Annotated in this window: 240 protein-coding genes, 4 tRNA genes, 1 other RNA gene and 1 pseudogene (1 of these 246 cut by a window edge); 112 read left to right on the top strand and 134 right to left on the bottom strand. The window is 32.5% G+C overall.

Annotation, left to right across the window (positions count from 1 at the left end; all coding sequences use genetic code 11):
* Positions 1-226 (top strand): annotated as a pseudogene (locus tag FEF17_RS09550) (SAM-dependent methyltransferase); the annotation flags it as partial.
* Positions 227-386: 160 nt separating this feature from the next.
* Here FEF17_RS09550 and FEF17_RS09555 read toward each other — a convergent pair.
* The 5 genes from FEF17_RS09555 to FEF17_RS09575 form a co-directional block, all read right to left on the bottom strand.
* A complete protein-coding gene (locus tag FEF17_RS09555) occupies positions 387-1139 on the bottom strand; it encodes a DUF3667 domain-containing protein (protein ID WP_139002177.1) in 753 nt (250 codons plus the stop codon).
* A 19-nt stretch (positions 1140-1158) separates the two neighbouring features.
* Entirely contained in the window at positions 1159-1725 is a 567-nt protein-coding gene (locus FEF17_RS09560) for a hypothetical protein (RefSeq protein WP_139002178.1), read from the bottom strand.
* 170 nt (positions 1726-1895) lie between these two features.
* Positions 1896-2555 (bottom strand): peptide-methionine (S)-S-oxide reductase MsrA, encoded by a 660-nt coding sequence (gene msrA / locus FEF17_RS09565; RefSeq protein WP_139002179.1) that lies wholly within the window; start codon positions 2553-2555, stop codon positions 1896-1898.
* A 120-nt stretch (positions 2556-2675) separates the two neighbouring features.
* Complete coding sequence (locus FEF17_RS09570) at positions 2676-3455, bottom strand: zinc ribbon domain-containing protein (RefSeq protein ID WP_139002180.1); 780 nt, start codon at positions 3453-3455, stop codon at positions 2676-2678.
* Positions 3456-3458: 3 nt separating this feature from the next.
* Positions 3459-4553 carry a Nif3-like dinuclear metal center hexameric protein gene (locus FEF17_RS09575; RefSeq protein ID WP_139002181.1) on the bottom strand — a complete coding sequence of 365 codons (1095 nt, stop codon included), beginning with the start codon at positions 4551-4553 and terminating at the stop codon, positions 3459-3461.
* Positions 4554-4607: 54 nt separating this feature from the next.
* Between FEF17_RS09575 and lpxK the strand changes: the two genes are divergently transcribed.
* Positions 4608-5618: a tetraacyldisaccharide 4'-kinase gene (gene lpxK / locus FEF17_RS09580; RefSeq protein ID WP_139002182.1), complete on the top strand. Its 1011-nt coding sequence runs from the start codon at positions 4608-4610 to the stop codon at positions 5616-5618.
* Here lpxK and FEF17_RS09585 read toward each other — a convergent pair.
* The 6 genes from FEF17_RS09585 to FEF17_RS09610 form a co-directional block, all read right to left on the bottom strand.
* Entirely contained in the window at positions 5615-7849 is a 2235-nt protein-coding gene (locus tag FEF17_RS09585) for an ATP-binding response regulator (RefSeq protein ID WP_139002183.1), read from the bottom strand. The genes lpxK and FEF17_RS09585 overlap by 4 nt on opposite strands.
* A 28-nt stretch (positions 7850-7877) precedes the next feature.
* Positions 7878-8894 (bottom strand): type I glyceraldehyde-3-phosphate dehydrogenase, encoded by a 1017-nt coding sequence (gap, locus tag FEF17_RS09590; protein WP_139002184.1) that lies wholly within the window; start codon positions 8892-8894, stop codon positions 7878-7880.
* 5 nt (positions 8895-8899) lie between these two features.
* Complete coding sequence (lipA, locus tag FEF17_RS09595; protein WP_139002186.1) at positions 8900-9778, bottom strand: lipoyl synthase; 879 nt, start codon at positions 9776-9778, stop codon at positions 8900-8902.
* A gap of 87 nt (positions 9779-9865) precedes the next feature.
* Positions 9866-10414, bottom strand: a complete 549-nt coding sequence (locus tag FEF17_RS09600) for an RNA polymerase sigma factor (RefSeq protein WP_139002187.1) — start codon at positions 10412-10414, stop codon at positions 9866-9868.
* Positions 10405-11517 carry a glycosyltransferase gene (locus FEF17_RS09605; protein WP_211342475.1) on the bottom strand — a complete coding sequence of 371 codons (1113 nt, stop codon included), beginning with the start codon at positions 11515-11517 and terminating at the stop codon, positions 10405-10407. Before FEF17_RS09605 ends, FEF17_RS09600 begins: the two co-directional genes overlap by 10 nt.
* A gap of 6 nt (positions 11518-11523) precedes the next feature.
* Positions 11524-11727: a membrane or secreted protein gene (locus FEF17_RS09610; RefSeq protein WP_139002189.1), complete on the bottom strand. Its 204-nt coding sequence runs from the start codon at positions 11725-11727 to the stop codon at positions 11524-11526.
* A 149-nt stretch (positions 11728-11876) separates the two neighbouring features.
* Here FEF17_RS09610 and aqpZ point away from each other — a divergent pair, with 149 nt between their 5' ends.
* Positions 11877-12563: an aquaporin Z gene (aqpZ, locus tag FEF17_RS09615; RefSeq protein WP_139002190.1), complete on the top strand. Its 687-nt coding sequence runs from the start codon at positions 11877-11879 to the stop codon at positions 12561-12563.
* Positions 12564-12636: 73 nt separating this feature from the next.
* On the opposite strand, the gene FEF17_RS09620 is transcribed toward aqpZ, so the two are convergent.
* The 4 genes from FEF17_RS09620 to FEF17_RS09635 form a co-directional block, all read right to left on the bottom strand.
* Positions 12637-13446: an anti-sigma factor gene (locus FEF17_RS09620; RefSeq protein WP_139002191.1), complete on the bottom strand. Its 810-nt coding sequence runs from the start codon at positions 13444-13446 to the stop codon at positions 12637-12639.
* Between the two features lie 7 nt (positions 13447-13453).
* The gene (locus FEF17_RS09625) at positions 13454-13987 is read right to left on the bottom strand and encodes an RNA polymerase sigma factor (RefSeq protein ID WP_139002192.1); all 534 of its coding nucleotides are present in this window, start codon (positions 13985-13987) and stop codon (positions 13454-13456) included.
* Between the two features lie 63 nt (positions 13988-14050).
* Positions 14051-15064 (bottom strand): UDP-N-acetylmuramate dehydrogenase, encoded by a 1014-nt coding sequence (gene murB / locus FEF17_RS09630; protein WP_139002193.1) that lies wholly within the window; start codon positions 15062-15064, stop codon positions 14051-14053.
* The gene (locus FEF17_RS09635; protein ID WP_139002194.1) at positions 15065-16255 is read right to left on the bottom strand and encodes a pyridoxal phosphate-dependent aminotransferase; all 1191 of its coding nucleotides are present in this window, start codon (positions 16253-16255) and stop codon (positions 15065-15067) included.
* Positions 16256-16378: 123 nt separating this feature from the next.
* Here FEF17_RS09635 and FEF17_RS09640 point away from each other — a divergent pair, with 123 nt between their 5' ends.
* The gene (locus tag FEF17_RS09640) at positions 16379-17713 is read left to right on the top strand and encodes an aspartyl protease family protein (protein WP_139002195.1); all 1335 of its coding nucleotides are present in this window, start codon (positions 16379-16381) and stop codon (positions 17711-17713) included.
* A gap of 48 nt (positions 17714-17761) precedes the next feature.
* Here FEF17_RS09640 and FEF17_RS09645 read toward each other — a convergent pair whose 3' ends face one another.
* Positions 17762-18178, bottom strand: a complete 417-nt coding sequence (locus FEF17_RS09645) for a DUF1573 domain-containing protein (RefSeq protein ID WP_139002196.1) — start codon at positions 18176-18178, stop codon at positions 17762-17764.
* Positions 18179-18475: 297 nt separating this feature from the next.
* On the opposite strand from FEF17_RS09645, the gene FEF17_RS09650 reads away from it, so the two are divergent.
* Complete coding sequence (locus FEF17_RS09650; protein ID WP_139002197.1) at positions 18476-21124, top strand: valine--tRNA ligase; 2649 nt, start codon at positions 18476-18478, stop codon at positions 21122-21124.
* 126 nt (positions 21125-21250) lie between these two features.
* Here the strand turns inward: FEF17_RS09650 and FEF17_RS09655 are convergent, their stop codons facing one another.
* A complete protein-coding gene (locus FEF17_RS09655; RefSeq protein ID WP_139002198.1) occupies positions 21251-22483 on the bottom strand; it encodes a M48 family metallopeptidase in 1233 nt (410 codons plus the stop codon).
* Positions 22484-22489: 6 nt separating this feature from the next.
* Positions 22490-23284 carry a TrmH family RNA methyltransferase gene (locus FEF17_RS09660; RefSeq protein ID WP_139002199.1) on the bottom strand — a complete coding sequence of 265 codons (795 nt, stop codon included), beginning with the start codon at positions 23282-23284 and terminating at the stop codon, positions 22490-22492.
* 82 nt (positions 23285-23366) lie between these two features.
* Here FEF17_RS09660 and FEF17_RS09665 point away from each other — a divergent pair, with 82 nt between their 5' ends.
* Positions 23367-24155 carry a DUF6503 family protein gene (locus FEF17_RS09665; protein WP_139002200.1) on the top strand — a complete coding sequence of 263 codons (789 nt, stop codon included), beginning with the start codon at positions 23367-23369 and terminating at the stop codon, positions 24153-24155.
* On the opposite strand, the gene FEF17_RS09670 is transcribed toward FEF17_RS09665, so the two are convergent.
* Both FEF17_RS09670 and FEF17_RS09675 read right to left on the bottom strand, forming a co-directional pair.
* Positions 24152-24505: a hypothetical protein gene (locus FEF17_RS09670; protein ID WP_139002201.1), complete on the bottom strand. Its 354-nt coding sequence runs from the start codon at positions 24503-24505 to the stop codon at positions 24152-24154. The genes FEF17_RS09665 and FEF17_RS09670 overlap by 4 nt on opposite strands.
* 82 nt (positions 24506-24587) lie before the next feature.
* Positions 24588-25655 carry a DUF3810 domain-containing protein gene (locus tag FEF17_RS09675; RefSeq protein WP_139002202.1) on the bottom strand — a complete coding sequence of 356 codons (1068 nt, stop codon included), beginning with the start codon at positions 25653-25655 and terminating at the stop codon, positions 24588-24590.
* Between the two features lie 73 nt (positions 25656-25728).
* Between FEF17_RS09675 and FEF17_RS09680 the strand changes: the two genes are divergently transcribed.
* Entirely contained in the window at positions 25729-27192 is a 1464-nt protein-coding gene (locus FEF17_RS09680) for an aminoacyl-histidine dipeptidase (protein WP_139002203.1), read from the top strand.
* A gap of 171 nt (positions 27193-27363) precedes the next feature.
* On the opposite strand, the gene yidD is transcribed toward FEF17_RS09680, so the two are convergent.
* From yidD to FEF17_RS09705, 5 genes are all read right to left on the bottom strand, one after another.
* Entirely contained in the window at positions 27364-27585 is a 222-nt protein-coding gene (gene yidD, locus FEF17_RS09685; RefSeq protein ID WP_139002204.1) for a membrane protein insertion efficiency factor YidD, read from the bottom strand.
* 68 nt (positions 27586-27653) lie between these two features.
* On the bottom strand, positions 27654-29135 hold the full coding sequence (cysS, locus tag FEF17_RS09690) for a cysteine--tRNA ligase (RefSeq protein ID WP_139002205.1): 1482 nt from the start codon (positions 29133-29135) through the stop codon (positions 27654-27656).
* Between the two features lie 41 nt (positions 29136-29176).
* Positions 29177-29854: a GTP cyclohydrolase I FolE gene (gene folE / locus FEF17_RS09695; protein ID WP_139002206.1), complete on the bottom strand. Its 678-nt coding sequence runs from the start codon at positions 29852-29854 to the stop codon at positions 29177-29179.
* 173 nt (positions 29855-30027) lie between these two features.
* Entirely contained in the window at positions 30028-31545 is a 1518-nt protein-coding gene (locus FEF17_RS09700) for an OmpP1/FadL family transporter (protein WP_170180996.1), read from the bottom strand.
* Positions 31546-31659: 114 nt separating this feature from the next.
* Positions 31660-32805, bottom strand: a complete 1146-nt coding sequence (locus tag FEF17_RS09705) for a hypothetical protein (RefSeq protein ID WP_139002207.1) — start codon at positions 32803-32805, stop codon at positions 31660-31662.
* A 99-nt stretch (positions 32806-32904) separates the two neighbouring features.
* Between FEF17_RS09705 and proS the strand changes: the two genes are divergently transcribed.
* From proS to rpsT, 3 genes are all read left to right on the top strand, one after another.
* On the top strand, positions 32905-34383 hold the full coding sequence (gene proS / locus FEF17_RS09710; protein WP_139002208.1) for a proline--tRNA ligase: 1479 nt from the start codon (positions 32905-32907) through the stop codon (positions 34381-34383).
* A 169-nt stretch (positions 34384-34552) separates the two neighbouring features.
* A tRNA-Glu gene (locus FEF17_RS09715) sits at positions 34553-34624 on the top strand.
* A gap of 25 nt (positions 34625-34649) precedes the next feature.
* A complete protein-coding gene (gene rpsT, locus FEF17_RS09720; protein WP_139002209.1) occupies positions 34650-34901 on the top strand; it encodes a 30S ribosomal protein S20 in 252 nt (83 codons plus the stop codon).
* Positions 34902-35079: 178 nt separating this feature from the next.
* Here the strand turns inward: rpsT and rho are convergent, their stop codons facing one another.
* Positions 35080-36666: a transcription termination factor Rho gene (gene rho, locus FEF17_RS09725; RefSeq protein WP_139002210.1), complete on the bottom strand. Its 1587-nt coding sequence runs from the start codon at positions 36664-36666 to the stop codon at positions 35080-35082.
* A gap of 195 nt (positions 36667-36861) precedes the next feature.
* Here rho and FEF17_RS09730 point away from each other — a divergent pair, with 195 nt between their 5' ends.
* Entirely contained in the window at positions 36862-37272 is a 411-nt protein-coding gene (locus FEF17_RS09730) for a DUF4293 domain-containing protein (RefSeq protein ID WP_139002211.1), read from the top strand.
* A gap of 98 nt (positions 37273-37370) precedes the next feature.
* On the opposite strand, the gene FEF17_RS09735 is transcribed toward FEF17_RS09730, so the two are convergent.
* Positions 37371-37877 carry a metallophosphoesterase family protein gene (locus FEF17_RS09735; RefSeq protein ID WP_139002212.1) on the bottom strand — a complete coding sequence of 169 codons (507 nt, stop codon included), beginning with the start codon at positions 37875-37877 and terminating at the stop codon, positions 37371-37373.
* 100 nt (positions 37878-37977) lie between these two features.
* On the opposite strand from FEF17_RS09735, the gene truA reads away from it, so the two are divergent.
* Both truA and FEF17_RS09745 read left to right on the top strand, forming a co-directional pair.
* On the top strand, positions 37978-38730 hold the full coding sequence (truA, locus tag FEF17_RS09740) for a tRNA pseudouridine(38-40) synthase TruA (RefSeq protein ID WP_139002213.1): 753 nt from the start codon (positions 37978-37980) through the stop codon (positions 38728-38730).
* Positions 38723-40489 carry an ABC transporter ATP-binding protein gene (locus FEF17_RS09745; protein WP_139002214.1) on the top strand — a complete coding sequence of 589 codons (1767 nt, stop codon included), beginning with the start codon at positions 38723-38725 and terminating at the stop codon, positions 40487-40489. The genes truA and FEF17_RS09745 overlap by 8 nt, the downstream gene beginning before the upstream one ends.
* Before the next feature lies 1 nt (position 40490).
* On the opposite strand, the gene FEF17_RS09750 is transcribed toward FEF17_RS09745, so the two are convergent.
* From FEF17_RS09750 to folP, 4 genes are read right to left on the bottom strand one after another with little or no spacing between them, the layout of a single operon-like run.
* Positions 40491-41285, bottom strand: a complete 795-nt coding sequence (locus FEF17_RS09750) for a DUF3667 domain-containing protein (RefSeq protein WP_139002215.1) — start codon at positions 41283-41285, stop codon at positions 40491-40493.
* Positions 41285-42070, bottom strand: a complete 786-nt coding sequence (locus FEF17_RS09755) for a diadenylate cyclase (RefSeq protein WP_139002216.1) — start codon at positions 42068-42070, stop codon at positions 41285-41287. The genes FEF17_RS09750 and FEF17_RS09755 overlap by 1 nt, the downstream gene beginning before the upstream one ends.
* A gap of 35 nt (positions 42071-42105) precedes the next feature.
* Positions 42106-42786: a hypothetical protein gene (locus tag FEF17_RS09760; RefSeq protein ID WP_139002217.1), complete on the bottom strand. Its 681-nt coding sequence runs from the start codon at positions 42784-42786 to the stop codon at positions 42106-42108.
* Between the two features lie 19 nt (positions 42787-42805).
* Positions 42806-43630 carry a dihydropteroate synthase gene (gene folP / locus FEF17_RS09765; RefSeq protein WP_139002218.1) on the bottom strand — a complete coding sequence of 275 codons (825 nt, stop codon included), beginning with the start codon at positions 43628-43630 and terminating at the stop codon, positions 42806-42808.
* A gap of 105 nt (positions 43631-43735) precedes the next feature.
* Here folP and FEF17_RS09770 point away from each other — a divergent pair, with 105 nt between their 5' ends.
* The 7 genes from FEF17_RS09770 to FEF17_RS09800 all read left to right on the top strand — a co-directional run bounded on the left by FEF17_RS09770 (position 43736) and on the right by FEF17_RS09800 (position 49330).
* Positions 43736-44275: a DUF1599 domain-containing protein gene (locus FEF17_RS09770; protein WP_139002219.1), complete on the top strand. Its 540-nt coding sequence runs from the start codon at positions 43736-43738 to the stop codon at positions 44273-44275.
* A gap of 2 nt (positions 44276-44277) precedes the next feature.
* Complete coding sequence (locus FEF17_RS09775) at positions 44278-45630, top strand: BT_3928 family protein (RefSeq protein ID WP_139002220.1); 1353 nt, start codon at positions 44278-44280, stop codon at positions 45628-45630.
* Between the two features lie 5 nt (positions 45631-45635).
* Positions 45636-46712, top strand: a complete 1077-nt coding sequence (locus FEF17_RS09780) for an ABC transporter permease (protein WP_139002221.1) — start codon at positions 45636-45638, stop codon at positions 46710-46712.
* Between the two features lie 47 nt (positions 46713-46759).
* Positions 46760-47242: a TlpA family protein disulfide reductase gene (locus FEF17_RS09785; RefSeq protein ID WP_246046830.1), complete on the top strand. Its 483-nt coding sequence runs from the start codon at positions 46760-46762 to the stop codon at positions 47240-47242.
* Positions 47243-47306: 64 nt separating this feature from the next.
* A complete protein-coding gene (gene tpiA, locus FEF17_RS09790; protein WP_139002223.1) occupies positions 47307-48056 on the top strand; it encodes a triose-phosphate isomerase in 750 nt (249 codons plus the stop codon).
* Positions 48057-48184: 128 nt separating this feature from the next.
* The gene (prmA, locus tag FEF17_RS09795) at positions 48185-49021 is read left to right on the top strand and encodes a 50S ribosomal protein L11 methyltransferase (RefSeq protein WP_139002224.1); all 837 of its coding nucleotides are present in this window, start codon (positions 48185-48187) and stop codon (positions 49019-49021) included.
* Positions 49022-49054: 33 nt separating this feature from the next.
* The gene (locus FEF17_RS09800) at positions 49055-49330 is read left to right on the top strand and encodes an ATP-dependent Clp protease adaptor ClpS (RefSeq protein ID WP_139002225.1); all 276 of its coding nucleotides are present in this window, start codon (positions 49055-49057) and stop codon (positions 49328-49330) included.
* Between the two features lie 323 nt (positions 49331-49653).
* On the opposite strand, the gene FEF17_RS09805 is transcribed toward FEF17_RS09800, so the two are convergent.
* The 5 genes from FEF17_RS09805 to FEF17_RS09825 form a co-directional block, all read right to left on the bottom strand.
* Positions 49654-51066: an MBL fold metallo-hydrolase gene (locus FEF17_RS09805; protein WP_139002226.1), complete on the bottom strand. Its 1413-nt coding sequence runs from the start codon at positions 51064-51066 to the stop codon at positions 49654-49656.
* 68 nt (positions 51067-51134) lie between these two features.
* Positions 51135-51926, bottom strand: coding sequence for a sulfite exporter TauE/SafE family protein (locus FEF17_RS09810; protein WP_139002227.1), 792 nt, complete (start codon positions 51924-51926; stop codon positions 51135-51137).
* A complete protein-coding gene (locus FEF17_RS09815) occupies positions 51927-52340 on the bottom strand; it encodes a DUF6691 family protein (RefSeq protein WP_139002228.1) in 414 nt (137 codons plus the stop codon).
* Positions 52337-52900, bottom strand: a complete 564-nt coding sequence (locus tag FEF17_RS09820) for a YeeE/YedE family protein (protein ID WP_139002229.1) — start codon at positions 52898-52900, stop codon at positions 52337-52339. The genes FEF17_RS09815 and FEF17_RS09820 overlap by 4 nt, the downstream gene beginning before the upstream one ends.
* A gap of 59 nt (positions 52901-52959) precedes the next feature.
* On the bottom strand, positions 52960-53595 hold the full coding sequence (locus FEF17_RS09825) for a Crp/Fnr family transcriptional regulator (protein ID WP_139002230.1): 636 nt from the start codon (positions 53593-53595) through the stop codon (positions 52960-52962).
* An 83-nt stretch (positions 53596-53678) separates the two neighbouring features.
* Between FEF17_RS09825 and FEF17_RS09830 the strand changes: the two genes are divergently transcribed.
* Positions 53679-53752: transfer RNA gene (locus FEF17_RS09830), tRNA-Arg, on the top strand.
* Between the two features lie 50 nt (positions 53753-53802).
* Here the strand turns inward: FEF17_RS09830 and FEF17_RS09835 are convergent.
* Positions 53803-55206 (bottom strand): OmpP1/FadL family transporter, encoded by a 1404-nt coding sequence (locus FEF17_RS09835; protein ID WP_139002231.1) that lies wholly within the window; start codon positions 55204-55206, stop codon positions 53803-53805.
* A 289-nt stretch (positions 55207-55495) separates the two neighbouring features.
* Here FEF17_RS09835 and sqr point away from each other — a divergent pair, with 289 nt between their 5' ends.
* The 3 genes from sqr to FEF17_RS09850 are packed head-to-tail and all read left to right on the top strand — an operon-like array spanning position 55496 to position 57560.
* Complete coding sequence (gene sqr, locus FEF17_RS09840; protein ID WP_139002232.1) at positions 55496-56740, top strand: type III sulfide quinone reductase, selenoprotein subtype; 1245 nt, start codon at positions 55496-55498, stop codon at positions 56738-56740.
* A gap of 21 nt (positions 56741-56761) precedes the next feature.
* Positions 56762-57070, top strand: coding sequence for a TusE/DsrC/DsvC family sulfur relay protein (locus FEF17_RS09845; RefSeq protein ID WP_139002233.1), 309 nt, complete (start codon positions 56762-56764; stop codon positions 57068-57070).
* Between the two features lie 16 nt (positions 57071-57086).
* Positions 57087-57560 (top strand): DsrE/DsrF/DrsH-like family protein, encoded by a 474-nt coding sequence (locus FEF17_RS09850; RefSeq protein WP_139002234.1) that lies wholly within the window; start codon positions 57087-57089, stop codon positions 57558-57560.
* Between the two features lie 16 nt (positions 57561-57576).
* Here FEF17_RS09850 and FEF17_RS14425 read toward each other — a convergent pair whose 3' ends face one another.
* The 3 genes from FEF17_RS14425 to FEF17_RS09865 all read right to left on the bottom strand — a co-directional run bounded on the left by FEF17_RS14425 (position 57577) and on the right by FEF17_RS09865 (position 60374).
* The gene (locus tag FEF17_RS14425) at positions 57577-57729 is read right to left on the bottom strand and encodes an SsrA-binding protein (protein WP_139002235.1); all 153 of its coding nucleotides are present in this window, start codon (positions 57727-57729) and stop codon (positions 57577-57579) included.
* Between the two features lie 480 nt (positions 57730-58209).
* The gene (locus FEF17_RS09860) at positions 58210-60012 is read right to left on the bottom strand and encodes a M56 family metallopeptidase (protein WP_139002236.1); all 1803 of its coding nucleotides are present in this window, start codon (positions 60010-60012) and stop codon (positions 58210-58212) included.
* A 2-nt stretch (positions 60013-60014) separates the two neighbouring features.
* A complete protein-coding gene (locus FEF17_RS09865; RefSeq protein WP_139002237.1) occupies positions 60015-60374 on the bottom strand; it encodes a BlaI/MecI/CopY family transcriptional regulator in 360 nt (119 codons plus the stop codon).
* A gap of 165 nt (positions 60375-60539) precedes the next feature.
* Here FEF17_RS09865 and FEF17_RS09870 point away from each other — a divergent pair, with 165 nt between their 5' ends.
* Positions 60540-61490 (top strand): calcium/sodium antiporter, encoded by a 951-nt coding sequence (locus FEF17_RS09870; RefSeq protein ID WP_139002238.1) that lies wholly within the window; start codon positions 60540-60542, stop codon positions 61488-61490.
* Between the two features lie 39 nt (positions 61491-61529).
* Here FEF17_RS09870 and FEF17_RS09875 read toward each other — a convergent pair whose 3' ends face one another.
* Positions 61530-62672, bottom strand: coding sequence for a glycoside hydrolase family 130 protein (locus FEF17_RS09875; protein WP_139002239.1), 1143 nt, complete (start codon positions 62670-62672; stop codon positions 61530-61532).
* A 153-nt stretch (positions 62673-62825) separates the two neighbouring features.
* Complete coding sequence (locus FEF17_RS09880; protein ID WP_139002240.1) at positions 62826-63848, bottom strand: glutamine synthetase beta-grasp domain-containing protein; 1023 nt, start codon at positions 63846-63848, stop codon at positions 62826-62828.
* Positions 63849-64109: 261 nt separating this feature from the next.
* On the opposite strand from FEF17_RS09880, the gene FEF17_RS09885 reads away from it, so the two are divergent.
* Complete coding sequence (locus FEF17_RS09885) at positions 64110-66296, top strand: glutamine synthetase III family protein (RefSeq protein ID WP_139002241.1); 2187 nt, start codon at positions 64110-64112, stop codon at positions 66294-66296.
* Between the two features lie 458 nt (positions 66297-66754).
* Here FEF17_RS09885 and FEF17_RS09890 read toward each other — a convergent pair whose 3' ends face one another.
* Complete coding sequence (locus FEF17_RS09890; protein WP_139002242.1) at positions 66755-68032, bottom strand: YCF48-related protein; 1278 nt, start codon at positions 68030-68032, stop codon at positions 66755-66757.
* Between the two features lie 488 nt (positions 68033-68520).
* Between FEF17_RS09890 and FEF17_RS09895 the strand changes: the two genes are divergently transcribed.
* The 5 genes from FEF17_RS09895 (at position 68521) to FEF17_RS09915 (ending at position 73915) form a co-directional block, all read left to right on the top strand.
* Positions 68521-69699 (top strand): AIR synthase related protein, encoded by a 1179-nt coding sequence (locus FEF17_RS09895; protein WP_139002243.1) that lies wholly within the window; start codon positions 68521-68523, stop codon positions 69697-69699.
* Positions 69700-69762: 63 nt separating this feature from the next.
* Entirely contained in the window at positions 69763-70722 is a 960-nt protein-coding gene (locus FEF17_RS09900) for a DUF3078 domain-containing protein (RefSeq protein WP_139002244.1), read from the top strand.
* Positions 70723-71125: 403 nt separating this feature from the next.
* A complete protein-coding gene (gene prfA, locus FEF17_RS09905) occupies positions 71126-72202 on the top strand; it encodes a peptide chain release factor 1 (protein WP_139002245.1) in 1077 nt (358 codons plus the stop codon).
* 12 nt (positions 72203-72214) lie between these two features.
* Positions 72215-73036 (top strand): orotidine-5'-phosphate decarboxylase, encoded by an 822-nt coding sequence (pyrF, locus tag FEF17_RS09910; protein ID WP_139002246.1) that lies wholly within the window; start codon positions 72215-72217, stop codon positions 73034-73036.
* A gap of 63 nt (positions 73037-73099) precedes the next feature.
* Positions 73100-73915, top strand: a complete 816-nt coding sequence (locus tag FEF17_RS09915; RefSeq protein WP_139002247.1) for an ABC transporter substrate-binding protein — start codon at positions 73100-73102, stop codon at positions 73913-73915.
* Positions 73916-74092: 177 nt separating this feature from the next.
* Here the strand turns inward: FEF17_RS09915 and FEF17_RS09920 are convergent, their stop codons facing one another.
* A complete protein-coding gene (locus FEF17_RS09920; protein ID WP_139002248.1) occupies positions 74093-74290 on the bottom strand; it encodes a Lacal_2735 family protein in 198 nt (65 codons plus the stop codon).
* Between the two features lie 176 nt (positions 74291-74466).
* On the opposite strand from FEF17_RS09920, the gene FEF17_RS09925 reads away from it, so the two are divergent.
* On the top strand, positions 74467-74973 hold the full coding sequence (locus FEF17_RS09925) for a hypothetical protein (protein ID WP_139002249.1): 507 nt from the start codon (positions 74467-74469) through the stop codon (positions 74971-74973).
* A gap of 36 nt (positions 74974-75009) precedes the next feature.
* Here the strand turns inward: FEF17_RS09925 and FEF17_RS09930 are convergent, their stop codons facing one another.
* Together FEF17_RS09930 and purU are read right to left on the bottom strand one after the other, a co-directional pair.
* A complete protein-coding gene (locus FEF17_RS09930; RefSeq protein ID WP_139002250.1) occupies positions 75010-75714 on the bottom strand; it encodes a DUF4197 domain-containing protein in 705 nt (234 codons plus the stop codon).
* A 182-nt stretch (positions 75715-75896) separates the two neighbouring features.
* Positions 75897-76751: a formyltetrahydrofolate deformylase gene (gene purU / locus FEF17_RS09935; protein ID WP_139002251.1), complete on the bottom strand. Its 855-nt coding sequence runs from the start codon at positions 76749-76751 to the stop codon at positions 75897-75899.
* A gap of 146 nt (positions 76752-76897) precedes the next feature.
* Between purU and FEF17_RS09940 the strand changes: the two genes are divergently transcribed.
* Together FEF17_RS09940 and FEF17_RS09945 are read left to right on the top strand one after the other, a co-directional pair.
* The gene (locus FEF17_RS09940; RefSeq protein ID WP_139002252.1) at positions 76898-80308 is read left to right on the top strand and encodes a methylmalonyl-CoA mutase family protein; all 3411 of its coding nucleotides are present in this window, start codon (positions 76898-76900) and stop codon (positions 80306-80308) included.
* 246 nt (positions 80309-80554) lie between these two features.
* Positions 80555-80884 carry a hypothetical protein gene (locus FEF17_RS09945; protein WP_139002253.1) on the top strand — a complete coding sequence of 110 codons (330 nt, stop codon included), beginning with the start codon at positions 80555-80557 and terminating at the stop codon, positions 80882-80884.
* Between the two features lie 10 nt (positions 80885-80894).
* On the opposite strand, the gene FEF17_RS09950 is transcribed toward FEF17_RS09945, so the two are convergent.
* Positions 80895-81290, bottom strand: a complete 396-nt coding sequence (locus FEF17_RS09950; protein WP_139002254.1) for a hypothetical protein — start codon at positions 81288-81290, stop codon at positions 80895-80897.
* Between the two features lie 123 nt (positions 81291-81413).
* On the opposite strand from FEF17_RS09950, the gene FEF17_RS09955 reads away from it, so the two are divergent.
* Positions 81414-81854, top strand: a complete 441-nt coding sequence (locus tag FEF17_RS09955) for an Lrp/AsnC family transcriptional regulator (RefSeq protein WP_139002255.1) — start codon at positions 81414-81416, stop codon at positions 81852-81854.
* On the opposite strand, the gene FEF17_RS09960 is transcribed toward FEF17_RS09955, so the two are convergent.
* Genes FEF17_RS09960 through FEF17_RS09970 form a run of 3 tightly spaced genes read right to left on the bottom strand, consistent with a single transcriptional unit; the run spans position 81847 to position 84218 of the window.
* Entirely contained in the window at positions 81847-82596 is a 750-nt protein-coding gene (locus tag FEF17_RS09960; protein ID WP_139002256.1) for a DJ-1/PfpI family protein, read from the bottom strand. The genes FEF17_RS09955 and FEF17_RS09960 overlap by 8 nt on opposite strands.
* 3 nt (positions 82597-82599) lie before the next feature.
* Positions 82600-82977, bottom strand: coding sequence for a VOC family protein (locus FEF17_RS09965; protein WP_139002257.1), 378 nt, complete (start codon positions 82975-82977; stop codon positions 82600-82602).
* Positions 82968-84218, bottom strand: a complete 1251-nt coding sequence (locus FEF17_RS09970) for an MDR family MFS transporter (RefSeq protein WP_139002258.1) — start codon at positions 84216-84218, stop codon at positions 82968-82970. Before FEF17_RS09970 ends, FEF17_RS09965 begins: the two co-directional genes overlap by 10 nt.
* A 276-nt stretch (positions 84219-84494) precedes the next feature.
* On the opposite strand from FEF17_RS09970, the gene FEF17_RS09975 reads away from it, so the two are divergent.
* On the top strand, positions 84495-85100 hold the full coding sequence (locus FEF17_RS09975; RefSeq protein WP_139002259.1) for a DUF1684 domain-containing protein: 606 nt from the start codon (positions 84495-84497) through the stop codon (positions 85098-85100).
* A 19-nt stretch (positions 85101-85119) separates the two neighbouring features.
* Here the strand turns inward: FEF17_RS09975 and FEF17_RS09980 are convergent, their stop codons facing one another.
* The 3 genes from FEF17_RS09980 to FEF17_RS09990 are packed head-to-tail and all read right to left on the bottom strand — an operon-like array spanning position 85120 to position 87313.
* Positions 85120-85914: a nucleotidyltransferase domain-containing protein gene (locus FEF17_RS09980; RefSeq protein WP_139002260.1), complete on the bottom strand. Its 795-nt coding sequence runs from the start codon at positions 85912-85914 to the stop codon at positions 85120-85122.
* A 12-nt stretch (positions 85915-85926) separates the two neighbouring features.
* Positions 85927-86292 (bottom strand): fluoride efflux transporter CrcB, encoded by a 366-nt coding sequence (gene crcB / locus FEF17_RS09985; RefSeq protein ID WP_139002261.1) that lies wholly within the window; start codon positions 86290-86292, stop codon positions 85927-85929.
* Between the two features lies 1 nt (position 86293).
* The gene (locus FEF17_RS09990) at positions 86294-87313 is read right to left on the bottom strand and encodes an SRPBCC family protein (RefSeq protein ID WP_139002262.1); all 1020 of its coding nucleotides are present in this window, start codon (positions 87311-87313) and stop codon (positions 86294-86296) included.
* 185 nt (positions 87314-87498) lie between these two features.
* Between FEF17_RS09990 and FEF17_RS09995 the strand changes: the two genes are divergently transcribed.
* Entirely contained in the window at positions 87499-89535 is a 2037-nt protein-coding gene (locus FEF17_RS09995) for a dipeptidyl-peptidase 3 family protein (RefSeq protein ID WP_139002263.1), read from the top strand.
* A gap of 493 nt (positions 89536-90028) precedes the next feature.
* Complete coding sequence (locus tag FEF17_RS10005; protein WP_139002265.1) at positions 90029-90415, top strand: pyrophosphohydrolase domain-containing protein; 387 nt, start codon at positions 90029-90031, stop codon at positions 90413-90415.
* Between the two features lie 44 nt (positions 90416-90459).
* Here FEF17_RS10005 and FEF17_RS10010 read toward each other — a convergent pair whose 3' ends face one another.
* Positions 90460-91530 (bottom strand): branched-chain amino acid aminotransferase, encoded by a 1071-nt coding sequence (locus tag FEF17_RS10010; protein ID WP_211342476.1) that lies wholly within the window; start codon positions 91528-91530, stop codon positions 90460-90462.
* Positions 91531-91624: 94 nt separating this feature from the next.
* Here FEF17_RS10010 and FEF17_RS10015 point away from each other — a divergent pair, with 94 nt between their 5' ends.
* The 3 genes from FEF17_RS10015 (at position 91625) to FEF17_RS10025 (ending at position 93849) form a co-directional block, all read left to right on the top strand.
* Positions 91625-92128, top strand: a complete 504-nt coding sequence (locus FEF17_RS10015; RefSeq protein WP_139002266.1) for a DUF4920 domain-containing protein — start codon at positions 91625-91627, stop codon at positions 92126-92128.
* 2 nt (positions 92129-92130) lie between these two features.
* Entirely contained in the window at positions 92131-92808 is a 678-nt protein-coding gene (gene mnmC2, locus FEF17_RS10020) for a tRNA (5-methylaminomethyl-2-thiouridine)(34)-methyltransferase MnmC2 (RefSeq protein WP_139002267.1), read from the top strand.
* A 132-nt stretch (positions 92809-92940) separates the two neighbouring features.
* Positions 92941-93849 carry a TIGR01777 family oxidoreductase gene (locus FEF17_RS10025; RefSeq protein ID WP_139002268.1) on the top strand — a complete coding sequence of 303 codons (909 nt, stop codon included), beginning with the start codon at positions 92941-92943 and terminating at the stop codon, positions 93847-93849.
* Here the strand turns inward: FEF17_RS10025 and FEF17_RS10030 are convergent.
* From FEF17_RS10030 to FEF17_RS10050, 5 genes are read right to left on the bottom strand one after another with little or no spacing between them, the layout of a single operon-like run.
* Complete coding sequence (locus FEF17_RS10030; protein ID WP_139002269.1) at positions 93846-94340, bottom strand: DUF192 domain-containing protein; 495 nt, start codon at positions 94338-94340, stop codon at positions 93846-93848. The genes FEF17_RS10025 and FEF17_RS10030 overlap by 4 nt on opposite strands.
* A gap of 1 nt (position 94341) precedes the next feature.
* Positions 94342-95271 (bottom strand): prolipoprotein diacylglyceryl transferase, encoded by a 930-nt coding sequence (gene lgt / locus FEF17_RS10035; protein ID WP_139002270.1) that lies wholly within the window; start codon positions 95269-95271, stop codon positions 94342-94344.
* A gap of 15 nt (positions 95272-95286) precedes the next feature.
* Positions 95287-96405 (bottom strand): peptidylprolyl isomerase, encoded by a 1119-nt coding sequence (locus FEF17_RS10040; RefSeq protein WP_139002271.1) that lies wholly within the window; start codon positions 96403-96405, stop codon positions 95287-95289.
* Between the two features lie 10 nt (positions 96406-96415).
* Entirely contained in the window at positions 96416-96964 is a 549-nt protein-coding gene (gene gldI, locus FEF17_RS10045) for a gliding motility-associated peptidyl-prolyl isomerase GldI (protein ID WP_139002272.1), read from the bottom strand.
* The gene (locus tag FEF17_RS10050) at positions 96957-97976 is read right to left on the bottom strand and encodes a DHH family phosphoesterase (protein WP_139002273.1); all 1020 of its coding nucleotides are present in this window, start codon (positions 97974-97976) and stop codon (positions 96957-96959) included. The genes gldI and FEF17_RS10050 overlap by 8 nt, the downstream gene beginning before the upstream one ends.
* 88 nt (positions 97977-98064) lie before the next feature.
* On the opposite strand from FEF17_RS10050, the gene FEF17_RS10055 reads away from it, so the two are divergent.
* The gene (locus FEF17_RS10055) at positions 98065-98484 is read left to right on the top strand and encodes a nucleoside-diphosphate kinase (protein ID WP_139002274.1); all 420 of its coding nucleotides are present in this window, start codon (positions 98065-98067) and stop codon (positions 98482-98484) included.
* A 140-nt stretch (positions 98485-98624) separates the two neighbouring features.
* Here FEF17_RS10055 and FEF17_RS10060 read toward each other — a convergent pair whose 3' ends face one another.
* From FEF17_RS10060 to recF, 3 genes are all read right to left on the bottom strand, one after another.
* Complete coding sequence (locus tag FEF17_RS10060; protein ID WP_139002275.1) at positions 98625-98816, bottom strand: cold-shock protein; 192 nt, start codon at positions 98814-98816, stop codon at positions 98625-98627.
* 97 nt (positions 98817-98913) lie between these two features.
* On the bottom strand, positions 98914-99210 hold the full coding sequence (locus FEF17_RS10065) for a DciA family protein (RefSeq protein ID WP_139002276.1): 297 nt from the start codon (positions 99208-99210) through the stop codon (positions 98914-98916).
* Between the two features lie 5 nt (positions 99211-99215).
* Positions 99216-100295, bottom strand: a complete 1080-nt coding sequence (gene recF / locus FEF17_RS10070; protein ID WP_139002277.1) for a DNA replication/repair protein RecF — start codon at positions 100293-100295, stop codon at positions 99216-99218.
* Positions 100296-100428: 133 nt separating this feature from the next.
* On the opposite strand from recF, the gene FEF17_RS10075 reads away from it, so the two are divergent.
* The 8 genes from FEF17_RS10075 (at position 100429) to FEF17_RS10110 (ending at position 106840) form a co-directional block, all read left to right on the top strand.
* Positions 100429-101199 carry a tetratricopeptide repeat protein gene (locus FEF17_RS10075; RefSeq protein ID WP_139002278.1) on the top strand — a complete coding sequence of 257 codons (771 nt, stop codon included), beginning with the start codon at positions 100429-100431 and terminating at the stop codon, positions 101197-101199.
* Position 101200: 1 nt separating this feature from the next.
* On the top strand, positions 101201-101686 hold the full coding sequence (gene ribH, locus FEF17_RS10080; protein WP_139002279.1) for a 6,7-dimethyl-8-ribityllumazine synthase: 486 nt from the start codon (positions 101201-101203) through the stop codon (positions 101684-101686).
* A 166-nt stretch (positions 101687-101852) separates the two neighbouring features.
* Positions 101853-102077: a hypothetical protein gene (locus FEF17_RS10085; RefSeq protein WP_139002280.1), complete on the top strand. Its 225-nt coding sequence runs from the start codon at positions 101853-101855 to the stop codon at positions 102075-102077.
* Between the two features lie 17 nt (positions 102078-102094).
* Positions 102095-102382: a riboflavin synthase subunit beta gene (locus tag FEF17_RS10090; protein ID WP_139002281.1), complete on the top strand. Its 288-nt coding sequence runs from the start codon at positions 102095-102097 to the stop codon at positions 102380-102382.
* Positions 102383-102385: 3 nt separating this feature from the next.
* Positions 102386-104236 (top strand): DNA mismatch repair endonuclease MutL, encoded by a 1851-nt coding sequence (mutL, locus tag FEF17_RS10095; protein ID WP_139002282.1) that lies wholly within the window; start codon positions 102386-102388, stop codon positions 104234-104236.
* A gap of 3 nt (positions 104237-104239) precedes the next feature.
* Entirely contained in the window at positions 104240-104971 is a 732-nt protein-coding gene (locus FEF17_RS10100; RefSeq protein ID WP_139002283.1) for a rhomboid family intramembrane serine protease, read from the top strand.
* Entirely contained in the window at positions 104968-105810 is an 843-nt protein-coding gene (locus FEF17_RS10105; RefSeq protein ID WP_139002284.1) for a rhomboid family protein, read from the top strand. The genes FEF17_RS10100 and FEF17_RS10105 overlap by 4 nt, the downstream gene beginning before the upstream one ends.
* A gap of 4 nt (positions 105811-105814) precedes the next feature.
* Complete coding sequence (locus FEF17_RS10110; RefSeq protein WP_139002285.1) at positions 105815-106840, top strand: endonuclease/exonuclease/phosphatase family protein; 1026 nt, start codon at positions 105815-105817, stop codon at positions 106838-106840.
* On the opposite strand, the gene FEF17_RS10115 is transcribed toward FEF17_RS10110, so the two are convergent.
* The 15 genes from FEF17_RS10115 to FEF17_RS10185 form a co-directional block, all read right to left on the bottom strand.
* On the bottom strand, positions 106841-107146 hold the full coding sequence (locus FEF17_RS10115; protein WP_344736849.1) for a DUF6122 family protein: 306 nt from the start codon (positions 107144-107146) through the stop codon (positions 106841-106843).
* The gene (locus tag FEF17_RS10120) at positions 107146-107772 is read right to left on the bottom strand and encodes a WbqC family protein (RefSeq protein ID WP_139002287.1); all 627 of its coding nucleotides are present in this window, start codon (positions 107770-107772) and stop codon (positions 107146-107148) included. Before FEF17_RS10120 ends, FEF17_RS10115 begins: the two co-directional genes overlap by 1 nt.
* Before the next feature lie 85 nt (positions 107773-107857).
* A complete protein-coding gene (lepB, locus tag FEF17_RS10125) occupies positions 107858-109432 on the bottom strand; it encodes a signal peptidase I (protein WP_139002288.1) in 1575 nt (524 codons plus the stop codon).
* Positions 109433-109499: 67 nt separating this feature from the next.
* Entirely contained in the window at positions 109500-110204 is a 705-nt protein-coding gene (dapB, locus tag FEF17_RS10130; protein WP_139002289.1) for a 4-hydroxy-tetrahydrodipicolinate reductase, read from the bottom strand.
* A complete protein-coding gene (locus FEF17_RS10135) occupies positions 110205-110822 on the bottom strand; it encodes a DUF5683 domain-containing protein (RefSeq protein ID WP_139002290.1) in 618 nt (205 codons plus the stop codon).
* Positions 110812-111723, bottom strand: coding sequence for a ParB/RepB/Spo0J family partition protein (locus FEF17_RS10140; RefSeq protein WP_139002291.1), 912 nt, complete (start codon positions 111721-111723; stop codon positions 110812-110814). The genes FEF17_RS10135 and FEF17_RS10140 overlap by 11 nt, the downstream gene beginning before the upstream one ends.
* A 1-nt stretch (position 111724) precedes the next feature.
* The gene (locus tag FEF17_RS10145; RefSeq protein WP_139002292.1) at positions 111725-112489 is read right to left on the bottom strand and encodes a ParA family protein; all 765 of its coding nucleotides are present in this window, start codon (positions 112487-112489) and stop codon (positions 111725-111727) included.
* 116 nt (positions 112490-112605) lie between these two features.
* On the bottom strand, positions 112606-114726 hold the full coding sequence (scpA, locus tag FEF17_RS10150; RefSeq protein ID WP_139002293.1) for a methylmalonyl-CoA mutase: 2121 nt from the start codon (positions 114724-114726) through the stop codon (positions 112606-112608).
* Positions 114727-115398: a hypothetical protein gene (locus tag FEF17_RS10155; protein ID WP_139002294.1), complete on the bottom strand. Its 672-nt coding sequence runs from the start codon at positions 115396-115398 to the stop codon at positions 114727-114729.
* 21 nt (positions 115399-115419) lie between these two features.
* Positions 115420-116796 carry a methylmalonyl-CoA mutase subunit beta gene (locus tag FEF17_RS10160; RefSeq protein ID WP_139002295.1) on the bottom strand — a complete coding sequence of 459 codons (1377 nt, stop codon included), beginning with the start codon at positions 116794-116796 and terminating at the stop codon, positions 115420-115422.
* Positions 116789-117118: an FtsB family cell division protein gene (locus FEF17_RS10165; RefSeq protein ID WP_139002296.1), complete on the bottom strand. Its 330-nt coding sequence runs from the start codon at positions 117116-117118 to the stop codon at positions 116789-116791. Before FEF17_RS10165 ends, FEF17_RS10160 begins: the two co-directional genes overlap by 8 nt.
* 1 nt (position 117119) lies before the next feature.
* Positions 117120-117725: a uridine kinase gene (udk, locus tag FEF17_RS10170; protein ID WP_139002297.1), complete on the bottom strand. Its 606-nt coding sequence runs from the start codon at positions 117723-117725 to the stop codon at positions 117120-117122.
* Between the two features lie 68 nt (positions 117726-117793).
* On the bottom strand, positions 117794-118207 hold the full coding sequence (locus tag FEF17_RS10175) for a c-type cytochrome (RefSeq protein ID WP_139002298.1): 414 nt from the start codon (positions 118205-118207) through the stop codon (positions 117794-117796).
* Between the two features lie 6 nt (positions 118208-118213).
* Entirely contained in the window at positions 118214-119338 is a 1125-nt protein-coding gene (locus tag FEF17_RS10180; RefSeq protein ID WP_139002299.1) for a PQQ-dependent sugar dehydrogenase, read from the bottom strand.
* Between the two features lie 26 nt (positions 119339-119364).
* Positions 119365-121662, bottom strand: a complete 2298-nt coding sequence (locus tag FEF17_RS10185) for a TonB-dependent receptor domain-containing protein (RefSeq protein ID WP_246046832.1) — start codon at positions 121660-121662, stop codon at positions 119365-119367.
* Between the two features lie 144 nt (positions 121663-121806).
* Between FEF17_RS10185 and FEF17_RS10190 the strand changes: the two genes are divergently transcribed.
* The 11 genes from FEF17_RS10190 (at position 121807) to FEF17_RS10240 (ending at position 133980) form a co-directional block, all read left to right on the top strand.
* Positions 121807-121881 (top strand) — tRNA-Pro (locus FEF17_RS10190).
* 459 nt (positions 121882-122340) lie between these two features.
* The gene (locus FEF17_RS10195; RefSeq protein ID WP_139002300.1) at positions 122341-122706 is read left to right on the top strand and encodes a hypothetical protein; all 366 of its coding nucleotides are present in this window, start codon (positions 122341-122343) and stop codon (positions 122704-122706) included.
* Between the two features lie 24 nt (positions 122707-122730).
* Entirely contained in the window at positions 122731-127674 is a 4944-nt protein-coding gene (locus FEF17_RS10200; RefSeq protein WP_139002301.1) for a 2-oxoacid:acceptor oxidoreductase family protein, read from the top strand.
* A 15-nt stretch (positions 127675-127689) separates the two neighbouring features.
* On the top strand, positions 127690-129048 hold the full coding sequence (gene rsxC / locus FEF17_RS10205) for an electron transport complex subunit RsxC (RefSeq protein ID WP_139002302.1): 1359 nt from the start codon (positions 127690-127692) through the stop codon (positions 129046-129048).
* Positions 129041-130060, top strand: a complete 1020-nt coding sequence (locus FEF17_RS10210) for an RnfABCDGE type electron transport complex subunit D (RefSeq protein ID WP_139002303.1) — start codon at positions 129041-129043, stop codon at positions 130058-130060. Before rsxC ends, FEF17_RS10210 begins: the two co-directional genes overlap by 8 nt.
* 14 nt (positions 130061-130074) lie before the next feature.
* Positions 130075-130755 carry an RnfABCDGE type electron transport complex subunit G gene (locus FEF17_RS10215; protein ID WP_211342477.1) on the top strand — a complete coding sequence of 227 codons (681 nt, stop codon included), beginning with the start codon at positions 130075-130077 and terminating at the stop codon, positions 130753-130755.
* Entirely contained in the window at positions 130706-131380 is a 675-nt protein-coding gene (gene rsxE, locus FEF17_RS10220; RefSeq protein WP_246046833.1) for an electron transport complex subunit RsxE, read from the top strand. Before FEF17_RS10215 ends, rsxE begins: the two co-directional genes overlap by 50 nt.
* The gene (locus FEF17_RS10225) at positions 131377-131958 is read left to right on the top strand and encodes an electron transport complex protein RnfA (RefSeq protein ID WP_139002305.1); all 582 of its coding nucleotides are present in this window, start codon (positions 131377-131379) and stop codon (positions 131956-131958) included. Before rsxE ends, FEF17_RS10225 begins: the two co-directional genes overlap by 4 nt.
* 11 nt (positions 131959-131969) lie before the next feature.
* Positions 131970-132176, top strand: a complete 207-nt coding sequence (locus FEF17_RS10230) for a hypothetical protein (protein ID WP_139002306.1) — start codon at positions 131970-131972, stop codon at positions 132174-132176.
* A gap of 31 nt (positions 132177-132207) precedes the next feature.
* Complete coding sequence (locus tag FEF17_RS10235; protein WP_139002307.1) at positions 132208-133065, top strand: ferredoxin reductase domain-containing protein; 858 nt, start codon at positions 132208-132210, stop codon at positions 133063-133065.
* 51 nt (positions 133066-133116) lie between these two features.
* Positions 133117-133980, top strand: coding sequence for an RnfABCDGE type electron transport complex subunit B (locus FEF17_RS10240; protein ID WP_139002308.1), 864 nt, complete (start codon positions 133117-133119; stop codon positions 133978-133980).
* A 116-nt stretch (positions 133981-134096) separates the two neighbouring features.
* Here the strand turns inward: FEF17_RS10240 and FEF17_RS10245 are convergent, their stop codons facing one another.
* The 12 genes from FEF17_RS10245 to FEF17_RS10300 all read right to left on the bottom strand — a co-directional run bounded on the left by FEF17_RS10245 (position 134097) and on the right by FEF17_RS10300 (position 143206).
* Positions 134097-134759, bottom strand: a complete 663-nt coding sequence (locus FEF17_RS10245; protein ID WP_139002309.1) for a hypothetical protein — start codon at positions 134757-134759, stop codon at positions 134097-134099.
* Positions 134740-135414 carry a hypothetical protein gene (locus FEF17_RS10250; protein ID WP_139002310.1) on the bottom strand — a complete coding sequence of 225 codons (675 nt, stop codon included), beginning with the start codon at positions 135412-135414 and terminating at the stop codon, positions 134740-134742. Before FEF17_RS10250 ends, FEF17_RS10245 begins: the two co-directional genes overlap by 20 nt.
* 12 nt (positions 135415-135426) lie before the next feature.
* On the bottom strand, positions 135427-135870 hold the full coding sequence (locus FEF17_RS10255; protein WP_139002311.1) for a hypothetical protein: 444 nt from the start codon (positions 135868-135870) through the stop codon (positions 135427-135429).
* 73 nt (positions 135871-135943) lie between these two features.
* Entirely contained in the window at positions 135944-136471 is a 528-nt protein-coding gene (locus tag FEF17_RS10260) for an Hsp20/alpha crystallin family protein (RefSeq protein WP_246046834.1), read from the bottom strand.
* Positions 136472-136590: 119 nt separating this feature from the next.
* Positions 136591-137007: a hypothetical protein gene (locus FEF17_RS10265; RefSeq protein WP_139002312.1), complete on the bottom strand. Its 417-nt coding sequence runs from the start codon at positions 137005-137007 to the stop codon at positions 136591-136593.
* Positions 137008-137025: 18 nt separating this feature from the next.
* Complete coding sequence (locus FEF17_RS10270; protein WP_139002313.1) at positions 137026-138399, bottom strand: MBL fold metallo-hydrolase RNA specificity domain-containing protein; 1374 nt, start codon at positions 138397-138399, stop codon at positions 137026-137028.
* A 5-nt stretch (positions 138400-138404) separates the two neighbouring features.
* Complete coding sequence (locus FEF17_RS10275) at positions 138405-139247, bottom strand: restriction endonuclease (RefSeq protein ID WP_139002314.1); 843 nt, start codon at positions 139245-139247, stop codon at positions 138405-138407.
* Positions 139248-139299: 52 nt separating this feature from the next.
* Positions 139300-139695 carry a hypothetical protein gene (locus FEF17_RS10280; RefSeq protein WP_139002315.1) on the bottom strand — a complete coding sequence of 132 codons (396 nt, stop codon included), beginning with the start codon at positions 139693-139695 and terminating at the stop codon, positions 139300-139302.
* A gap of 31 nt (positions 139696-139726) precedes the next feature.
* Positions 139727-140581, bottom strand: a complete 855-nt coding sequence (locus tag FEF17_RS10285; protein WP_139002316.1) for a universal stress protein — start codon at positions 140579-140581, stop codon at positions 139727-139729.
* 67 nt (positions 140582-140648) lie between these two features.
* Positions 140649-141479, bottom strand: a complete 831-nt coding sequence (locus tag FEF17_RS10290; RefSeq protein ID WP_139002317.1) for a universal stress protein — start codon at positions 141477-141479, stop codon at positions 140649-140651.
* 3 nt (positions 141480-141482) lie between these two features.
* Positions 141483-142334, bottom strand: a complete 852-nt coding sequence (locus tag FEF17_RS10295; RefSeq protein WP_139002318.1) for a universal stress protein — start codon at positions 142332-142334, stop codon at positions 141483-141485.
* Positions 142335-142357: 23 nt separating this feature from the next.
* On the bottom strand, positions 142358-143206 hold the full coding sequence (locus tag FEF17_RS10300; RefSeq protein ID WP_139002319.1) for a universal stress protein: 849 nt from the start codon (positions 143204-143206) through the stop codon (positions 142358-142360).
* A gap of 148 nt (positions 143207-143354) precedes the next feature.
* Here FEF17_RS10300 and FEF17_RS10305 point away from each other — a divergent pair, with 148 nt between their 5' ends.
* Complete coding sequence (locus FEF17_RS10305; protein ID WP_139002320.1) at positions 143355-143801, top strand: DUF2267 domain-containing protein; 447 nt, start codon at positions 143355-143357, stop codon at positions 143799-143801.
* 1149 nt (positions 143802-144950) lie between these two features.
* Here FEF17_RS10305 and FEF17_RS10310 read toward each other — a convergent pair.
* The 4 genes from FEF17_RS10310 to FEF17_RS10325 form a co-directional block, all read right to left on the bottom strand.
* On the bottom strand, positions 144951-145337 hold the full coding sequence (locus tag FEF17_RS10310; RefSeq protein ID WP_139002321.1) for a hypothetical protein: 387 nt from the start codon (positions 145335-145337) through the stop codon (positions 144951-144953).
* Positions 145338-145343: 6 nt separating this feature from the next.
* Entirely contained in the window at positions 145344-146192 is an 849-nt protein-coding gene (locus tag FEF17_RS10315) for a universal stress protein (RefSeq protein WP_139002322.1), read from the bottom strand.
* An 87-nt stretch (positions 146193-146279) separates the two neighbouring features.
* Positions 146280-147341: a response regulator gene (locus FEF17_RS10320; protein WP_139002323.1), complete on the bottom strand. Its 1062-nt coding sequence runs from the start codon at positions 147339-147341 to the stop codon at positions 146280-146282.
* Positions 147338-149230, bottom strand: a complete 1893-nt coding sequence (locus FEF17_RS10325; RefSeq protein WP_139002324.1) for a PAS domain-containing sensor histidine kinase — start codon at positions 149228-149230, stop codon at positions 147338-147340. Before FEF17_RS10325 ends, FEF17_RS10320 begins: the two co-directional genes overlap by 4 nt.
* A gap of 29 nt (positions 149231-149259) precedes the next feature.
* Here FEF17_RS10325 and FEF17_RS10330 point away from each other — a divergent pair, with 29 nt between their 5' ends.
* The 17 genes from FEF17_RS10330 (at position 149260) to FEF17_RS10410 (ending at position 163205) form a co-directional block, all read left to right on the top strand.
* On the top strand, positions 149260-149769 hold the full coding sequence (locus tag FEF17_RS10330) for a hypothetical protein (protein ID WP_246046835.1): 510 nt from the start codon (positions 149260-149262) through the stop codon (positions 149767-149769).
* A 4-nt stretch (positions 149770-149773) separates the two neighbouring features.
* Positions 149774-150070 carry a thioredoxin gene (trxA, locus tag FEF17_RS10335; RefSeq protein ID WP_139002325.1) on the top strand — a complete coding sequence of 99 codons (297 nt, stop codon included), beginning with the start codon at positions 149774-149776 and terminating at the stop codon, positions 150068-150070.
* Positions 150071-150151: 81 nt separating this feature from the next.
* On the top strand, positions 150152-150754 hold the full coding sequence (locus tag FEF17_RS10340; protein ID WP_139002326.1) for a WG repeat-containing protein: 603 nt from the start codon (positions 150152-150154) through the stop codon (positions 150752-150754).
* Positions 150751-151836 (top strand): site-2 protease family protein, encoded by a 1086-nt coding sequence (locus FEF17_RS10345; protein ID WP_139002327.1) that lies wholly within the window; start codon positions 150751-150753, stop codon positions 151834-151836. The genes FEF17_RS10340 and FEF17_RS10345 overlap by 4 nt, the downstream gene beginning before the upstream one ends.
* A gap of 2 nt (positions 151837-151838) precedes the next feature.
* Positions 151839-152918, top strand: a complete 1080-nt coding sequence (locus tag FEF17_RS10350; RefSeq protein WP_139002328.1) for an efflux RND transporter periplasmic adaptor subunit — start codon at positions 151839-151841, stop codon at positions 152916-152918.
* Complete coding sequence (locus tag FEF17_RS10355) at positions 152919-154181, top strand: ABC transporter permease (protein WP_139002329.1); 1263 nt, start codon at positions 152919-152921, stop codon at positions 154179-154181.
* 1 nt (position 154182) lies between these two features.
* Entirely contained in the window at positions 154183-154857 is a 675-nt protein-coding gene (locus tag FEF17_RS10360; protein WP_139002330.1) for an ABC transporter ATP-binding protein, read from the top strand.
* A 77-nt stretch (positions 154858-154934) separates the two neighbouring features.
* Complete coding sequence (locus FEF17_RS10365) at positions 154935-155147, top strand: hypothetical protein (protein WP_139002331.1); 213 nt, start codon at positions 154935-154937, stop codon at positions 155145-155147.
* Positions 155148-156038: a DnaJ C-terminal domain-containing protein gene (locus tag FEF17_RS10370; protein WP_139002332.1), complete on the top strand. Its 891-nt coding sequence runs from the start codon at positions 155148-155150 to the stop codon at positions 156036-156038. It abuts the gene before it with no gap.
* Entirely contained in the window at positions 156038-156334 is a 297-nt protein-coding gene (locus FEF17_RS10375) for a chaperone modulator CbpM (protein WP_139002333.1), read from the top strand. The genes FEF17_RS10370 and FEF17_RS10375 overlap by 1 nt, the downstream gene beginning before the upstream one ends.
* Before the next feature lie 9 nt (positions 156335-156343).
* On the top strand, positions 156344-157249 hold the full coding sequence (locus FEF17_RS10380) for a mechanosensitive ion channel family protein (RefSeq protein ID WP_139002334.1): 906 nt from the start codon (positions 156344-156346) through the stop codon (positions 157247-157249).
* Between the two features lie 43 nt (positions 157250-157292).
* Positions 157293-159272: a heavy metal translocating P-type ATPase gene (locus FEF17_RS10385; RefSeq protein ID WP_139002335.1), complete on the top strand. Its 1980-nt coding sequence runs from the start codon at positions 157293-157295 to the stop codon at positions 159270-159272.
* A gap of 113 nt (positions 159273-159385) precedes the next feature.
* Positions 159386-159979 carry a CDP-alcohol phosphatidyltransferase family protein gene (locus FEF17_RS10390; RefSeq protein WP_139002336.1) on the top strand — a complete coding sequence of 198 codons (594 nt, stop codon included), beginning with the start codon at positions 159386-159388 and terminating at the stop codon, positions 159977-159979.
* Between the two features lie 37 nt (positions 159980-160016).
* Positions 160017-160643, top strand: a complete 627-nt coding sequence (locus tag FEF17_RS10395) for a hypothetical protein (RefSeq protein ID WP_139002337.1) — start codon at positions 160017-160019, stop codon at positions 160641-160643.
* 35 nt (positions 160644-160678) lie between these two features.
* Positions 160679-161911, top strand: coding sequence for a metallophosphoesterase (locus tag FEF17_RS10400; protein ID WP_139002338.1), 1233 nt, complete (start codon positions 160679-160681; stop codon positions 161909-161911).
* Between the two features lie 147 nt (positions 161912-162058).
* On the top strand, positions 162059-162517 hold the full coding sequence (locus FEF17_RS10405; RefSeq protein WP_139002339.1) for a pyridoxamine 5'-phosphate oxidase family protein: 459 nt from the start codon (positions 162059-162061) through the stop codon (positions 162515-162517).
* A gap of 190 nt (positions 162518-162707) precedes the next feature.
* The gene (locus FEF17_RS10410; RefSeq protein ID WP_139002340.1) at positions 162708-163205 is read left to right on the top strand and encodes a nicotinate-nucleotide adenylyltransferase; all 498 of its coding nucleotides are present in this window, start codon (positions 162708-162710) and stop codon (positions 163203-163205) included.
* Positions 163206-163683: 478 nt separating this feature from the next.
* Here FEF17_RS10410 and FEF17_RS10415 read toward each other — a convergent pair whose 3' ends face one another.
* The 3 genes from FEF17_RS10415 to FEF17_RS10425 are packed head-to-tail and all read right to left on the bottom strand — an operon-like array spanning position 163684 to position 166240.
* On the bottom strand, positions 163684-164673 hold the full coding sequence (locus FEF17_RS10415; protein ID WP_139002341.1) for an MlaD family protein: 990 nt from the start codon (positions 164671-164673) through the stop codon (positions 163684-163686).
* 13 nt (positions 164674-164686) lie between these two features.
* The gene (locus tag FEF17_RS10420) at positions 164687-165466 is read right to left on the bottom strand and encodes an ABC transporter ATP-binding protein (RefSeq protein ID WP_139002708.1); all 780 of its coding nucleotides are present in this window, start codon (positions 165464-165466) and stop codon (positions 164687-164689) included.
* Positions 165467-165469: 3 nt separating this feature from the next.
* Positions 165470-166240 carry an MlaE family ABC transporter permease gene (locus tag FEF17_RS10425; protein ID WP_139002342.1) on the bottom strand — a complete coding sequence of 257 codons (771 nt, stop codon included), beginning with the start codon at positions 166238-166240 and terminating at the stop codon, positions 165470-165472.
* 187 nt (positions 166241-166427) lie between these two features.
* Between FEF17_RS10425 and FEF17_RS10430 the strand changes: the two genes are divergently transcribed.
* Entirely contained in the window at positions 166428-167027 is a 600-nt protein-coding gene (locus tag FEF17_RS10430) for a hypothetical protein (protein WP_139002343.1), read from the top strand.
* A gap of 178 nt (positions 167028-167205) precedes the next feature.
* On the opposite strand, the gene FEF17_RS10435 is transcribed toward FEF17_RS10430, so the two are convergent.
* Together FEF17_RS10435 and FEF17_RS10440 are read right to left on the bottom strand one after the other, a co-directional pair.
* Positions 167206-168909, bottom strand: a complete 1704-nt coding sequence (locus FEF17_RS10435; RefSeq protein WP_139002344.1) for an ABC1 kinase family protein — start codon at positions 168907-168909, stop codon at positions 167206-167208.
* Between the two features lie 4 nt (positions 168910-168913).
* Complete coding sequence (locus tag FEF17_RS10440; protein ID WP_139002345.1) at positions 168914-169282, bottom strand: hypothetical protein; 369 nt, start codon at positions 169280-169282, stop codon at positions 168914-168916.
* Positions 169283-169419: 137 nt separating this feature from the next.
* On the opposite strand from FEF17_RS10440, the gene FEF17_RS10445 reads away from it, so the two are divergent.
* From FEF17_RS10445 to FEF17_RS10460, 3 genes are all read left to right on the top strand, one after another.
* Positions 169420-169827, top strand: a complete 408-nt coding sequence (locus FEF17_RS10445) for a CBS domain-containing protein (RefSeq protein WP_139002346.1) — start codon at positions 169420-169422, stop codon at positions 169825-169827.
* Between the two features lie 106 nt (positions 169828-169933).
* A complete protein-coding gene (locus tag FEF17_RS10450) occupies positions 169934-170203 on the top strand; it encodes a heavy-metal-associated domain-containing protein (protein WP_139002347.1) in 270 nt (89 codons plus the stop codon).
* A gap of 257 nt (positions 170204-170460) precedes the next feature.
* Positions 170461-171405 carry a L,D-transpeptidase gene (locus tag FEF17_RS10460; protein ID WP_139002348.1) on the top strand — a complete coding sequence of 315 codons (945 nt, stop codon included), beginning with the start codon at positions 170461-170463 and terminating at the stop codon, positions 171403-171405.
* Between the two features lie 33 nt (positions 171406-171438).
* Here the strand turns inward: FEF17_RS10460 and FEF17_RS10465 are convergent, their stop codons facing one another.
* Entirely contained in the window at positions 171439-172458 is a 1020-nt protein-coding gene (locus tag FEF17_RS10465; protein ID WP_139002349.1) for a 2-hydroxyacid dehydrogenase, read from the bottom strand.
* Positions 172459-173090: 632 nt separating this feature from the next.
* Entirely contained in the window at positions 173091-173564 is a 474-nt protein-coding gene (locus FEF17_RS10470) for a hypothetical protein (protein ID WP_139002350.1), read from the bottom strand.
* A gap of 159 nt (positions 173565-173723) precedes the next feature.
* On the opposite strand from FEF17_RS10470, the gene trxB reads away from it, so the two are divergent.
* Complete coding sequence (trxB, locus tag FEF17_RS10475; protein WP_139002351.1) at positions 173724-174704, top strand: thioredoxin-disulfide reductase; 981 nt, start codon at positions 173724-173726, stop codon at positions 174702-174704.
* Between the two features lie 99 nt (positions 174705-174803).
* Positions 174804-174878 (top strand) — tRNA-Pro (locus tag FEF17_RS10480).
* Positions 174879-174984: 106 nt separating this feature from the next.
* Here FEF17_RS10480 and FEF17_RS10485 read toward each other — a convergent pair.
* The 5 genes from FEF17_RS10485 to FEF17_RS10505 form a co-directional block, all read right to left on the bottom strand.
* Entirely contained in the window at positions 174985-175827 is an 843-nt protein-coding gene (locus FEF17_RS10485; protein WP_246046836.1) for a GIN domain-containing protein, read from the bottom strand.
* A 96-nt stretch (positions 175828-175923) separates the two neighbouring features.
* Complete coding sequence (locus FEF17_RS10490; protein ID WP_139002352.1) at positions 175924-176652, bottom strand: head GIN domain-containing protein; 729 nt, start codon at positions 176650-176652, stop codon at positions 175924-175926.
* A gap of 106 nt (positions 176653-176758) precedes the next feature.
* Entirely contained in the window at positions 176759-178588 is a 1830-nt protein-coding gene (locus FEF17_RS10495) for a PspC domain-containing protein (protein ID WP_139002353.1), read from the bottom strand.
* Positions 178588-178926 (bottom strand): PadR family transcriptional regulator, encoded by a 339-nt coding sequence (locus FEF17_RS10500; RefSeq protein WP_139002354.1) that lies wholly within the window; start codon positions 178924-178926, stop codon positions 178588-178590. Before FEF17_RS10500 ends, FEF17_RS10495 begins: the two co-directional genes overlap by 1 nt.
* 71 nt (positions 178927-178997) lie before the next feature.
* Entirely contained in the window at positions 178998-179444 is a 447-nt protein-coding gene (locus tag FEF17_RS10505; RefSeq protein ID WP_139002355.1) for a DUF4870 domain-containing protein, read from the bottom strand.
* A gap of 155 nt (positions 179445-179599) precedes the next feature.
* On the opposite strand from FEF17_RS10505, the gene FEF17_RS10510 reads away from it, so the two are divergent.
* The 3 genes from FEF17_RS10510 to FEF17_RS10520 all read left to right on the top strand — a co-directional run bounded on the left by FEF17_RS10510 (position 179600) and on the right by FEF17_RS10520 (position 181242).
* On the top strand, positions 179600-180055 hold the full coding sequence (locus tag FEF17_RS10510; protein WP_139002356.1) for a DUF4442 domain-containing protein: 456 nt from the start codon (positions 179600-179602) through the stop codon (positions 180053-180055).
* A gap of 64 nt (positions 180056-180119) precedes the next feature.
* A complete protein-coding gene (locus FEF17_RS10515) occupies positions 180120-180920 on the top strand; it encodes a TIGR00266 family protein (RefSeq protein ID WP_139002357.1) in 801 nt (266 codons plus the stop codon).
* Positions 180921-181044: 124 nt separating this feature from the next.
* Entirely contained in the window at positions 181045-181242 is a 198-nt protein-coding gene (locus FEF17_RS10520; RefSeq protein WP_139002358.1) for a hypothetical protein, read from the top strand.
* 41 nt (positions 181243-181283) lie between these two features.
* Here FEF17_RS10520 and FEF17_RS10525 read toward each other — a convergent pair whose 3' ends face one another.
* From FEF17_RS10525 to FEF17_RS10555, 7 genes are all read right to left on the bottom strand, one after another.
* Positions 181284-182222: a LysR substrate-binding domain-containing protein gene (locus FEF17_RS10525; RefSeq protein ID WP_139002359.1), complete on the bottom strand. Its 939-nt coding sequence runs from the start codon at positions 182220-182222 to the stop codon at positions 181284-181286.
* A gap of 184 nt (positions 182223-182406) precedes the next feature.
* Complete coding sequence (locus tag FEF17_RS10530; RefSeq protein ID WP_246046837.1) at positions 182407-183738, bottom strand: DUF58 domain-containing protein; 1332 nt, start codon at positions 183736-183738, stop codon at positions 182407-182409.
* A gap of 61 nt (positions 183739-183799) precedes the next feature.
* Positions 183800-184873: an AAA family ATPase gene (locus tag FEF17_RS10535; protein WP_139002360.1), complete on the bottom strand. Its 1074-nt coding sequence runs from the start codon at positions 184871-184873 to the stop codon at positions 183800-183802.
* A gap of 2 nt (positions 184874-184875) precedes the next feature.
* Positions 184876-186072, bottom strand: coding sequence for a DUF4350 domain-containing protein (locus FEF17_RS10540; RefSeq protein ID WP_139002361.1), 1197 nt, complete (start codon positions 186070-186072; stop codon positions 184876-184878).
* Entirely contained in the window at positions 186069-186833 is a 765-nt protein-coding gene (locus FEF17_RS10545) for a DUF4129 domain-containing protein (RefSeq protein ID WP_139002362.1), read from the bottom strand. The genes FEF17_RS10540 and FEF17_RS10545 overlap by 4 nt, the downstream gene beginning before the upstream one ends.
* A complete protein-coding gene (locus FEF17_RS10550) occupies positions 186826-187767 on the bottom strand; it encodes a hypothetical protein (RefSeq protein WP_139002363.1) in 942 nt (313 codons plus the stop codon). The genes FEF17_RS10545 and FEF17_RS10550 overlap by 8 nt, the downstream gene beginning before the upstream one ends.
* A complete protein-coding gene (locus FEF17_RS10555; RefSeq protein WP_139002364.1) occupies positions 187754-188731 on the bottom strand; it encodes a stage II sporulation protein M in 978 nt (325 codons plus the stop codon). The genes FEF17_RS10550 and FEF17_RS10555 overlap by 14 nt, the downstream gene beginning before the upstream one ends.
* A 114-nt stretch (positions 188732-188845) precedes the next feature.
* Here FEF17_RS10555 and FEF17_RS10560 point away from each other — a divergent pair, with 114 nt between their 5' ends.
* Together FEF17_RS10560 and FEF17_RS10565 are read left to right on the top strand one after the other, a co-directional pair.
* Positions 188846-189592: an RDD family protein gene (locus FEF17_RS10560; RefSeq protein WP_139002365.1), complete on the top strand. Its 747-nt coding sequence runs from the start codon at positions 188846-188848 to the stop codon at positions 189590-189592.
* Positions 189593-189670: 78 nt separating this feature from the next.
* Complete coding sequence (locus tag FEF17_RS10565) at positions 189671-190270, top strand: trimeric intracellular cation channel family protein (protein WP_139002366.1); 600 nt, start codon at positions 189671-189673, stop codon at positions 190268-190270.
* 14 nt (positions 190271-190284) lie between these two features.
* Here FEF17_RS10565 and FEF17_RS10570 read toward each other — a convergent pair whose 3' ends face one another.
* Positions 190285-190995, bottom strand: coding sequence for a peptidylprolyl isomerase (locus FEF17_RS10570; RefSeq protein WP_139002367.1), 711 nt, complete (start codon positions 190993-190995; stop codon positions 190285-190287).
* 2 nt (positions 190996-190997) lie between these two features.
* Here FEF17_RS10570 and FEF17_RS10575 point away from each other — a divergent pair, with 2 nt between their 5' ends.
* From FEF17_RS10575 to FEF17_RS10590, 4 genes are all read left to right on the top strand, one after another.
* Positions 190998-191639: an NUDIX hydrolase gene (locus FEF17_RS10575; RefSeq protein ID WP_139002368.1), complete on the top strand. Its 642-nt coding sequence runs from the start codon at positions 190998-191000 to the stop codon at positions 191637-191639.
* A gap of 52 nt (positions 191640-191691) precedes the next feature.
* Complete coding sequence (locus FEF17_RS10580) at positions 191692-192489, top strand: lysophospholipid acyltransferase family protein (protein WP_139002369.1); 798 nt, start codon at positions 191692-191694, stop codon at positions 192487-192489.
* 79 nt (positions 192490-192568) lie between these two features.
* Positions 192569-194860, top strand: a complete 2292-nt coding sequence (locus FEF17_RS10585) for a DNA topoisomerase 3 (protein WP_139002370.1) — start codon at positions 192569-192571, stop codon at positions 194858-194860.
* Positions 194847-195446: a pseudouridine synthase gene (locus tag FEF17_RS10590; RefSeq protein WP_139002371.1), complete on the top strand. Its 600-nt coding sequence runs from the start codon at positions 194847-194849 to the stop codon at positions 195444-195446. The genes FEF17_RS10585 and FEF17_RS10590 overlap by 14 nt, the downstream gene beginning before the upstream one ends.
* On the opposite strand, the gene FEF17_RS10595 is transcribed toward FEF17_RS10590, so the two are convergent.
* The 3 genes from FEF17_RS10595 to FEF17_RS10605 all read right to left on the bottom strand — a co-directional run bounded on the left by FEF17_RS10595 (position 195435) and on the right by FEF17_RS10605 (position 198400).
* Entirely contained in the window at positions 195435-196070 is a 636-nt protein-coding gene (locus FEF17_RS10595) for a DUF8845 family protein (RefSeq protein WP_139002372.1), read from the bottom strand. The two genes, FEF17_RS10590 and FEF17_RS10595, sit on opposite strands and share 12 nt — an antisense overlap.
* Before the next feature lie 4 nt (positions 196071-196074).
* The gene (locus FEF17_RS10600; protein ID WP_139002373.1) at positions 196075-196569 is read right to left on the bottom strand and encodes an RNA polymerase sigma factor; all 495 of its coding nucleotides are present in this window, start codon (positions 196567-196569) and stop codon (positions 196075-196077) included.
* 358 nt (positions 196570-196927) lie between these two features.
* On the bottom strand, positions 196928-198400 hold the full coding sequence (locus FEF17_RS10605) for a carboxypeptidase-like regulatory domain-containing protein (RefSeq protein ID WP_139002374.1): 1473 nt from the start codon (positions 198398-198400) through the stop codon (positions 196928-196930).
* Between the two features lie 96 nt (positions 198401-198496).
* On the opposite strand from FEF17_RS10605, the gene ychF reads away from it, so the two are divergent.
* Positions 198497-199591: a redox-regulated ATPase YchF gene (gene ychF, locus FEF17_RS10610; protein WP_139002375.1), complete on the top strand. Its 1095-nt coding sequence runs from the start codon at positions 198497-198499 to the stop codon at positions 199589-199591.
* Between the two features lie 23 nt (positions 199592-199614).
* On the opposite strand, the gene FEF17_RS10615 is transcribed toward ychF, so the two are convergent.
* From FEF17_RS10615 to rlmD, 3 genes are read right to left on the bottom strand one after another with little or no spacing between them, the layout of a single operon-like run.
* Positions 199615-200349, bottom strand: coding sequence for a DUF6048 family protein (locus FEF17_RS10615; protein ID WP_139002376.1), 735 nt, complete (start codon positions 200347-200349; stop codon positions 199615-199617).
* A complete protein-coding gene (locus tag FEF17_RS10620) occupies positions 200315-200854 on the bottom strand; it encodes a DUF6452 family protein (RefSeq protein WP_139002377.1) in 540 nt (179 codons plus the stop codon). Before FEF17_RS10620 ends, FEF17_RS10615 begins: the two co-directional genes overlap by 35 nt.
* 8 nt (positions 200855-200862) lie before the next feature.
* The gene (gene rlmD / locus FEF17_RS10625; protein ID WP_139002378.1) at positions 200863-202278 is read right to left on the bottom strand and encodes a 23S rRNA (uracil(1939)-C(5))-methyltransferase RlmD; all 1416 of its coding nucleotides are present in this window, start codon (positions 202276-202278) and stop codon (positions 200863-200865) included.
* 110 nt (positions 202279-202388) lie between these two features.
* Between rlmD and FEF17_RS10630 the strand changes: the two genes are divergently transcribed.
* The 4 genes from FEF17_RS10630 to rocD all read left to right on the top strand — a co-directional run bounded on the left by FEF17_RS10630 (position 202389) and on the right by rocD (position 205216).
* The gene (locus FEF17_RS10630; protein ID WP_139002379.1) at positions 202389-202868 is read left to right on the top strand and encodes a hypothetical protein; all 480 of its coding nucleotides are present in this window, start codon (positions 202389-202391) and stop codon (positions 202866-202868) included.
* Positions 202869-203417 (top strand): RNA polymerase sigma factor, encoded by a 549-nt coding sequence (locus FEF17_RS10635; RefSeq protein WP_246046838.1) that lies wholly within the window; start codon positions 202869-202871, stop codon positions 203415-203417.
* On the top strand, positions 203407-203790 hold the full coding sequence (locus FEF17_RS10640) for a DUF6768 family protein (RefSeq protein WP_139002380.1): 384 nt from the start codon (positions 203407-203409) through the stop codon (positions 203788-203790). Before FEF17_RS10635 ends, FEF17_RS10640 begins: the two co-directional genes overlap by 11 nt.
* A gap of 145 nt (positions 203791-203935) precedes the next feature.
* On the top strand, positions 203936-205216 hold the full coding sequence (gene rocD / locus FEF17_RS10645; RefSeq protein ID WP_139002381.1) for an ornithine--oxo-acid transaminase: 1281 nt from the start codon (positions 203936-203938) through the stop codon (positions 205214-205216).
* Between the two features lie 54 nt (positions 205217-205270).
* On the opposite strand, the gene FEF17_RS10650 is transcribed toward rocD, so the two are convergent.
* The 3 genes from FEF17_RS10650 to FEF17_RS10660 form a co-directional block, all read right to left on the bottom strand.
* Entirely contained in the window at positions 205271-205606 is a 336-nt protein-coding gene (locus tag FEF17_RS10650; RefSeq protein ID WP_139002382.1) for a CCC motif membrane protein, read from the bottom strand.
* 7 nt (positions 205607-205613) lie between these two features.
* Positions 205614-205907, bottom strand: coding sequence for a DUF2752 domain-containing protein (locus FEF17_RS10655; protein ID WP_139002383.1), 294 nt, complete (start codon positions 205905-205907; stop codon positions 205614-205616).
* Positions 205908-205974: 67 nt separating this feature from the next.
* A complete protein-coding gene (locus FEF17_RS10660; protein WP_139002384.1) occupies positions 205975-207735 on the bottom strand; it encodes a DUF8693 domain-containing protein in 1761 nt (586 codons plus the stop codon).
* A 170-nt stretch (positions 207736-207905) separates the two neighbouring features.
* Here FEF17_RS10660 and FEF17_RS10665 point away from each other — a divergent pair, with 170 nt between their 5' ends.
* Both FEF17_RS10665 and FEF17_RS10670 read left to right on the top strand, forming a co-directional pair.
* Positions 207906-208091, top strand: a complete 186-nt coding sequence (locus FEF17_RS10665; RefSeq protein ID WP_246046839.1) for a hypothetical protein — start codon at positions 207906-207908, stop codon at positions 208089-208091.
* 6 nt (positions 208092-208097) lie between these two features.
* Entirely contained in the window at positions 208098-208661 is a 564-nt protein-coding gene (locus FEF17_RS10670) for a DUF8465 domain-containing protein (RefSeq protein WP_139002385.1), read from the top strand.
* Here FEF17_RS10670 and FEF17_RS10675 read toward each other — a convergent pair.
* Positions 208658-209557: a hypothetical protein gene (locus tag FEF17_RS10675; protein WP_139002386.1), complete on the bottom strand. Its 900-nt coding sequence runs from the start codon at positions 209555-209557 to the stop codon at positions 208658-208660. The genes FEF17_RS10670 and FEF17_RS10675 overlap by 4 nt on opposite strands.
* A 97-nt stretch (positions 209558-209654) precedes the next feature.
* Here FEF17_RS10675 and FEF17_RS10680 point away from each other — a divergent pair, with 97 nt between their 5' ends.
* Complete coding sequence (locus FEF17_RS10680; RefSeq protein WP_139002387.1) at positions 209655-210800, top strand: cysteine desulfurase family protein; 1146 nt, start codon at positions 209655-209657, stop codon at positions 210798-210800.
* Positions 210801-210847: 47 nt separating this feature from the next.
* Here the strand turns inward: FEF17_RS10680 and FEF17_RS10685 are convergent, their stop codons facing one another.
* The 3 genes from FEF17_RS10685 to FEF17_RS10695 are packed head-to-tail and all read right to left on the bottom strand — an operon-like array spanning position 210848 to position 216203.
* Positions 210848-212035 carry an aspartyl protease family protein gene (locus FEF17_RS10685; protein WP_139002388.1) on the bottom strand — a complete coding sequence of 396 codons (1188 nt, stop codon included), beginning with the start codon at positions 212033-212035 and terminating at the stop codon, positions 210848-210850.
* Positions 212036-212043: 8 nt separating this feature from the next.
* Positions 212044-214506: a TonB-dependent receptor gene (locus tag FEF17_RS10690; RefSeq protein WP_139002389.1), complete on the bottom strand. Its 2463-nt coding sequence runs from the start codon at positions 214504-214506 to the stop codon at positions 212044-212046.
* Positions 214507-214517: 11 nt separating this feature from the next.
* On the bottom strand, positions 214518-216203 hold the full coding sequence (locus tag FEF17_RS10695) for a M23 family metallopeptidase (RefSeq protein ID WP_139002390.1): 1686 nt from the start codon (positions 216201-216203) through the stop codon (positions 214518-214520).
* A 176-nt stretch (positions 216204-216379) separates the two neighbouring features.
* Between FEF17_RS10695 and FEF17_RS10700 the strand changes: the two genes are divergently transcribed.
* The 4 genes from FEF17_RS10700 (at position 216380) to rny (ending at position 218774) form a co-directional block, all read left to right on the top strand.
* A complete protein-coding gene (locus FEF17_RS10700; RefSeq protein ID WP_139002391.1) occupies positions 216380-216670 on the top strand; it encodes a hypothetical protein in 291 nt (96 codons plus the stop codon).
* 15 nt (positions 216671-216685) lie between these two features.
* Complete coding sequence (locus FEF17_RS10705) at positions 216686-216979, top strand: cell division protein ZapA (RefSeq protein ID WP_139002392.1); 294 nt, start codon at positions 216686-216688, stop codon at positions 216977-216979.
* A gap of 55 nt (positions 216980-217034) precedes the next feature.
* Positions 217035-217143, top strand: a non-coding RNA gene (ssrS, locus tag FEF17_RS10710) — 6S RNA.
* Between the two features lie 56 nt (positions 217144-217199).
* Complete coding sequence (gene rny, locus FEF17_RS10715; RefSeq protein WP_139002393.1) at positions 217200-218774, top strand: ribonuclease Y; 1575 nt, start codon at positions 217200-217202, stop codon at positions 218772-218774.
* A gap of 69 nt (positions 218775-218843) precedes the next feature.
* Here the strand turns inward: rny and xerD are convergent, their stop codons facing one another.
* Together xerD and FEF17_RS10725 are read right to left on the bottom strand one after the other, a co-directional pair.
* On the bottom strand, positions 218844-219740 hold the full coding sequence (gene xerD / locus FEF17_RS10720; RefSeq protein ID WP_139002394.1) for a site-specific tyrosine recombinase XerD: 897 nt from the start codon (positions 219738-219740) through the stop codon (positions 218844-218846).
* Between the two features lie 67 nt (positions 219741-219807).
* On the bottom strand, positions 219808-220146 hold the full coding sequence (locus FEF17_RS10725; RefSeq protein ID WP_139002395.1) for a TM2 domain-containing protein: 339 nt from the start codon (positions 220144-220146) through the stop codon (positions 219808-219810).
* 45 nt (positions 220147-220191) lie between these two features.
* Between FEF17_RS10725 and FEF17_RS10730 the strand changes: the two genes are divergently transcribed.
* Both FEF17_RS10730 and aroQ read left to right on the top strand, forming a co-directional pair.
* Positions 220192-221073: a hypothetical protein gene (locus FEF17_RS10730; protein ID WP_139002396.1), complete on the top strand. Its 882-nt coding sequence runs from the start codon at positions 220192-220194 to the stop codon at positions 221071-221073.
* A 12-nt stretch (positions 221074-221085) separates the two neighbouring features.
* Positions 221086-221502 carry a type II 3-dehydroquinate dehydratase gene (gene aroQ, locus FEF17_RS10735; protein WP_139002397.1) on the top strand — a complete coding sequence of 139 codons (417 nt, stop codon included), beginning with the start codon at positions 221086-221088 and terminating at the stop codon, positions 221500-221502.
* A gap of 98 nt (positions 221503-221600) precedes the next feature.
* Here aroQ and lpdA read toward each other — a convergent pair whose 3' ends face one another.
* Complete coding sequence (lpdA, locus tag FEF17_RS10740; protein ID WP_139002398.1) at positions 221601-222977, bottom strand: dihydrolipoyl dehydrogenase; 1377 nt, start codon at positions 222975-222977, stop codon at positions 221601-221603.
* Between the two features lie 106 nt (positions 222978-223083).
* On the opposite strand from lpdA, the gene FEF17_RS10745 reads away from it, so the two are divergent.
* Both FEF17_RS10745 and FEF17_RS10750 read left to right on the top strand, forming a co-directional pair.
* Positions 223084-224367 carry an NAD(P)/FAD-dependent oxidoreductase gene (locus FEF17_RS10745; RefSeq protein ID WP_139002399.1) on the top strand — a complete coding sequence of 428 codons (1284 nt, stop codon included), beginning with the start codon at positions 223084-223086 and terminating at the stop codon, positions 224365-224367.
* A 129-nt stretch (positions 224368-224496) separates the two neighbouring features.
* Positions 224497-225420, top strand: a complete 924-nt coding sequence (locus tag FEF17_RS10750; RefSeq protein ID WP_139002400.1) for a nuclear transport factor 2 family protein — start codon at positions 224497-224499, stop codon at positions 225418-225420.
* 52 nt (positions 225421-225472) lie between these two features.
* Here FEF17_RS10750 and FEF17_RS10755 read toward each other — a convergent pair whose 3' ends face one another.
* Together FEF17_RS10755 and msrB are read right to left on the bottom strand one after the other, a co-directional pair.
* Complete coding sequence (locus FEF17_RS10755; RefSeq protein WP_139002401.1) at positions 225473-226024, bottom strand: DUF1572 family protein; 552 nt, start codon at positions 226022-226024, stop codon at positions 225473-225475.
* A 10-nt stretch (positions 226025-226034) separates the two neighbouring features.
* Positions 226035-226517 carry a peptide-methionine (R)-S-oxide reductase MsrB gene (gene msrB, locus FEF17_RS10760; protein WP_139002402.1) on the bottom strand — a complete coding sequence of 161 codons (483 nt, stop codon included), beginning with the start codon at positions 226515-226517 and terminating at the stop codon, positions 226035-226037.
* 169 nt (positions 226518-226686) lie between these two features.
* Here msrB and FEF17_RS10765 point away from each other — a divergent pair, with 169 nt between their 5' ends.
* Both FEF17_RS10765 and FEF17_RS10770 read left to right on the top strand, forming a co-directional pair.
* Positions 226687-227502, top strand: coding sequence for a M48 family metallopeptidase (locus FEF17_RS10765; RefSeq protein WP_139002403.1), 816 nt, complete (start codon positions 226687-226689; stop codon positions 227500-227502).
* Positions 227503-227571: 69 nt separating this feature from the next.
* Entirely contained in the window at positions 227572-228906 is a 1335-nt protein-coding gene (locus FEF17_RS10770) for an MFS transporter (RefSeq protein ID WP_139002404.1), read from the top strand.
* 102 nt (positions 228907-229008) lie between these two features.
* On the opposite strand, the gene FEF17_RS10775 is transcribed toward FEF17_RS10770, so the two are convergent.
* The 3 genes in view from FEF17_RS10775 to FEF17_RS10785 are tightly spaced (at most 46 nt apart) and all read right to left on the bottom strand, a layout consistent with a single transcriptional unit that may run on beyond the window.
* Positions 229009-229737: a head GIN domain-containing protein gene (locus FEF17_RS10775; RefSeq protein WP_139002405.1), complete on the bottom strand. Its 729-nt coding sequence runs from the start codon at positions 229735-229737 to the stop codon at positions 229009-229011.
* A 46-nt stretch (positions 229738-229783) separates the two neighbouring features.
* Entirely contained in the window at positions 229784-230353 is a 570-nt protein-coding gene (locus FEF17_RS10780; protein WP_139002406.1) for a hypothetical protein, read from the bottom strand.
* 15 nt (positions 230354-230368) lie between these two features.
* Positions 230369-230686, bottom strand: partial view of an RNA polymerase sigma factor gene (locus FEF17_RS10785; RefSeq protein WP_139002407.1) — the 3' portion only. The gene runs 240 nt beyond the window's last position; only the last 318 of its 558 coding nucleotides appear in the window; the start codon falls outside the window, past its right edge; the stop codon is at positions 230369-230371.

Here is a 230686-nt window from a genome sequence, read left to right on the forward strand (position 1 = left end):
GGAAGAAGGGTCAAAAATGATAAGTAAGGAATACGGATGGAATCATGGACTAGGAGAAATAGTTTCAGCTTTAACCGAGGCAGGTTTACATATTGAATATCTTAAAGAATTTGATGAAAGCCCTTATAATGTGTTACCAGATTTAATTAAAACCGAATCTGGTATGTATGTTACAAAGGAAAAATTATACCCACTGATTTTCACATTAAAGGCAACCAAGTCTTAAAATAATTAGAAGAATGGAAGGAATTCGCTTGTAACTTCATATTTGTCTTCAGTAGTAGTTGATAACAAGCAATTACTTATATGAATTTTCGACAATATTTTTTAAATAAAAACTTTTTTATTCAGTTTTGACTGGTTCTTCTAATCACTTGAATGTTTGTCTAACTTGATGCTAGAGGAAAAAAATATGCCAACGCAAATGGTAGGATGAACATTCTGTAAACTATAAGAAATAGCATTGCAATTATTATTCTTGGAATTCGCCAAGATATACTTCCTCTTTTATAAAATGACAACAAGGCATATAACATATAAACTGTTCCCAATAAGCTAACCAACTCAATTGGAAGATTTTTACCTGTTGTGGGAGCATGTATAAGAGACATTACCTGAATTAGTATGACAATAGTTCCATAGAAGTACATCATGGCAGCTATAAGTTCAGGAATATTATTTTTTAATTTTTTGAATAAAAAGTATAGTGGAATGGGCCAAACTATTAGATTAATAATTCCAAAAAGTATTGGATAGTTAAGAGTCATTGTTTCATTCCACAAATGCATGTTTTCGTTCAATTCACTTGAAAGGAAGAAGAACTTTGTAAATGGAACACCTTGTTCCTCAAACATAAAAAGGTATTCTCCAAGCGCTTGAATTGCTGTTGCTAGTATTATATACTTTGTTGGGTTTGTAAAATTTTTACGCTTACCATTTATAAAACTTCGTGTTACAAAACCAGGTTGTTTGAGTAAGTTCCAAAATGTATAAATAAAGCCTTTGTCTAGGTTAAAAACGGTATCTAAAAAGTCACCAATTATACTTTTAAATGTTAATCTAAAGTTTGCTTTTGCACTTTGCGAGCAATTTGAACAATACTTTCCTTTAAATTCAAAATCACAGTTTTTACAAATCATTGTTGTGCTTTTTGAAAGTTTATAATTGAGCTACCCATCCAGGTTCTGAAGCTACAGTAAGCATCATTGTAAATACCATTATTAAATAGAAACAAGCAATGGCTAAATGTATTTTGTGACTTTTGCTCTTCAAACCAAAAATTATTGGAATAAGTCCAATTAAATGGAAATATTGCTCTGGACCGAAGTATACTTCGTCAGTCAAAATGTAACCATTTAATTGAATATACGCTAAAAATGTAAGAATTGCATAGAATAGCTTATGCTTATTCTTATAATAATAATCTCTCCAAGAATTTATTTCGTTAGGATTTTCTGGAACTAAGACTGTGGCAATAAAATAGTATAATGCACCATCCATTAGAAGGAAAATGAATTTATATAATTTCCAATCTTCTAGATTTCTATGTGCCCATATTCCCCAAAAACTAGTAATAATACTTATTAATTGAATTACAATAAATAATAAGTGCACTATATATCTGCGATCTTTATTAATTGCAGAAGATAAGCCTCCTAAAAGTCTAAGTGCCGCCGCTGTGTAGACAAATGAGAAGGCGATTGCTATGTAGTTGAATAATTCCATTTTATTTAAGTCACCGTTTTTCTGTGGTGAATAGTTGCCAAATAACGATTCACAACGAATATATAAAAAAACAATTACGATTTTTACCCCCAAAATATAATGGTTAAAACGCAACTATATTTTTTTACTTATGAAAATTTAATAGAAAGTTTCAACTAAAGGATAAAGAATTAATGCCCGCCTTTTTTTAAAACTTCTGGCATTTTAGCTTGAAAACGTTTTAGTCTAGGGATAGAAACATTTCTAATATAACCGTTATTTGGATGCAGTCTTTCATAGTTCTGGTGATAATCTTCAGCTACCCAAAATTTTTGAAATGGGTAAACTTCAGCCGCAATTTTTCCTTTTAATTTTTTAGTTAGGGCTTCTTTCTTTTTTAAGATAATCTGTTTTTGTTCATCATTTTGATAGAAGATAATCGAGCGGTATTGAGAACCTCGGTCGGGACCTTGTCCATTGAATTGTGTTGGGTTTTGTGATGCAAAATAAACGTCAACTAAAGTAGAAAAACCGACAATATTGGGGTCGTAAATAACTTCTACAGCCTCGGCGTGACCTGTTCTTCCCGTGTTACTGGATTCGTAGGATGGATTTTTAGTGTGCCCTCCAGAGTAGCCGTTAATTACTTCGTCTACACCTTTAACACTCTCATAAATAGCTTCAACACACCAAAAGCAACCACTGGCAAAATAGGCTTTTGCCTTACCATTTTCTAATGGAACTTGAATAGGATCAGCGTTTATAACTTCTTTTAGTTTAGAATTAATTTGAGCTGTGTTTTGGCAACTAAAGAATAGTCCAAATACCAATAATAAGATAATACGGTTCATAATTTTTCTTTTTTCAATAGACGAATAAAAATACAAAATCTTAAGAATTACTTTGTGAAAGTTTTCATAATAAAAAAGCCTTCACATTGTGAAGGCTTTTAATTGTATTTGCTATATGGATTAAATTTTAGAAAACATTTTTTCCATTTTAGATTTTTGTTCTTCAGCTAGTGCTGCATCAACTAAAATACGCCCACTATGCTCATCTGTAATTACTTTTTTACGAGAAGCAATTTCCACCTGAACCTGAGGTGGAATAGTAAAGAAAGATCCTCCTGATGCTCCTCTTTCAATTGGAACAACAGCTAACCCATTTTTAACATTTTGACGAATTCTATTGTAAGCGAAAACTAAACGCTCTTCAATTTGAGTTTTATATTCTTCAGACTTTTCAATTAGTGCTTTTTCTTCCTTTTCAGTTTCAGCTAAAATAGCATCTAATTCACCTTTTTTATGTTTCAGGTGCGTTTCACGTTCTTTTAAGCGTTCTTTAGTTTCAGCAATAACTTCTTTCTTTTGTTCTATTTGTACTTTAAACTCTCTGATGTGCTTTTCTGCTAGCTCAATTTCTAATTCCTGGAATTCAACTTCTTTTGTAAGTGAGTTATATTCTCTGTTGTTTCTAACGTTTTTTTGTTGCTCAGAATATTTCTTGATAAGCGCTTTAGATTCTTCAATAAGATTCTTTTTAGAAGCAATATCATTATCAATTAACTCTAAACCTGAAACTAATTTTTCTAGTCTTATGTTTAATCCAGCTACTTCATCTTCTAAATCGCGAACTTCTAAAGGAAGTTCACCACGAACATTTCTTATTTCGTCAATGCGAGAATCTATTAATTGTAAATCGTATAAAGCTCTTAAACGCTCTTCTACAGTTGCTTCTTTCTTTTTAGCCATACTTTAAAAATACTTAACAGGATTGGTATTTGTGTTCGATAAAACGACTGCAAAATTAGTAATTTTTTTTGTAAGATATGCTACTAAAAGGTTTTTTGTGAACTGTTCACTTTCATAATGACCAATATCCGCTAACAGGATGTTGTTTTCTGCAGTAAAAAAATCATGATACTTCAAGTCTGAAGTAACAAAAGCATCCGCTCCTGCTGCTTTCGCTGCCGCAATAGCAAAGCTTCCAGAGCCACCTAGAACGGCAACTTTTTTTATTTTCTTATTTAAGAATGCAGAGTGTCTTACCACTTCTGTTTCCATTTTATTTTTTAAGTATTTTAAAAATCTGGTTTCATCCATTGGAGTTTCTAAATCTCCAATCATTCCCATACCTATGTTTTGATTTTTGTTTTCTAAAGTTGTTATTTCGTATGCCACTTCTTCATAGGAATGCGATTTAAAAAGCGTTTGGATTATTTTTGACTCTAAATGCTTTGGAAAGGTTACTGTAATCTTAGTTTCTTTTTCGGTATGTGATTCACCTTTTACTCCTTTTATAGGCGAAGAAGCATCATTTCCTTTATAGGTTCCATATCCATCAACGTTAAAACTGCAATTACTATAATTACCAATTGTGCCAGCGCCTGCGTTAAACATATCTGTTCTTAGATGTTCCGCTTCATCTTTTGGAACGTAGGTTGTTAATTTTTTTATGGTTTCACTTTGCGGAATTAAAATACGTCTATTGTGTAACTCTAGTTGATTACAAATCATATTATTGACACCTTGAGATGCATTGTCTAACGCTGTATGCATGCAATAAATGGCAATGTCATGTTTTATGGCTTTCATCACAACGCGCTCCACATAGGTTTCGCCTGTTAGTTTTTTTAAACCTTTGAATATGATAGGATGAAAACTAACAATAAGATTACAATCTTTAAAAATAGCTTCTTCAACCACAGTTTCAAGGGTGTCTAAAGTGACCAAAATGCCTTTAATAGGTGTGTTTTTGTTGCCAACCAAAAGACCAACATTATCAAAGTCTTCTGCATAGGCTAAAGGTGCTAGTTTTTCTAAATAATTTATGACGTCTTGAATAACCATATTATTTGTCGGGATGGGTTATAAAACAAATATAAATATTATATTTTCGCTATTGTGAAAATATTACGATACATATTATTTCCATTTGTTCCTGTCTATTATTTGGTTACTTGGCTACGAAACAAACTATTTGATTTAGGTCTACTGAAATCTGTTTCGTATAACTTTCCGGTAATTTGTGTCGGGAATTTAAGCGTTGGTGGAACAGGAAAAACACCAATGATTGAATATTTAATACGGTTATTGAAGGATGATTTTGCGGTTGCCACTTTAAGTAGAGGTTACAAAAGGAAGACAAAAGGTTTCCAATTAGCGAATAAAAATTCCTCAGCAGCTTCATTAGGTGATGAACCGTTTCAGTTTTATAGTAAGTTTAAAGAAAATATTCTTGTAGCTGTTGATGCAGATAGAATCAACGGGATTAAAAATTTAATAGTTCAAGAAAGCTCTATAGAGATTGTATTACTTGACGATGCTTTTCAGCATAGAAAAGTGAAGGCAGGATTTAATATTATGCTAACTACCTTTGAGAAGCCTTATTTCAGTGATATAGTTTTGCCAACAGGAGATTTAAGAGAACCTCGAAGAGGTGCAAAAAGAGCAGACATTATTGTTGTTACAAAATGTCCAAAGGGGTTGTCAAATTCAGATAAGGATTCTATTTTGAAACAAATCAAACCAAATAAGAATCAGCATGTTTTTTTTAGTTCTATCAGTTATTCAGATAAAGTTTTTACAATGGAATCTAAAAGAAATTTAAGTGAGTTAAATGATTTTACATTAGTAACTGGAATCGCCAATGCCAATCCATTAGTAGAATTTTTAAAGGTCAATAAGTTAGAATTTGAACACTTAAATTTTAAGGATCATCATGAATTTTCTATTGAAGATATCGAAGCTTTAAAGCAAAAAGAATTGATATTGACTACGGAAAAGGATTTTATGCGGTTAAAACAGTACGCTGAGTTAAAAGATAAACTCTTTTATTTACCAATTCAGGTTAAAATGGACAATGAAGCAACTTTTAATAAATTGGTACTAGATTATATGAAAAATGATAACTAAGCTGATTTATTAGCTGGCGCTTTAGCTTTTAAAGCATTGAACAGCTTTTTCTCAAACTCCTCTTGTTTAAATGGTTTTGGAATAATATCAGTAAAACCTGCTTCATCGAATTCATGCATTTTATCTTCAATGGTAACAGCAGTTAAAGCAAATATGGTTAACTCTTTATCGAATGTTCTAACAATTTTTGTAGCTTCGATACCGCTTATTCCTGGCATGTGGATATCCATTAAAACGATATTGTAGTTATTCGTTTTAATCATGTCTACAGCGTCTTCACCGTTATCAATGATATCACAATTAAGATTCATTTTTGTCAGAATCTTCTTAGTAATCATTTGGTTAATTTTATTGTCCTCAACAACTAAAATCTTCACCTTTGTTAAGTCTATTTCGTTGTTATCGTTAAAATAAGAAGGTTTGGTTTCTTTTACCTCTTCCTTCTCGGTGTATTCTAAAGGAATTTCAAAATAAAAGGTTGTGCCTTTATTTAGTTCACTTTTTAAATAGATTTTACCCTTTAATATATCAATTAAACCTTTAACAATGGAAAGACCTAAACCTGTACCGCCATATTTTCGGTTAATTTGGATGGATCCTTGAGAAAAACTTTCGAACATATTTTCTTGTTTTTCCTTACTAATACCAATACCGTTATCTTCAACTTCAAAACGTAAGGTATAAGTATTGTCTTTTTGGTCAATTTTGTAAACACGAATCCAAATATCTCCATCCTTGGTAAATTTTATAGAGTTTCCTATTAGGTTGATAAGAATCTGAGAAATTTTTAATTGATCCGCAATGAAGTTTTGAGGTAAATTATTGTCAAACTCAAAATGGATCTTAATATTATTGTCTAAAGCTGAATTATTTAAGGCTAAAACAATATTCTTAATTTTCTTTTTTAAGTTAAAGGGTTCCGGTTCTAGTTCAACTTTGTTGGCTTCAATTTTATTAATTTGAAGAATATCGTTTATAAAGGTTAAAAGATAATCTCCTGAAAATTTAAGTGATTTTAAATGCTGAATTTGCTCCGGCTTGGGGTTTTCGTCCAAAAGCATATTACTTAATCCAGTAACTGCATATAACGGCGTGCGCAGCTCATGGGTAACGGTTGATAAGAAGTTAGCCTTAGTTTTTGATGCTAATTCGGCTTTTTCCTTGGCAATAATAAGCTCGCTATTTTTTTTATGGAGCATATTATTGGTTTTTAAACGAATGTTATTATTCTTATAAAGGGATAAGGTTAAAAGTGAAAGAATTGTTATCAATGCAACACTTAAAATGGAAATAAGTGTACTTAAGTCGTTTTTACTATTAGCTTCGGCTAATTCTTCTTTTTGCCTTTTATTATTCTCTATTTGGTCGTTAATTAGATACTGAATTTTTTTCTCGGGAGATAGATTTTCCCTTTTAACTAATCTTAAGGAGTCTGCTAATTTTAAATGTGCTTTTAAAAAATCACTTGAAGCTTTAAAATTGTTAAGATTATAATTTGTTTTACTAAGCATCAAATATAGATTGCTCAATATTTCTGGATAGTTTTGTTCTTTTGCGATTTTTAAACTCTCATCTGTTATCAGCAGAGCTTTATTGATGTCTCCCTGCTTTTCTAATACTTTAGCAAGGTTAGCCAAAGCATTGCTTTGTGTTCGCAAAAGATTATGTTTTTTAGCTAAGGAAATTGATTGCTCAAAATGTATTCTTGCATTTTTTAGATCATCCAGATGCATAAACGCTATACCTTCGCAAAAAAGAACGTCTGCCATTTTTTGTTCGAGATTTTGTTCCTCAAATTTTGTTGTAGCAGCTTTAAAAGAGTCTAGTGCAGCGTAATATTCCTTTTTCTTCAAATAAATGTCGCCAAAAGTTTTATACGACTCCCCAATGTTAAGGTTGTCGTCAATAAGCCTTTGAACCTCAATCGCTTTATTTAACGATTTTATAGCTTCATCTTCTTCTTCTATTAAAAGCTGTAACTTTCCTTTTGTAGCGTAAATAATACCAATACTTATTTTATTGTCTATTTTTTCAGCGAGAGCTAGAGCTTCATCAAGTTTTTTTTGTGCTTCGAAGTAGTTATAGTTAGCAACATCTTTTTTTGACTCATCAATGTGATAATCAATACTATTTTGAACCATTTCTGGGTCATCACTAATTGACTCTTGAGAGAATACAGTCGTTACAATAAGCAATATTATTGCAAATATGTAGTGTTTAGTTTGGGACATTATTACATATAATTAAAAACAAATATAATTATTTTATCGATAAAACGCACTTTTTTTCCGATAAATTGTAAATTAAGTCAATAATTCTTTGAGAATAGCCAGATTCATTATCATACCATCCAATAATTTTAACCATGTTTCCAATTACCGATGTCATTTGAGAATCGAAAATACATGAATGCGTATTTCCAACAATGTCTATTGATACTATGGGGTCACTGGTATACTCAATAATTCCTTTAAATTCATTTTTGGAAGCATCTTTAAAAGCGTTATTAATATCTTCTATTGAAACTTCTTTTTTTACATTAAAGGTAATATCGGTAAGTGAGCCATTTATTACTGGAACTCTAATACCACAACCACCAATAACATCTGACAAATCTGGGAAAATTTTAGTCAAAGCTTTGGCTGCACCAGTGGTTGTGGGAACAATCGATTGACTTGCTGCTCTTGCCCGCCTTAAATCTCTATGTGGCTGGTCGTGAAGACTCTGGTCCGTAGTGTAAGAATGAACGGTGGTAATGTACGCTTGGTCTATACCACAAAGTTTTTTAACCACATCTATCATTGGAGCGGCATTATTTGTAGTGCATGACGCATTTGAAATAATAGTTTCATATCCATCTATTATTGAATCGTTTACACCACGTACAATAGTTTTAATGTCATTCTTTTCGGGAGGAACACTTAAAATAACACAGTTAGCGCCATTTGAAATATGGTATTCTAAATCATTTGTAGTTTTAAATTTACCGGTCGATTCAATCACAAAATCTACGCCAAAAGGTTTCCAATTGATGTTTTTTGGATGACTTTCGTTTAGTAAAGAAATATACTTTTCACCTACAACCAAGGCGTTTGGTTCGTTGGAAATATTATTGTCTAAAACCCCGTGAACACTATCGTATTTAAGTAAGTGACATAATGTTTTTGAATCTGCTAAATCATTTATAGCAACAATTTCAATATTATTATCCTTTTCTAAAAGTCTAAAAACACGCCTACCAATTCTTCCAAAGCCATTAATAGCAATCTTTATCATGTCTATTAGTTAACATGCTTCTGCGCTCTATATGAAGACCGGACTAGAGCACTGCTTTCAACGTGTCTAAATCCTAGGCTCAATCCAACTTCTCTATACTCTTCAAACTGACCTGGATTAATAAACTGTTTCACTGGTAAATGTTTTTTACTCGGCTGAAGGTATTGGCCAATTGTAACTACATCTACATCATTTTCTTTCAAGTCATGAAGTGTTTCAATAACTTCTTCTCGTGTTTCTCCTAAACCTAGCATAATACCAGATTTTGTCCTGCGTTGGCCTTGTTGTTTTAAATATTTTAAAACCCCCATACTTCGGTCGTATTTGGCTTGTATTCGGACTTCTCTGGTCAAACGCCTTACGGTTTCAATATTGTGAGATACAACTTCTGGAGCGACATCAATTATTCTGTCAATATGTTGTTCTAACCCTTGAAAATCTGGAATTAGAGTTTCTAATGTTGTTTCTGGATTCATTCTTCGAACAGCCTTAACAGTTTCACTCCACATAATACTTCCCATATCCTTCAAATCGTCTCTATCTACACTAGTAAGAACAGCATGTTTAATCTGCATTATTTTAATGGAGCGAGCCACTTTTTCCGGTTCATCCCAGTCAACAGTCTCTGGTCTACCAGTTTTAACTCCACAGAACCCACAGGAACGCGTACAAACATTACCCAATATCATAAAGGTAGCAGTGCCTTCGCCCCAGCATTCACCCATGTTCGGGCAGCTACCAGAGGTGCATATCGTATTTAGTTTATACTTGTCAACTAAACCTCTTAGTTCGGTGTATTTTTTACCCGTTGGCAATTTTACTCGCAACCATTTTGGTTTGGCTTGTCTTTCTGGTAATATATTTGAAGTAGTTTCTGTATTCATACTATAAAAATATAGCTACAAAGATACGAAGTATTCTATAATTAAACCTTTGTTTAACTTAAGATGAAAACCTTTAAAAGCTGAAAATTAACTAGACTCGCTAATTATGTTTGCTAGTAGTTTTTTTGCTCGTAAAAGCTTAACTTTTATATTATTAATGGGTTCATTAAGCTCATTTGAAATCTCTTTGTAAGTCAATTCTTGAAAGAACCTTAAATTAATTACTTTTTGGTAATCAGGTTTTAATTTTTTAATGTCCCTAAGCAATTTTGCAAGATGTTGCTCAGTAATGAGTTTGTCTTCGGGTGTAGGAGATTCGTCTAATACTTGAAAAATACCTTTATTGTCTTTTGTGATTATATGGGTGATGGATTTTTTTTCTTTTCGAAGTAAATCGATGTGTATATTTTTCGAAATAGCGATTAACCAAGTTTTGAATTTATAGGACTCATCAAAAGTGTCAATTTTATCAAAAGCTTTAGAAAACGCCCGAATAGTAACATCTTCAGCATCATTTTCATTTTGAATACGCTTTAACTGAAAACCATAAACATCATCCCAGTATAAATCAAGCAGATAATTAAATGCTTTTTGATCATTCATTTTTGCTCGCTTAATGGCTTCTTCTATTTCCAATGTTTTGGTTTTGCTATTAGATTATTTATAAATATATATAATTGAACTATAACTAGGAAAATTTCTAAGAATGGAAGTAGAATTATAACATCTGTTTCTTTCAATTTTTTAGCTGAAAATCCAACTATTATATACTGAACTAATAGTCTCAATAATAGGATACCAATTACAAAAGGCCATTTAAATGTAAAAGTTAAAAGTACAGTTGCTAAAATCCAAAAAAATAAGTTGAAGGAGTAAGACAGGGCTAAAACTATTTTATGACTTTGCTTATAATGTTTTGCGGTCGATACATGACGTCTTTTTTGTTTTATCCAGGATTTTAAATTCTTTTTCGATACAGATTCAGTAAAACTATCTTCAGCGAAACAGATAGTTGTATTATCTTTTGTTGCTATTTGATTTATAAATAAATCGTCATCCCCAGATTTAATATTCATGTGCCCCATAAATCCATTAGCATTAAAGAAGGCTTCCTTCTTGTAGGCCAAATTTCTTCCTACACCCATGTATGGAACACCTATTTTAGCAAATGAAAAGTATTGAATAGCTGTTATTAGGGTCTCGAATCGTATAAGTTTATTTAAAAATGAATTTTTAATTTTTGAATGTGCACCATAACCCAAAATGATGTCATTCTTATTGCTAAAATTTGCGCCCATTGCCTTTATCCAATTCTTAGAAACTGGTTTACAATCCGCATCGGTAAATAATAAGAAGTCGTATTTAGATGCTTTTATACCCAATGTTAATGGGTATTTTTTATTGCCCCAAAAGGTTTCTACAGGTTTTACATTAACAATTTTTATATTGCTATGCATTTCTGAAAATTTTTCCATGACTTTTAATGTCTCATCACTAGAGGCATCATTAATTAAAACGATTTCAAATTCTGGGTAATCTTGATTAACTATAGAAGGTAGAAAACTAGATAAATTATCTGCTTCGTTCTTAGCACAAATTAACACCGATACAGAGATCTTTTTAGGTGCTGCCTTTTGAACTTTCGAAAAGGCAAATCGACCATAAACGAAAAGATAAAAAGAGACTTGAAAACATACAACTACAATAAAACTGTAGAATAAAATATCAAGAATGAACATAAGACTTTAAGAATGTTGAGTTTCTTTACAGTCGCTAAATTGATCGGGTGTTTTTCCGCAAAAACCACAAGCTTCTCCTTCTTGATTTATCATGGGATTTTGGCTAGCACAAGTTCCTGCAAATTTGCCATCTTTTTTTGCCCAAATTTTAATAGCTATACCCGCTATTCCAAGACCTAACAAAATTAATGTTATTAAGAGAAGTTTCATGTATAAAAATTTGTGCAAAGATACCATTTTGCATTGAAATTTGAATAGGTGCCGATTATAAAAATTTATGTGACTAATTTCTCAATTAGGGTCTAAATATTAATTATTTGTACTTTTAAGAAATACTAACCAGTTAAATTTATTTGAATATGAAAAAATTATTTGCAGAGTTTTTTGGAACCTTCTGGCTTGTTTTTGGAGGTTGTGGTAGTGCTGTTTTTGCAGCAGGTTATCCCGAATTAGGAATTGGGTTTGTTGGAGTTGCATTGGCATTCGGTCTTACCGTTTTAACTATGGCATATGCTGTCGGACATATTTCGGGCGGACATTTTAACCCAGCCGTTTCTTTTGGTTTATGGGCTGGAGGGAAATTTGAAGCTAAAGATTTACTAGGGTATATTATTGCTCAACTAGTTGGTGCTTTTGTTGCAGCTGGTGCTTTGTATCTAATTATAACTAATAAATCTGATTTTGTGAATATTGGTGGTTTTGCGGCTAACGGTTATGGCGATTTATCACCAGATGGTTATTCTATGACAGCGGCGTTAATAGCAGAGTTTATTTTAACCGCGTTTTTCCTTTTAATTATCTTGGGAAGTACTAATGAAAGAGCGCCAAAAGGTTTTGCACCAATTGCAATTGGCCTTGGCTTGACATTGATTCATTTAATTAGTATTCCAATTACAAATACATCAGTAAATCCTGCGCGATCAACAAGTCAAGCTTTATTTGCTGGGGGAGATTATACTTCTCAGCTTTGGCTATTCTGGATAGCACCAATAGCTGGAGCCATTGTTGCTGGATTTATTCATAAAGCCTTATTCGATAAAGAATAGATTACAATTAAGATTCATAAAAAATAGCCTTTCTAAATGTTTAGAAAGGCTATTTTTTATATTTAGACTTCTTCTATTGAAGGCTTATTGTTGCTACAGAATTGTTTAAAGATGCGATAGAATTTCCTCCTTTTGGCTCGATAGTAATATTTAAAGCTAAGGCATTTTCAGTATAAGGTATAGCTCTCAGCTGTCTATCAGCTTCATTAAGTATACCTAAGCTTACCATTTTACCTTGAAGTTCTGCCCATATCTGGTAGCATTGTTCTTCTGGTAATTTGGGAAGTGAAACCACATCAATCATAGATGTTTTTTCTCTAGGATTTATATAAGCCACCGTTTTCAATTCTTTTGCACGACTGTTACCTTGAATAATGTATTTATAGGTTTCAGGATCGTTTAATTTGATAAACTGCTGCATCACTGCATCCAGCTTTTTGTTATTATTCTCGATATCACTTCTAAGGTCAAAAATTTCATCAACAACCACTTGGTTTTCTTCATTTAAAAGTGAATTGTAATCATTAAGTTTTTGATTTTGTTTATAAAACATAAACGAAGTACCAGCAAAAATAATAGATGCTACGCAAGCAGCAACCCCTATTTTATACCAAGACTTGTATTTATTCAAAGTACTTAGTTTTATTAAGGGTCTATCATCAAGTGTTTCTATAATATTATCTAAGATACTCTTAGGAGCTTCAATTGCATTTTTTTTCGCAACAATTTCTAAGTTAAATTGCAATGTATTGTATGCATTTTGTACTTCTGGATATTTTGAAATGTAGGTTTCCACTTTTGCTGTTTCAGCAGCATCAGTTGCTCCCACTAGATATTTTTCTAATAGGCCAGAATTTAAAAAAGTAGTTATTTTCTCATTCATGACATTTTTATTGTGGATCGTAAATCTTTTTCAACTCACGAAGTCCAATTTTTAATCTCGATTTTATTGTGCCCAACGGAATACTCAATTCCTCACTAGCTTCTTGCTGTGTCATGCCTTCAAAAAAGAGGGCATTTATTACAATTTGGTACTTCTCGTCAATAACACCAAGATGTTTTCTTAAATCTAAAACATCCTGATTTAATTCATTTGATGTTATTTTATATACGGATGAAGTCTCAATTTGGACTTCCTTGTCTTGTTTGTTTTTGTAAGATCTTACTTTATCTATGGCAGAATTATAGGCGATTCTATAAAGCCAAGTGAATAATTTTGCTTTACTAGCATCATATTTTTTGGCGTAGCGCCATATTTTCACGAAACTCTCTTGTAAAACATCTTGAGCCGTGTCATCATCCGATATTACTTTTTTAATAACACCATACAGCGCATCAGCATAATTTTCATACAGCAGAGTAATAGCCTTTTTGTCACCGTCTTTGAGAAGGCTTACTATTTCTTTTTCTATTGCTGTTATCAAGTGTTTAGATTTTAGAGTGTTATTTCGTAACCTTTTAAACCAAATTTAGAAATTTCTTTTTTATCAAAGAATATTTACTTCGGTTTCTATGGAAATATCAAAAAGTCTTTTAATTGTAATTTGAATTAATTTTGAAAGATTTAATATATCTGCACCTTTGGCATTCCCATAATTAACAAGCACCAACGCTTGTTTTTTATGAACACCATAATTTTCAAAACGTTTACCTTTAAAGCCAGCTTTTTCAATAAGCCATCCAGCAGGAACTTTAACTTCATCCTCTGAAACTGGATAACTCGGTATGTCTTTAAAGTTTTGAACTAAATTGTTATAGTGTGATTTTGATATGACAGGGTTTTTAAAAAAACTACCACTATTACCAATCTCTTTTGGATTTGGCAGTTTGCTTTCTCGAATTGCAATTACAGCATTAGAAACGTCTTGAATAGTAGGTATTGAAATTCCATAGTTTTCCAATTGAGCCTGAATAGTACCATAATTGAGCTTATACTTGTGCTTAGTTTTAGTTAACTTAAATGTAACACTTGTTATGATATATTTCCCTTTTGCTTCTTGTTTAAAAATAGAGTTTCTATACCCAAATTGGCAATCATCGGCATCAAATGATTTAATGGAATGCGTTTCTATTGACAAGGCTTCACAGGAGACAAACGAATCTTTAAGCTCAACACCGTATGCCCCAATATTTTGAATTGGAGCTGTACCAACATTACCAGGAATTAAAGATAGGTTTTCAAGACCTCCAAAATCATTCTTCAAGCACCATTGCACAAATTCGTGCCAATTTTCTCCTGCATTTGCTTTAACAGTTACAAAGTCTTTATCTTCTGAAATGACTTTCTTACCCTTTAAATTTATATGAATAACTAATTTATCTTGATTTTGAGTAAGTAGCATATTACTGCCTCCTCCTAGGATTAATCTATTTGAGAATTCCTCCAGTTTTAGAATATCTATTAGCTCTTCTATGGAGTTAATAGAAACAAAGTATTGAGCATTAACATCAATGCCAAAAGTATTATACGGCTTTAAGGATATGTTTTGGTCGATTTGCACTTAGTCTTTATAAGCTTTTAAGCCCTCTTTTAAAATATTAACAGCCTTGATTAAACGCTCCTTATTAAGTACGTAAGCAATACGAATTTGGTTTAAACCAACATTTGGAGTTGAGTAAAATCCACCTGCTGGAGCTACCATAATGGTCTCACCGTCAACTTGAAAATATTCTAATAGCCATTGAGCAAAATCATCCGAATTTTTTACAGGGAGTTCTACAATACAATAAAAAGCTCCTTTTGGTTTAGCTACTTTAACACCTTCAATTTTTTGTAATTCAGAAATTAAAGTATTCCGTCTTTCTACATATTCTTCTTTAACATCATCAAAATAACTTTGAGGTGTGTCCAAAGCAGCTTCACTAGCTATCTGGGCAAGTGTGGGTGGACTCAAACGAGCTTGTGCAAACTTTAAAGCAGTTTCAATAACCTTTTTATTTTTAGACACTAAACAACCAACTCTAGCACCACACATACTGTAGCGCTTTGAAACTGAATCAATCATTATGGCATAATCTTCTAAACCTTCTTCTTGCATTATAGAGTAATGTGAATTACCATCATAGGTAAATTCTCTATATACTTCATCTGCGATTAAAAATAAATCTCTTTTTTTAGCAATATCTGCCAGCTTTTTTATTTCTTCTTTAGAGTACAGATAACCCGTTGGGTTTCCGGGATTGCAAATTAAAATAGCCTTCGTTTTTGGGGTTATAAGTTTTTCAAATGCTTCAATAGGAGGTAATGCGAAATTGTTATCAATTTTTGATATTACGGGAACGACTTTAATACCAGATGCTGTTGAGAAACCATTGTAATTGGCATAAAAAGGCTCGGGAATAATTATTTCATCATCCACATCCATAATGCTGCCAAATGCAAAGAGCAGTGCTTCACTTCCACCAGTAGTAACAATAATATCATTATGTCCTAATAAAATGTCATGTTTGGCATAATAGGCAGCAATCTTTTGTCTATATGTTTCAGAACCTTCAGAACGCGAATAGGCCAATACTTCTATATTGCTTTCTTTTACAGCCTGTAAGGCACATGCAGGCGTTTTTATATCTGGTTGTCCAATATTAAGGTAGTAAATGGATTTGCCTTTCTTAACAGCCTCTTCTGCATAGGGAACTAGCTTTCTAATTGGTGATTGAGGCATTGACTGACCTTTATTTGAGATTGATGGCATGAAGAAATTATTTTAAGGCAAAGTTGAGAAAATTATCTTAAAGTTTTTTTAAAAAACGGGTAGAATTAACCATAATAATCTAAAGATTCGTAAATTGATTGTATAAATTTTATAGTTTTCTTAATGAATCGCATTTGTTGTCTTTTATTTCTTTTTATATGCCTTTCTCAACTAAGTTTTTCTCAAGGAAAATTTCATGTCCAAAATAAAAACAAATCTGATAAAATTAGATTTAAGTTTATTAATAATTTAATAGTAATTCCAGTTGAAATTAACGGGGTAGAACTTTCATTTTTATTAGATACTGGTGTAAGTAAACCAATAATATTTAATTTTTTGAATGTTTCGGATACCTTAAAAATTAAAGACACTGAAAGCATTTTTTTAAGAGGTTTGGGAGATGGTGAACAAGTCGAAGCTTTAAAGTCGAGAAATAATATTTTTAGGGTTGGTGATGCTATTAATCTTAATCAAGACTTATACGCGGTTTACGATTCTAAATTAAATTTCGCACCTCGTCTAGGTATTCCTATCCATGGTATAATGGGGTTTGATTTACTTAAAGATTTGATTGTTGAAGTTAATTATTCGCATAAGTATATTAGGCTAACAGAGCCGCAAAATTTCAGTTATAAAGATTGTGATAAATGTGAAGTATTGCATTTAGAGTTTTACAATAATAAACCATACATTAATGTTAAAGTAAATATTAACGAAAAAGATATCCCTGTAAAACTATTAATAGATTCTGGAGGAAGTGATGCGCTTTGGTTGTTCGAGGATGACTCACTCGGAATAAATGTAGAAAACAAATTTTTTAATGATTTTTTAGGTCACGGATTAAGTGGCAGCGTATATGGTAAACGCTCAAGGGTAAAATCGTTGTTAATAGATGGCTTTAAATTAAAGAAGGTTAATGTAGCTTTTCCAGATTCTACCTCTATAGCTTTCGCAAAACGTTTTAAAGGTAGAAATGGTAGTATTTCTGGTAATATATTAAAGCGATTTAATATTATTTTCGATTATCGTCGTGCCTTAATAACGTTAAGAAAAAATGGTTATTTTAAAGAAAAATTTACTTACAATAAAAGTGGAATTGAGTTAGCGCATAATGGGGTTAGGTTAGTAAGAGAACGCGAGAAGTTTATTCCTAGTGACCATTATTCTAAGAGTGATACTCAAAACGGGACTCGAATTGTTCTAGATAATCGTTATAAAATGTCTTTAAAACCAGCATATGGTATAGTTGAACTTCGAGCAGATTCTCCAGCTGAAAAAGCAGGACTTAAGTTAGGAGATATTATTCTTACTATTAATGGAAAACCAGCTCATGAATTCAGACTGCAACAAATCATGCATCTGTTTTATGGGGATACGGGAAACAAAATAAGATTACGAATAAGTAGGAAAGGTGTAGATATGAACTTTAATTTTGTTTTAGAAGATGTTTTCAAATAAAAAACCCGAATATGATTATATTCGGGTTTGAGGTATTCTAGGTTATGTTTATTGCTGAACTATACTTTTGTTTTTCTTTTCTAGAACACTTTCCTTGCTTGAGTCTACAACTAAGCCCTTTATCTTTAAAGCTATTGTTGGTTTATCAGCATTAGAAATTACTGTAATTGTTTTTCTAATAGGGTTAACTCGGTTAGTGTCGTATTTTACTTCTATTTCACCTGTTTTTCCTGGCATAATAGGATCCTTCGGTTTTTTAGGGATAGTGCAACCACAACTTGAACTTACTTTTGAAATGATTAGAGGTTCATCACCTGTATTCGTAAACTCAAATACACGAACACCATCAGCCCCTTTTTCAATGGTACCGTAATCAATAGTTTCAGATTTGAATTCAATTTTCGCTTGCGCATTTACCGAAAAACTGATTAATCCGATAAACATAATAGTAATTAATTGTTTCATCTTTTTTTATCTTTAAATGTTAATAATTATCTTCTTCCAATTATAATCTATAAGTATATTTAATAAACATTTTAGTACTAATGTCATGTCAAACATACTTACTTTTTAATCAAACCACAAAAAATTTAGATGTAATACATCAGTATTAACATATTCGACTTACTTAAAAGTACGTATGGCATTACTTTATGGTTCATCTACCTAATATATCAATAGTTATATTACTTTCTATCTGCTTTCACAGAAAAAGAAATATAAGTACTTTTGCACATCAATTGTCAAAAACTATTCCAAAGTATGCAAATTCCATCAAAATATGATGCTAGTCAGGTAGAAGGTAAGTGGTATGATTACTGGATGAAAAATAACTATTTTCATTCAACACCAGATGAAAGAGAGCCTTACACAATTGTCATTCCTCCACCAAACGTAACGGGAGTTTTGCATATGGGACACATGCTGAATAATACTATTCAAGATGTATTAATTCGACGTGCACGTTTACAAGGGAAAAATGCTTGTTGGGTGCCAGGTACCGATCACGCATCTATCGCAACAGAGGCTAAGGTAGTGGCGAAGCTAAAGGAGCAAGGAATTGATAAAAACGATTTATCTCGAGACGAATTTCTAAAGCATGCTTGGGATTGGACGCATGAGTTTGGTGGGGTGATTTTAGAGCAGTTAAAAAAACTAGGATGTTCATGTGATTGGGACAGAACCAAATTCACCATGGATGACGATATGTCTGAAGCTGTAATAAAGGTTTTTGTCGATTTATACAATAAAGGCCTAATTTATCGGGGTTATCGTATGGTAAACTGGGATCCAGAAGCCCAAACCACACTGTCTGATGAGGAAGTTGAGTACGTTGAAAAACAAGGGAAGCTCTATTATGTCAACTATAAATTAGAAGGGTCTAACAAGACCTTAACTATTGCTACTACTAGACCAGAAACCATTCTTGGTGACACCGCTATTTGTATTAATCCTAACGATGAAAGACATCAAGCTTTAAAAGGAAAAAGAGCAATAGTCCCAATATGCGAGCGTTCCATTCCTATTATTCAGGATGACTATGTAGATGTTGAATTTGGAACGGGTTGCTTAAAGGTAACACCAGCACATGATGAAAATGATAAGGGTCTAGGTGATAAACACGGATTGGAAGTTATTGATATTTTTAATTCAGATGCAACCTTAAATAGTTTCGGATTGCATTATCAAGGAAGAGACCGTTTTGAGGTTCGAAAGGATATTGTAAAAGAATTGGAGGATAAAGGTCATATTCTAAAGATTGAGGATTACAACAACCGTGTTGGGATTTCAGAACGCACTAAGGCTATTATAGAGCCTCGTTTAAGCGACCAATGGTTTTTAAAAATGCAAGAATTAGCGAAACCTGCTTTGAAAGCCGTTTTAGAAACAGAGGATATTAAGTTGTTTCCTAAAAAGTTTGAAAACACCTATCGCCATTGGATGGAAAATATTCGAGATTGGAATATTTCGCGTCAGTTATGGTGGGGGCAACAAATTCCAGCCTATTATTATGGAGATGGTAAAGAAGATTTTGTAGTAGCTGAATCCATAGAAGAAGCTGTCGAACTTGCGAATAAAAAACTGTCTGTCACTTCGGGCGCAGTCGATAAGTCTTTAGTTGTAGGCGATTTACGTCAGGACTCTGACGCACTCGATACGTGGTTTTCCTCATGGTTATGGCCAATGAGTGTATTCGATGGCATAAGAAATCCTGAAAACGAAGACATTAAATACTATTATCCAACCAACGATTTGGTAACGGGACCAGACATTTTGTTTTTCTGGGTGGCGCGTATGATTGTGGCAGGCTATGAGTACAAAAATGAAAAACCTTTTGAAAATGTTTACCTTACCGGATTAGTGAGAGATAAACAACGCCGAAAAATGAGTAAATCACTAGGTAATTCTCCAGATGCTTTAAAACTCATCTCGGATTATGGTGCCGATGGGGTACGTGTTGGTTTATTATTAAGTTCTGCAGCAGGTAATGATTTAATGTTCGATGAGGCGCTTTGTAACCAAGGAAAAGGCTTTGCCAATAAAGTTTGGAATGCATTTAGACTTATAGAAGGGTGGGAAGTTACCGATATTGAACAACCGCAATCCTCTAAAATAGCCATTGAATGGTTTGAAGCGAAGTTTCAGCAGGCTCTAAATACAATCGAGAATCATTACAGCAAGTACCGCATTAGCGATGCCTTAATGGAAACCTATAAATTAATTTGGAATGACTTCTGTTCGTGGTTTTTAGAGATGATAAAACCAGCATATCAACAGGCTATTGATAAAAAAACCTACGATGCGGCTATTGCTATTTTAGAAAATAATCTAAAAATATTGCATCCTTTTATGCCTTTCATAACCGAAGAAATTTGGCAGCATATTGTAGAACGCAATACCGATGAAGCTTTAATCGTTTCTAAATGGCCAGAATTTAATGAAGTCAGTACTAGCTTAGTCAATGAATTTGATTTTGCTTCAGAGGTTATATCTGGCATAAGAACCATTAGAAAACAAAAAAATATTGCTTTTAAAGATGCTATTGGATTTAGTGTGATTAATAACGAAAACACAAAGGCTACCTTCGATGCTATAATCTCTAAGTTAGGAAACCTAGAAGCTATTAATTATGTTTCTGAAGCTGTTGAAGGAGCGCTAACCTTTAGGGTAAAATCTAATGAATATTTTATTCCAATGGCTGGAGCGATAGACGTTGGGGCTGAGGTTGAAAAATTAACCGAAGAATTAAAATATACCGAAGGTTTCTTAAAATCGGTTCAAAAGAAATTATCTAACGATCGTTTTGTAAACAATGCACCCAAGCAAGTTGTGGCTAGCGAAAAGAAAAAAGAAGCAGATGCTTTGGCAAAGATTGATACTTTAAAGGCAAGTTTGGCTAGTTTAGAGTAATTTTTTGTTGTCGTTTATGGCTTCAAAGAAATGCGCCGTTATTTTATTGCTTGCATCCGACGTTAAACTAATTTAGTTGAAAATTTTACAAATTCAACTTTTGCCTAATGCCTTTTGGGACTAACATTAATTCCTCAAATTCTTAATCCGTTCCAAAAGTGTAGGATGCGAATAATGCATAAATACATAAGCGGGATGAGGTGTTAAGTTGCTTAAACTATTTTTAGATAGCTTCTTTAATGAAGTGATCAGCGGTTCACCTTTGTATGTAGTTTTGGCGTAGTCATCGGCTTGATATTCAAATTTTCTTGAAAACACATTCATAATTAATCCTGTAATTTCAGAGATTGGTGAGTAAAGGAGCGTAAAAGCAATTAACCCAATATGAAAACTTGGTATTTGTACACCAATGGCTTGAGATAATAAGGGATTTGAAATAAACAAAGATAAAATATAAAGTGTCATCCCTATTAATACAATGGAAGCAAACAAATTAAAAATAATGTGTTTCTTTTTATAATGTCCAACCTCATGAGCTAAAACAGCAACAATTTCTTCATCTTCTAAATCATTAATCAATGTGTCATAGAGTGTGACCCGTTTTTCACTACCAAAACCAGAAAAATAGGCATTAGCTTTTGTACTTCGTTTAGAACCATTAATCACGAATATTTTATCCAATTTAAAACCAACAGTTTTAGCGTAAGCCGAAATTTTATCTCTTAATGTTCCTTCTTCTAAAGGCATTTGCTTATTAAAAAGTGGCACAATCAATTTAGAATAAAACATATTCATAAACAAAGTGAATACGCCAACTAATCCCCATGCATAAAGCCAAAATTGTTTTCCAGTAGCCTCATAGAACCAAATAATAAGTGCTAAAATTCCACCACCAACAATAGCCATCATAAGCCAACCTTTAAGTTTGTCTGCAATAAAAGTTTTTATGGTTGTTTTATTAAATCCGAATTTTTCTTCAATTACAAAGGTGCTGTAATATGAAAGTGGTGTCGTTAATAAATCGCTGCCAATCATAATGATACCAAAGAAAATTAAAGCAATTATAATAGGGGTTTCACTATAACTTCTGGCTATGTCATCTATAAATTCAAAACCATCAAACCATAAAAAACCCAACGTTAGTGCAAGTGAAAACGATGAGGTGATTATTCCGAACCTGTATTTTGTCGCTTTGTAATTCTGTGACTTTTTGTATTCATCAGCATCGTAAACATCTTGTAGATCACTTGGTAAGTCATCATTAAAATGTTTAGCATTTAATGCGTCTAATACCTTATCAACAATAAAGTTAATAACAATAATTGCTATGATAATATAGAAAAGTGTGTTTGCAGTCATTTAGTATTATTTAAAATCACGTTGTCGTTTAGCTTCAAAAATAAGAACCCCAGCAGCAACAGAAACATTCATGGAATCTATTTCACCTTGCATTGGTATAATAATGTTCTGGGTAGAATTTTCTAGCCATTCATTACTTAGGCCTGTAGCTTCTGTGCCAACAACAATAGCTGTAGGTTTATTGAAATCTTGTGTGAGATAATTTACTGAGGCTCGTAAGGCTGCACAATAAATATTAATATGGTTTGCTTTTAGAAATTCAATAATTTCTATGGTTGTTCCAGTTGCAATTTCATTTGTAAATAAACAACCTACACTGGAACGTACAATGTTTGGATTGTATAAATCGGTTTTAGGATTAGCAATAATTACTGCATCCAAATTTGCCGCATCGGCAGTTCTTAACAGTGCGCCAATGTTTCCTGGTTTTTCAGGTGCTTCGGCAACTAAAATTAAAGGATTTTTATTGGCTAGTTTTAAATCTATTAAATGATTGCTTTTAGTATGTGCTAACGCTAAAATGCCTTCTGTGGTATCGCGATATGCTAATTTTTGGTATACCTCTTTTGAAATTTCTATTAGGTCTATTGGTTGTGATGTTAAGTCGTTAAGCTGATCAATAGAAAATAAGTCGGGAAAAAATAAAATGGTTTTTATCTTATACCCGCCTTTAATCGCTAAAGAAATTTCACGATGCCCTTCGATTAAAAACAAGCCGGATTTTTTGCGTTCGCGAGATTTGTCCTTTAATTGAACAAGGTATTTTATATAAGTGTTTTGTGGGCTTATTATTATTTTCATAAAGGAGAAACAAAAGTAAATGTTTTTATGTAATTATAATCTACTAACTTCGTCAAAGAAGTAAACCATTTAAAATACACCAATGAAAAGAATACTTTTCTTATCTCTTATAGTTTTAATTTTTTCATGTAAAAATAAAACAGCACCAACTATAGATTATTCTGAAGAAACACTTGATGTAACAACTAGTGTCTACCCAGAAAATATTACAAAAGTATTTGATGCTCACGGGAGTTTAGATAAATGGAATACCATGAAGGCTCTTGAATTTACCATGAAAAGGTCAAATGGTGACGAGGTAACCACGACTAATTTGAAGAACAGAAGATCGTTAATTGAGATGCCAAATCACCTTATTGGGTTTAACGGAGAAGATGTTTGGTTAAAAAATAAAGATACTGCCACTTACAAGGGAAATGCTAGATTCTATTATAACCTGATGTTCTATTTTTACGCGATACCATTTATTTTGGCAGATGATGGTATTATTTATGAAGATGTAGACGCGTTAGATTTTGAAGGTAAATCGTATCCTGGTATTAAAATATCTTATGAAGGTGGAGTAGGAGAGTCGCCAGAGGACGAGTATATTTTATATTATGATGCCGATTCCCATCAGATGGAATGGCTGGGTTATACGGTTACTTATTTTACGAAGGAAAAAAGTAAAGAATGGCATTTTATAAAGTATAGTAATTGGCAAAATATTGATGGTTTAGTGTTGCCAGAAACTTTAACTTGGTATAATATTGAGAATAATATACCAGCTACCGTGCGCAGTGATTTAAAATTCACGGATATTAAAATATCTAAAGAAAAACCAGAAGATGGTATTTTTGAGGTGCCAAATGGAGCGGAACTTATACCTTAATGCCTATAATCTCTAGCATCAAGCATTAAGTTACTCCCATCACCCGGGAATTTATGCATAATTTTGTTGAGCTCCTTGCTTAAATCAATGTCTATTGGTTGAAAATTAGAAAATTTAATGCGTTTTGAATCAATATAGAGGCTATTTTTTGGTAAATCATCAACATACTTAACAGCAATTATTTGACTATTCAAATCAGGATTTAATGTGGTTGTATAATAAAATGAGTTTTCGTCGTTTTGGTATTTAAAATCAACTGCAAGATGCAGTGTTGTATTCGTGTCATTATCTTGTTGAGCATAATTATTTAAGCATAATCCTAAAACCAGTGTAAATAATATTATTCTCATAACTTAAATTTAAGTTTTTAAGTTAAAAAAAATAAAAATGCGATGGGTGTTTAAAACAATGCCTAATTGATTTTTCACCCCATTATACTGGGTGATTTTCAATATAATTTACCAGCAGAGCAACAACATAGCTGTAACTTTCCATGCCTTTATTTTGGTTATTGGCCTTGAGGAAATTACTATAAAATATTTTGAAGAAAGGTTCTAATGGGTTTTGGTGCGCTTCCCAGAATTCTCGTGTTTCTTTATAGTTTTTTAAAATACCCTTATTTACATCGGCTGCTAAATCTTCAAACAAACACTCGTCACGCATGTAAATTTCATTTAAGCAAAAACGTAAACCAAAGGTGTATCCTGAATATTTAAAGTAAATGTTGTCGTGGTTTGTGGCTGCCATAAAGCCAATAAAATTAGCTTCATTTTCAGCAGCATAACCTAGTTGGTGTGCCATTTCATGAGAAGTCGTGGTAGGAAATTTAAAAACAGGAATAATACCATCTACTTGAGCTTCGTTTGTTAGCGGATTTAAATAACCACTAAAACCCATATATGTCAAGGGGTAACTAAATAATGATTTTTTGGTACTTCTTGGATGGTATTCTAAATGCGGAAAGCGTTCTTTTAAGTTTTCGTAACCATTTGGGGCTAACTTAAGTATATCACTTTTGCTTAAAGGTAAATCTATTTTAACCGTATCGTTATCAGTTATTTTTAAGTGTATTGAATTAGATTTTTCGATTAATTTGTTAGTGACATCTATCAATTGCTCGGTCGAATATTCCGATTTTAAATTTAGATTCTTATGTAACGGTAACCTATGATAATTCATGCCCCATAATACATGAAAGGCAAAATAGATTATAGAAATAACTACAAAAATATCTATAAACCAATTTTTAGTATCCTTTCTAAGTCGCTTTCTGTTTTTATAAAACCATTGAATAGCGTATATAATAGCTAATGCATAGAATATGTCTCCAAAAGAAAACGGAACCCAACCAAACACATATCTAAAAATTTTCGACAGAAAGGGATATAGTCCATTACTGTAATACTGTTCAATAAATTCAGGAGATTTTGAAAGTAGTTTTATAAGTAAATATTGAGGTAATATACTTAGAGCTAATACTAATTTTGTTTTCTTCAGCATAAATCAAAAATAGGGAAATGTTTATTAATCCTCTTAAGGAAAATGTATCTTTGTTCACTATACTTTTACTATTATGAATTCAGAAATAAGACAATTAGAGCCTAAAGCATTGTGGAATAAATTTGCCGATTTAAACGCAGTTCCAAGACCTTCAAAAAAGGAAGAACGGGTTATAGCCTTTATGAAAAATTTTGGCGAAAACCTTGGTTTAGAAACTATTGTAGATAAGGTTGGAAATGTTATCATTAAAAAGCCTGCAAGAGCTGGTATGGGAGATAGAACCACAGTTGTGATGCAATCGCATTTAGATATGGTACATCAAAAAAATAATCATACGGTATTTGATTTTGATAATCAAGGTATCGAAATGTATGTAGATGGCGATTGGGTTAGAGCTAAAGGCACTACTTTGGGTGCAGATAATGGTTTAGGCGTTGCAACAATTATGGCGATTTTAGAAAGCACCGAAATTCCACATCCAGCTATTGAAGCGTTATTTACTATTGATGAAGAAACGGGAATGACCGGCGCCATGGGATTAAAAGGCGGATTATTATCTGGCGGAATACTTTTGAATTTAGATACAGAAGAAGATGATGAAATAGGCGTGGGATGTGCAGGAGGTATTGACGTTACGGCGACAAGAAGTTACGAAGAGGAAGAGACACCTGAGTATAAGATTGGTTATAAAATAGAGGTTAAGGGTTTGCAAGGTGGTCATTCGGGTATGCAAATACATGAAGGTTTGGGTAACGCTAATAAAATTTTGAACCGTTTACTTTTTGATGGTTTCGAGAATTTTGGTTTGCGTATTTCTGAAATTGATGGAGGAAGTTTACGCAACGCTATTCCAAGAGAGAGCAATGCTATTGTTGCTATAGACGCTATTCATGAAGACGCTTTTTTATTAGACATAAATATACTTTCCAATGCCATAAAGAAAGAGATTAAAACTATGGAACCTGATTTGGTGATTGAGGTTTCAAAAATTAAAACACCAAAATTAATTATGGATTTAGGGGTTCAAGAAGGTTTTACTAGAGCAATGTATGCAGCGCTTAATGGTGTTTACAGAATGAGTGCAGATATTCCGGAATTGGTTGAGACCTCTAATAATATTGCAAGAGTTATAGTGAAAGATGGTGAAATTAAAGTAGGATGCTTGACTCGTTCCTCGGTAGAAAGTTCTAAAATGGATTTAGCGAATACGCTTCGTTCTACTTTTGAATTAACAGGTTGTGAAGTGGAGCTTTCTGGAGATTATCCTGGTTGGACGCCAAACATGGACTCTAAGATTTTGAAAGTTATGACTAAGTTATATGAAGAATTAAATGGTGAAAAACCACATGTAGCGGCTTGTCATGCCGGATTAGAATGTGGTATTTTAGGGCAAAATTACCCAGAGATGGATATGATTAGTTTTGGACCTAATATAAAAGGTGCACACTCACCTGATGAACGTGCACAAATTTCATCGGTTCAAAAGTATTGGAAGTTTGTTTTAGAGATATTAAAAAACATACCAAAAGGTATTTAAAAATACATTTTATCGATAAAATTTGCATTTCATCTATATTTTTATATATATTTGTTTTAACCAAAAATAAACTTTTTAAAAAGCGTTTTTCAGATGAAACATAAAGTAAGCACCCCAATCTGCCTCTAAAAAGAAACATTTGAAAAATTGCTTTTTACTTTTTGAATATAATTAAGGTACTGGGTCGTAGCCAGAACCACCCCAAGGATGGCAACTAAAAATCCGCTTTATAGCCAACCAACCACCTTTAAACAAACCATATTTTTTAAGTGCTTCAATAGAGTAATGCGAGCATGTAGGTTGAAATCTACAAGTAGCAGGTGTTAGTGGTGATATTAAAGTTTGATAGACTTTTATTAAAAACAAAAACGGGGCTATGAGTAGTTTTTTCATTTGTTATTCCTGAGAAATTAGGAATCTGTTTAATTGAAATGCAATTCTCGTTCAGAATGACAAATTACTTAATTAGTCGTAAATGTTGTGCCTTCTTTACCGTCTTTTAGCTGAATACCAACTGCGGCTAATTCATCTCTAATTTTGTCAGATAATGCAAAATCTTTGTTTGCTCTTGCTTCTTGTCTTAGTTTTATCAAAACATCGACAGCACCTGCTAATTTATCACTTCCGGAGTTAGATTCGGCCGTGTTCTCTAAACCTAATACATCTAAAACAAAAGCATGCATTGTAGATTTAAAAAGCTCTAAATCGTCTTTTGTAATACTGGCTTTTCCTTCCTTTATTTGATTGATATATTTTACAGCTTCAAACAAATTAGCAATGAGAATAGGCGAATTAAAATCGTCATTCATGGCATCATAACAATTCTGTCTCCATGTTGCAATATCAATTGTGGAATTATCGGATGCTTTTATGCTATTTAATAAGCTCATGCCATCCATCAGTCTATAAAAGCCTTTTTCACTGGCAAGTAAACCATCATTTGTTAAATCTAAAACACTTCTGTAGGACGATTGCGCGTTAAAAAAACGAATTACCCCTGGTGTAAAAGCTTTACTGAAAAACTTGTTTTCTCCAGACAGCAACTCACTTGGGTTTACCGTGTTTCCAGTAGATTTAGACATTCTAGAGCCATTTAATTCTAGCATATTGGCGTGCATCCAATAGTTTACTGGCGATATACCTTTGGCAGCTTCGTTTTGTGCTATTTCGCATTCGTGATGTGGGAATTTTAAATCCATTCCACCACCGTGTATGTCAAACTGTTCTCCCAAATATTTAGTACTCATTGCGGTACACTCCAAATGCCAACCTGGGAATCCATCACTCCAGGGTGAAGGCCAGCGCATGATATGCTGAGGTTCGGCTTTTTTCCAAAGCGCAAAATCTTGTGGATTTTTCTTATCGCTTTGCCCGTCTAAAGCGCGCGTATTATGAATTAAATCTTCTAATTTACGCTTACTAAGTTTACCATATTCATGTGCTTCATTGAACTTGTGCACGTCAAAATATACTGAACCATTAACTTCATAGGCAAAACCATTTTCAATGATTTTATTAATAAGTTCAATTTGTTCGATGATATGACCTGTTGCTGTTGGTTCAATGCTGGGAGGTAAGAAATTAAAAGTATTCAGAATATTATGAAAGTCAACCGTATAGCGTTGTACAACTTCCATAGGCTCAATTTGCTCTAAGCGTGCCTTTTTTGCTACTTTATCCTCACCTGCATCTTCATCGTTTTCTAAATGTCCTGCATCGGTAATATTACGAACATATCGAACTTTATATCCTAAATGCTTTAAATAACGGAATACCATATCAAAAGACATAAAGGTTCTAACATTACCTAAATGGACGTTACTGTAAACAGTAGGGCCACAAACATACATGCCGATATGACCTTCGTTAATAGGTTTGAAAATTTCCTTTTTACCAGTAATGGAGTTATATATTTTGATAGGATTAGTTTGGTATAATGGCATTGGTATTGCTTGATAAATTAATGAAATTGTCTTTTCTGAAACTAAAACTTTGTGTCTAATTTAATATAATCAAGAAACTCTCGACGCGTTGCCATATCTTTAAATTTTCCACCAAATTCTGAAGTTACAGTACTACTTTCAATATCGCGAATCCCTCTAGAATTAACACACAAATGCTTGGCATCAATAACGCAAGCAACATCCTTTGTGCCTAAAACCTCTTGAAGTTCTCTAACTATTTGTATGGTTAAACGCTCTTGAACTTGGGGTCGTTTAGCAAAGTAATCAACAATGCGATTCATTTTAGATAGACCAACTACAGTGCCGTTAGATATATAAGCTATGTGAGCTTTTCCAACAATAGGGAGCAAATGATGTTCGCAAGTTGAATAAACGGTAATGTTTTTTTCAACTAGCATTTCTCCATACTTGTATTTATTATCGAACGTAGACGCGCTTGGTTTTTTGTTTGGGTCTAGACCTCCAAAAATTTCCTTAACAAACATTTTTGCCACACGATTAGGAGTTCCACTTAAACTGTCATCACTTAAATCTAATCCTAATGTTTCCATAATATGGCGAACATCATCTTTTATAATATCTATTTTCTCCTCGTTTGTAAGCTTAAATGCATCACCACGCATAGGCGTATTTTCGGATGTGCCAATGTGCTCATTTCCTAATGAATCAAAATCTTCTATATTACTATCAAATGCCATGATTAATAAGTCAAAATTTAATTTGCAAAGATAAGCATTTCACTTTTTATATACTTTTCTGTACAATTAATTAATATTATGTTTTAGTCTAAGCTATTGTTTAATAATTACACCAAAAATCAAAAAGCTTGAACTATTAGTTCAAGCTTTTTAATAATGGAACTTTTATTTTTTTAAATATTAAAACTCAGAGATAATGTAATGTTTGAGTTTGTTCGGTCAATTGAAACTGTATCAATTAATCCAATGCTATAAAGAGGTGTTTCAAAAGAACGCTCAGATTGATCGTAAGTTAAATCTAACTTTGTGTTTCCGAAATTGTACCCTAAACCTAATGAATACCCAGTTAAATCGCCTACAGTTAAACCATTTGCATAAGGACTTTCTTCAAAACGATAGCCACCTCTAAAACTAAATTGCTTGTGCTTGTATTCACCACCAAATCTATAGGTTGCTGCATCAGTAAGGGTGTTGCCAATAAAATTATTTTCATCGGCAAAAGCAGGATCAGAGGTAGGTCTAAACTCGGTTTTACTGTAGTCTTTTGTAGAGTAATCAAAACTTATTAAGCCTTTTTGGCCAAAAATATATGCTAAACTTCCTGTAACTTTAGAAGGTGTTTTTATTTTATATTCTGGGAATATATTTACAACTTGAGGATTTATTTCAACAAAACCATTAATACCATCTGTACCCAAGTATTGAGTTGATTCTTCTTCAATTGTGAACCATGTGGGAGAATCATAGGTTAAGCCAACTCTAAATTCTGGACTTAGTTTTAAAATACCTCCTAATTGGAAGGAAAAACCAGTTCCTGTTGTGGATAAATTGTTTTCAAATTCTATAAAGTCAACATCAGAGCCATTAGAGTTTTCTTCAAAAAGTAAGTTGGATCTTTGATAATCTATAAAGTGCGAATTTATGTTTAGCCCTAAATATAAATTGTCTTCATATTGCGTGGCTACGTTAAAGGATATCTTACCGTTATAACCAGTTGAAACAACAGAATAGTCATGATTAAAGTTGCCTTCACCTAGATTGATTAAATAGGACGTGTTATCATCAGTATTAAACTCTGGATCTAAAATGAAGGATTCATATCCTAAAAAAGCTTGTTGATTACCAAAACCATAGACACTTCCTATTTCTTGGTAAGCTTGTGCAAGCGTTTCTCCATCGAAGGCAGAAATTTCATCAAACCTTAAACCATCAGCATAATCAAAGAAGTAACTAGCAATAGTATTGTTGAAGTTATTGCTATTAGTATTTGTCCCAAATGCAAACCAATTATCATCAAAATTGTTAGTTTTATCATAGGCAATTCCTAACGTGAATTTTTTCCAAGGGGAACTATTGTTACTGGCAAAAACAAAAACAGCACCTCCTTGATGAATGTCGAAATTAGACTCACTGGTGGAACCTAAACCATTAAAATATCTCGTGTGATTATCTACTTCCGCGTTGGATAAGCTAAATGAAGCGTGACTTTGGGTAAAAACAGCAGCTCCAGCAGGGTTTATACTTACAGCACTCATGTCGCCACCAAGGGCTCCAAAAGCACCACTTAACGCTCTAAAACGAGCCGTTCCTTGAATTTCACTTTGAGAATAACGAAGCGCATCTGTAATGTCTTGACCGTAAAATGTAGACATGGAAAGAATGCTTATGAATAGTACTTGTAACTTTTTCATCTGTTAAATTTATTTTTAAAGGTCAAATGTAAATCTCCAATTTCGCATAGAAGTATTAGTTAACGAGTAACATTGGGTCATTACATGTTTAATTGATTTTAGTTTTTAATGATTTTATCCGCGTCTTCTGCTTGTTGATCCAGAACTTCTACTGCTGCCTCTGCTACTTGACGACCTCGTGCTAGAACTAGATCTTGAGCTACTTCTGCTAGGAGTATAACTTCTGTTATTACCTGAAGATGAACTTCTTCTACTAAAGGTATTATTTGATGAGCTTCTATTATTGTTGTAAGAAGGAGACGATCTATAAATAGAACTCGAATTCCTCCTTGCTGTAGACGATGAAGATCTTATTCTAGAGTTCGATGATGGTGATACCGGGCGACTGCGTCTCATGGTTGAAGTACCACGTGAGTTTTGACTACTGTATCGGTTATTTGGAGAAGAATATGCACTTCTAGTACGTCTAGCTGTATTAGAATTTACTCCAGATCTGTTGCTATTTGAAGCTACACTACTTCTACGTGAGGTGTAATATCTTGAATTTGTTCTTGTATTTCGGCTTGTAACACTAGAGCGCCTTGATAATGAGCTATTACGACGACTAATGCCTGTATTTCTTCCATAATAAGCGCCTCTTCTTCCAGCGTTATAAGCGTAGTTTCTTCCATAATATCTATTTCCATAAAAGCCATTCCAACCCCAGTTGTTCCAGCCCCAACCGAAACCAGCATTCCAACCCCAGTTGTTCCAACCCCAACCAAAGCCACCATTCCAGCCCCAATTGTTCCAGCGGTTCCAACCCCAATTATTCCAGCCCCAATTATTCCAACCCCAGCCCCAACCAAAGCCAGCATTCCAACCCCAATTGTTCCAACCGTTGTCAATATAGTTGATCGTTACGTTATTGCTATTTTGTCCCCAACCAGCGTTTCCTTGATAATCGTTGGCTAATGCACCGTTGTCATCAAAATTCTCGCTTTCATAAGAATCAATATCCGTAAAAATAGCATCTTCAGCAGATACATTTTCTGCTTCTAAAGCTTTATTTCTAAAATAGTTTGTGTAATAATTGCTGTTGGATTGATTTGGGATTTCAACAACTGCTTCTTCGTATTGGGATGTGTTTTCGGTAGTGCCGTAAATACCATCATTGTCAACACCTACATATTGATAAGAACCACAAGATGTTAAGGTAACTAGTAAGCCAAAAATCACTATTAGTGGCATTTTCCTTTTGAGGTAGTTATTTAATTGCATATCTAAAGAATTTAATTGTTGAACATAACAAAAATAGTTAGTTTTGCTGAACTATTTTTCTGTATAACTAAGTCACAATATTTGTGCCAAAACATTAATATGAGTAAAAAACTTACGAGTAGAGCTGAAGATTATTCAAAATGGTATAACGAATTGGTTGTCAAGGCAGACCTAGCAGAGAATTCTGCAGTTAGAGGATGTATGGTTATTAAGCCTTATGGTTATGCTATTTGGGAGAAAATGCAGGATGAGTTGGATAAAATGTTCAAAGAAACGGGGCATCAAAACGCTTATTTTCCACTTTTTGTTCCTAAAAGTTTGTTTGAAGCTGAAGAGAAAAATGCTGAAGGTTTTGCCAAGGAGTGTGCCGTAGTTACTCATTACAGATTACAAAATGATCCGGATAATAAAGGGAAACTGCGTGTAGATCCTAAAGCGAAATTGGAAGAAGAGCTTGTGGTAAGACCTACTAGTGAAGCTATTATTTGGAATACGTATAGAGGGTGGATACAGTCCTATAGAGATTTACCGCTTTTAATCAACCAATGGGCAAATGTTGTAAGGTGGGAGATGCGAACGCGATTGTTTTTAAGAACCGCAGAGTTTTTATGGCAAGAAGGACATACAGCTCATGAAACTAAAAAAGAAGCGCTTGCAGAAGCCGAATTAATGAATGACGTATATGCAAAATTTGCAGAAAATTTTATGGCTATCCCTGTTATTCAAGGTATAAAAACTGAAAGCGAACGATTTGCTGGAGCCGAAGAGACTTATTGTATTGAGGCATTGATGCAAGATGGGAAAGCACTGCAGGCTGGAACATCGCATTTTCTTGGACAGAATTTCGCAAAGGCTTTTGATGTTAAGTTTGCCAATAAAGAAGGTAAGCAGGATTATGTGTGGGCGACATCTTGGGGTGTTTCTACACGTTTAATGGGTGCTTTAATAATGACTCATAGTGATGATAATGGTCTAGTATTGCCGCCAAGTCTCGCACCAAATCAAGTGGTTATTGTACCTATATATAAGAGTGAGGAAGATTTGGAAGCAATTACTAATGTTGCCAATACCATTTTAAGTGAACTAAGAGGTAAAAATATTACTGTGAAGTATGATAATAGAACCACACACAGACCGGGAGCCAAATTTGCTCAGCATGAATTACAAGGTGTTCCACTTAGAATTGCTATAGGAGCTAGAGATTTAGCTAATGGAACCGTTGAAATTGCACGTCGCGATACCTTAACAAAGGAAGTGGTTGCAATGGAAGGGCTATCTGATAAAATTGAAGCACTATTAAAGACAATACAAAAGGACTTATTTAATAAAGCATTAGATTTTAGAAATAACCATATTACTGAAGTTGATAATTTTGACGAATTTATAGAGGTTTTAGAATCAAAAACAGGTTTTGTGTCGGCACATTGGGATGGCACTGCTGAAACCGAGGACAAGATAAAAGAATTAACAAAGGCAACAATTAGATGCATTCCTTTAGAAGGCATTGAAGAAATGGGTGATTGTGTTTACACTGGAAACCCGTCAAAACGTAGAGTATTATTCGCGAAAGCCTATTAAAATATAAAAAACAAGAGTCTAATAATTTTTTTTAAAAAAAGATTATTTAGCTCTTGCAACATTTAAAAATAGTTGTATTTTTGCATCCGCAATGGAAACGTTGTACGTTATTTGAAACAATTGCAAGTCTAAATTTTAAAATTTATATTTGCACACTCAAAAAAACAATGGCCCGTTCGTCTATCGGCTAGGACGCCAGGTTTTCATCCTGGTAAGAGGGGTTCGATTCCCCTACGGGCTACAATTAAAAAATTAAGAAAAATAAAATGGCAAATCATAAGTCAGCATTAAAGAGAATTAGAAGTAACGAAGCAAAACGCTTAATTAACAAGTATCAGCATAAGACGACTCGTAATGCGATTAAGAAATTACGTGAGTTAACTGATAAAAAAGAAGCTGAAAAAATGTTTCCTACGGTAGTTTCTATGTTAGATAAACTTGCAAAGAAAAACGTAATTCATGCTAACAAGGCAGCTAACTTAAAATCTGGTTTAGCAAATCATATTGCTGCACTATAATTAGATATAGAATTTTAAAATATTCAAAGCTTCTCAGAAATGAGAGGCTTTTTTTGTTGGTGTTATTAAAAACGAAATTACTGTTTTATAGTATAACTTTTGTTCTTGTCAAATAAAAAACGTCTTTACATTTATGCAAAGACGTTTAAAGTTTGAGTTAGTCTAGTTAATATTTCAATTATCCATTCATAGATATTAAAAATTCTTCATTATTTCTGGTTTGTTTAAACCTATCATTAATAAACTCCATGGCTTCAACAGGATTCATATCTGCAAGATATTTACGCATTACCCACATACGTTGAATGGTATTATCATCTAACAGAATGTCGTCACGGCGTGTACTTGAGGATGTTAAATCAATTGCTGGGAAAATTCTACGGTTTGAAATTTTTCTATCCAACTGAAGTTCCATATTACCAGTACCTTTAAACTCTTCAAAAATAACCTCGTCCATTTTAGAACCAGTTTCTGTAAGTGCAGTTGCGATAATAGTAAGTGACCCTCCATTTTCTATGTTACGAGCGGCACCAAAAAAACGTTTGGGCTTGTGCAATGCGTTGGCATCAACACCACCACTAAGAATTTTACCCGATGCTGGTTGCACTGTATTGTAAGCTCTAGCTAAACGGGTAATAGAGTCTAAAAGTATGACTACATCATGACCACATTCAACTAATCGTTTTGCTTTTTCAAGCACAATATTAGCAATTTTCACATGCTCATGTGCTTCTTTATCAAAAGTAGAGGCAATAACTTCTCCACGAACATTTCGTTGCATATCTGTTACCTCCTCTGGACGTTCATCAATAAGTAATATCATTTGATATACTTCTGGGTGATTTGCAGCGATGGCATTTGCAACATCTTTTAAAAGCATGGTTTTACCCGTTTTTGGTTGTGATACAATCATACCACGCTGTCCTTTTCCAATAGGAGAGAACAAATCCATAATTCGCGTAGAAATAGTACTCTGCTTTTCAGCAATGTCAAATTTTTCTTGAGGAAATAATGGTGTTAAATGTTCAAAAGACACACGGTCTCTAACAACGTTAGGATTTTGACCATTAATTTTACTCACTTTAATAAGTGGAAAATATTTTTCACCTTCTTTTGGAGGACGAACATGGCCCAAAACGGTATCACCTGTTTTTAAACCAAACAATCTAATTTGAGATTGTGAAACATAAATATCGTCTGGAGAAGATAGGTAATTATAATCTGATGAACGTAAGAAGCCATAACCATCTTGCATGATATCTAAAACACCTTCACTTTCAATTATGGCATCAAATTCAAAATCAGGTTCGCGATAACGATTTCTCCCATCTTTATTCCCTTTTTCAACATTACCACTTTTTTGATTTTTATGTTGGTTTTTATTTTGAGAGTGATTGTCTCTTTTTTGATTTTGCTGGTTTTGCTTGTTCTGCCCATCTTTATTATTATCGTTAGATGGTCTTGGGTTTGGTTTATGTACTGGTTTATTTTCTTCGGAACTAGGCTTAACTTCTTGCTCTTTTTTTTCTTGAGCGGGTGCTGGCTTTTGAACACGTTGTCTCGGTCTTTTTTCTTGTTTATCCTCTTGTACTTTTTCTGGGGTAACAACAGCTTTAACAGCTTTAGGGTCTGCGGCTTGTTGGTCTAGTATTTGATATACTAAGTCTAGTTTTTTAAGTGAACGGTATTTAGGAACGTTCAGTTTTTTTGCAATCTCCTGTAAATCAGTGAGTTTTTTCTCTTTTAGTTGTGAAATTTCAAACATCTATGTTTAGTTGAATCTATTGAATATTTAATTTTGAATACAAACTTGAGTTATTCTGAAAAAAAATGATTTTTTATTCTGAAGAAATAACCGCTTGCTATTGCGATTGTTGTGAATTATTACTGCAATTATACAACTTTATTTTAATTTTTAGCATTAATTCTATTATTTTTGCGGTCTAGTTTTAAAAATTACATGCTACAACGTATTCAAACTATTTACCTTTTATTAGCTGCCATTGTTTCGGCTGGATTAATTTATGTGTTGGCTTTATGGACAAATAATGAAGGTGTAGAAGTTTTTGCAGATGATGTTAATTATGTTTTTGTTGCATTTTTAGTGTCTGCTTTTTTTTCAATTGTAGCTATATTTAGATATAAGAATAGGAAATCTCAATTTATGTTGGGGCGACTTAACATCATATTAAACTTTTTTTTACTAGGATTTTTTGTATATCAATCTCTAAACATATCTGGAGAAACGGCGGTTTCTGAGAAAGGTATTGGGATGCTTCTTCCAATCATTTCTATCGTATTTTTGGTTTTAGCCAATAAGGCCATTAAGAAGGATGAAGATCTTGTAAAATCTGTAGATAGATTACGATAAACCTAACATCTTAGTAGTATTAGTGCGTAAAACCCAAAGTTAAAGCTTTGGGTTTTTTATTTTATAAATTGAAGATATTAAATCCTAACAAAACCCTGCTAGTGTTTTGGGTACCTATTTGGAAATTCTATAACCTCTAAATTCTCAATTTTATCCCCATCAATAGTAAAGCGGAGCATAGTTCTACTTTTATGAAAGCCATGTTTTCCCACAGCACCAGGGTTCATATGTAATAAATTTAATTTGTTATCCGGCATTACTTTTAAAATATGGGAATGCCCAGATATAAATAATTTTGGAGGATTTGCTCGAATAGCATCTCTTACTCTTGTATTGTAAGCGTTAGGGTAACCACCAATATGCGTTATCCAAACAGCAACATTTTCACAATTAAATCGATTGTTCTCTGGAAACTCAACACGAATTTTAGCATTGTCAATATTTCCATAAACGCCTTTTATTGGTTTAATTTTCTTTATAGCATCTGTAACTTTTAGATCACCAATATCACCGGCATGCCAAACTTCGTCTGCTTGTTGAGCATATTTTAAAATATCATCATCAATGTAACCATGGGTATCAGAAAGCAATAATATTTTTTTCATAGTATTTTATGAAATCTTTTAATATATAATTAAGAATCTTGTAAGTGTAAGAATAACAAATCTAGCTATCTTTACGCTTTCACAAAAGTATTAAAACAATTTGCGATATTTTATTGAACTTTCTTATAATGGTGGTCTCTATCATGGTTGGCAAAATCAACCTAATGCCCTTACTGTTCAAGAAACTTTAGAGAAAGGGTTGTCTGTGTTATTGGATGATTCAATAAGCATAATGGGGGCAGGAAGAACTGATGCTGGTGTACATGCGAAACAGATGTTTGCACATTTCGATACTGAAAAAACATTCAATACTTCAAACCTTGTTTTTAAGCTAAATTCTTTTTTAAAAGAAGATATTGCAATCAAGAGAATTTTTCGAGTTAAAGATGATGCTCATGCACGTTTTGATGCCATAAGCAGAACGTATTTGTATAGAATTAGCCTGAAAAAGGATGTTTTTGGATATAAAAGCGCTTACTATGTAAAGCAAAATCTGGATATTGATAAAATGAAAAAAGCTTCGAAGATTCTATTAGATTATAAAGATTTTCAATGCTTTTCAAAAACGAATACCGATGTAAAAACGTATTATTGTAATATAATGAGGGCCGATTTATCTCTAAATGGAGAAGAGCTACAATTTACAATACAGGCCGATAGGTTTTTACGAAATATGGTAAGAGCCATTGTTGGAACCTTAATAAATATAGGCTTAGGGAAATTGGAGGTTTTGGATATGCATAGCATTATTAAATCTAAAAATAGGAGTGAAGCCGGATTTTCTGTACCTGCACATGGATTGTATTTAATAGATGTCGACTATCCAGTTGAAATAAAATATATTAATGAGTAAAACAAAAGAGAATATTTTTGATTTTAAGTTGTTTAAACGACTTTTTAAGTATATCCAACCATATAAGGGTGTCTTTTTTGGATTAGTAGTTCTAGTTATTTTGCTGGCTGGCTTAAGTGCTGCTACACCTTACATTACTAAATATGCGATAGATGATAGTATTGCAAGTAAAGAGTCTAAGGACTTTCTGTTTTATATCTTTATAATGCTTGCTGTATTGCTTTTTCAAACAGTTTTTCAATTATCATTCATTTATTATGCGGCTTATTTAGGACAAAACTTGGTTATGGATGTTCGTGTTAAGCTTTTTGATCATTTACTCCGGTTTAAAATGAAGTATTTTGATAATTCCTCTGTCGGGGTTCTTATTACTAGAGCGGTAACCGATATGGAGCGTATCGCAGATATCTTTGGACAAGGCTTATTTATGATTTTTAGAGATTTATTAACTATGACTGTGGTTTTTATAGTTATGGTTTCAATAAATTTGAAGTTGAGCCTCATAGTATTTATTATGCTTCCAATTTTGTTATATGCAACACGTATATTTCAGAAGTTTATGAAGAAAGCTTTTGAGGAAGTAAGAACTGAAGTTTCAAATCTAAATTCCTTTGTCCAAGAGCGCTTAACAGGAATGAAAATTTTGCAACTTTTTACTAGAGAAGCGGTTGAGTATAAAAACTTTAAAGCCATAAATGAACGTCATAAAAAGGGATGGTTAAAAACAGTTTGGTACAACTCTATATTCTTTCCAATTGCAGATTTGTCGGGTTCAATTACAGTAGGCTTAATCGCTTGGTATGGAGGATTAAATGTGGTGCTGGCTGGAAAAGTTTCAGAAGGCGATTTAATTGCTTTTATTATGTTTGTTCCTATGCTTTTTAGGCCATTACGCCAAATTGCTGATAAGTTTAATACGTTGCAAATGGGTATGGTTGCAGCTACTAGAGTGTTTAAAGTTATAGATACTACTTCTCAAATTGATGATACAGGAACACTTGTTGCTGAGCACTTTAAAGGAGATATTAAATTTAAAAATGTACGCTTCAGTTATGTTAAGGATGAGGAGGTTTTAAAAGGCGTTTCTTTTAATGTTGAAGCAGGAGAAACTGTTGCCATTGTTGGAGCTACTGGAGCTGGAAAATCAACCATTATTAATTTGCTAAATCGTTTTTACGAAATCAATGATGGTCAGATTTTAGTTGATGAAACCAATATTAAAGATGTTACTTTATCTTCATTAAGAACGCAGATAGCAGTGGTATTACAAGATGTGTTTTTGTTTGCAGATACCATATTAAATAACATAATGCTTAATCATCCTGAGGTTACAGAAGAGGATGTACATAAAGCTGCCAAAGATATTGGTATACATGATTTTATAATGACCCTTCCTAATGGTTATCATTACAACGTAAAGGAACGTGGTGTTATGTTGTCATCTGGTCAGCGTCAGCTTATTTCATTTTTAAGAGCATATGTTACGAACCCAAGCATATTGGTTTTAGATGAAGCAACATCTTCTGTGGATTCTTATTCAGAGCAATTAATACAAAACGCTACCGATAAAATAACAAAAGGTAGAACATCTATTGTGATAGCCCATAGGTTAGCGACTATTAAGAAAGCAGATAAAATTTTAGTTATGGATGCTGGAGAAATAGTTGAACAAGGAACTCATAAAGACTTACTTAAAAAGCAAAACGGTTATTATAAAAACTTATACGAAGTTCAGTTTTTACAAGAGGAAATAGCTTAGTTTATCCAGTTGCTTGTTGTGTTTCCATAATTTTTTTGAAAAAATCTGGACCTTCAATTAAGAACATAATTCCAACTATTGCAAATATTACAACAATGTAGGATATTATGAATATTCCAATGAAGAGCAGTGTTCTTAGGATTATACCTTGAAGAGATAATTTGTAAAGACGCTTTAAACAATAAGCAGAATACAATATTTGGATTGGTAAATTCAAATAAGCAAGTTGCCCTAGGGATGTTCCTATAACCGCCCCAATAATATTTAAAATAGCCCCAAAAATTGACAATTGAGCCAATATATACATGAAAATAACTAAGTGCTCGGTATAGTTAAATTCTTTTCTATTGAAAAAGACTAGTCTCGAGATTAATGCATAAACTGGTACAAACAACATCATGATAATTGACATGTTTTCCTGAATAGTTTGAAAAACAGTATTCGATATGTTTTTATTGTTACCGAGATCAAGATTGGATAAATCAATAGCATCCGGGAAATACTTCCTTAGAATGAACCATTCTAATCCTGTAATAGTTAAGGCTAAGGCAAAGTAACTTAACACATTTACATATTTTTTTCTTGTACCGTTTATATAGCTACCTATAACATTTTCAGGGTTTTTAAAGAGCGTAATAAAGGTTTGAAGGAATTTGTTATCGTAATTAAGGAATGTTTCACTGAAATGCTCAAACAAGTTTTTTAATGTTAAGCGATTTCTTATAACTTTTCCTCCGCAAGAATAGCAGTAATCGCTTTCATCTAATAAACTTGAATTACAGTTTTTACATTGCATTAGACTAAATCATTTTTTATCATTTGAGTAAGTTCGGTAGTATTTTCGAATACCACAAACTCACCATCTTTAAAGTAAGAGATATGTCCAGTTTCTTCACTAACAATAAGTGCCAAGGCATCTGTTTTTTCAGTAACACCTATTGCAGCTCTATGCCTTAGGCCAAAACGCTGTGGGATGTTCTTTTCGTTGTTAACAGGAAGAATCACGCGCGTCGCTTTAACCACATTATTACTTACTATAATGGCACCGTCATGAAGCGGGCTATTTTTAAAAAAGATACTTTCAATTATAGGCTGCGTTACTTTAATATTCATTTCGTCTCCCGAGGACGATAAAAAATCAAGGTTATTGTTGCGTTCAAAAACGATTAAAGCTCCTGTTTTAGATATCGACATTTTATTACAGGCAGCTATTATGGCATCTACATCGGTTTCATTTAGCGTTTCCGTTTTTAGGAAACTGAATTGCTTTATGAATTTACGGCGTCTGTTAAAATTGGTAGAACCCACCATCAAAAGAAACTTTCTAATTTCTGGTTGAAATACTACAATTAAGGCAATAATTCCAACTTTCATAAAACCGCCAAAAATACCTGTAAGAAGTTCCATATTAAGGAAATCGGTAAGTCTCCAGGCTCCATAAATAATTATAATTCCAATAAAAATATTGATTGCTACAGTGCCTTTTACCAGTTTGTAGAGGTAGTAGAGAAGAAGCGCCACGAGAACAACATCAATAATATCAACAACAGTAAATTTTAAAAGGTCATCAAATATTTCCAATGGCAGTTGATTTTGGTAAATTTAAGAAAATATGGTTAATAAATGAATTCATTTTCATCTATTAAATTTTGCCACATTCCTATATTTTCCAAAATTGATTTTACAGTAATATAATCTTGAAAAGTAAGTGATTGTTTTACATTTATACTTATTCTTTGAATATTTAATGACGAAAAATCGTTTAAAGTTTTATTTAAGTTCTGAATATTCGTAATTTCTAAAGCATTATTAGGTGTTGAGCCAGCAAATGTAATTTTATTCAATGATTCAACATATATCTCTAATTTGCTATTATCCCAGAGTGTATTAAATTCTTTAAAGGATCCAATGGAGTCACTTAATTGATAAACCACGTCAGTAAACTCTAGAAAGCCCAAATCATTCCTGCTGGTATTATGACAGGTAAAATAGTTTTTAGCGTTTTCATTCTTATGACTTGAATTATTCTTTTTGTCTTGTAAAAACTTAATTTGAGGCATAACTTGTTTAAGTGTTAAGCGTTTATCTACATTGATTAACCAATTTGTGGTACTAATGAGGTTTTTTCTATTTAATTCAACACTGTCTGGCATACTTTCATTAAAGAATAAATAGGCATGAGAGATATCATTAACTTCAGTAATTTTAGAATTTTTTATTTCAGGCAATTGAACTACTTTTTTTTCACCACATGAAACAGTTAACAAAATAAAACAGAGTAAAATTAATTTCTTCATAAATTTATATCTATACGACTTAATAATTTAGTAATTTAATGAGTTTTACACATTCCATGGCTTCTTTAACATCATGCACTCTTAAAATAGATGCACCCTTTTGTAGAGCAATTGTATTTAAAACAGACGTCCCGTTTAGAGCTTCTTTAGCTGAGGTGTTTAAAGTTTTATAAATCATAGATTTTCGTGATAAACCCACTAATAAGGGCGTTTCAATTATATTAAAAAGCTCTAATTCATTGAGTAATTGATAATTTTGTTCCAAAGTTTTTGCAAATCCAAAGCCCGGATCTACAATAATATCAACAATACCAAGCGCTCTAGCTGCTGCAATCCTTTCCGAAAAGTAGAACAAAATATCTTTCACTAGGTTATTATAATTAGTTTGTATTTGCATGGTTTTGGGAGTCCCTCGCATGTGCATCATTATGAAAGGCACCTTTGAATCGGCAACAGTATTAAGCATATTATCATCTAATTTTCCAGCTGAAATATCGTTTATAAGAGCAGCGCCTGCATCAATACAAGTTTTAGCAACCTTACTTCTAAAAGTATCAATGGAAAGTAAAGTGTCTGGGAAAGTTTTTAGAATTAATTTAACTATGGGAAGTATTCTTTTTAACTCAATAGCTTCACTAACATGGTCGGCATTAGGACGAGAGCTATAAGCGCCAAGATCTATAAATGCGGCACCTTCTTTCAACATACTTTCAACATGGTATAACATGGAAGTTTCATCTTTATGTTTTCCTCCGTCATAAAAAGAATCAGGGGTAATGTTTAATACTCCCATCACTTTTGGTGTCGATAAATCAATAATTTGACCTTTACAATTTATAGTCATTCATATAGTTTTCTTTGATGTTTGTACATAGTTTAAAACTTTAAACCTTAAACTTTGAACATTCTAATAATTTATGCGAAATTTACGCAAAATAGATTTTAATTTATGCAAGATACCTCAAAACAATACGATGCTGTAATTGACACCTGTAAAAGTTTATTTATTAAAAAAATGTCTGATTATGGAAGTGCTTGGAGGATATTGAGATTACCTTCATTAACCGATCAAATTTTTATAAAAGCTCAGCGCATCAGAGGTCTGCAACAAAATGATGTTAGAAAAGTAGATGAAGATGAGATAAGCGAGTTTATCGGGATTATAAACTATTCGGTTATGGCACTTATTCAGTTGGAAAAAGGTGTTGTTGATCAACCAGATTTATCTGCAGATGAGGCTACAAAGTTATTTGAGGAACAGGTTGCTTTAACAAAGCAATTAATGCTTGATAAAAATCATGATTACGGGGAGGCTTGGCGAGATATGAGAGTAAGTAGCTTAACCGATTTAATTTTACAAAAGCTTTTGCGCGTTAAGCAGATAGAAGATAACAAAGGAAAAACTCTAGTAAGCGAAGGCATAGATGCCAACTATCAAGACATGATTAATTATGCCGTATTTGCTATGATTCATTTAAACAACGTATAGGTATGAAGTTACTGGTTAATATATCGAGAATATTAGTTGGAGTATTGTTTATATTTTCTGGGTTTATAAAGCTTAATGACCCATTAGGCTTTTCCTATAAGTTGCAAGAATACTTTAGTCAAGATGTTTTAAATATTCCTAATTTAGAACCATATGCACTTATGATTTCGATTTTTGTAGTGGTTTTCGAGGTGGTTTTGGGTGTGTTTTTGTTAATTGGTTATAAGCCTAAATTTACAGTATGGAGTTTATTAGGGATGATTGTGTTTTTTACATTTTTGACCTTTTACGCTGCTTATTTTGAAAAGGTTAAAGATTGTGGATGTTTTGGTGATTTTTTAAAATTAAAACCTTGGGAGTCTTTTTGGAAAGATGTTATTCTTCTTATCTTAATAGTGATTCTTTTTGTTGGCGTAAAACATGTAAAGCCTCTTTTTGGTAGATTACCAACAACTGTATTAGCATTATTAGGTTTCATATTTAGTTTATGGTTTGGTTACCATGTATTAATGCATTTGCCTTCCATAGATTTTAGAGCATACAAAATTGGAAACAACATTAAAAAAGGCATGGAAATTCCAGATGATGCGCCTAAGCCTATTCAAGAGTATAGTTGGAAATTCAATGTGAATGGTGAGGAAAGAGTCTTCAAAACTAATGGTCAATACCCAAGTGTAGAAGGAGATTTTGTTAGCGTTGAGACTGAAGTGATTCAAGAGGGCTATACACCACCAGTTGTTGATTTTTCAATTGAAAATGACGCTGAAGATTTAACTACTCATTTTTTGAGTCAAGAAAACTTAATAGTTGTTATCTCTTATAGCTTAGAGAAAATAGAACGAGAAGGCGCCTTAAAATTAAAGGGTTTTCAAAAGGAAGCTTTAAAGAAAGGCTATAAAATTATTGGATTAACAGCCTCTGGAGAAGAGGCTAAGCGACGAATTAACAAAGCATATAATATTGATTTCGAATGGTATTTATGCGATGAAAAAGCTCTTAAAACTGTTGTTCGGGCTAATCCAGGGATTTTAGAATTAGATGAAGGCACAGTAAAGCAGAAGGTGCATTGGAATGATATAGAAGATTTTGATTTGCCTGAAGTTGAAAAAGTAACTGCTTTATCCTTTGAGGAAAAAAATAAAGAGAACATTTTGTATTTAGTTGATGGGGAAATTTCGACAAAGGAAGATGTTGATATTTTAGAAGAAAAAGGTGTGGTTGGCATACTTCACTTTACAATTGACAATAATATTTTGGATTCAATCAATAAATCTATGAATAACAATTATGTTGGATTTATGAATGTTGAATTAAAAAAAGATAGTATCCAAGAGGATACGAGTGTAAACAAATAAACTATTTGATTAGTTACTTACTAAATAAAATTACTTATTCTTTACTCACATTATTTGGAGTAGTAACGGTTATTTTTCTATTATTTAATGTCCTTCCAGGAGATCCTGCTCAAATGATGCTAGGTCAAAATGAAGATAGTGAGCAATTGGCTTTAGTTAAAAAGAAATACGGATTTGATAAACCTATTTCTACTCAATATTTTTATTATTTAAATGACCTGTCTCCAATTTCGATTCATTCAAATTCCCCAGATGATTATACACATTTAAAGGATGGTAAGTATATGGCATTTAGATTGTTTTCATTTGGAAATAAAACTGCTGTTTTGAAATTTCCTTATTTCCGCGAGTCTTTTACTAAACAAGGAAAACTAGTAAGTCAAGTTTTAAAAGAAACATTACCAAATACTTTTGTTTTGGCAACGGCATCAATAATTATTGCTATTATATTGGGTATCTTTTTGGGGATAATTTCTGCACAGTACAAGGACACATGGGTGGATAAGTTGATACAAATATTAAGTACATTGGGTATGAGTGTACCGTCTTTTTTTAGTGCAATTTTATTCGCTTGGTTCTTTGGTTTTCTACTTCATAAATACACAAATTTAGAAATGACTGGAAGTCTTTACGAGCTTGACGATTTTGGGGAAGCGATGCACATTAAATGGAAAAATTTAATATTACCTGCTATTGTTTTAGGTATTCGACCGTTGGCAGTTGTTATTCAATTAATGCGCAACTCGTTACTAGAAGTGTTTAACCAAGATTATATAAGAACTGCTAGAGCCAAAGGGCTCAGCGAATTCCAAATTATTAGAAAGCATGCAGTAAAAAATGCTTTGAATCCTGTTGTTACAGCTATTTCAGGTTGGTTTGCATCCATGCTTGCAGGAGCTGTTTTTGTGGAATATATTTTTGGATGGAATGGCCTAGGAAAAGAAATAGTAAATGCCTTAAATACACTTGATTTGCCTGTAATTATGGGCGCAGTTATAATTATTGCCACCTTGTTTGTAATTATAAATATTTTTGTCGACTTAATCTATGTTTGGTTAGATCCAAAAGTAAAACTAGAATAACACGTTCTTCTAAATTGGACTCATAATAACTTAAAAAAATGAAAAAAATGAATTATCTAATAATATTACTTACCACATTTCTTAGCTGTAATACAGAAGCTCCGACGCAATTTTCAGAAGAAGTATTAAATGATACCTTCCTTACCTTGCAAGGAGAAGAGATCGCTTTTGAATCTATTTTAGAAAAACATAAAGGAAAAACGATTCTTATTGATATTTGGGCGTCTTGGTGTCGCGATTGTATAAAGGGAATGCCAAAAGTTAAGGCATTGCAGTCTAATAATACCGATGTTGTTTTCATATTCTTGTCCTTAGATAGAGGACAAGACGCTTGGAAAAGGGGTATAGATAAATACCAAGTGAACGGGGAGCATTATTATATGCCCTCTGGAAAGAAATGTCCTTTTGCAGATTTTGTAGATATTGATTGGATTCCTAGATATATGATAATAAATAAAGAAGGTAACATAGAATTATTTAAGGCCGTTGAAGCCGATGACGATAAGTTGGTAAACGCGTTAAAAAAGTAGTATTTTTGCAGCTTTAAATAACTACTAATAACACCTTTCAAAAGAAAGATTAAGACCAACTATTATGAGAAAACAAATTGTTGCCGGAAACTGGAAGATGAATAATGATTTAGTTCATACAGAATCATTATTAAGCGATTTAAAGAAGCAAACTCAAACCTCGAACGCTGAGGTTATGGTTGCTCCAACATTTACAAACTTATATCATGCTTTCGAAGCTTTGAGAACCACTAATGTTGTAGTTGTTGCTCAAAATATGCATTTTGCCGAAAATGGAGCCTACACAGGTGAGATTAGTGCAAGTATGTTAAAAAGTGTAGGTGTAGAAACTGTGATTCTGGGTCATAGTGAACGTCGTGAATATTTCAACGAAACAGACGAATTGTTAGCCAAAAAAGTGGATGCGGCTTTAACTAATGATATGCGCGTTATTTTCTGTTTTGGTGAGGAATTAACTGATAGAAAATCTAGAAATGAAGAAACTATTGTCAAAAACCAAATTAAAAACGCCTTGTTTCACTTAAACGCTGTGGCTTTTAAAAATATTGTTCTAGCCTACGAACCTGTTTGGGCTATAGGAACGGGAGAAACTGCAAGCCCAGAGCAAGCACAAGATATGCATGCCTTTATTAGAAAGACCTTAGCTAACAAATACGGTAACGAGGTAGCAGACTCTGTATCTATTCTATATGGTGGTAGTGTAAAGCCTGCCAATGCTCAAGAAATATTCTCTAAGCCAGATGTAGATGGCGGTTTAATAGGTGGAGCATCGCTTAATGCGGAAGATTTCTACGCTATTGTAAACGCATTTTAGTAAATTATAATTAGGGCGTTACCCAGCTTACTGAGGGGTCGCGCTTTCAGTAGTCGCTCTCTTTGAGGAGCTTTGACAATACCTCAATCGCTAACGCAGTTTCATCAGAAATTTAATTCTTAGAAGTTATCTCAAATATCATTTACATCGGCTACTACTTTAAAGTGAATCCAGCGCAACCTGGAGTAGAAATTTTGATTGCCGAATTAGGTTACGCTGGTTTCGAAAGTTTTGTAGAAACAGAAGAAGGGGTTACTGCTTATATCCAAAAAGAAGATTGGAACACAAATATTCTGGACGATATTCAGGTGTTAAACTCAGAAGAATTTAATATTACTTATACCTTCGAGGAAATCGAGCAGACCAACTGGAATGCAGAATGGGAAAAGAATTTTAATCCCATTGTTGTGGATAATATTTGTGCCGTACGTGCACCTTTTCACGATAAGTTCGATACAGAGTTCGATATCATCATAGAGCCAAAAATGAGTTTTGGCACAGGGCATCACGAAACAACACATATGATGATTCAACATATTTTAAAGAATGATTTTACCAATAAATCAGTTTTAGATATGGGATGCGGTACAGGTGTTTTAGCTATTTTGTCGGAAATGAAAGGTGCAAATAGAGTAGATGCCATAGATTACGATAACTGGTGTTATTTAAATAGTTTGGAGAATGTGCAGCGTAATAATTGTAAGACCATTACCGTTATTGAAGGAGATGCTTCAGTTTTGCGGAATAAACGTTACGATATTATTATAGCAAACATTAATCGCAATATTCTTTTAAACGATATGGAAGTTTATGTATCCTGTTTAAATAAAAATGGGATGTTGTTTTTAAGTGGATTTTATGAGGAGGATATCCCTATTATAAAGACGAAATGTGAAAAGCATCTGTTAAAATTTGAAGAAAAGTTAGAAAGAAACAATTGGGTTTCGCTAAAATTTTTAAATTAGTACAACAAAAAATTGCTAAAGATTACCAGAGTTATGAGTTCACAAGAAAAAACATCGGAAGAGTTATTAGTGCATGAGGAAGTACTTACGCAAAATGAGATTGTATTGTACAATGATGATGTTAATACATTCGACCATGTAATAGAAACTTTAATTTATGCTTGTGATCATACTTCAGAACAAGCAGAACAATGTTCTCTAATTGTTCACTATAAAGGAAAATGTACGGTTAAAACGGGTGAGTATAAAGATTTAAAACCGCGCTGTTCAATGCTTTTAAAAGCAGGTTTAACTGCGGAAATTGTATAAGAGAGTTAATTTTAAAAAGGAAAGTCTTTAAGATATATCTTAAAGACTTTTTTTAGCTATTAATCCTTCCTATAGCACAACTAACAAAAGACTTGGCTTTTGTAGTAAGTGCGTTTTTTTCTCCAGCAAGGGGATATCCTATTGTGTTAAGGAGTACTTCAATATTTCTTAATGCAGAAGTGTCTGTACAAACTAAAGAAAAAGAATTATTAATTACGTCTACTTCTAAATTTGTAACATTGTTAATACCAGAAACCTTTTTTATTATGGTATTTGAACAACAGTCTCATTTCAGGTTTTGTATTTCTAAGGTGGTTTTCATATTACAAAGTGGAAGGGCAAACAAAATCCGTAGTTGGTAAATCAGTTTTCTTCATGGCGCCAAAGCCACCGGCAATATCAATTAAATTATTGAAACCTCGAGCCTTCAGTATTGAAGCAGCGATTACAGATCGGTAACCACCAGCACAATGTACATAATAGGTGTTTTTAGAATCAACTTTATTCATGTTATCATTTATATAATCCAATGCAAAATGCTTTACATTATCGCCTTCTAGATGCTCTGCTTTGAACTCACCATCTTTTCGTACATCCAATACATTAAGGTTATTGTTTTTAAATAATTGCGTAAAGGTGTCAACAGAAATAGATTCTATAGTCTCAATATCACGTCCTGAATCTACCCAAGCATTTATGCCGCCTTCCAAGTAACCCAGTGTATTATCATAACCCACACGGCATAATCGGGTAACAGTTTCTTTGGCTTTACCTTCAGGAGCGACCAATAAAATAGGTTGTTTTAAATCCGTTATTAAGACACCAACCCATGGCGCAAAACCTCCATGAATACCTATGAAAATTGAGTTGGGTATATGTCCTTTCACAAAATCTTTTTCGTGTCTAACATCTAAAACCAAGGCACCTTCTTCGTTTGCTAAATGTTCAAAAGCTTCGGGAGTCAATGGATTGTTAGCTTTCTTTAAAACCGTTTCGAATGTATCATATCCCGATTTGTTCATCATGGCATTTTTTGCAAAGTATTGGGGGGGAGGCGCAATACCGTCAAGAACTTCAGCAACAAACTCATCCTTTGTCATATCTGCTCGTAAAGCATAATTGGTCTTTTTTTGGTTCCCCAAAACACCAACGGTTTCTTTACTTAAATTTTTACCACATGCCGACCCTGCACCATGAGCAGGATAAACAATTACATCATCTGGTAATGGCATTATTTTATTTCGTAAAGAATCGAATAACATACCTGCTAAATCTTCCTTAGTTAAATCAGATTTTATAGCTAAATCTGGTCGTCCAACATCACCAAGAAATAAAGTGTCTCCAGAAAAAATAGCATGTTCTTTTCCAGTTTCATCAAATAATAGGTAAGTGGAAGATTCTAACGTATGTCCTGGAGTGTGTAAAACTTTAATAGTAATATGACCAAGTTTAAATTCTTCTCCATCTTCAGCACAATGTATATCGTAATTGGTTTCAGCCCCTGGACCGTAAACAATTATAGCCCCAGTTTTTTTTGCTAAATCTATGTGGCCAGAAACAAAATCAGCATGAAAATGTGTTTCAAATATATATTTAATTTTTGCATGCTCACTATTGGCTTTATCCACATATTGTTGGGTTTCACGGAGTGGATCAATTATGGCAACTTCTCCGTTAGATTCTATGTAATAAGCACCTTGCGCTAAACAGCCGGTGTATATTTGTTCTATTTTCATTTTAAAAATTTAATCATTCAAAAGTACTAAATCATATTGGTTTGATTTGTGATTTTTGTCACATTGCTTTAATTGATTTCTTTATATATAATATAAACTGCCACTATTAAAATGAAAAACCCAAAACTTTTTTTAAGTTTTTTACCACTAATAAATTTTGAGAGAAATACACCTAAAATAATACCAACTATAGATATTAGTGTAAACAATAAAAGGAACATCCAATCTATCTCTAGGGTTTGTATGTCACCAATAAAACCAATTAATGAGTTTATAGAAACTATTATTAATGACGTGCCAACTGCTTTTTTCATTGGAATATTTGCCCAAATAACAAGTGCCGGGACATATAAAAAACCACCACCTGCACCAATAATTCCTGTAATTGTTCCTATAAATATTGCTTGAATAAAAGTTTTGTAATATGCTTGTTTTTCTGAGGGAAAACTATTGTTAGTGTTATTTCTAATCATATAATAGGATGCAATAATCATTATGATTGCAAAAAAGATCATAATCCCCATCTCTTTGGTAAATGCGAAGTCGTCAATAATATAGAGTTTATCAGGAATATTGGGAACCAAATATCTTCGTGAAACATAAACTGCTATAAAAGATGGGAAAGAAAAAGCTAAACCTGTTTTAAAGTCTACCAACCCTCTCTTATACTTCTGGAAAGTTCCTACTAATGAGGTAGTACCAACGACAAATAGAGAATAGGCAGTAGCAACAATTGGATTATACCCTAAAAAGTACACTAATAGAGGAACTGTTAGTATTGATCCGCCTCCTCCAATTAATCCTAGCACAAGTCCTACTATTAAGGCTCCAATATATCCAAATAGTTGGGTGTTATCCATTTAGTGGGGTAACTTACCTTTTAATAATCCATAAATAAAAGTACCTAATAAAGCAGCAATAATGACAATGGTCATGCTGTAAACACCAGTTCCTAATAAGATGTACATAGGCCCTGGACAAGCTCCAATAAGAGCCCAACCCAACCCGAAAATAGTACCTCCAACTATAAATCTTATAAATCCCTCTTCTTTTTCTGGAGCATCTATTTGTTCACCTATTATATTTTTTAAATGTTTTCTTTTTGAAATTTGCAAGAATAATAACCCCGTTGCTATAGCTGTACCAATGATGCCATACATGTGAAATGACTGAAATCTAAACATTTCATAAATCCGAAACCATGAAACAGCTTCCGATTTCACTAAAATTATTCCGAAGAAAATACCAACTAATAAAAATTTTAAATATTTCATGCTTTAAAGATTAATGGTAAAATAAAATTAGTCATAATCAATCCGCCAATAAAAAAGCCTATAACAGCAATTAGCGACTGCTTTTGCAAACTACTAAGTCCTGTAATAGCATGACCAGACGTACAGCCACTTGCATAACGCGTTCCAAATCCTACTAATAAACCCCCAATAATAAGTAATACAATGGTTTTTATTGAGGTTAAACTTTCCATACTGAACATTTCATTAGGCACTAAAGTAGCTCCTGGATTTTCAAAACCCATTTGTTGCAATTCTGTTATGGTGGCTGGATTTAAATCTGTTGCAGTATTATTTGAAAGGAATTGCGTTGCTATAAACCCACCAATAATCGCACCTATTACAATAGTAAGATTCCACCTTTGGTCTTTCCAATTAAACTTAAAAAAATCTGAGAATTTGTTGGCTCCTATGGCGGAACATATAGTTTTTAAGCTTGATGACATACCAAAAGTTTTGCCAAAGTAAAGTAAAATAGCCATTACGAAGGCTATTAGTGGCCCTGATAAGTACCAAGGCCATGGGTTCAAAATAAAGTCCATTTTTTATTATTTTTTGTAAAAGTATAATCCTGTTAAATCTGTTATGTATCAAATGTTACCTATGAAGTAATAACTTCAATTTTGTTTCTTCCAAGTTTTATTTTCTTTTCATTTTCAAGCTGTTTTAATAGCCTTGAAATTACCACTCTAGAAGTATGTAAATCTTCAGCAATTTCTTGATGTTTTATCAATATAGTTGCGGATTCATTTAGTATGGATTTATTAACTAAATATTTATAAAGTCGTTCATCCATTTTTAAGAAGGCAATACTGTCAATAGCATCTAACATTTCATCAAATCGGTTTTGATAACTTTCTAAAATAAAAGTTCGCCAACTTTCATTACCATGAAACCATTCTTGCATTTTTTGTACAGGAATCATAATAAGGTTAGAATCATGTTCTGCTACGGCTCTAATTTTACTTTTAGAAGTTCCCATACAACATGTTAGTGACATGGTACAGGTTTCACCAGCTTCCAAAAAATATATAAGTAGTTCATTACCCTCGTTATCTTCTCTTAAAATTTTAATGTATCCACTTAGTAATAGAGGGATATGTAGCATTGGTTGGTTGATGTCTATAATAATATCATCTTTTAAAAAAGATTTATAAGTACCTACATTTGCAATGTCATTTAAAACATTGTTATCGAGGGTATGATTAAATTTTTGGTGTAATATTTCATTAGTCATAGTTCAAAAATACGTATTTATAAATTTGAAATAAATTGTTTGTTAAAATTTTAATTAATAGTATATTTGCACCCATTAAAAAAGGCCTCGTGGCGCAACTGAATAGCGCACTTGATTACGGCTCAAGAGGTTACAGGTTTGAATCCTGTCGAGGTCACAAAAAAAAAGCAAGCGAATTCGCTTGCTTTTTTATTTATATAATTTTTTTTATTTACTAAAGGTATAGCTAATACCAAATTGTAGCATTGAGGTGGTCATCTCATAAGATACAAACGATCCTGGAATAGCTCCATTGGGATTTCCTGAAGAAATATTACGAGGGTTTAATATTTCACCTTCAGTCGCTCCATTACTATCTCCATAATGGTAAACGGCATCAATATTCCAAGAGTTATTTACCTTATAACTTAAACCAAATTGGTAAGCGTTTTTAATAATTGCTGTTGCAGGAATATTAAAAAATGCTAGATCCTTTGGAATAGGGTTTGAACTGTAAGTATAGCCAAAACGAAGCGGCAATTTATTTATACCTTTGTATTGTATACCTGCAGAAATAATGGAAATATTTTCCCATCCAAATCCAGCTACAGAAGGCAACATATTTTGATCAATTGCCCAACCTGTTTCAGCAAAACCATCGGTGTTTTCGTAATCTACACGTCTGAAATCTAATGCTAAATCAATATTCCCTTGCGAATACCCCAGTCCAAGAGAGAAAATAGCGGGGTAATCCATTTGGAATTTATTTTTAGAAGTGGTATTGTCAGGATATGTATTATTAAACTCAAATTCACTAAATTTTTGTGCGGTTTTATATGACGCGCCTAGTTTTAATCCAAATCCAGAATCATAAAACATTCCAAATTGTGCTCCGAAACCAATGGCAGTTGCACTATCTGTGTTTGGATATCCAAACATATTAGGTTTCGCTGTTGGATTAGGTGCTAGTTCTAATGCAGCATAATCTATATTTGGTTGTATGCCAATTGAGAACTTATCTGTTATTTCATAAGCATAAGACAATCCTACTTGTAATAACATGTAATCAGATTCTATATGTCCAAATCCTTGTGCAGCTTGAGGGTAATTAACCGGATTGGAATTACCCATAGGGTTGAAATTTGGGTTTGGATTACCTTGTGCGTCCACAGGAGCATTATTGTCTTGAGGAAATGTTACACCGAAACCACTAATACCAAATGCAGAAACACCAAAAGTATGCTTGCTATCTTCTTTTCCCCAAACCATGGCTAAAGCAGGCATTGGAGACATGCCTCTATCGTCTTTTGTTATCCCAGATACTGGAGGTGCTCCAGGAGAACCAGGGCCAAAATCTCCCGGTTGCCACAGAATATTAGCAGGTAAACCTGAACTTAATTCTGGAGAAGAAAAGAATAAGCCAACATCGAGCTTTATAATTTTGTCATTAAAAACAGATGTGGCCGCAGGGTTCCAATGTAAAGCTCCAGAAATATCTAGTGGTTGACCTGTAGAAGCACCTCCCATTGACATGTTTATTGCTCCTACGCCTTGCATTATGTGACCAGCTTGCGAAAAAACAACTGGAGAAAAAAATAATAGTAATAATAGGTTTATTAACTTAGTTTTCATAATAAAAAGTATTTAAGAACATCAAATAAAAAATAATTGTCTTTTTACAAGATGTTATTGTTTCTGGAAATTTAAACAAAACTACTTTTAGAAGGTGTCTTTAACTATGATAATTGTCACCTTTTATGTTTTTTTGAAATAATATTATTGTTTCTTTCATCTTTGTAACCTTTGTTACATAAGGGTTTACATGATTTTTGTCATATTATTTAAGTGTTTATTCGTTTACTTTTACCAAAGAATAATCGAGTATTGAAATTTCAATATGAAGTTTTAAAAATGAAATAAAATGAAAAATTTAATAATATTAGGGGCTGGCACTTCTGGAACTATGATGGCAAATCATTTGGCTTCTAAACTCCCAAAAAAAGATTGGATCATTACAATTATTGATCAATATAAAACACATTATTATCAACCCGGATTTTTATTTCTTCCTTTCGATATATATACAACAAAACAAGTAAAGAAGAATGGTAAAAAATTTATTCCGAAAAAAGTAAAATACATTCAAGAAAAAATTGAACTGATACTACCTGAAGAGAATAAAATAAAACTAGAAAAGGGAGATGTTTTAGATTATGACATATTGATTGTAGCAACAGGAACAAAAATTGCCCCTGAAGAAACGGATGGTATGTTTGGTCCAGAATGGCATAAAAGTATTTTCGATTTTTATACTTATGAAGGGGCAAAAGCTTTAAGAGATAAGTTACGCGTTTGGAAAGGGGGTAAATTGGTAGTTCATATTACCGAAATGCCCATTAAATGCCCAGTAGCACCATTGGAATTCGCTTTTTTGGCTGATTCATTCTTTAAAAATAAAGGTATGAGAGATAAGGTTGATATAACTTATGTAACACCTTTAGATGGGGCTTTTACCAAACCAAAAGCTACTGAAACTTTACACTATTTATTAGAAGAAAAGAATATTAAGGAAGTTACAGGATTTAATATTGAACATGTGGATTATGAGAACAAAAAGATTGTTGATTATATTGATACAGAAGTTGAATATGATTTATTGGTAACAGTGCCAACGAATGTAGGTGATGAACTAATTGAACGTTCCGGAATGGGAGACGATTTTAATTTTATTCCTACTCATAAGGCAACTTTGCAGACCAATGATTATGAAAATGTTTTTGCAATTGGAGATGCAACTAACTTACCAGCGTCTAAAGCTGGTTCTGTTGCTCATTTTGAAGCTGAGATTTTAACGGAAAATATATTAAGATTTATTCAAGGAAAAGAATTAAAGGAAGAATTTGATGGACATGCCAATTGCTTTATTGAAACGGGTAATGGTAAAGCATTGTTAATTGATTTTAACTACACACATGAACCTGTAGAAGGAACTTTTCCGTTTCCTGGTGTTGGCCCATTACAACTTTTAAAAGAGAGTAGAACAAATCATATGGGGAAAATGGCCTTTAGATGGATTTATTGGAATATGCTAATAAAAGGTATACACATTCCATTCGTATCGGCAACAATGAGTGAAAAAGGAAAACGTTTTGAAGAAGTAAAATAAATCAACTTAAATATAGGAGTAATGAAAAAACTAATAGCAAATAAGGAAATTGATGTAAACGAGGAAGGATATTTAGTCGAATTTTCTCAATGGACCAAAGAAATTGGTGAATGTATAGCAGGTGAATGCGATATAAAAATGACCGAAAAACATTGGGAAGTTGTTGAATATATTCATGACAAGTATCAAAAAGAAGAACCTTTATCAATTAGAGGGATTAAAAAAAGTGGTGTGATCAATATTAAAGAGTTTTATAACCTTTTTCCAGGTGGCCCCCTTAAGAAATCCACATTGATTGCAGGAATTCCAAAACCAAAAAGTTGTATTTAATTTAAATAGATAAGTTATGAGCACTAAAGTTAAAAAAATGCTTTTTATTCTGTCAAAAGCAACAATTGAGAATGCCTATGCCGCTTTTGTTATGGCAAATGGCGCTAGAATGGAAGGGATTGAATCAGAAATTTTCTTTACGTTTTTTGGACTCGAAGCGATTCAAAAGAAAAAATTGGAACATCTTCATGTAGCTACTGTAGGTAATCCAGGTATGCATATTCCAACAATGATTGGTGGGCTGCCAGGAATGGAGGCACTAGCCACTAAAATGATGAAGAAAGAAATGGAAAAATTAGACATGCCACCAATAGGGGAGTTTTTAGAAATACTTTCAGATTCTGGATGTAAACTATGGGCGTGCAAGCTTGCAGTGGATATGTTTCATTTAAAAGAAGAAGATTTTATTGATGAATTAGATGGCATCTTAACGATTGGAGATTTTTACAACAGAGCGAATGAAGAGGGTTGTCAACTCTTATTTATTTAAGATATTCTATGTTAAATTAATCTAATGCATTTTTTGTAATAAACCATCTCCAACCAATTATAACCATTTGTAGTTTGTTGGCTTTAGATAGGTCTAACTGTTGTTTTGAAAAACTTGGTAAAATAACTTTATTAACTTTTGCTAAAAATTTGAAAACCTGCTTTTGCATGAAACAAAAATAGTAAAACTTATTCTAGACTAAGCTTTACATTTTTTTGGTTTAGAAAATAATCGAGAAGATTAGGTCGATTATTAGTGTTACAAGTGTCATCATAATTTTAGGTTTTAAGGTTAATATTTGTTTTCGTTTCTTGAATGAGTTTTCAATATAAATTTTAGGGGAACTATGTTGCAAGTATTTTTGTATAAATCGATGAATTTGAATACGAATATGTAACCAAAAAAATCTGATTGGTATGAGTTTATATATTATTATCTTATAACATGTTTTTAATTGCCATTTAAAATGATAAAAATGTTTTAATGTGTAAGATTTATAGGGTGTTTTTGATTTAGTTTTTATAAACCAAGGGCGTTTTTTTTAAAAATTCTTAGCTTTTAATGGATTTCATCATTTAGATATTTATAAAAGCAACAAAAAAGACACTCCATCCAGAGTGTCTTTAATAAGAATATTTAATAGGACGTGTTATTCCTTTTTTGTAATTATTTCAACGATACCATCTTTTCCTTTTTCACCATATTTTTTTTCGGCGGCTTTGCCTTTTAAGACGTTTATACTTTCTATATCATCTGGATTTAACCAATCAAATTCAGATTTTTTAGACTCTTTTCCATCAACAAAAAATATAGGTTCCGATTTGTCGTCAGATTTAATAATAATTTTGCTGTTGCTTTTTCCTTTGCTAATAGTTTTTACTTTAAATGATTTGCCATCACTATTCCCAAAAGTTGCTTTGTTTTTTAAGATGATAATGTCTTCTTTGCTTTCTTTGTCATCATCAACAATTACTTCAATCAGTTCTATGTCTTCATCGTCATGAATTATTTCTATTTTTTTATGTTTTCCTTTTGTTGAAGGAATGGTGTAGTTGTTTGAAGAATCAACTTGTATTTCGTGAATTTCATGGTCGTCATCGTCTGAAATAATAAAAACATTATTACCCTTTCCAGATTTGTGAATTTTATGTTTTGATGAAGTGTTTCCAATAGATAAATTTTTCCCTTCATCTTCAAAGGATATTTTTATTGGGGTAATAGGGTCCTCTGAATTAAGATTGAAGCTCGCATTAGAGTTTTTTCCGTTGGCCTCAATCTTAATCGTAATTATTTCATTTTTACTATTTCTTTTTATGCTCTTAATTTTTAATGTAACACCTTTTGCCTTTACTTTTGATGCTAGTTTGTTTAAATCGGCATCTGTGCTGTTCTTATTTATAATAAACTGGTAAATATCCCTTTCTTTTTTGATATTGGAGTTTACAGAGACACCATTTTTAGTTTTCTCTTTTAGGACATTAATTTGTTCTGAATCCTCATTTTTTATCAATATATCTTCATTCCTATCTGAATTTTTTAATGCCGTGCTATCGTCAAAAATAAATTGATTATTATTTGCTATTGGAAAGGGGTTTTCCTTTTCAATAAAAATAGTCTTAGTATTAAAACTCATTAAGAAGAGGGCTAATAATGGAATAACTAAGGTATACTTAATGCGATGGATTTCTTTTGATTTTGATTTTTGTAACATAACGATTCGTTTTTTGATTAATGAATTATAAAAATTATTGCTTAATACCAATTGATTAGTTGGCAAACTTGTTTTAAGCAATGTGTATTGATAACTTTTTTTACATGGCGATTTTTGCTGTGTATTTTTATCTGCTATGAATTCTAAATTCTGTTTTATGTCATTATTGTATAACCACATAAAAGGATTAAACCAGAGTATAATGCAGCATAATTGAGTTATTAAAACATCGAGGGAGTGGTATTGGCGTGCATGTACTTTTTCGTGTGCAATTATAAGGTCAATTTCAGCCTGTGAATAATCGCTAGGGTTATACACAATCCAATTAAAAAAGGAAAACGGTGAAACCCTTCCTTCAGTTTTTATAAATGTATAATTCCCTGATTTTTCGCCTTTCTTTTTAAAAATAATATTTAATAAAGAATTAATTTGAATTGCAAATCGGCAGCTAAAAAATAAGACACCAAATAAATATGTTGCTAATAAAATGTTTAACCAATCAAAAGATTTGGATTGCAAATTTTGATTTGAAGTTATTTCTCCATAAGGATATTCAGGTAAGGTAACTGCCGTTATTTCTATATAAACGGGAATAACGAAATAGGGAATTGTAAAAGCAGTTATTAAGCCGAATAATAAAAACCAGCGATTAGACTCGAAGAATGTATCGCGCTGTAAAAACAGTTTGTAGCATATATAAAATATGCTAATAACAGTGCTTACTTTAATTAAATATTCCATAATTATTTGTTTTCTTCGATAAGTGAAATAATTTCTTTTAATTCGTCAATACTAATCTTTTCCTCCTTGGCAAAAAAGGAAACCATATTTTTATATGAATTATTGAAATATGTACTAATAGCAGTGTTCATGAATCTTTTTCTATAATCTTCTTTGCTTACCATAGGGTAGTATTGATGTGTTTTTCCGTAGGCATTATATGCAACATAACCTTTCTCCTCTAAGTTTCTTATTATTGTAGATAAAGTATTATAATGTGGTTTATCATTTTTTATTTCTGCTAGCACATCTTTAACAAAAGCTTTTTCTAACTTCCATAGTATATGCATAATTTCTTCTTCTTTGTTTGTCAATTTTTCCATAGAGAGGTTATTATTTAAGAGGTTATATAACACAAATCTATAACTATTATTATAGTTGTACAACTATAATAATAGTTATTTAACTAAAAATTAAGTTTTAAAAAAATCTTTTCCTTTTTCACTTTTCACTTTTTTACTTTCATTTATCTTCGCAAAAAAATGTTTATGAGTATACTTTGGGTAATCCTTGGTTTTGTATTATTAGTAATAGGAGGTGAGTACCTTGTGAGGTCTTCTGTGGCATTGTCATTTAAATTTGATATATCAAAAATGGTAATTGGTATGACTGTAGTTTCCTTTGCTACTTCCGCTCCTGAACTATTAGTTAGTTTACAAGCAGCTTTATCAGGATCTCCTGCCATTGCAATTAACAATGTGGTAGGATCAAATATAGCAAATATAGGTTTGGTTCTAGGTATTACAGCTTTGGTAGGGACTATATCTGTTGATAAATCTTTTTATAAACTTAACTGGCCAATAATGATGGTGTTTTCCATTTTACTCTATTATTTTTTGAAAAATGATAATGTATTATCTGCATTGGAAGGAGCCGTATTATTTTTTGGACTTATCTTGTTTCTGTTTGTTCTTCTAAAAAAAGCTAAAAAAGATACCGTCGTTGAAGAAGTTGATGATACCTTAGCTACTATATCTAATTTTAAAATTTTGATATGGCTTTTAATAGGAGCAATAGCGCTCTATTTTGGGAGTGAATGGCTTGTAGAAGGATCAAAAGAGATTGCGCGTTCAGTCGGGGTAAGTGAAGCAGTAATAGGAGTGTCTTTAATCGCTATAGGAACTAGTGTTCCAGAATTGGCGGCGTCTGTTATTGCAGCAGCAAAAAAAGAGAAAGCCATTTCATTGGGAAATTTAATCGGATCTAACATATTTAATATTGGATCAGTTTTAGGTTTAACAGCTTTAGTGAAGCCGATTCCAGTAACAGAATTACAAATACTTTCGAATGATATTTTTTGGATGCTCGGGTTCGCAATAATCTTATTACCCATGATTTTTATTCCAAAAAAAATGCAAATAAGTAGGTCAAAAGGTTTTTTCTTGGTCCTGGCCTATGGAATATTTTTATTTTTAGTTTTCACTTTCGAGAAGTTTTAAACCATTTTCGTGTTTTTAAGAATTGCTTTGTTGGTTATATTAATTTTTATAAACGGCAACTCCAATTTTAGAATCTGCAGTACCGTAATATAAAAACCAATTGCCTTTAAAATAGACCAAACCTTCAACAAAACAGACTTCATTCACCTCACCAACTTTCTCATATTCTTTGTCTGGGTGAATAAAGAATTTATTTGTTCTATCAATTAATTTATAAGGTTTATTCTTATCAAATAAGGCTTGACCAGCAGCATATGTAAATTTTGGTAAACTTGTATCACTATAATTTTCGGCATTGCTACCATTATAAATTAAAAGAATGCCATTATCGGTCAGTAATGCAAAAGGTCCAGGTTCAACAAGTCTGCTATCAAAATAACCCATTCTTGGGTGCAATACTGAAATCAATTTTTTTGACTCAGAGTTTTCTGCAACTTCCCAGTTTATAAGGTCATCAGAGTATGCCATAAAAATATTGGTATCGCCAAAATACATCCAGTACTTTTCATTAATTTTTTTTGCGATTATTTTATTACCTACTAACTCGCTAACTATAGCACCAGCTTTTGACCAGGTGTTTTTATATTTTTCATTTTTTAACACCAAACCATGCTTTTGCCAAGTCAATAAATCTTTTGAAGAAGCTATACTTAAGCGAGCCGTTTTTCCGTCATATGATGTGTAAGTCATGAAATAATCGCCCGCTTCGCTCTCTACGATTCTAGGGTCTTCAACACCGTCAAAATAGCAAAAATAGCACTCTTCAGAATTTGTTTGCTCTGTCTTATCTTTTTTATAATTCCACTCATAAACTTTCATTGAGTCGGCGTCAGGAAAGAAAATGGGCTCAGTCATTTTTTTAAAATGTAAACCGTCTTCACTGATCGCCATTCCAATGCGCGAAGTCCCTAGAGAGTCTTGTGCCCTGTATAATAAATAGATTTTATTGTTTTTGACAATTGCTGTTGGGTTAAGCACGTTACGTTCTTCCCAATGAACAGTATGATTTGTAATAGGGTCTAAAAATTTCAAATCTGGAGTCGGACTTAAAATGGGATTTAAACTATCTACTTTTTCAAAATATGGAAATGCCCAACTTTTAAGGTCTTCTGACTGAGTTTTTATTTTGGCTTCGCAACCAAGTAATAAGAGTGACAAAATCGCATATTGAAATATTTTCATTATCGTATAGGTTAGGTAATTTAATCTTGTTGTAAATCACGAAGTTAGATGATTTGTAATACAAATTCAATTTATGAGTGCTAAAACTAGTTCATAAAAAAAAGCACTTACAATTGTAAGCGCTTTTTTATGAACAAAACTTTATAGGCTAAGTTATATTTTAGCGGATTTAACAGTTTTAATAATTCTACCTGCAATTTTGTATGGATCTCCATTAGATGCTGGTCTTCTGTCTTCTAACCAACCTTTCCAACCTTTCTCTACAGTAATAATTGGAATACGAATTGAAGCTCCTCTATCTGATACTCCATATGAGAAATCTGTGATTGCAGCAGTTTCATGATCACCAGTTAAACGTTGGTCATTAAACTCTCCATAAACTTCTATGTGTTCTTTAACAACGGGTCTGAATGCTTCACAAATTGCTTCATAAGTTTCTTTAGAACCACAAGTTCTTAAGGTTGTGTTTGAGAAGTTGGCGTGCATACCAGAACCATTCCAATCCATATCTTTTCCAAGCGGTTTTGGGTGGTACTCAATATAGTAACCATATTTTTCAGTTAAGCGGTCAAGTAAATATCTAGCAATCCATATTTCGTCTCCAGCTTTTTTAGCACCTTTAGCGAATAATTGGAATTCCCATTGTCCTGAGGCAACCTCTTGGTTGATTCCTTCAAAGTTTAAACCTGCATCAATACATAAATCTGCATGCTCTTCAACTAAATCTCTACCGTGAGTGTTCTTTCCACCAACAGAACAGTAATACATTCCTTGTGGTGCAGGATAACCACCAACAGGGAAACCTAATGGCAATTGTGTTTTAGTATCCATTATAAAGTATTCTTGCTCGAAACCAAACCAGAAATCATTATCATCATCATCAATAGTTGCTCTACCATTAGATGCATGTGGAGTACCATCTGCATTTAAAACTTCAGTCATTACTAAATATCCGTTGATTCTGTCTGGATCTGGATAAATAGCTACAGGTTTCAATAAACAGTCAGAAGAACCACCTTCGGCTTGTCTAGTTGAAGATCCATCAAAAGACCACATTCCTAATTCTTCCAAAGTGCCTTGGAAGTTTTCATGCTCTTCTACCTTGGTTTTGCTTCTTAAGTTTTGAGTTGGATAATACCCATCTAACCAAAGGTATTCTAATTTAATTTTTGCCATAATGAATATATTATAATTGAAATATTAAAAGTAATCACACAAATATATGTCTTTAAACAGATACTATAAATTTTAGGGGGTATTTTAATAAAAACCTAACTTATTTTTATTTAAACCCTATTTTTTTAAGGTATATTTTAAAAAAAGTATATTATTTTATATAAATAATGAAAAAATGTTAACAATATGAGTTTGAATTTCTTTTATATTTATTAGGGATAATTATTTTTGTAAAGACAATAAAATTAATTTAATAAGACGATGCCTACATTACGATTTCATGCGATAAAAGAATCGCTTGCATACAAACCAGTTTACATTGAAGAGAATGTTAAACGCTCAGAGTTGTTTGGAAAAAATGTATTTAATGAGAAAACGATGCGTCAGTATTTAACGAAAGATGCTTTTGTTGGGGTGATGAATGCTATTCAACATGGAAAGAAAATTGACCGCAATATTGCAGATCAAGTTGCATCTGCTATGAAGGATTGGGCTTTGTCTAAAGGTGTAACTCATTATACGCACTGGTTTCAACCATTAACTGGGTCTACAGCAGAAAAGCATGACGCTTTTTTTGAAACTACGAAGGATGGCAATTCTATTGAAAAATTCGAAGGAGGACAATTAGTGCAGCAAGAACCGGATGCTTCTAGTTTTCCGAGTGGAGGAATAAGAAATACTTTTGAGGCTAGAGGATATACTGCTTGGGATCCATCGTCTCCGGCTTTTATTTATGAAACTACACTTTGTATTCCAACCATTTTTGTTGCTTACACAGGTGAAGCATTAGATTATAAAACACCTCTATTAAGGGCTTTGCATGCCGTTGATGATGCTGCAACTGCAATTTGTAAATATTTCGATAAAAATGTGAAGAAAGTTTCCTCATCTTTAGGTTGGGAGCAGGAGTATTTTTTAGTAGATAAAATGTTGGCAGCAAGTCGACCAGATTTAGTTCTTACAGGGAGAACTTTACTAGGGCATTCGTCTGCTAAAGGACAACAATTGGACGATCACTATTTTGGATCAATTCCTAATCGTGCTTTAAATTTTATGAGGGAGTTAGAAAATGAATGTATGCTTTTAGGAATTCCAGTAAAGACTAGACATAATGAAGTAGCTCCAAATCAGTTTGAGGTCGCACCAATATATGAGGAAGCTAATCTAGCTGTGGACCACAATTCACTGCTAATGGATATCATGGGTCGGGTAGCGTCTCGTCATAATTTTAAAGTATTGTTACACGAAAAACCATTTGCAGGTGTTAATGGCTCTGGAAAGCATAATAATTGGTCGCTGTCTACGGATACGGGTATTAATTTGTTAGGTCCCGGGAAAACTCCAATGAGTAATTTACAATTTCTTACTTTTTTTGTTAATACGATAAAAGGTGTGCATACACATGAAGCACTCCTAAGAGCAGCTATTGCATCGGCTAGCAATGACCACAGACTTGGGGCAAATGAAGCGCCTCCAGCTATCATGTCCATTTTTATTGGTGAACAATTAACTAAGGTTTTAGAGGAGTTAGAGGGAGTTACAAAAGGAAAGTTGTCACCTCAAGAAAAAACGGAGTTAAAACTTAATGTTATTGGTAAAATACCAGACGTATTATTAGATAACACTGACAGAAATAGAACGTCTCCTTTTGCTTTTACCGGTAATAAATTTGAATTTAGAGCTGTGGGTTCTACTGCAAATTGTGGTAACCCTATGACTGTTTTAAATACTATTGTGGCTAAACAATTAAGAGATTTTAAAACTGAAGTCGATTTGTTGATTGATAAGAAAGGACTTAAGAAAGATGAAGCCATATTTAATGTGCTTAGAGAAAATATTAAGTCTTGTCGAGATATATTGTTTGAGGGTAATGGATATGGAGAAGCTTGGGAAAAAGAAGCTAAAAAACGTGGACTTAGCAATAACAAAACAACTCCAGAAGCTTTAAAATCAAAAGTGTCTAAGGAGTCTATTGCATTGTTTGAGGAGATGGGAGTAATGAGTAAAATTGAAACTCAGGCACGTTACGAAATTGAAATGGAAGCCTATATTAAGCACATTCAAATTGAAAGTCGCGTATTGGGAGATGTTTCTAGAAATCATATTGTTCCTACTGCAGTTAAATATCAAAATATTTTAATTGAGAATGTTAAAGGTTTAAAAGAGATTTTTGAGGAGAAGTATAATGCTGTTTCTAAGGAGCAGATCAATTTAATTGAAGAAATTTCAAATCATATTGAAGGTATTAATGTCAATGTAACTAAGATGATAGGTGAGAGAAAAAAAGCTAATGTTATTAATGATTTAGAAAAGAAAGCTCATAAATATTGCTTTAACGTAAAACCTTTGCTAGATGATATTCGTTATCATTGTGATAAACTAGAACTTCTGGTTGATGATGAACTTTGGCCCTTAACTAAATATCGAGAAATGCTGTTTACTAGGTAGAAATTATTTTTATACGATTAAAGATAAGAGATTGTCTTATGGCTTTGTTTTTAAAATCAATTTTTTAAATATAAAGTTGCATTTAATAAAGCTAATGGGATTTATAAATTTTTGTTACTGAAATTAAGTTTTATATTTTTGACATGATGATGCGGTTTAAAATGAACAGGCAAAGCTAGTCTATTAAACGAATATTTAATTTCTGGTGTTTTATTAGTACGAGTTGATAAAAGTTTACCATTTTTGGCTTAAGAAATTTTGGTATACTCTTTTTGAGATAAAGCTTAAATTACTCTAGTAATCTCTGTAACCTATATTCTTTCTATACACATAGATAATTAGCCAATTTTGGTATTAATATAGATTGCCTAATTTTGTCGGTTCTATATGCAGTAAGATTAAAATGTAAGTAATTATTATTCTGAATTTTTTACTATGTCGATTTAAAAATTATTATGTTATTCTTTTATAAACTTGATAAATTGTCGACCAGTATTACTATGTAAATTTAACAGATATGTGCCTGAGTTTAAATCTTCAACAGAGAAGCTGTATTGTTTGGTAGTTTTTGTAGAAAGTCTATCTCTTGTTAACTGTTTTATGAATTTGCCATCAATATCATAAAGTTCAATAAGTAAATTATCATGGAAAGGGAATTCAATAGTAAACTCGAGTAAAGTTTTAACGGGATTTTGCATTAATGTTAAATTTAATTGATTTCTCTTTTCTTCATTTGAATATTCTAAGTTTAAGGTTTCTTCAGTATACTTATAAAGAGAGGTTCCCCCAGCAAATGCCAGAGAAGAATTAATTATAAAAATTCGATTTAGATTATTGCCAATATTTAAATTAGTCCATGAGAGTCCGCCATTATTAGTTTCATAAAAACCAGTGGTGTGTCCACCCATCCATCCTTTATTTTCATTAATAAAGCCTACCGCTTGAATATCAGTCTCAGGAGCATCGAAAGAACTCCAATTTAAGCCAGCATCAGTGGTTTTTATCAAACTTCCGTTATTAGGGTATACCGATGAAACTGCGCCAAAAATAACATCATTATTGTTTTCTAAAACTTGCATTTTCCAAACATACTCTCCAGGGGTATTTGTATTATAAAGTTCACTCCAAGAAGTTCCACCGTCAGTTGTTTTAAGAATAATTCCACCATTATCGTTCCTCCCGGAAACAAATCCAGTATTTTCATTCAAAAAAACCACTTCTACCAAGGCGTTAGCATAAGAAGACATGTCAAGATATTGCCAAGTATTACCATTATCGGTAGATTTTATAACGAATGCTGGGGCAAAATATGCTCCACATCCATAAACAGTTGAATCGCCACTAGTCTCTATTCCACATATAGCTGGAGGAATTGGTGTAATGTTTGATACAACTGACCAGTTAGATCCACCATCAATTGTTTTTAATAACTCATTGTTTAGGGTTCCTAAAAACCCAATATTTTCATTTAAAAACTCAATATTTCTAAAATAATAATTACCTCCTAATTGAGTTTCGGTTAACTGTTCTGTCCAACTTAAACCTCCATTTATTGTTTTGTATACAGCAGCATAAGCACCATTTGCAGCCCAACCTATATTTTCATTTATAAAAAAGACATCGTCAAAACGTTGGTTGCTTTGATTAGTTAAACTATTTGGTATATTTTGCCAAGTAGCTTGTGTGTTTCCTATAAAACATAAAAGGGGAATAATATAACTAGTAAACTTTAACATATTGTAATTAGTTTGTAGATTTAAGAGATTGAAATATAATATTTATTTTTAATATGCGTCTAGTTTATTTTGATTTTGAGCATATGTGTCCCGCGCATCATTAAGTCTTATATTAATTTGGTTGTTGAAGAAGTCATAGGGGTTTTTTAAATGAAAACTATATCAGTAATCTAAAATACTTTATGAAAAATCATAAAAGATTCAGTCTAGTTTTTCATGAGTTCAGTATAAATAATAGCCATTAATAGGCTTGTGCATCTCCTTTAGTTAATTTATATTATTTTATATTTTTTATGGAAAGAAGGATAAAAGAAATTCATTTCCCAAATGAACATCTTATAGAACACCCAACTAATAATTAATTTAGTGTACGTAATCAAATAAGTCTGTTGCCAGTTAAAAAGTAGTTAATAAAACCTCTTTCATATTTGAAATTAAAAGGACTAATTTTTGAAATATTCCTTTTCTTTGCAAAACAATAGAATATTATGAGTGAAGAAGTTTCAAAACGTTATGCACAACGGGGTGTTTCAGCATCTAAGGAGGATGTACATAATGCCATTAAAAATATTGATAAAGGCTTATTTCCTAAAGCATTTTGTAAAATAGTACCAGATTATTTAACTAATGATGAAGACTATTGCTTAATAATGCATGCCGATGGTGCCGGTACAAAGTCTTCTCTTGCTTATATGTATTGGAAAGAGACCGGGGATATATCGGTTTGGAAAGGAATAGCGCAGGATGCCCTTATTATGAATATTGACGATTTATTATGTGTTGGTGCTACAGATAATATTATGTTGTCTTCTACAATTGGAAGAAATAAAAACTTAATTCCTGGAGAAGTGCTTTCTGCAATAATAAATGGAACCGAAGAATTACTTGAAGATTTAAAATCTTTTGGTGTTTCTATTCACTCAACAGGAGGGGAAACCGCTGATGTTGGTGATTTGGTTCGTACTATAATTGTAGATTCTACGGTTACTGCTAGAATGAAACGTAGTGATGTTATTGATAATGCTAATATTCAAGCAGGAGATGTTATCGTGGGACTTGAAAGTTTTGGACAAGCGACCTATGAAAAGAAATATAACGGTGGTATGGGAAGTAACGGGCTAACCTCTGCACGTCATGATGTGTTTAGTAATTACCTTGCAATTCACTATCCTGAAAGTTTTGATCCTTCAGTTCCTGAAGAATTAGTTTATTCTGGTGAAATAAAGTTAACAGATAAGGTAAAAAATTCGCCTATTGATGCTGGAAAACTAGTACTCTCCCCAACACGAACCTATGCACCAATAATTAAAAAAGTTTTGACGAAATATAGCAGTGATATTATTCATGGTATGGTGCATTGCTCTGGTGGTGCACAGACAAAAATCCTTCATTTTGTGGACCAATTTCATATTATTAAGGATAATATGTTTTCAATTCCACCACTTTTTAAATTAATACAGGAGCAATCTAAAACGGACTGGAAAGAAATGTATCAGGTTTTCAATTGTGGGCATCGAATGGAGTTGTATGTTCCGCAAGATATAGCTAATGACATCATTGCCATTTCCAAATCCTTTAATGTAGATGCAAAAATTATTGGTAGAGTTGAAGCTTCAAAAACTAAGAAACTTACAATAAAAAGTCAATTTGGTGAGTTTAATTATTGATTTTGTTAAAACGGAATAGTTTTTGATAAAATTCAAACTTTTAAAAACTTATATCAATCAACCATGAGAACCGTTTTTTTACTTGCTTTTAGCATTGTTGTTAATCTTGCCTATGCACAGCCTGATTCGTTATATATTAAAGAGTTAGAGCCTAAATATCAAGGACCACAATGGATACAGCAAAATCGAGCAACTTTCGATTTGAGCGAAGTAGCCTTTGTTAATTGGAATGCCGGTGGTACTAACTCCATTTCTGGTCTATTGGGTTTAGAGTCTAAGTTGAATTACAAGGATAAATACTTTTTTTGGAAGAACACATTATCAACACGATATGGAGTAAACAAACAAGAAAGTAAACAATTACGGAAGACAGACGACCGTTTCGAAATTAATTCTAGCCTTGGATATAAACCTGATAGTTTATCTAACTGGTTTTATTCAGCTAAGTTTAATTTTAGAACTCAGTTTACAAACGGTTACAATTACCCTAATCGAGATGAGCCTATTTCGAGGCTTATGGCTCCTGGTTATGTTTTTTTTGGAGGAGGTTTAGAGTATGGTAAGCAGATTGAGCAATTATCATTCTATTTCTCTCCGCTTACATTAAAAGCAACATTTGTTTTAGATGAAGACTTGGCGAACGCTGGTGCTTTTGGTGTTACTCCAGCCGAATTTGATAGTCTTGGAAATATGATTAAAAAAGGAGACCGAGTGCGAAGAGAAGTCGGTATTTTAATGACTAATAGTTATGAAATGGAAATTGTTGAGAACATTGGTTTAAAACATCAAGTAAGTCTCTACACTGATTATATTAATAATTTCGGAAATGTTGATTTGGATTGGCGAGTAGATTTCGATTTTAAAGTGAATAGTTTTGTAAGAGCTACTTTAGGTTCTCACCTAAGATATGATGATGATGTGAAAACTCAAGTCGCAACAGAGATTGAAGGAGAGTTTGATGAGGCTGGTGCGAAAGTTCAATGGAAACAGTTTTTAGGTGTTGGATTTGCTATGGATTTTTAAATAAATTCAGAAAACACCAATAGAAAAGGAATGCTTATAATGAGATCTAATAAATAAATAAAACAGAAAAATTTAAATACTGTAAATCCTTGATTTTTAAAAAAATTAAGGATTTTTCTTTTATTAGTATTTTCGGTTATGTGCCACAAAAAGATGGTCAATAATATTTTTATGGAAGCTATGGTTAAAATATGAAAATTGATAATCAATAAAAATATATTTACTCCAAATGACCAGATAATAAAAGGTCTGTAAAAAAGAAAGATTGATGATAACCGACGCATGGTAAAATTAATAACGCTGAAAGAATCATATTATTTTTTGTTTTAGCCTATTCTCGACTTGCTTAAGAGCTTAAAATTCATAAATTATTGTATTTTTGGTGACCAATTAAAAAAGGCAGATGTTAGAGAAATTGCAAATAATTAAGCAACGTTTTGATGAGGTAAGTGATTTAATCATTCAGCCCGATATCATATCAGATCAAAAACGATATATAGAGTTAAATAGAGAATACAAGGATCTCCGAGTTCTAATGGATAAGCGTGAGGCTTATATAGAACTTACTAATAATTTAGCTGAAGCCGAAGAAATTATAGCCGATGGGAGTGATGAAGAAATGGTTGAAATGGCTAAAATGCAATATGATGAAGCAAAGGATGGGATTCCAAAATTAGAAGAAGAGATAAAAGTATTGTTAATACCTAAAGATCCAGAAGATTCTAAAAATGCGGTTGTTGAGTTGCGGGCAGGAACGGGTGGTGATGAAGCGAGTATTTTTGCAGGAGATTTATTTAGAATGTATACAAAATACTGCGAGAGTAAAGGTTGGCGAGTTGAAACTGTAGATTTTAGTGAAGGAACCAATGGGGGGTTTAAAGAAATCCAATTTGAAGTAAGTGGAGAAGAGGTTTATGGTACATTAAAATTTGAAGCTGGTGTGCATCGTGTACAACGTGTACCGCAAACAGAGACTCAAGGTCGTGTTCATACTAGTGCAGCAACAGTCATGGTATTTCCCGAGGCTGAAGAATTTGATGTTGAAATTAATCCAAAAGATGTTAGAATAGATTTTTTCTGTTCATCTGGCCCAGGAGGGCAGTCTGTAAATACAACCTATTCAGCAGTACGGTTAACACATATCCCTACTGGGTTAGTGGCTCAATGTCAAGACCAAAAGTCGCAGCATAAAAACAAAGAGAAAGCTTTTAAGGTGTTGAGGTCGCGTTTATATGATTTAGAGTTGGCCAAAAAGCAAGAAGAAGATGCTGCTAAGCGTGGAAGTATGGTGAGCAGTGGTGATAGAAGTGCCAAAATTAGAACGTATAATTACCCTCAAGGCCGTGTTACGGATCATAGAATTGGATTAACGCTCTATGATTTAAGTAATATTGTAAATGGCGATATTCAAAAAATTATAGACGAATTACAATTAGCCGAAAATACCGAGAAATTAAAAGCTGGTGATGATGTAATTTAATACTAAATGTAAGTGACTACAGACCAATTAATCCACCAAATAAAAATAAAGAAGTCTTTCCTTTGTATAGGACTAGATGTAGATTTAAATAAAATTCCTGTTCACCTTTTAAAAGAGGAGGATCCTATTTTTGCTTTTAATAAAACAATTATAGATGCTACACATCATTTATGTGTGGCATATAAGCCTAATACGGCATTTTATGAAGCTTATGGGATTAAAGGGTGGCAAGCATTAGAGAAAACGATTAATTACCTTAACGAAAATCATCCCGATATTTTTACTATTGCTGATGCCAAGCGCGGGGATATAGGAAATACAAGTACCATGTATGCTAAAGCTTTTTTTGAAGATTTGGAATTCGACTCTGTAACCGTTGCGCCATATATGGGGAAAGACTCAGTAGAGCCTTTTTTAGCATTTGAAAATAAGCACACTATCTTATTGGCATTAACATCCAACCAAGGCGCTTTGGATTTTCAAACTAAAAAAATCGAGAATCAAGAACTGTATAAGAAGGTTTTAGAAACTTCTAAAACATGGAAAAATTCAAAGAACTTAATGTATGTTGTTGGTGCCACCAAGGCAGAATATTTAGCAGATATTAGACAAATAATCCCTGACAGTTTTTTGTTAGTTCCTGGTGTTGGCGCGCAAGGAGGTAATTTGAATGATGTTTGTAAATATGGGATGAATAACTATATAGGCTTACTAATTAATTCTTCGCGAGGTATTATTTATGCTTCAAACGATAATGATTTTGCCGAAGCTGCAGCATCAAAAGCTAAGGAGCTTCAAGAGCAAATGGCGTTGGAATTGAATCGCCACTTATAGAAATCACGATAACTGGGTAATCTTTTGATTAGGATTATTAGAAAACAATAAATTCTCTTCATAATGCCTAAACAAATTGTGGATCAACTTCAAAGAGTCATTAACTTAAAGCAAAGGCCTAATCGAATCATTTCTTTAGTTCCAAGTCAAACGGAGTTACTTTGTTATTTAGGCTTAAAAGATAGTATCGTAGGCATTACTAAATATTGTGTCCATCCCAGTGATCTTAAGAAATCTGTCTCTGTGGTTGGAGGCACTAAACAAATTCATTTAGACAGGATAGTATCCTTAAATCCAGATATTATTCTTTGCAATAAAGAAGAAAATACAAAAGAGATTGTTCAAGTATTAGAAGGTATTTGTACGGTTCATATTTCGGCTATTTTTACCATTGAAGACAGCCTAGAACTTATTAGTCAATACGGGAAAATATTTAATAAAGCAGCTGAAGCCCTTTTATTAATAAGAAATATTCAAAAGGATGCTAATGAGTTTGATAATTTTATTAAGAATGAACCAATTTTAAAAGTAGCATATTTCATTTGGAAAAATCCATGGATGGTTGCAGGGAATAACACTTTTATTGATTACCTACTTCAAATAAATAAATTTGAAAATGAGTATGCGAATAAGGATCGTTATCCAGAAATTCAATTGTCTAAAAAAAGTGTAAGCAAAGATGTTGATTTGGTTCTATTATCATCAGAACCTTATCCGTTTAAGGAAATTCACAAAGAAGAGTTAAGAGCATACTACCCTAAAGCCAAAATTATTTTGGTAGATGGAGAAATGTTTTCTTGGTATGGTTCAAGGCTTGTTAAAGCATTTGAGTATTTTAAAAAGTTGCATTTAGACCTTCAGGATATTCAAATTTACTAACGTCTTCAACGAAGTTTGAAACTTTTCTTTCTAATTCTTTTAAACTTAATAGCTTGTTCAAGTTGGGTTTTATTTTCCCCACTTTACAAAAATGTCTTTCCATAACTTATTCTTTATAATATAAAGTACGGAGATTAATGTTTTTTGGATGTAATGCAAGTGTTAAAGAATTGATAATTATTCAATTAACTGTGTTTGACCTCGTTCAAGGTATTTTAACTTGTTAAGCTTGTTAAGAAGCTTTATGGCTTTATATTCTGAGAAATCACTCAAAGCAGAGTCTGTTTGTCTAAAATTATATGCCTTTTCCATGAGCGAAATATAACGTTCATATAGTTTTATACGATTGTTTTTTATGGATTCTATTCTACTCATTTTAAATACTGAATAACAGGTACTTAAATATACATTATTTATTTAAGATTTAAAAACATAAAGAATTCATGTCATAATATATTATTTATACAAAGTGATTAATAATATTTTGTTAATGCGAATTACTTAATGCAAAGCATTTAATAAATTGTAAAATGAAACAAAAAAGATACATTATGAAACAAGTAATTATACTTTTTTTAGGATTAATAATTTCAGTTGGGTTAAATGCACAATCAAGTGATTGTAAATGCTGTACAGATAAGAATAGTGAATTCGACTTTTGGGTTGGTTCTTGGAATGTTACCAACAAAAAAGGGGATTTAGCAGGAACCAGTGTGATAGAAAAAATTCAAGACAATTGCATTATTAGTGAGAATTGGAAAAGTGCAAAAGGAACCTATACTGGGATGAGCTCAAATTTTTATAATACTAAAACAGATGAATGGGAGCAGATGTGGTTAGATAATCAAGGGGGTAGTTTACATTTGAAAGGAAAAAGAGTAGGTAACCAAATGATTTTACAAACCGATGAGGTTTTAAATAAAGAGGGTAAAACTTTTGTAAATCGAATAACTTGGACTGCAAATGATGACGGAACTGTAAGCCAATTATGGGAAATGATAACAGATGGCGACATTACTGTGGCGTTTAATGGATTATATAAAAAAGTCAAATATTAATTAGTTGGCTTTTTTTTAATAATGTGAATGAGTAATTTAATCTTGTAGAGCAAACACCTTTCTTAATAAATCAGTAGTTCTAGAAGATATTTTATTTCTAATTTCTTTCTCCTCAATAGCTATCATAGTATAGACACCTTTTAATGCTTCACCAGTCACATAATCTGTTAAGTCTGGGTTTACATCATTAGTAAATGGTAAATTATTGTATTTATTTATAACGCTGCTCCAAATGTCATCTGCACCCACTTTGCTGAACGAATTTTTTATAACTGGATTGAACTTTGCGTACAAAGCAGTTTCAGTTTTTGAAGTTAAATATTGAGTTGCTGCATTATCCTGACCTAAAAGTATATTTTTAGCGTCGGCGAACGTAATACCTTTAACAGCATCAACAAAAATAGGCGTAGCTTCCTTAACAGCATCCTCTGCGGCACGATTTAATACTTTTAAACCCTCGTCAGCTAATTTACTTAAACCAATATCTCGAAGAGCTTTGTCAACTTTATATAATTCTTCAGGTAATAAAATCTTAACTAACTCATTTTTAAAAAACCCATCAGTTTGCGCAAGTTTGGTTACTTGTTTATCAATACCAAAATCTAGAGCTTGTCTAAGACCAGATGCAATTTCCGCATTACCTACAGTCCCACCTTGAGGTAACTGGTTAACAACTTCTTGCAATTCGGCACAAGCCGTTAGGTTAAAAATTAATGCAAGTGTTAAAATTTTTCTTATCATGATTTTGGGTTTTGTGTTTAAAACAAATATATGAGATATGGTTTAGGTATCATAGATAAAAAAAAGGCATCTTTTTGTGGGAAAGATGCCTAAATAGTTCAATAATTGTTAATCCCTCAATTTGTTTATAAACTTAAAGTCTTTTAATTGAGACACAATTATGAAAATTTAGTCACACTATGTTATGAAAAAATAACAGTTTTATTGTTGTAAACCATTACTTTTCTATTTGTATGAAGTTTTACAGCATTCGCTAGAACTATTTTTTCGAGGTCGCGGCCTTTAGCAATTAAATCTTCAATGGAGTAGGTATGCGTTATATGCGCTACGTCTTGTTCAATAATTGGACCAGCATCCAATTCTTCGGTGACATAATGGCTAGTAGCCCCAATAATTTTGACACCGCGTTTGTAGGCTGAATGATAAGGTTTAGCACCAACAAATGCAGGTAGAAATGAATGATGGATGTTTATTATTTTATTTGGGTATTCATTTATTAATTTACTTGAAACAATTTGCATGTAACGCGCCAAAACAATAAAATCAATATTGTATTCTTTTAATAATGCAAGTTGTTTTTCTTCTGCTTTACCCTTTGTTTCCTTTGAGACAGGAATGTGGTAGAATGGAATTTTAAAATTATCTGCAATAGATTTTAAATCATTATGATTACTAATTATAAATGGGATTTCTAAGTTTAGTTCACCAGAATTATAGCGACCAAGTAAATCGTATAGACAGTGATCGTACTTTGAAATAAACAATGCCATTCGTGGTTTTTTCTTAGAAGAATAAATACGCCATTTCATTTCAAATTTTTCAGCTAAAATATTTTTAAACGCATTTTTAAAATCTTCAGTAGAGAAAGTGTCTGAAACAAACTCGCTTTCTAAACGCATAAAAAAAACATCTTGTTCTCTATCGACATGTTGATCTAGATATACAATATTTCCACCTTCTTTTGCAACAAAATTAGTTACCGAAGCAATAATATTTGGCTTATCTTTACAATGGATGAGTATGGTAATTTTATTCATTCAATTCTGAATTATTTAGCGCATAAAATTAATCTAAAAACATTCAAAATTATCTTTCTTAAATAAATTTGAATGATTAACTGTTATCGTGTGTTATTTTTGAATATTTCGTAAATTGCAGACATTAAAAACAAGTTTTATTACGAATGACACAACAAACACCCTATAAACCTAAGTGTAAAGTTAGAATTGTAACAGCTGCATCGTTATTTGATGGACATGATGCTTCAATTAATATTATGCGTCGTATAATTCAAGCTACTGGTGTTGAAGTTATTCATTTGGGGCATGATAGAAGTGTTGAAGAAGTTGTTAATACTGCCATTCAGGAAGATGTAAATGCTATTTGTTTGACTTCTTATCAAGGCGGACATAATGAATACTTTAAATATATGTTTGATTTACTTAAAGAAAAGGGATCTGAACATATTAAAATTTTTGGCGGCGGCGGCGGCGTTATTTTGCCTTCGGAAATTAAAGAATTAATGGAATACGGCATTACCAGAATTTATTCTCCAGATGATGGTCGTGAAATGGGACTTCAAGGCATGATAAATGACTTGGTTCAAAAATCTGATTTTGCTATTGGCGATAAGCTAGAAATCGGTTTGGATGAGTTAAAAAATCAAAATCAAGCTTCAATAGCAAGGGTAATATCATCTGCCGAAAACTTTCCCGAGGTAGCAAAGGAAACCTTAAATAATATTCACACAAAAAATGAAGACTCGAATACACCAGTTTTAGGTATTACAGGCACTGGTGGCGCGGGTAAATCAAGTTTAGTCGATGAATTGGTTAGACGTTTTTTATTTGATTTTCCTAAGAAAACAGTCGGGATTGTATCTGTAGATCCTTCAAAACGGAAAACAGGAGGAGCATTGCTAGGTGATAGAATTAGAATGAACGCCATTAATAACGAGCGAGTCTACATGCGAAGTTTAGCAACGCGTCAATCTAATCTGGCGCTTTCAAAATATGTAAATGAGGCTGTTGAAGTTTTAAAGGCAGCTGAATTTGATTTAATTATTTTGGAAACATCAGGTATCGGTCAGTCGGATACCGAAATTATTGAACATTCAAATGTTTCTCTTTATGTGATGACTCCAGAATTTGGTGCCGCTACGCAGCTAGAAAAAATTGACATGCTGGATTTTGCGGATTTGGTAGCTATAAATAAGTTTGATAAACGAGGTGCTTTAGATGCACTAAGAGACGTGAAAAAGCAGTACATGCGCAATAATAATCTTTGGGATGTTCCGCAAGAAGAGTTACCTGTTTTTGGAACTATTGCTTCTCAATTTAATGACCCTGGAATGAACACGCTTTACAAAGCTGTTATGGACAAGTTGGTTGAAAAAGCTGGTTCAGATTTGAAATCTACATTTTCAATTTCAAATGAAATGAGTGAAAAGATTTTTGTTATTCCTCCTGCTAGAACACGTTATTTATCTGAAATAGCTGAAAGCAACAGGGCTTACGATAAGAAAGTTATTGAACAAACTGATGTTGCACAAAAGCTTTACGGCATTTATAAAACTATTGAATCGGTTACCGGACTTAAAATTGAATTGGCTAAATCGGGATTAGATGATGCTTTTAATAAAACTTCAGAAGATAAAGATTTTATTGAGCTTTTAGTTGGGGAGTTTGATCGTGTTAAGCTAAATCTGGATCCTCACAACTGGGAAATCATCACAGGATGGGAAGAAAAAGTTAATAAATATAAAGCCTCAATTTATTCATTTAAAGTTAGAGAAAAGGAAATTAAAATTGAAACGCATACAGAGTCATTATCCCACACCCAAATTCCAAAAGTAGCTTTACCAAAATACCAAGCATGGGGAGATATTTTGAAGTGGTGTTTACAGGAAAATGTACCTGGAGAATTTCCATATACTTCTGGTTTATATCCGTTTAAGCGCACAGGTGAGGATCCTGCAAGAATGTTCGCAGGTGAAGGCGCTCCAGAACGTACAAATAAACGGTTTCATTATGTGAGTATGGGATTGCCTGCTAAGCGTTTGTCTACTGCTTTTGATAGTGTGACACTTTATGGAAATGATCCCGATAATCGTCCTGATATATATGGGAAAATCGGAAATGCCGGCGTTTCTATCTGTTGTTTAGATGACGCTAAAAAATTGTATTCTGGTTTTAATTTGGCCGACGTTTTAACTTCGGTAAGTATGACCATAAATGGTCCAGCACCAATGCTATTGGGCTTTTTTATGAATGCCGCTATAGATCAGCAATGTGAAATATACATTAAACAGAATGGACTTGAAGAAGAAGTCCAGAAGAAAATAGCAAATCTATATAGAGACATAGAGCGTCCTAAATATAATGGGAAATTACCAGAAGGAAATAACGGACTTGGATTAATGCTTCTAGGCGTAACTGGCGATCAAGTTTTACCGGTTAAAGTCTATGATGAAATTAAAAAGAACACTATCGCGCAAGTTAGAGGTACGGTGCAAGCAGATATTTTAAAAGAAGACCAAGCTCAAAATACTTGTATTTTTTCAACAGAATTTGCACTGCGATTAATGGGTGATGTACAAGAATATTTTATTGAAAATAATATTAGAAATTTTTATTCGGTTTCTATCTCAGGTTACCATATTGCAGAGGCTGGGGCTAACCCAATTACACAAATTGCTTTAACCTTATCAAACGGTTTTACCTATGTTGAGTATTACCTAAGTAGAGGTATGGATATTAATAAGTTTGGTCCTAATTTATCCTTTTTCTTTTCAAACGGTATTGACCCCGAATATGCTGTAATTGGTCGCGTTGCTCGTAAAATATGGGCTAAGGCTATGAAGCTCAAGTATAATGCCGATCCAAGAGCGCAAATGTTGAAATATCATATTCAAACCTCAGGACGAAGTCTTCATGCTCAAGAGATTGATTTCAATGATATAAGAACAACACTTCAGGCACTTTATGCTATTTACGATAATTGTAATTCCCTTCATACCAATGCTTACGACGAAGCTATCACAACTCCCACTGAAGAATCTGTGCGTCGTGCCATGGCTATTCAATTGATAATTAATAAAGAACTCGGCTTAGCAAAAAATGAAAACCCAATTCAGGGGTCATTCATTATTGAAGAGCTTACAGATTTAGTAGAGGATGCCGTTTTGTTGGAGTTTGATAGAATTACTGAACGCGGCGGCGTATTAGGCGCTATGGAAACCATGTATCAGCGAAGTAAAATCCAGGAGGAAAGTTTGTATTATGAAACATTAAAACACAATGGTAAGTTTCCAATTATAGGTGTAAATACGTTTTTAAGTAGTAAAGGATCACCAACAGTTTTACCTGCTGAAGTAATTCGTGCAACGGAAGAAGAAAAAGAACTGCAAATACAAACTTTAAAAAATTTGCATAAAACTCATGACACTGAAGACTTATTAAAGTCCCTGCAAGCTAAAGCAATAAATAACGAGAATATATTCGAAACACTTATGGAGGTTTGTAAGGTTTGTTCATTAGGGCAAATTACTAATGCGTTATTTGAAGTAGGAGGGCAGTATCGCCGAAACATGTAAGCAGAGAACCACTTTTTGGCTTTTCAAAAAGTGTGAATCTTTTATTCATAGCATTTTAGAAGTATTGCCTAATTGATAAAAAAATAAACGCAACCAATTCGAGTTTTCATCATCTCTATTTAAAACTAAACTGTTTTATTAATGAAAAACATACTGCTTACTTTTTTTATTACTGCTATATGTTTTAGTTGTATATCAGATGATGGTATACCTAAATATGAAACTCAAATTGTTTGAAAATGGAGAATGATAGAACAATTAATAGACCCAGGAGATGGTAGTGGCACTTTTCAACCTATAATCAGTGATAGAACATTTGAGTTTTTAAGCAATGGCACTGTAAAGTTAAATGGAAACATGTGTTTTATAGGAAATACAGTTAACCCTGAGTCCTTTGGGACATATGAATTTATTGATGATCCACGAGCTGATGTACAGTTTGAAGGAACGATATATCCAGATGATTGTGAATTTTCGGAGGCAACGATATCCTTCAATCTAACTTTAGATGGTCGTTTGGTGATTTGGTATTTTTGTATTGAAGGTTGTGCTGAAAAATATGAGAAAATAAACTAGACGTGTTTATTTACAATGTAAGCATCCAAGAGCTTTGTAGCTTCTTGAATTTCTTTAATTCGCTTCTTAAAATAGGTAAAAAATCTTTTCCGTTACTGTTTGAGCGCTCTAGTCTATAAGAGTTTTTGTATAACAAATTAGTAAGGTGTTTTAAAGAAGCTAGGTGCTTATATTTTCTTTCAGAATTACGTTCTAATTCTGCATTTAGAATTTCTGGAGCCAATGAAACTGATTGCTGTACGATATCTCCAGAAAAGTAAATATCGGAGTCTTCTGAACCATCAGATCTTAAGGAAGATAAATCATGACTCAAATAGGTTGAAATATTTTGTGATAGAGCAAAAATTTCTTGAGCTTTTTTATAAATCGGTAATTCCGATAGATTTAGTGGGGTATTAGATATCATATTCAATTTCAATAAGCAATTTATTCAAAATTAGTCACAAGAAAGCATATTTTACTTTAGGTTTTAAAGTAAAATCGTATATTTACTTTAAATATTAATTTTTTATAGTTAAAATACTTTCAAATGATTTTAGATAGTCTTAACATGGGAATATTGAAGTGTTTACAGCAGAATGCACGTCTCTCAAATGCTGAAATTGGGAGGCAAGTTGGTATAACCTCTCCTGCAGTTTCCGAGCGTATAAAAAAAATGGAAGATTTGGGAATCATTGAGGGATATAAAGCTATTGTTTCTCCTTTTGAAATAGGATACCAGCTTAAAGCAATAATTACATTAAGGGCTTTTATGGGAAAATTGAAACCGTTTTTAGACAAGGTAAAAACTTATGATGAGGTTATAAATTGTTACCGCATTACCGGAGATGAAAATATAGTGATGGAAGTGGTTTTAAAAAATCAAAAGCATCTTGAAGCATTTATTGATCAACTTATAAGTTATGGTGAATCAAAAACTCAAATAGTTTTATCCCGAGTAATAAAACAAAAGCAGGTTATTCCTATTTAATAATTAAATGTGGAACTTTATCTAAATTCCAATCTATTACTAATCCTCCAGCCAAAGAAATTGCAACCTCTTTACCGTATAAGTATTCACATAAATATAAAGCAGCTTCAAAGCTTTTTGCTCCACCAGCAGAGGTAATATACTTGCCATCGTGTACAAACAACACGTCTTTTCTTATATCTAACTCCGGAAACATAGCTTTCATTTTATCAATATCACTGGGAAAAGTTGTTGAAACAGCATTATTTAAAAGCCCAGCTTTTGCCAAAACAAAAGATCCATCACAATGCGATGTGATAAATTTAGCCTGTTTATCCACTTTGTTTACGAAATTAATCATGGTTGTATCTGTCAAATCGGTATCTAAATGATGCTCTGCACTTGGAACCACTAAAATGTCAATTTTCGGCAGTGAATCTTTTACATAATTAAAATCAGGTAATATACGCATACCTTCAAAAGTTGTAATTGCTTTATCTGTATTTGCAACTGTAAATACATTCATAGCTTTTATACTGTCTCTGAAAATAGTGTGTTGGAATATATCAAAAGGAGCTACAAGCTCTGTATTATAAACACCATCCATAATTAAGAAAGCAACATTATAACGATTAGATTCTAAATGTGGCAGTTGTTTTTCAACAACCTTACTTTGTTCAACTGAGTCATTGTTTTTCTTTTCTTTTGATGAATTGCAAGCTAAAAGAATAAATGGAATTATAACAAATAGTTTTTTTTTCATAATCTAATTGATTCGCCATGGAGGGTTTAGCCTATTTTCACCAGCATGATATAAAATGATGGTATTTCCATCTAAATCTTTTAAACGAGCCTCACGCCATAGCCAAGATTTGTCTTCGGGCAATTCAGTAAATACAATTCCTTTTTGCATAAGCTCATCGACCAGTTTGTCTAAGTGTTCATTTTCAAAATAAATGCTAATTCCAGAATTTTCTAGTATGGCATCAACATGGTGAATAGAAAATGTACTGTTACCAGAAGGGCATTGAAATCTTACATAATTTGGGATTGCATCAACAATTAGATGCAATCCCATGGTTTTATAAAATTCGGTCGCTTTAGCAACATCTAAAGATGGAATGGTAATTTGGTTTAAATCCATAATGTCTCGGTTTCTTCTTCTTTACGTTTTCCTTTTTGTTTCTTTTTAAAATTCAAAAATTGACTTAATAGGAATAGTAAAAATACACAAAGTGCAGCAAGTATTGTAATGATATACCAGGTGTTGTCAAATCCTATATTATCAATCATTTGCAACCCCATGTTATGTCCAAAGATATGCGCTATGGAAAATGAAATAGAATACAATGCCATATACTCTCCTTGGTTGCCTTTTTTCGCTCTATCCATAGCAAAAGCGTTCGAAAATGGAAAAGCAATCATCTCACCAAAAGTCATTAACAACATGCCAATTATGACAACACCAATCCAACTAGACATATTTAATATTAAAAAGCTTAATCCTGTTAATATGGCTCCAAAAAGCATGAGTCCAGATTTTGTAAATGTTGTGTTTTCTAACCATTTTATCAAAGGCATTTCAAACACAAAAATTATAAAACCATTCATGCCTAAAAGCACTCCAATTTCAAATTCAGTTAGCATGTGTGCATCTTTATAGTATAATGGCATGGTAGAAAAATATTGCAAGAATATAATGCCGAATAACACCATAGCTACTAAAAAAATGAGAAACGCTTTATCTGCATAAGCTGATTTTGGATTTTCTGTTTTAACTGTATCGAGAGTCTTAGCTGTTTTTGGATTCAAAACATTAATTAATACAAAAGTTGCCGCAATACAGGTTATGCCATCTACCCAAAACAAACCACCATAACTTAGAGTAGTTATAATTATACCTCCTATTGCTGGTCCAGCTGAGAACCCCAAATTTATGGCTAATCTAATTAAGGTAACAGATCGTGTTTTATTCTCAGGTTTGCTGTAGGCACTTAGCGCAACAAACATGGCCGGTCGAAACATATCTGCTACTAACATTACTAGAAATATTCCTAAGCAAAAGGTAACGAAAGTCGTTAGAAATTGTAATGCTATAAACAGAATTCCTGTTCCGAGTAAACTATACACCATAACTTTGTAGTATCCTATTTTGTCAGTCAGTTTGCCACCTAACCATGAACCAATAACAGAACCTAATCCAAAAGCACTCATTACCCAACCAACATCACTAAAAGAGAAATCTAAGCTTTCTCTTAGATACAATGATAGAAAAGGAATGACCATGGTTCCAGCTCTATTAATAAGCGTAATAAGTGATAACCACCAAACCTCTGTGGATAAGCCTTTAAAAGTATCTAAGTAATTGTTGAATAATGTTTTCATGAGTTCTAAGTTTCAGTTTTCATATATTGGTTTTAATTAAAATCGTCAATAGACTAAAAAATAAAAAGTCCGACTTCACAGTCGGACTTTTAAAATATTGTAATAGTTTATACTCTTATCACCACAACATATTATAAGCCCAACTCCTTGTATTTAAACAAGAGGTCCATTGCTTTCTATAAATTGTGACGTTACTACGCATTTTTATTTCTTTTGAAAGCTCAAAGCTATGTAAAATTTTCTAAAGTTGTATTTTTGAAATCAAATTATTTTAAAATGAAATTCGCAATATCTGTTTTTATATCTATTGTATGTTTTACAAGCTGTGCTCAAAAGAAGCGACAAATTAAAGGGGAAACGGCGTTTCAAAAAGAGCAGAACTCAAAGTTTAAAGATGCATCTACCTCACCATTAAAAGACAGTGACCGCAGGGGTTTTGATGGATTAGAGTTTTTTAAGTTTGATTCCTCTTATATAGTGAAAGCTCAATTTAAAAGAACACCCGATGAGAAGCCTTTTAAAATGAAAACCACTACAGAAAGGCGACCAATTTATGTAAAGTTTGGCGAATTGGATTTTTATTTAAAAGGCGAAAGCTTCACTTTAAACATATATCAGAATCAAAGTTTGATTGAAAAAGAAGGTTATGAAGATTACCTGTTTTTGCCATTCTTAGATGAAACAAACGGATTGGAAAGCTACGGCGGAGGGCGTTATATTGATGCTAGAATTGTTGAAGGTGATACTATGATGATTGATTTTAATCAATCTTATAATCCATACTGTGCCTACAACGATAAATATTCATGTCCTATAGTGCCTAGAAAAAATTATTTAAAGACTAGAATAAAGGCTGGTGTAATGGCTTTTGACAAGCATTAGGAACGAACTTATGAACATATCAAAGGTCCTCCAATGGCGTTTCATTTTTCATCCAACTCCATTCAACTTCTTCCATAAACCACATATACGCTTCGTAATCGGTAACACCCCAATCTTTAAAGCTTTTTAGACCTTGAAATAGATTACCTGCTGTGTTTGAGTTAGGATGTTTTAACAATCGTTCAATATTCATCTTAAAATCTGTGGGTTTCTCTGTGCATTTATCGAGATATTGCATAAACCACTTATGATAAGGGTAAAGTATACGATTATGGGCAAGTATAAGCCGACCAGCAAATAAAACGAGTTGTGATGCAGCTCTTGTCTTGGTGTAAACATTGTCATGTCGATCTGCCTCTCCCATAAGCCAATTTTGAATGAATGCCATGGAATAAAACGATTTTATACGATTATTATGTCCCTCTTCTTGGTAAACAGCAATGCTTTCTACAATGGTTTCTAAATTATCTATACTAGAGAAAGCTAAAAACGCACCATCAAAAGCTGCACGAGAAGGCTCATTACCTTTATTAGCAACAGCTATAAGGTAATTCAAATTAATCACCTTACCATCTACAAAACCACCAGGATAATCACAAAGATCTGTTCTGTTTATAAATAGGTCATTTTTAGCTTTTCGATGGGCGTATTCTTCGTCGGTAGCTACAATCATAAAATCAACGTCAGAATCCTCTCTGGCTAAGTTTTTAGCAACAGATCCACCTATGATTAAAGCCAAAAAACGTTGGTCGTTTTCATATTCTTTAGTTAAGTTTTTTATTGCTCTTTTATGATGTTCTCGAATGCCTTTCATGATACAATTAAGTTATTTCACTAAAAACATCCCCAAAAAAACCGCCAGAAACCCAACAACAAAACTACCAATAGTATAAAGTGCAAAACTTGTAAAGTCTCCAGATTTTAGGAATACATGGTTTTCGTAAGCAAAGGTTGAGAATGTTGTAAAACCACCACAAAACCCTGTTGCTAAAAGCAAAGTTTGACTTTGTGATAACGAATTATTTTTAGCTGCTAAGCCTAAAATTATTCCAATAAGCAAGCTACCTAAAATATTTGTGGCAAAGGTGCCGTAGGGAATACCTGTTTGAGTGCTGTTTAAGTATTTTCCAATTATATAGCGAAGTACACTTCCAAAGCCACCACCAACAAAAACTAGTAAAACTTGTTTCATTTTATTTTACGGCGATGTAAATTTCGGTAATCCAATCTGCAGGGTTCGGCTTACTCAAAGGGTCAGTAAGATAGACTTCAAGCATTGGACCAGTTTCGGCAAACTGCATACCGTTTTCTGGAATATATTTCATAACAGTTTCCCAGGCTTCCTTTAGGTTATCATAGTTGCCATTAAGACTTGTTTTAACTGCTTTAAATGGTTCTAATTGTCCAGTTAAAATATCGCTATCTGTAGTAATAACTTTTTCGATAGTTGGTACACAAGCCGAAAACATAACAGCATTATTGGCTTCATCCCATTTATGGTAATGTGTAAAAGGCGCGCCAGCCATTTTTATATTATTATTTGTAGCGTACATTCTAACTTTAGGCATTAGTTCCTGCATTTTACTTTCTAACTCACTTATCTTACAAGAGGTTGTAGCGTATAAATAATAGCCCCCGCCATGTTCCGTTAAACCATTAACGGTAACCTTATATTTTTTCATGTCTGCAATTAATATGCTATCTAATTTCTCAAGTCCGCGGTCAAAATCTGGACCAACTTGCTCATCCATGCTTCCTGTAAAAGCGGTATAGGCTTTAAAGCCGAATGGTAAATCTTTTCCTTTCATACTCCAACTTAGCTGAGTAGTTCCATCATCATTCGGAGTAAACGTCCAGTTTATTTCAGAAGGAGGGAAGTCTGCGAATTGCATTTGTTGAGTTATGGATTTATTGTCTTCTGCAGCGGTAGTAGTCATAGTACCAACTCCATCTTTATCTTTCCATGAATAAGATCCATTAATGCCTTTTGTTTCTTCGCTAAGAGTAATAACTGTACTTGGCTCTTTTTCAACCCAAGGCGACCATGCTTCCCAGTTCTTATAATCAATAACATTATTATAAGCTACCGAAACAGGGGCTTTAATAGTTTTACTTCTTGTTACATCAAAAGAATCTGGTTGAACTGCGATATAAATGGCTGTTCCTATGATAGCAATTAATAATAAAAAAAAGATGTATTTGAATGCATTCATGATGAAAAATAATTTTTAGACACTTTAAAATCAAATATAATGATTTTTAGATTTCAGTTAATAAATTATTACATTTGCTGTTCAAAAAATAAATATTCAATAATCAAAATCTTCTTTTTTAGGTTAATCAATAATTTAAAGGGTTTGTTTTGTTGAATTTTTGAACAACATTTAATACTAATTTTATGAAACTAAAAACAATCTCAACTATCTTGTTAGTTGTTATCTTTCTGTATTCATGCGCGAATGATAAAACAAAAAAACAAGAAGAACCTGTAAAAGCACAACCTACTGAATTCAACTTTAATGTTGAACAATTTGCAGACATTAAAATTTTACGGTATCAAATCCCTGGATGGGAGAAACTTTCGTTGCAACAACAAAAACTTGTTTATTACTTAACTCAAGCAGGATTATCCGGTAGAGATATTATGTGGGATCAAAATTATAAGCATAATCTAAAAATAAGAAAAGCGCTTGAAAGTGTTTATGCAAAATATAATGGTAATAAAACTTCGGAAGATTGGAAGGCTTTCGAAACTTATTTAAAGCGTGTTTGGTTTAGTAATGGAATACATCATCACTATTCAAACGATAAATTAAAGCCCGCTTTTTCATCAGACTATTTGAATCAATTACTAACAGATACAGAAACAACTTTAGATGGAGATGCTTTCAATGTTATTTTCAATGATGAAGATAGTAAGAAGGTTAATCAAGCAAAAGGAGTGGATAATGTCGCTTTATCTGCCGTTAACTTTTATGGTGAAGGTGTTACGAATTTGGATGTTGAGAGTTTTTATAAAGCTAAACAATCTCGAGATCCAGAAAAGCCACTATCATTTGGTTTAAATTCTCAATTGGTTAAAGAAGGTGGCGAACTTAAAGAGCGTGTTTATAAATCTGGAGGGCTTTATGGTTCCGCTATAGATGAGATTATTAAGTGGTTAGAGTTAGCAAAAGGAGTTGCTGAGAATGAAGCTCAAGGAAATGCACTTGGTTTACTAATAGATTACTACAAAACAGGTGATTTACAAACTTGGGACGATTATAATGTTGCTTGGACTAAGGCAACCGAAGGAGATATTGATTACATCAATGGGTTTGTTGAGGTTTACAACGATCCATTAGGCTATAGAGGTTCTTATGAGACTATCGTACAAATAAATGATTTTGACATGTCTCAAAAAATGGCTGTTTTATCTGAAAATGCGCAGTGGTTTGAAGATAATTCTACTTTAATGGATGAACATAAAAAGAAAAATGTTGTTGGCGTTACGTATAAGGTTGTTACTGTTGCTGGAGAAGCTGGTGATGCTTCACCCAGCACACCTATTGGTGTGAATCTACCGAATGCCAATTGGATTAGAAAAGCAGTTGGAAGCAAGTCGGTTTCATTAGGAAATATAACAAATGCATATAATAATGCCGCAAGTTCTGGACGTCTTAAAGAGTTTGTTCATGATGAAGAGGAACACCAGTTAGAAGAGAAGTACGGACAGTTAGCCGATAAATTGCATACGGCTTTACATGAAGTAATAGGGCATGCTTCGGGGCAGTTAAACCCTGGAGTAGGAGAAACAAAAGAGACTTTGAGAAATTATGCTTCTACTTTAGAAGAAGGGCGTGCCGACTTGGTTGGTTTGTATTATTTATACGATTCAAAGATTCAAGAGTTAGGTTTGGTTGATGATTGGAAATCAATTGGAAAAGCGGCTTACGATGGGTATATAAGAAACGGATTAATGACACAATTAATACGCTTAAACTTAGGTGATGATGTTGAAGAGGCTCACATGCGCAACAGACAATGGGTTTCAGCATGGGCTTTTGAAAAAGGTAAAGCAGACAATGTGATTGAAAAAGTTACTCGTGATGGAAAAACCTATTTTAATATTAATGATTATGATAAGCTTCACGATTTATTTGGGCAGTTACTACGAGAAACACAGCGTATAAAATCTGAAGGTGATTATGCTGCAGTTGAGGCTTTGGTAGAAGGTTATGGTGTAAAGGTAGACCAAGATATTCATGCCGAAGTTTTGGAAAGAAATAAACAGTTTCCATCTCCACCATACAGTGGTTTTGTAAACCCAGTTTTAGTACCAGAGACTAATGAAGTGGGAGAAGTAACGGGGATAAAAGTAACGCAACCAGAAACCTTTTCTGGACAAATGTTAGATTATAGCAAACGTTATAATTTCTTGCCGCTGGTAAATTAAAAAACAGCAGATATTTTAAATAAAAACAGATTCTTTTTCAAGGGTCTGTTTTTTTGTTTACGCTAAACACGAGTAAAATTAGATTAATAATAATAAGAGCTATAACAAGAAAAAGTATTTTCATAGTTAGTTATATTTAGTCATTAAAAAAGATGCAAATTAAATCAATTGGTTGCGTCTTAATTACAGGGCTTTATTATATAACAGTTTAATGTTTTTTTTACCTACCAACGATTGAATCAATTTTTGTAAAGTTTTAAATTTAAGTTCTATTTGAAGATAAACTTAATAGCAGTAATAAATAGGATAAAGGCAATAAAGGCTATTAAAACCCAAACGCTGCCTGCATAAAACCGCTTGTGAAGTTTTAAATCTTTACGATATGTAAAGGCAATAATTATTGAGAAAACAATGAAGAATAAAACTCCAAAAATGATTTGACCTTTACTGAACATATAGTTACTTTTATGCAAATTTAATGAAAACCAAATAGATGAAAAATAAAATTGAAGCAGTAAAGTCATTTCATACCGCATTTAAAATAGGACATAGAGAAACACCGAAAGCAGATTTAGGTTTGGCTAAAAATATGCTGCGTTATAAATTAATGAGAGAGGAGAATGAAGAATATTTAGAAGCTGCAAATAACAACGATTTGGTTGAGGTGGCCGATGCTTTAGGAGATATGCTTTATATTTTATGCGGTACTATTATAGAACATGGTTTGCAGCATAAAATTGAGGAAGTTTTTGATGAAATTCAGCGAAGTAATATGAGTAAACTGGGTGAAGATGGTCAGCCTATTTATCGAGAGGATGGAAAGGTTTTAAAAGGCCCCAATTATTTCAAGCCTAATATAGAATCTATTCTAGAAGAATAAAAAAAGAGAAGCTAAGTAGCTTCTCTTTTTCGTTTTGTTAATATTTAAGATTTAACCTCATAGCGCCACCCAAACGGGTCATCAGTTTTATTAGTTTGTATGTCTGTAATGCGCTTTTTTAAATGTGCCGCGTATGTGTCTTCAAGTTCTGGTAAATCATAGTCTTCATCCTTATATCCAAAACCAGCAATAGGAGAAATAACAGCAGCTGTTCCAGCACCAAACATTTCTTTAAGCGAGCCATCCTTAGCAGCAGCAACCACTTCATGTACCGAAAGTTTTCTTACTTCAACAGGAATGCCTTCAGATTCTGCTAATTGGATGATGCTTTTTCTTGTAATACCATCTAAAATTCTATCACTTGTTGGACCAGTAATTAGAGTATCGTTGATACGAACAAAAATGTTCATTGCACCAGCTTCTTCAATATACTCATGTGTATTGTCATCAGTCCATATAACTTGTTGGTAGCCTTTTTCAACCGCTAATTGCGTCGGATAAAATTGACCAGCATAGTTTCCTCCAGCTTTAGCAAATCCAACACCACCATTGGCAGAACGAGAATATTTTTGCTCAATTAAAACGCGAACTTTTCCAGAGAAATAAGCTCCTGAAGGGGCTGTTGCTATTATGAACTTATATTCATCTGCAGGTGAGGCATGAAAACCATTACCAGATGCAAATACAAAAGGTCTTATGTATAAAGAACTTCCTTCGTCTTTTGGTATCCAATTGCTGTCAACTTGTAATAAGGTTTTCAAACCATCCATAAAATAGTTTTCTGGCAATTCCGGAATAGCTAAACGCTTAGATGAAATATTTAGACGCTTAAAATTATCTAATGGGCGAAACAACCAGACATTTTCGTTAGCATCTTTATAAGCTTTCATTCCTTCAAAAACAGATTGCCCATAATGAAAAATCTTAGCCGAAGGATCTAAAGAAATTGGCTGATAAGGGACTACTTTTGGAGCTTGCCACTTACCATTTTTATAGTCACATACTAACATGTGGTCAGAAAATGTGTTTCCAAATTTCAAGTTGCTAAAGTCAACCTCGCTAATCTTGGAAGATTTAGTCTTTATAACCTCTATATCATTGATTATAGCGTTCATAAGTCAAGTCATTTATTAATACAAATTTATGTAAAAACGTTTTTAAAAAAGGGGTATATTTACATAAATCGTTTAAAATTGAAATATTCATATCATGAAACGAATTACCTTATTAATTCTTAGTGTTTTAGTGTTAATTTCTTGCAAAAAGAAAAGTGCTGAGGCTATTCAGGAGGCAGTAGTTGTTCAAAAACCTGAATACCAATCTTTTGGAAAAACAATTATTCCGGACGATGCTATAGCGTCTTCCTCAATGGCGAATCATTTTGAAAGCATGCAAGTTGGTGATAGTATTAATTCAAAAATGCAGGCCAAGGTTATAGAAGTTTGTCAGGCAAAAGGTTGTTGGATGACCCTTAATTTAGAAAATGGGAATGAAGTTATGGTAAAATTTAAAGATTATGACTTTTTTGTGCCTAAGGATATTTCTGGTAAAGCGGTTATTATTAATGGTAAGGCCTATGTTAAAGAAGTTTCAGTTGATGAGTTAAGGCACTATGCTGAGGACGCTGGAAAATCTGAGGCAGAGGTAGCTCAAATTACCAAGCCTGAAAGGACCTTTTCTTTTGAGGCTGATGGTGTTTTAGTAATTCAATAATTTTGGAGCGACAGGTTGTTATTACGGGAGATGGTTCATCAACAATACATTTACCAGCGTGGGAAGAGCAATATCATTCGAAGCACGGAGCCATTCAAGAAGCATATCATGTTTTTATAAAACACGGATTACATTTTTTTTCTTCTGAAAGAATTGAAGATCCAATTTCAATACTGGAAATTGGATTCGGAACTGGTTTAAATGCTTTTATCACACTTCTTGAAGCTGAAAAGCTTGAGGTGACTATTAATTATGTTGGTGTTGAAGGTTATCCAGTAGATTTAAATGAAATATCACAACTCAATTATCCTGAAAAATTAAAGGTATCTAACCAAAATAAGGTATTTAAAGTTCTTCATAAAATAGATTGGGAGATCGAACAGCAAGTGTCGCCCTATTTTTTACTTAAAAAAGAGCAGAAATTTTTTCATCAAATTGAAGATATAGATAAATTTCATATAATCTATTTTGATGCTTTTGGAGCTCGCGTTCAACCGGAATTATGGACTGAAAAAATATTTAAACAAATGTACATCGCCCTCAAAAATGATGGTGTTTTAGTCACGTACTCTGCAAAAGGTAGTGTTCGTAGAGCGATGCAAGAGGTTGGGTTTAAAGTACAAAAACTACCTGGTCCTCCTGGGAAAAGAGAAATGTTGCGTGCAGTTAAAAGTAAATAACAATCGAATTTAATTTGATTAGTTCATGTATTATACATATTTGAAAGTTTAAGCCTACTTGTTCTGTTAAACCTAACATAAAACCTTAGTAATACAAAAACCCAATTTGTAACTTTATTAAAAAAAAGAAAAATGCGTGTTTTAATAACAGGAGCAACGGGTCTTATTGGGCAAGAAATTGTTAGACTATGTCATGAGAAAGGTATAGAAGTTAACTACTTAACTACTCGGATATCCAAAATTCAACAAACGGAAAATTATAAAGGATTTCATTGGGATCCAAAAACACAAGAAATCGATATATCATGTTTTAATGATGTAGATGTTATAATCCATTTAGCTGGTGCAACTGTTACGAAGCGTTGGACTAAAACTTACAAAAAAGAAATTCTTAGTAGTAGAATAGAACCCACAAAGCTTTTAATACATACTTTAAAGAGCATACCTCATAACATAAAACAGGTAGTTTCAGCAAGTGCAATTGGAATTTATCCAGATTCTTTGGTTAATTATTACGATCAATCTTACGATGCTTATAATGATGCCTTTCTTGGTCGTGTTGTGCAAGCTTGGGAACAAGCCATTGATGGTTTTTCAGAATTAAATATTACAGTTTCTAAAATTAGAATAGGACTCGTGTTGTCTAATAGAGGAGGTGCTTTGCAAGAAATGGTAAAACCTATAAAGATTGGTTTGGGTGCTGCTTTTGGAAGCGGAAAACAATGGCAATCATGGATTCATATTCAAGATTTAGCTAACATGTTTTTGTATGTTGCTGAAAAACGGATACATCACGTATTTAATGGGGTAGCGCCTAACCCTGTTAGCAATAACGAATTAATAAAAACTATTGGTAAGGTTTTAAATAAGCCAGTATTTTTACCTAATATCCCAAGGTTCTTCATGAAACTTGTTTTGGGCGAGATGCACACGATATTATTTGATAGTCAACGTGTAAGTTCAAAAAAAATAGAAAATAAAGGCTTTTATTTTAGGTTCCATCATTTAAGACCAGCTTTAGCAGATCTTCTAAAAGATTAATTGAATGACAAGCTGTCTCCTATATTTAGGTTCCAGGTATCTGTTAAACCAGCATTAATTTCTAAAACATACTTTGCTGGTGCATTTGAAGGTAAGGAGGTTTCGTTGAAAGGTTTTGCGTTTTTTTGAAAACTTACGATTTTTTTATTGTCATTTATATAGATTAAATCTAAAGCTATTTTCGTGTTTTTCATGTAAAAAGACCGTTTTCGTTCATCTTCAAAAACAAATAGCATACCTTGATTATCTTTCATGGAATTGCGATACATCAAACCCGTTTGTCTATCATATTCGGTATCTGCGAATTCAATATCGAATTCAATCAAGGTTGAATCTGAGGTAATTTTATATAGAGTAAGTTCACCTTCTTTCTTGAAAAACACTTCGGTTTGTTTAATTACTTTTTTATCCTGTTTACAGGATGAAAAACTTATAGCCAATGTTCCAACTATTAAGATGAAAGCAAATAATTTTATTCGGTAAAAACGCATGCTAGCTTTTAGAGGATTTTGCTTTATAAACAAACATAAAATATAATCCAATAATTATGAACGGTATACTCAACCATTGTCCAGTATTAAAACCAAACCAATTTATGTATTCATCACCTTGAGGTTCTTTAACAAATTCTACAAAGAACCGCACCGTCCAAAGAAGAATTAAGAATAATCCGAAAAGAAAACCAGTTTGCTCACTTTTTTTTGTTTTAGAATAAAAATACCATAATATTAAAAATACAAATATGTATGAAAACGATTCATATAACTGCGACGGGTGTCTGTATGGTACTGCTTCTAGTAATTCAGAAAACTGTGGATTATCCGTTACAGCATTATAAGCTTTCTGTACATCTTTAATTCCTGTTAGCTGTGTAATTTGACTCTTATAATATTGATCTTGAATAAACCTGACCCCAAAGTCGGAATCGGTCACTTTTCCTATTATTTCAGAATTAATAAAATTTCCAATTCTTATAAACACGGCACCTGAAGCCACAGAAATAACAACGCGGTCTAAAACCCATAACAACGATTTATATTTATACTTTCTTCTGTATAAATACATGCCAATTATAATACCTATAGCGGCTCCATGGCTTGCCAAACCTTGAAATCCTGTAAACTCGAAACCACCCTTAAACTTGAAAGGAAGAAATATGCTAAAGAAGTCTTGAGAGATTAATTCCGATTGATAAAACAATACATGGCCCAAGCGAGCACCTATCATTGTTGCCAAAACTGTGTAAATAAAAAGCGGATCAAGATAGTCGAGTGATATTTTTTCTTTGGTAAAAATACGCTTCATAATGTACCAGCCAATTACAAAAGCAACTACCCACATAAGGCTGTAAAAGTGTAATTTAAAATTACCTACAATGTCTATTCCAGTAACTGGATTCCAGTCGAATTTTAATATATACATAAGTTTATACGTCTGCTATTTAATTAATTCAAGAATTTCTACTTCAAAAATAATATTAGATTTTGGAGGAATGCCATTTCCACCGGCTTCTCCATAAGCCAAATGATATGGAATAAACAACGTAGCTTTGTCACCAACCTGCAATTGCTTCAATCCTTCTTTAAATCCGGGAATCATTCTTGCATCTGGACCACAATCTGCCTCGATTGGTTTATAGCCACCCACTTCTTTTTGTTTTTCATTTACAGCATCAAGCGCTTCCGCTGTTTCTAACTTACTTGTTTGAAGTAGCTTACCATCTTCAAAATAAACAGCGTAGTGGGTTAATGCTTTCGATGTTTCTTTTAATTGATTTCCGCTACCTTTTTCTGTAATAAAATATTCTAATCCAGAAGGAAGTTTTATGGCTTTAGCTCTTTGTTCTTCAAATTTTTCCTTGGTAGCTTTTAAAATGTTAGATGCCTTTTCCGCTTTTTCTTTTTCAAGGCGTTCAACTTCTGCAAAATGATTTTCAAAAATATCTGGGGCGTCAAAAGATTTTGCTGACTTCCCTTTTCTTATAATATTTAACTCATTAATAACAATGTCCTTGAGAGGCTTACTTCCTCTTCCTACTTTTACATTAGATATAGAATCATGAATATCTAGGCCAATTACTAATTCTCCAAAAACACTATGAACATTGTCTAAATGTGGTTTTGGTATTTCAGTAATAAAAAACTGGCTTCCATTTGAGTTTTTACCTGGGTTCGCCATCGATAAAACACCTGGTTTGTCATGTTTTAAGTCTGGATGAAATTCGTCATTAAATTTATAACCAGGGTTGCCTCGTCCATTAGCTAAAGGGTCTCCTCCTTGAATCATGAATTGATCCATTACGCGGTGAAACGTTAATCCATTATAAAACGGTTTTCCTCTATAGACACTATCGACCATAGTGTTTGTACCTTCTGCGAGCGAAACAAAATTAGCTACAGTAATAGGTGCTTTTTCGTATTCTAATTTAGCGACCATGATTCCTTTAGTTGTCACAAATTCTGCATAAATACCGTCTTCAAGTTCTGGGTATTGTGCTTTACATGAGCTAAGATTAATAATGAAAATAAAGAGTAAAAATTTAATTGAATGCTGCATTTGACTGGTACTAGTTTGATTGATTTTCTGTTATAGAAAGTACAGTAACTTCACAAATTAACGGCATGTTACTGCCAATTTTGTTTTGATCGCCATAGTAGCCATAGGCTTTTTGAGAAGGGAATAGAAAAGTAACGGTTTCGCCAGTTTTCATTAACTTCAAACCTTCTCTCAAACCAGTAAATAATTCCTGCTTATCCATCACATAACGTTGCGTTTGTAGGTCTTCTTTAGAATAAACGAGAGTCCCATTAAGCGATTTTACATTGTAATTATAGTCTATTACATCTCCAAAAACTGGAGTAGATAAAGAATCGATTTCAGATTTTGTATTGTAGTAATACCAAAAACCACTTTCTGAGGCTATATATTCGATTTCTGGTTGCTCCTCCATTACTTTAACAATACTCGTTTTTTCTTGCGCATTCAGTTTGATGTTTCTTTCAACAGAGTCATCAATAAAAGAACCTGTTTTTACAGTAACTGGTTTACGTGCTTCAGGTGTCTTACAACTTACGAAAGAAAGAGCCAAAAGAGCTATGATTATTAGTTTATTCATCGTTTAGGGCTTTATTATAACTAGGCAATATACTAATAAAATCTTCAATGGTTTCCTTTAAAGATTTAAAAGTCTTACCGCCAGCCGCATTAGTGTGTCCACCACCGTTAAAGTGTTTTCGAGACATTTCGTTAACCGAAAAATCACCTTTAGAGCGCAATGAAATCTTTATAATTCCTTCTTTTCTATCTTCAATAAATATAGCAGCTAATACAACATTTTTTAAAGATAATCCATAGTTTACAACACCCTCGGTATCTCCTTTTTTATAGTTAAATTTTTGAAGCTCGTCTTGAGATAAACTTATATATGCTGTTTTATGCTCTGGAATTACTCTTAAATTACTAAGAGCACATCCAAGAAGCTGCAAACGTTCATAACTATTTGTATCATAAACGTTGTTATGAATTTCTGAATTGTCCGCTCCTTTTTCAATAAGTTTTGCGATAATTTTATGGGTTGTGTTTGTAGTAGATTTAAACCTAAAAGACCCAGTATCAGTCATGATACCAACATAAAGACAGGTCGCAATATTAGTGTCAATCTTGTCTGTGGCATCTAACATATCTAAGAAGTGATAAATCATTTCACAAGTGGAACTCATGCCTACATCACTAAACATATATGTAGCGTAATCGTCGGGCGCCTGATGATGATCAATCATTATTTTTAATCCATTGCTACTTGAAAGAACAGATTCCATGCTACCAGTTCTATGAAAAGCATTAAAATCTAAAGTGAAAATAATATCCGCCTCGTTTATTAAGCTATCGCAGGTTTCAGTTTGAACATTGTGTCTTAAAATACTGTCTGCTCCAGGAATCCATTTTAAGAAATCTGGAAAATCATTAGGCACTACAACGGTTGCATCATGATTCAACTCTAAAAGATAGTGGTATAACCCTAAGGTAGAACCAATAGCGTCTCCATCGGGGTTTTTATGAGGAATAATTACAATCTTTTTTTTTGTTGAGAGTAGTTGCTTTATACTCAGAATTTCTTCGCTGTTCATAGATGACGAATATACAATTTTTTAAAATTGCTTCACCTTGTTTATAAATGGAAATAAGTTACTTTTGCAAAAAAATAATAGAAATATAATGGCAACAAATAGAACATTTACAATGCTTAAGCCAGATGCAGTTGAAAAAAGGCATATTGGTGCAATATTGGATAAAATTTCGGCTTCTGGATTTAGAATTGTGGCAATGAAGTTAACACAAATGACTAAAGGTGATGCAGAAACTTTTTATGCAATTCATAACGAACGTCCATTTTTTGGTGAGTTAGTAGAGTATATGACACGTGGACCAATAGTGGCAGCAGTTTTAGAAAAAGAAAACGCTGTTGAAGATTTTAGAACTTTAATAGGAGCAACTAATCCTGCTGATGCAGCTGAAGGGACAATACGTAAATTATATGCAACTTCAATGGGTGAAAATGCTGTACATGGAAGTGATAGTGATGAAAATGCCGCTATTGAAAGTGCATTTCATTTTTCTGGAAGAGAGATTTTCTAGTTTAAACCAAAATATTATATAACATGCCTGCAATTTGCTGGCTTCTGTTTTTTATTTAAGAATTGCAGAAACTTAATATCACAAAAAAAGTCTATCAAATAAATGATAGACTTTTAATTGTAATTGTTAAAGTATATATCTTAGATTACTTTTACGTTTACGGCGTTTAATCCTTTTCTACCTTCTTGTAGATCGAATTCTACATTGTCACCTTCACGAATTTCATCGATAAGTCCTGAAATGTGTACGAAATGTTCTTTGTTGTTGTCTTCTTCAATGATGAATCCAAAACCTTTAGAGTCATTGAAAAATTTTACGGTACCTTTACTCATTGTATTTGTATTAAAATAATTAAGGGGCAAAGATAATGTAAATAACTATAGTATTGTTCTTTTATTTATCTTTTTTATAATTATTTTTCAGGTGTAATTACCGTAATATCAATTTCTTAACAATTTCTTTACCCAACTCTTCGTTAAGCATTGAAATAATTTTTTGTTTGCCGTAGTTTAACTCTTCCCTTAAAACACTTGAACTCAATTGAACAAAAAGTGTATTGCGTTCTAGTTGAATGCCCGTTGTATAATTATTTACACCGTTACCCATGAGTTTTACCCAAGCATCTTTAACATTTACCTTATCTAAACCTTTTTCAAGCTTGTTTGTTTCCACAAACTCCTTTAAAGCATCTTGAATATTTATATGATCGTTGTTGCGTTTAGCCATAGTTTTTATAATTTGAAGATCTCGTAAGATTGGTGTACTTGTTTAACAGCATTTTCAGTTCTATCAGCATGAGTATCACTAATAAAAATTTGCCCAAAATTTTCATCATCAACTAATTTAATAATTTTTGAAACGCGCTGTTCGTCCAATTTATCAAAAATATCATCTAATAATAGAATAGGGCTTACACCACTTTGTTCTTTTATAAAATCAAATTGGGCCAATTTTAAGGCTATTAAAAATGACTTTTGTTGCCCTTGACTACCAAACTTTTTAATTGGGTGTTCTTCAATATTAAATTGTAAATCGTCTTTATGAATACCTATAGTAGTATATTGTAGTGCTTTGTCTTTATTAATAACTGCTTTTAAATGGTTGTAAAGATTATCATCAAACAAATCACTTTTATAGACTAACCCAACGGTTTCATTTCCATTGCTAATGGCTTCATATCTGGCTTTAAAAATAGGAACAAAAACTTCTAGAAATGCACGCCGCTTATCAAATATTTTCGCGCCATAATCATTTAACTGACTATTATATACATCAATAGTGTCTGCATTAAATGTGTGGTTAAGTGCAAAGTATTTGAGCAAAGCGTTTCGTTGCGCTAAAACTTTATTATACTTTATTAAATTATCGAGATAGCTTTTATCACTTTGAGAAATAACGCTATCTACAAATTTTCTTCGAATATCGCTACCTTCAACTATTAGATCCCTATCCGCTGGAGAAATTATAACTAAAGGCAAGAAACCAATGTGTTCACTAAATTTATCGTAGGCTTTAGCATTTCGTTTAATAATTTTTTTTTGACCTCGTTTTAGGCTTATAATTATTTTTTCGATCTTTTCGAGCTTTTGATAGTCGCCATTAATTACAAAAAATTCTTGACCATGTTTTATGTTTTGGGTAGCAACAGGGTTAAAATAACTCTTACCAAAAGATAAATGATAAATGGCGTCTAATACGTTCGTTTTTCCAATGCCGTTGTTGCCTACAATACAATTTATTTTATTGTTGAAGTCAAACGATTTGCTATCGAAATTTTTATAATTGAGAAGTGAAAGTGATTTTAAAATCATAAAAAAGATAACTTAAACCTATTCTTGCGTGGTTAGCTCCGAAAAGAAGTGCAAATTATTGAAAAATATCAAATAAATTACCTTTTAGTTATGAAGAAAAATTATATTTTTGCGGCGCATTAATATATAATATATGGCAACTTATAATAAAAGAGGATATAAACCGAAAACAAAGGTAGCGAAAGAGCAAAATATAGAAGAAGGATCTACTACAGCTGAAGTTTTTAACACCTTAGATGAAACTGCTTCTAAAACGGAAGCGTTTGTTGAAAAAAATCAAAAATACATTTTTGTTATTATAGGAATTGTCGCAGCTATAGTTTTAGGGTACTTAGGGTATAATGAGTATATAGCAAAACCTAAGCAAGTAGAGGCTATGAATGATATGTTTCAAGCTCAGAAATACTTTAATGAAGCAGTAAATGGAACTGAAAAGGATTCGCTTTATAATTTAGCATTAAATGGAGGTGAAGGAAAATTTGGTTTGTTAGATATTATTAATGAGTATAGTGGTACCCAATCCGCAAACCTTGCAAACTATTATGCTGGAACGGCCTATTTACGACTTAAAGATTACAAAAATGCAGTTGAGCATTTAGGTAATTTTAAAAGTGATGATGAGATATTAGCTCCCTTGGCAAAAGGAAATATAGGAGACGCCTTTGTTCAATTGAATCAGCCGGAAGATGCTTTAGATTATTATGAACAAGCTGCTCAAATGCGCAGTAATGAGTATACAACACCAATGTATTTATACAAAGCTGGAACTATTGCATTAGATTTAGGACAAGCTGATAAGGCTTTAGGTTATTTTGAGCGTATTAAGAATGACTACCCTAATTCAACCGAGGCATCTACAGTTGATGTGTTTATAGGTAAAGCGCAAGTAATGGCAAACAAATAATATGGCTACGGCAAATAAAAATTTATCAGACTACGATAAAACAACAATCCCAAACGCGAATAAATTTCGGTTTGGGATTGTTGTTTCAGAATGGAACGATACCATTACCGAAGGATTATATCAAGGGGCCTATAATGCATTAATAGACAATGGTGTTTTGCCAAGTAATATTGTTCGTTGGGATGTTCCAGGTAGTTTCGAGCTTATTTATGGAAGCAAAAAAATGCAAGAGCAAATGGTAAATGCCGTAATTGCAATTGGTAGTGTTATTCAGGGAGAAACAAAACATTTCGATTTTGTTTGTGAAGCTGTTTCGCAAGGGATTAAAGACTTGAATGTCATTCGTGAGACACCAGTAATATTTTGTGTGCTTACTGATAATAATTTACAACAAGCACAAGAACGATCCGGAGGGAAGCATGGTAATAAAGGTACCGAAGCTGCTATTGCTGCTATAAAAATGGCGGAACTTCGTAAAAACAGTTAGAGTATTTTAAATACCAAATACATTAGTCTTTAATATGTAAGGCGATTGGTATTTGGAATTTTATATTTTTGGATATTACACTGTTTTTTTGTTAACAATTTTTAGCATTTCTACTCTGTCTTTCTGTTACATTTTAAGTATTTTTGAGGGATAAGCACTTTAGACTTTGTTTAAGCAACGAAAGCATAGAACCTTTAATTATAAACCGAGGTTTTCTCATGATAATGAGCATGAATCCATTGACAAATCTGTTGATAAACCAGATTTTGTTTCCAGGTGGAAAGAGTTAAGACCAAGGAAGCGAAGAGGAACAATCTCGTTGCGAACATTAATTATAGTTTTGGTATTATTATTGATTTGTATGTTTTGGTTAGAATCGAAAATCAATTAATTTAAAGCTTAGAAATTATGGGACTTTTAAAACTTCGAAAAAACAAAAAATTTAGTTATACACCACGTTATTATAAAGGTGGTGAAGAGGGAAGTCCGTTTCAAATTAAGCATAAATTTGATGATTATAGGAAAACGGTGGGAAGCAATTCAGGACTTAAAAACAAGTTTAATAATGCTTTAGATGATTTTAAGAACAACCCAGATAGGGAAGCTAATAGACGTATTTTAATAATTGTTGCAGTTTTAATATTGGTATTTCTCTTTATTATCGATTTCGATTTATCTATATTCTTTTCTAAGTAATATATGGCAGACATAATTCAGCTATTACCAGACCATGTAGCAAACCAAATTGCTGCGGGAGAAGTTGTGCAACGCCCCGCCTCTGTGGTAAAAGAATTGCTGGAAAATGCCATTGATGCGGGAGCAAATAGTATCAAACTCATTGTAAAAGATGCTGGAAAAACCCTTGTTCAAGTTATTGATGATGGTAAGGGAATGAGTACTACAGATGCGCGTTTAAGTTTTGAACGACATGCCACATCAAAAATCAGAACTGCTGACGACCTTTTTCTATTAAACACAAAAGGTTTTCGTGGTGAAGCTTTAGCAAGTATCGCGGCGATTGCTCATGTGGAGTTGAAAACCAAGCAAGAACAAGATGAGGTTGGTACAAGTATAGAAATAGAAGGGAGTAATGTGGTGTCTCAAGAAATGGTGGTTACGCCTCAAGGAACATCTATAGCCGTTAAGAATTTATTTTTCAATATACCGGCTAGACGTAATTTTTTAAAATCCGATACTGTTGAGCTACGTCATGTTATCGACGAGTTTCATCGTGTGGCATTAGCACATCCTAATATTTCTTTTTCATTGTACAATAATGGCAGTGAAACCTTTAATCTTCCAGTTAGCAACTACAGACAGCGTATTGTTAATATTTTTGGAAATAAAACAAATGAAAAGCTCGTGCCCGTTGAGGAAGAAACGGAAGTTCTGAAAATTTCAGGATTTGTGGGTAAACCCGAGTTTGCAAAACGAACAAGGGGGGAGCAATACTTTTTTGTAAATAACCGATTTATTAAAAGTGCTTATTTAAACCATGCTATTTCATCAGCTTATGAAGGGTTGTTGAAGAATGGTACACACGCCAGTTATTTTTTAAATCTGGAGGTTGACCCTAAAACCATCGACATAAATATTCATCCAACTAAAACAGAAATAAAGTTTGATGACGAGCATACATTATATGCTTTATTGCGTTCTGCCGTTAAGCATAGTCTAGGGCAGTTCAATATTGCGCCGGTATTAGATTTTGACCGTGATGCTAACTTAGATACCCCATATCATATTTCTAAAGACCGAGTTAATGTTCCTAAGATCGAAGTGGATAAAGGATTTAACCCGTTTAGGGAGGAAAAGAAATCGTTTACTTCCACAATGTCTTACAAAAAAGAACCTACGGCTGGATGGGAAAGCTTGTATCAGGAAATAGAAGTAAAAAATGACAATATTGAAAGTGACTTTAGTGACCATAAATTTGAAAGCGAAGTATCTACAGGAACTATTTTTGAAGAGGATAAAAAAATTGATAATGGTAATACAACCTACCAGTTACATAACAAATATATAGTAAGTACGATTAAATCAGGGATGTTGGTAATTGATCAGTTTCGCGCACATCAGCGTATTTTATACGAAGATTTTCTTCAACATATAACAATTTCAAAAGCTGTAAGTCAACAATTATTGTTTCCATTGGAGTTACATTTTACAAAACAAGAAACTGATATTATTTCTAACTTAAAAGAAGAATTAGAAAGCACTGGGTTTATATTTTCTAGTATTTTAGAAGAAACAATGCAAATCACTGGAGTTCCAGTAGGCGTTCCAGAGAGCGAAGTGTCAATTATTTTAGAGCAATTGATTAGTGATATCGAAAACGAAGTACCCGATTCGCATTTTAGTACTACCGATCTATTAGCAAAATCGATGGCTAAAAGTTTAGCGATAAAACCTGGGCAATCTATTTTAAAAGAAGAGCAAGAACATCTCGTGAATAAACTTTTTGCTTGTAAAGAACCTAACGTTTCTCCTACTAACCGAACGACATTTATTACCATGACGGTTGATGAGTTAGATAAAAAATTTAGATAAGTTATGATGAGGATTTCAGATACTGTTAAGCATTTATTAATCATTAATGTGATTATGTTTATTGGTACAATAGCAATTGGAGATGGTGTTTTGTTCTATGATTGGTTTGCTATGCATTTTCCAAAAAATGAAGCGTTTAAACCTTGGCAGATATTTACGCACATGTTTATGCATGGTGGACCTTCTCACTTATTGTTTAATATGTTTGCTTTGTGGATGTTTGGTACACCTGTAGAACAATATTTGGGAGGAAAGAAGTTTCTTTTTTTATATCTCTCTGCTGGATTGGGAGCAGTAGCATTACAGATTGGGTATTATTATTTTCAGTATTTACCTATGGAAGCTCAAGCATTACAACTAGGAGCAACTCACGATCAGATTATTGAAGTTTTTAAAGATGGAAAAGTTTTTACCGCAATAGGACAAAAGTTCAATGAAATTTATTTTGCTTCTATGGTCGGTGCCTCTGGATGTATTATGGGAGTAATGGCTGCTTTTGCCTTAATGAACCCTAATGCAGAATTAATGATGATATTTTTACCAATTCCCATAAAAGCAAAATATTTTATTCCTGGAATAATTTTAATCGATTTAATATCAGGTGTATCTGGACAATCCATTTTTGGATATGGAAATATTGCTCATTTTGCCCATGTTGGAGGTGCGGTAACAGGTTTTTTAGTGATGTGGTATTGGAAAAAAACACAGTTTAATAAAAATAGATGGGATCTATGACTTTAACTGATGATATTAAAGGAAAGCTTAAAAGGCTTAATGTATTAGAAAAAATAATCGCAATTAACGTTGTGATTTTTGTTTTGGGCCTACTCTTTAAGCCAGTAATAGGTTGGTTAGAATTACCAAGTAACATTGGCGATTTTATATTGCAACCGTGGTCCATAGTTACTTATGCTTTTGCTCATTATGACTTTTTACATATCCTATTTAATATGATTTGGTTGTATGTGATAGGTCAGTGGTTTCTTAATCTATTTAATCCAAAATTAGCGTTGAATATTTATTTTTTAGGAGCCATTTGTGGAGGTTTATTGTATTTACTTGCTCATGCCTTATTTCCAGATTTATTGGGGAATTCGCGTTTAGTTGGTGCATCGGCATCGGTGCGTGCGTTGCTTATATTTTTATGTGCTTATATGCCCAATCATGGCATGCGATTTTTCACATTTAACTTAAAGCTTTGGTATATTGGAGTTGCTATAGTAGTTATTGATTTATTCGGTCTTTTTGGATACAATACAGGAGGTAATTTAGCGCATTTAGGAGGTGTTTTGCTTGGTTATTTTTATGCGAAACAACTAGTTAAGGGCAATGATATTGGTAAAGGGTTTGAACGTTTTATGGACGGTTTTGTGAATATGTTTAAATCGTCTAAAAAAGGACCTTTAAAAACGGTACATAAGAATAAGGGCAAAGTTGGAGGATATACGAAAGCCGATTTTAATGAGTTTAATAATCAGAAGAAAATTGACGTTATTCTAGATAAAATCAGTAAAAGTGGATATGATAGTTTAACGGCTGAAGAGAAAGAGTTTTTGTTTAAAGCAGGAAAATAACAAAATGAAAAAATTGAGCTTCATTAGCAAAATTATTTATGCCATAAATGTTGTAGTTGCTGTTCTATTGCTATTTTCTTTTGTTCTACCATATTTACCTCCAAAGACCTTTTCGGTCCTATCTGTGTTAAACCTTGGAGTTTCATTCCTCATAATAAGCAATATTTTATTTTTTATTTATTGGCTTGTTAGAATAAAGAGACAAATGATACTTTCTTTTGTTGTGCTTTTGTTAGGCTATTTTATGTTTGGTTCATTATATAAGTTCTCATCCGAAAAAAACATTGAAGACGAGAATAATTTTAAAGTGATGAATTATAATGTGCGCCTTTTTAATTTATACGATTGGATACCGGAGGACAATATTGAAACCAAAATAACCAGCTTTATAAAAGCTGAAGTCCCCGATATTTTAAGCATTCAAGAGTATCATCCTCATAAGAATATAGATTTATCCTTTTTTAAATATAAATATGAAAAATTATCTGGGAAAAAGACGAAATATGGACAGGCTATTTTCTCTCAATTCCCAATAGTTAATAGCGGTTCTATTGAGTTTCCTAATACAGGAAATAATGCTGTTTTTGCTGATGTAGTAAAAAACTTAGATACTATTAGAGTATACAATATTCATCTGGAGTCTTTACATCTTAATACAAATGTAGAAGACTTAAAAAATGAAGACTCAGAACGATTACTTAAGAGAATTGGGAATACCTTTAAAATGCAGCAATTTCAAACTGAATTATTCTTGATGCATAAAGAAAAATGTAAATATAAAATGGTTGTATGTGGAGATTTTAATAACACGGCTTTTTCTTATGTTTATAGAAGGATAAAAGGCGGGTTGAACGATACATTTAAAGAAGCTGGTGGTGGTTTTGGTCGTACTTATGACTTTAAATTTTTCCCAATACGTATCGATTTTATCTTTTCAGATGAATCCTTCGCTGTGAATGGTTTTAAAACTTATGATGAACGGTTTTCAGACCATTATCCTGTTATGACTACCTTGAGTTTGCAGAAATAGTTACATAAGCGTACAATCGACTACGTCAGAAATAATATGAATTACCAAACCTAAGGCAACCAATCTAGACTTCTTAGGAATTAGCAGAAATAAATAAAAAGTTATAGCGAAATAGGAGTGAAGCGGATGAAAATTAATACTGCATCTGTTTGAATCAAAAAACGTTGTGGCTAATAGATGGTCTAAGTCTATTACAAATGCGGCCAACATAGTTATAAAGGCAATTTTCCAATTTTCCCGATAAAAAATTAATGCTACTACTAGCGGAATAAGAAAATGACATCCATAGTGCACTAGAGATTGCATTATATTGTAGAATTGATAGTTTGTGATTCCAGATAATTCAAAGCATTTGGGCCTTCATTAAAAATTAAATCTAGAATACTTAAGTTAGGTATAAATCCATGTTTGCTTTCAAAAACTTGAGTATAAGTGTTAAATTTTTGAACAGGTTCTCGCTTGGCATTCACTAAGTTTCTAAAATCAACAACATTTTCAACTTCATCTTTATAGATTTCAGTTTTCGATAATTTTAATTCCAATGGTAAGATGTCACAAATAAAATCAAAACACTTTAAATTAAAGTCCAAAATAAAATCTTCCTTTTGCTCAAAAAGCGGTCTGAAATCATCTTCATAATATTCAAAAAAAGGCGATGTCTTGTAAGCAGATAATAATGATTTCCAATGGTTGCATTGCCATTTTTCTTCATTAAAAATTTTCACATCACGGTATTTCTGTCTGTTTTTTTGGGTATGAATAACAGGAATTTTTAAGGCTAATTTTCCATTTGCACCATAAATATAACAACGGTTTCTATAGGTTTGCTTTAAGAAATTATCATCCATTTCAAATATAATTTCCTTGGCATTTGCTATGGCGACAAAGTTGCTGATACTCGGAAAATATGTTGGATGGATTAAAATGTTCATTAGCTGGTGCGTTTATTTGGTAATTACTCAAAACTTTATGTAAACATTCTTTATGAAATCAGATAAACGAATAAACAAAAAGCAATTAATTTGCTTTCTTGCGCTTTCTCCATTTGCTAAAACCAATCCAACCGAATAGCAATACTAAAAATGGAATTAGGAATGAAGTTGCTTTTCCACTACCACTAACTGTAGTAAAGAAACGTTCCCATCTCGGGTTTTTAAGACCATCCCAACTCATCCAAATAAATACAGGTTTACCTACAACATGATCAAAAGGCACAAATCCCCATGCTCTTGCATCAATGGAATTATGGCGGTTGTCTCCCATCATCCAGTAGTAATTTTGTTTAAACGTATATGTTTTGGTTATTTCACCATTAATTAAAATCTGGTTACCATTTATTTGCAAGGTGTTCCCTTCGTATTCGGTTATAACACGCTTATAAAGCGGTAAAACTTCCAAGTTAAGATCAATTGTCTTTCCTTCTTCAGGTATGTATAGCGGTCCAAAGAAGTCTACGTTCCAATTATAATTTGGATCATGAGGAAATATATTGGGATCTCTTACTCCTTTTTCTTTTTTATTAGGCGTAATTCCAGCAACATTAGGATGATTTTTAAAGTTAGCTAGAGCTTCATCTGAGATTGCAGAGAAATAATAGGTATTCTGACTATTAATTATGCCGAAGTCATCCGTAATATCATAACGTTCTTTTAGGTATTTTGGATTAAACCGATTGGTTTTCGGCTGAACTAAATAGCTGAATTGTAAATGTGCTCTATCAGGAAGTAAATTCTTTTCCCCGTTTATATAAACAAATCCGTCTCTAACTTCAAGTGAATCTCCAGCAACAGCAACACAACGTTTTACTAAGTTCGTTTTCTTATCAATAGGTTTGTAATAGTTTCTATCAGGATGAAAGTTGTTCATATCCAACAGCGTATCAGCAGGTTGATTGAAAACAACAATTTCGTTTCTATCTATTTTTTCAAAACCTGGAATACGCAAATAAGGTAACTGTAATTTATTTTTCCAAGAATTGCTGCCTTTGCGATCATCGAATAAATAGGATTTCGATTTCAACACAGGAATGGTATCATGTACCATAGGCGCTCCAACTGTTGTCATTGGTATTCTAGCGCCGTAATGAAATTTACTCACAAATAAGAAGTCACCCACTAGAAGTGATTTTTCAAGTGATGATGATGGTATTGTAAAGGGCTGAATAAAATAAGTATGAACAATAGTGGCTGCTACAATGGCGAATAATATTGAGCTTGTCCACTCACCAGAACCAGATTTAGGTTGTATGCTTCTATCCTCTATATAATTAACATCAGCTACATAGTTTAAATAATAATTATAAAAGCCTAATGTGGCCACTGCTAAAAAAGTATCTAAATAGGTGTTTTTACCAAAACTTCTAGCGGTTTCTACCCAAACAACCATAAGCATAATAAGATTTACTATAGGAAGAAATAATAAAATTACCCACCACCAAGGGCGATTGATTATTTTCATTAAAACTACACCATTGTAAATAGGAATAAAGGCTTGCCAAGACTGCCTTCCTGATTTAATGTATAATTTCCAAGTCCCTAATCCATGAACAAATTGGATAATTAAAATGAATATAAACCATTGTGTTAGTGTCATATCTTATAATTTAAAATATTTTGGTTAGTAGCACGAGTTTAGACTATTGTTACATGTTTAATAGGCATTAACCTATATTTAACACATCATTCATGGTGAAAACTCCTGTTTTACCAACAATCCATTCTGCCGCAATTACAGCTCCAAGAGCAAACCCTTGTCTATTATGAGCAATATGTTCAATTGTAATACTATCTACTTCGCTATTATAATTTACGGTATGTGTACCTGGGACGTCTTCAATTCGTTTTGCAACTATAGGGATTTTATTATTAGTGTCACCATCTAATTCCCAAGCATCATATTTTTTACTTCGTGAAACAATATCATTAGCCAATGAAATAGCTGTACCACTAGGAGCATCTAGCTTTTGAGTATGATGAATCTCTTCCATACTCACATTGTACTGCTCTAAAGTAGACATCATTTTAGCTAATGTTTTATTTAGCTCAAAGAAAATGTTGACACCAAGACTGTAATTTGAAGCATAAATAAATGCGCCATTTTTTTCATTACATAAAGCGACTGCTTTGTCGTAATCATCTAACCAACCTGTTGTACCAGAAATTACAGGAACATTATTGTTGATGCCGTTGGTTATATTATGAAAAGCGACATTTGGAATACTAAAGTCTATGGCGACATCTGCCTGTGTAATGTCATAGTCTTTATCATCTTTATCTATTTTAAGAACAATATTATGACCACGACTAATTGCTATTTTTTCAATAGTCTGACCCATTTTCCCGTACCCTAATAAAGCAATATTCATTTAAAATTTAAAATTTAGTGTTAATCCAAGATTTCCAGTTGCGTCAATCTGGTTTAGTTTATAATGCGGTGCCAAAGATAGGTTTTCATCAACATTATATTGTAATAAATGGGCATCAACGTTTGCATCAATAATATTTAATGCATAAATACCTATGGTAACTAGAAGTGATAGTTCTTTATTTCGTCTAAACAACTTTTGAGCTCTTAATAACCCATCATCAGATACTCGAGGTGTGCTAAGCTGATTTCCTTGGCCATCTAAATAAAACTCATCATTGGTAAAACCAGCTAATCTACTTTTATAGGCGTCTCTGTAGCGATTGTATTCTTTATTGTTATTTAAATAGAAATAAACGCCAGTTCCTATGGCAACATAAACAATTGGGATTTTCCAATATTTCTTATTATATGCCTGACCGAGACCAGGTAATACAGCAGAGTAAAAGGCTGCTTTTGCTGGAGATAATGGATTTATAGGTTCTCTAATTTCTGTAACTTCTTCTATTTCCAGAGCTTCAGGAAGTTTTTCAGTATCATTTTTTTCCTTGTCTTGGGCAAATATGGAAATGCAAAACAGTAAAGAAAATATACTTGTAGTTACAAACTTATTTCGCACCTTGAACTAATTTTTTAATGCGATTAAAATCTTCTTCAGAATGAAAAGGGATAGTTATCTTTCCTTTACCATTACTTGAAACTTTAACATCTATTTTATGACCAAAATATTCTGAAAAGGCCGTTATTCCTTTTTTAATGTACTTTGGGATGTCTTCTTCTGTTTCTTTTTTATTTGACGGTTTTACGCTATCAGCATTATTGAAATTACGAACAAGTTCTTCTGTTTCTCTAACCGATAATTTATTTGAAAGTATTTTTTCGTAAATATCTAATTGGAACGTTTGATCTTCAATACCAATTAAAGCGCGCCCATGTCCCATGGAAATAAAACCATCGCGCATACCTGTTTGAATGATGGGATCCAATTTTAATAGTCGCAAATAGTTTGCTATTGTAGAACGTTTTTTTCCAACGCGCTCACTCATCTGTTCTTGAGTAAGATTTATTTCATCAATTAAACGTTGGTACGATAAAGCAATTTCAATAGGGTCTAAATCTTGACGCTGGATGTTTTCAACCAAAGCCATTTCCAACGACTCTTGATCGTTAGCTATTCTAATATAGGCTGGAATGCTTTCTAGACCAATTAGTTTTGAAGCCCTAAATCTACGCTCTCCAGAAACAAGTTGATATTTATTAAAATCAAGTTTTCTAACCGTAATAGGTTGAATAATACCAAGTTCTTTAATGGATGACGCCAATTCACGCAGTGAGTCTTCACTGAAATTAGTACGCGGTTGAAACGGGTTTACTTCAATAAAATCGATGTCTAATTCAACAATATTTCCAATAACTTTATCAGCATTTTTATCCTGAACCGATTGAATATCGTTACTAGGATCTTTTAACAAAGCAGATAACCCTCTACCTAAAGCTTGTTTTTTAGTTGCTTTAGCCATACTAAGCGTTTTTATTGATAATTTCTTTTGCCAAACTTAAGTAATTACTTGCACCTTTACTACTGGCGTCATAATTAATTATGCTCTCTCCATAGCTAGGTGCTTCACTTAAACGAACATTACGTTGTATAATTGTTTGAAATACCATATTGTTGAAGTGTTTCTGAACTTCTTCAACTACTTGATTTGATAAACGTAATCTGGAATCGTACATGGTTAGTAACAGGCCTTCAATATCTAATTCGGGATTATGAATTTTCTGAACACTTTTTATGGTATTTAATAATTTACCTAAACCTTCAAGAGCAAAGTATTCACATTGAATAGGAATAATCACCGCATCTGCCGCTGTTAATGCATTAAGAGTAAGCAGTCCCAATGAAGGTGCGCAGTCAATTAAAATATAATCATAATCATCTTTAACAGCATCTAATGCGCTTTTCAGCATGTATTCGCGGTTATCTTTATCAACAAGTTCTATTTCTATGGCGACCAAATCAATATGTGCTGGTATAGCGTCTAGATTTGGTGTTTCAGTTTTTACTATAGCTTCCTTTGCAGAGTTAGAATGTTCTAAAAGTTGGTAGGTTCCTATTTCTACAGCTTCAACCTCAATGCCAATGCCCGATGTCGCATTTGCTTGAGGATCTGCATCTATTAAAAGTACTTTCTTTTCTAAAACACCAAGTGAAGCGGCTAAGTTTATAGACGTTGTAGTTTTACCAACTCCGCCTTTTTGGTTAGCAATTGCAATGATTTTACCCATCAATGATTTGGTTTAATGAGCGGTAAAAATACGATTATTTACGGGGAATAAAAACGGAACTTGTTAACAGTTAATTAAAAAAACGACACGCCTAAATTGAGAAAACAATGAAGAAATTAATCAATTAAAATTTCTAAAATCTTGATAGCAGCGTCACTAATTTTTGTTCCAGGTCCAAAAACAGCAATAGCTCCGGCATCAAACAAATATTGATAATCCTGTTTGGGTATTACACCGCCAACAATAACCATTATGTCGTCGCGACCATACCTTTTTAATTCTTCAATTACTTTAGGGACCAGTGTTTTATGTCCAGCAGCTAAAGATGAGACACCTAAAATGTGTACATCGTTTTCTACGGCTTGTTTTGCTGCTTCTTGTGGCGTTTGAAATAGCGGGCCTATATCAACATCAAAACCAACATCGGCATAACCAGTGGCTACTACTTTAGCACCACGATCATGACCGTCTTGTCCCATTTTAGCAATCATAATACGAGGCCTACGACCGTCTTGTTCTGCAAAAATATCGGCTAATTCTTGAGCTTTTTTAAAGGATTCATCGTTTTTTATTTCTTTACTATACACACCAGAAAATGATTTTATTTGCGCTTTATGTCTTCCAAATGTTACTTCTAGAGCATCACTTATTTCACCTAAGGTAGCTCTAGCTCGAGCAGCTTGAATAGCTAAAGCTAGTAAATTTTCTTGTCCTGTTTCAGCAGCTTCAGTTAATTTTAATAAACTCGCTTTTACTTTTAGGTTATTTCTTTTAGATTTTATCTCATTCAGTCGCTCTATCTGCGCATTTCGTACTGTTTGATTGTCGACTTCTAAAGTACTAATAGGGTCTTCTTTTGCTAACCGAAATTTGTTAACACCAACAATAATATCCTGTCCAGAATCAATTCGAGCCTGCTTTTTTGCTGCAGCTTCCTCAATTCGAATTTTAGGAATGCCTGCCTCAATCGCTTTTGTCATGCCCCCTAGTTCTTCAACTTCTTCAATTAAAGACCAAGCTTTTTGAGCGATATCATGGGTTAATTTTTCAACATAATAGCTTCCAGCCCAAGGGTCTACTGTTTTGGTAATTTTTGTTTCCTCTTGTAAAAATATTTGAGTGTTTCTTGCAATTCTTGCAGAGAAATCTGTTGGTAGTGCGATAGCTTCATCAAGTGCATTCGTATGCAAACTTTGCGTCCCTCCAAAGGCCGCAGCTGCAGCTTCAATGGTGGTGCGTGCGACATTATTAAAGGGATCTTGTTCTGTTAAACTCCAACCCGAAGTTTGACAATGTGTTCTTAAGGCTAAAGATTTTTCGTTTTTAGGATTGAACTGCTTCACTAATTTAGCCCAAAGCATACGTGCAGCCCGCATTTTTGCAATTTCCATAAAATGATTCATTCCAATTGCCCAAAAGAATGAAAGACGCGGTGCAAAGGTATCTATGTCCATTCCTGCCTTTATACCAGTTCGTAAATATTCTAAACCATCAGCTAGGGTATAGGCTAGCTCAATGTCGCAGGTCGCTCCAGCTTCCTGCATATGATAACCAGAAATACTAATACTATTGAACTTTGGCATATTCTTACTTGTGTATTCAAAAATATCTGAAATGATTTTCATTGAGGGAGTAGGTGGATAGATATAAGTATTCCGCACCATAAACTCTTTTAAAATATCATTCTGAATTGTGCCTGATAGTTGCTCTGATGAAACACCTTGTTCTTCTGCAGCGACAATATAAAAAGCCATAATAGGTAAAACGGCGCCATTCATAGTCATTGAAACCGACATTTTATCTAATGGAATTCGATCAAAAAGAATTTTCATGTCTTCAATCGAATCAATAGCAACACCTGCTTTTCCAACATCTCCAACAACACGTTCGTGATCACTATCATAACCTCGATGTGTCGCTAAATCGAAAGCTACTGATAGTCCTTTTTGTCCTGCTGCTAAATTTCTTCTGTAAAAGGCATTACTTTCTTCGGCGGTAGAAAACCCAGCATATTGACGAATCGTCCATGGCCTTCGAACGTACATAGTACTATAAGGGCCGCGCAAATACGGCGCAATTCCAGCAATAAAATTTAAATGTTCTAAATCTTCAATATCTTTTTTGGAATAGCTTTGTTTTATTTCTATGCCTTCTGATGTCAAAAAAGAATCATTTATCATAGTGTTCGGATTCTCATTCGATTGCTTTAAGTTTATATGTTGAAGGTTTTTTCTCATTTAGTGATTGTGTCCAGCATGAGGATCTGGAGTTGTTTCTTTTGGGATATTGTTAAAATCAACATTTTCTTCTGTTTCATTCATATTCAAGTTTGATAAATCTACATCGAAAAGTTTGGCATAAAACAAGTCAAAAGCCATGTAAGCAGATAAGTACTTGTCTCTAACAGCCTGACTGTAATTAGAAGTTAAAGGCGAACCAAATAATTTAGGACTCATACTATTGGTAGATACTAACGCATTTAATGTTGTACTTAAGTCCTTACTTTGAATGTTAGAAGCTATACAATTAAATATATTGCTTTTATAATTTAAATGACTATTTGGGTTGGTAGCATCCCATAAATCTGGTTCACTTTTTAAAACATTAAAAACTTTTACAGTATGTGGCGACACCATTTCTTCATATTTTATTCGTCCGCTTACTGCTTGACGAACAAATTGAGAATATGCCCTTACAATACTGGGTTTCCCATTACTATAAAAATTAATCATGTCATTTTCAAAGGCAAATAGCGCTTCGTTATAAAGTTGTGAATTAATATTTTCACAATTTAAAACGACACCTTTATCGGTGTATTTATATTCATCCAGAGATACTTTTTCTTTTTTACAGCTTACAAAACTGATTACAAAACTGATTACAAAAATTTTTAATAATTGTGATTTCATGTTAATAATATAATTTAGGTGTTATTCTTTATTTAATCTTTCTTGCTCTAAGGTTTCAGCCAATCGTTTTTCAATAATTGGCTCTATTAACGTTTTTCTTGGTTTGATTTTTACAAAAGGATAAAGTTCTAACTCTTCCTTCATTTTATCATTTGTATTTGGGTGTTTGTTTGTGCCAATAAGTGCTTCTTGTCCTAGATTGAATTGCTCTTGCTCCTTTAAAGCAGCTTCTTTTATTTTACGTTGAATAGTACCTGTCTTTAATTGTTTTAAAAAACCACCATTTGCTTCAAGGTTTTTAAATAGTTCTAAAGCCTTTTCTGCAAGTTGATTGGTTAAACTTTCAATATAATATGATCCGTCCGAAGCATTATTAACTTTACCAAAATAGCTTTCATGTTTCAAAATTAATAGTTGGTTTCGAGCTATACGTTCTCCAAATTCGTTGTCTTTATGATAAATAGCGTCATAAGCTAAATTAGTTATTGTATCTGCACCTCCAAGAACAGCACTCATACATTCTGTAGTGGTTCGTAGCATATTGGTGTTGTAATCGTAAAGCGTTTTGTTACGTTTTGTCGGCGTAGCATTAATTTTTAAGGTTACTTTGAATTTATACTCAGCAGCTAAAACATCATAAAGCAATCTTAAGGCTCTTAATTTTGCTATTTCAAAAAAATAATTTGTTCCAATGGCAACATTGAAATTCACTTCTATTGAATTTATGTTATTTGAATTTCCCTCAAAATAATTAAAATACTCATTTGCATGCGATATGCTGTAAGCGAGCTGTTGCACCATATTGGCACCAGCATTTTGATATATTGATGAATCAATAGTAATAGATTTAGTCTCACTGACAATATGGTTTAATTTAGTAAAATCATCTTTTAAGTTATTAAACCAATTTCCTGTACGAACTAAATTTCCGATAATATCTATTTGGATACTTATTCCGTTTATGAATATGCTGGATTTTGAAATGGATTTTGATAGGTTGGTGATAAAATCTTCAGATAAAAAGTGTAATTCAAAACAAAGCGGTAAAGTATCAAAATCAATATTTTGAATTAATTCTGAAATTGAAATAGTATCATTTGGAATAATGAACTTAATACATTCAGCACCACGTTCAATAGCATTTATTGCTTTTAAAGTTGCATTTATAGAGTTAGAAACATAAATGGATTGACAAATCTTCCATTCCTCATTTCTTGCAGTTTGAAATTCATTAAAATTAATATCATCAGAATGATAGAAAGGTTTTACCGAAATGTCCTCATTTGTGTTCCAAATAAGCGTTTCATTATAATCAGCTCCTTTTAAATCATACTGAATTTTGTGCTTCCAATGTTTTGACGAAACAGAATTGAAATCTTCAAACAATTTATCACTCATCTTGCTTAAGCTTTAAACTATCCTCATATTCAATAATATAAATTTCCTCATTGTCTCGTTTCATGTAGTACTCTTCACGTGCAAATTTCTCAAGACCATCTTCTGTTTTTAATTTCTTTATCCCTTTTTTGTCTTTATCAATTTCACGTTGATAATACTCTTTTTCATTTTCTAGTTCGTCAATTTCCGTATTTAACTCATTATGGATAAACCACGAATTAGCATCAAAAAATAACATCCAGATAGCAAATCCAATCAAAATTAAAACGAACCAGTTTTTAAATGGTTTTAAGTATTTTCCTTTGCTTTTTAGCGCACCCATGTTATAATTTATCGTTTATAATAGTTCTAACAATATCAACAGCTACCGTATTATAATTATTATTAGGAATTATAATATCTGCATATTCTTTCATAGGTTCAATAAACTGATCGTGCATTGGTTTTAGTGTAGTTTTGTATCGGTTAAGTACTTCATCTAAATCGCGACCACGTTCAGAAATATCACGTTTTAGACGCCTTATTAAGCGTTCATCACTGTCGGCATGAACAAATATTTTAATATCGAACATATCTCTTAACTCTGGATTTGTTAAGATTAATATACCCTCAACAATCATTACTTTTCTGGGATGTGTTAAAATGGTATCTCCAGTTCTGTTATGTTTTACAAAGGAATAGACTGGTTGATGAATTGGTTTGTCTTTTTTTAAATCATCTAAATGTGAAGCTAATAAATCAAAATCTATAGACCTGGGATGGTCGAAGTTAATTTTAACGCGCTCATCGTATGTTAAATGAGAGGTGTCTTTATAATAAGAATCTTGAGATAGTACACCAACTTCACCTTCAGGTAATTCATTAAGAATTTGATTTACTACTGTCGTTTTTCCACAACCTGTGCCTCCTGCAATTCCTATCACTAGCATAATTAGTTGGTGTTTAATGCGCTCTCTACAAAGTTACTTATTTGTAAATTATTTAATGGGAAAATTGTCTATTTTTTAATGTTTGAAACTTCTTCCTTGGTAATCATTTTATCATTTTTATTACCCCAACTATTCGTGATGTAATTCATAACATCGGCAACTTCATCATCACTTAAACCTAAAGGAGCCATAAAACCATTATAGGTTTTCCCATTTACTATAATTTCACCTTCTTGACCGTATTTTAGTCCTTTGATACTTTCTTCTCTATTATTCATTAAGTAATCAGATTTAGCCAAAGGCGGATACACCTCTTCAACTCCTTCTCCATTTGGCATATGACAATTGATACAAAAATCTGTGTAAATATAACTACCTCTTTGAATGCTTTCCTGTAAAGGGTCTGTTGAATAATTAGTCTTTTGATTTGAAATTGATGAAGCTGATAAAATGATTAGAACAAACGCAAAAAGTATTTTCATTGAGTGTTATTTTTCTTTAACAATTCTTATAATCCCTAAATTCTCGATAGCCACATAAATATAACCATCAGGTGACTGAACTACATTTCTAACACGTCCTTCACCTTCAAAAAGTTTTTCGCGTTTAGTTACTTCATTGTTTTCAACAACAAGACGTTCTAGATATTCAAACCTCAAAGAACCAACTAAAACATTGCCCTTCCAATCTGGGTATTTATCCGAAGAAACAATTGTCATTCCGCTTGGAGCAATAGAAGGAACCCAGTAAAAAAGTGGTTGCTCCATACCTTCTATTTCGGTAATATCTGTAAATGTGGTTCCACTGTAGTTTATACCGTAAGATATAACTGGCCATCCATAATTGTTTCCTTTCTTAACGATGTTAATTTCATCACCGCCTTTAGGCCCGTGTTCATTAACCCATATAGCTCCAGTAAAAGGGTTTTTAACCATGCCTTGTGGATTTCTGTGTCCGTAACTATAAATGGCAGTTTTAGCATTTTCTGTGTCTACAAATGGATTATCAGCTGGAATACTACCATCATCATGCAACCTGTATATTTTACCGCAATCTCTTGTAATATCTTGTGGATTTACATCTCTATTTCCACGATCTCCAATAGAAAAATATAAGTAACCCTCATTATCAAACTCTATTCTTGAACCCCAATGTTGACCTTTTTTTGTGTTGGGTCCGGCTTTGTATAGTACTTCCGTTTCTACTAAACTATTTCCGTTTAATTTTGCTCTAATTAACGCTGTATTACCACCTTCACCTTCTCCATCAGTAGATGCATATGTCATGTAAATCCATCCATTGTTTTCATAATCTGGGTGCAATTTAATGTCTAAAAACCCACCTTGACCACGAACATAAACATCAGGAACCCCCTCAATATTTGTTTTTTCTCCGCTTTTAAAATGAATTAATTCTCCAGATTTTTCGGTTATAAGCATACTTCCATCAGGTAAAAAAGTCATTCCCCATGGAATATTTAAGTTTGGAACTACAACCTGTGCGATGTAATTAATATTGGTCGGTTCTTCTGCTTTTACCAAAGATTCTACTTGTTGAGCACATGAAAAACATGTGACAAAGACAAATATTAATATATTGTATAACTTTTTCATTGTAACGTATTTTCCATAAAATTACATTAAATAGTATAATTTAAGTTGATTCCGGTATAATAATTTACTGGATTTCCCGGGTAATAATACCTAGGAAGGTTCCCGCCAAAACCTGAAGCATTAATTAAAATTTGTGAGGCGTAGAGTTTATCAAAAATATTGTTTAACCCTAAAAATAAATTTAATTTTAATTTTTTGTTAAGATTTCTTTTAAAGCCAAATTTCAAGTTTGTTAAGCTATAACTTTCAGAATATAAGCTATTACTATCTGTTATAGGTATTTCTCCAATATATTGAAAGTTAATGTTTCCATAAAAACCAACGGATGAATTAAAATCAATGATGCCGTTCAATATATTGGACGGAACACCCGTTAAATCATTGCCAGAAAAATCAATGTCATCATCAACAAAGGTTTTAAATTTATAATCATTAATGGAGTAGTTCAAAGAAGTAATTACATTAAAATATTTATCTGATACTAATTGATAATCAATTGCTATTTCTATACCGTTGTGCTGAGTTTTTCCTGCATTAATTCCAATGTATTGATCCTCTTCGGTACGTCTTGAAACAACTAGGTTTTTCAAATTTAATCGGAATAAAGAAAGATTGAATTGAAGTTTGTTTTGAAAGATGGATCCTCTAGTTCCTACTTCAAAATTCCAACCAGTTTCTGGTTTTAAGCTGGTATTTATTTTCCCATCAGGACGCAATATTTCTTCCAACGAAATAGGAGAGAAGCCATGGCTCAAACTTGTGAACAAATTTATATTTTTTGTTAATTCACGGGAAATTCCAAATTTGGGAGATACCATAGTTTTGAATTTGAAATCGCCAGATTGATCTGGGTTATTTTCTGAAACTGGAAACCTGTCTTTTAAGGTATATGAAGTCTCATTTATGTTTAAGCCAATCGAAAGTATAGTTTTAACAGAAATATCGTAATTGGTTTCAAAAAAGGCGTTGTAATAGCTTCGTTTCTCTTTAAAGTCAGACAGTTTATTTCCTTTAACACTTCCTATTTCAGAAGGGAAGTCCTGATATAAATTCTCAAAAGTGCTAGATTTATAATTGTCTTTGAATAACTCACCTCCTATAGTCCATATCAAAGAGTTATTGAAAATTTTAGACTGCCCTATTAATCTACTTCTAACACCAATTGCATTGGTTTTTTCTGAAAGGACGTTAAAAGGTCTTGGTTCATAACCTTTTCTAAACGATGTAAAAATACTGGTGGATTGTTTGACTTTCGAATTGTAATCATGTATCCATGATAATCCAAATATACCTCTTTTAGATTCTTCAAATCCTTTCGCTTGATTCCATGTAAATGCAGCTGATTTGGGGTTGTTTAAATAATTAGTTTCATTTAAAGAGCTGGGAATAAATGCTTTTAAATTCACAAAACTAGTTAAAAGGGATAATTCATCTTTATAGCTAATAAAGTGTGATGAGTTAAAGGTAAATGTTTGTCTGTCATATTCATTATTATCACGGTAACCATCACTTTGAGTGTTACTATAAATAGCTTTTAAGCTACTTTTTTTAGTGCTAAAATTTAAACTAGAAAGATTTTTTATAAGTCCAAATGAGCCAACCATTAGTTCATTATTTATTTGTTGTTTGCCAAAGTTTCCTTGCTCCGGTATTAAATGAATCGTTCCACCTAAACCTGCTCCATATGCACTAGAAACAGCACCTTTTATAATTTCTAAGCGTGATATCGTACCTAATTCAAAATCCTCAATGTTCGTTTCACCACTGCCATTAGTTAATGGGATGTCTTTAAAATAAGCCCTAATTTTTGAGGTTCCAAATAAGTTTCTTGAGCCAATACCTCTAATTGTTATTCTGTTGGTGTTAAGGGCTCCACTTTGCATAAAAACTCCTGGGGTTTTGTTTAATACAGCATTAAAGTTAATGTTGTTTGAACGTTCAATGTCATGTAAAGAAATAACATTAATTGAAGCTGAAGCATTTTTCAATTTCTTTGGAATATGGCTGTCATTTATAATAATATCATTTAGCTGCTTTGGGTTTAAGGATAATTGTATTATATGGTTTGAATAGCTGTCTAGGTTGACCGATTTTTCAATGTACCCTATCTTTTTGAAGGTATAAGTTCCAAATTTGGAGAGTTCAAAGGAACCATTCTGATTAGAAATAAAGGTTTCTTTTGTAGTTGAATTAGTAATTAGAACATAATCCAATACGGTATTATTATCACTGTCTAATATATTTCCTGTTATTAATGATTGGCAAAAACCACCAAAGGAGTTAATGAATATAATAACAAAAAGAGCAGCCTTAAATATTTGCACGAATTTAGAAGTGTTTTAATCTTTTAAGACCTTAAAAGTATTGATTTTATTAATAATTTAAGATGAAAATATTTCTTAAATAATGATTTGCAAAATGAATAAAAAAAGTATATTTGCATCCCGCTACAAAAAAAAAATTATATTCGGGGTGTAGCGTAGCCCGGTTATCGCGCCGCGTTTGGGACGCGGAGGTCGCAGGTTCGAATCCTGCCACCCCGACTATCTAGAAATAGGTAATATTAAAACACTGGTAATTGTATAATTATCAGTGTTTTTTGATTTATATGATATTATTGATTTTATATAAAATCTAATTTGCGCATAAAATCTTCTCATAGACTTGTTACAATTTCAAAGATTTAGTTCAGAATAATTTTAAGCATATTCGCTCATTTAAAGCCTTTAAATCAAAGTCAATATACATCTTTTCAGTACTTTTTTCTATTTGTTGGTAAGTAAATAAATTCATGATCTATTTTAAAATAGTATTTATTAAATGCTATTAAGCCAGTAGATTTAGTTGATAGCAGAATATATTTTAACCCAAAACAATTGCAATTATTACATACTGATGTTTAATGACAAAAGTCATATAATAAGAACCTTGTTTTATATAGTTTTAGTAACTGTTTATTAGGAATTCTACGATTCTATAATGTGAATTTAAAATACTTAAGTATGGATACTAATGAAATTAATACTAAAATCGAACAAGGAGATCAATTTCTTGAATTAGCTCAAGAGGAAATGAATCGACCAGCAGAAGATGTTGTGCCCTATATGGTATGCAGAAGTGTACGCAAATCTATAACCTATTATTTAAGTGGTTTTCTATTAAAAAATGAGGTAAAGCTAGATGATGAAGAAACTGTGGAGGTTTTACTAAAAAAATGCCAAACCATTAATCATAAATTTAACAATATTGATCTGACCCCAATAACTTTTACTAAGGATTATGAGTATACCGCTGAAATTAATCAATTAGAAAATTGTATTGATTTAGCAACCTACACGAAAGAATTAATTCGTAACAAAATTCTATAATAGAACATCAAAAATTCTCATCTTATGAGCACGTCGATATTTCAGAAAAAATCAGCAAAGAAGAACAAATCAATTACTTTTAAATATCCAGGCAAACCGGTTGCTACGGATGGAAACACTGCAGCGATCATGTGTGAACGTGAATCTACGGATGCAGCGGGTGCATATCCCATTACGCCTTCTACACAAATGGGTGAATATTGGGCAGATGCTGCCGCTAAAGGACACTTAAATATTTCTGATAAACCGTTAATATTCATTGAGCCAGAAGGTGAACATGCAGCAGCAGCTGTAACTGCGGGGTTATCAATGACCGGTTTACGTGCGGCTAACTTTTCATCTGGACAAGGGATTGCTTATATGCACGAATCACTCTATGCGGCGGTAGGTAAACGTCTTACCTATGTTTTGAATATTGGCGCACGTGCAATGACCAAATCTACTCTAAATGTTCACGCCGGTCATGATGATTATCATGCCGTAGATGATACTGGGTTTTTTCAAATGTTCGCAAAAAAAGCACAACATGTTGCTGACCTAAACATTATCGCACACCGCATTGCAGAATTAGCACTTACACCTGGTATAATTGCACAGGATGGTTTTTTAACTACACATTTAATAGAATCATTTCTTTTACCAGAGCGTGAATTAATTAAAGAATATCTGGGAAGACCTGATGATATTATCAATACACCAACTCCCGCCCAACGTATTATTTATGGTGATACACGTCGTCGCATTCCAGAACTTTGGGATGTAGATAACCCTTTGATGGCGGGTATTGTGCAAAACCAAGATTCTTACATGCAAAGTGTTGCTGCCCAACGTCCATTTTTCTTTGATCACATTGAAAAGTTGACAGATCGAGCTTTTGAAGAATATTACGAGCTTACAGGTAGACGCTACCAACGTGTAATGACCTACCGAGCAGAAGATGCTGATTATCTAATTTTAGGCCAAGGAAGTTTAATACCAAGTACTGAAGTCGTTGTGGATTATTTACGTGAAACCCGTGGCATTAAAGTTGGTGTTGTTAATTTAGTGATGTTCCGACCATTCCCTTCAGATATGCTCGGTGACATATTAAAAGGTAAAAAGGGCGTTACTATTTTAGAACGATTAGACCAACCTTTGGCTGTAGATTCACCAATTACTCGCGAAGTGCGTTCTGTTCTAAATAAATGTATTGAAAATGGAATAAATAAAAAACATCAGCCTTATCCTGAATTAACCTCATATAACTTAGGAGATATTCCTTCAATATATTCAGGTGCATTTGGTTTGGGTAGCCGAGACTTACAACCAGAAGGTATTATAGGGGCAATTGAAAATATGTTACCTAATGGAAAACATAAAAAACAGTTTTACTTATCCATAGATTTTATTAGGAAAATACCAAATTCCCCGAAACAAAAAGCATATCAAGAAACCATTGAAGAAGCTTATCCCAGTATAAAGGAATTGGCTGTTAGAGGATCGGAAAACCCTAACCTTATGCCAAAGGATGCTATTACTGTACGTTTCCACTCTATTGGTGGCTGGGGAGCAATTACAACAGGTAAAAACCTAGCAATGACTTTGTATGAATTGCTTGGATTTAACATTAAAGCGAATCCAAAATATGGTTCTGAAAAGAAAGGGCAACCTACTACATATTATTTAGCCGCTGCCGCTGAACCGATTCGCATAAATTGTGAATATTACTTTGTTGATGTGGTGCTATCACCCGATCCGAATGTATTTAAACATACTAATGCACTTGCAGGACTTAAAAAAGGAGGTAGCTTTATCATTCAGAGTGAAAAAAATACTCCAGAAGCGGTTTGGGCTGAAATTCCTGAACATTATCAAAAAATAATAATTGATAATGATATCAATATATTTTATATCGATGGATTTAAAATAGCAAGAGAGGAAGCAACTGATACTGAATTGCAACTACGTATGCAAGGAATTGCTTTTCAAGGTGCATTTTTCGCTGCTTCTCCATTAATGAAAAAATCTGGACTTTCAGAAGAAAAACTCTTAAAAGCTATTGAAGATCAATTACAGCATAAATTCGGATCAAAAGGTCAACGTGTGGTTGACGATAATATGCGCGTAGTAAAACGTGGCTTCGATGAAGTTCATGAAATTACCAATAAGGAATTGAACACCAAAAATAAAACAAATGGTAATGTTACTGAAAGTGTGCCAATTCCAAGGATGATAAAAGAAATCCCTCAGAGTGAATCTAAGCTTAGTGATATTCATCGTTTTTGGGAACAAACAGGTAATTTCTATTTAAGGGGCATGGGAAATGATAACCTTACCGACCCGTTTATTGGGTTGAGCGTTATGCCAGCAGTTTCATCTGTCTTTAGAGATATGACAGGTATTCGTTTTGAACATCCAGAATGGATTCCAAATAATTGTACAGCTTGTGGAGACTGTTATACCGTTTGTCCAGATACTGCTATTCCAGGACTGGTAAGTGAAGTTTCTGATGTATTTGATACCATCGTAAAACGGGTGAAAAAGAATCATGGAAAGGTTGAGCATTTACCAAAAGCAGTTAGAAAACTGGAGGGTCATGTTCGAAAATTATTTTCTAGCTCAAAAAATGGAGCAACAGTTAATGATTTCATGCATCATGCTATTGATAAAACTCTGGATGATTTCAATAATAGTAAAGAATTAATAAAAGAATTTGATTGGTTTAAAGATGAATTGGGAGAGTTTAAGTTTACTTTAACTAGGCCTTATTATGATCTACATGAGAAAAAAGAAGAAAATAGTGGAGGGTTATTCAGTATTACCATTAATCCAACTACTTGCAAAGGCTGCATGGAATGTGTAGAAGTTTGTAATGACGAAGCACTTATTACAATACCACAAACTGAAGGCTCTATTGCTAGGCTGAATAAAGAATGGGATTTTTGGTTGGATTTACCAAACACCTCTCCGAAATTTAATCGTATTGACGACCTAGAGGAAAAAATTGGTCCACTCGAAACCATTTTGTTAAATAAAGAGGCTTACTTGAATTTTGCTAGTGGTGATGGGGCCTGTTTAGGGTGTTCAGAAAAATCAGTAGTGCATATTTTCACTGCAACTGTGGAATCATTAATGCAGCCACGTGTTAAAAAACATATGGCCCGTTTGGAAGAATTGACAGATAAACTAGAAAAACACATTCAGGTTAAGTTGATGAATCGAGTGAATTTAACCGATTCTGATACCATGTCTAAAATTGTTGCAGAAATGCAGAATTCAGACTTAACCATGGCTGAAATAACCCGTAGGTTGGAATCTGAACAAGGTGGCGAACCAGTTGATCAAGAGTGGTTACGTAATGTAACCCAACTGCTAGCTCAATTGAAAAAACTTAAATGGAAATATACCAATGGAACCACAGGTAAAGGGAGATCTAATATGGGTATGCTTAACTCCACAGGTTGTACATCGGTATGGGGTAGTACTTGGCCATTTAACCCGTATCCATTTCCTTGGGCAAATCACTTATTCCAAGATTCTACTTCAATGGCAATGGGAATCTTTGAAGGACATATGGCTAAAATGGCTGATGGTTTTAGAGCTATACGGAAGGCAGAATTGGAACTTGAAGGTAAATACGATGCCGCTGAACATGACGAATTCTTTACTTATTTCAATTGGAAACAATTTACCGATGAAGAATGGTTACTTTGTCCACCGGTGGTAGCACTAGGTGGTGACGGTGCTATGTATGATATAGGTTTCCAAAATTTATCTCGTCTGATGGCTTCGGGAACACCAATTAAAGTAATAATTGTTGATACGCAAGTATATTCTAATACAGGAGGTCAAGCATGTACTTCTGGTTTTATCGGTCAAGTTTCTGATATGGCACAGTATGGTAAGGTATGGAAAGGAAAAAGTGAACCTAGAAAAGAGATTGGTCTCATTGCAATGGCACACAGAAACACCTATGTTTTACAAGGCACATTGGCTAACACGAGCCAAATGATTGAAGGGTTTATTGATGGTTTAATGACGAAACGCCCTGCGCTTTTCAATCTATATACTACTTGTCAACCTGAACATGGTGTAGGCGACGATTTGGGAGCTCATCAGGCAAAACTTGCTGTAGAATCTAGAGCATACCCAATTTTCAAATACAATCCAGATAATGGTATAAAAGCCAAAGAAGCTTTTGATTTATCAGGTAATCCTGCGCTAGATAAAATTTGGCCAACATATAAATTAAAATATCTAGAATATGGTCAGGAACAAAGTATGGAATTGCCAATGACGTTTGCAGACTTTGCATTAACAGAAGCGAGATTTAGAAAACACTTTAGAAAAGTACCGCGTAATGCTTGGAATGAAAACATGATGCTATTGGCAGAATTTTTAGAATTGGATTATAGCGAACGTGAAAGTAAATTCCCTTATATCTGGGCGGTAGATAGAAATCAAAAACTCAACCGCGTTTTGGTAGCAAAACCAATTGTTGATTCTTGTGAAGAACGACGTGATTTTTGGTTAATGTTGCGCGACATTGCTGGAGTAGAACCAGAAAAGCCAGAGGAAGAAAACCTTGAAGAAAAAATAAGAAACGAGGTGGTTGGAAATATAGCACAAGGGTTAATGAAACTGGCAGGTGGAAATGGTGATGGTATTCTTAAAATGGCAATGGAAAAACCAGTAACAAATGGTGAGATTTTGGTTGAAGATAAGCCTTCAAATGGTGAATACATGGCGCCATGGTTGGAAACTGAGGAATGTACCTCGTGTGATGAGTGCATTAAGCTTAACCCAAACATTTTTGCTTACAACGAAGACAATAAGGCATTCATAAAAAATCCGAAGGCTGGACCTTATGAAGACCTAGTTAAAGCTGCTGAAAAATGCACAGCTGGTGTAATCCATCCAGGATTACCTGCTGACCAATTGGCAAATAATATGGAAAAATGGATAAGTCGAGGTGAAAAGTATAATTAATATAAAAATGGTCTAATGGCATTTTTTAATTTTCATAAAAACACCTTTAAGCATGGCATTCATCCGCCGGAAAGTAAAGACGAAACCAATGGATTGCCCATAAAGCAATTTCCTTTTCCACCGGTAATTATATTACCAATGGCGCAACACATCGGTGCGCCTTCGCAAATCATTGTTCGTGAAGGGCAGGAAGTACATCGTGGTCAATTATTGGCTAAGGCAGGTGGTTATGTGTCGGTGCCTATACATGCTCCGGTTTCTGGTACTATTAGAAAAATCGCCAATGTCCCTACTATTTTAGGTAAAATGTCTACAGGTATTTTTCTTGAAGCATTTCCTTTTTCAACTCAGGAAGTACTTGAAGGAAACCCAATTAATCCTGATACATCTACTCCTGAAGAAATTTTACAAGGCATTCAGGATGCAGGAATAGTAGGATTGGGCGGTGCGGCATTTCCAACACATGTAAAATTGAAAGTTCCTGAAGGAAAAAAATGTGAAACTTTGATTATCAATGGTATTGAATGTGAACCCTATTTGACAACGGACCACCGGGTCATGCTAGAGCAAGAGAATGACATTTTTACTGGAATAAAATATTTATTGAAAGCTACGGGAACGCAGAGGGTCATCATTGGTATTGAAGCTAATAAGCGAGATGCCGCTAATCATTTAAAAAAGCATATCCCTAAAGATTTGCCGGTTTCCGTAAGAGTACTCCCTGTAAAATATCCACAAGGGGCAGAGAAAATGTTGGTCACTGCTATTTTGGGTAAAGAAATTCCATCAGGAAAGCTTCCTATAGAAGTTGGCGTAGTTGTGGTTAATGTTGCAACAACGGCTGAGATAGGTAGGTTACTTCCACATGGCCAAGGTATTCAAGAACGCGTTATTACCATTGCGGGACCAGGGGTGAAAAAGAAAGGAAATTATACCATTCCAATAGGCACTCCTTTACGCTTTGTTCTCGAACAAGTGGGGGTTGATGAAGAAATCAGTGAAGTTTATATGGGCGGCCCAATGATGGGAGTAGCCGTTTCAAACCTTGACATATCAATAGTAAAGGGCACTTCGGGAATTCTAGTTTTTACAAAAAAAGATGTAAGTAGAACACCTAAAACATATCCCTGTATTAAATGTGGAGCTTGTGTAGACGCTTGTCCAATTTTATTGAATCCATCAAAATTGGGCATACTGGCAAAATTTGAAGCTTATAATGAAATGGCTTCAGATTTTAATCTTATGGATTGTTTTGAATGTGGATCATGTACCTATGTATGTCCATCCCATATTCCACTTGTGCAGTATTTTCGATTGGCAAAACGAATTGTAAGAAAGCGCGAAGCTGAAAAAAAAGAGAAAGTAGATGCTTAAAAAAACCTTAGATATTAGCTCGTCGCCGCATATAGTAAAAGGGCGAAGTACAGAAGATATCATGAAAAATGTGGTATGGGCATTATTGCCAGTTGTTTTTTTCTCTATTTATTCTTTTGGTTTAAATGCCTTATTTGTCATTTTTACAGCAACATTTACCAGTGTATTAACCGAACATTTTTTGTGTAATCTTTCTAAAAAAGAAACCACTGTTAACGATTATTCAGCGGTAATTACAGGGTTACTATTGGGGCTTTCTTTACCTCCAAGTTTTCCTTTATGGATGGCTTTTGTAGGGGGTATTATCGGGATTGCACTTGGTAAATATATTTTTGGAGGATTAGGTTACAATGTATTTAATCCAGCACTCGTTGCCAGAGCCGTTTTGCAGGCAGCATTTCCGGTTGCGATTACCACATGGCACCCTGCATTTTTAGCCAACCGATTCTCAACGATTTCAGGATCAATATATACATGGCCTTTTATGGAACCACAATATGATGCTGTTTCAGGAGCGACCCCACTTTCAGCCTTTAAATTCGACGGCATAACAACATCTACAGCAGAATTGGCCTTTGGTCAAATAAGTGGTTCTACTGGAGAAACCTGCGCCATAATTATCGCTTTAGGCGGTATCTATTTAATTGCAAGAAATATGATGTCTTGGAGAATTCCAGTAGCGGTATTATTAAGTGCCTTTTTATTAAGTGGTGTACTTTATTTATTCAATAGTGAACTATACCCATCACCCGTGTTTATGCTTCTATCTGGAGGATTGATGCTTGGTGCGGTATATATGGCAACGGACATGGTTTCATCTCCAATTACACCACTCGGTTTGTGGATTTATGGGGGCATTATTGGTATTCTAACTATTGTTATCAGAATTTGGGGTGGTTTGTCAGAAGGGGTTATGTATTCTATATTATTAGCTAATGCTATTTCACCACATATAGATTCGGTTATAAAAAATCGGGTGTATGGAACAAAACGAAAAGTAAAAGCCGTATGAGTGATGTTGTTAACATGAAAACACAAAACCTTGCCAGTAGCAAAAAAATGTTGTTGGCTATGGTAGGTATTGGTATTATAAGCGCCTTACTTATAGTTACGACATTTGAATTAACACTGCCTCGTGTACAACGATTAAAGGCAGAGGCCTTAGAAAAGGCGATTTTTAAAGTGCTACCAGGAACTGTTAATACCCAAGCATTTGGTGTGAATGCTAATGGGGAATTATTCAAAATGAAAGAAGGCGATAACACCGAAACAGCCATATATGCCGGATACAACAATAATGGTAACATTATTGGATATGCTATTGAAGCTTCGGGTCAAGGTTATGCCGACATTATAAGAATACTTTACGGGTACAAACCAGATAAGGAAATACTCATTGGGTTTCAAGTTTTAGAAAGTAAAGAAACCCCAGGTCTTGGTGATAAAATTGAAAAAGAGGAACATTTTCTGAACAATTTCAAAGCATTAGATGTGAGTTTATCCAATATTGGAAAACTAAAAAATAAGTTAATTACCTTGAAGCAAGGCGAAAAACAAAACCCATGGGAAATTGATGGCATCACCGGAGCTACAATTTCTTCAAGAGCTATAGGAAATATTATAGGGACAAGCACATCAGAATTAGTTCCAATTTTATATGACCATTATAACAAGAATAATCAAAAACCAAAGGAAAGTAATGAGTAATGATAATGCTTCATCAAAACAAAAGGTCACCACTACCGATGAGTTTATTAAAGGTTTATGGCGAGACAATCCTGTATTTGTCCAAGTATTAGGAATGTGTCCGGTATTGGCTGTTTCTAATACGGCAGAAAACGCTCTAGCTATGGGATTAGCTACTGCTTTTGTTTTATTGATGTCAAATATTTTGGTTTCCTTACTTCGAAATTTTGTTCCTAAACAAGTACGTATTGCCTCTTATATTCTTATCATCGCCACTTTTGTTACAGTAACAGATTATGCCATTCAAGCCATTAGTGTTGAGTTGCACAAAAGCTTAGGAGCATTCATTTCCCTAATCGTGGTTAACTGTTTGATTTTGAGTAGAGCAGAGGCATTTGCCTCAAAAAACACTGTGTGGAAATCCATTTTTGATGCTTTGGGAATGGGATTAGGGTTTACGTTTGCACTTTTTTGCTTAGGTGCCGTGAGAGAAATACTTGGCAATGGCTCAATATTTAATATAGCCCTTTTTCCTGATGGCTTTCAAAGCTGGATAGTAATGATTTTACCTGCGGGCGGATTTTTTACGCTAGCGATCTGGTTACTTATAATTAATGGGATAGAAACAAGAAAAACAAAATCATGAATACTGAATCTTTAGGTACTATTTTTCTAAATGCATGCTTGGTTAACAATTTTGTTTTGGCCTATTTCTTAGGTATTTGTCCGTTTCTGGGTGTATCTGGAAAAATGGAAACTGCCACAAAAATGGGTGGAGCCGTAATGTTTGTAATGCTTATTAGTTCTATGTGTGCGTATGGAATTCACGCTTTTTTAATAAGTATTGGAGCCCCTTTTCTACAACTGATTAGCTACATTGTTGTTATTGCTTCCACGGTTCAGTTAGTTGAAATGTTCATCAAGAAGATAAGTCCAGTATTATTTAGATCTCTTGGAATATTTCTTCCGCTAATTACAACGAATTGTGCCATTCTAGGCGTGGCATTATTTCAAACGAATAAAGATTATGGCTTTTTAGAAAGTATAATATATGCTCTTGGTGCTGGTGCGGGATTTACGTTAGCTCTGGTATTAATTGCTGGATTAAGAGAACAGTTGGATTTTGCGGATGTTCCAAAAGTTTCAAAAGGCACAGCATTAACACTGTTTATTGCCGGTATTTTATCACTATGCTTTATGGGATTTGCAGGTTTGGGTGCTTAAAAAAATAATAAATGATTAAATCGCTTATCATAGGAATTGGTTTTATAGTAACTATAGCAATAGCTTGGGTGCTTGTACAAACCTTTTGGAAAAAGGTTTTTAGAGAGGAATACGCTGATGATGACGTTTTAGCAGGTAGAAGAAGCTGCTCCAATTGTGGTTGTACTACGGTTTGCAAGCGAAAAGATGAGGGAAACATAAATCCTAAAACTTATTGAATAAAAAATAACAATAAAATAAAAAATAAACATGGCACATTTATCAGATTTCGATACCGAAAAACGCTATAAAGCGGTCGTAAAAGATACTTCACGGTTAACACCGCAAAACACCGAAGAAGTGCGGGAAATTATACTAGAAGTAAAAGACTCAGAGTTTGAATGCGAAGTAGATCAAAGCTTTGGAGTATTGGTGAAAGCTACAGGTGATTTTGGCAACACATTTCATCATAGACTCTACAGTGTGGCAGATTTACCATCACGAATCAACGGTAATCCAAAAATTACCATGTTAGTAAAGCGTTGCTCATATATTGATGATTTCAATGGTGAAGAATACAAAGGTGTTGCTTCAAATTATCTATGCGATCGGAAAAAAGGTGACGAAATCACAGTTACTGGCCCTTTTCAACTGCCCTTTAGAGTTCCGGAGGATAAAACTGCTAATATGATACTCATTGGTATGGGTACAGGCATTGCTCCTTTCCGTGCATTCATTAAACATATATATAAAAATGTGAAGGATTGGGAAGGTAAAATACGATTATTTTATGGTGCTCGTAGTGGTTTAGAACTGCTGTATTTAAATGATAAAGATGGTGATCTCACTAATTATTATGACAAGGATACATTTGAAGCTTTTCATGCGCTAAGTAAGAGACCACACTGGGCTGATTCCATTGAGTTAGAAAAAGCGCTTGAGGAACAAACTACTGAGTTGAAAGAACTACTTTCAAAGTCTAATACTTACGTTTATGTTGCAGGATATGCAAACATCCTTAACAAACTCAATACATCATTTTCTAAAATTTTAGGATCTGAGGAAAAATGGAAACTTCGTAAAGCAGAACTTATAGCCGGGAGAAAATGGGCTGAAATTATTTTTTAAAGTGTATGGAGAAATAAAAGAGAATTGTGTTTTGTAAATTAATGAACTAATATGTCAATTATTATTGCTATTGTCGCACTTGGAGGGTTAACGTTACTTCTAGCCATTATGCTTATTGTTGCAAACAAAAAGCTCTATGTGTATGAAGACCCTCGTATTGACAAGGTTGAAGACATGCTGCCTCACGCCAATTGCGGTGCTTGCGGGTATCCAGGTTGCCGGCCATTTGCTGAAGCATTGGTTCATGAGAAATCCTTACCTAGTAAATGTACGGTTAGTACTGATGAAGGAAGGCAGTCCATAGCAGAATTTCTAGGTGTTGATATAGGTATTGAAGAAAAGCTAGTTGCGCGACTGGCTTGTGCAGGTGGAACTAATGTAGCTGTTAATAGAGCACAGTATGTTGGAATTCAAAGCTGTCAAGCAGCTGCTTTGGTTTCGGGTGGAGGTAAAGGTTGTTTCTGGGGGTGTTTAGGGTATGGTGATTGTGAAGTTGTGTGTGATTTTGATGCTATTAATATGGACGAAAATGGTTTACCAATAGTTGATACAGAGAAATGCACTGCCTGTGGTGATTGTGTGGAGGTTTGCCCTAAAGATTTGTTTTCTATTCAACCTATAAGTAACAAACTCTGGGTGGCTTGTAAAAATCTTGAACATGGTGAGGCTTTGCTTGAAGATTGCCAGGTTGGTTGTACTGCTTGTGGAAAATGCGCCATGGATGCCGGTGCATTGATTACTATGAAAAATAATTTACCTGTAATTAATTATGCGGATAATCATAATACACAAAAGCCTATTCAAAGATGTCCTACGGGAGCTATTGTATGGTTAGAAGATAGCGGATTAGTAGTAAAAGGAAAAGAAAGTAGAAAAATCATTAGGAAAGGAGCCAGATTAAAGGAGAATACATAAATATAGACTATTAGATTAGAAACAGACCTACATTAAAAACCTTCTTAAATTTACGGATGTCTCATAATGAAATACCATACCACGAGAAGATTAAATTGTTAAATGAGTGAGGGCTACTATTTAGAGATAAAATTGTTCTTTTCTAGAACTTTAACTAGTTTTTTAATATAAGAACTAATAGCTTTAGAATTGTTTTCTGGATCAATTAAATCAAATGTAGCTCTCCAAACCAATGTATTATCAGAGTCTTTTTTTAATTCGTAAATAGATGTTTCGATATTATAAACTTTATAGTTGTTAAAATAATCCTGTTTGAAATATGCATCTTGATATGCCAAATAGTATCCAATAAATTTTCTTAAGTGATAATCAGTTTTTGGAGAATCGGTTGCATAAGATTCATTATTGTCAATACCTTTAACTAAAGATACTAACACGGTATCATAACTATTAGATAATAGTTTATCTACTTGATTTTCAATATCATTTTCTGTTTGCTCGGAATCAATAAATGATTTTTCAAATACTACAGCACTTTGTAGTGCCATTATTTCTCTTTTATTTAATTCTGTGATTAATTGAAATTCGTAAGCTTTACGTACATCATAATTTGATGTAACACCAATAACCAATATTTTTTTTGGCTTGAATATATCATAACCTGGGTTTTTCCAGCTTGTTATCAATTTCGTTGAGGAGCAACTTATAACTAGGAAAATAGTAAATATAACTAGGACCCTATTAATCTTTGATATAATATCATTGGATAGCCTTTTCATCTATAAATTCTTCCATTTTCAATGAAATAGGGTTTATAAGTTGTTGTTCTTCCAAAACAACAATTACTAATCTAACATAATCATTTACTGTTTCATTAATGGACTCAGGATCTGTAATATCAATATATCCTTTCCAGATGAGTTCCCGATTTTCACCTGGGCAGATGCAATATAAAGAGGTTTCCGTATTGTAGACTGTATATTCTAGATAATAGTCTGGATTATAAAAGGCGTCTTGGTATTTTAAATAATCTTCTTTGAATTTTTTGTGTGTGTTATCGAAACTATCATAGCCTTCTTTAAAAGCAATTTTATCTTCAATACCTATAACTTTGGTTAATAAAATAGTATCAAATCCCTCTGCTATTAGTTTGTCCTCCAATGCTTTTAACTCTTCTTCCGTTTTCTTTTCTGAGGTGAAAGATGAATTTAAAAATTGATAACTCATGATTGCTTCAATGCCTCTAGAATTATATTCGGTTTTTAGTTGTTTTTCAAATTTTTGTCTAGCTTCTATATTGGGTGTCATTCCAACTATTAAAATTTTGTTTGCGCTATAACTAATAATTTCTGGGTTTTTCCAATAATCAATAAGCTCCACACTTGAACAGCTAAATAACAATAAACACCATACTATTTTTTTTAAAAGTTTCATTATTTGTGTTTGTTATTGAAGCAAACGTTTTTGTTTGCCTTCTTTTATTACACCTGTAATTAGCGAAAACAACTGAGTTTTTAGTATTCTATATTTTTCTAAAAAATTGCTTACCACTATTATTAGTTTTGCATGTTTGCGTCTATAAGTATCTTCTTTTTGAAGTTCGTTTACACCATCAACCATAACCTTTAGACCTTTTTCATGGTTTTTAACGGTATTGATTAAGTTATCAGTATCTTTTTTTAAAATATTGAGCTTGTCTATTATTTTTTTGCTCTCTGCAAAGTGTTTAGAATCAATTAATTGAAGTGTATACGATTTTACTAAATCGTTAAAGAATAATATCTCGTCTTTTGCAAATTTTAATTCTGACATCCATTTACGTGTATTGTCATGCATGGTCTCAGCACTTAACCAAGCTTTATATTTTACTTTAGTTTGTTTTGTTTCCATCTTCATTTATTTTAAGAGTTTAAAAAAAAGCAGAAAGTAATTTATAATTCATTACTTTCTGCTTTTAAAAAATTTAATCGACCTCAATGACCTTTTTTGGAGGCTCTTGTGTAATGGTTTCTTCGTTTTTAAGTAATCTAACTTTCAAGATCCCATTTTTGTATGATGCCTTAACATCTTGATCTAAATCTACAGATGGTGGAAGCATCATAGATCGTTTAAAGGATTTATAACTAAATTCTTTACGAGAATACTCTTTTTCTTTTTCTTCTTCTTCTACTTCTTTTACACCGCTAACATGAAGTATATCGTCTTCAATAGTAACTTCAAAATCCTTTTTGTTAAAACCTGGAGCTGCAAACTCGATTTCAAAATCTTTTTCATGTTCTTTTACATTTACAGCAGGCATTAAACTATCATCTTCCAAGAAATCGTCATTAAAAATATCATCAAACCTCATTAGACTGTTTAAGTTGTCGAAGTTTGAAGTAAAAAATCTACCTCCCCAAGGTCTTAAAAAACTATTGTTCCAAGGTGTTACCAATCGGCTTTCAAGAGGAGATAACCTGTTGCGCTTTCTGCGTTTAATTAATGTTGTCATGATATTATTATTTTAAGTTAAACATGTATTTTGGAACACTAATATACCTACAGAAAGCAGTTTTTGCAATGATATATATCAGTCAAGTAACTAAGCTATTCTAATTTTAGGAATTCCATTTAGTTAACAAAAACACTTTCCAGATATTGAAATAACCTGAATTTTAGGTCCAGAAAAGCTTCATGAAAGTTGAAAACCCTTAGCTCAATATCGTCATGCTCTTTGATGAAAAAATAATCGCATGCTAGATCATCACATTCTATTTTATTTCTAATATGATTGGAATGCGAGTACATTTTATTTAATAAAGCAACCCTGTTGTCACTTATAGCTTTCAGTTCTTTTTTAAAGATAGACAGGCTTTCATATAAATTTATCATATGGTTTTTAAAAAAAGGCTTATGAATTAGAATGGTATAAAATTCAAGTTCAAGTTTTAAATTTTCCAATCTATTTATAGCTATAGATATGTTGTATTGTAATTCTTCAATAGATTTATTTCCATTGAAGCTTTTATACTTTTGAAATGCTTCCATTTTTATAAATATTTTAAATTAAAGTATTACTTTTTCTACATCAGTTAATTTTGGCACTATAACGTGCCACTTAAATGTATCTTGAATCTTTATACGAAAGGCATCCAAAGCTGTAGGCTCTCCATGAATTAAAAACACCTTTTCTGGTATGTTTTTAATGTTATTCATCCAATCAAGCAAATCGTTCTGATCTGCATGTGCTGATAGACTTTCGATAGTTTTAATGTTGGCTTTAACAGAGTAGTATTTACCAAAAAAACGTATTTCATGCGCGCCATCTTGCAACTGTCTGCCTCTCGTGCCTTCGGCTTGATAACCAACTAGTAAAACGGTGGTTAAAGGTTTGTCTATAAGTTGTTGCAAATAAGTTAATATTCTACCTCCCGTTACCATTCCGCTTCCGGCAATAATTATTTTTGAACGTGTATCGTCAATGGTTTCCCAAGTTTCTTTGAAAGATTGTATAATGTTTAAATGATTACACATGGCCTCATAATCTGAATTTGATAATTTATGCCACTTTGTAAAGCGTTTAAAAACCTCCATTACATTGTTTCCCATTGGGCTATCAATAAAGATGGGAATATTGGGTATTTTATTTTTTTTGTATAGTTTCCATAGTAAAAACATGAGGGTTTGCATACGCTCTACAGCAAAGCTCGGAATTATTAAATTACCATGGTTTATTATGGTTTCTTTAATGAGTTTGGAAAGAATATCGTCTATATTCTCTTCAGGGTGTAATTTATTTCCATAGGTGCTTTCAACAAATAAAAAATCTGCCCATTCTGGTTTTTTTGGGTCATCAAGTAAATAATCATTAGTCCTACCTATATCACCTGAAAACACAAACCGTTTGCCATATATATCCAATTCTATAAAAGTGGCCCCAATAATGTGACCATTATATTGAAAACGAAATGATATATTTTTAGTAAAGGATATCCATTTATTAGGCATTTCAACTTGAAAATTTGCTATAGTTTTTTCAGCTTCAAGTAAGGTGTAAAAAGGTAATGCGGGTTTGTGCTTTGTATATTTTTCCTTATTGGCTCTTTCGGCATCTTCCTCATGGATTTTAGCACTATCTTTCAATATAATTTCAGCAATGGCTAATGTAGGTGCTGTGCCTATTATTTTTCCTTTAAAGCCTTGTTTTATTAATCTGGGTAAATACCCGATATGGTCTAAATGGCCATGTGTAAGCAAAACCACATCAATTGCTTCAACATTAATAGGCAAATCACTCCAATTGAGTTCCCTTAACTCTTTTAAACCTTGAAACATGCCACAATCGATCATTATGTTACCTTCAAAAGTTTCAATAAGAAACTTTGAACCAGTTACAACACCTGCGGCACCCAAAAAATTTATATTAACAGAATTGCCCATAGATTTTACCGATTACAAAGCATTTTAATTTCATTCAAAATTCTTTTCTTTCTTGTTTCGGAAATTCCCAAATGATCTAAATAAAAAACATCACCAATTAATTCTCTGCAAAGCACTACATCTCTACTTAAGAGGAATTGTTTCTCCCTGTTTGTTAGTAAAGTTGATACCGTTATTGGATACAATCCTAAACGGTCTATTCGGTCTTTTAATCCATCATTTTTTGGATAATCCCAACTTAAAAGATATAGGTTAACACACTTACCGTATTTTATGGCATCTTCCGTAAAGCGTGTATTGGTTACTACCCAACCTTCTTTAAGGTTGATACCGTTTTTTGGGTTTGAGTTCCAAAATGCCTTTACGTCGTTATATCGGGAATTGATATATAGTGGTATTTTTACATTGCATTTAAGTCCTTCCTCTCTATGGAATTTGCATTCAATAACCACGGTTTTGTCATTTTTATGGGCAACAACATCAATCTCATGGTTAACACACTGCCCCAATAAAGTTTTTCCAATTTCTGTTTCATATCCAGAGTATTTTAATATCGCACCAATAAAACGTTCAAAAGGAAATCCTGTTGGCCCTAGCTCATATATAGCTTTCTTAAGTTTATATCTTGATGCCAGATGGCTTTTGTTTTTTTTAAGCAAGGCATAAGCTCTGTTGTAAATTTCTTTAGTAGAAATACCTTGGTAGATCTCGTCTCTCACCTTGTCGATAATTTGATTTACAGTTTGTTTATCTGCACCAATTTGATTTAATGAAGCTTTTAACTTATCTAGTGAGAATTTTGCTTTTTCACCTGAAGATTTTATGATATCGAAAGTATCCTGTTCCATTGGTAATCTTATAAAATTAATTATCGAGCACAAAAACTACAGACTTCTTGGGTTAAAAAAAGTTTTTCACCCAAGCTTTGATTTGTTTATTGGTCATACTGTCGGTCTTTACCACATCTTTAATTTTTGTGGTGATATATGCATGGTTATGTATTATTTCTTTATGTAGTTTTTTACACATTTCCGCGGGGCCAAAAAGCACTATGGCACTGGCCTCTTTAATTTCTAAAATGATATCGTCAAAATATCTTTTTATTTCGTGTTTTTCACGCTCTAAATATTTGCTATCTTGAACAACATCTTGTGGTCCACCTTTTAATCTTGTACCAGAGCCACCATAAACATGGTAATGTTCTATGTTTGAGAATATGGTATTTATACTCTCTTCGCCATTATTTAGAGTAACAATAATAGCTTTTTTTTTATCTAACCAAACACCTGCTTTCATTTGTAATAAGTTATTAATTTTAAACCTTGTTTTAACTTCTTAAATCATGCATTACCAAAAGGGGCACTTTGGAGTTATAACCAATCTCTTTAACCAATGGATGTGTTAATATGCTACCAAAAAAAACATGTTTTTTATTTATGAACGCCACCATATCACTATCCCTACTTTGAACAAAGCAGCCTATTGCTGTTGGGATATCCATGTGGCTTAACGAGTGAAACGTATACTCAACATCTTCAAAATATTCTTCTATAAGTTTTTTGTTATTGAGTTGTTTATCGCTTAATTTATCTTCGGAAGAGATATGCAAAACACGGATGACTGCTTCACATTTTTTGGCTAAATCTATCAAATAATTGAGCTCTCTTCTTTTTAAATGGGTTTTGTAACTAGTGGGGAAAACTATTTCCTTTGGTAAATTATGTTTGCCTTTTTCTGGAACCACAATAACGGGACAGTTTCTTACCTTTTCCATAACATCAATGGCTACACTTCCAAACAATTTTGTTCTCGATGCCGTTTTACCTTTAGTTCCCATAATAATCATATCTATATCTTTTTCTTCCACTATATTTTTAATGGCTTCCACGACATTATTAAATGTTGAAATAGTTTTAAAATGATGTTTTGGATTGTCATAGTGTTTAAAAGCTATCATGTCCAACAATTTGGCCAACCCATTTTCAGAATCTAACTTAGCGGTCTCATACAATTCACTTCCAGGCCCTATGTTTATTAGGCTATCTACAACATTTCCTGTTCCGGAAAACACGTTTAAAATATGGAAATCGCAAACGTCTTTCTTGTATAATTCTAAGGCATAGCCAATGGCATGCCATGCATTTTTGGAAAAGTCCGTTGGTAATAATATTTTGCGTTTCATTTCCTTATTTTTCGGGGTTTCAATGAATTAAACTTAATTAATATTTAGGGGAATGATAAATATTATCTCATTCAGGTATTACTAAAAAAGGTACTCTGGGGTGAAATCCTATTTTTTTTATGATAGGTTCTCTAATGATTTTTTCTATGAAGCTGTGATTATAATTAACCATGGCCAGAATATTAACATTATGTTCTTCAATAAAATCATTTATTTCTGTAGCTTTTTTATCATACTTTGGCAACCAATGAAGAGAGTACTCATAGTATTCCAAATATTCCTTAAGCTTTGTTAAATTGTATTTCTGTATGTCGTTTAGTTTTTCCTCAACATTAATATGCATAATGCGTATTTTGGAGTTATTTAAATCCGCCAATTCCTTTAAAGGTTTCAATTCCTTATGACTATAAAACCTATTGAAGTCTGTTGGAAAAGCCATTTGTGAAGGTGTTATATAGTCATATTCTTCTGGAATTATTAAAACAGGGCAGTTTTTCAAACTTTTTACAATATTTATGGTATTACTTCCAAAGAAAAACTCTTTTGCGCCAGTAGCGCCTTTGGTTCCCATAATCACCAAATCAATTCCCCAATCTTTTACTGCTGTTTTAACAGCGGTTTTTAAATCTTTTAAACTTAATATTATTTGGTAATTATGGTTTGCGTTGACATTAGATGTTTCTGCTAAATCTTTTAAATCTAACAGTTGTTTCATAGCATTTTCCTGCATCGTTTTTAATAACTTATTAGAAAGATTGGAAAGCGTTGATACTTTAATGATTGTTGAGTTTAAAAAATAGAATGTAGAATACTCTTCGGCAAAGAGTTTTAAAGCATAGACGACCGTGTTCCATGCATTGTCCGAAAAATCAGTTGGTATTAAAATATTCCGTCCCATAGTTTAAGTTTTATTGTTTTTTGCGGGAATTACCAAAAAAGGAACATTTAAATGAAACCCTATTTGGTTTATGGTAGATTTGAAAAACAAGTTTTCAAAGAATGAATGCTTGTTGTTTATCATAACCAATAAATTTATTCTGGTCTTCAGTTGAAAATTTGTTATACCTTCTTCAACAGTTTGGTTACTTACATCGTGAAATAAATGAGCTATTTTCTTAAAGTGCTTTTCAAGTATTTTTTTATTTGCTTTTTGTAGTTCTGATAGATCATAACCATAAGAAACATGCAGTATATTTACCCTGGTAGTATAAAGTGAAATGATATCAATTATGGGTTTTAAATGATAAGGTTTATAGCTTACCTCATAATCGGTTGGAAACAAGACCTCATGTGGCGTTTCAAAGTTAAAATCACTGGGTATTGCCAAAATAGGGCACTTTACACTTTTAAAAACGTGCACAGTATTTGATCCAAATAATATTTCTTTGGTACCGGTAGCTCCTTTAGTTCCCATTACTACATAATCGATAGGCTTGTTTTGAACAATATGTTTGATTTCGGAAACCAAGTTGTTGAAAGCTGCAATTCTCTTTATGGTGTGTTTAGGGTTATTAAACTCTTTTTTTATACGGGTTTTTAACTCTTTTAATTTTTTTAGGGAATTTTCTTTTACAGCATCAACCATCCCAAATTGAGCGGGTTCTAGAAGTACATATTCGACCTGATAAATTGCTGGTGTGTATGTATTTAACAAAAAGAATCGACATGTTTCATTCTTGAAAAGCTGCAACGCATATTTTATGGCATTCCAAGAATTTTCAGAGAAATCGGTAGGAAGAAGAATATTTTTCATGACTTTAAAAATTTTAATTTAAACTAATCGCGTCTCATGTTTTGTAACGCTAAAAAAGGAATATCAAGATTTAAACTGAATTCATCTATTGTAGACTGATAAAGCATATTTTCCAAAAAAGAGTGCCTTGTATTTACCATAACCAGCATGTCAACGTTATTTTCCTTGATATATTTATAAATTACATTTACTATGTGTTTACTTTTTATGACTATAAAATTGATTTGATTTTTACACAATTCATTCTTTATAAAATTTTGGTTATCTATTTGTCTCATTGATAACTTTGCTGATTTAGACATATAAAGTACGTCTATTACCGCCCGATACGGTGATGCCATTTCGCATAACAATTTTAATTCCCTTCTTTTATAGGGTATTAGATAGTTTGTTGGAAAAAGAATATGTTTGGGTTGTGTATACTCATAATTTTCGGGAATAGCCAATACCGGACATTGCACATATTTTATAACCTGCAGTGTGTGACTTCCAAAAGTTATTTTCTTGTCATTGGTTTTTCCTCTGGTACCCATTATTATAATATCAATATTCTGGTTGTCAACAATGGTGTCGGTTTCATCAATAAGTAAATTATCGGCTGAAATTGTATGGTATGTATGGCGTGGGTTTGGTGAGATAGAATCAATGTATTTTAAAGTAGTTTCTAACTCCTCTTCAGATTTTTTGCTCATCATTGATTTGATACTCTCCAAGTTTGTTTTGGTAAATAAAGTTTCGTCTGCATAAATATCGTCTTGGTAAGCATGCATTATATAAAATTCGCATACCTCGTACTTAAACAACTCAGTGGCAAACTTTATAGCATTGTTTGCATTTTCAGAAAAATCGGTCGGAATTAATATTTTTCTCATCGTCTTAAGTATTATCACTAAAGTTAAATGCTATAAAATCTTGATGCAATGATATTTATCAGATTAATATCAATGTTATACTGATATTTATCATTTGATAAAACCTAGGTAGTTCGCATATTTATATCAAACTAAAAAGTAATTTGTTATGGCACTTAACTTCAATGAATTTGCAAAAGAGGCTAATACTTTTCTAAAAAAGTATACCAAAGAAATGAATTTGGGGACCGATAGAGAAAAAGCCGGTCGTATATTATCTGCTATTTTACATGCTTTGCGAGAAGTGATTTCAACAGAGGAATCTTTACAACTTATAGCGCAATTCCCAATGTTTTTAAAAGCTGTATATGTGAATGGGTGGACTATTCATAAAAAAGAAAAGATTAAAACTATGACTGAGTTTATCGATTTAATAAGAAAATATGATGGTGTTACATCCATTCACGATTTCGGATCCGACGAACTTGCTGAAAATTATATTGCTACTACCTTTATTATGCTACGTCGATATGTTTCTCTTGGAGAATTGGAAGATTTGAGAACTGGGCTTCCTAAAAACCTAAAATCTATGATTTATCAAAATGTTATGTTTTAAATGGCTTTATGGAATCAAGAATTACCTTTACTATTAGATAATGAACATTATAAAATATTGGGCATCAATTAAATAGAGAGTTTACCGTAGGTTTTTAAGGCTAAACGACTGAATTTTTTATGTGATTACGCCAATATGGTTTAAGAAGATTACTTGAATTCAAACTTTTAATATAATAACGCTATTAAAGCAAAGTTAAAACACCCATCTTTGGATTGCTTCCATTGATAATGATTTGAGCAGTAAAAGAAATATTGTTCCTTGGCTTGATGATGCCGGCGATTTATCATTTGGATTAAAACAAAAAAATAAATTCTGATTTTTAAAACCTAAAAAAAAAAAAGAGGCTGTCTAAAAGGTGTTTTAATTTGATTTATCATATTGAGCTTGTCGAAACTTATATTTGTTATATAAAATTTATAATATTTTACAAGCTTAATGTGACATCTGTTTATACTTTTCAGACGACCTCTTTTTCATTCACAAAATAATAAAGTGAATTTGATTAATAGCCAATTTTAAATAAGAAGCAGAAAGTCGCAACCTTCTGCTTCTCCAAAGTATTTAATGTCATCGTCTAACGTTCAATTTTCTAGAATATATTCTTTATAACTAAAGAAAATATTGAGATTTTCCTGATGAATAATAACTTTAAATACTCTGTTTAAGCACCATCATTTTGCAATAACAGCGCTTATTTGTATAAGAAACAGGAAGCCTAAACTTCCTGTTTCCTCTTTCGAAATGTTTGATCTTACTAACTAACTTTTTCTAATCACTAACATCCCAATAAGGGATATTAAATCTTCAGATAATTAATACTTTCAAACATTTCTTTTGCAGCGTTAAACTCTAATTATAGTGATTTAACTCTGTTTTGTATAAAAAACAGGAGATCGAAACCTCCTGTTTCTCCTAAGTATTTAATGTCATTATCTAACGTTCGGTTTTCTTCAATGCTTTTATTTCTAAAAGTTACATTTTTGGGTTTTCCTGTAAAATAATACCTTCAAACACTCAGTTTTGGCATCATCATTTTACAACAACAATACCTATATTTTTATTACTATGAAAAAGAACTTTTTGATTATGACGCCAATATACATTGCTATTTTTAGCTAGGAAATGATATATATCAGTTTTGAAAAATTAAATAGGCACGACCCCATAAACAATATTTAACAAAAACAGACCTGTAAAAAACAATAGTGTATAAATAACCTGTACCAGTTTTATGTTAATAAATTCCAACACTGAAACCGTTCGCTTGGGAAATATAAAAAGTGACAAACCTATAAATAACGAAACCCAGCCAATAAGCGTTATTATAAGCTTATAGTTAGGTTCCCAGATATTGTGAAGTAAAATATTGAGTAACCCAACAATAATGGCCATAAATGATGAAACTATCAGAAACTTTTCATCTTTTAAATCGTTAAAAATTTGCTTGATCCGTTTAGGGTTTAAGCTTAATATCAAAAAAAATATAATGAGATACCAACCCCAAAACTTTGCTAAAAAAACTGAATTCTCCATAGTATTTTAATTTTGTTCATGTAACACTAAAAATGGTATTTCTGTATGATAACTTATTTCTTCAATTTTTGAATGAAATAAAATTTGCTGAAAATAATTCAAATTTTTGGCCACCATACATATCATGTTGGTATTCCTGCTTTCAGTAAAGCATTGAATGGCGTCTTCAATTCCCTTGTTTGTCAAATAATGAAAACTGTGCTCTATTTGGTTAAAATAATCATCTAAGAGTTCACTATTTCGTTTTTGATCGTAATTCAAATTTGTTTTCTTTTTACTTATATGAAGAATCCTGAGTGCAGCTTTGTGATTCTCTAAAATATCAGAAAGTGGATGTAATATTTGAATGTCATAAGTCAAGGAAAAATCTGTTGGAAATGCTATCTCTTCTATTTTAACAAATTCGGCCTTTTCCGGTACAGACAAGATACTACACTTTACTTTGGTAATAACATCACCAGTATTACTTCCTACTATAATTTTTTTTAAGCCTGTAGCCCCTTTAGTGCCCATAACTATTATATCAATGTTTTTCTCTTCAACATGCTTTCTTATGGATTCGATAAAAAAATCGTAATCTGAAAGCGAATAAAATCTATGAATTTTATTAGTTTCAAAGCCAGTAGCTATGCGACGTAATATTTTACGCAATTTCTGTTTGGAAGATTTGATGTAAACTTCTTCTAATACATCTTCATTGGCAATATAGGGAGAACCGTTCATAAAATTGTCACTTAACCTATTTACGTGTAACAAGTAAAAATTGCAGGTTTCTCTATGAAAAAATCGGACGGCATACTTAATGGCATTCCAGGAATTTTCTGAAAAATCGGTAGGTAATAAAACATTTTTCATCTGATAGCTTCTTTTCGCACACTAATTTAATCTTAACTAGCTATAGATAAAATGATATTAATCATTTTAAAAAAATGCAATGATTGGTTAAACGATACTCTTTAGTCTTTTAATATCAACAACTTTAATGTTCCTGCCTTCTGCTTTAATAATACCCAATTTTTTAAACTCAGTAAGAGCTCTAATTAGGGTTTCAGTAGCAATACCCGCAACACTTGCTAAATCATTTCTAGATATTTTTATAGGGTCTTCTGGTTTGCGGTTTATCTTTTCGGCAAATTTTAAAATAGTTGCAGCCGTTTTTTTATTTACTGTACCATAAGCCATTTGTAAAAGCTGTTCTTTAACAGTAGATAGGTCGTCTGTTAAAAGCTCAATTAATTCGAGTAAAACTTTATGGTTTTTATCAAGCAACTCATTAAAATCTATAATAGAAATACCTAATAATTTTGTGTTTTGAATAGCGGTTGCCGTTTCTTGGTGTGAGGTGTTGTTTGTAAATGATGTATAACCAAACAAATCATCTTCTTTATAGAGTGCCGTAATTAATTCTTTCCCCTGTTCATCCATTCTGAAGCATTTAACGGCTCCTTTATTGATTAAATAGATATAATTTGAATGATCACCTTCATTATAAATGATATCTTCTTTTTTAAAGATGAATTCAACGCCATAATCATCAAAAAAATTTTTTAAGTCGTTTAGTGTTTTTATCTCGCTTTCTTGGGATTGTAAAATGCTGTTTTCTTGATGATTATTATAATTTAATTCCTGCAAAATGGAAACTTTAGCCAGCCTGCTTTCAATCGCACTAATAATATCATCTTCTGTAAAAGGCTTTGTAATATAATCATCGGCGCCTAAATTCATGCCTTTTCTTATATCATAGCGTTCAGTTTTAGCTGACAAAAATATAAATGGGATGTACTTGGTAGCCTTGTTTTTTGATAGCGCCTCTAATGTCTCATAGCCATCTAGTACAGGCATCATAATATCGCAAACTATAATATTGGGAATATGTTTTTTTGCCAATTCAACACCTGTTTTCCCATTGGAAGCTTTTATAACTTTGTAGTTGGACAATTCTAATAGTTCCGCGGTGTTTTCTCTTAAAACAATATCATCCTCAATAAGTAAAACGGTTTTCATATGGTTATGGTTTGTTGAGCAATATTTGGAATTATTACTATAAATGTGGTTCCTTTATTCTCTTCACTTTCAAAATTTATGGTTCCTCCAAAATTTTCCAGGTGGCTTTTTATAATATTTAAACCAATACCAGTCCCTTGGGTATTTACAACATTTTCAGCTCGAAAATAACGCTCAAATATATGTTTTTGGTCTTTTTTTGGGATACCAATTCCATGGTCTTTTAAAGTAAGTGTTGTGTTTTTTTTATCTTGTTTAATGTAAATTTCTATAATAGATCTTTCAGGAGAATATTTTATCGCATTATGTAAAAGGTTAGAAAGTATTAGTTGAATAATTTTTTCATCCTGAAAAAGAGATATTTCATCAATATTTTCAGGATATTTTATTTGCTGACCTTCTTTTAAAAGCATATTAGCATCATAAACGGCCTCATTAACAACTTTACTGAGTTTAAAATCATGAAATCTATAGTTTACTTTACCTGTTTCAAGTTTTTCAAATGATAAAAAGTCATTTAGTATATTATTTAAAAAATGAACTTTATCAATGATAGTTTTAATATGTTTTTCTCTCTTTTCCTGATGCTCTTTCAATTGATATTTACTTAGTAGTTGGCTAGATGTTAATATAGCGCTTAAAGGGGTTTTAAGCTCATGTGAAACCAACGACAAAAAACTGGTTTTAAGTTGATTAAGTTCTTTTTCTTTTTCGAGTGCTCTTTTAAGTTGTTCTGTTCTTTCCTCTACTTTGTTTTCAAGTTTATGAGTATAATTTTTTTGTTCTGTTATGTCTAAAATAATAGCTACGAATACCTCTTTTTCACCAAGATTTGATAATTGTAAATGGACATCGATGGGGTAAGTGGTTCCATCTTTACGCTTATGGATGCTTTCAAATTCAATTTTCTCAACATTCTTTTCCAGCAGTTCCGAAATCTTTTGCCTAAAATTTTCTTCATTCTCAAGTGGTTTTATGTCTAAAGGCGTCATTCCCTTTAGCTCTTCTAAGTCATATCCAATATTTTTTTGGGCACCAAAATTTACATTTATAAACTTTAGAGATTTTGAATCAAAAACATATATTTCATTCAAAGATTCATGAAAAATCGATGCTAAATGATGGCGTTCGGCCTCGGCATTTATTTTTAAAGTAACATCATTTTGAATACCTATAAAATTAGTAACAATACCTTTATCGTTTGTTATTGGGAAAACGTATAAGTCATTCCAAAACATCGTACCATCCTTTTTGTAATTGCGCAATGTTGCCTGACAGCTTTCACCTTTTTTTATAGCTTCTCTTAAAGCGTTAAGAGGTGGTTGGTCTCTATCTTTTCCTTGTAAAAACCTACAATTATGGTTCAGTATTTCTTTATCAGAAAAACCTGTAAGCTTCTGAAATGCCAAATTAAAATATATAACAGGATTATCATGTTTTAAGGCATCTGTTATGATTATCCCGTTATTAGCTGATTGTAACGCTTTACTGCGCAGCATGAGGTTTTTTTCAATCTCCTTTTTTTTAGAAATATCTTTAACCAAAGCCATTACATAAGTTTTGTTATATATTGTAAAAGGATTTAATTCAACTTCTACAGGAATAATGGTTCCGTCTTTTTTTAAGGCAAAAATATCGGTTGCTTCACCCATGGTTCGGCGTTTACCTTTTTTAATGAATTCATCAAAATATTTTGAATGGTTATCATGAAAATTTGAAGGGATTAGCAAATTTAACTCCTTACCCATTAGTTCAGTTTTTGTATATCCAAATATTGTTTCTGAAGATTGGTTAACCTCCATAATATGCTGATGGTTGTCAACAATAACAACCCCTTCAGAAACAGTTTCTAACAGAACATTGAATATTTCCTGATCTTGTTTGAACATGAAAATTGGATGTTGGAATAGTACTATAAATGTACGGAAAAATCGCTGATTTTAATGTATTTAATACTGATTTATATCAGTATTTAAAAGGCTTATTCTATGTAACTTTATTAAGTAGAATGTTAAGTAAAATGAAAACTAAAAAAAAACTGACGCTAAAATTTTATCAAAATCTTGGTAAACTTTTTTATGCTGTTGCTGCCTCGGATAATTCAGTCCGTAAAATTGAGTTCGATAAATTAAAAGAGCTTATAATAGCACAGTGGTTAGATTTGGATTCTATTGAAGATAATTATTACGAAGATGCTGCTTACCAAATAGAAATTGTTTTTGATTGGTTGAACAGCCAAAAATTCTTAGACGCAACATCCTGTTATAACGATTTTGTAAATTACAAAAACGAGCAAAAGCATTTATTTAGCAATAGTATAAATAAGCTCATCATAAAAACGGCACATGCTGTTGCCAATTCCTTTTCTGGTGTAAATAAATCAGAGTTAATTTTATTGGCAAAATTAGATTTGGAATTAAAGAAATAGATTCATGGGCAGTTTTAATAATATCATTAATTCGGATAATTTAACTTTAATTGATTTTCATGCTACTTGGTGTGGACCATGTAAAGTGTTGGCTCCTATTTTGAGAGAAGTAAAACAGGATTTAAAAGACTCCATTAAGATTATAAAGATTGATGTTGATAAAAATCAATCTTTGGCAGCCAAATATCAAGTTCGCGGTGTCCCAACAATGATGCTTTTTAAGAATGGGAAACAACTTTGGCGGCAATCAGGCGTGCTTCAAAAAAAAGATATAATCAACATAATTAAACAGTATTTTTAAATACTACTTATCATGATGGATATCATTTTATAATAGCAATAAACACTATACATTTAATGGATTATTATAAAATATTAAGCCATGAAAAAACTACTAATTATATTTTTTATGATTCCTATTTTTGGATTCTCACAAACAACGGAAGAATTTGATTTTATTGCACCTTATAGTGATGGTTATGCAGCCATTAAGAAGGGTGAGTCTTGGGGTTTTGTAAATGATAAAGGAACCATTGCCATAGATTTTCGTTATGATTTGGTTTTAACTGAAACCAACGGTAATAAATATCCTATTTTTAAGAATAACCGATGCTTAATTTCTGAAATAAAAAAGGGCATTACCTATTTTGGATATATAGATAAAACAGGTAATACGGTAATAGAACCCAAATTCTTGAACGCTATAAATTTCAATAACAATAAAGCCCTTGCTTTAGGCATTTTGAAAGAAGAACTTGGGAGTAATGATATTTTGGGCAAAAATGTTGTTAGCTATAGGTATTTTGAAGTAATAATAGATACTGATGGGAATGTTGATACTTATTTAAACCCCAAAGGCATTAATGTTGTTTTAGATAAAGAATACCTAAAAACACCTCCAGAAATCACATCAAAGCAAATTTCTAATAATTTATTTGTTGTACGTACGAAAAACAGTAAATGGATGATTAAATCTATAGAATGAAAGCAAACCTTAATTTAGGCAGTATCTCTGGTATTAAAATAATAGTTCATTGGACTTTCTTTTTTTTAATAGCTTGGATAGTTTTTAGTGAACTAAACCAGGGAGGAGTTACCAAAAGTATTCTGTTTAATATTGCATTAGTTTTAGCTGTTTTCGCATGCGTAATTCTACACGAATTAGGACATGCCTTAACAGCCAAACGCTTTGGTATAGAGACCAAAAAAATAACATTGCTTCCTATAGGTGGAATGGCAAGCTTAGAACGTATACCGGAATCGCCAAAAGAAGAGCTTTTGGTAACACTTGCAGGACCTTTGGTGAATGTAATAATAGCCATTTTTCTTTATTTCATAGTACCCATCGATGAATTTATGCGCTTAAATTTTACTGAAACATTTGAAACTTTAATGAGTTTTACACTACAAAATTTTCTGTTCTCTTTGTTTTTAGTTAATGTAGGGTTGGTATTGTTTAATATTATTCCTGCATTTCCTATGGATGGTGGGCGCATTTTAAGAGCCTTATTAGCGATGAAAACGAGTCGGGTTAAAGCCACACAAATAGCTTCTAGCATTGGACAGTTTATGGCTATGCTATTTTTATTGTTGGGGCTATTATATAATCCTCTTTTGATAATTATCGCTCTTTTTATTTTTTTAGGTGCATATGGCGAAAACCAAATTGTTCAACATTTGGCATTATTAAAAGGACATAGTGTTGAAGAAGCAATGATAATTAACATGACCACTTTTAACCCAGTAGATTCTATAGATTTAGTTGTAAACAAAATTATTTCAGGTACAGAAAACAATTTTGTTGTGGTAAAAAATCATGAAATTAAAGGGATATTGTATCATAAAACCATAATAGAAAATTCCAATAAAAATGTTCTTGTAAAAGATATTATGGAAACCGATTTTAAAACCGTTAATAATACTGATGACCTCAATGAAATATACAACATCGTGTTTTCAGAAAAAAAATCATTTGTTCCAGTTTTAAAAGACAAAAAACTTGTTGGTGTTATTGATGCTGTCAATCTAAACGAATACATTTTATTACAAGCTAAATTATCTTATTAAACATGAAGTCTTTATCTGTAACAATTTTAGTGTTCATCATTTTTTCTTGTTCTAATGATAAAGATAAAATACTGCCTACCGAACGGCTTTTAACAGAATCAGTTTATTCTTCAGTAACCATTCAGCCAGATAGTTTATATCAAGCTTACGCCATAGTTTCAGGTATTTTAGATAAAAATTTTGTTGAGGAAGGTGATACTGTTTTAAAAGATGAAGCTATAATTCAAATCATCAACCAAGCGCCTAAACTTAATGCCAAAAATGCCAAATACTCCTTGGAATTGGCCCGAGAAAATTATTATGGAAGCGCCACTGTATTAAATGGTATTTTGGACCAAATAAACGCTGCTCAACTTAAGTACAAGAATGATTCCATTAACTATTTCAGACAAAAAAACCTTTGGGAACAAAAAATAGGATCTAAAAAAGATTATGATACCAAGAAGTTGGACTATGAGCTTTCACAGAACAATTTACAAACTCTTCAAAATAGTTATGATAGAACCAAGAACGAGTTGCAAACCGCTTTAAGACAATCAGAAAATAATTATCAAACTGCATTAATAAGTACCAAAGATTTTACAGTGAAAAGCAAAATAAATGGGAAAGTGTATGCGATTTACAAAGAACCTGGTGAAATTGTAAATACACAAGAACCACTTGCAAGTATTGGAAGTGCCACCAATTTTATTATTGATATGTTGGTGGATGAAGTAGATATCGTTCGCATCAAAATTAACCAAGAAGTTTTGATTCATTTGGATGCATATAAGGATAATATTTTTAAAGGGAAGGTGTCAAAAATATATCCCAAAAAAGATGAACGCAACCAAACCTTTAGAATAGAAGCTGTTTTTGATAATCCTCCTGAAGTCTTATATCCTGGCCTTTCAGGAGAAGCAAATATAATTATTGCAAAAAAAGATAAAGTATTAACTATTCCACAAGCATACTTAATTGATGATAACAAATTGAAAACCGATGATGGTATAACTACCATTAAAGTAGGTTTGCAAGACTTGGAATATATTGAAGTGTTAGAAGGTATTACTAAAGATACTCACATTTATAAACCAGAATAAATGACAAACTGGACTGTAATATTGAGCATCGCAAAAACCCATTTGCTTACTAAAGTAAGGCAAACTTCAATTGCAGCACTTGGTGTTACTTTTGGTATTGGTTCATACATTACGTTGGTCTGTTTCATGACCGGTTTGAACACCATGTTGGATAATTTAATACTCAACCAAACACCTCACATCCATATTTACAATGAAATAGAACCCTCTCTAGATCAACCAATTGATTTGTTTTCTGGATTAAAGAGCAATTTTAATATTGTTCATTCTATCAAACCCAAATTAAGCCAAAAAAAGATTCATAACGCCTTGCCAATAATATCATTTCTAGAAGAAAAGAATATTGTTCGTGGAGCACTGCCACAAGTAAAAACTCAAATTTTTTATATGGCTGGTTCTATTGAGCTTGGTGGTAATTTAACGGGCATTAATCCTTTGGATGAAACCCGTTTGTTCAATATGGACGATTATATAGTAGAGGGCTCTGCAGAAGAGTTACAAAACACTGATAATAGCATTTTATTAGGTATAGGTATTGCAAAAAAAATGTCGTTAAAGGTTGGAGACCGTGTTCAAATCAGTCCTATTAATGGAGGTGTTTTTCCACTAAAAATAGTTGGTTTCTATCAAAGTGGTATTGCCGATTTGGATGCCATTCAAAGTTTTACCAGCATAAGAACAGTCCAGCGTGTCTTGGGAGAAACGAATAACTACATCACAGATATAAATGTGAAATTATTTGATATTGAGGACGCGATTCCGTTATCAAAAAATATTGAGAAGCAATTTAATTTAAAAGCGATTGATATAAAAACAGCAAATGCTCAATTTGAAACTGGCACCACTATACGAAACCTTATTACCTATGCTGTTTCTATCACACTTCTTATTGTGGCTGGATTTGGTATCTACAATATTTTGAACATGCTTATTTACGAAAAAATGAATGACATCGCCATATTGAAAGCTACAGGGTTTTCTGGTAAAGATGTTCAACTTATTTTTATGAGTCAAGCCATAATTATAGGGTTTGCTGGAGGTGTTTTAGGGTTGCTAATTGGTTTTGGATTGGCAAGTTTAATAGAAACGATTCCATTTAAAACAGAGGCTTTACCAACTGTTGAAACATATCCAATAAATATGAATCCATTATTCTTCGTAATTGGTTTTTCCTTTGCTATGCTATCTACTTTTTTAGCAGGCTACTTGCCTGCAAAAAAGGCAAAAAAAATAGATCCTGTTAAAATTATTAGAGGCCAATAATATGAGTGTTGTTCTGGAAGCAAAACATATAAACAAATATTTTAAAAAGCCTGTATTATTTCATGTCTTAAAGGATGTTAGTTTTCAAATCAATAAAGGCGAATTTGTCTCCATAATGGGAAAATCTGGCTCAGGTAAATCAACCTTGCTCTATATTTTATCGACTATGGATACCGATTATGACGGCGAGCTTTATTTGAACAACCAATTAATAACCAATCAAACTAGAGATTATCTTTCTTACATTAGAAACAAGCATATTGGTTTTGTGTTTCAGTTTCATTATTTATTACCCGAATTTTCAGTGTTGGAAAACGTCATGCTTCCAGCTAAGAAACTTGCTGAAAAATCCCATCAAGAAATAGAAAGTAAAGCTATTGAAAAACTAAGAATGCTCGATATAGAAAATCTGGCACATAAAAAAGCATCACAAATCTCTGGAGGTGAAAAACAACGTGTATCAATCGCTAGGGCGTTAATTAACAATCCCACAATTTTAATGGGAGATGAACCAACTGGGAATTTAGATAGCCAAAACTCTGAAAATGTATTTGACATTTTTAAAGATTTGAGCGAAAATCAAGGTTTATCGTTATTAGTGGTAACGCATGATCAAGATTTTGCAAAACGTACCAATAGAATCATTTCCATGGAAGACGGCATGATAATTACCTGATATTTGTCATTTTAAATGTGTCTTCTAAAGGTTACTTTTAATTATTAAATATTTAAAAATGAGACAAATAAGACTTTATGAATTCCTTACAAAACATAGAGAACGATATTATAAAGTTAACCACTTATATAAGAAATAAATACCCAGAGTTGTATACATTTTTAGATGAAACTCCGATAACTATATCATTCAGTAATAATCAAAGTATTAATAAAACAATGCTCAAAGATTATTTAGAAAGCCTAGAAATTTTGTTAAAACGATATTCTGAAACCCATAAAAATAAATAAATGTCCTTTATCGATTATTATAAAATACTTGGTTTAACGAAGGAGGCTTCTGAAAATGACATTAAAAAGGCGTATAGAAAATTAGCACGTAAATACCATCCAGATTTAAATCCAAATGATAAAGTTTCTGAAAAAAAGTTCAAGGAAATCAATGAAGCCAATGAAGTATTAAGTAATCCTGAAAACCGAAAAAAATATGACCAATATGGCGAGCATTGGAAACATGCTGAAGAATACGAAAAGGCGAAACAGCAGGAGCAGTATCAACGAAGTTATCAAGATCCAACTGGTGAATATTCCCAAGAAGATTTTTCAGATTTTTTTGAAAGTATGTTTGGAGGCAGATCTTCATCTGGTGCAAGAGGCAGACAAGTAAAATTTAGAGGTCAGGATTATAATGCCGAATTACAACTCGATTTAAATGATGTTTACACTACGCATAAACGTACCTTGACTATTAACAATAAGAACATTAGAATCACGATTCCTGCTGGAGTTGAAAATGGGCAAATTATTAAAATAAAGGGACATGGAGGCGAAGGAATAAACGGTGGACCAAATGGCGATTTATTCATTCAATTTTCAATAGTAAATCATTCAAAATTTAAGAGAGATAAAGATAATTTATACACAACCGTTGATTTGGACTTGTATAAAGCATTATTAGGTGGTGAGTTGATGGTTGATACGTTTAATGGCAAAGTTAAGTTGACTGTTAAACCTGAAACACAGAACGGGACTAAAGTTAAGCTTAAAAGCAAAGGCTTTCCCAAATATAAAAAAGAGAACCAATTTGGAGATTTATATATAACCTATAATTTAAAGTTACCAACCAATCTTTCATATAAGGAAAAAGAGCTAATCAAACAACTACAAACACTACGTTCATAATGGAAACCACAGATTTAATACCAGTTCAATTAGTTTGTAAACATTACAAAATCCCTGTTGCTTTTGTAAATACGTTGCAAGAATACCAACTTGTTGAGTTTACTGTTAAAAAAGATGGTTTTTTTGTTCATAAAAAACACTTAAAAAAGGTTGAGAAAATATTACGACTGCATTATGATTTGGATATAAATATGGAAGGTATTGATGCCATTTATAATCTGCTGGAACAAGTAAATGCAATGAAATTAGAGATAAGAAACTTGAATAACAAGTTGCGTTTATACGAAGATTTTTAAACAAGTAAAATGGAGCAAATAAAACATTGGATTGCTGAAAATTCAACAATTTACAGCATTATTAAGTATGTGTTTCTAGTTGCATTTGTTTTGGTTATTATTCAGTTAGTAAGACGAATCTTAAGAAAACATGTTACCGATACAGCGGCCAGGTACAAATCTCAAAAAGGTATAGAAATTATTGGTTATATTATTTTAATATTCTTGTCCTTTTCCTACTTTACAGGTAATATTAAAGATTTTACACTAGTCATTGGCTTGTTTAGTGCAGGTATTGCCTTTACTTTACAAGAGCTCATTTTAAGTATAGCTGGATCATTATATATTTTTATTGTAAAGGTTTATAAACCCGGTGATAGAATTGAAATAAATGGTATTAAGGGAGATGTGATAGATGTGGATAGTATTTACACTACCATGATGGAAATAGGGCAGTGGGTAAGTAACGATAATTATAGTGGCCGCATTGTAAAACTAAGTAATGCCTTTGTTTTTAAAGGTCCTATTTATAATTATTCACAAGACTTTCCTTTTATATGGGATGAATTTAATTTACCCATGAAGTATGAATCGGATATTGAGTTGGCAAAATCGATAATTATTAAAATAGCTTCTAGGACGCTCTCAGAATATACATCAAACTCGAAGTCGCAATGGAAAGATGTTGTGAACAAATATTATATTGAAGATGCTTTAGTTGACCCAACCCTTGCCATCACATTAACCGATAATTGGGTTCAGTTTAACTTGCGATATATTGTAGATTATAGAAAAAGACGTTCTGTCAAACATATTTTATATGATGAAATCTATAAAGAAATCCAAAAAACAGATGGCAGCGTTATTTTGGCATCAAACACATTAGAACTTATTAAAATACCTGAGATTGATGTAAATATTAAGCAGAACATTTAAATCAGGTTTTTAATCTAACGAATGTTAAAAATAAAGTTTTACAATGGAAGATATTTTAACCAATATTAGAAATAAAACCCAAAGACACTATTACATCCCTGAAAAGAAAACTGAATTATACTTTGCCATTATTTGTGGTGTATTTCTTTTACTAGGATTTTTAATTCAAAAACTAACAAGCTTTTCAAACTGGATTTATCTAACAAGTTATCTATTCTCTTACTTTTTTGGATGTTATTATATAGCTATTGAGGCTTATAAAAAAGTTGTTAAGGGAGCTTTTGATATTGATTTCTTAATGATTGCCGCCGCCGCTGGTGCCTTTTATATTGGTAAATGGGCAGAAGGGTCTTTACTTCTATTTCTATTTAGTCTGGGTCATGCTTTAGAACATTATGCCATGAATAAGGCTAAAAGGTCTATTGAGGCTTTAAGTAACATTTCTCCAAAAACTGCATTAGTTAAAAAAAACGGTGAACTTGAAGAAATACCTATCAATAATTTACGTATAAATGATGTTATAGTTGTAAAATCAAACACTAAAATTGCCGCAGATGGTGTTATCATTAGCGGTTCTAGTAGTATTAATCAAGCACCTATAACGGGTGAAAGCATACCTGTTGATAAGGTATATATTGATAGCACCGATTCTTTACCAATGTTTAATGAAATTGATAAAAAACATATTGTATTTACGGGAACCATTAACGGAGATAATAATATAGAAGTACTAGTATTAAAACTAAGTAAAGACTCTACGGTTTCACGATTAATTAATATGGTAAGTGAGGTTGAAACTCAAAAATCTCCTACCCAAAGACTTACCAAAAAGTTTGAAAAATGGTATGTGCCAATTGTGATATTTGCCGTAACATTATTATGTTTTGCTTATTTAATAATTGATGAAGATTTTCACCAAAGTTTATATCGAGCAATAACTGTGTTAGTGGCAGCAAGTCCTTGTGCATTAGCCATTTCAACACCTAGTGCTGTATTAAGTGGTATTGCAAGAGCAGCACAAAAAGGCGTGCTTATTAAAGGCGGTAAAGCTTTAGAAGATTTAGGCGAAATTACAACTATTGCATTTGATAAAACCGGTACATTAACTGAAGGAAAACCAAAACTTACCAATCTAATCCCACTAAATAATTTTAATGAAGAAAACTTGTCAGAGTTAGTTTTAGAAGTTGAAAGTTTAAGTAATCATCCCTTAGCAAAAGCTATATCTAATGATATTAAAGCCATATATAAGATTCAAACAAAAAATAAGGCTAGTAATGTTACTGCCATACATGGAAAAGGAATATCTGCAAATTTTTATAATGAAAAAGTTTTAATCGGTAATATAAAAATGATTAATGATGCAAACATCATCGTGGACCAATTAATTCTAACAAAAATGGAAAGTCTATTAAAAAATGGACATACAGTAATGATTGTAGGTTTCAAAAACCAGGTTGTGGGCTTAATTAGTGTTATGGATGTACCGAGAAAAAATGCTAAAGCAACACTTAATAAATTGAAAAGTATAGGCATAAAACATATGGTTATGCTAACAGGGGATCATCAAAATGTTGGTGATGCCATTGCAAAACAAATTGGCCTTACTGGTGTTAAAGGCAATTTACTACCAGAAGATAAAGTATCCGAAATTAAAAATTTAATTAAAAAATGTGATAAAATAGCAATGGTTGGCGATGGCGTAAACGATGCGCCGGCAATGGCATTAAGTACAGTAAGTATTGCCATGGGTGCTGCCGGAAGTGATGTAGCTCTAGAAACTGCAGATGTAGCCTTAATGTCTGATAAAATTGAAAACTTACCTTTTGTGATTGGTTTGAGTAGAGCTTCAAAACGCATCATAAAACAAAATATTTGGATAAGTTTAGGGGTTGTATGTTTACTTGTTCCAATAACTATCTTTGGACTTACAAATATTGGTTTAGCTGTAACCTTTCATGAGGGTTCCACCATTATCGTAGTGCTAAATGCTTTGAGATTACTTCGTTTTGAAATGGATTAATAGAGAATTAATTATAGTTTTACAAAAAAGAGTTTTTTTGTGAATTGAAACTGATTTCTCTCATATTTAATTTGTAAAACATCTTCTACTTTTATATAAATATTAAAAGAGGAATGCTCACTTTTAAAAACTATAATATTGCCGATTGGTTTTCATTTTATAGGATAGCAGCTGCACCATTTTTGCTGGTATTGATATGGTTAGATCTTCAATTAGTTTTCACTTGGTTGTTGTTAATCAGTTATTTAACCGATGCGATTGATGGTTTTTTAGCCAGAAAACTTAAAATAACAAGTCCAAGAGGTTCCCAACTTGATTCGTTTGGCGACCAAATAACACTCATAATAGGTTTGATAGGGTTATTTTATTTTGAATCCGATTTTATAAAAATTAACCTTGTTTTAATACTCATAGCATTCATTCCTTATATTATTCAAATGCTAATTGCTTATTTTAAATACGGGAAAGCAACGGCATTTCACACCTATTTAGCAAAACTCTCGGCAGTGATTCAAAGTATATTTATTTTATGGTCGTTGTTCTTTAATCCTGAATATGTTTTGTTTTATGCCATGATAATTATAGGAATAGTGGAAACAATTGAGGAAATAGTACTCATCTTTATGTATAAAAATTGGGCCTCTGATGTTAAAGGCATATTTTGGGCTTTACGTGATCAAAGACGATTAAAAAAGAGAAATCATTAAATCTATAAATAGGAGGTATACATTTAAATCAAATGTCATGGTTAAAATTATTAGAATTCTTAAAAGCATTTTTTTTCCAATGACATTATTGACTATAATAACTACAATAGGCATAATTATAGCTATAAATGCGTTATATATAAGGTATATAAATGGTAGTGATAGTGCTATATATACTGCTGTAACGATTCCAATAGTATTATTTTTAATAGCCTTATATGTAGTAGACAGATTCCTTATTAAAAAAGTATCCTACTTCAAATTAATGATTGGAGAAACCGTTTTTATAACGTTGTGTTATTTTCTTTTTTTGTACCAAAACAGAACTATTGATGTTAATTTCTATACAAATCAGGATTATGTATTAGTACTATTTGACTCTGAGGACGATTCATTAATAAAGTTTAATAAAAAGAGGGTTTTTGGACAAGAGATGAATGTTTACGACACCAATATTATTCACCTAAATAGAAAAATGTTTTTACGAAAAGATTTAAGAGTAAATATACCAAAACAATGGAAAAGGTTTAGCCAAAATAGAAGTATTCATAAAAATGAAGGCGACTCCATTCAATATATTTTCATTACAAGAAAAATAACAATTGGGCCGAATGAAATAGATAGTCAAACCTTTTTGGATAGTTTGCTTAATAAGGTGCACTAATATTGACTTTTTTAAGTAATTTAAAATAAAATATCATGCGTAGCTATTCCATATTTACAATTTTACTACTATGTTTAGCTATTCTATTGGTAGATATTTTATCATTTCGATGGTTACAAGATATTACACAATTATTTGCTTCTTCATTACTTAAAAAGGCTGTTAATGTATTGTTTTGGTCTTTTTCTGCGGGGCTTGTAATAGCTATCATTGTTCTTAAGATAACTTTAGATGATATTAATCCAAAAAGAAAACATTGGTTGGTTTCGTCATTATATGGACTTACAATTTCATCGTTTATTCCTAAAATTCTATTTGTAATTGTTATATCTATTCTGTTTTTTGGTAACGTTGTTTTTTCTGAAAAAGAATCTTTATTAATAATCCCATTGGTAGGTTTGTTTTCAGGTTTTCTGCCTTTTTTCGTCATTATATATTCCATTTTTAAAGCCGTTTATCATTTTAAAATTTATACACATAAAATACATTTCGATCATTTACCAAAAGCGTTTGATGGTTTAAGAATGGTTCAGATTTCCGATATACACATAGGTGGTTTTAACAACCGTTATAAGGTTTTGCAAAAGGCCATTAGACTAATAAATAATTTACATCCGGATTTTATTTTTTTTACGGGTGATTTGGTAAATAATTATGCTTGGGAACTAAGGGGGTGGAACCAAACTTTCACAAAACTAATAGCTAAAAAAGGAAAGTTTGCTGTTTTGGGGAATCATGATTATGGTGATTATTCAAAGTGGGACAGTGATTCTGATAAACAAGAAAATCTCCATAAAATAATGGAATTCTATAAAGATGTAGGTTTTAAACTATTACTTAACCAATCTGAAATGCTTGAATATAATACAGAAAAGATCGCTATTATTGGGGTTGAAAATTGGGGAAAACCTCCTTTTAAACAATACGGCAATTTACAAACTGCCTTAAAAAAAGCAAACAATATTCCCTTTAAAATTTTGCTTTCTCATGACCCGAGCCATTGGGCAGAAGAAGTTATTGATAAAACAAATATAGCCATTACTTTATCGGGACATACACATGGAATGCAATTAGGATTCAACTATAAAGATATGACCTGGAGCCCCATCAAATATAAGTACAAACATTGGGCTGGTTTATATAAACATAACAATCAGTATTTAAACGTAAATAGGGGTTTAGGATGGGTTGGATTTCCAGGCAGGTTGGGTATGAGACCCGAGATTACTTTTATTCAAATTAAATGCAATAACGCTGCTTCAAATTAGTTTAAGCTGACTAATATCATTTTATTTATCAATACGATAAAATAAATTAGGGCATAAATTAAAAAATAATATTCCAACATAAAATCATGTTGGCTTTTAGAATTTATTTTAAATCGTTTTTTCCTAATATTCTAACCCTATCTAATTATGATTCTTAAACTTGGAAAATCTAAATGTAGAACGCTAGTAAGCAGAAATTACATAGGTCACATGGCGTATATTTATAATAATAGACCTTTTGTTATTCCTATTACCTATTTTTATGATGATAGCATGGATGCTTTATTAGGTTACTCAGGAAAAGGCCATAAAATAAAAGCTCTACGTATCAATAATGATGTGTCCATAGAAGTTTCCGAGATTGATACATTAAATAATTGGAGGTCCGTTATGGTATGCGGTACTTACCAAGAATTTTCAGGAAGTACCGCTAAATTAAACTTACACAAATTTTCAGAAGGAATAAAAGATCTTATCAGAAAAACAGAGGGGAAAAATTTAAAATATTTAAGTGATTTTTCAAGTAAAATTTATAAAGAAGGTTCCCCCGTTGTTTTTAAAATCAATATTGATGAACTAACTGGTAGAGAACGACAAACTAAATAGGTAGACATATCAACTTCTCTCTTATATAGATTTAAAAAAAATATAATTCCAAATACTAAAACACTTGTTTTTTAAAGTGACATTTGTTTAATATAGTCCTGCTCATTTATTTGTTAACTGATGGTTATCATTTTAAATCTTAATTAATCAATTTAGTTTTGTCCCATATTAACTCATAAAAATTTGAATTATGAAAACTTTAATGATTGGTTTGCTTATGTTAGGATTAACCACCCAAGTTTATGCTCAAAACCCTGAGATATTTTCTGCTGTTTATATCGTTCATAATTATAAGTATTTGAGTGACGTAAACTCTAAAGAGGTAGCTATGCCAGTTGAAAAAATACATTTAAAAGTTAGTGATTTCAATGTTAAAGAATTAGATATCTATGCAGATGAATATGATTTGTACGAAGTTTATTTTGTAATTCCTGAAGGAAAAATATTGGCTTCCTACGATTCAGAAAGTAATTTGCTAAGAACAATAGAAAGATATAAAGACATTGACTTACCAACATCTGTTTTGGAATCTGTTACCAAAAGATTCCCAAATTGGTTAATAGCAAAAAATGCATATGTGGTAAATTATCATAATTCTGGTAAATTAAAAAAGCTTTATAAACTTACTCTTGAGAATGGTGACAAAAGGATTAAGGTGAAAATGAATGATAATGGGATATTTATATAAGAATTAATTAAATTAGTATTTATCCTTATTTATAATAGCTGAAGTAAACAAATTTCTATCGAAAAAGCATTTCCAACTTCCTGGGAGATGCTTTTCGTAAAATCATTTTTTGATAATTATAAAGATTTGATTCGTAAAGATGAAACTATTTACATTTTAAAGAACAATTACATTTGTGATTTATTCTATTCAGAAAAAATAAACCTTATCATTTAATAATATATTTCAAAATACTAGTTATTAAAAAATAATGAAGGCTTCAGATTGTTCTAAACTTTAAAATGTTAATGTTAAAATTAGTATTGATAAAAAACATTAATTTTTGGTTGAGTAACCTTCCAAATGATGAAATTTAAAAATCAATCTAATGTTAAAATAAAATCTAACCAATTAATATCATTTCTTAAAGTTCGTATCTCATTTCCGTTTAAGTGATTAGTTTTGTCTTTTATTAAGGAGGTAAATAAAAACAACCTACTTAATCTTGTTGTTTCTTCTCTTCTTTTCGTTGCTTACGGTCCATTTTTCTAAAATAACTTCGCGTTAAAAAATTGTGCTTAAGGGCTTCCATATTTTCGTTGAACTTATCTGTACCTTCATTAATATTTTTAATAGTTTCTTTCAGACTTTCAACAAATTCAGCATCATTTGAAAGGTAATTTAGGGCGCCTTCGCCTTCTTTTATATTGGTAATAGTTTTATTCATATTAGAAATAACATCTGTTATTTCTTTTGAGGAATTTTCCAAATTAATAATAATGTTTTTCATTTTTAAAGATTGCAGGGAATCATTTAATAATGTGCCAGCAATGCTTTCATTAAAGTTTATTGAAGAAATAATACTGTTTAACTCTTTCATCGATTTTGAAGCTTCTATACTCATAATTCTTAACTGATTTACAGTTTGTTTAAGATTACTAGAAACAATAGTATCGTTTATAAGCATTCCAAATGTGCCTTTACTATCTGCCATAGCATCAGCTATTTTTAATAACTTAGCTGTTAATAAGGCCGCATTTTCATTAGTAACACTCAAGGTGTTTAACATATCTGAAGTTCCAATTTTTGTATAGGACTTGATAACATCTCCAGATGAAATAGACCCATCAAATCCATTACCTGGAATAATGTTTACAATCATATTTCCTACCAATCCATCTGTTCCTATAGTAGCAATTGCATCTTTCTTAATATGATTAATCATTTTTTCCTCTATTAACATAACTACATTAATTGTAGAATCGTTAATCATGGTTATGGACTTTACTGTGCCAACATTAATACCTGAATAACGCACGTTGTTGCCGTTTATTAACCCATTAACATTATTAAAATTTGTGCTTATCGAAAAGGTTTTGGCAAATATATTTTGGCGTTGACCAATAAAATATATGGCTACTATAAAAATGAATAAGCCAATAATAACAAAGATGCCTAATTTTAGTTTTTCGTTTGTTCTTTTTTGCATGATTCTTAAATTTTTATTTAAAAAAGGCTTTTATCTTTTCATCTTTCGATGCTTTTAATTCTGCAAAAGTCCCTTCAGCATAATTAACACCATCTATCAACAAAATCATTCTCTCAGATACAACACGCGCGCAATCGACATCATGTGTTATTATTAGAGATGAGGTTTTATATTGGCCTTGAATATGTCTCATGAGCTCTATGATTTCTTTTGCTGTAATAGGATCTAATCCACTTGTTGGCTCATCATATAAAATTATTCTTGGTTTAAGTATTAATGTTCTGGCAAGTGCTACGCGCCTTTGCATACCACCAGATAATTCTGCAGGCATTAAATCTATAGTATCAGCCAAACCAACACTTTGTAAAGCTTCAATAACTAATTGTGTCGTATCGGTAATATGCCCAAATTTATGTTTGTGCCGACGCAATGGGAATTCTAAATTTTCTTTTACAGTCATAGAATCATACAAAGCACTTCCTTGAAACAGAAAACCAATTTCGGTACGCAACTCATCTAAATCCATACGGTTAAGAATCGTAATATCCTTACCCATTACTTTAATGCTGCCAGAATCAGGTTCCATTAAACCGACTAAGCATTTAATCATAACCGATTTACCCGATCCCGATTTACCCATTATAACTAAATTTTCACCTTCATAAAGCTCTAAATTAAATCCGTTTAAAACATAATTATTGCCAAAGGACTTTTTTAAATCTTTAATTTCCAGCATCAACTTTTTAGAGGCTACTTTTTCTGTTTTTTCTAGTATGTTTTGATTTAGATTCATCATTTAAATTTCAAAAAATATATCGGTAACAAATACAGCAATAAAGTCAATTATAAATAACAGCATAGATGAAAACACCACGGCAGAGTTTGCTGCTAACCCTACACCAACAGTTCCCTTATCGCAATAATAGCCTTTAAAACATCCCACTAAACCTATTGCAAATCCAAAGAAATAGGTTTTAATAGTAGCAGGAATAATGTCTCCAAACTCTAACGCATTGAACACTTTGTTAAAGTATAATTGAAAAGATACCTCTCCCTTTATGTTTTCAATAATATAAGAACCATAAAGAGCTATGGCATCGCCGAGAATTACTAATATAGGAAGCATAAGAGTTGCCGCTAAAATTCGTGTAACCACTAAATATTTAAAAGGATTAGTACCAGAAACTTCCATGGCGTCAATTTGCTCTGTTACTCGCATGGAACCTAATTCAGCTCCTATTCCAGAGGCAATTCGTCCTGCACAAGTTAAAGCTATTATTACTGGTCCAATCTCTCTAACGATAGAAATACTAACCATAGAAGGCATCCAAGATTCAGCTCCAAATTCTTCTAATGTTGGTCGAGTTTGCAAAGTTATTACTAAACCTATTATGAATCCAGTAACTCCTACAAGTAATAAAGATTTATTACCTATGTTATAGCACTGTCTTAATAACTCTTTAAGCTCTAAAGGTTTATTAAAAAGTTCTTTAAAAAACCTTTTGCCAAAGTAGGTGAGTTCACCAATTTCTATAAAGAACGATTTTATTTGGATTAATTTTAACATAAAAACACGTATTCTAATATTTAAAGTTATAATAACATTGTTTCATATAAAATGACTAAAATCATATAGTTACAAATGGTGTTATAGATGAAAGACGCTTTTTAACGATATTACTAAAAACTGATGATTATCATTGTCTAAAATCAGTTTTGTTTAGATATTTAATAACAATTAAAATCTAATAGCCATGAAAAACAAGGATATTCATTTTGTAGATAAAGTTATTGAAGCACTAAGAAAATCGGCTACTGATCTCGAGGAATTTCAAGTGAAAGCTGCCTTAGGAAAAGCAGAAGCACAAGATAAGTATGAAGAGGTTAAAAAGAAATTTAATCAATTCATTCATGATAGCGAATTCAAAATTAAAGGTGTAAAGGAAAAAATTGAAGAACTTCATACCAAATTTGATGAACTACGCGTTCAATTGGCTTTGGGTAAAGCAGAGACCAAAGAAATATTTAAAAAGCAAAAAAAGCAATTGCTTTCAATAATACATGATATTGAAGTGAGGATTAAAACCAATGACACTTTAAATAGAATGTACGCATTAACACTTATTGAAATTGAACAATTTAAAATTCAGTTAGAAATTTTAGAACAAAAATTTAATAAAGAGAAACCCGGAGCGAAAGAATCCTTTGAAAAAGGGAAAAAAGATTTTAATTCCTTTATTGATAAATTTAGAGGTAAGTATGCCAAGAAAAAAGAAGAAACCAAACTAGAGCATTTTCAAAATGAAATCTCGGAGGCCTTCAGTCATTTTAAAAAAGCATTTTCAAAGCCTTAAACAAGTGTGTTTATGATAAAAGATGCAGTCTAAAAAATCATTTCATATGTCACGTTGAACCTCGCGATATATTTTAACTTATTTATAATCAATGTTAGTTTCGACAAGTTCAACCAGACAAGCGTAATATGGAAGTCTTTTTAGACTGCCTCTTTTTATTAAAAGTGATTAATAAAAATCAATAATCATAATCGCCTTTTCTAATATTGGACATCATTCCAAAACCCAAAACAACAGCTAGGACAAAACTGGAAATACCTAATATTGAAATATCTTTCCATAATGGTTGTATTTCAAATATTATGAATAAAGATGCACCAATAATAAGGGCAACCATTAAAAAAGCAGTTATTATTTGCTTGGTAATTCTTTGAATCGTGTGCACCATAGGGTCTATCCCCGCATGTGTCAAATCTACTTTAATTTGGCCTGAGTTTATTTTGCGTATGGCATTCTTTAAATCCAATGGAAATTCTTCAATATAATCTGTAAGTTCAACAACAGAATTTGCAACTTTCTTACCCATTTTTATAAGGTTATATTTTTTCGTTAAACTCGTTCTAAGATATGGCTTTGCAATTTCGAATTGTTCCAACTTAGTATCTAGTTTATTAATAACACCTTCAACAGTTACTAAAGACCTTGCAAAAAGAAAAAAGTACGTAGGAACCTTCAATCCATGGGCAATGATAATATCTTTAAGCTCCAACAAAATGGTACTCATTTCATTTTCATGGATTTCTCTCACATAATATTTCTCAACAAATTCATTTATATCGAACTCCAAATCTCTCATATTTGAAATAGGTGCATTGTTTGATAGTTGTTGTAAAATTTTAATTATATTTTTCACATCCTTGTTGGTAATAGTTACAAAAAGTTTTCCGAAAATTGAAATATCTCGCGGTAACATACTTCCCATCATTCCAAAGTCTAAATAACAAATATGACTATTAGGAAGTACCAATAAATTACCTGGATGCGGATCTGCATGAAAGAAACCATATTCAAAAATTTGTTTAAAATAGCTTATAGTAAGTCTTCTTGCAAGAACTTCAGTATCAAACTTTTTGGCTTTTAACTTATCAATTTGATCGATTTTAATTCCTGAAATAAACTCCATAGCCAAGACTTTTGAAGTTGTAAAAGCTGAATATACTTTAGGAGCCTCGGCAAATTGATCTAAAGTGTTGTCGTTTTTTAGGTTATTATAAAATCTTTGAATGTTAATAGATTCATTAATAAAATCAATTTCTTTTAGTATTGATTCTTCAAAGTTTTCAACAATTCCTCTAGGGTCAAAACTTTTTAAAGCAGGAATTCTTCTTTCTAAAACGTCTGCAATTTTGTACATGGCCTTAATGTCTTCAAAAATGACTTCATCAATGCCAGATCGTTGGACTTTTAAAGCAACACGCTTACCAGAATGTAAAGTTACATGATGTACTTGCGCTATTGATGCTGATGCAAACGGTGTAGGCTCATACCAAGCAAATAAGTTTTCTACTGTATCTTTTAATTCTGTTTCTACAACTTGTTTTGCAACACTTTTTGGCATTGGCGGCACATTATCATGTAGTTTTTCTAATTCAATTGTTAACTCTAGAGGAACCAAATCTGGTCTATTGCTTAAAATTTGTCCGAATTTTACAAACGTAGGTCCCAACTCTTCACAAACCAATCTCATTTTTGCCCATCTACTATACGAGATTGCCTTTTTTCGTGATGCTTTAGGGATTAATTTTCGCAAAAAGGAATATCGATTATTCTCCTCAAGATATTCAACCAAATCTTCAAAGCCATATTTTATTAAAACTTTAAGTATCTGGTTGTACCTAGAAATAGATTTAAAATTCTTCCCAATGCCTGCAACAATTCCCATGGTCTTATGCTTCGATTTTATTTAACCTAGCTTCTAAAAGCGCAACAGTAGCGTCCAATTTTTCAATTTTTTCATTTAGATATTTAATTTCATCCAAATGTGCCACATTTATTTTATTATAAAACTTAACAATTAGTTCTTGAATTTTATCATTTAACTCTTCCTTTAATTCATGAGTTTTCAAAATTATTTTATCTGCGAATTCTAATTCATTTCCATTTTCATCTAATTGAGATTCAGACATAATATTATTAAAATTGTCTTTCCCTTTTTCTGAAAACTCAGTTATTTTATCTAGAAATTTTGTGTCTTTTGCTAAATAATAAATACTAGAACTTAATGTGAGCAGCTCTAAGATTGTTTTTGTTTTCATAACCCTGTAATTTGACTTAAACTAGTACTAAATGTATAAACAAATAAGGTGTTTTAATATGATTTAAATCATGTTACACCTTGCATTAATTTATTAATTTTAAGTTCATTAATAGAATAAATATTAATTATAAGGTTATGAATTCTAATTCAATAAAACTCGTAATGACTAAGGATGTAATTACTGTTTCTCCAGAGCAAAACCTCTTAGATGTAAAGCATATTTATGAGAAAAAAAGGTGGCATCATCACATTCCTGTTTTGGAAAATGAAAGATTGGTAGGTATGGTCAGTTTAATTGATTTTATGTACAACATTGTTGGAGCAGGTATGAATGACGATCATGAAGTTTATAAAAAACTAAAAGTAAAGGACATCATGACCCAAAAACCATTTTATCTAACATCTGAGGCTAGCGTTGAGGATGTTGCAAAAGTTCTATCTACACAATACTATCATGCTGTCCCTATTCTTGAAAACGATAAGTTGGTTGGTATTGTTTCTACTGCCGATATCATTAATTACTACCTAAACAAAGCTATATGACACCAAAATCATAACGTCTATAACTTATCTTAAAATTATCAATAATATTCTAATAGACTGATCATTATCATTTCGAAATTATTATATATCAGGTATTTTTATAAAAATGAGAGCACAATTACACATACAAAATTTAAAATGTGGTGGCTGTAAAGCCACCATAATAAATAGGCTTTCGGTTATTAAGCATATTTCAGGAGTTGATTTAGATTTAGATAACGAAACAGTTTCGTTTGATTATGATACAAGCCATGATTTAGAAAAGGCAAAACATGTACTTTCTGCTATTGGATACCCAATAATAGGCTCAGATAACAAATTGTACACCAAAGTAAAGTCGTATTTAAGTTGTGCTATTGGGAGAATTAAAAATTAATAGCACATTGAAACCATATAACACAATAAAAAATTGTGTCTTTACCGATTATTGTAGATAAAGCGCCCAAAATTAAAGTAGTAACAAATCACTGCGAGGTTGACTTTCCGTCAGATTATAAAGAAGAATGACATATTTTATTTAGTAACCCTGCAGATTTTACCTCCGTTTGTACCTCAGAGTTTATAACGTTTGCTAACCTAGCAATATATATTCAAAAATACGAATTGTAACCTAATAGGATTATCAAGTTTTAAATGAATAAAATTAAACTATTATCAAAATTAGTTTTAATAATATCAATAACTTTATTGGTAGGTCTTAAGTTTTGTTGTCCCAAGGATGATGATAATATTCTAGGGTTAAACACTTTAGAAAACAAAACTTTTATTCAGGATTCACTTCCGTATACAATAAAGGTAAATCGTGACATTGTTGTTGAACATTATTTTGAATTTATGGATTCTTTAGTAGAAAAATACGATTTCCATACGCCATACAATTTAACGGAACATCTTTTAGTTAGAACTAATTATTGGATTTTGGACAAACTTCAAAATACCGATTATTATATAATGAAAGCACTCGATTCCTTCGTTTACAATCAAAAGGAAATAATTGTACTACCTAAAAATTCATTTATAAAAATACCAGATTCAATTTCGGCCTCAAAACTTATCAATTCATTTAAAAATACATTAATAGATGTAAATATCCCAGAATTTAAGCTACGTATATACGAAGATTCTGTAAGGCTTTATGAGTTTCTAATTCGAGTTGGAAGGCATGAAAAAAAATACTTGAAAATGTCTGGTAGAGTCGAGGATTTGAGAACAAAAACCGGAACAGGGATTATTGTAAATTTTGTTAAAAATCCAAGATATGTTAATCCTGTTAACAATCATCAGTATTTAGTAACAAGGCGAGATGATAAAAAAGTTACCAAATTACCTAAAATTCCTTTTTTGGAAACTAAAATAAATGGGGTAAAAAATGGGCAATTAATACATCCAACAACAAATCCTATTACACTCGGAAAAGCCTATTCAAATGGTTGTATTGGTACAAGAGAGGCTGATGCTTGGGTAATTTATTATTATGCCCCGATAGATACTAAAATTAAAATTAGGTATGATTTGATGGTGATAAATGAAAATGGAGAAACTAAAGTTTTAGAAGATATTTATCGGTATGCTAAATAAAGATTAGTATGTTGAGATTCTTTAAAAGCGAAATTAATTCGACGCTTTGCTTTTTGGCAAATTAATATGAAGCTCGTTTTCAGATGATTTATTTTTATTCCAGCAATCCAAATTATATATAGTTGTTTCGGCTATATTGTTTAGCGCTTCATCTGTTAAAAATGCTTGGTGGCCAGTAATAATTACGTTGGGAAATGCATTCAATTTTATTAGAAAATCATCTTTAGGAATGTTTAAAGAACAATCTTTGAAAAACACACCTCTTTCGTGCTCATAAACATCCATAGCTAGCCCTAAGACATGTTTTTTTTCTAAAGCCTCAATCATATCCTTCGTATTAATAACGGCACCCCTGGCTGTGTTGACTATAATACAGTTGGATTTCATTAAATCCAATGCTTTTTTATCAATTAAATGATGCGTTTCTGTGTTTAAAGGCAAATGAATGGAAATAATGTCTGATTCTTTAAATACCTCTTCAAGAGAAACATATTTTAAATTATAGTTAATGGATAAGAATTTATTCGGATTAATATCAAAACCCAATAAATTACAACCAAAACCAAACATGATTTTGGTCATAACCGATCCAATTTTTCCTGTACCTAAAATACCAACAGTTTTATTATTTAAGTCAAAGCCAATTAAATTATTTAAATCAAAATTGAATTTTTTAACCCTTTCATTGGACAGATTTAACTTTCTATTTAATGACATTAAAATAGCAACAGCATGTTCTGCTATGGCATTTGGTGAATAAGCAGGAACGTTAGCTACTTTAATGCCAAAACTATTTGCTGAAAATAGGTTGATGTTGTCGTGGCCTACTGACCTAAGCGTGACAAATTTAACACCAAAATCCTTGAGTTTTTCTAAAACATTATTTGAGGCATCATCAGATGAAAACATAGAAATGGCTTTGTAACCAATAGCTTTTATTGCTGTTTCAGATGAAAGTGCATTTTTTATGAAGGTTAATTGATGCCTACCGTTATTCGCTGCTTCCAAATAGGGTATTTCAAATGGTTTGGCACTGTAAACTAGTACTTTCATGACTGATTTTTTAATTAAATAAAAGTACATGATTACATAAAAATCAGAAATGATAAATATCAGGTATAATTTCTAAGTTGAACAATAGCGTTGTATTATAAGTTTTGTTAGTTACTTTAAAGCAAAATTCAATCATGGCTCTTTTTCGAATCATAATAATATTTATACTACTGTTGGTGTTCTTGCTAGTTGCGCCAATTATTAATTTCATAGATATAACGTCTTACCGATGTTATATTCAGTTATAAGAATTATTTAAAGCCAATATTGAAGATATGATTTCAAGATTTTTTGAATACCGTTAATAATTCTGTTTATGGAGTTTTACCTATCCTTTAAATACAAAGCATAAAAAAACTGCAGTAAAATCGAAATAAGACCTTCTCTCCTAAGGTTTTTAAGAATACTTAGAACATTTAAGGTAAAACACTTTTAAATTTTATCTTGAATCAGCAAAATAGTATAGTAATTTGTTTTAAGTTCATTTGTAACATCGCCAAAAAGCCGTCTTAAAGCTTATTTTTAAATGTTCAAATAATATATATTAAGGATTTTCAGGGTAAAGTAGCTTCCTGCCAATTCAAAAAAAAGCCTTTCATTTGAAAGGCTTTTTTTATTAATAGTGTTGTATTTTATTCAAGACGCTCGTAGTTTTCTGCAAAAATGGGTTGTCCTAAACTATCAATCTCAATTTGACTAAATTCATTTTCTCCTATTTCAACATTAAATACAAATTCAGTTCGCTCCTTTATTACTTGATTCATTGATTTAGATCCATAATCTAATATTTCAATAAGCTGACCTTCTTTAACCGTGTAATCGCCATAAGCAAACCAATCAATTGAGTCAGAAATACGTGTTCTACTCCACATAACCTTCGTACCTGAATACATTTTAATTTGTTTGTTTGTTTCGGATGAAAGAATGGTGTCCACGGTTCCATCTTCACCATAATTTAAATAGCTAACGAGTTTCCATGCGCCTTCTAGTGTATTTTCTTTTATTTCAGTATTGTCCGAAGCGACACCCTCCTTTAATTCATTTTTCGGATTGTCTTTACATGAAAAAAATAAAGCGATACAGATAAGTAAGAATGTGTTTTTCATAATACTAAAATTGAAGGATTAATAAATGTGTATTACAAGTTACAAAAAAACATGCACATATCTATAAAATGAAGTTATTACGATATAAGAACTGTTAATAACTTAACTGTAAGGATTCGTTCAAAAATTCTACTTTTGTTAAGATAAAATTCATATAAAATGTCTGAAAATATAGAAAAAGTTAAATGCTTGATTATTGGTTCTGGACCCGCGGGTTATACGGCGGCGATTTATGCAGCAAGAGCGAATATGAAACCTGTTTTATACCAAGGAGCACAACCAGGAGGTCAATTAACCACAACTAATGAAGTTGAGAATTTTCCGGGTTACCCAGATGGCGTAACTGGACCAGAAATGATGATACAGTTGCAAGCTCAAGCCCAAAGGTTTGAGACTGATGTGCGCGACGGATGGATAACTAAAGTTGATTTTTCTGGAGATATTCATAAGGTATGGGTTAATGATGTTAAAGAAATTCATGCCGATACTATCATAATTTCAACAGGAGCGTCGGCAAAATATTTGGGGTTAGACTCTGAACAAAAATATTTGAAATTAGGAGGCGGTGTTTCTGCTTGTGCAGTTTGTGATGGGTTCTTCTATAGAAATCAAGAAGTTGTTATAGTGGGTGCTGGAGATTCTGCTTGTGAGGAAGCACATTACTTATCAAAGCTTTGCAAGAAAGTTACGATGCTTGTGCGTAGAGATGAGTTTAGAGCGTCTAAAATTATGGAAGCTCGTGTAAAGAATACTGAAAATATAGAGATTTTATTTAATACAGAAACGGATGAAGTGCTAGGTGATGGACAGGTGGTAACAGGTGTTCGCGTATTCAATAATAAATCAAATGAAAAACACGAGATTCCAGCAACTGGATTTTTTGTCGCTATAGGGCATAAACCTAATACTGATATTTTTAAAGACTATTTAAATTTAGATGAAACAGGTTATATAATTAATGTTCCAGGTACTTCTAAAACTAATGTTGAAGGGGTGTTTGTTTCTGGAGATGCGGCAGACCATGTTTACCGACAAGCTGTAACAGCAGCTGGAACTGGTTGTATGGCAGCTTTAGATGCAGAGCGCTATTTGGCTACAAAAGATTCTACTTTTGAAGTTTCGACCTCTACGTATAATTAAGTAATAGTTAAATATATTGAAAAACCGAAGTAAAACGCTTTGGCTTTTTAAGTTTTGTAATTATTTAAAATTATGTTTTCTTTGAAAACTGTTTTAAATCGGGATGTGGCGCAGTCCGGTTAGCGTACACGGCTGGGGGCCGTGTGGTCGCAGGTTCAAATCCTGTCATCCCGACAAAATATAATTTTTAGTTTTTGTAAAAAGGTTACTTCCTTAACAAAAGCTTTATGTGCAACTAGAAATTGTAAGGATTCAAAAAATCCGTAATCTAAAATAATGACTACTTTACTTTCTTTTGAAGTTTAGAAGTATCTGTTAATCTGTTAATTAAAATTTTAGGATTTTCATATAGATATATTGAACTAGATCCTGCAGCATCAATAGTAATATTATCAAGTACTTCTAGATAAGCATCACTATTTATTTCACAAACAACTGTGCAATCATTAATGGTAAAGTTTTTACCGTTAAAACGCGCGTTATTATCCAAATCAATATTGGCAGTTTTACTAACACCTTCAATATTGGCATCTGCACGTTGAAACATTGTGGCTTTGAATTCTGGCGCATTAATTAATGCTTCTAATTTCGAAATTCCAAACATATTGACCGTGCAATCATTAGCGGTTAGGTTTAACTTAACTTTTGATTTTTCACTTGCTTCAAAATTAAAATTATTAGTAGTAATTGTTAAAGCTACATTCGATGAACCTTGAGTATTTAAAGTTCCATTTTTAATATCGACAGTAGTGAGAGAGTTTATTTCGGCATTATCCGTTGTTTTAATATGCCTGAATATATTGTTATATGAGACTCTAATATTTAAGCGTTTTTTAGAAATGATTCTCATAGTTTTATCGAAAGTTAATACACTATCTTTCACTTCAAACTTTATGACCTCATGTAAATTATCGTCTGTTTCAATTTCGATAGAAGGTGTTTTATTATAAATAATTTCAACTTCAAAATCTTCATCTAAAGCAATAGTATGGAAAGCACCAATTTCAGTTTGCTTTGTAGTAACGTTTCTACTGCCTTTAATTTTTTCAGATTTTTGAGCTATTCCCATTGCACAAAAACATAAGCAAATAAAAGACGTAGCAATTAATTTTATATTCATCATAACAGTGTTAATTAGAACAAATATAAAACAAAAACCACTCCAAACTTATTATAAAGTTTGAAATGGCTTAAAACTAGTTGGTTATAGAATCGTTGGTTATTTTTTTTTGACACTACCAGAAACACCGCCAGATTTATCTACCTTTTCTGGGTTACCATAATACTTTATATCGCCACCGCTCGAAGCTTTAGCAGTTAATTCTTTAGATGTGTTTAAAGTTATATCTGCCCCGCTAGTTGCTTTTACTTGACTAGATTCTGCTATTAAATTTCCGGCTTTAATATCACTACCACTTGTAGCTTCTGCAATTAATTTTTTGGTTTGGCCAGATAAACGCATATCGCTTCCGCTAGTGGATTTACATTCTAACTCCGTAATGTTAAGTTCTAAATTCATATCGCTGCCACTAGTTGATTTTAATACTAATTTTTCAGCTGATATTGTATTAGTAGAATGTACATCGCTACCACTTGTAGAAACGATTTTAGAAATATCTTTAAAACTTACTAAAACTTTCTTGGCAGAGGCTTTACCAATATTTTCTTTGGTGTGAATTTTTAAAACGCCATCTTCAATATCTGTTAAAATAAGAGAATGCAAATTTTCGTCTGCTTCAACGGCAATACTTTCTTCATTGCTTTGAGTTAAATAAACGTCTAAACCTTGGGCAGCATGAATAGCAGTAAATGCTTCATTAATATTTCTTTCTTCTGTTTCTACATTTCCGTTACCACGAACTCCAGAATTGAAATTCATATCGAAATTGCAAGAGAATAAAGTTAGGCTCAATAATGTGGTTACTATAATTTTTGTTAAGGTTGTCATAATTACTCGTTTTTTGATGATTTTAAATATGTTATTCAAATATCTACAGGATTACAATTGAATAAAACCATAAATACCTGAAATGTTGATTCTTTGTGATGAACTGTTAATTGTCTTCAGATTTAATAGTTACACCTTCTTCGCTAACCTTTAGATTCAAATTTTCGGAAGAACCATTTATTCCATTTTTATCTATTCTTAAACTAGAGCTATCAATTTTTACTTCTAAGCCTTTATCATTAATTTTTAGGCTACCGTCTTCATGTTTAATATCGACATCAACCTCAAATTCCTCTTCTATTGGGCAATCTAAGCATTCAATATCTTCATCTAAAATTTTTAAATACTGGTTAACATCTTTAGAGGTTACTATCGTATTATTATATCTTCTATAATGTAAATATGATCTAGTGTTATTGCTAAAATTGACAATTGTTCCTTCGGGTAAATATAAAAAGGCTACAACTTCTTGATCACTAAATTTATTTTTAGGATCTGTATTTAAGTATGAATCTAACAGAATTTCATTATCGCTAATCACATAATTATAATTAATGTTTTTCGCTCGTTCAATTGCCGCTTCATAGCTTCTACCGTCGGCATTTTTATCTATCACCAATTTCCCAATAGAATCGGAAGTAGATCGAACTATAATTCTAATATCTGATGAATAAATTGTTTTTTCGCCATTTTCATTGCGGGAAATTCTAAAAGAATCATCATTTCTAAAACCAGATGTTTCGAATAGATCATTGGTCATCATTTTCACGCTTAAGGTATCGTTCGCTTTAATGTTTAGTTCGTTTTTTTCGATAACAGACTCATCATAAGCATGTTCACTAGCTTGACGTACACCAACCACAACTAAACCTATAATAGAGATTAACCAAACTCCTAAAAGTGTAAACTTTGCAATATTACCAATGGACTTTAAATTATTTATTAGAATTTTTAATCCTAAATAGAATAAGAAAAAGAATGGAATCCCTACAGCAAAAAATGTCAATAACGATACTAGCCATACAGGTGTGTTTCCAGCATTTACAATGTCTACCATGTCAAGACCTGGGATATGTATTATGTCTGCTACACCTATGGAAAATAAGGCTATAATTAGAGCAATAAGTGTTGATGCTCCAATAATCATAAGTAAAACACCAATAAATTTCGCAAATACCTTGAAGAAAAACATAATGACATCTCCAAGTGTATCGAAAAACGTTTTTGATGATGACTTTATAGAATTAGCTGGTTTTTTTAAATCGACATTCTTTGCAGCATTAGATACCGAGTCCGATACATTCTTTGCTGCAGCACCAACCGAATCACCTACATTTTTTGCAACATCGGTAACACTGTCGAAACCGTCTCTAATTTTTTTTTCTATGTTGCTAATGTTTACTGGCTCTCCTGTCATCATTATCTTTTCGGCAGTAGTTTTTGCTTCAGGTACTAAAACCCAAAGCAAAATATATAGTAGAATACCTGTGCCAGCTCCGAATATTAAAAGAATCCATGCTAGACGCACCCAAATGGTATCAATACCAAAATAGTGAGCTAAACCAGATGACACACCTCCAATATAAGAGTTGTCTGTGTCTCTAAATAACTTTCGAGAAGGAGAAGATTTTGCCTTATAAGATGTTTTTGGTTCATCTTCAAAGATTTCATCATCAACCAAGTAATCTTCTGGTTGTCCCATGATAGAAATAACTTCGTCTACTTCTTTTATTCTTATAACTTGTTTGTCATTTTCTACGCGTTCGTTAAAAAGTTCTGCAATACGCGCTTCGATATCGGCTATAATTTCAGAACGACCTTGAGAGTCTGTAAATGAACGTTTTATAGCCTCAAGATAGCGCTGTAATTTTAAGTACGCATCTTCATCTATGTGAAAAAATATACCTGCTAAATTTATGTTGACTGTTTTATTCATTATTTTGATGTTTTTTGGCTTGTTACTATTGTTACTGCATTGTGTAATTCACTCCAAGTAGTGTTTAATTCTTTTAAAAACAGTTTACCCGTTTCGGTTAAACCATAATACTTTCTTGGAGGTCCAGATGTAGATTCTTCCCATCTGTAATTTAAAAGTCCTGCATTTTTAAGTCGTGTTAGTAAAGGATATATTGTTCCTTCTACTACCAGCAACTTAGCGTCTTTAAGTGTATCTAAAATTTCTGCTACATAGGCATCATTATCTTTTAAGACTGATAGTATGCAAAATTCTAGAACACCTTTACGCATTTGTGCTTTTGTGTTTTCTATCTTCATATTCTAAAGCGTTTTAATATTGTGAAACTGTTCATTTTTTGATTGATTTGATGATTGATTATTGATGAAATTTATTTTAGAAAATTGATTGTAAAAGGATATTTATATAATTGGCCATCTCTTGCCTTTAAACTAGCAACTACAATAAGAGCTAGTTCAATAATAAATCCTATAACGGCTAAAACACCCAATCCACCTCCTATATAAAGTAGGGGAGATGGTTTGCCAATATTAATATGAAAATCGTTAAAGCTGTTGAAATCTATAAAATCGATTCCATTAAATATTTTAAAGATGAAAAAAGGAATAGTAAGTGTTCCTAAAATAATGGCATAAAGAAAAATGCTTATTTGAAAATTAATAGCTTGTTTTCCATGACTATCTATGAATTCTGATTTTTCTTTGTTTGCAGTCCATAAAATAATGGGTCCAATAAAATTCCCAAATGGAATAATAAATCTACTAAAGGTAGATAAATGAATAAAGGTTGCGATGTTTTTTTGATGATTATCTAACATGATTTTTATGATTGATTAAAAACATATAATAGTTTCTTATGCAAATATATGTCTAAAAAAAGGTATTATGTTACGCATAGTACTAAAATTTAACAAAAATTTAACATTATTTAAAATCAAACATTTTCAATATTTTAGAAAAAAATATGTAAACAATGGATATGACCCCTATGAAAATAAATGTATTTAATATATTCAAACTGCCTTCAGCATATCTTTGTGGTGTAAGGGCAAAATATCTTGATGATAATAGGTGTGTTGTATCTGTAAAACACCGATGGATTAATCAAAATCCTTTTAAGTCCATGTATTGGGTTGTGCAAGGTATGGCTGCCGAATTGTCTACCGGGGCTTTAGTGATGAACAAAATTAATCAATGCAATGAGAAAATTTCTATGTTGGTAGCAAGCAATAATAGTACGTTTACAAAAAAGGCTACTGGCAGAATTAAATTTATTTGCAAAGACGGAGCAATTATCGACAAAGCTATAGAAAATACTATTAAGACAAAAGAGGGGCAAACGTTTTGGATGCAAGCCATAGGGACTAATTCTGATGATGTTGAGGTTTCTACTTTTAATTTTGAATGGACTATTAAATTAAAAAGTTAAGTTTGTTTTATGTAACAAATAATAAAAGAAATCAACATATAAACGAATTAAAAAATATTAAAAAATGACAGCACACGAAATTGATTATAGAATCTACGGTGAAGAAATGCAGTATGTAGAAATTGAATTGGATCCACAGGAAGGAGTTGTGGCAGAAGCAGGAAGTTTTATGATGATGGATGACGGGATTAAAATGGAGACTATATTTGGAGATGGTTCGCAGAAGGACTCGGGGTTTCTTGGTAAAATACTAGGAGCTGGAAAGCGTATTTTAACTGGGGAGAGCCTTTTTATGACTGCTTTTTATAACAATGTCGTTGGAAAACGCAATGTATCATTTGCATCACCATATCCCGGTAAAATAATTCCAATCGATTTGACTCAGTTTGGAGGAAAATTTATTTGCCAAAAAGATGCTTTTTTATGTGCTGCAAAAGGCGTAAGTGTCGGTATAGAATTTTCAAAAAAATTAGGACGAGGTCTTTTTGGTGGCGAAGGTTTTATTATGCAAAAATTGGAAGGAGATGGCATGGCATTTGTGCATGCGGGAGGAACAATGGCAAAAAAAGAATTGTTAGCAGGAGAAACTTTGCGAGTAGATACAGGTTGTATTGTTGGATTTGACCAATCTGTAGACTACGATATTGAATTTGTTGGAGGCATAAAAAATACCGTTTTTGGTGGTGAAGGCTTATTTTTTGCTAAACTACAAGGGCCAGGTACAGTTTATGTTCAATCATTACCATTTAGTAGATTGGCAGGTCGGGTATTGGCATCTGCTCCTCGAGGAGGAGGAAAGGATAAAGGCGAAGGCAGTATTTTAGGAGGCTTAGGAGATTTGTTGGATGGCGATAACAGATTTTAAATTGTTAAATTTCAATAAAGTTTTAATTATAAAGTAATTTTTTATTAAATTTAGGAGTTAAATATTTAAATTTGCTGCCTATTAAAACCATTACTTTTTCAAACCAAATTCCTAAATATTAATTATGGCAAGAGCAATGTTAGAGTATACCAAAACGGTACTTAATAAAGTTAGTTTTGATGTTACGTTGTTTTGCAAAGAAGTACAAAAGGCACTAACACGATTGTTGCCTTATGAAATTGAAGAACTAAAAGTGTTTATTCAATCTCTTGTTCAGCAAAACCCAGAACTAAATCAATGTTTAATTTATTTAAAACCATAAAAAAAAGCGACCCACGGGTCGCTTTTTTAATTGACTCCATTTTATTTAGGAAGTGGACTAATAATTTTTACATTTTGAAATGCAATAGCACCTCTAATAATGCCAGAGATTACATCTTGTAATGCTTCTATGATTTGCATTTTTAATTCACTTTTATGATAAATAATACTTACTTCTCTGGCAGGAGTTGGTTCATTAAAAAAGTGAAGATTTTCTTTTTCTTTGTCATTTATATCGAGCGTATGTAAGTAGGGTAGAAGGGTCATACCTAAACCTTCGTTAGATAATTTAACCAGGGTTTCTATACTTCCGCTCTCCAATTGAAATTTATCATCAGGATTATTTTTAAAGACCTTGCATAAATTTATAACCCCATCTCTAAAGCAATGTCCATCTTCAAGAAGTAGCATGTCGTTAATATCTAAATCAGCAACATCAATTTTGCTATTCGTATACAATCGATGCCCTTTAGGAATATAACAAACAAAAGGTTCGAAGTAAAGTACACGCTCTTTTATTACTTCTTCTTCCAAAGGAGTTGCTGCTATGGCCGCATCTAAATGGCCATCTTTTAGTCTGGTTATTATTTCTTCAGTTGCTAATTCCTCTATTTTAAGTTTTACTTTGGGGTGTTTTTTTATAAAAGTCTTAAGAAACATAGGTAATAAGGTTGGCATAACTGTTGGAATTATTCCAAGTTTAAATTCACCTCCAATAAACCCTTTTTGTTGATCTACGATATCTTGTATTCGATAAGATTCATTTACAATATTTCGTGCCTGAGTTACAATTTTTCTTCCAACATCAGTTAATTCTATTGGTTTTTTACTTCGGTCAAAAATCTGAACATCTAACTGATCTTCTAGCTTTTGAATTTGCATACTCAATGTAGGTTGAGTAACAAAACATTTTTCTGCTGCTTTGGTAAAATTTTGATTTTCGGCAACAGCTAAAACGTAGTATAATTGGGTAATTGTCATTTTAATAAGTTTAGATTATAAAAATATAAAAACAATCGATAAAACTTATCGACATTGTAATTAATTATAAATTAAATTTGTATTTAGAAAAGAATAGTTTGTTTGATGACTTGTCTAAACAAGTCGAATTAGTTTAGTTGGTTAATAGTGATTAAGACCCTTAGGTAATGCTTAAGGGTCTTTTTTATAGCAGTCCCCGTGCTTTTATTTCTAAGTATTTATTGATGGTGTCAATGGTTAAATCTTCTGGAGATGTTAGGATTGATTGTATTCCATATTTTTTTAATTCATTCACAATAAGTCGTTTTTCGAAGGCGAATTTTTCGGCAATTACTTTATCGTAAGCTTGTTGAACAGTTTCTGCTTTTTCGGTTATTAAGCTATTGAGTTCGGTGTTTTTAAAGAAAATGACAACCAGTAAATGGCTATTGGCAATACCTTTTAAGTAAGGGATTTGCCTGTGTAAACCATCTAAAGTTTCAAAATTCGTATAAAGAAGTACTAAACTACGATGTTTAATATTTCTTTTTATATCTGAATAAAGCCTGCCAAAATCGCTTTCATAAAAATTTGTTTTGAGATTGTATAAATTTTCTAGAATTAAGTTCATTTGTGATGTTCGACGTTCTGCGACCACTCGATTTTCTACTTTTTTAGAAAAAGAAAAAACACCTGCTTTATCTTGTTTCTTTAAGGCAACATTTGAAATGACAAGTGAAGCGTTGATGGCGTAATCAAGAAGTGATAAACCTTCGAAAGGCATTCTCATAACACGTCCTTTGTCAATTACTGAGTAAACAGGCTGTGATTTTTCATCTTGAAATTGATTAACCATTAATTGGTTTTTCTTTGCAGTTGCTTTCCAATTAATGGTCCGTAGATCATCACCTAAAACATAATCTTTTATCTGTTCAAATTCCATAGTATGTCCTAACCGACGTACTTTTTTAATACCATATTGTTGTAGGTTATTACTAATGGCGAGTAAATCGTACTTGCGTAATTGCATAAAACTAGGGTAGGTAGGAATGACGGTGTCGTCATTAAAACTAAAGCGTCTTGATATTAGACCAAAAATGGAAGAAATATAAATATTCAGCTTTCCAAAATGATATTCACCGCGCTCTGTTGGTCTGATTTTGTATTGTAACTCTGTACTACTTAAAGGAGCAAGCTTTCTTTCAATCTTAAAATTTCTTGCTTGAAACTGTTCTGGTATTTCATCAATAATTACAACATAAATTGGGAACGTGTAAAAATTTTCAATTTTTAGCCCAACAGGATTTTCATCACCATTAGAAAGTTTCTCAGGAAGTCTTCTTACACCATTAATGCCTTTATAGGTATAGAAAAGAATTAAGGTGTCTAAAACGTTAAGCGCTAGGAAAATCAACAAAAATAACTTAGCAATGTTAAACCATCTTGGGAAAACGAAACCAAGAATAAACATAAGCATCAAGCCTATACAGATGTAAAAAAATCGATTTTGTATGTAGAATGGCTTAAGGCGTTTCAAAAAAAATTAGTTAAAAGTAGATTTTTCACTCCGTTTAGTATGACATAAGTTCCATTAGTCATTATCTTGGTATTTCAACTGCTTCAATAATTTGTTTAATAATTTGTTTTGTGGTAACGCCTTCCATTTCGCGTTCTGGAGTCACAATAACACGATGTTGTAATACAGGAATTGCGGCTTGTTTAATGTCTTCTGGAGTCACAAAGTCACGACCATTCATAGCGGCAAAAGCTTTACTTGCTTTTAAAATAGCAATCGAAGCTCTTGGTGATGCACCGAGATATAAAAATGGATTACTCCTTGTATTTACGATAATATCTGCAATGTACTTTACTAAATGCGATTCTATGATTATTTGATTAACTAATTCTTGAAATTTGGAAATTTCAGTTTTGCTAAGATGAGCAGTAATCTTATCTGTTTTCTTAGAGCCTTTCAGATCTTGTTCTCGATTAATAATTTCAATTTCTTCAATAAGATTTGGATAGTCTATATCTATCTTAAACAGAAATCGATCTAACTGAGCTTCTGGGAGTCTATAAGTACCTTCTTGCTCTATTGGATTTTGAGTTGCTAATACTATAAAAGGTAAATTCATTTCATATTTGTGTCCATCGATGGTAATTTGACGCTCTTCCATCACCTCAAATAAGGCTGCTTGAGTTTTAGCTGGTGCACGGTTTATTTCATCTATTAAAACCATATTCGAGAAAATTGGGCCTTTTTTGAATTCGAATTCAGATGATTTCATATCAAACACAGACGTTCCTAAAATGTCGCTAGGCATTAAGTCTGGTGTAAATTGTATCCGACTAAATTCAATATCCAAAGACTTAGCAAGTAGTTTAGCTGAAATTGTTTTAGCTACTCCTGGAACACCTTCTATTAATGAATGTCCATTTGAAAGAATAGATGCAATTAGCATATCAACCATTGCTTTTTGACCAACAATGACCTTGCTTATTTCGTTCTTTATTAAGTTAATCCCTTCTTCCAGTTCACTTAAGTCAACGCGGTTTTTAAAGTCTAAGTTTTCTTCTTTAGAAGGTTCATTACCTGTCAAAGTATTTTCAAAATCTTGCTGTTCCTTATTAGGTTTTAAATTAGTTTCGTGGTCCTTGTTTAATTCCTCCATATTTATTTGGTGTAAAAATCTTCAATAGTTCTATTTAATCGCAGCAAATCACTTTCATAACATTCGCGTTTTGCTTTTAATTGTCTAATAATGGTAATTAATTTTTTTATTTCTGGTTGTTTCTTGCCAGATTTCAAACTTAAGTTTTTTATAAATTTATCATCTAAAGTTTGGGTATCTAAATAATAAACACGCCTTAAATATTCTAAAAAGTAAGTGATCTTTTTATCAATAATAGTATTATGGTCTTTAGTTTCATAATATAGATTACCAATTGTTTTAGTAAAAGCAATGGTTGTATTTTCTAATGGTTTAATAACTTTAATAATACGTTGTTTACGTTTTGCATTAAAAATCATAAAACATACTAAGCTTATTAAGGCGATGTACCATGCCCATCGCAATGCAGGCTCACCGAGTATAAAACGTAAAGGAGAGTGTCCTAAATCTGCTCCAATTTTATTTCTAGAATCGAAATGTATTATGTCATCACTAATGTATGATAGCGATGCCGCAGCATAATCTTTATGATTTTCCTTTAGCAAATGATAATTTGTAAAGGTAATTGGTTGAAGATGTAAATAGAAATTGCCAAAACCATGATTAACTTTTACAAAATTGATATGATTAATGGAATCGAATTTTTGATAACCTAAAACTGTCGTTGATGTAGAGTCTAGTTTTGAGAAATAATAATTACTTAGACCTTTTTCAATGGTTATAGAGTCTCTCTTTAAATTTGGGTTAGCATAACTAAATTGAGCTTTACCTTTAAAATTATAGTCGTAATTCACTTCTATAGCTAATGAGTCTAATATTTTTTGAGGTGGATAATTAGAAGAAATAAACACAGTATTACCATGTGAGGTAAAATCTAGCAATTCCTGAGCTGAAACCTCGTCTAGATCTGCATGTTCATTTATGAGCATATAAGTTCCGGATGTTATATAAGTACTATCTTTCCAGTTGTAGAATTCATCAAAGTATTCAAATGGTGTTACTCTAATATTATTAATTTCGGTATCTGGTAATAGTTTGTTTATTTCGTTAAGTAAGATAAAAGTACCATACGGTATTTTGTGATTTTCATTGTAGGTACGTCTCCAATTTATGGGTTTAGGTTTCGAAAATTCGATCGCTAAAATTCCAACAAAAAGAACAACAAGTATACCTACATATATTTTTACCGTTTTACTCATACCTTTATTGAATTTAAAAAATTAATAAAAGCTTGTTTAGCTCTACTGAATTGAGCCTCGTTCACATTAAATTCGCCATACCAAATGTAGTTGTATAAATAGGAAGTATAAGCAAATTCATTTTTTATGCTTTCTGAGGTAATTTCGCTATGATAATCGCTATTCGTTTTTTCGACATCATATTCAATGATCTCTGATTCAGTAAGTGATTTTAAAAGCCATAAATAGTAATACCGAACAGCTAAACGGAAATCTTTTTGCTTTTCAGCAAAGGCTATAAGAGATTTAAAGTTGGAAGTGCGAATGTTATTTTCAACATCGGTAACTGGTATGATATTTTTATCTGATGATTTTCCAAAAACCCAAGAACCTTCATCATTCATAACAGCTTTGAAGATAAAATAAACAACGAGTAAAAATATAATTACTCCAGCAATTTTTATGGCAATATCAGTTAGATCTAAAGCTTGACCTTTATTTTTAATACTAAATAAATCTCTAAAAAAATCACTTAACCATTGTTTAAATCGTGTCCACCATCCCGAACTTTCCACAGACCGTTCGTAAATGTAGTCTTCACCAGTATATTTGTCGTCTAAATTTTCAAATCGTAGCGGTTTAATATAACTCGTATCAATTTGTAAACTATCTTGTTCTATAAAAGTAGTATTCGCATGAATTACTGGGATATCAGCATTAAAGGCATTGCAGTAAAACCCGAATAGGAGTAGGACTATATGTATACGAAGTATTCTATTCACCAGATCCTATTTGATCTATTATGCTTTTTGTATTTATGTTTTCGTTATCTTCTTTAAGGCTATAAAAAATAATACCTTGATTAAGTTGAACAATACTTCCTAAAATGGCACTGACAATAAAAGTCAAAAAGAAAACTAAAAGCATAATCATGGTCATTGTACTTCCCAATTCTTCTTGACTAGGCCCACCACTATCAATAGTGGTAAACAAACTTGCCATTCCAAATAAATAAGGAACTAAACTAATAACGTTTTGTATAATATAACTTATTAAATAAAATAGACCAACGCAACCAACTGCTGACCAAAACTTCGATTTTAAAAGTTGCCATGCATACCCAAAACTACCCCAAATGTCTTTTTTGTTTTCTAAATACTCCATAAGAGTCATGCTATAAAAAAGCATAAATGCACCAATTAGCAGTGGAATGGTTAAAATCCCAATAATTGTGATAATGAGTGCAAATGCCCCAATAACAAAACCAATAAATAATGGAATTGCAATAAGAATACTGCACAGTATATATATTACGAGCTTGCCTAAATTAGATTTATAGGCATTTATAAGGTGTGAGGTGTCAAATCGACTTCCTTCATGGTTTGAATAAAGTTTTAGATAAATAGCTGGATAAGCATAAGACACCATGCCAGCTATAAGAGCAACTACAATAAAAACCAAAGACATTAACACGAAAAGGCCTAAGTTTTCATTAATATAGTCGTCAACAAGGGTTGTACTTTTGCCTTCTAATAAACCGCCGAAAATAAAATCGGTATAAAATTTAGTAAAGAAATAACCTAAAACCACAAGTATTAAAAGAAAAGCACCATTTATAATAAAGTAATGCTTGAAAAAGTGTTTACCCTCTTGTTTAAGAAATGTAAATGTGTCTTGAAAAAATTCACTAAACCCTCTCGATTTATATAATTGCATGTTTTTGTATAAGTTTTCTGTTTAAAATAAATGGATATATTAAATAATAAAAAGAGATAATACTAAGTGTAAATAGAATAATGCCTACCGCTAACCAGTTAGGCATCGTATTAGAATATCTTGTAACAAAACCCTCTAAAAAACCAGCTGCAATAGTGAACGGAAAGGTGCTTATTAAAATTTTGACACCATCTTTCATTCCAGTTTTAAACGAAGTTATGCGAGAGTATGTTTTAGGGAATAAAATACTTGCACCAAGAATTAAGCCGGCAGCGCTTTCAATTACTATTGCAAATATTTCCATGGCACCATGTATCCAAATACCCCGAACACTTTCCCATAGCACACCTTCACGATGAAAAAAGTACTGAAAAGAGCCAAGCATGATGCCATTATAAAGCATAACAAGTCCAGTTCCTAAACCTCCAAACACGCCATAGATGAAAGATTTTATCCCGACGTAAAGATTGTTTAAGGTAATACCGATAAAACTTCCCCAATTACTACCACTTTTGTATACAGCTACGGGGTCGCCTTTTTCTATGTTTTCAAGTGTCATGTTTACATATTGATCGCTAAGTATTATTCGAACAAACGTGTCATCGTATGCTGCTGAAATAGCTCCGATAGATACAAAAGTTAAAAAGAGTATAAAGGCATAAAGAAGATAGCGTCTGTAATGATAAATGATCAATGGTACTTCAACTTTCCAAAAATGCACAAACCTATTTGAATCTTCTCGTTTAGTCTTATAAATCTTCTGAAATGCTCTAGCCGCTAAATTGTTTAGATATAGTATGCTTTTACTTTTTGGGTAGTAGGTTTGGGCGTATGAGAGATCGTTAACTAAATGAATATATAGAGAAGCTAATTCATCGGGGTTTTTTAAAGTTTTTCCGAAAATCGCCTTCTCAAAATTAAGCCATTTCTCTTTGTTTTGTTTAATAAAAGCAACTTCTCTCATGCAGATTCAAAACTAAACAAAAATTTTATTCAATAATAGAATTCAATGCTGAAAAGTAGTTTAAGTTATACAATATTTTACCTTAGATTTGCTAATAGGATTATAAATTAATTCATGGTCGAGTTACAGATTAATACAACCCAAAACGTAAACATAAATTTTAATGCGGCTAGCGTAGGCGAAAGGATATTGGCTTATGGAATAGATTGGATTATCAAGATTGCTTACATTATTGTAGTCTATCAATTAGTTTTTAATTTATTTAAAATTGATGATCTTATTTCAGGAATGGATAGTTGGTCGCAAGCAGCTGTTTATGTTACATTTTATTTGCCAGTTATTGTTTATTCCTTACTTTTTGAATCACTTCTTGATGGGCAAACTCCAGGCAAGCGAATTTTAAAGATTAAAGTAGTAAAGATTGATGGTTACCAAGCGTCATTGGCAGATTTTGTCATTAGATGGATTTTTAGAATTGTAGATTTGAACATAATGTCTGGTGTTGTTGCTTTAATAGCTATTATAACCAGTTCAAAAAATCAAAGACTGGGAGACATGACTGCAGGAACATCAGTAATTACATTAAAGAATAATGTAAATATTAGTCATACTATTTTAGAAAACTTACATAGCGATTACGAACCATCTTACCCTAATGTCATTAAATTGACTGATAATGATGCGCGCATTATAAAAGATACTTTTACAACGGCAAAAGCATCCAAGGATTACCAGACTTTAATTAAATTAAGAAAAAAAATTATTGAAGTGGTTGATATTAAGGAAATAAAACAAAAAACAGATATAGAATTTATTGATGCAATTTTAAAGGATTATAATTTTTATACCCAAAACATGTAAGGAGATGGCAGATTTTATTTACAAAATAATTTGAATTGCTTAGTTCGCTATAAATCCTGCTCTTATTTATTTTAAATTATGTTTTTCACAATCGACATTTTAGGAACTATTGCTTTTGCAATCTCTGGTGTTTTGGTGGCCATTAATAAAAAGATGGATTTATTCGGTATTCTAATAATTGCATTTGTTACGGCAGTTGGAGGGGGAACGCTACGTGATTTACTTATTGGAGATACACCGGTTAACTGGATGAAGGATATGACATTTTCTTATGTTATTATGGCATCTGCTATTTTTGCAATGATTTTTAGAAGTAAAATAAACTATTTAAGAACCTCCCTGTTTCTATTTGATACTATTGGAATTGGTTTATATACTGTGATTGGAATCGATAAGGGCTTAAATGCTGGGTTGCATCCTATTATTTGCATCGCTTTAGGGACCATGACTGCTAGTTTTGGTGGTGTACTTCGCGATATTCTTTGTAATGAAATTCCTGTTATATTTAGAAAAGAGATATACGCCACAGCCTGTATTTTAGGAGGAATAACTTATTTTATGATTAGGATGTTGCCCATTCAAGATAACTGGGTTTTTATTATCGCGGGGTCAGTGGTAATAGCGATTCGCCTTTTGGCGGTTAAATTTAAAATTGCACTGCCTACAATTTATAAGTAATAGGAATTTTTACCTTACTCGATAATTTCTATGGTTCTAATAAAAATGTTTTTAAGTGGCCAATCTGCTTCATCAGTATCTACAGCAGCAATTCTGTCTACGACGTCCATGCCTTTAATAACTTTTCCAAATATGGTATAATCGCCATCTAAAAAGTGAGCGCCTCCTTTATGTTGCACGATAAAAAATTCAAAAGGAGAGGCGAGTTTATGAGGATTGTCTATTTCACCGCTTGGCATTGAAATTACACCTCTATCGTGTTTAAAGCCTCTTTTAGTATCGGTTGGTAACAAATAACGACCAATATAAGCACGTTTTCTGGCTGTTTTTTTATCATCACTATTTCCTGCTTGGACCATAAAATTATTGATAACTCTGTAAAATTGAGTGTCGTTAAAATAATTTTGTTTAGTTAGGAAAATAAAATTGGCTCTATGGAATTTTGTTTCATTAAAAAGTAATATGTCAATAACTCCAAAATCGGTTGTCATGCGAACTTTATTTTCTTTATTCTCTTTTTCATAATGTAAGAAGAACTCCATGGCATTTTTCGAATCCAGTTTAGGATATTTACGCTTTGGTTCTTCATTTTCAGAGGTTTTAGTTTCTGGTTTTTTTGTTTCTGTTTCAGTGGAGGTATTTAGAGAATTATTCTTTTTCTTAGATTGTTTATCTTCACAATTTAGTAGTAAAAAAAATATACTTAAAAGAAATAGTAGACGCATAAATGAATTTTGACGAATTTTTAAAATCGATAGCAAAAGTAAAAAATATACCGCTTAATGGAGAAACTTCTCATTTTAAAATGGTTCCACCTTTTAGGCAAGCACTCTTAAAGAGGCAAAAAGAAGCTATTAAAAAGGCTAAAAGTGCAGGTGTTTTGGCGTTATTTTATCCAAAACAGAATAATGAGACACATTTTGTATTGATTTTAAGAAAAACCTATGAAGGGGTTCATTCGGGACAAGTTGGATTTCCAGGAGGAAAAATTGAATTAGGGGATAAAACTATAGAGGATGCTGCTATAAGAGAGACTTTTGAAGAAGTGGGTGTGTCTAAAAGAAAGATGGAGGTTCTTTTAAAATTATCTCAAGTGTACATTCCACCTAGTAATTTTTATGTGCAGCCTTTTTTTGGAATTTGTAAAGAAACTCCGGATTTTATTGTTCAAGAGGATGAAGTAGAAGCGATTATTGAGGTGTCTCTTAAAGAATTATTAGATGATGACTCTATTATATCAAAACGAGTTAAAACATCTTATAGTGTTGAGGTTGAGGTGCCTGCATATAGATTAAAGCGGCATGTGGTGTGGGGTGCCACTGCTATGATGCTCAGTGAAATTAAAGACCTATTAAAAGCAGTAATCTAATTTAATAGATTTATTACATTTGTTTTAACTAACCAACATTGAAGTGTGATTTATGGGATTGTTTAAGAAAAATCCATTTGGGCATATATTAATCGTTAAAAAATGGCTTATCCGTATTTTAGGAGCTATGACGCATAGGCGATTCCGCGGGTTTAATGAACTTCATATCGAAGGGTCTGAAATTATTAAAACCTTACCAGATACAAATGTCTTGTTTATTTCTAACCATCAAACTTATTTTGCCGATGTCGTTGCTATGTTTCATGTTTTCAACGCTAGTTTAAGTGGTCGTGTAGACTCTATTAAAAATGTTGGATATCTCTGGAATCCTAAGTTAAATATATATTACGTAGCTGCTAAAGAAACTATGAAAGCTGGTTTATTACCTAAAATCTTAGCGTATGTTGGTTCAATAAGTATAGAAAGAACTTGGAGATCTGAGGGGAAAGATGTGAATAGGCAAGTGCGTATGAGCGATATTTCAAATATAGGTAAAGCACTTGACGATGGCTGGGTAATTACCTTTCCGCAAGGCACAACCACACCATTTAAACCGATTAGAAAAGGTACAGCTCATATAATAAAACGTTATAAGCCAATTGTTGTGCCTATTGTTATTGATGGTTTTAGGCGCTCATTTGATAAAAAAGGGTTAAGAATAAAAAAGAAAAACATCCTTCAATCATTTGAAATTAAAGAGCCATTGCAAATTGATTATGACAACGAGTCTACAGATGAAATAGTTAAACATATAGAATTTGCTATTGAACAACATCCTTCATTCCTAAAAGTGATTCCTCAAAAAGAATTAGAGGAGCTAGAGCAATTAAACAAGAAACGTGAGTGGTAATTAGTTAATAACTCTTAACAACTCACTTTTTTAAGTGTTTTCAAAATTTCTATTTTGCATTTATATTTTAAACATATAAATGAAAGTCTGTATTGCCGAAAAACCTAGTGTTGCTAGAGAAATTGCTTCTATTTTAGGGGCCAACACTAAACGTGATGGTTACTATGAAGGGAATGGTTATGTTGTAACTTATACGTTTGGACATTTATGTACTTTAAAAGAACCTGTTGATTATAAACCATATTGGAAAAGTTGGGATTTAAATAACTTACCGATGCTTCCAGAAAAGTTTGAGACCAAGGTGGTTTCTAATTCTGGAATTCAAAAACAATTTAAAATTGTAAATGAATTATTTGAAAAGGCCGAAGTTGTAATAAACTGTGGCGATGCCGGACAAGAAGGAGAGCTTATACAGCGTTGGGTAATTAATGAAGCAAAATATAAAGGACCTGTGCAGCGCCTTTGGATATCGTCTCTAACTACCGAAGCCATAAAAGAAGGCTTTCAAAATTTAAAACCATCAACCAATTATGATAATCTTTATTATGCTGCGTTTTCTCGAGCGATAGGGGATTGGTTGTTAGGTATAAATGCTACAAGATTGTATACGGTTAAGCATGGAGGTTACAAACAAGTATTGTCTGTAGGTCGGGTGCAAACACCAACTTTGGCTATGGTTGTAGAACGCTTTAAAACAATTGAAAACTTTAAACCGCAGCCCTATTGGGAGTTACAAACTTTGTATCGAAATATATTATTTAGTTATGAAGATGGGAGATTTCTAAAGAAAGAAGATGGAGAGACCTTAGCAAATAATGTTAAAGAAAGCGAATTTGAAATTGAATCTATTACAAAGAAAAAAGGAAAAGAGTATGCTCCTAAGTTGTTTGATTTAACGGGTTTGCAAGTATATTGTAATACAAAATTTGGGTTTTCGGCGGATGAAACTTTAAAAATAGCGCAAGCGTTATACGAAAGAAAAATGGTTACTTACCCAAGAGTTGATACTACATTTTTGCCAAATGATATATATTCTAAAGTCTATGGTATTCTTAAAAAGTTAACTAATTATTCTGGGGTAACAAAACCGTTGTTACTTGGAAAGAAAATAAAAAAATCGTCAAAAGTTTTTAATGATAAAAAGGTAACAGATCATCATGCTATAATGCCTACAGGAATAGAGACGAGTTTGCCTTCCAGTCAGCAGCAAGTCTATGATATTATTGTAAAGCGCTTCATAGCGGTGTTCTATGACGACAGTGTTGTAGCTAATACAACTGTAATTGGTAAAGCAGGAAATGTGTTATTCAAGGCTATAGGAAAGGAAATTTTGGATAAAGGCTGGCGTATTGTTTTTGAAAACTCAAGTAAATCAGATAAAGAATCTGGTGTTTTGCCCACCTTTGAAAAAGGGGAGAAAGGACCTCATAAGCCTTCGTTTCTAGAAAAGAAAACAAAACCACCAAATCAATTTACAGAAGCCTCTTTGTTACGAGCTATGGAAACTGCAGGCAAACAAGTTGATGATGATGAACTGCGCGACTTAATGAAAGAGAATGGAATTGGAAGGCCTTCAACGCGTGCTAATATCATTGAAACCCTATTCAAACGTAAATATATAAAGCGAAATAAAAAGCAAGTTTTACCAACGGACACTGGGATCCAGTTGATCGATACTATTCAAAATGATTTCCTAAAGTCTGCAGAACTTACGGGTTCATGGGAGAAGCAGTTAAAAGATATCGAAAAAGGAGATTATAGTGCAGGAGCTTTCATAAAGAATATGAAACGCATGGTTGATGCCTTGGTTTATGAGGTGCGAAGTGAAAAGAAGCGAGCGAATATTTCGTATACTGAAAGTATACAAAACAAAAAATCTATTGTTAAAAAGACTTTCAATGGGGTTGTTTCTAGACCTTGCCCAAAGTGTAATACGGGAAAGCTTTTAAAAGGAAAAACAGCTTATGGATGTAGTGCCTTTAAAAAGACCTGCGATTTTATTTTGCCTTTTAAGTTTATGAACAAAAAAATATCTGACAACCAGTTTGTAAGACTACTAGATAAGGGTTCTACAGTCAATTTAAAGGGGTTTAAAACAGGTTCTGAAGCTATTGAAGGTGTACTGTGTTTGGATAGTGGTTTTAAGCTTAAAATCCAACCTAAATCGGCAGAGGGGAAACCGAATTCTAAAAACTTGATATGCCCAAAATGCAAGAAAGGCATAGTTTTAAAAGGGAAATCTGCTTATGGTTGTAGTGATTATAAATCAGGCTGCGATTTTAAAGTTGACTTCGATTCAATCCGAAATAAAATAAATGGAAAAAAGCCAACGAAAGAATTGGTTTACAGAATTTTAAATGAGTCTACTTAAATCAAATAATCATCGTAATTTTGTCGTTTATAAACCTTATGGGTATTTAAGTCAGTTTATTAGTAATGCCTCAAAACAGCGAAACAAGAAATTTTTAGGAGAGTTATATGATTTTCCTGAAGGTGTAATGTCTATAGGTCGCCTGGATGAAAAATCTGAAGGGTTATTGCTGTTAACAACAGATGGAAAAATCAGTGACTATGTTAATAGTCAAAAAGTTGAAAAGGAATATTATGCTCAAGTTGATGGTTTAATATCAGATAAAGCAATAATAGACCTATCCAATGGTGTTTACGTTGGTTTAGAAGGTAAAAATTACAAGACAAAACCTTGTGATGTGTTTAAGTTAGAGTCGTCTCCAGAATTACCAAAACGTTCAAAAAAAATAAGAGATGAAAGGCATGGTCCAACCTCTTGGATTTCAATTACCTTAAAAGAAGGTAAATTTAGGCAAGTTCGAAAAATGACTTCGGTAGTAGGATTTCCAACACTTCGGTTAGTTAGAGTTAGGGTAGGGGGCATAGCTTTAAATGTCTTGCAACCCGGGGATGTTGTTGAGATGGAAAACTTTATTCTAGACTTCTAGTTTTTTTAGTTCGGCGTAATTTCTGTTTAGGCGTTTAAGTAATAATCCATAGATAAGTTTATAAAACAACCAAATAATTAAAATAAAAACAATGGTTACAACAGTTATCAAACCATAAACTAATATCAGTTGGTTGTCATTTAATGACGCAAAGACTTCGTGTGCTTTAGGGTCTTTAGTGAAGGCGAAATAAAAACCTATTAGTAGAGAAAGCCCTGCTACAACTAAATTGTATAGCACATAGTATTTAATAATTTTCCTAGTCCTTAAAATGCTTTCCATTAATTTGCGAGCATTATCTGTAACTGAAATGGAGCGTTGGGACTTAAATAATAAATAAATAAATAATAAAATAACTGCATAACTAAAAACAGTTACTATAGTAAATAGGTAATCGTTTGTGTAAATTACATCTAGCTTGTTCCTGTATTCTTCTGAATATAAATAAGGGATTGTGTTGACTAAAATCCATAGAATTAGTTCGGCAATACTTATATAAAATAATGTTTTGACAATTGAAGACGATTTTTTATGAAGCATGGGATATATATCCTTGCTAGACAATGTTTTGTCTTGATTTTGTTGCTTGTTCCAGTCTTTTTTTAATAAATCTAATTCATCCATAATTTTACGGATTTAAAATGGTTCTTAGTTTAGTTTTAATTCGGTTCATCTTTACTCGCGCATTTACCTCACTAATACCCATAGTTTCACTGATTTCTCTATAGTCTTTGTCTTCCAAATAAAGAAAGACTAGGGCTTTTTCAATATCGTTTAATTTATGAACTGCCTTGTAAAGTAGTTTTAGCTGTTGTTCTTCGGTGTCGTCATAATCTTCCGCTTTCATCTTGAAAGAAACACCTTCAAAATCCTGAGTAGTAATAGAGCGCTTAGATTTTCTGTAGAGCGTAATAGCTGTATTTAATCCTACGCGGTACATCCAAGTACTAAATTTGGAGTCTCCTCTAAATTTTGGGTAAGCCTTCCAAAGTTGAATAGTTATTTCCTGAAATAAATCATTATGTGCATCATAATTATTGGTGTACAATCTGCACACCTTGTGTATAATGTTTTGATGTTTTTCCAGTAACTCAACAAAGCTATGTTCTAGTTCTTTATTCAATGGGATGGTTTAGTTATAGAGTAAGTAGTTGTTTCTTTTAAAATGTTACAAATAATTGTTTAGAATGTTTAAAAATATAAAATTGTTCTTAGTAATGGTGTTTGAAGTGTACTATTTTAGCCTTCATATATATTTTATAATATATTTAAACTAATAGTTTATTAAAATGAATATAATTGTATGATTTAAAATGATTTAAATGACAACTATAAATAAAATCTATATAGTGTTTTTGGGTCAAATAGGACTCATTTATTATCAATGTTTAGTTTAAAAAAAATCAAAGGTGATAAAATTTTATACAATTACAAATCTTACATTATTTTGATTTATTAGAGGTGAAAGTTTATGATTATTATTAATTAGTTGTCTTAAATTCTTTCATTTCTTTTAAAGGCTCCAAGGTTTCTTCGTTTTCCCAAAGTGTTTTTTCATACCTGTTAAGCACTTTAATTGGTATTTCTTTTTCTTGCGAAATTTTTGAGAAGTTACTTAAGTCAATATCGTTGTTTGTCGTGATTAATAATTCTTCTTTATTTTGAAAGTCCCCTTCCAGTTTAAAATCAAAATTTATTTTATATCGATTTGGACTATTTTCAATGAATTTTAAACCACGGCTCACAAAGAAATAACTACCGGTAATAAGTTTTATATACTTAGGATGGTAAAGGTTGCTGCTATCTTTTTGGTAAATAATAGTGCCCTCACTTGTGTTTTCAATATACTTAACGCCTAAAAGCAGCTTTAAGTTAAACTTTTCACCATGACGATTTTTGTAGTAGTTATAATCTACTCTAGTAATAGCATAATTATCATCAGAAATATAGAGTGTTCCCGTATGTTTAGATTTACCTTTTCTAGGCGTAAATTCTATGATGTAGTTAAGCTCATTATTGTTGTAACCTATATTTTTAAAGGCATATTCGTATAAATCACCATTTAAAAATTTGCTTAAGAAAGCGCTTTTGTAGAACTGTGAGCGCTTCCATAAGGATCTGGTATGATTGTTTAAATGAGAAAGCTTATGAATATTTTCTTCATCATTTTTAAAATCATCACTTTTTAACGAGAGTGAATCCTCAATTTTAAAAATTCCAGTTTTTAATTTATATGTTTTAGTAGTGTCTAAATAGGTAAGTACAATATCTTGGGCCTTTTCTTGAATATTGTCTATTGAAAAGTCATTCTTATAGTCTAATAATTTTGTGGCTTTATCAACATGAATCTTTGAACTATCCTTATCAAGAACATATAAAGCCCCTTTAAAATCGGAAAAAGAAACTATGTTGCTTTCAATTATCTGTTTCCCCATATTGGCTAAACTTCTGTTTGCGTCTTCAATTTTCGATTTCTTGACATGCTTAGCCTTTTCTATTTCGAAATCTAAACTTTTAAAATCAACGTAGTCTGTGTTTCTGCTGAATATGTTGTATCTGTTAAGATTTGGTTTGTAGTTAACTTTTAAATTAGACTTAGCCTTGGCAATAATTGAATCTGCATTAGGAGTTTTATTACTAATATAAACTTCGTTAAGCTGATTTATAGCTTCAGTTAAGGGAATAACATTACTAAGTTGTTTTATTTCTGAAATACTTAAAACTTTGTTTTGATAGCCCATACAAGAAATAGTGATGGGCTTTTTAATATCATCGCCATTAATGGTGAAATATCCTTCGTCATTAGAAATAACTCCAGAATATGCCCCTGTTTTTATGGTTGCAAATTGAATAGGTTCCTTCGTCGTATTATCAATAATTCTTGCTGTGATATTTTGAGAAAAAACAAAGACATTACTTAGTGCTAAAGCAATTATAAAGAGTATTCTTTTCATTTGTGATGGTTTACATAAATCCAACGATTAAGACTTAAAAATGTTACAAGTAATAATCTATGAAATGATTACATTTGCAGTCGAAATTTTTTATTTATGAAAGCAGGCATTGTAGGATTACCAAATGTAGGTAAGTCGACTTTATTTAATTGTTTATCGAATGCGAAAGCACAAAGCGCGAATTTTCCATTTTGTACTATCGAACCCAATATAGGTGTTGTAAATGTTCCAGATCCACGCTTGGAAAAGTTGGAATCTTTGGTAAATCCAGAACGCGTGGTTCCAGCGACTGTTGAGATTGTTGACATTGCTGGATTGGTTAAAGGAGCAAGCAAAGGAGAAGGTCTTGGTAATCAATTTTTAGCAAACATTCGTGAAACTGATGCTATTGTCCATGTTTTAAGATGTTTTGATAATGATAATATTGTCCATGTCGATGGTAATGTAAATCCTATTCGTGATAAGGAAACAATTGATATGGAGTTGCAATTAAAAGATTTAGAAACAGTTGAAAAAAAGCTTGATAAGGTTAAGCGTGCTGCTAAAACAGGAAATAAAGAGGCTCAAAAAGAAGAAGCTGTTTTATTAAAGATTAAAGAGAACATTGAGTCTGGAACTTCCGTGCGTGCTATTGAGTTTAGTGAGGATGATTATAATGACTTTGTAAAACCATCTCAGTTTATTACCGATAAACCAGTTATGTATGTTTGTAATGTAGACGAAGGATCTGCAGTAAGTGGAAACGCTTATGTAGATGAAGTAAAAGAAGCGGTTAAGAATGAAAATGCTGAAGTTTTAGTATTAGCGGTTGGTACTGAAGCAGATATTAATGAATTGGATGATTACGAAGAACGTCAGATGTTCTTGCAAGATATAGGTTTAGATGAACCAGGTTCTGCTAAATTAATTCGTTCGGCGTATAAATTACTTAATCAACAAACCTATTTTACAGCGGGCGTGAAGGAGGTAAGAGCTTGGACTATTGATATAGGTGCTACCGGTCCACAAGCGGCTGGAGTTATTCATACAGATTTTGAAAAAGGCTTTATTCGTGCCGAAGTAATTGCATATAACGACTACGTAACTTATGGCAGTGAGTCAAAAGTGAAAGAAGCTGGTAAAATGCGCGTTGAGGGTAAAAATTACATTGTTAAAGATGGTGATGTGATGCACTTCTTATTCAATGTGTAAAATTTTGTTTCTTAAAACTTAATTTACTCTTTGTCTTTTTTATAAAGAGGAATTCTGTAAGAGATGGTATATCCATAGCCCACGCCAATGCCACTGCTATCGAAAGTTTTACCAAAACCAGGAATATAAATATTTTCAAATTCTGATGGTTCAGTCTCACTAGCTAAACCTTTCAATTGAACATTAAGACCTAAATAAAGATTATTGAAGAGTTCTGCCTTTAGACCAATTATTAATTCTACCCAAAAAGCAGTAAGGTCACTAAATTTTGTTCCATCGTTGGAAGTGAATTGAGGTGCCCAATATTGGTCGGTGCTATAAACTTGAAAGCTATTTCTAGTATGACTAAAGGTGCTTGCACCAATTCGGAAACCAGTAAAAATCATATTATCCATATCGAGCCAATTTTGATATAGATTGTAGTCTATACCCCCTTTAAGGTAAGTCCCGTTGGTTGTAATGTCCAAGTAGTCGGTAGTCGTCGTCTTTTCTTCTATGCCAAGTTCACCTGCAATATATAATCGGTTTTTTAAACGATAATCTGCGATAACCTCAAAACCACTGTATTCATCATCTACTACAGTACGAATCAGTTTTCCTACATCACCTCCAAATCGCAAACCATATTTTAACTTGATTTTCGTTGAGTCTTCAGCTACATTAGGGATGCTATCATTTTGTGCATTTACAGACACACTAAACAGCAAGAATAGCGCAATGCAGCTAGTGAAATATATTAAAGTGTGTCGTGGTCTCATCTTCTACAGATTGGTTGTCGTTAATAGATTCTCTTGATAATATCCAGTTATCCGAATCAGTCTGGATTGTAATCGAAACATTTTTAAATATTGTTTTATAGCCACAAGCTCTTGACACATATACTTCTTCAGTCGTATATGTAATCGAAATAATATCTTCATTACCCTCGGCAAAGTCATCACTTGTGTCGTCTGGGGTTCCGTTATCATTTATAGCATAATCGATATGTAGGCTATATTGAGTTTCGTTTGCATCAGTTCTTAATGGTAAGGTAATTGTGTTTGCAGAAGACGCTACATTAAAACCTGGAAGCGTATTCTCATTTCCAATACCTTGAACTCTTAAATCGAAAACGTTTTTTTGTGTGTCTTGATCCGTGATGTCAAAAAAGTCAATAATTAAGCGGGGTGTTGTAGGCGTGCTTTCGGGGCAAATATCGTCGCGCTCACAACTGTAGTTTCCAATTATAAATAAAAGAGCAATTAGTAGGTTTATTTTCTTCATTAATTAATTTACCTTTTTTCCAAAAGTACAACATTTTCTACATGAAAAGTCTGCGGAAACATATCGACTGCTTGTGTTTTAATTACTTTGTATTGGGCATCCATTAAAGCTAAATCTCTTGCTTGTGTAGCGCTATTGCAGCTTACGTAAACAACTTTTTTTGGCGCAATGTTTAATATTTGCTGAACAACATCTTTGTGCATGCCATCACGTGGTGGATCTGTAATAATGACGTCAGGGGTTCCGTTGCTTTCAATAAATGATGCGTTGAATACATTTTTCATGTCGCCAACAAAGAATTCAACGTTATTTATATTGTTTAATTGTGCATTCTCTTTAGCTGCTTTAATGGCGTCCGGAACAGATTCTACACCAATTACTTTACTGGCTTGTTTAGCAACAAATTGTGCAATAGTTCCAGTACCTGTATATAAATCATAAACTAATTCATTACCCGTTAAGCCGGCAAAATTTCGAGTGATTTTATACAGTTCGAATGCCTGATCTGAGTTTGTTTGATAAAAAGACTTTGCATTTATTTTAAATTTCAGACCCTCCATTTCTTCAAAAATATGATCTTTACCTCTGTAGCAAATCACGTCTTGGTCGTAAATGGTATCATTCGCTTTCCCGTTTATTACATATTGAAGCGATGTTATTTGTGGAAAGGTTTCGGCTATAAAATCAAGTAAAAGTGTGCGTTTAATTTGGTCTTCTTTAAAAAATTGCACTAATACCATTATTTCTCCAGTACTTGATGTTCTAATCATCATAGTGCGCAATAAACCAGTTTGATTGCGTGTATTGAAAAATTCCAACTTATTTTCAATAGCAAACTTTTTAACTGCATTCCTTATCGCATTAGATGGGTCGGCTTGTAAATGACATTGTTTTACATCTAAAATTTTATCCCACATGCCTGGGATATGAAAACCTAAGGCATTTTTGTCACCTAAATCTTTATCAGATTGTATTTCTTCAAATGTCAGCCATCTGCTATCACTAAAGGAAAATTCCATTTTATTTCGGTAGAAATATTGCTTTTTCGATCCTAATATAGGGGTGACTTCGGGTAATTCTATATGTCCGATTCTAGTTAAATTATTGGTAACTTCTTTTTGCTTGTAATACAATTGATGCTCGTAAGCCATATTTTGCCATTTACAACCTCCGCAAGTACCAAAATGTTCGCAAACTGGCTCAGTTCTTTTATTCGAAAGTTTATGAAACACAGTAGCCTTACCTTCGTAATAAGCTTTACGCTTTTTAAAAGTTTGAATATCAATTACATCACCAGGTACAGCATTTGGTAAAAAAATAACCTTACCGTCTGGTGCTTTCGCAATAGTCTTTCCTTTTGCTGCAGCATCAATAACTTCAATATTTTCAAAAACTTGCTTTCGTGCTTTTTTTCTTCTAGACATCGTGCAAAAATAATAATCACATTAAATATAAGCTCCTTTATTTCTATTAACTTTAAAGGATTTTCAACCTAAAATGAACCTTTTATGGTTTTTAACGTCTTTATTGTAGAATGCAAGTTGTAAACATACACAGACGTATTATCAAACAACCCAAAGTTGAAGTTGTTAGCTTATTGAAAACACTAGCAAGCCAAAATGATAAGGTGTGGCCAAATAAGAAATGGCCTCCGATACAATTTAAAGGAGGGTTAAAAGTAGGTGCTAGAGGAGGGCATGGGATAATCCGTTATAAAGTTGAACATTGTGATTTTGAAAATCTAATAGGCTTTAAATTTTATAAGCCCAAAGGATTTAATGGTATACACAAAATTGAAATAGAGCCGATTGATGCGTTTTCAACTGAAATTAAACACAGTATCCTAATGACAACAGAGGGTTTGGCAACACTAAAATGGATTTTTGTAATAAGATGGCTTCATGATGCTTTAATTGAAAACGCTTTCGATAATATAGAAAATAATTTTTCAGATGTTAAGGCATATACAAAATGGAATCTTTGGGTGCGCCTTTGGCGATATATTTTAAAATAAGTGAAGGGAAAACAATCAGATAGCGATTTAGTTTTAATGTTCCAATCTGGAGACAAAAACGCTTTAAACCAATTGGTAAAGCGATGGCATAAAACGTTTTGCGAAAAAGCCTATTGGGTGGTTAAAGACCCTGATGTTGCCAAGGATATAGCTCAAGATACTTGGACTCTGATTATTGGTAAGATAAACCATTTAAATAAGCCATCAAGTTTTAAAAGTTGGGCTTTACGGATAGTTTACACAAAATCATTGGATTGGATTAATGCAAACAAAAAACTAAATAACAATCTTGAAAACTATAAGTGTAAAGATGTTGATTCAAGTGAAGTGCAAAACTCGAACGATTTAATTAAACTGAAATTGTTAGAGGCCATAAAATTATTGCCAGAGAACCAACAAACGGTTATTCGTCTGTTCTACTCACAAGAATATTCCTTAAAAGAAATAAGTAAGATTTTAAATATTTCTGTAGGAACCGCAAAATCAAGATTATTTCATGCTCGAGAAAAATTAAAACAAATTTTAAAAAACATAAATTATGAAAACTAAGAAAGAAGACATCGATCAATTAATTAAAGAAACTTTAACGGAGGAAGAGGCTAAATTTTATGATGATTTAGACGAACAAAATGTTTTCCAAATGGTCTGGGGATTATTTGAAGGGAAAAATAAATGGATTATGTATCTAATGAATCTTATGACCTTAGTATTCTTTGGGCTTTTTATTTATTGTTTAGTGCAATTTTTTAATACCGAAGTTACTTTTGATATGATTAAGTGGGCAACTGGGAGTGTAATTTTTTTATTGGGTGTTAGTATGCTTAAAGTTTTTGCTTGGATGCAAATGGATAAAAACGCAATAATTAGAGAAATTAAGAGATTAGAACTTCAAGTCTTGTCGCTTTCGGGTAAAGTGTCTTAGTGCGCTGTTTTTGGTAGGCGAATAAAATTTATTAAATTGCAGCCCTATCCAGGGATGATTTCTCTCCCACGCTGCTTTTTCGGATTCTTCGAAAGAATAAAGGTACAGAAGGAATGGTTATTTTTTAATTAAAAACTAAATAAAAATGGCTGTTTTAGACCACATTACATCGCAAGAAGCGATGGCATTAGAAAACAAGTATGGTGCCCAAAATTATCACCCACTACCAGTTGTATTATCAAGAGGAGAAGGTGTTTATGTTTGGGATGTAGAAGGAAAAAAGTATTACGATTTTTTGTCTGCCTATTCCTCTTTAAATCAAGGGCATTGTCACCCGAAAATAGTGAATGCTATGACAGAGCAAGCCCAAAGACTAACCCTAACTTCGCGAGCATTTTATAACGATATGCTTGGTAAGTATGAAAAATATGCTACGCAGTATTTTAAGTTCGATAAGATGCTTCCTATGAATTCAGGAGCCGAGGCCGTAGAAACGGCTTTGAAATTATGTCGAAAATGGGCGTATGAAGTAAAAGGAATTGATTTAAATAAAGCTGAAATTATAGTTTGTAAAAACAATTTTCACGGAAGGACGACTACCATTATCTCATTTTCAAATGATCCAGTAGCAAGAAAGAATTTCGGACCATATACTGATGGTTTTATTAAAGTAGAATATGATGATATTGAAGCTTTAGAAAACATTTTAAGTACCAACCCTAATGTTGCAGGTTTTATGGTTGAACCCATTCAGGGGGAAGCTGGAGTGCACGTGCCAAGTGAAAACTATTTAAAGGAAGCTAAAGCTTTATGTGAGAAGTATAATGTCTTATTTATTGCCGACGAGGTACAAACAGGTATAGCTCGAACTGGTAGACTTTTGGCGAGTTGTGGCAATTGTAGTTGCCCAAATAAGGATTGCTCAGGTACTCCAGATGTTAAACCTGACGTTTTAGTGTTAGGAAAAGCATTAAGCGGAGGTTTGTATCCAGTTTCTGCAGTATTGGCTAACAATGAGATTATGAACGTTATTCAACCGGGTAATCATGGCAGTACTTTTGGTGGTAACCCAATTGCAGCGGCAGTAGCTATGGCTGCTCTTGAGGTTGTTAAAGATGAAGATTTAGCCGAAAATGCATTTCAGTTAGGTGAATTGTTTAGAAGCGAAATGAACCGTTATATTGAAAAGAGCACTATTGTTAGATTGGTGAGAGGTAAAGGACTTTTAAATGCAATTTTAATCAATGATGACGAAGACAGCGATACGGCATGGAATATTTGTCTAGCATTACGAGATAATGGCTTATTAGCAAAACCCACGCATGGAAATATTATTCGTTTTGCACCGCCTTTAGTGATGACTAAAGATCAGCTATTAGATTGCGTTTCGATAATTATAAAAACACTAAAACAATTTGAAAATTAGTTTTTAGTAATAAAAAAAGCGACCAGTGGTCGCTTTTTTTCTATTTATCAATATTTAACTTCCAATTCCTAATTGCTCCATAATATCCTTTTGTTGATCCATATAGGCATCCCAACCTCCAACAGACATAATTTGGTATGCAGAAAGAATAAACGAAAGTACAGCAAGAATTAAACCTATAATTGCAATGGTTTTAGCAGTCTTTAACTGACCAAAGTTGCTATATAATTCAGGGTTTTCTGCGTAAAGCTTAGTGTCTTTATTTACCAAAAACAAAGCTATTCCAGAGAAAAGCAAGCCGCCAATTCCTGCACTGCAGCAGCAAGCTATAAATGAAATTATTCCGAGTACAAGAGCTATAGTAGCATTAGGTAATTTTTGTTGTTCCATGTTAGTATTATTTATTGATTATAAAGGTTTTTAAGATAAAGCTTGAAATGATAATTACTGTATTTACAATTGCCAAAATAATAATTATTTTATTAGCAAACTTAAATTTTCTGATGGCATTTATAATTATAATGCAAAAAAATAGTATTAAAGTATATATTGCAGGATACATGTAGAAGGCTTCAATGAATTCTCCTCGAAAAACAAGAGCAACTGATCTTTGTATACCACAGCCCATGCATTCAACTCCAAATAATTTTTTATTTAGGCATGGCAGCATGTAATCTTCAAGTCCTTTCATATAGCATTTTACATTATAAAGCTAAAATAATAAAAGGAAACGAATTCCTTAAAAAGGAAAAACTGCTTCAATAATTATTAGTAACTATTATTTTCTTATTAATAGATTGATTGTTTGATAGAATAACATTTGTAATATATATACCATCATTAAGGCTATTCGTCGATATTCTATATTCTGACCGAGATTGTATTTTAGACTTGCGTAAAACACGCTTACCTAAAACGTCAAATATTTCAATAGATTTAATTTCGAAATTATTTGGGTTTAGAATTTTTAATGTGGCAGATCGATTATTCTGAGTAATAATAAGATTACGAGTCTCTGAAATTATAAGGCTACTTAAGGTGTTCTTATTAAACCTAATTTCAAAACGATTAGTGTATAACCCAGGTTCTAAATTTATATGAAAAGGATGTCTTGTTAACTCTGTATATGTATTTTCTTCATTGTCGTAAAGGTATATTGGGCTGTTAGAGAAATTTTGAATATCCAATAGACTAATATTTATCATACTTTTATTTGCTACTTTAATTACAACAGGAATTGTTAAATCTTCGGAAAAAGGCAGAGCTTCTGCTATATAGATGTGTCTTTCAGACTTTAAATAAGCATCGGTAGATAAGATGAATTCAGACTTTATTGGACACTCTATCCCGTAATCAAAACCTTCAGTTGCACTGTAGTGAAACGTTTCCATTAATTGTCTCGTGTATAACCCATTGAAGTCAATATTCAATCGAAAACGTTTGTAATCTTCTGGAACTACAGAGAAATTAGACTCTGGAATAGTAGTTAATTTTGAATTTGAACTCTTAAAAAATTCACTATTGCTACTGCTTTCTTTTTCAAATACTCTATGGATGTTTTTAGCTTGAACAGTGCCTGAAGCAGTACCCGCAACCATGAAACCTTGTCCAATAGGAATATATCTTCTAGGTCGTTTTCCGCTAGGACTTCCGTTTCCTTCTCCATTAATATTGCCTTGGTTATCATAGGTGCTAAAGGTAGCAGGAACATATGTTTCAACTAATCCGTCACTACTAATAGTATAACTAGCGTATCCACCACTATATTCATCTAACCTATGTGAATTAGCACTTAAATCTTGCTCCCAAAAGTATAGACTGCCATCAATAACACTAGAGTTATTGTTGTCATGTATATAAGCAACAGCATCTATGGCAGAAGGGTAGGGATTTCCTACTAATGTTATCTGTTCGTTTTCAACATTAACACTTATAGTTCCGTTGTTCGGTTTTCCTCTAAAATCATAGTTCTGCATGTTGTTCGATCCAGTGGTTCCTTTCATTGTAAATCCTTCTCCTGGATTTATGATTGTATTACTTCGCACGTGTACCCATCCCGATAACCCATTAGCTGATGGGTATTTCCAAATCCAGTAGGGTTCAATATTTAAAGGGTTTGAGGTGCCGTTGTATGAGGTTGATGTGTTGTAAGTTGCAGGAATAGATGATGTTAAACCTATAATGTCATTTAATAATGAAATTCCAAAAGGGTTATTGGTTGAGGTATCATCCTTACTGCCAATTGGAGAACACCAATAGTTGTATTCATGGGCACCAACATTTCCATCCTGATACACACTTAATTCTCCTAAACCAGAGTTTGAAGTTGTTCCAGAGCCTTGAATAAGTTGCCCTTCGTCTCGAAGAAAGATTCTACTATTAGAATCTTCCAAATTAACATCGTCTTCAACAAATATATACTGATCACTTACAAAGACATAGTTGTCATTGCTAACTGAAAGTTGAGAGAAAGATAAATTTACTGCAAGCAATAAAATAGCTATTAATCTATGAGGCATTGTTGAGAGATCACAATTTACAGTTGCAAATATATAATTTTTTATCTAAATATGTATTTTGTCGAATATAATTGCGTTTTAACGGCCGTTCATTGAAGATTTTAATGGTGATTAGTTCCAATATAACCTTAAATTTTACTTATTTTGTAGCAAATAAATTCAATACTATTTTGAAATATCTAAACTATATACTCATATTGATTGGTGCTGTAATTGCTATTTATGCTAAGGTTGGAGCTAATCAAAATCAATATATCTTAATTAGTGGGATAATTGTGTTAATGATTGGAGTATATCGCATTGCTAAAACTATACCAAGCAAAAATGATGAACAGAATAATAACGATTTACACTAAACCATTTTGAATTTTAAAATAGGAGATACTGTTTTAGTTTTAGATGAAGATTTAGCAGGTGTTATAAAAAATATCTCTAAAAATCGAATTACTATTGAAACGGATGAAGGTTTTTTACTTGATTTTAGTAGTGATGAGTTAGTTTCAGATAAAAAAGAGTCTATTGATTCTATCTCATCCAACGTTGTTGAGCTTCGAAGTTTTATTGCTGAAAAGGAAGATATCCCGAAGCGTAAGCAAGTTAAAAGAAAAGCAAAAGAAAAATACTTACCAACAATTGAGGTGGATTTGCATATTCATCATTTGGTAAAGTCTTCTCGAGGTATGTCAAATCATGATATGTTAACACTGCAATTAGATACGGCAAGAAGACAATTAGATTTCGCTATTAAAAAGCGTATACAAAAAATAGTATTTATTCACGGTGTTGGAGAGGGTGTCCTAAAAATGGAACTCGACTACCTGTTTGGGCGTTATAACAATGTGAAATTTTACGACGCCGATTATAAAAAGTACGGATTAGGGGCGACTGAAGTTTATATTTTCCAAAATATCCAGCCTAATTCTTAAAAAGCTGGCGTTAGAGTGCGACTAGCAGATAACGAGCTATCTTGTAATTCGCCAAATTCAAATACATCTTGACTCAAGATCTCTAAATCTAGCTCAGTTATAACCAAACTTATGGTATAAGTTTGTTGAATAGTATGCAACCTGTAAGCAACAGCAGGTACAGTTAAAAAGACATCTTTGTTTAAGTAATCGGGTCCAATATTAGGGTCTCTAATGTCATTTGTTGGGTTTTGATCTTGGTCTACACTTTCTTCATCCCGCGTTAAAACTCCATCATCGTCGTCGTCGGTATCTAAATAGTCTGGAATATTGTCGCCATCGGTGTCTTGCGCATTGGCAAGTCCATCTGCTTCAGTGTAATCTGGGTTTTCCGTTACCGTAAATACATTATCTCCATCGTCATCCTGATCTAAATAATTAGGAATGCCATCACCATCTGTATCATCATCTTCTAAATCACCATTGCCGTTTAAATCTTCCAGTTCTGCAGGAATGCCATCGTTATCATCTTCGGTTAATGTCGTTGTAAAAATTGAAGGATTATTGGAACTATCAAAATCTTGGGTAATATTAACTTCTGAAGAAGGAACATCACTACAAAATAAATCTGAAGGTAAAGATACGTTGCTATACGTGCGGTAATTGAAAGTGTTTGAATTAGATGTTAGTTCAAGGGTTTCACCTGCTGTTAGTTCAAATAAATCTTCGAAGTTAATATCATTAACTACAATAGAAAGTGACTCGGAAGGGTCGCTTTTTGTTTTGTAAAATACCAGGTCACCACATTGACTAAAGGTGTCTTCAAAATCGAACTCAACGGTTAAAATATCGCCATCGTTGCAAGAAAAAAATAGAAGTAAACTAATAAAGAATGAAACAATTAAAGGCTTTCGCATTGCAAGTATTTTAAGCAAAAATAATAGAATTGTTATTTATAACGTGTCTTATTGCTAATAATTTTATTTCAAGTATTTTTGCTGCAATAATACTTTGATGGAACAGATTTATTTTGATAATGCAGCTACAACGCAACTTCGTGAGGAGGTTATTGATGCGATGATGCATGTTGTTAAAAATAATTATGGAAATGCCTCATCTTCACATAGTTTCGGACGATCATCAAAAGCATTAATAGAAAAGTCAAGGAAGCATATTGCTAAACACCTTAATGTATCAGCATCAGAAATTGTGTTTACTTCTGGAGGTACGGAAGCTGATAATTTAGTACTAAGAAGTGCGGTTCGGGATTTAAAAGTTCAGCGTGTTATTACTTCAAAAATTGAACATCATGCGGTTCTCCATACTATAGAGCAACTAAAGTTAGAGCATGATATTGAGGTTGATTTTGTGTGTTTAGATGCAAATGGTAATGTGGATTATGACCATCTTGAAACTTTACTCAATAAAGAGAAAAAGTCTTTGGTGACATTGATGCACGTTAATAATGAAATTGGTAATATCTTAAATATTAAGCGTGTTGCCGATTTGTGTAAGGAAAAGGGAGCCTTATTTCACAGCGACGCTGTACAGTCTGTTGGACATTATGCATTGGATTTGAATGAAATTCAAGTTGACTTTTTAGCGGCAAGTGCGCATAAATTTCATGGCCCTAAAGGAGTTGGATTTGCATTTATAAGAAAGAATTCTGGACTAAAGCCTTTAATAATTGGTGGTGAACAAGAACGCGGACTTCGTGCTGGGACAGAAAGCATTCATAATATAGTAGCACTTGAGCAAGCTTTTCATTTTTCAAATCTAAACATAGAAACCGAGACAGCTTATATTAAAGAACTTAAGACGTACTTTATTAATGAAGTTACAAAACATATTGCTGGCATAAAGTTTAATGGGAATTCAGCCGATTTAGAAAAAAGCACTTATACGCTTGTTAATGTTTGTATACCAGTGGAAGCTAATAAATCTGCAATGCTGCTATTTCAATTAGATCTTAAAGGTATTGCCTGTTCTAAAGGTAGCGCGTGCCAAAGTGGAAGCAATGCTGGATCTCATGTTCTAGCCGAAATTTTAAATGAAGATGATTTGGAAAAGCCTTCCATACGTTTTTCGTTTAGTATTTATAATACCAAAGAAGAGGTAGATTATGTTGTTGATGTTTTAAAAGAACTTGTAGGAGCTTAACCTTTAAGCTATAGAAGACTTTATATCTAAATCAATGACTGTTAAAATCATTCTCTATGAAGTGTCATAGTGTTTACTTCATCATTTTCGTTTTTAAAAGTGATATTTATTGTGCTTTCATTTTTAAAAAGTGACGGCATTGTTAGTAAATGGCATAAATCTAAATATGCTAAGTCGGTATCATTTACTTTTAAAATTTCATCACCATAACTCATGTGCTCTTTTAAATCTTCATTCCAAACCATGCCTACAATTAGTTTATTTTCAGCAATTGTAGGAGTGAAGCCAAACAATTTTTCATCTAAATCACTTTGCTTTTCAAATGGATTGAAGTAAAATTTTTTATTTCTGAAATCTAGAGTCATGTCGCCGTATTTCAGAATATCGGAACCAATTCTAGAATTATCATCATTTCCTGTAGTAGTTATAACATTTTTAAATTCATGATTGACAATTTTTATGGTAGGAATTTGCACTCGGTATTGAACGCTTTCTTTTGTTGCGCCAAACATGCCTAAGCTAGATGCACCAATCGAGTTCCCTAACTCATGAGTTACATTTCGTTCTTTTAATGTACTATAGTTTTTTTTACACATATCATAGAAACCGCTAGCTCCAGTATCTAAAAGAAGAAATTCTTTCGCGTTGTTTTCTCCTTGAAGTCCTATTGATATGTACGGACTACTTTGTCCGCCTCTAAGCACCATATCTATAGCTTCATCTTTACTTAAACTCATGCGTTTACGATCATTTGTTAAAACAAGTAAATTCTCTTTGGGCAAAATTTTCACAATAGATTTTCGCAATAAGTTAGTGCCGATTATGCCGTCAATTTCAAAACAATTGAAAACTATATTATTGGTATCATCGAAAACTAGAGCTTGAGAGTTTTTATATATAACATCACCAATGGTTAAACTTGGGATAATTGCATTCTTCATGTTTTGCTTATTGTTATTGGCGTCAGATACTGTAATCTCTGTGCTTTTTTCAATATTAAGCGTTTCAAAAATTCCAGATGAAATGACATTAGGAGCTCCAGTATCAAATAAAAATCGGTAAGTTTTATTATTTATGGATACAGGGATAACAATTTTTCCATTTACATCTTCATACTTAATTTCTGAATAATAATTTCTAGGTGAAGATGTACCGCTTTTAAATTTAGTTTTTTGAGCATGTGTTTGACTTGCTAAAACAATAAACAAGAACATTTTTAATATTGCTTTACTCATATCAAATTTTAAAACTTCATTGTAGTTCGAACATTGAAAACTCTAGGTGTAAGATAGTTAGGTATAGCGAATTGACGCTTACTATATACATCGCGGACCCAAGTGTTTGTAATAGAGTTTTGTACATCGAATAAGTTAAAAATCTCTACACCAAATGATAGCTCTTTAAAAGGTTTTTTCCAACCACTATTAAATTGCTTTTTTTCATCGACGATAACAAACTGAAAACCAACATCAGCACGCTTGTAATCTGGAAGACGTGTTTGGTAAACATAAGGATCTGCATAGCTAGGCGAGCCTCCAGGTAATCCCGTATTGTAAACCAAGTTTAAATACATTTTCATACTAGGTATATTCGGGACATAATCTTGAAAAAGAGCGGCGAACTTTAAACGTTGGTCAGTAGGTCTTGCAATAAAACCGCGGTTATCAATGTTTTCTTCAGTTTTTAAATAACCAAAACTAAACCATGATTCTGTACCAGGAACAAACTCACCGTTTAAACGCATATCTAATCCATAAGCATAAGCTTTGGCATTATTTCTTGCACGGTACCTAATACGAACATTTTCAAGTGTATAAGGATTTACATCCGTTAAGTTTTTATAATAAGCCTCGGTTGTAAGTTTAAAAGGACGATCCCACATTTTAAAACTGTAATCATTACCAAGAACAAAATGAATCGATTTTTGAGCCTTTACATTGGGTTGTACAACACCCATTGAATCTCTTAATTCTCGATAGAATGGAGGTTGATAGTATAATCCAGCGGCAACACGAAATAACATGTCTTTTTGCCAGTATGGTTTTATTGCAAATTGAGCTCTTGGACTAAATACAGTTTGACTAGAATTTGATATACCATCGCCACTTACAGACCAATTGTGTAAACGGACACCAGCATTATACCAAACATCGCTTATTCCTAAAGTAGATCGCTTACTCCATTGGGCATAAGCCTGTAATCTATCAATCTTGACATTATTAGTCGATCTCACGTTCTGAAATGGTTGAATTGGACCACTAAAAGGTTCGTAAGGTTGTTCGTTAACAGGTATTATTCTAGGAGGCCTTATAGAAAAACCAGCTGAATCAATAACTTCCCATTCAATTAAACGGTCTCGAATATCTTCATTAGAATATTTAACAGACCATTCAAAACGGTCATCATTAATTCTAAAATCTCCTTTGTGTTCAATGGTGCTTATTAGAGCGTCTAAGTCGTTTCTACCATGGTTAAGCTGACTTCCGATACCTTCACTAAATTCAACTTCACCTAGATTTTCATCGCCAATATTTGAGTTCACCTCACCTAATCGGTACTGTGCCAATATATCAAAATACTCCTCTTCAGTTGTATGGTAGGAGGAGGCAATAAGTTTTAAGTTCAGATTATCATTCACAAAATAAGTTCCTTTAAATGCTCCAAATAAGGTCTGATATTGATCCTTTTCTTGACCTTGATAAAAAACTAAAAGCGCTATAGGATCTGATAAGGTTCCAAAATTGGTTTGCCTAGTTAAGGGCTCATAACCATATTTATTAAATGAAGCATTTCCTAAAAAACTTAAATGAAATTTGTCTGTAAATTTATAAGTTAAAAAAGCTTGAGCATCTGCGAATGCAGCGTCATAATTGGTTTCTGTTTCTCTTGCATCTACTAATAACTCATTATCTCTGTATCGTAAACCAACTATGCTTGAAAATTTAGAATCTTTGCTTAAGTTTTCAATAGATAAACTACCCCCTAAGAAGCTTAAATCTGCATTAACTTCAAATTGGTAAGGTGTCTTATAAGTAATATCTAATACCGAAGAAAGTTTATCTCCATATTTTGCTTGAAATCCACCAGATGAAAAGTCTACATTTTGCACCAGATTGGTATTCACGAAACTTAAGCCTTCTTGTTGGCCAGAACGAATTAAGAAAGGTCTATAGACTTCTATATCGTTTACATAAACAAGATTCTCATCATAATTTCCACCACGAACGGAATATTGTGTACTTAGTTCATTATTGTTGCTTACTCCAGGAAGCGTTAGTAAAAGGTTTTCTACACCAGCATTTGCACCAGGTATTTTTCTTATAGTTTCTGGTTTTAAAGTGGTGATGCCTTCAACTTCTTTTTGTCGTTTGCCAGAAATGACTACTTCGGTGATCTGCTCAATTGAGGTCTTCATTACTGGATTAAACTCATATTCCTCACCAATTTTAAGATTAAAAAATAAAACTATTCTTTTGTAGGTAATATGAGAAAATTCAACTTGAACATCATCGTTTGCAGAAACTTTCAATAGGTAAAAGCCATTTTCATTAGTTTCTGTGCCAATCGCTCCCGCTTTAATACTAACCCCAGAAACGGCTTGGTTTTGTTCATTTAAAATAACCCCTTTAATCGTTGCAGTTTGAGCACTACAAAACCAAGTAAGCAGTACTGTTAAAATAGAGATGAATAAATATTTAGTATTCAAAAGACTTAAATTTATTTTCTGTAGAAAAGCGTTTCAAAAGTAGAACTATTTCCAACATTATCGGTTACAATTAGCTTTAAATTATTCTTGGTATCTGTAATAACGCCATCATTGAAATCATGCGTTAAAGTTTTCGTTTTATAATCATACTCCATTAATATCCATTTGCCATTAACGGTTGCTCTGTAGTTTGAAATACCTGAAAGTTTGTCGTTTATTTTAACCTTTAAATATCTATACTTACTTAACCAACTACTATTTTTAAAATTGGGGCTGTATATTTTTGGTTTAATCGTGTCCAGAGCAAGGGCATAAGTACCTAATGTTTTAGTAAATGTGGTAAGTGTGTTCTTTTCTCTCTTTGTGTTCGTGTATGAAGGAAATTTTTTATATCCTACCAATTTCGCGATGTATAATTTGCTTTTATCAGCATCTAAATAATTGCTTATATCGAAGCTTATTTTTAAACTTTTCTTCGTTGGAATGATATCCTTGTGCAAAATTAAAGTGTCATTGCTTACATTAAAATCTAAGTAAAAATCATCATAAAAGGTATTTTGAAAAATATCTACAGTAATATTGCTTTCTTTGAGGTTGGTTGTTTGGTTTGCCTTAATGAAATAGGGAGTAACTTTATCTTTTACTATTTCTAATGAATCATTTTTTGAACCTTTAATGTTCAAAGTAATCCAAGATTGATTGTTTTTAAAATCGGTCACCTTAATCTTAAATACCGAATAGGTACTATCTTCAACAGGTAAATGCCCATTATGAGGGTCTGTCTTAATTATACTTAGCGGATTATTGTCATTGTATAACTTCTGAACCCGTTGTTTTTTTGTGCGGTAATGTTCGTAATCTATAAGCCTATTAATGTGTTTGGTTTCATCAAACGAAAAACGTTTAAAGTCTAGTTCAAAGTACTTGTTTCCATTGAAAAAGGTCTGAATGTTGTAAACACCGTTCTTATTCGCAGCCAAATCTTGACGATCATCCGTTACAATACCGAAACCAATGGTCCCATAAGCCTCAATATTTTCAATAGTGTAGTCACCATTTTGCAACGGAATCAATCTTAATTTTTGTTTAGCTCTAGAATTATTGATATGAGCTTCGTCATTTAAAGGATAAGCATAGATTGCTCTAACGATTGGGTTTGTTGTATCCTTAATATTAATTCCAAACAACATGGGGTTAATAGGTCGTTCATCTTTATCGCGAATTTCAAAGTGCAAATGAGGACCTCCAGAGCCTCCAGTATTCCCACTATATGCAACAACACTGTTTTTTAAAACTTTTAAATCTCCAGCTTTTGGAAAGAATTCAATTTCATAATTTTCTTTTTCATATTGGAGCTTTTTAACATAAGCTTCTATTTCCGGAGCAAATTTTAGGAGATGCGCATAAACCGTAGTATATCCATTTGGATGAGTGATATAAAGCGCTTTCCCGTAGCCATAATGAGACACTTTAATTCTGCTTACAAAACCGTCTGCAGAAGCGAGTACTTTTAATCCAACACGCTGTTGTGTTTTTATATCTAATCCAGAATGAAAATGATTAGATCGCAATTCAGCAAAGGTACCAGATAATATAAGGGGAACATCCAATGGGTTCGCAAAATAATCTTGTGGGTAGTTATTTTGAGCAATTGCAAATGCCGATAAGAATAAGAAAACAATATGGATAAACCGCATAGATAAGTATTAAAGCTAAAGTATTAATTTGATTCGAATTTGCAAAGTATAACTCAAAAATCAAGCCATAGCACTAATAACCAATCATTAGCGACAGATTCGAAATTTTATTAAAAAACAATTGTAATTTATAGCTAGGTATGTTAACTTTGTGTGATAAGTATTGATTTTAGTAAATGAGTAATATTGAAGATATTGTAGATTCTTTAGAAAACAAAATTAGTAAAGTATTACACAAACTAGAGCTCTTAAAACTTGCGAATTCAAAGTTGAATGAAGAACTTGAAAATTCGAAGCAAGAAATAAAAACCCAGAAATTGCAAGTTGCGTCCTGGGAGGAAAAATACGAAGCTTTAAAAGTTGCTAATTCAATGCTTGGTAGTGACGATAATAAAAGAGAAACTAAGCTTAAAATAAACGCATTAATAAGAGATATAGATCATTGTATTGGTCAGCTTTCAAATTAATGTTATTTAAATTCAATGTCAGAGAAGCTTAAAATAAAGCTGTCCATAGCGAATAGGGTGTACCCCTTAACTATTGAGTCAAGTCAAGAAGAAGGATTGCGAAAAGCGGCTAAGAACATTGAAGCGATGATTAAACAATTTGAGCAAAGTTATTCTGTTCGCGATAAGCAAGATGTATTGGCTATGTGTGCCTTACAATTTGCTTCTCAAGTAGAACAGAAATCTATAGATAAAGAGCATGTGAGTGACCATTTAGAAGAAAAGTTAAACGCTTTAAATGATTTGTTGCATTCACAATTAGTCTCTTAACGTTCTTTAAAATAAACTAAAAGTTACTGCCTACATTGGTTATTTTTTTTGATAAACTCAACGTTAATTCTTTAAAAAGGGTGAGTTTAAGTTGTAAAAGCATGCTGCCTTAGTCGCAGATCCTTGATCAGCTTGTTAGCCCTAAACTTGTTTTTAAGGAGTTTATACAAAACTTTATACTGGTGTAGGCTTTTTTTATATATTAAACTAACTAAACATAATGGACAATCCTATTATATTAATTATCGGAGGAGTACTACTAGGACTTATAATTGGCTTTGTTATTGCCAAGTCTTTGGAGAGAAATAACGCATCAAAGCTTATAAAGGATGCTAAGAGAAATGCAACGGCAATATTAAAAGAAGCTAAGAATGAAGGAGAAGCAATAAAGAAAGATAAAATACTTCAAGCTAAAGAAAAATTTATTGAGCTAAAGGCGGAACACGAAAAAGTAATTTTTTCTCGGGATAAGAAGATGGCTGAAGCGGAAAAGCGAACTCGCGATAAAGAATCTCAGATTTCTAATGAATTAGCCAAAAACAAAAAGTTAAATGCTGAAATTGAGAATAAAATTAAAGACTATAATCATCGTCAAGATATTTTAGAGAAGAAACAGATTGAGTTAGATAAACTTCATAAAAGTCAAGTGCAGCAGCTTGAAGTTATTTCGAGTCTTTCTGCTGAAGATGCTAAAGCGCAACTTATCGAATCACTTAAAGGAGAAGCTAAGAATGATGCTATGGCTTACATACAGAGCTCTCTAGAAGAAGCGAAGCTTACTGCGGAACAAGATGCTAAGAAGGTTATTATAAATACAATTCAACGTATTGGTACTGAGGAGGCTGTAGATAACTGTGTGTCTGTTTTCAATATTGAATCAGACGATGTTAAAGGTCGTATCATTGGGCGTGAAGGGCGTAATATAAGAGCATTAGAGGCGGCTACAGGTGTAGAAATTATTGTTGACGACACACCAGAAGCTATTATTTTATCTTGTTTCGATTCTGTGCGTCGGGAAATAGCTAGACTATCATTACATAAATTGGTAACCGATGGTAGAATTCATCCAGCGCGTATTGAGGAAATTGTAAAGAAAACTAAGAAGCAAATAGACCAAGAGATCATAGAAGTTGGTAAGCGAACGGTTATAGATTTGGGAATCCATAATTTACACCCAGAACTTATTAAAGTAGTTGGTAGAATGAAATACCGCTCATCTTATGGTCAAAATCTATTACAGCACTCACGGGAAGTAGCAAAACTTTGTGGTGTTATGGCTGCCGAATTAGGGTTAAATCCGAAATTGGCAAAGCGAGCTGGTTTATTACACGATATAGGAAAAGTGCCTGATGCTGAGGCAGACATGGAAACACCTCATGCTATTCTTGGTATGCAATGGGCTGAGAAACATGGTGAAAAGCCAGATGTTTGCAATGCCATTGGAGCTCACCATGATGAAATTGAAATGAAGTCTTTATTAGCACCTATTATTCAGGTTTGTGATGCCATATCTGGTGCGCGCCCAGGAGCTAGGCGTCAAGTGTTAGACAGTTATATCCAGCGCTTAAAAGATTTAGAGGATATTGCTTTTGGTTTTCAAGGTGTTAAAAAGGCCTATGCTATCCAAGCAGGAAGAGAACTTCGGGTAATTGTTGAAAGTGAAAAAGTGGATGACCAAAAAGCGGCGGATTTGTCATTCAATATTTCACAAAAAGTTCAAACCGATATGACTTATCCAGGACAAGTTAAGGTAACTGTTATTCGCGAAACACGAGCAGTTAACATAGCAAAGTAAATTGTATGAAACACATTATATAAAAAATCCAGCTATTGCTGGATTTTTTTGTTTTACCAAAATCAATAATTATTTCCTCGGATGATATTTTTCAATTACTGACGTTAAATGACTTTTATCAAGATGCACATATATTTCAGTGGTTGTAATGCTTTCATGACCTAACATAAGCTGTATGGATCTTAGGTCGGCATTATTTTGTAACAAATGAGTTGCAAATGAATGTCTAAACGTATGAGGAGAGATACGCTTTTTTAGACCTATCTTTTCGGCGAGTTGTTTTATAATTGTGAAAATCATGGCTCTGGTTAGTTGTTTTCCGCGTCTATTAAGAAAAAGGGTGTCTTCATAACCAGCTTGAATATTAAGATGCAGCCTAATTTCATTTCGGTAAATATTAATATATTTTTTAGTACTATTAACTATAGGGACAAAACGCTGTTTATCTCCTTTTCCAGTCACTTTTATAAAACCTTCATCAAAAAATAAATCGGAGATTTTTAAATGAGTTAATTCGCTAACTCGTAATCCACACCCATATAAAGTTTCGAGAATAGCTCTATTGCGTTCACCTTCAGGTTTACTCAAATCTATAGCAGCAATAAGTTGGTCAATTTCTTTTTCTTCAAGTGTATCAGGTAATTTTCTTCCTATTTTTGGAGATTCTATAAGTTCTAAAGGGTTATCTTTTCTATAATCTTCAAAGACCAAATAGCTAAAAAAACTTCTTAAACCAGAAATTAAGCGCGATTGAGACCGTGCATTAACACTTTTAGCTGCATTATATATAAATTGTTGAATACTTTCAGCGTTTATAGAAATAGGTGAGATGCTTATATTATTTCCCTCTAAGTAAGTCACTAATTTTTTAACATCACGAGAATAATTATCAATTGAATTTTCAGATAAACCTCGTTCTATTTTTAAATAGAGTTGATAATCTTTAAGTGCGTTTTTCCATTTCATAGGTTAAAAATAAGGCAAAAAAAAACTACCATTAGGTAGTTTTTTTTAAAACTATAAATTCATTATCTTAAAAATTATCGGTAAGGATATTTATTAAATCAATAATAGCCCAAATTCCTAGTCCACCAATAGTAATAATAAACAAAATATTTGCCCATACAGGTTTGTTGTAATACCATCTGTGCGCAGCAAAAGGCCAACCTAAAAAGAACCAAAAAGCAACGCCAACCCATTTATCCTTTCCCTTAACAGTTGTAACTGGTGTTAATACTTCTTCAATATTACTTGAAGTCGTAACTTCAATATTTTCAGAAGTTTCAATTGTCCTTTTAACTGGAAAAGAAGCATAGCAAGCAGAATAACCTAGGACTAATACTAAGAATGATAATAATAATTTAATTTTCATAATTAATTGGTTTATGTTTGTGTACAATTTATAAAAAATATTTTAATGTTTAAAGATTGCTTGCTTATTTTATTCTTTTTTTCATTTGCTAGTTTAAGCCTATCACAAGAAAGATATGAGTATGTTGGTGGCGTAAAGTTAAATGATACCGTAATTATTTCTTACCGTGTTAATTTTTTGGTTAATAATGAAGATGTTAAAGGCTATTCAATCACAGATATTGGAGGTGTGCATGAAACGAGGTCTAATATTTTTGGTGAGTATGATAAAACAAAAAAGGAATTAAACTTTAGAGAAACAGGAATTGTTTACACGAAGTCAACAATTTCACAAAACGATTTTTGTTTTTTGAATGCTACAGTAAAGAATTTTGTGTTCGGCAAGACCAAAAATATTAAAACCAATTTTATAGGATTGTTTTCCGATAATACTAAATGTATTGATGGTGAGGTATTGCTTAACGCATATGAGAGAATGGAAAAACGCTTGGCCAAAGTAAGCGATAAGATTAAAAAATCGAAAAGAGTTCCTGATAGTTTAAAGCAAAAATTGAATTTACGAAAAATGATGGATTCTTTAAATATGAATATTTTAAGAAAGGACGAAGTTTTAAGTTTATTTACAAAATCGGATAAAGTTATATTTGAGATTTATGATGGTGGTAAGGAAGATGGAGATAGAATATCGGTATTTGTAAATGATAAAGAAATATTATCAAATTATAAGGCTAATAAAGAGAAAAAATATTTTACAGTTGATGTAATTAATGATAAAACATCGGTTCGAATAAAAGCCATGAATGAAGGCGATATTGCTCCAAATACTGTTGTTGTTAGGATAAAAGATAAAAGCAATTCAATTAAGGCGCTTTCCAATTTAAAAGAGAATGATGAAACTCAAATAGATATATTAAAAACAAAAAAATAATATCTTTGACTTATGAAAAAACTAATCATCATTAATGGGCCAAACCTTAATTTATTAGGAAAACGTGAACCTAATATCTACGGGAGTTTGACCTTTACGGAGTTTTTAGAGGAAGTTAAAACAAAATATAGCGATGTTGTTATCGATTATTTTCAGTCGAATATAGAAGGAGAACTAATTGATAAACTGCACGAAGTTGGTTTTAGTTATGATGGTATTATTTTAAATGCTGCGGCTTACACCCATACTTCGGTTGGTATTGGAGATGCTATTAAAGGTATTGAAACACCAGTTGTAGAAGTGCATATTTCCAACACATTTGGTAGAGAAGAATTTAGACATCATTCTTACATTTCCCCAAATGCAAAAGGGGTTATATTAGGTTTTGGATTACAAAGCTATGAGTTGGCTATTCAGAGTTTTATATAAAAATTTTAATGGGTTTTAAAATAAATTTAAAATGACGATAAATAAAAATGCGATTCTATTGAATCGCATTTTTATTTATATAAATCGCTAGCTAAAAGCTATAAATGTATCACTTCATCATAAGCATCCGCAACGGCTTCCATAACAGCTTCGCTCATTGTTGGATGCGGGTGTATAGCTTTTAAAACTTCGTGCCCAGTTGTTTCGAGCTTTCTGCCTAAAACAGCTTCAGCGATCATATCTGTTACACCAGCACCAATCATATGACAACCTAGCCATTCACCGTATTTTGCATCAAAAATTACTTTTACAAAACCATCTTTGTTTCCTCCAGCACTTGCTTTTCCAGATGCGGAGAAAGGAAATTTCCCAACTTTAATATCTATACCTTTATCTTTAGCTTGCTTTTCAGTTAATCCAACTGAAGCTATTTCTGGTGAACAATAAGTACATCCGGGAATATTGCCATAATCAATTGGTTCTACATGATGTCCAGCAAGTTTTTCAACACACAAAATCCCCTCAGCCGAGGCAACGTGAGCTAAAGCTTGACCAGGAGTTACGTCTCCAATAGCATAATAGCCAGGAATATTGGTTTGATAATAATCATTTACCAAAATTTTGTCTCTATCTACAACAATACCAACATCTTCTAATCCAATATTTTCAATGTTTGTTTTAATTCCTACAGCACTTAAAATAACATCAGCTTCAAGAATTTCTTCTCCTTTTTTAGTTTTTACAGTAGCTTTAACTCCTTTTCCAGAAGTGTCAACCGAGGTAACTTCAGCAGAAGTCATGATGTTAATTCCAGTCTTTTTAAAAGAACGTTCTAATTGTTTTGAAACATCCTCATCTTCAACAGGAACAATATTTGGTAAGTATTCAACAATGGTTACCTCGGTTCCCATTGAGTTGTAGAAATAAGCAAATTCAACCCCTATAGCTCCAGACCCAACGACTATCATCTTTTTAGGTTGCTTCTTTAAGCTCATGGCCTGCCTATAACCTATCACTTTTTCACCATCTTGAGGCAAACTAGGTAACTCACGCGAGCGCGCTCCCGTTGCAATAATTATATTATCTGCACTGTACTCTGTTCCATCAACATCAACTTTCTTTCCTGGTTTCAACTTTCCAAAACCTTCAATAACGTCAATTTTATTCTTTTTCATTAAAAATTGAACACCTTTACTCATACCATCGGCAACACCACGACTACGTTTTACAACAGCATCAAAGTCATGTTCAGCATCTGTAACCTTTAGTCCATAATCTTCCGCATGTTTTAAATATTCAAAAACTTGTGCAGATTTTAAAAGTGCTTTTGTTGGAATACATCCCCAATTTAAACATACGCCACCCAAATTTTCCTTTTCAACAATAGCTGTTTTAAAGCCTAACTGTGAAGCTCTAATAGCAGTAACATAACCGCCAGGACCACTTCCAAGAACAATAATATCGTATTTACTCATGTGTCAAAATTTAAGCAGCAAATTTACAAAATCGATTTTGAATAACGAATTAAGAGCCCTTTAAATTTACATCTTTATAGTACCTTTGTATTGCAAGAATTAATGTATGAATATACCAAGAACGAGTTATCCCCGAATTGTTATCATTGGTGGCGGGTTTGCTGGAGTCGCTTTGGCCAAAAAATTATCGAAACAAGAAGTTCAAGTTGTATTACTGGACAAGCATAATTACCACACCTTTCAACCGCTTTTATATCAAGTTTCTACTGGAGGATTAGAACCTGATTCAATCGCTTATCCGATTCGTAAAATTTTAAAGGATTTCCCTAATTTTTATTTTCGATTGGCCGATGTAAAAGAGATTGATACCAAAAAGAATAAGGTTCGGACTAATATTGGAAATTTAAAATTTGATTATTTGGTAGTGGCCTCTGGGTCTAAAACTAATTATTTTGGCAATTCTAATATTGAAAAATATAGTATGGCTATGAAGACTATTCCGCAGTCTTTAAATTTAAGAAGCTTAATTCTTGAAAATTTTGAAGAGGCCTTATTGACCTCAGATTTAAATGAGCGAGATGCTTTAATGAATTTTGTGATTGTTGGAGGCGGGCCTACAGGTGTTGAACTTGCAGGTGCTTTAGCTGAAATAAAAAAAGGTATTCTACCTAAGGATTACCCGGATTTAGATACACGTTCGGCACAGATTAATATTATCCAGTCGAGTGATTGTATTCTAAAAGGGATGAGTGAAAAAGCTTCATCAAGGGCTGAAGATTTTTTAGAAAAATTAGGCGTGAATGTATGGAAAAATGTAAGAGTTACTAATTACGATGGTAAAATAGTTACAACAAATACCGATTTAACTTTTGAAACTGCCACTGTTGTATGGGCAGCAGGAGTAAAAGGAGCTACCATAAAAGGTCTAGAAGCTGAAGAATTTATGACTAATGGTAACCGACTATTGGTAAATGAATTTAATCAAGTAAAAGGGTTTGATGCTATTTTCGCTATTGGAGATATAGCATGTATGGTAAATGAAGAATTCCCTAATGGTTTGCCCATGATGGCACAACCGGCTATTCAGCAAGGGGAACAATTAGGTGATAATATATTAAAACTAATTGAAGAAAAATCTATGGTTCCTTTTTCATACAAAGATAAAGGGGCTATGGCGACAATAGGAAGAAATAAAGCCGTTGTCGACCTTAAGAACTTTAAATTTCAAGGAGTTTTCGCCTGGTATGTTTGGATGTTTGTGCATCTATTCTTTTTAATTGGATTTAGAAACCGCATGGTGGTTTTTGTAAACTGGGTGTACAATTATGTGCGTTTTGATAGAGAGGCGCGATTAATTATTAGGCCTTTTAAAAAACATTATAATTCATAATCTTTTGCTAATAATTTCTTTTAAAAAATCATCTGGTATAGTTATTTTAAATTTATAATACAAATTGCTTAGTATCAATAAATTTAACTATATTTCAGAATATTAATTAACTAACCAAAATTTATTAAAATGAAAAAACATGCGATTATTATCGTAATGCTATTAGCTAGCATTATGTATGCCCAAAAGAAAAACGGAACTGTTTTTATCGAACATCCTGCTATAGATGTAGTTGAAGCCATGCAACAAGCAGATATCGCTGGTGATGCAGAAAAAGTTGCCTCTTTTTTGGCTGATGATTTTAAATCTATAAGTGGCACCACAAGAAATAAAGATGCCAAAGGAACTAATAAAGAGGATTTTGTGAAATGGGTTGAGAACAAAAGTAAGTGGTTGTCTTACAGGAGTTTAACTCGTCATGGAGAAGCGTATCCAGATGCTATTGAATATAAGGGAGGCAAAACTTGGGTTCAAACTTGGAATTATTTAAAAGGTGTTCATAATAAAACTGGTGTAAAAATAGAAATGCCACTTCATAGTTTATATCGTATGAATGCCGATAATAAAATAGAGTTAGCCATTAACTATAATTATCCTATAGGTAATGATATTAGAGAGGCATTTTCCACAAGAACCAACGGTACTTTATATAATCAGCATGAATATATTAATAAAGTTCGTATGATGATGGCCGCTTTAGAGAATAGTGACGCTGACAAAGCTTTTAGCTTTTTTACCGAAGATGCTACATTTACTAATTTAGATATGGCTGATGGTGAGTCTAATACTGTTACAGAAGAAAAAGAGGCTTTTTTAGGAATGCTTAATGATTGGACTATTGAAAGTATTGATGTTCGAGGATATCCTGATTATTTGGAATATGAATTAGGAAATGCAAAAGTTGTTCAATCTTGGTGGACTGCAAGAATGACTCGAAAATCTGATGGTAAAAAAGTAAAATTACCAATAATGATGACTCATGACTTTAATGATGAAGGCATGATAACAAATGAATCGGGATATTATACTATGCAGGCACTAAATGCAAAGTAAAGAAAGAGAAAGTAAGACTAAGCCTCCAAAAGAAATTTTGGAGGCTTTTTAATTACAAATCATCGGTAAAATGTCGCCGGCTTTTTTCCTTGCTAAATTTATCCTTATTGTATTTTGAAGAATCTCCTTTCGGAATAGAGAGTGATACCCAGTCTTTACCCTTTAAAAGTTTGCCTAAAAAAACTATTTGACCTACATGATAGGCGTAGTGAGCCAGTTGTCGGTTAATAGCTTCAGTGACTGTGTGCCCCTGATTTCTTATGTAAACCATCTTTTCTAAATCTGCACTGGTTAATGTTTCAAGAGCATCAAATAGACATTCCCAACCTTTATTCCAATAATTAATGACTTCATTTTTACTTTCAAAACTATTATGAAATTCTAGATCGCGCTGCCTCCAAGATTTCTCTCCATCTTCATTAATGAAATTAGTCCATCTGCTTAGCATATTACCTGTTAAATGCTTTACAATTATAGAAATTGAATTAGAATTTTCATCAATCTCATTTTGAAGATCATCAAAATTTAGTTGATTCAAAGTTTTGTCGCCCAAACTTTTATAATATTGAAACTGTTTAAAAATACTGGTTAAATAACTTTCCATTTAAGAAATCTTATTCGGCAGGTATAAATTTTAACGAGACCCCATTTATACAATGTCGCTTTCCAGTTGTTTTTCTTGGGCCATCATTAAAAACATGTCCAAGATGCCCACCACAGGTAGCACAATGTTCTTCACTTCTGGAATAACCTAAATTGTAATCGGTTGAGAAATCTACATTACCCTTGATTTCTCTATCAAAACTAGGCCAACCGGTGCCAGAATCAAATTTATGTTCGCTTTTAAATAAAGGTGTATTACATCCTTTACATACATAAACACCATTATCATAATTTTTGTTTAGCGGACTTGAAAAAGGACGTTCAGTTCCAGCTTGTCTTAAAACATAATACTCTTCTTCCGTGAGTTGTGATTTCCACTCAGATTCTGTTTTAGAAACTTTATAAGCTTTAGAATTAGTTTTAATATCTTTTTGAGCCACTCCATTACATGACATTAATGTTAAAAAAAGTAATGGTATAAACAGTTTTTTCATGATTAATTAATTTATTATCATTAAGTCGTTTTAAGTTTCAAAATCTAACAACTAAATAGGGGTGTTTTTTGATTTTAATTTGTGACTCAAAAAAATAAAGTGTGTCTCACATTTATAAAGGTACAATTTTTGTATTTTTAATTTTTAATAAATTTTTAACCCCATGATAATGAAATTTAATAAAATACTTCTAGTTTTTGGAATAGTAACCATATTTATGTCTTGTGCAGAAAATCCGTTTACCGGAAAGAAAACCATGGCTTTAGTTCCCAACTCTCAATTGTTTCCAACAGCTTTTGCTCAATACGATCAATTTTTAACAGAAAATAAAGTAGTTAAAGGCACAAGCGATGCGGCTATGGTAACTAGAGTAGGGCAACGTATTGCAGTTGCTGCAGAGCGATGGTTAAATGCCAATGGACATCAAGGTTACTTGAAGGATTATAAGTGGGAATATAATTTGGTTGATGATAAAACGGTAAATGCTTGGTGTATGCCTGGTGGTAAAATAGTTTTTTATACAGGAATTTTGCCAATTGCAAATGGAGAAACTGGTGTTGCTGCTATTATGGGACACGAAGTGGCCCATGCACTTGCTAATCATGGTCAACAAAGAATGAGTGCAGGTTTAGTGCAACAAGGATTAGCAGTCGCTGGAAATATTGCGATTAAGGATGAAGAGTCTAGAAATGCTTTTAATCAATATTATGGTGTAGGAACGCAAGTAGGTGTGATGTTGCCATTTAGCAGAAGCCACGAGACTGAAGCCGATAAAATTGGTGTTTATTTAATGGCTATTGCCGGCTATAACCCTCATGAAGCAGCAGAATTATGGAAAAGAATGAAAGCGAATAGTGGTGGACAAGCACCACCAGAAATTTTAAGCACGCATCCATCTAACGATTCGCGAATTGCTAACTTAACAGCTCTTGCTGATAAAGCAAAAGCTGAGGCCGCCAAATTTGGGGTGACCTCATTTAAATAGGAAGTTATCATTTAGATTAAAATATTTGATTACATTAGAAGCTGCTTATAAATAAGCAGCTTTTTTATTATGGCAGTATTAAAAAAAGGAAGTAAGAAATTATTAAATGCATGGGCATTTTATGATTGGGCGAACTCTGTATACACATTAACAATAGCCTCTTCCATTTTTCCCATTTTTTATTCGGAATTATTTGCAACAAAAGAAGAATTAGTATCTGCTTTTGGATTTGAAATGAAGCAGACCGTTTTAATTGAGATTGTTACTGCTTTTACTTTTTTGGTTGTAGCATTTTCATCTCCCATTTTATCTGGAATAGCAGATTATGTTGGTAATAAGAAGAATTTTATGAGGTTTTTCTGTTATGTAGGAGGGATAGGCAGTATTGGTTTGTATTGGTTTGATTTAGATTCTATCCATACAAGTATTCTTTTTTACTTCATGGGCTTATTAGGTTATTGGGGTAGCTTAGTGTTTTATAATTCGTATCTACCAGATATTGCTTTTGACCATCAACAAGATAGTATAAGTGCAAAAGGCTTTTCTTTAGGCTATATAGGTAGTGTTCTATTACTTTTACTGAACCTTGCAATGGTAATGAAACCTGAGTGGTTTGGTTTTGATATTGGAACTACAATCGATGAAAAAAATGCGGCTTCATTTGAGGCTATGAAGGTGTCTTTTATAACCGTTGGTCTATGGTGGATTGGTTTTAGCCAATATTCTTTTTATTGGTTGCCAAAAGGTGTTTCTACTGGTCATAAAGTAACTCGAAGAGTTGTTTTAAACGGATTTAAAGAATTGCAGCAAGTTTGGCAGCAACTTAAAAGTAACCTACGACTTAAAAGATATTTATATGCGTTTTTTGTATTTAGTATGGCGGTACAAACCATTATGCTAATGGCAGTTTATTTTGGAGAAAAGGAAATAGCATGGTCTAGTAAAGATGAAAAAACTCAAGGTTTAATAATAAGTATATTGGTTATTCAGTTAGTTGCTGTATTGGGGGCTATTTTGACATCTCGTGCGTCAAATAAGTTTGGCAACATTAAAACTTTAATTGGCGTAAATTTCATCTGGATGTTATTATGTGTTTACGCTTATTTAATGAAATCACCAATGCAATTTTATATTGCAGCAAGTTTGGTCGGTTTGGTTATGGGTGGGGTACAGTCTCTTGCGCGATCGACCTATTCAAAATTTTTACCAGAGACAGAAGATACAACGTCTTATTTTAGTTTTTATGATGTTGCTGAGAAAATAGGAATTGTAATTGGGATGTTAATTTTCGCAATTGTAGATCAGGTTAGTTCTATGAGACATGCCATTTTGTTCCTGTTCGTTTTCTTTCTAGTTGGAATTATTTTATTGTTTAGAGTTCCGCAAAATGTTGCAAAAAATTAATATTGTTTCAAATGTTCACGACATTAATTTAATATTTTTATAAATAAAAAAAAGCATTCTGTAAAAGAATGCTTTTTTCACTTTTAGATTTTTCGGATTAGTTTATTTTGCAGTAATCGAACCAGAACCAGCTACCTTTTTATCAACCTGAGGATTACCTTTATATACAATATCTCCAGATCCAGCTACGCGCGCTTTTAATTTTTTGCTGTTCCCTATTTTTGCATCACCTGCTCCTGCAACAGCAACTTCTGCATTTTCTGCTTGTAAATCTAAACTATCAAAATCACCTGAGCCAGCCACTTTAGCTTCTAAACTATTTGTAGTTCCACTTAGTTTTATATCACCAGAACCTGCTACGGCTCCCTTAACAGATTCTGTTTTAATATCAAGAACAATATCTCCTGATCCAGCTAACGAAACATTTAAATTGTTTACGTTAATAACATCTTTATTAATAATATCGCCAGATCCAGCTAAGGAAATTGAACTTATTTTTTCAAAAGGAATTGTTATTTTAATTGATTTTCCTTTACTCCAGCTTATGTTTTTGCCTTTAGCAATTTTAACTATAAGGTTACCATCTTTCACTTCAGTTGAAATGTGTTCTAATAAATTTGATTCTCCTTCAAGTATAATTTTACCTTCAGTTCCTGAAACCAAAACAAAATCCATAGATCCTGCACATTTTATGCCATCATAATCTCCTGTATCTCTAGTTTCGGTCGTAACATTTCCGTTTCCTTTAATTTTTTTCTTTCCCCAATTTTGTGCATGAGTGAGACCAATAAAAAGTACGGTAATGATTGATAATGTAATTGTTTTTTTCATTGTTTTAAGATTTAAAAGCTCCTTATAAGGAACGTTGTTTAATAATTTATAAAATATTTGCTTCTAACAGGTTAGAAGTATTCATACTCTCTTTTTCTTTTATTTTTTCAATAGTCTCTTGCATAATGTCAATTCGTTCTTGAAAATTTAATAGCATAGCAGAAAGGATTAATTGATCTTTCGGGTTTTCATTTAGTGCTATAACCAACTGATTGAAATCTTCTTCTACTACTTTAATTTTAAAAATGGCATCAACAATTAACTCTTGGTATTCTGGAGTTTCTTCGCTGTTCAGTTTATTCAATTCATTGCTAAAATTGGACGCAAATAAGCTTTGTGTTTTGGCCATTTCTGGTGATATATTCGCTAAATTTATTTCTGTATTATTTGAGTTTGAATTGAAGATTAATAATGAGATTAATAACACTATGGAGGCCGCAACACCAATAAATGGTTTTATAAAACTTTGTTTTAAACTAAAGCCAATAGCAGAGTTAGCTTCATTTTGTGATTTTAGTTTAGACAAAAAACGCTGCTTATGATTCAATCTTGGTTCTTCAATGTCAAAATCGTTTTCAAACTTTTTAAATAAGTTATCTATGTTAACCTTACTCATTTTATTTTAATTTTTTTAGGCAAAAATTTGTAATTTTCGTCTCAAGGCTTCTTTGGCTCTCGATATTGTTGTTCTGCAATTGGCATTAGAGATATTCATGATATCACTAATTTCTTCATAATCATAGCCTTCAATTAAATTTAATGTTAAGGCAAGTTTGTAATTATCTTTTAGTGTATTCATGGTATTTAAAACCTCTTTAGCCTTAACATGAATAAAATCGTAATCTTCATAAGTCTCAACGTTATTATCTTCTATTTTATAAAGCACATCATCTAGTCCAATTTCTTTATGCTTTGTTCGTTTTTTGTAATGATGAATACTCTTGTTAAT

Origin of the sequence: Hyunsoonleella aestuarii, from assembly GCF_006148925.1 — a bacterium.
GTDB lineage: Bacteria > Bacteroidota > Bacteroidia > Flavobacteriales > Flavobacteriaceae > Algibacter_D > Algibacter_D aestuarii.

Coding starts and splice junctions, on each gene's coding strand:
- FEF17_RS09555 (WP_139002177.1), bottom strand. CDS start 1,139: ATGATTTGTAAAAACTGTGATTTTGAATTTAAAGGAAAGTATTGTTCA.
- FEF17_RS09560 (WP_139002178.1), bottom strand. CDS start 1,725: ATGGAATTATTCAACTACATAGCAATCGCCTTCTCATTTGTCTACACA.
- msrA (WP_139002179.1), bottom strand. CDS start 2,555: ATGAACCGTATTATCTTATTATTGGTATTTGGACTATTCTTTAGTTGC.
- FEF17_RS09570 (WP_139002180.1), bottom strand. CDS start 3,455: ATGGCTAAAAAGAAAGAAGCAACTGTAGAAGAGCGTTTAAGAGCTTTA.
- FEF17_RS09575 (WP_139002181.1), bottom strand. CDS start 4,553: ATGGTTATTCAAGACGTCATAAATTATTTAGAAAAACTAGCACCTTTA.
- FEF17_RS09585 (WP_139002183.1), bottom strand. CDS start 7,849: ATGTCCCAAACTAAACACTACATATTTGCAATAATATTGCTTATTGTA.
- gap (WP_139002184.1), bottom strand. CDS start 8,894: ATGATAAAGATTGCTATTAATGGCTTTGGAAGAATTGGTAGGCGTGTT.
- lipA (WP_139002186.1), bottom strand. CDS start 9,778: ATGAATACAGAAACTACTTCAAATATATTACCAGAAAGACAAGCCAAA.
- FEF17_RS09605 (WP_211342475.1), bottom strand. CDS start 11,517: ATGTTCATTCTTGATATTTTATTCTACAGTTTTATTGTAGTTGTATGT.
- FEF17_RS09610 (WP_139002189.1), bottom strand. CDS start 11,727: ATGAAACTTCTCTTAATAACATTAATTTTGTTAGGTCTTGGAATAGCG.
- aqpZ (WP_139002190.1), top strand. CDS start 11,877: ATGAAAAAATTATTTGCAGAGTTTTTTGGAACCTTCTGGCTTGTTTTT.
- FEF17_RS09620 (WP_139002191.1), bottom strand. CDS start 13,446: ATGAATGAGAAAATAACTACTTTTTTAAATTCTGGCCTATTAGAAAAA.
- FEF17_RS09635 (WP_139002194.1), bottom strand. CDS start 16,255: ATGCCATCAATCTCAAATAAAGGTCAGTCAATGCCTCAATCACCAATT.
- FEF17_RS09640 (WP_139002195.1), top strand. CDS start 16,379: ATGAATCGCATTTGTTGTCTTTTATTTCTTTTTATATGCCTTTCTCAA.
- FEF17_RS09645 (WP_139002196.1), bottom strand. CDS start 18,178: ATGAAACAATTAATTACTATTATGTTTATCGGATTAATCAGTTTTTCG.
- FEF17_RS09650 (WP_139002197.1), top strand. CDS start 18,476: ATGCAAATTCCATCAAAATATGATGCTAGTCAGGTAGAAGGTAAGTGG.
- FEF17_RS09655 (WP_139002198.1), bottom strand. CDS start 22,483: ATGACTGCAAACACACTTTTCTATATTATCATAGCAATTATTGTTATT.
- FEF17_RS09660 (WP_139002199.1), bottom strand. CDS start 23,284: ATGAAAATAATAATAAGCCCACAAAACACTTATATAAAATACCTTGTT.
- FEF17_RS09665 (WP_139002200.1), top strand. CDS start 23,367: ATGAAAAGAATACTTTTCTTATCTCTTATAGTTTTAATTTTTTCATGT.
- FEF17_RS09670 (WP_139002201.1), bottom strand. CDS start 24,505: ATGAGAATAATATTATTTACACTGGTTTTAGGATTATGCTTAAATAAT.
- FEF17_RS09675 (WP_139002202.1), bottom strand. CDS start 25,655: ATGCTGAAGAAAACAAAATTAGTATTAGCTCTAAGTATATTACCTCAA.
- FEF17_RS09680 (WP_139002203.1), top strand. CDS start 25,729: ATGAATTCAGAAATAAGACAATTAGAGCCTAAAGCATTGTGGAATAAA.
- yidD (WP_139002204.1), bottom strand. CDS start 27,585: ATGAAAAAACTACTCATAGCCCCGTTTTTGTTTTTAATAAAAGTCTAT.
- cysS (WP_139002205.1), bottom strand. CDS start 29,135: ATGCCATTATACCAAACTAATCCTATCAAAATATATAACTCCATTACT.
- folE (WP_139002206.1), bottom strand. CDS start 29,854: ATGGCATTTGATAGTAATATAGAAGATTTTGATTCATTAGGAAATGAG.
- FEF17_RS09700 (WP_170180996.1), bottom strand. CDS start 31,545: ATGAAAAAGTTACAAGTACTATTCATAAGCATTCTTTCCATGTCTACA.
- FEF17_RS09705 (WP_139002207.1), bottom strand. CDS start 32,805: ATGCAATTAAATAACTACCTCAAAAGGAAAATGCCACTAATAGTGATT.
- proS (WP_139002208.1), top strand. CDS start 32,905: ATGAGTAAAAAACTTACGAGTAGAGCTGAAGATTATTCAAAATGGTAT.
- rpsT (WP_139002209.1), top strand. CDS start 34,650: ATGGCAAATCATAAGTCAGCATTAAAGAGAATTAGAAGTAACGAAGCA.
- rho (WP_139002210.1), bottom strand. CDS start 36,666: ATGTTTGAAATTTCACAACTAAAAGAGAAAAAACTCACTGATTTACAG.
- FEF17_RS09730 (WP_139002211.1), top strand. CDS start 36,862: ATGCTACAACGTATTCAAACTATTTACCTTTTATTAGCTGCCATTGTT.
- FEF17_RS09735 (WP_139002212.1), bottom strand. CDS start 37,877: ATGAAAAAAATATTATTGCTTTCTGATACCCATGGTTACATTGATGAT.
- FEF17_RS09745 (WP_139002214.1), top strand. CDS start 38,723: ATGAGTAAAACAAAAGAGAATATTTTTGATTTTAAGTTGTTTAAACGA.
- FEF17_RS09750 (WP_139002215.1), bottom strand. CDS start 41,285: ATGCAATGTAAAAACTGTAATTCAAGTTTATTAGATGAAAGCGATTAC.
- FEF17_RS09760 (WP_139002217.1), bottom strand. CDS start 42,786: ATGAAGAAATTAATTTTACTCTGTTTTATTTTGTTAACTGTTTCATGT.
- folP (WP_139002218.1), bottom strand. CDS start 43,630: ATGACTATAAATTGTAAAGGTCAAATTATTGATTTATCGACACCAAAA.
- FEF17_RS09770 (WP_139002219.1), top strand. CDS start 43,736: ATGCAAGATACCTCAAAACAATACGATGCTGTAATTGACACCTGTAAA.
- FEF17_RS09775 (WP_139002220.1), top strand. CDS start 44,278: ATGAAGTTACTGGTTAATATATCGAGAATATTAGTTGGAGTATTGTTT.
- FEF17_RS09785 (WP_246046830.1), top strand. CDS start 46,760: ATGAATTATCTAATAATATTACTTACCACATTTCTTAGCTGTAATACA.
- tpiA (WP_139002223.1), top strand. CDS start 47,307: ATGAGAAAACAAATTGTTGCCGGAAACTGGAAGATGAATAATGATTTA.
- FEF17_RS09800 (WP_139002225.1), top strand. CDS start 49,055: ATGAGTTCACAAGAAAAAACATCGGAAGAGTTATTAGTGCATGAGGAA.
- FEF17_RS09805 (WP_139002226.1), bottom strand. CDS start 51,066: ATGAAAATAGAACAAATATACACCGGCTGTTTAGCGCAAGGTGCTTAT.
- FEF17_RS09810 (WP_139002227.1), bottom strand. CDS start 51,926: ATGGATAACACCCAACTATTTGGATATATTGGAGCCTTAATAGTAGGA.
- FEF17_RS09815 (WP_139002228.1), bottom strand. CDS start 52,340: ATGAAATATTTAAAATTTTTATTAGTTGGTATTTTCTTCGGAATAATT.
- FEF17_RS09820 (WP_139002229.1), bottom strand. CDS start 52,900: ATGGACTTTATTTTGAACCCATGGCCTTGGTACTTATCAGGGCCACTA.
- FEF17_RS09825 (WP_139002230.1), bottom strand. CDS start 53,595: ATGACTAATGAAATATTACACCAAAAATTTAATCATACCCTCGATAAC.
- FEF17_RS09835 (WP_139002231.1), bottom strand. CDS start 55,206: ATGAAAACTAAGTTAATAAACCTATTATTACTATTATTTTTTTCTCCA.
- sqr (WP_139002232.1), top strand. CDS start 55,496: ATGAAAAATTTAATAATATTAGGGGCTGGCACTTCTGGAACTATGATG.
- FEF17_RS09845 (WP_139002233.1), top strand. CDS start 56,762: ATGAAAAAACTAATAGCAAATAAGGAAATTGATGTAAACGAGGAAGGA.
- FEF17_RS09850 (WP_139002234.1), top strand. CDS start 57,087: ATGAGCACTAAAGTTAAAAAAATGCTTTTTATTCTGTCAAAAGCAACA.
- FEF17_RS14425 (WP_139002235.1), bottom strand. CDS start 57,729: ATGCAAAAGCAGGTTTTCAAATTTTTAGCAAAAGTTAATAAAGTTATT.
- FEF17_RS09860 (WP_139002236.1), bottom strand. CDS start 60,012: ATGGAATATTTAATTAAAGTAAGCACTGTTATTAGCATATTTTATATA.
- FEF17_RS09865 (WP_139002237.1), bottom strand. CDS start 60,374: ATGGAAAAATTGACAAACAAAGAAGAAGAAATTATGCATATACTATGG.
- FEF17_RS09870 (WP_139002238.1), top strand. CDS start 60,540: ATGAGTATACTTTGGGTAATCCTTGGTTTTGTATTATTAGTAATAGGA.
- FEF17_RS09875 (WP_139002239.1), bottom strand. CDS start 62,672: ATGAAAATATTTCAATATGCGATTTTGTCACTCTTATTACTTGGTTGC.
- FEF17_RS09880 (WP_139002240.1), bottom strand. CDS start 63,848: ATGGCAAAAATTAAATTAGAATACCTTTGGTTAGATGGGTATTATCCA.
- FEF17_RS09885 (WP_139002241.1), top strand. CDS start 64,110: ATGCCTACATTACGATTTCATGCGATAAAAGAATCGCTTGCATACAAA.
- FEF17_RS09890 (WP_139002242.1), bottom strand. CDS start 68,032: ATGTTAAAGTTTACTAGTTATATTATTCCCCTTTTATGTTTTATAGGA.
- FEF17_RS09895 (WP_139002243.1), top strand. CDS start 68,521: ATGAGTGAAGAAGTTTCAAAACGTTATGCACAACGGGGTGTTTCAGCA.
- FEF17_RS09900 (WP_139002244.1), top strand. CDS start 69,763: ATGAGAACCGTTTTTTTACTTGCTTTTAGCATTGTTGTTAATCTTGCC.
- prfA (WP_139002245.1), top strand. CDS start 71,126: ATGTTAGAGAAATTGCAAATAATTAAGCAACGTTTTGATGAGGTAAGT.
- FEF17_RS09915 (WP_139002247.1), top strand. CDS start 73,100: ATGCCTAAACAAATTGTGGATCAACTTCAAAGAGTCATTAACTTAAAG.
- FEF17_RS09920 (WP_139002248.1), bottom strand. CDS start 74,290: ATGAGTAGAATAGAATCCATAAAAAACAATCGTATAAAACTATATGAA.
- FEF17_RS09925 (WP_139002249.1), top strand. CDS start 74,467: ATGAAACAAGTAATTATACTTTTTTTAGGATTAATAATTTCAGTTGGG.
- FEF17_RS09930 (WP_139002250.1), bottom strand. CDS start 75,714: ATGATAAGAAAAATTTTAACACTTGCATTAATTTTTAACCTAACGGCT.
- purU (WP_139002251.1), bottom strand. CDS start 76,751: ATGAATAAAATTACCATACTCATCCATTGTAAAGATAAGCCAAATATT.
- FEF17_RS09940 (WP_139002252.1), top strand. CDS start 76,898: ATGACACAACAAACACCCTATAAACCTAAGTGTAAAGTTAGAATTGTA.
- FEF17_RS09945 (WP_139002253.1), top strand. CDS start 80,555: ATGATAGAACAATTAATAGACCCAGGAGATGGTAGTGGCACTTTTCAA.
- FEF17_RS09950 (WP_139002254.1), bottom strand. CDS start 81,290: ATGATATCTAATACCCCACTAAATCTATCGGAATTACCGATTTATAAA.
- FEF17_RS09955 (WP_139002255.1), top strand. CDS start 81,414: ATGATTTTAGATAGTCTTAACATGGGAATATTGAAGTGTTTACAGCAG.
- FEF17_RS09960 (WP_139002256.1), bottom strand. CDS start 82,596: ATGAAAAAAAAACTATTTGTTATAATTCCATTTATTCTTTTAGCTTGC.
- FEF17_RS09965 (WP_139002257.1), bottom strand. CDS start 82,977: ATGGATTTAAACCAAATTACCATTCCATCTTTAGATGTTGCTAAAGCG.
- FEF17_RS09970 (WP_139002258.1), bottom strand. CDS start 84,218: ATGAAAACATTATTCAACAATTACTTAGATACTTTTAAAGGCTTATCC.
- FEF17_RS09975 (WP_139002259.1), top strand. CDS start 84,495: ATGAAATTCGCAATATCTGTTTTTATATCTATTGTATGTTTTACAAGC.
- FEF17_RS09980 (WP_139002260.1), bottom strand. CDS start 85,914: ATGAAAGGCATTCGAGAACATCATAAAAGAGCAATAAAAAACTTAACT.
- crcB (WP_139002261.1), bottom strand. CDS start 86,292: ATGAAACAAGTTTTACTAGTTTTTGTTGGTGGTGGCTTTGGAAGTGTA.
- FEF17_RS09990 (WP_139002262.1), bottom strand. CDS start 87,313: ATGAATGCATTCAAATACATCTTTTTTTTATTATTAATTGCTATCATA.
- FEF17_RS09995 (WP_139002263.1), top strand. CDS start 87,499: ATGAAACTAAAAACAATCTCAACTATCTTGTTAGTTGTTATCTTTCTG.
- FEF17_RS10005 (WP_139002265.1), top strand. CDS start 90,029: ATGAAAAATAAAATTGAAGCAGTAAAGTCATTTCATACCGCATTTAAA.
- FEF17_RS10010 (WP_211342476.1), bottom strand. CDS start 91,530: ATGAACGCTATAATCAATGATATAGAGGTTATAAAGACTAAATCTTCC.
- FEF17_RS10015 (WP_139002266.1), top strand. CDS start 91,625: ATGAAACGAATTACCTTATTAATTCTTAGTGTTTTAGTGTTAATTTCT.
- FEF17_RS10025 (WP_139002268.1), top strand. CDS start 92,941: ATGCGTGTTTTAATAACAGGAGCAACGGGTCTTATTGGGCAAGAAATT.
- FEF17_RS10030 (WP_139002269.1), bottom strand. CDS start 94,340: ATGCGTTTTTACCGAATAAAATTATTTGCTTTCATCTTAATAGTTGGA.
- lgt (WP_139002270.1), bottom strand. CDS start 95,271: ATGTATATATTAAAATTCGACTGGAATCCAGTTACTGGAATAGACATT.
- FEF17_RS10040 (WP_139002271.1), bottom strand. CDS start 96,405: ATGCAGCATTCAATTAAATTTTTACTCTTTATTTTCATTATTAATCTT.
- gldI (WP_139002272.1), bottom strand. CDS start 96,964: ATGAATAAACTAATAATCATAGCTCTTTTGGCTCTTTCTTTCGTAAGT.
- FEF17_RS10050 (WP_139002273.1), bottom strand. CDS start 97,976: ATGAACAGCGAAGAAATTCTGAGTATAAAGCAACTACTCTCAACAAAA.
- FEF17_RS10055 (WP_139002274.1), top strand. CDS start 98,065: ATGGCAACAAATAGAACATTTACAATGCTTAAGCCAGATGCAGTTGAA.
- FEF17_RS10060 (WP_139002275.1), bottom strand. CDS start 98,816: ATGAGTAAAGGTACCGTAAAATTTTTCAATGACTCTAAAGGTTTTGGA.
- FEF17_RS10065 (WP_139002276.1), bottom strand. CDS start 99,210: ATGGCTAAACGCAACAACGATCATATAAATATTCAAGATGCTTTAAAG.
- recF (WP_139002277.1), bottom strand. CDS start 100,295: ATGATTTTAAAATCACTTTCACTTCTCAATTATAAAAATTTCGATAGC.
- FEF17_RS10075 (WP_139002278.1), top strand. CDS start 100,429: ATGGCAACTTATAATAAAAGAGGATATAAACCGAAAACAAAGGTAGCG.
- ribH (WP_139002279.1), top strand. CDS start 101,201: ATGGCTACGGCAAATAAAAATTTATCAGACTACGATAAAACAACAATC.
- FEF17_RS10090 (WP_139002281.1), top strand. CDS start 102,095: ATGGGACTTTTAAAACTTCGAAAAAACAAAAAATTTAGTTATACACCA.
- mutL (WP_139002282.1), top strand. CDS start 102,386: ATGGCAGACATAATTCAGCTATTACCAGACCATGTAGCAAACCAAATT.
- FEF17_RS10100 (WP_139002283.1), top strand. CDS start 104,240: ATGATGAGGATTTCAGATACTGTTAAGCATTTATTAATCATTAATGTG.
- FEF17_RS10105 (WP_139002284.1), top strand. CDS start 104,968: ATGACTTTAACTGATGATATTAAAGGAAAGCTTAAAAGGCTTAATGTA.
- FEF17_RS10110 (WP_139002285.1), top strand. CDS start 105,815: ATGAAAAAATTGAGCTTCATTAGCAAAATTATTTATGCCATAAATGTT.
- FEF17_RS10115 (WP_344736849.1), bottom strand. CDS start 107,146: ATGCAATCTCTAGTGCACTATGGATGTCATTTTCTTATTCCGCTAGTA.
- FEF17_RS10120 (WP_139002287.1), bottom strand. CDS start 107,772: ATGAACATTTTAATCCATCCAACATATTTTCCGAGTATCAGCAACTTT.
- lepB (WP_139002288.1), bottom strand. CDS start 109,432: ATGACACTAACACAATGGTTTATATTCATTTTAATTATCCAATTTGTT.
- dapB (WP_139002289.1), bottom strand. CDS start 110,204: ATGAATATTGCTTTATTAGGGTACGGGAAAATGGGTCAGACTATTGAA.
- FEF17_RS10140 (WP_139002291.1), bottom strand. CDS start 111,723: ATGGCTAAAGCAACTAAAAAACAAGCTTTAGGTAGAGGGTTATCTGCT.
- FEF17_RS10145 (WP_139002292.1), bottom strand. CDS start 112,489: ATGGGTAAAATCATTGCAATTGCTAACCAAAAAGGCGGAGTTGGTAAA.
- scpA (WP_139002293.1), bottom strand. CDS start 114,726: ATGAGAAAAAACCTTCAACATATAAACTTAAAGCAATCGAATGAGAAT.
- FEF17_RS10155 (WP_139002294.1), bottom strand. CDS start 115,398: ATGAAATCACAATTATTAAAAATTTTTGTAATCAGTTTTGTAATCAGT.
- FEF17_RS10160 (WP_139002295.1), bottom strand. CDS start 116,796: ATGAGTGATAAATTGTTTGAAGATTTCAATTCTGTTTCGTCAAAACAT.
- FEF17_RS10165 (WP_139002296.1), bottom strand. CDS start 117,118: ATGGGTGCGCTAAAAAGCAAAGGAAAATACTTAAAACCATTTAAAAAC.
- udk (WP_139002297.1), bottom strand. CDS start 117,725: ATGCTAGTGATAGGAATTGCAGGAGGCACAGGTTGTGGAAAAACGACA.
- FEF17_RS10175 (WP_139002298.1), bottom strand. CDS start 118,207: ATGAAAATACTTTTTGCGTTTGTTCTAATCATTTTATCAGCTTCATCA.
- FEF17_RS10180 (WP_139002299.1), bottom strand. CDS start 119,338: ATGAAAAAGTTATACAATATATTAATATTTGTCTTTGTCACATGTTTT.
- FEF17_RS10195 (WP_139002300.1), top strand. CDS start 122,341: ATGGATACTAATGAAATTAATACTAAAATCGAACAAGGAGATCAATTT.
- FEF17_RS10200 (WP_139002301.1), top strand. CDS start 122,731: ATGAGCACGTCGATATTTCAGAAAAAATCAGCAAAGAAGAACAAATCA.
- rsxC (WP_139002302.1), top strand. CDS start 127,690: ATGGCATTTTTTAATTTTCATAAAAACACCTTTAAGCATGGCATTCAT.
- FEF17_RS10210 (WP_139002303.1), top strand. CDS start 129,041: ATGCTTAAAAAAACCTTAGATATTAGCTCGTCGCCGCATATAGTAAAA.
- FEF17_RS10215 (WP_211342477.1), top strand. CDS start 130,075: ATGAAAACACAAAACCTTGCCAGTAGCAAAAAAATGTTGTTGGCTATG.
- rsxE (WP_246046833.1), top strand. CDS start 130,706: ATGACCATTATAACAAGAATAATCAAAAACCAAAGGAAAGTAATGAGT.
- FEF17_RS10225 (WP_139002305.1), top strand. CDS start 131,377: ATGAATACTGAATCTTTAGGTACTATTTTTCTAAATGCATGCTTGGTT.
- FEF17_RS10230 (WP_139002306.1), top strand. CDS start 131,970: ATGATTAAATCGCTTATCATAGGAATTGGTTTTATAGTAACTATAGCA.
- FEF17_RS10235 (WP_139002307.1), top strand. CDS start 132,208: ATGGCACATTTATCAGATTTCGATACCGAAAAACGCTATAAAGCGGTC.
- FEF17_RS10240 (WP_139002308.1), top strand. CDS start 133,117: ATGTCAATTATTATTGCTATTGTCGCACTTGGAGGGTTAACGTTACTT.
- FEF17_RS10245 (WP_139002309.1), bottom strand. CDS start 134,759: ATGAAAAGGCTATCCAATGATATTATATCAAAGATTAATAGGGTCCTA.
- FEF17_RS10250 (WP_139002310.1), bottom strand. CDS start 135,414: ATGAAACTTTTAAAAAAAATAGTATGGTGTTTATTGTTATTTAGCTGT.
- FEF17_RS10255 (WP_139002311.1), bottom strand. CDS start 135,870: ATGGAAACAAAACAAACTAAAGTAAAATATAAAGCTTGGTTAAGTGCT.
- FEF17_RS10260 (WP_246046834.1), bottom strand. CDS start 136,471: ATGACAACATTAATTAAACGCAGAAAGCGCAACAGGTTATCTCCTCTT.
- FEF17_RS10265 (WP_139002312.1), bottom strand. CDS start 137,007: ATGGAAGCATTTCAAAAGTATAAAAGCTTCAATGGAAATAAATCTATT.
- FEF17_RS10270 (WP_139002313.1), bottom strand. CDS start 138,399: ATGGGCAATTCTGTTAATATAAATTTTTTGGGTGCCGCAGGTGTTGTA.
- FEF17_RS10275 (WP_139002314.1), bottom strand. CDS start 139,247: ATGGAACAGGATACTTTCGATATCATAAAATCTTCAGGTGAAAAAGCA.
- FEF17_RS10280 (WP_139002315.1), bottom strand. CDS start 139,695: ATGAAAGCAGGTGTTTGGTTAGATAAAAAAAAAGCTATTATTGTTACT.
- FEF17_RS10285 (WP_139002316.1), bottom strand. CDS start 140,581: ATGAAACGCAAAATATTATTACCAACGGACTTTTCCAAAAATGCATGG.
- FEF17_RS10290 (WP_139002317.1), bottom strand. CDS start 141,479: ATGGGACGGAATATTTTAATACCAACTGATTTTTCGGACAATGCATGG.
- FEF17_RS10295 (WP_139002318.1), bottom strand. CDS start 142,334: ATGAAAAATATTCTTCTTCCTACCGATTTCTCTGAAAATTCTTGGAAT.
- FEF17_RS10300 (WP_139002319.1), bottom strand. CDS start 143,206: ATGAGAAAAATATTAATTCCGACCGATTTTTCTGAAAATGCAAACAAT.
- FEF17_RS10305 (WP_139002320.1), top strand. CDS start 143,355: ATGGCACTTAACTTCAATGAATTTGCAAAAGAGGCTAATACTTTTCTA.
- FEF17_RS10310 (WP_139002321.1), bottom strand. CDS start 145,337: ATGGAGAATTCAGTTTTTTTAGCAAAGTTTTGGGGTTGGTATCTCATT.
- FEF17_RS10315 (WP_139002322.1), bottom strand. CDS start 146,192: ATGAAAAATGTTTTATTACCTACCGATTTTTCAGAAAATTCCTGGAAT.
- FEF17_RS10320 (WP_139002323.1), bottom strand. CDS start 147,341: ATGAAAACCGTTTTACTTATTGAGGATGATATTGTTTTAAGAGAAAAC.
- FEF17_RS10325 (WP_139002324.1), bottom strand. CDS start 149,230: ATGTTCAAACAAGATCAGGAAATATTCAATGTTCTGTTAGAAACTGTT.
- FEF17_RS10330 (WP_246046835.1), top strand. CDS start 149,260: ATGTACGGAAAAATCGCTGATTTTAATGTATTTAATACTGATTTATAT.
- trxA (WP_139002325.1), top strand. CDS start 149,774: ATGGGCAGTTTTAATAATATCATTAATTCGGATAATTTAACTTTAATT.
- FEF17_RS10340 (WP_139002326.1), top strand. CDS start 150,152: ATGAAAAAACTACTAATTATATTTTTTATGATTCCTATTTTTGGATTC.
- FEF17_RS10345 (WP_139002327.1), top strand. CDS start 150,751: ATGAAAGCAAACCTTAATTTAGGCAGTATCTCTGGTATTAAAATAATA.
- FEF17_RS10350 (WP_139002328.1), top strand. CDS start 151,839: ATGAAGTCTTTATCTGTAACAATTTTAGTGTTCATCATTTTTTCTTGT.
- FEF17_RS10355 (WP_139002329.1), top strand. CDS start 152,919: ATGACAAACTGGACTGTAATATTGAGCATCGCAAAAACCCATTTGCTT.
- FEF17_RS10360 (WP_139002330.1), top strand. CDS start 154,183: ATGAGTGTTGTTCTGGAAGCAAAACATATAAACAAATATTTTAAAAAG.
- FEF17_RS10365 (WP_139002331.1), top strand. CDS start 154,935: ATGAATTCCTTACAAAACATAGAGAACGATATTATAAAGTTAACCACT.
- FEF17_RS10370 (WP_139002332.1), top strand. CDS start 155,148: ATGTCCTTTATCGATTATTATAAAATACTTGGTTTAACGAAGGAGGCT.
- FEF17_RS10375 (WP_139002333.1), top strand. CDS start 156,038: ATGGAAACCACAGATTTAATACCAGTTCAATTAGTTTGTAAACATTAC.
- FEF17_RS10380 (WP_139002334.1), top strand. CDS start 156,344: ATGGAGCAAATAAAACATTGGATTGCTGAAAATTCAACAATTTACAGC.
- FEF17_RS10385 (WP_139002335.1), top strand. CDS start 157,293: ATGGAAGATATTTTAACCAATATTAGAAATAAAACCCAAAGACACTAT.
- FEF17_RS10390 (WP_139002336.1), top strand. CDS start 159,386: ATGCTCACTTTTAAAAACTATAATATTGCCGATTGGTTTTCATTTTAT.
- FEF17_RS10395 (WP_139002337.1), top strand. CDS start 160,017: ATGGTTAAAATTATTAGAATTCTTAAAAGCATTTTTTTTCCAATGACA.
- FEF17_RS10400 (WP_139002338.1), top strand. CDS start 160,679: ATGCGTAGCTATTCCATATTTACAATTTTACTACTATGTTTAGCTATT.
- FEF17_RS10405 (WP_139002339.1), top strand. CDS start 162,059: ATGATTCTTAAACTTGGAAAATCTAAATGTAGAACGCTAGTAAGCAGA.
- FEF17_RS10410 (WP_139002340.1), top strand. CDS start 162,708: ATGAAAACTTTAATGATTGGTTTGCTTATGTTAGGATTAACCACCCAA.
- FEF17_RS10415 (WP_139002341.1), bottom strand. CDS start 164,673: ATGCAAAAAAGAACAAACGAAAAACTAAAATTAGGCATCTTTGTTATT.
- FEF17_RS10420 (WP_139002708.1), bottom strand. CDS start 165,466: ATGAATCTAAATCAAAACATACTAGAAAAAACAGAAAAAGTAGCCTCT.
- FEF17_RS10425 (WP_139002342.1), bottom strand. CDS start 166,240: ATGTTAAAATTAATCCAAATAAAATCGTTCTTTATAGAAATTGGTGAA.
- FEF17_RS10430 (WP_139002343.1), top strand. CDS start 166,428: ATGAAAAACAAGGATATTCATTTTGTAGATAAAGTTATTGAAGCACTA.
- FEF17_RS10435 (WP_139002344.1), bottom strand. CDS start 168,909: ATGGGAATTGTTGCAGGCATTGGGAAGAATTTTAAATCTATTTCTAGG.
- FEF17_RS10440 (WP_139002345.1), bottom strand. CDS start 169,282: ATGAAAACAAAAACAATCTTAGAGCTGCTCACATTAAGTTCTAGTATT.
- FEF17_RS10445 (WP_139002346.1), top strand. CDS start 169,420: ATGAATTCTAATTCAATAAAACTCGTAATGACTAAGGATGTAATTACT.
- FEF17_RS10450 (WP_139002347.1), top strand. CDS start 169,934: ATGAGAGCACAATTACACATACAAAATTTAAAATGTGGTGGCTGTAAA.
- FEF17_RS10460 (WP_139002348.1), top strand. CDS start 170,461: ATGAATAAAATTAAACTATTATCAAAATTAGTTTTAATAATATCAATA.
- FEF17_RS10465 (WP_139002349.1), bottom strand. CDS start 172,458: ATGAAAGTACTAGTTTACAGTGCCAAACCATTTGAAATACCCTATTTG.
- FEF17_RS10470 (WP_139002350.1), bottom strand. CDS start 173,564: ATGAAAAACACATTCTTACTTATCTGTATCGCTTTATTTTTTTCATGT.
- trxB (WP_139002351.1), top strand. CDS start 173,724: ATGTCTGAAAATATAGAAAAAGTTAAATGCTTGATTATTGGTTCTGGA.
- FEF17_RS10485 (WP_246046836.1), bottom strand. CDS start 175,827: ATGATGAATATAAAATTAATTGCTACGTCTTTTATTTGCTTATGTTTT.
- FEF17_RS10490 (WP_139002352.1), bottom strand. CDS start 176,652: ATGACAACCTTAACAAAAATTATAGTAACCACATTATTGAGCCTAACT.
- FEF17_RS10495 (WP_139002353.1), bottom strand. CDS start 178,588: ATGAATAAAACAGTCAACATAAATTTAGCAGGTATATTTTTTCACATA.
- FEF17_RS10500 (WP_139002354.1), bottom strand. CDS start 178,926: ATGAAGATAGAAAACACAAAAGCACAAATGCGTAAAGGTGTTCTAGAA.
- FEF17_RS10505 (WP_139002355.1), bottom strand. CDS start 179,444: ATGTTAGATAATCATCAAAAAAACATCGCAACCTTTATTCATTTATCT.
- FEF17_RS10510 (WP_139002356.1), top strand. CDS start 179,600: ATGGATATGACCCCTATGAAAATAAATGTATTTAATATATTCAAACTG.
- FEF17_RS10515 (WP_139002357.1), top strand. CDS start 180,120: ATGACAGCACACGAAATTGATTATAGAATCTACGGTGAAGAAATGCAG.
- FEF17_RS10520 (WP_139002358.1), top strand. CDS start 181,045: ATGGCAAGAGCAATGTTAGAGTATACCAAAACGGTACTTAATAAAGTT.
- FEF17_RS10525 (WP_139002359.1), bottom strand. CDS start 182,222: ATGACAATTACCCAATTATACTACGTTTTAGCTGTTGCCGAAAATCAA.
- FEF17_RS10535 (WP_139002360.1), bottom strand. CDS start 184,873: ATGGAGGAATTAAACAAGGACCACGAAACTAATTTAAAACCTAATAAG.
- FEF17_RS10540 (WP_139002361.1), bottom strand. CDS start 186,072: ATGAGTAAAACGGTAAAAATATATGTAGGTATACTTGTTGTTCTTTTT.
- FEF17_RS10550 (WP_139002363.1), bottom strand. CDS start 187,767: ATGCAATTATATAAATCGAGAGGGTTTAGTGAATTTTTTCAAGACACA.
- FEF17_RS10555 (WP_139002364.1), bottom strand. CDS start 188,731: ATGAGAGAAGTTGCTTTTATTAAACAAAACAAAGAGAAATGGCTTAAT.
- FEF17_RS10560 (WP_139002365.1), top strand. CDS start 188,846: ATGGTCGAGTTACAGATTAATACAACCCAAAACGTAAACATAAATTTT.
- FEF17_RS10565 (WP_139002366.1), top strand. CDS start 189,671: ATGTTTTTCACAATCGACATTTTAGGAACTATTGCTTTTGCAATCTCT.
- FEF17_RS10570 (WP_139002367.1), bottom strand. CDS start 190,995: ATGCGTCTACTATTTCTTTTAAGTATATTTTTTTTACTACTAAATTGT.
- FEF17_RS10575 (WP_139002368.1), top strand. CDS start 190,998: ATGAATTTTGACGAATTTTTAAAATCGATAGCAAAAGTAAAAAATATA.
- FEF17_RS10580 (WP_139002369.1), top strand. CDS start 191,692: ATGGGATTGTTTAAGAAAAATCCATTTGGGCATATATTAATCGTTAAA.
- FEF17_RS10585 (WP_139002370.1), top strand. CDS start 192,569: ATGAAAGTCTGTATTGCCGAAAAACCTAGTGTTGCTAGAGAAATTGCT.
- FEF17_RS10590 (WP_139002371.1), top strand. CDS start 194,847: ATGAGTCTACTTAAATCAAATAATCATCGTAATTTTGTCGTTTATAAA.
- FEF17_RS10595 (WP_139002372.1), bottom strand. CDS start 196,070: ATGGATGAATTAGATTTATTAAAAAAAGACTGGAACAAGCAACAAAAT.
- FEF17_RS10605 (WP_139002374.1), bottom strand. CDS start 198,400: ATGAAAAGAATACTCTTTATAATTGCTTTAGCACTAAGTAATGTCTTT.
- ychF (WP_139002375.1), top strand. CDS start 198,497: ATGAAAGCAGGCATTGTAGGATTACCAAATGTAGGTAAGTCGACTTTA.
- FEF17_RS10615 (WP_139002376.1), bottom strand. CDS start 200,349: ATGAGACCACGACACACTTTAATATATTTCACTAGCTGCATTGCGCTA.
- FEF17_RS10620 (WP_139002377.1), bottom strand. CDS start 200,854: ATGAAGAAAATAAACCTACTAATTGCTCTTTTATTTATAATTGGAAAC.
- rlmD (WP_139002378.1), bottom strand. CDS start 202,278: ATGTCTAGAAGAAAAAAAGCACGAAAGCAAGTTTTTGAAAATATTGAA.
- FEF17_RS10630 (WP_139002379.1), top strand. CDS start 202,389: ATGCAAGTTGTAAACATACACAGACGTATTATCAAACAACCCAAAGTT.
- FEF17_RS10640 (WP_139002380.1), top strand. CDS start 203,407: ATGAAAACTAAGAAAGAAGACATCGATCAATTAATTAAAGAAACTTTA.
- rocD (WP_139002381.1), top strand. CDS start 203,936: ATGGCTGTTTTAGACCACATTACATCGCAAGAAGCGATGGCATTAGAA.
- FEF17_RS10650 (WP_139002382.1), bottom strand. CDS start 205,606: ATGGAACAACAAAAATTACCTAATGCTACTATAGCTCTTGTACTCGGA.
- FEF17_RS10655 (WP_139002383.1), bottom strand. CDS start 205,907: ATGAAAGGACTTGAAGATTACATGCTGCCATGCCTAAATAAAAAATTA.
- FEF17_RS10660 (WP_139002384.1), bottom strand. CDS start 207,735: ATGCCTCATAGATTAATAGCTATTTTATTGCTTGCAGTAAATTTATCT.
- FEF17_RS10675 (WP_139002386.1), bottom strand. CDS start 209,557: ATGCGAAAGCCTTTAATTGTTTCATTCTTTATTAGTTTACTTCTATTT.
- FEF17_RS10680 (WP_139002387.1), top strand. CDS start 209,655: ATGGAACAGATTTATTTTGATAATGCAGCTACAACGCAACTTCGTGAG.
- FEF17_RS10685 (WP_139002388.1), bottom strand. CDS start 212,035: ATGAGTAAAGCAATATTAAAAATGTTCTTGTTTATTGTTTTAGCAAGT.
- FEF17_RS10695 (WP_139002390.1), bottom strand. CDS start 216,203: ATGCGGTTTATCCATATTGTTTTCTTATTCTTATCGGCATTTGCAATT.
- FEF17_RS10700 (WP_139002391.1), top strand. CDS start 216,380: ATGAGTAATATTGAAGATATTGTAGATTCTTTAGAAAACAAAATTAGT.
- FEF17_RS10705 (WP_139002392.1), top strand. CDS start 216,686: ATGTCAGAGAAGCTTAAAATAAAGCTGTCCATAGCGAATAGGGTGTAC.
- rny (WP_139002393.1), top strand. CDS start 217,200: ATGGACAATCCTATTATATTAATTATCGGAGGAGTACTACTAGGACTT.
- xerD (WP_139002394.1), bottom strand. CDS start 219,740: ATGAAATGGAAAAACGCACTTAAAGATTATCAACTCTATTTAAAAATA.
- FEF17_RS10725 (WP_139002395.1), bottom strand. CDS start 220,146: ATGAAAATTAAATTATTATTATCATTCTTAGTATTAGTCCTAGGTTAT.
- FEF17_RS10730 (WP_139002396.1), top strand. CDS start 220,192: ATGTTTAAAGATTGCTTGCTTATTTTATTCTTTTTTTCATTTGCTAGT.
- aroQ (WP_139002397.1), top strand. CDS start 221,086: ATGAAAAAACTAATCATCATTAATGGGCCAAACCTTAATTTATTAGGA.
- lpdA (WP_139002398.1), bottom strand. CDS start 222,977: ATGAGTAAATACGATATTATTGTTCTTGGAAGTGGTCCTGGCGGTTAT.
- FEF17_RS10745 (WP_139002399.1), top strand. CDS start 223,084: ATGAATATACCAAGAACGAGTTATCCCCGAATTGTTATCATTGGTGGC.
- FEF17_RS10750 (WP_139002400.1), top strand. CDS start 224,497: ATGAAAAAACATGCGATTATTATCGTAATGCTATTAGCTAGCATTATG.
- FEF17_RS10755 (WP_139002401.1), bottom strand. CDS start 226,024: ATGGAAAGTTATTTAACCAGTATTTTTAAACAGTTTCAATATTATAAA.
- msrB (WP_139002402.1), bottom strand. CDS start 226,517: ATGAAAAAACTGTTTATACCATTACTTTTTTTAACATTAATGTCATGT.
- FEF17_RS10765 (WP_139002403.1), top strand. CDS start 226,687: ATGAAATTTAATAAAATACTTCTAGTTTTTGGAATAGTAACCATATTT.
- FEF17_RS10770 (WP_139002404.1), top strand. CDS start 227,572: ATGGCAGTATTAAAAAAAGGAAGTAAGAAATTATTAAATGCATGGGCA.
- FEF17_RS10775 (WP_139002405.1), bottom strand. CDS start 229,737: ATGAAAAAAACAATTACATTATCAATCATTACCGTACTTTTTATTGGT.
- FEF17_RS10780 (WP_139002406.1), bottom strand. CDS start 230,353: ATGAGTAAGGTTAACATAGATAACTTATTTAAAAAGTTTGAAAACGAT.